The organism is Chromobacterium sphagni, assembly GCF_001855575.1.
Taxonomy (GTDB): domain Bacteria; phylum Pseudomonadota; class Gammaproteobacteria; order Burkholderiales; family Chromobacteriaceae; genus Chromobacterium; species Chromobacterium sphagni.
On record NZ_MKCS01000001.1, the window covers coordinates 1,501,738 to 1,732,423 of the forward strand.

The 230,686-nt window shown below is 63.4% G+C and carries 187 protein-coding genes and 4 pseudogenes (1 of these 191 cut by a window edge); 98 read left to right on the plus strand and 93 right to left on the minus strand.

Annotated features, from left to right (window positions below; genetic code table 11):
• The 5 genes from BI347_RS07235 to BI347_RS07255 form a co-directional block, all read right to left on the minus strand.
• A protein-coding gene (locus BI347_RS07235; RefSeq protein ID WP_071115597.1) for a CcdC protein domain-containing protein crosses the window boundary here: on the minus strand, window positions 1–21 show its start. Its footprint begins 498 nt before the window's first position; only the first 21 of its 519 coding nucleotides appear in the window; its start codon is at window positions 19–21; its stop codon lies off the left edge, out of view.
• 346 nt (window positions 22–367) lie between these two features.
• Window positions 368–1,828: a DegQ family serine endoprotease gene (locus BI347_RS07240; protein ID WP_071114625.1), complete on the minus strand. Its 1,461-nt coding sequence runs from the start codon at window positions 1,826–1,828 to the stop codon at window positions 368–370.
• Window positions 1,829–1,952: 124 nt separating this feature from the next.
• Window positions 1,953–2,585, minus strand: coding sequence for an endonuclease III (nth, locus tag BI347_RS07245; RefSeq protein ID WP_071115598.1), 633 nt, complete (start codon window positions 2,583–2,585; stop codon window positions 1,953–1,955).
• Entirely contained in the window at window positions 2,582–3,364 is a 783-nt protein-coding gene (rsxB, locus tag BI347_RS07250; RefSeq protein ID WP_071114662.1) for an electron transport complex subunit RsxB, read from the minus strand. The genes nth and rsxB overlap by 4 nt, the downstream gene beginning before the upstream one ends.
• A gap of 101 nt (window positions 3,365–3,465) precedes the next feature.
• The gene (locus BI347_RS07255; protein WP_071114627.1) at window positions 3,466–4,350 is read right to left on the minus strand and encodes a LysR substrate-binding domain-containing protein; all 885 of its coding nucleotides are present in this window, start codon (window positions 4,348–4,350) and stop codon (window positions 3,466–3,468) included.
• Between the two features lie 106 nt (window positions 4,351–4,456).
• On the opposite strand from BI347_RS07255, the gene BI347_RS24545 reads away from it, so the two are divergent.
• From BI347_RS24545 to BI347_RS07270, 4 genes are read left to right on the plus strand one after another with little or no spacing between them, the layout of a single operon-like run.
• Window positions 4,457–4,603, plus strand: a complete 147-nt coding sequence (locus BI347_RS24545; RefSeq protein ID WP_239690840.1) for a carboxymuconolactone decarboxylase family protein — start codon at window positions 4,457–4,459, stop codon at window positions 4,601–4,603.
• Window positions 4,604–4,607: 4 nt separating this feature from the next.
• Window positions 4,608–4,724: a carboxymuconolactone decarboxylase family protein gene (locus BI347_RS24550; protein WP_239690841.1), complete on the plus strand. Its 117-nt coding sequence runs from the start codon at window positions 4,608–4,610 to the stop codon at window positions 4,722–4,724.
• 10 nt (window positions 4,725–4,734) lie between these two features.
• On the plus strand, window positions 4,735–5,142 hold the full coding sequence (locus tag BI347_RS07265; protein WP_071114628.1) for a tautomerase family protein: 408 nt from the start codon (window positions 4,735–4,737) through the stop codon (window positions 5,140–5,142).
• Window positions 5,136–5,708, plus strand: a complete 573-nt coding sequence (locus BI347_RS07270) for a DUF4865 family protein (RefSeq protein WP_071114629.1) — start codon at window positions 5,136–5,138, stop codon at window positions 5,706–5,708. Before BI347_RS07265 ends, BI347_RS07270 begins: the two co-directional genes overlap by 7 nt.
• A 34-nt stretch (window positions 5,709–5,742) precedes the next feature.
• Here BI347_RS07270 and BI347_RS07275 read toward each other — a convergent pair whose 3' ends face one another.
• The 4 genes from BI347_RS07275 to BI347_RS07290 form a co-directional block, all read right to left on the minus strand.
• Window positions 5,743–6,720, minus strand: a complete 978-nt coding sequence (locus tag BI347_RS07275) for a SphA family protein (RefSeq protein ID WP_239690842.1) — start codon at window positions 6,718–6,720, stop codon at window positions 5,743–5,745.
• A 197-nt stretch (window positions 6,721–6,917) separates the two neighbouring features.
• Window positions 6,918–8,882: an acetate--CoA ligase gene (gene acs / locus BI347_RS07280; RefSeq protein WP_071115599.1), complete on the minus strand. Its 1,965-nt coding sequence runs from the start codon at window positions 8,880–8,882 to the stop codon at window positions 6,918–6,920.
• 71 nt (window positions 8,883–8,953) lie between these two features.
• A complete protein-coding gene (locus tag BI347_RS07285; protein WP_071115600.1) occupies window positions 8,954–10,633 on the minus strand; it encodes a cation acetate symporter in 1,680 nt (559 codons plus the stop codon).
• A complete protein-coding gene (locus BI347_RS07290) occupies window positions 10,633–10,941 on the minus strand; it encodes a DUF485 domain-containing protein (RefSeq protein ID WP_071114632.1) in 309 nt (102 codons plus the stop codon). Before BI347_RS07290 ends, BI347_RS07285 begins: the two co-directional genes overlap by 1 nt.
• A gap of 273 nt (window positions 10,942–11,214) precedes the next feature.
• Between BI347_RS07290 and BI347_RS07295 the strand changes: the two genes are divergently transcribed.
• A complete protein-coding gene (locus BI347_RS07295; RefSeq protein WP_071115601.1) occupies window positions 11,215–11,970 on the plus strand; it encodes a class I SAM-dependent methyltransferase in 756 nt (251 codons plus the stop codon).
• Here the strand turns inward: BI347_RS07295 and BI347_RS07300 are convergent.
• Together BI347_RS07300 and BI347_RS07305 are read right to left on the minus strand one after the other, a co-directional pair.
• The gene (locus BI347_RS07300; RefSeq protein ID WP_071114635.1) at window positions 11,943–12,143 is read right to left on the minus strand and encodes a hypothetical protein; all 201 of its coding nucleotides are present in this window, start codon (window positions 12,141–12,143) and stop codon (window positions 11,943–11,945) included. The genes BI347_RS07295 and BI347_RS07300 overlap by 28 nt on opposite strands.
• Before the next feature lie 80 nt (window positions 12,144–12,223).
• Window positions 12,224–12,673 (minus strand): lysozyme, encoded by a 450-nt coding sequence (locus tag BI347_RS07305; RefSeq protein WP_071114636.1) that lies wholly within the window; start codon window positions 12,671–12,673, stop codon window positions 12,224–12,226.
• Window positions 12,674–13,028: 355 nt separating this feature from the next.
• On the opposite strand from BI347_RS07305, the gene BI347_RS07310 reads away from it, so the two are divergent.
• The 3 genes from BI347_RS07310 to BI347_RS07320 are packed head-to-tail and all read left to right on the plus strand — an operon-like array spanning window position 13,029 to window position 14,766.
• Window positions 13,029–13,571: a cytochrome b gene (locus tag BI347_RS07310; RefSeq protein WP_071114637.1), complete on the plus strand. Its 543-nt coding sequence runs from the start codon at window positions 13,029–13,031 to the stop codon at window positions 13,569–13,571.
• A gap of 23 nt (window positions 13,572–13,594) precedes the next feature.
• On the plus strand, window positions 13,595–14,158 hold the full coding sequence (locus BI347_RS07315) for a YceI family protein (protein ID WP_071115602.1): 564 nt from the start codon (window positions 13,595–13,597) through the stop codon (window positions 14,156–14,158).
• Window positions 14,159–14,187: 29 nt separating this feature from the next.
• Window positions 14,188–14,766 (plus strand): YceI family protein, encoded by a 579-nt coding sequence (locus BI347_RS07320; protein ID WP_071114639.1) that lies wholly within the window; start codon window positions 14,188–14,190, stop codon window positions 14,764–14,766.
• Window positions 14,767–14,844: 78 nt separating this feature from the next.
• Here the strand turns inward: BI347_RS07320 and BI347_RS07325 are convergent, their stop codons facing one another.
• Together BI347_RS07325 and BI347_RS07330 are read right to left on the minus strand one after the other, a co-directional pair.
• Window positions 14,845–15,099: a hypothetical protein gene (locus tag BI347_RS07325; RefSeq protein ID WP_071115603.1), complete on the minus strand. Its 255-nt coding sequence runs from the start codon at window positions 15,097–15,099 to the stop codon at window positions 14,845–14,847.
• 11 nt (window positions 15,100–15,110) lie between these two features.
• Window positions 15,111–15,311, minus strand: a complete 201-nt coding sequence (locus BI347_RS07330; RefSeq protein WP_071114641.1) for a hypothetical protein — start codon at window positions 15,309–15,311, stop codon at window positions 15,111–15,113.
• A gap of 321 nt (window positions 15,312–15,632) precedes the next feature.
• Between BI347_RS07330 and sph the strand changes: the two genes are divergently transcribed.
• The 6 genes from sph to vioE all read left to right on the plus strand — a co-directional run bounded on the left by sph (window position 15,633) and on the right by vioE (window position 24,822).
• Window positions 15,633–17,165, plus strand: a complete 1,533-nt coding sequence (gene sph, locus BI347_RS07335; protein ID WP_071114642.1) for a sphingomyelin phosphodiesterase — start codon at window positions 15,633–15,635, stop codon at window positions 17,163–17,165.
• Between the two features lie 343 nt (window positions 17,166–17,508).
• Window positions 17,509–18,765, plus strand: coding sequence for a flavin-dependent violacein biosynthesis tryptophan-2 monooxygenase VioA (gene vioA / locus BI347_RS07345; RefSeq protein ID WP_071114644.1), 1,257 nt, complete (start codon window positions 17,509–17,511; stop codon window positions 18,763–18,765).
• Window positions 18,766–18,815: 50 nt separating this feature from the next.
• The gene (gene vioB / locus BI347_RS07350) at window positions 18,816–21,809 is read left to right on the plus strand and encodes an iminophenyl-pyruvate dimer synthase VioB (protein WP_071115604.1); all 2,994 of its coding nucleotides are present in this window, start codon (window positions 18,816–18,818) and stop codon (window positions 21,807–21,809) included.
• Between the two features lies 1 nt (window position 21,810).
• The gene (vioC, locus tag BI347_RS07355; protein WP_071115605.1) at window positions 21,811–23,100 is read left to right on the plus strand and encodes an NADP-dependent violacein biosynthesis oxygenase VioC; all 1,290 of its coding nucleotides are present in this window, start codon (window positions 21,811–21,813) and stop codon (window positions 23,098–23,100) included.
• A complete protein-coding gene (gene vioD / locus BI347_RS07360; RefSeq protein ID WP_071114647.1) occupies window positions 23,100–24,224 on the plus strand; it encodes a flavin-dependent violacein biosynthesis monooxygenase VioD in 1,125 nt (374 codons plus the stop codon). The genes vioC and vioD overlap by 1 nt, the downstream gene beginning before the upstream one ends.
• Window positions 24,225–24,234: 10 nt before the next feature.
• Window positions 24,235–24,822 (plus strand): violacein biosynthesis enzyme VioE, encoded by a 588-nt coding sequence (gene vioE / locus BI347_RS07365; protein WP_071115606.1) that lies wholly within the window; start codon window positions 24,235–24,237, stop codon window positions 24,820–24,822.
• A 279-nt stretch (window positions 24,823–25,101) separates the two neighbouring features.
• Here vioE and BI347_RS23950 read toward each other — a convergent pair whose 3' ends face one another.
• Both BI347_RS23950 and BI347_RS23490 read right to left on the minus strand, forming a co-directional pair.
• Window positions 25,102–25,251 (minus strand): hypothetical protein, encoded by a 150-nt coding sequence (locus BI347_RS23950; RefSeq protein ID WP_158020750.1) that lies wholly within the window; start codon window positions 25,249–25,251, stop codon window positions 25,102–25,104.
• A 318-nt stretch (window positions 25,252–25,569) separates the two neighbouring features.
• Entirely contained in the window at window positions 25,570–25,890 is a 321-nt protein-coding gene (locus BI347_RS23490) for a hypothetical protein (RefSeq protein WP_139167188.1), read from the minus strand.
• Between the two features lie 506 nt (window positions 25,891–26,396).
• Here BI347_RS23490 and BI347_RS07375 point away from each other — a divergent pair.
• Genes BI347_RS07375 through BI347_RS07400 form a run of 6 tightly spaced genes read left to right on the plus strand, consistent with a single transcriptional unit; the run spans window position 26,397 to window position 32,507 of the window.
• Complete coding sequence (locus tag BI347_RS07375; RefSeq protein ID WP_204378013.1) at window positions 26,397–27,386, plus strand: iron-containing redox enzyme family protein; 990 nt, start codon at window positions 26,397–26,399, stop codon at window positions 27,384–27,386.
• 15 nt (window positions 27,387–27,401) lie between these two features.
• Complete coding sequence (locus BI347_RS07380) at window positions 27,402–28,403, plus strand: hypothetical protein (protein ID WP_071114651.1); 1,002 nt, start codon at window positions 27,402–27,404, stop codon at window positions 28,401–28,403.
• A gap of 19 nt (window positions 28,404–28,422) precedes the next feature.
• The gene (locus tag BI347_RS07385; RefSeq protein ID WP_071115608.1) at window positions 28,423–29,919 is read left to right on the plus strand and encodes a hypothetical protein; all 1,497 of its coding nucleotides are present in this window, start codon (window positions 28,423–28,425) and stop codon (window positions 29,917–29,919) included.
• Complete coding sequence (locus BI347_RS07390; protein WP_071115609.1) at window positions 29,906–31,150, plus strand: class-III pyridoxal-phosphate-dependent aminotransferase; 1,245 nt, start codon at window positions 29,906–29,908, stop codon at window positions 31,148–31,150. The genes BI347_RS07385 and BI347_RS07390 overlap by 14 nt, the downstream gene beginning before the upstream one ends.
• Window positions 31,147–32,073: an EamA family transporter gene (locus BI347_RS07395; RefSeq protein WP_071114189.1), complete on the plus strand. Its 927-nt coding sequence runs from the start codon at window positions 31,147–31,149 to the stop codon at window positions 32,071–32,073. The genes BI347_RS07390 and BI347_RS07395 overlap by 4 nt, the downstream gene beginning before the upstream one ends.
• The gene (locus BI347_RS07400) at window positions 32,070–32,507 is read left to right on the plus strand and encodes a GNAT family N-acetyltransferase (protein ID WP_071115610.1); all 438 of its coding nucleotides are present in this window, start codon (window positions 32,070–32,072) and stop codon (window positions 32,505–32,507) included. The genes BI347_RS07395 and BI347_RS07400 overlap by 4 nt, the downstream gene beginning before the upstream one ends.
• A 53-nt stretch (window positions 32,508–32,560) precedes the next feature.
• On the opposite strand, the gene BI347_RS07405 is transcribed toward BI347_RS07400, so the two are convergent.
• The 6 genes from BI347_RS07405 to BI347_RS07430 form a co-directional block, all read right to left on the minus strand.
• Complete coding sequence (locus tag BI347_RS07405; RefSeq protein WP_071114188.1) at window positions 32,561–32,881, minus strand: hypothetical protein; 321 nt, start codon at window positions 32,879–32,881, stop codon at window positions 32,561–32,563.
• A gap of 163 nt (window positions 32,882–33,044) precedes the next feature.
• Window positions 33,045–35,486, minus strand: a complete 2,442-nt coding sequence (locus tag BI347_RS07410; protein WP_071115611.1) for a two-component system response regulator — start codon at window positions 35,484–35,486, stop codon at window positions 33,045–33,047.
• The gene (locus BI347_RS07415; protein ID WP_083338744.1) at window positions 35,483–36,910 is read right to left on the minus strand and encodes a sensor histidine kinase; all 1,428 of its coding nucleotides are present in this window, start codon (window positions 36,908–36,910) and stop codon (window positions 35,483–35,485) included. Before BI347_RS07415 ends, BI347_RS07410 begins: the two co-directional genes overlap by 4 nt.
• Before the next feature lie 87 nt (window positions 36,911–36,997).
• Window positions 36,998–37,831, minus strand: coding sequence for an AraC family transcriptional regulator (locus BI347_RS07420; RefSeq protein WP_239690843.1), 834 nt, complete (start codon window positions 37,829–37,831; stop codon window positions 36,998–37,000).
• A 184-nt stretch (window positions 37,832–38,015) separates the two neighbouring features.
• Window positions 38,016–40,259, minus strand: coding sequence for a M9 family metallopeptidase (locus tag BI347_RS07425; protein WP_071115612.1), 2,244 nt, complete (start codon window positions 40,257–40,259; stop codon window positions 38,016–38,018).
• Between the two features lie 123 nt (window positions 40,260–40,382).
• Entirely contained in the window at window positions 40,383–41,291 is a 909-nt protein-coding gene (locus BI347_RS07430) for a LysR family transcriptional regulator (RefSeq protein ID WP_071115613.1), read from the minus strand.
• 128 nt (window positions 41,292–41,419) lie between these two features.
• On the opposite strand from BI347_RS07430, the gene BI347_RS07435 reads away from it, so the two are divergent.
• Both BI347_RS07435 and BI347_RS07440 read left to right on the plus strand, forming a co-directional pair.
• Window positions 41,420–42,268 carry a pirin family protein gene (locus BI347_RS07435; protein ID WP_071115614.1) on the plus strand — a complete coding sequence of 283 codons (849 nt, stop codon included), beginning with the start codon at window positions 41,420–41,422 and terminating at the stop codon, window positions 42,266–42,268.
• A 244-nt stretch (window positions 42,269–42,512) separates the two neighbouring features.
• Complete coding sequence (locus BI347_RS07440; RefSeq protein WP_071114183.1) at window positions 42,513–43,634, plus strand: hypothetical protein; 1,122 nt, start codon at window positions 42,513–42,515, stop codon at window positions 43,632–43,634.
• A gap of 81 nt (window positions 43,635–43,715) precedes the next feature.
• Here the strand turns inward: BI347_RS07440 and BI347_RS07445 are convergent, their stop codons facing one another.
• Window positions 43,716–45,449, minus strand: a complete 1,734-nt coding sequence (locus BI347_RS07445) for a GGDEF domain-containing protein (protein ID WP_071115615.1) — start codon at window positions 45,447–45,449, stop codon at window positions 43,716–43,718.
• A gap of 99 nt (window positions 45,450–45,548) precedes the next feature.
• A complete protein-coding gene (locus BI347_RS07450) occupies window positions 45,549–46,751 on the minus strand; it encodes a citrate synthase family protein (RefSeq protein ID WP_071114181.1) in 1,203 nt (400 codons plus the stop codon).
• Between the two features lie 101 nt (window positions 46,752–46,852).
• Here BI347_RS07450 and BI347_RS07455 point away from each other — a divergent pair, with 101 nt between their 5' ends.
• From BI347_RS07455 to BI347_RS07490, 8 genes are all read left to right on the plus strand, one after another.
• Complete coding sequence (locus BI347_RS07455; RefSeq protein ID WP_071115616.1) at window positions 46,853–48,259, plus strand: CoA transferase; 1,407 nt, start codon at window positions 46,853–46,855, stop codon at window positions 48,257–48,259.
• A 171-nt stretch (window positions 48,260–48,430) separates the two neighbouring features.
• On the plus strand, window positions 48,431–49,093 hold the full coding sequence (locus tag BI347_RS07460) for an HAD family hydrolase (protein WP_071115617.1): 663 nt from the start codon (window positions 48,431–48,433) through the stop codon (window positions 49,091–49,093).
• A complete protein-coding gene (locus BI347_RS07465) occupies window positions 49,077–50,072 on the plus strand; it encodes a LacI family DNA-binding transcriptional regulator (protein ID WP_071115618.1) in 996 nt (331 codons plus the stop codon). Before BI347_RS07460 ends, BI347_RS07465 begins: the two co-directional genes overlap by 17 nt.
• 27 nt (window positions 50,073–50,099) lie before the next feature.
• A complete protein-coding gene (locus BI347_RS07470) occupies window positions 50,100–51,110 on the plus strand; it encodes an ABC transporter substrate-binding protein (protein WP_071115619.1) in 1,011 nt (336 codons plus the stop codon).
• 46 nt (window positions 51,111–51,156) lie between these two features.
• Window positions 51,157–51,978, plus strand: a complete 822-nt coding sequence (locus BI347_RS07475; protein ID WP_071115620.1) for an ABC transporter permease — start codon at window positions 51,157–51,159, stop codon at window positions 51,976–51,978.
• A 15-nt stretch (window positions 51,979–51,993) separates the two neighbouring features.
• The gene (locus BI347_RS07480) at window positions 51,994–52,779 is read left to right on the plus strand and encodes an ABC transporter permease (RefSeq protein ID WP_071113365.1); all 786 of its coding nucleotides are present in this window, start codon (window positions 51,994–51,996) and stop codon (window positions 52,777–52,779) included.
• Complete coding sequence (locus BI347_RS07485; RefSeq protein WP_071113366.1) at window positions 52,776–53,837, plus strand: ABC transporter ATP-binding protein; 1,062 nt, start codon at window positions 52,776–52,778, stop codon at window positions 53,835–53,837. Before BI347_RS07480 ends, BI347_RS07485 begins: the two co-directional genes overlap by 4 nt.
• Window positions 53,834–54,661, plus strand: a complete 828-nt coding sequence (locus tag BI347_RS07490) for a phosphodiesterase (protein WP_071115621.1) — start codon at window positions 53,834–53,836, stop codon at window positions 54,659–54,661. The genes BI347_RS07485 and BI347_RS07490 overlap by 4 nt, the downstream gene beginning before the upstream one ends.
• Before the next feature lie 64 nt (window positions 54,662–54,725).
• Here the strand turns inward: BI347_RS07490 and BI347_RS07495 are convergent, their stop codons facing one another.
• A complete protein-coding gene (locus tag BI347_RS07495) occupies window positions 54,726–55,400 on the minus strand; it encodes a transaldolase family protein (RefSeq protein ID WP_071115622.1) in 675 nt (224 codons plus the stop codon).
• Window positions 55,401–55,604: 204 nt separating this feature from the next.
• On the opposite strand from BI347_RS07495, the gene BI347_RS24795 reads away from it, so the two are divergent.
• The 3 genes from BI347_RS24795 to BI347_RS07510 are packed head-to-tail and all read left to right on the plus strand — an operon-like array spanning window position 55,605 to window position 71,673.
• Window positions 55,605–70,655, plus strand: a complete 15,051-nt coding sequence (locus BI347_RS24795; RefSeq protein WP_139167189.1) for a LysM peptidoglycan-binding domain-containing protein — start codon at window positions 55,605–55,607, stop codon at window positions 70,653–70,655.
• Complete coding sequence (locus BI347_RS07505; protein WP_139167190.1) at window positions 70,652–71,104, plus strand: hypothetical protein; 453 nt, start codon at window positions 70,652–70,654, stop codon at window positions 71,102–71,104. Before BI347_RS24795 ends, BI347_RS07505 begins: the two co-directional genes overlap by 4 nt.
• Window positions 71,101–71,673 (plus strand): RNA 2'-phosphotransferase, encoded by a 573-nt coding sequence (locus BI347_RS07510; RefSeq protein ID WP_071115625.1) that lies wholly within the window; start codon window positions 71,101–71,103, stop codon window positions 71,671–71,673. The genes BI347_RS07505 and BI347_RS07510 overlap by 4 nt, the downstream gene beginning before the upstream one ends.
• A gap of 330 nt (window positions 71,674–72,003) precedes the next feature.
• Here the strand turns inward: BI347_RS07510 and BI347_RS07515 are convergent.
• Window positions 72,004–73,121 (minus strand): IS3 family transposase gene (locus BI347_RS07515; RefSeq protein WP_101686121.1). Its coding sequence is split into 2 segments (ribosomal slippage): window positions 72,004–72,860 and window positions 72,860–73,121, totalling 1,119 coding nucleotides; the frame shifts between segments, so codons are not numbered across the junction.
• A gap of 50 nt (window positions 73,122–73,171) precedes the next feature.
• On the opposite strand from BI347_RS07515, the pseudogene BI347_RS24565 reads away from it, so the two are divergent.
• Window positions 73,172–73,876 (plus strand): annotated as a pseudogene (locus BI347_RS24565) (IS5 family transposase); the annotation flags it as partial.
• A 131-nt stretch (window positions 73,877–74,007) separates the two neighbouring features.
• On the opposite strand, the gene BI347_RS07535 reads toward BI347_RS24565, so the two are convergent.
• From BI347_RS07535 to BI347_RS07575, 9 genes are all read right to left on the minus strand, one after another.
• Window positions 74,008–75,546, minus strand: coding sequence for an EAL domain-containing protein (locus BI347_RS07535; protein ID WP_071111790.1), 1,539 nt, complete (start codon window positions 75,544–75,546; stop codon window positions 74,008–74,010).
• Between the two features lie 140 nt (window positions 75,547–75,686).
• On the minus strand, window positions 75,687–77,066 hold the full coding sequence (argH, locus tag BI347_RS07540) for an argininosuccinate lyase (protein WP_071115630.1): 1,380 nt from the start codon (window positions 77,064–77,066) through the stop codon (window positions 75,687–75,689).
• A gap of 85 nt (window positions 77,067–77,151) precedes the next feature.
• Window positions 77,152–77,934 (minus strand): substrate-binding periplasmic protein, encoded by a 783-nt coding sequence (locus tag BI347_RS07545; protein ID WP_071115631.1) that lies wholly within the window; start codon window positions 77,932–77,934, stop codon window positions 77,152–77,154.
• A gap of 143 nt (window positions 77,935–78,077) precedes the next feature.
• Entirely contained in the window at window positions 78,078–78,812 is a 735-nt protein-coding gene (locus BI347_RS07550; RefSeq protein ID WP_071115632.1) for an amino acid ABC transporter ATP-binding protein, read from the minus strand.
• Between the two features lie 5 nt (window positions 78,813–78,817).
• Window positions 78,818–79,483, minus strand: a complete 666-nt coding sequence (locus BI347_RS07555) for an amino acid ABC transporter permease (protein ID WP_071115633.1) — start codon at window positions 79,481–79,483, stop codon at window positions 78,818–78,820.
• On the minus strand, window positions 79,483–80,223 hold the full coding sequence (locus BI347_RS07560) for an amino acid ABC transporter permease (RefSeq protein WP_071115634.1): 741 nt from the start codon (window positions 80,221–80,223) through the stop codon (window positions 79,483–79,485). The genes BI347_RS07555 and BI347_RS07560 overlap by 1 nt, the downstream gene beginning before the upstream one ends.
• A gap of 154 nt (window positions 80,224–80,377) precedes the next feature.
• Complete coding sequence (locus BI347_RS07565; RefSeq protein WP_071111796.1) at window positions 80,378–81,277, minus strand: glutamate/aspartate ABC transporter substrate-binding protein; 900 nt, start codon at window positions 81,275–81,277, stop codon at window positions 80,378–80,380.
• A 113-nt stretch (window positions 81,278–81,390) separates the two neighbouring features.
• A complete protein-coding gene (rsmA, locus tag BI347_RS07570) occupies window positions 81,391–82,179 on the minus strand; it encodes a 16S rRNA (adenine(1518)-N(6)/adenine(1519)-N(6))-dimethyltransferase RsmA (RefSeq protein WP_071111797.1) in 789 nt (262 codons plus the stop codon).
• Window positions 82,180–82,264: 85 nt separating this feature from the next.
• Window positions 82,265–83,431, minus strand: coding sequence for a multidrug effflux MFS transporter (locus tag BI347_RS07575; protein WP_071115635.1), 1,167 nt, complete (start codon window positions 83,429–83,431; stop codon window positions 82,265–82,267).
• Window positions 83,432–83,717: 286 nt separating this feature from the next.
• Here BI347_RS07575 and BI347_RS07580 point away from each other — a divergent pair, with 286 nt between their 5' ends.
• The gene (locus BI347_RS07580; RefSeq protein WP_071111799.1) at window positions 83,718–84,314 is read left to right on the plus strand and encodes a Maf family protein; all 597 of its coding nucleotides are present in this window, start codon (window positions 83,718–83,720) and stop codon (window positions 84,312–84,314) included.
• A 17-nt stretch (window positions 84,315–84,331) separates the two neighbouring features.
• Complete coding sequence (gene rng / locus BI347_RS07585) at window positions 84,332–85,828, plus strand: ribonuclease G (protein WP_071115636.1); 1,497 nt, start codon at window positions 84,332–84,334, stop codon at window positions 85,826–85,828.
• Between the two features lie 189 nt (window positions 85,829–86,017).
• Here rng and ybgF read toward each other — a convergent pair whose 3' ends face one another.
• The 9 genes from ybgF to BI347_RS07630 all read right to left on the minus strand — a co-directional run bounded on the left by ybgF (window position 86,018) and on the right by BI347_RS07630 (window position 92,749).
• Window positions 86,018–86,755, minus strand: a complete 738-nt coding sequence (ybgF, locus tag BI347_RS07590) for a tol-pal system protein YbgF (RefSeq protein WP_071111801.1) — start codon at window positions 86,753–86,755, stop codon at window positions 86,018–86,020.
• 126 nt (window positions 86,756–86,881) lie between these two features.
• Entirely contained in the window at window positions 86,882–87,403 is a 522-nt protein-coding gene (locus BI347_RS07595) for an OmpA family protein (protein ID WP_071111802.1), read from the minus strand.
• Between the two features lie 12 nt (window positions 87,404–87,415).
• Window positions 87,416–88,702, minus strand: a complete 1,287-nt coding sequence (tolB, locus tag BI347_RS07600) for a Tol-Pal system beta propeller repeat protein TolB (protein ID WP_071111803.1) — start codon at window positions 88,700–88,702, stop codon at window positions 87,416–87,418.
• Between the two features lie 32 nt (window positions 88,703–88,734).
• Window positions 88,735–89,631 carry a cell envelope integrity protein TolA gene (gene tolA / locus BI347_RS07605; protein ID WP_071115637.1) on the minus strand — a complete coding sequence of 299 codons (897 nt, stop codon included), beginning with the start codon at window positions 89,629–89,631 and terminating at the stop codon, window positions 88,735–88,737.
• A complete protein-coding gene (locus BI347_RS07610) occupies window positions 89,628–90,041 on the minus strand; it encodes an ExbD/TolR family protein (protein WP_071115638.1) in 414 nt (137 codons plus the stop codon). Before BI347_RS07610 ends, tolA begins: the two co-directional genes overlap by 4 nt.
• 113 nt (window positions 90,042–90,154) lie before the next feature.
• Window positions 90,155–90,820 carry a class I SAM-dependent methyltransferase gene (locus BI347_RS07615; protein ID WP_071111806.1) on the minus strand — a complete coding sequence of 222 codons (666 nt, stop codon included), beginning with the start codon at window positions 90,818–90,820 and terminating at the stop codon, window positions 90,155–90,157.
• 61 nt (window positions 90,821–90,881) lie between these two features.
• Window positions 90,882–91,061, minus strand: a complete 180-nt coding sequence (locus tag BI347_RS07620) for a DUF3460 family protein (RefSeq protein WP_071111807.1) — start codon at window positions 91,059–91,061, stop codon at window positions 90,882–90,884.
• Window positions 91,062–91,126: 65 nt separating this feature from the next.
• Entirely contained in the window at window positions 91,127–91,714 is a 588-nt protein-coding gene (locus BI347_RS07625; RefSeq protein WP_071111808.1) for a TMEM175 family protein, read from the minus strand.
• Window positions 91,715–91,756: 42 nt separating this feature from the next.
• Entirely contained in the window at window positions 91,757–92,749 is a 993-nt protein-coding gene (locus BI347_RS07630; RefSeq protein WP_071115639.1) for a sensor histidine kinase, read from the minus strand.
• Between the two features lie 491 nt (window positions 92,750–93,240).
• Between BI347_RS07630 and BI347_RS07635 the strand changes: the two genes are divergently transcribed.
• The 6 genes from BI347_RS07635 (at window position 93,241) to BI347_RS07660 (ending at window position 98,443) form a co-directional block, all read left to right on the plus strand.
• A complete protein-coding gene (locus BI347_RS07635; RefSeq protein ID WP_071115640.1) occupies window positions 93,241–94,395 on the plus strand; it encodes a Re/Si-specific NAD(P)(+) transhydrogenase subunit alpha in 1,155 nt (384 codons plus the stop codon).
• Window positions 94,388–94,687 carry a proton-translocating transhydrogenase family protein gene (locus BI347_RS07640; protein WP_071111811.1) on the plus strand — a complete coding sequence of 100 codons (300 nt, stop codon included), beginning with the start codon at window positions 94,388–94,390 and terminating at the stop codon, window positions 94,685–94,687. Before BI347_RS07635 ends, BI347_RS07640 begins: the two co-directional genes overlap by 8 nt.
• A gap of 3 nt (window positions 94,688–94,690) precedes the next feature.
• Window positions 94,691–96,061 carry an NAD(P)(+) transhydrogenase (Re/Si-specific) subunit beta gene (locus tag BI347_RS07645; protein WP_071115641.1) on the plus strand — a complete coding sequence of 457 codons (1,371 nt, stop codon included), beginning with the start codon at window positions 94,691–94,693 and terminating at the stop codon, window positions 96,059–96,061.
• Window positions 96,062–96,144: 83 nt separating this feature from the next.
• Complete coding sequence (locus tag BI347_RS07650) at window positions 96,145–96,819, plus strand: META and DUF4377 domain-containing protein (protein WP_071111813.1); 675 nt, start codon at window positions 96,145–96,147, stop codon at window positions 96,817–96,819.
• Window positions 96,820–96,867: 48 nt separating this feature from the next.
• Window positions 96,868–97,536, plus strand: a complete 669-nt coding sequence (locus BI347_RS07655) for a DUF4377 domain-containing protein (RefSeq protein WP_083338750.1) — start codon at window positions 96,868–96,870, stop codon at window positions 97,534–97,536.
• Window positions 97,537–97,621: 85 nt separating this feature from the next.
• Window positions 97,622–98,443 (plus strand): class I SAM-dependent methyltransferase, encoded by an 822-nt coding sequence (locus BI347_RS07660; RefSeq protein WP_071115643.1) that lies wholly within the window; start codon window positions 97,622–97,624, stop codon window positions 98,441–98,443.
• 42 nt (window positions 98,444–98,485) lie between these two features.
• Here BI347_RS07660 and BI347_RS07665 read toward each other — a convergent pair whose 3' ends face one another.
• Window positions 98,486–99,226: a glycoside hydrolase family 16 protein gene (locus tag BI347_RS07665; protein ID WP_071111816.1), complete on the minus strand. Its 741-nt coding sequence runs from the start codon at window positions 99,224–99,226 to the stop codon at window positions 98,486–98,488.
• Window positions 99,227–99,395: 169 nt separating this feature from the next.
• Complete coding sequence (locus BI347_RS07670) at window positions 99,396–101,024, minus strand: methyl-accepting chemotaxis protein (RefSeq protein WP_071111817.1); 1,629 nt, start codon at window positions 101,022–101,024, stop codon at window positions 99,396–99,398.
• A 233-nt stretch (window positions 101,025–101,257) separates the two neighbouring features.
• On the opposite strand from BI347_RS07670, the gene BI347_RS07675 reads away from it, so the two are divergent.
• Window positions 101,258–102,079, plus strand: a complete 822-nt coding sequence (locus tag BI347_RS07675; protein WP_071111818.1) for an HDOD domain-containing protein — start codon at window positions 101,258–101,260, stop codon at window positions 102,077–102,079.
• 159 nt (window positions 102,080–102,238) lie between these two features.
• Here BI347_RS07675 and BI347_RS07680 read toward each other — a convergent pair whose 3' ends face one another.
• Window positions 102,239–104,113 carry a ribonuclease catalytic domain-containing protein gene (locus BI347_RS07680; protein ID WP_071115644.1) on the minus strand — a complete coding sequence of 625 codons (1,875 nt, stop codon included), beginning with the start codon at window positions 104,111–104,113 and terminating at the stop codon, window positions 102,239–102,241.
• Between the two features lie 116 nt (window positions 104,114–104,229).
• Here BI347_RS07680 and BI347_RS07685 point away from each other — a divergent pair, with 116 nt between their 5' ends.
• Window positions 104,230–105,819 carry a GGDEF domain-containing protein gene (locus BI347_RS07685; RefSeq protein WP_239690844.1) on the plus strand — a complete coding sequence of 530 codons (1,590 nt, stop codon included), beginning with the start codon at window positions 104,230–104,232 and terminating at the stop codon, window positions 105,817–105,819.
• Window positions 105,820–105,916: 97 nt separating this feature from the next.
• Here the strand turns inward: BI347_RS07685 and BI347_RS07690 are convergent, their stop codons facing one another.
• The 4 genes from BI347_RS07690 to BI347_RS07705 all read right to left on the minus strand — a co-directional run bounded on the left by BI347_RS07690 (window position 105,917) and on the right by BI347_RS07705 (window position 109,890).
• A complete protein-coding gene (locus BI347_RS07690; RefSeq protein ID WP_071111820.1) occupies window positions 105,917–106,690 on the minus strand; it encodes an outer membrane protein OmpK in 774 nt (257 codons plus the stop codon).
• Window positions 106,691–106,937: 247 nt separating this feature from the next.
• On the minus strand, window positions 106,938–107,255 hold the full coding sequence (locus tag BI347_RS07695; RefSeq protein WP_071115645.1) for an MGMT family protein: 318 nt from the start codon (window positions 107,253–107,255) through the stop codon (window positions 106,938–106,940).
• A complete protein-coding gene (locus tag BI347_RS07700; protein WP_071111822.1) occupies window positions 107,255–107,905 on the minus strand; it encodes an MBL fold metallo-hydrolase in 651 nt (216 codons plus the stop codon). Before BI347_RS07700 ends, BI347_RS07695 begins: the two co-directional genes overlap by 1 nt.
• A 71-nt stretch (window positions 107,906–107,976) precedes the next feature.
• The gene (locus tag BI347_RS07705) at window positions 107,977–109,890 is read right to left on the minus strand and encodes a B12-binding domain-containing radical SAM protein (RefSeq protein WP_071116363.1); all 1,914 of its coding nucleotides are present in this window, start codon (window positions 109,888–109,890) and stop codon (window positions 107,977–107,979) included.
• Between the two features lie 187 nt (window positions 109,891–110,077).
• Between BI347_RS07705 and BI347_RS07710 the strand changes: the two genes are divergently transcribed.
• Both BI347_RS07710 and BI347_RS07715 read left to right on the plus strand, forming a co-directional pair.
• Entirely contained in the window at window positions 110,078–110,392 is a 315-nt protein-coding gene (locus BI347_RS07710) for an ArsR/SmtB family transcription factor (protein ID WP_071115646.1), read from the plus strand.
• Window positions 110,393–110,534: 142 nt separating this feature from the next.
• Window positions 110,535–111,113, plus strand: coding sequence for a c-type cytochrome (locus BI347_RS07715; RefSeq protein WP_139166888.1), 579 nt, complete (start codon window positions 110,535–110,537; stop codon window positions 111,111–111,113).
• A gap of 149 nt (window positions 111,114–111,262) precedes the next feature.
• Here the strand turns inward: BI347_RS07715 and prfA are convergent, their stop codons facing one another.
• Together prfA and hemA are read right to left on the minus strand one after the other, a co-directional pair.
• On the minus strand, window positions 111,263–112,339 hold the full coding sequence (prfA, locus tag BI347_RS07720; RefSeq protein ID WP_071111824.1) for a peptide chain release factor 1: 1,077 nt from the start codon (window positions 112,337–112,339) through the stop codon (window positions 111,263–111,265).
• Window positions 112,339–113,592, minus strand: coding sequence for a glutamyl-tRNA reductase (gene hemA, locus BI347_RS07725; RefSeq protein WP_071116365.1), 1,254 nt, complete (start codon window positions 113,590–113,592; stop codon window positions 112,339–112,341). The genes prfA and hemA overlap by 1 nt, the downstream gene beginning before the upstream one ends.
• On the opposite strand from hemA, the gene BI347_RS23495 reads away from it, so the two are divergent.
• Together BI347_RS23495 and BI347_RS07730 are read left to right on the plus strand one after the other, a co-directional pair.
• Window positions 113,563–113,856 (plus strand): hypothetical protein, encoded by a 294-nt coding sequence (locus BI347_RS23495; protein WP_139167191.1) that lies wholly within the window; start codon window positions 113,563–113,565, stop codon window positions 113,854–113,856. The genes hemA and BI347_RS23495 overlap by 30 nt on opposite strands.
• Window positions 113,857–113,989: 133 nt before the next feature.
• The gene (locus tag BI347_RS07730) at window positions 113,990–116,629 is read left to right on the plus strand and encodes a TonB-dependent receptor plug domain-containing protein (RefSeq protein ID WP_158020752.1); all 2,640 of its coding nucleotides are present in this window, start codon (window positions 113,990–113,992) and stop codon (window positions 116,627–116,629) included.
• 53 nt (window positions 116,630–116,682) lie between these two features.
• Here BI347_RS07730 and BI347_RS07735 read toward each other — a convergent pair whose 3' ends face one another.
• Window positions 116,683–117,144, minus strand: a complete 462-nt coding sequence (locus BI347_RS07735; RefSeq protein ID WP_071111826.1) for a GNAT family N-acetyltransferase — start codon at window positions 117,142–117,144, stop codon at window positions 116,683–116,685.
• Window positions 117,145–117,263: 119 nt separating this feature from the next.
• Between BI347_RS07735 and parC the strand changes: the two genes are divergently transcribed.
• The 14 genes from parC to BI347_RS07805 all read left to right on the plus strand — a co-directional run bounded on the left by parC (window position 117,264) and on the right by BI347_RS07805 (window position 137,558).
• Window positions 117,264–119,618: a DNA topoisomerase IV subunit A gene (parC, locus tag BI347_RS07740; protein ID WP_071111827.1), complete on the plus strand. Its 2,355-nt coding sequence runs from the start codon at window positions 117,264–117,266 to the stop codon at window positions 119,616–119,618.
• Window positions 119,618–121,174 (plus strand): two-component system sensor histidine kinase NtrB, encoded by a 1,557-nt coding sequence (locus BI347_RS07745; RefSeq protein ID WP_071111828.1) that lies wholly within the window; start codon window positions 119,618–119,620, stop codon window positions 121,172–121,174. The genes parC and BI347_RS07745 overlap by 1 nt, the downstream gene beginning before the upstream one ends.
• On the plus strand, window positions 121,167–122,483 hold the full coding sequence (locus tag BI347_RS07750; protein ID WP_071111829.1) for a sigma-54-dependent transcriptional regulator: 1,317 nt from the start codon (window positions 121,167–121,169) through the stop codon (window positions 122,481–122,483). The genes BI347_RS07745 and BI347_RS07750 overlap by 8 nt, the downstream gene beginning before the upstream one ends.
• An 884-nt stretch (window positions 122,484–123,367) precedes the next feature.
• Window positions 123,368–124,039, plus strand: a complete 672-nt coding sequence (locus tag BI347_RS07755; protein WP_204378015.1) for an acyl-homoserine-lactone synthase — start codon at window positions 123,368–123,370, stop codon at window positions 124,037–124,039.
• Window positions 124,040–124,089: 50 nt separating this feature from the next.
• Window positions 124,090–125,421 carry a 3-dehydroquinate synthase II domain-containing protein gene (locus BI347_RS07760; protein WP_083338753.1) on the plus strand — a complete coding sequence of 444 codons (1,332 nt, stop codon included), beginning with the start codon at window positions 124,090–124,092 and terminating at the stop codon, window positions 125,419–125,421.
• Window positions 125,422–125,485: 64 nt separating this feature from the next.
• Window positions 125,486–126,580 (plus strand): SDR family oxidoreductase, encoded by a 1,095-nt coding sequence (locus BI347_RS07765; protein ID WP_071111831.1) that lies wholly within the window; start codon window positions 125,486–125,488, stop codon window positions 126,578–126,580.
• Between the two features lie 11 nt (window positions 126,581–126,591).
• On the plus strand, window positions 126,592–128,001 hold the full coding sequence (locus BI347_RS07770) for a hypothetical protein (RefSeq protein WP_071115648.1): 1,410 nt from the start codon (window positions 126,592–126,594) through the stop codon (window positions 127,999–128,001).
• A gap of 18 nt (window positions 128,002–128,019) precedes the next feature.
• Window positions 128,020–129,786 (plus strand): class I adenylate-forming enzyme family protein, encoded by a 1,767-nt coding sequence (locus BI347_RS07775; RefSeq protein ID WP_071115649.1) that lies wholly within the window; start codon window positions 128,020–128,022, stop codon window positions 129,784–129,786.
• Entirely contained in the window at window positions 129,747–130,997 is a 1,251-nt protein-coding gene (locus BI347_RS07780; protein WP_071115650.1) for a hypothetical protein, read from the plus strand. The genes BI347_RS07775 and BI347_RS07780 overlap by 40 nt, the downstream gene beginning before the upstream one ends.
• A gap of 30 nt (window positions 130,998–131,027) precedes the next feature.
• The gene (locus tag BI347_RS07785) at window positions 131,028–131,768 is read left to right on the plus strand and encodes an ABC transporter ATP-binding protein (protein WP_071111835.1); all 741 of its coding nucleotides are present in this window, start codon (window positions 131,028–131,030) and stop codon (window positions 131,766–131,768) included.
• Between the two features lie 8 nt (window positions 131,769–131,776).
• Window positions 131,777–133,759 carry an outer membrane lipoprotein-sorting protein gene (locus BI347_RS07790; protein WP_158020754.1) on the plus strand — a complete coding sequence of 661 codons (1,983 nt, stop codon included), beginning with the start codon at window positions 131,777–131,779 and terminating at the stop codon, window positions 133,757–133,759.
• 14 nt (window positions 133,760–133,773) lie between these two features.
• Window positions 133,774–135,093: an ABC transporter permease gene (locus BI347_RS07795; protein ID WP_071115652.1), complete on the plus strand. Its 1,320-nt coding sequence runs from the start codon at window positions 133,774–133,776 to the stop codon at window positions 135,091–135,093.
• A 42-nt stretch (window positions 135,094–135,135) separates the two neighbouring features.
• Window positions 135,136–135,948 (plus strand): class I fructose-bisphosphate aldolase, encoded by an 813-nt coding sequence (locus tag BI347_RS07800; RefSeq protein WP_071111838.1) that lies wholly within the window; start codon window positions 135,136–135,138, stop codon window positions 135,946–135,948.
• 65 nt (window positions 135,949–136,013) lie between these two features.
• Window positions 136,014–137,558, plus strand: a complete 1,545-nt coding sequence (locus BI347_RS07805) for a class I adenylate-forming enzyme family protein (protein ID WP_071111839.1) — start codon at window positions 136,014–136,016, stop codon at window positions 137,556–137,558.
• Window position 137,559: 1 nt separating this feature from the next.
• On the opposite strand, the gene BI347_RS07810 is transcribed toward BI347_RS07805, so the two are convergent.
• Window positions 137,560–138,288, minus strand: a complete 729-nt coding sequence (locus tag BI347_RS07810) for an autoinducer binding domain-containing protein (RefSeq protein ID WP_071115653.1) — start codon at window positions 138,286–138,288, stop codon at window positions 137,560–137,562.
• Between the two features lie 414 nt (window positions 138,289–138,702).
• Between BI347_RS07810 and BI347_RS07815 the strand changes: the two genes are divergently transcribed.
• The 3 genes from BI347_RS07815 to BI347_RS07825 all read left to right on the plus strand — a co-directional run bounded on the left by BI347_RS07815 (window position 138,703) and on the right by BI347_RS07825 (window position 141,431).
• Entirely contained in the window at window positions 138,703–139,401 is a 699-nt protein-coding gene (locus BI347_RS07815) for an iron-containing redox enzyme family protein (protein ID WP_071111841.1), read from the plus strand.
• A gap of 88 nt (window positions 139,402–139,489) precedes the next feature.
• Entirely contained in the window at window positions 139,490–140,296 is an 807-nt protein-coding gene (locus tag BI347_RS07820; protein ID WP_071115654.1) for an aldolase, read from the plus strand.
• A gap of 34 nt (window positions 140,297–140,330) precedes the next feature.
• The gene (locus BI347_RS07825) at window positions 140,331–141,431 is read left to right on the plus strand and encodes an alpha/beta hydrolase (RefSeq protein ID WP_071115655.1); all 1,101 of its coding nucleotides are present in this window, start codon (window positions 140,331–140,333) and stop codon (window positions 141,429–141,431) included.
• A 93-nt stretch (window positions 141,432–141,524) separates the two neighbouring features.
• Here BI347_RS07825 and BI347_RS07830 read toward each other — a convergent pair whose 3' ends face one another.
• Window positions 141,525–143,201 (minus strand): nicotinate phosphoribosyltransferase, encoded by a 1,677-nt coding sequence (locus BI347_RS07830; protein WP_071115656.1) that lies wholly within the window; start codon window positions 143,199–143,201, stop codon window positions 141,525–141,527.
• 24 nt (window positions 143,202–143,225) lie between these two features.
• Window positions 143,226–144,038, minus strand: a complete 813-nt coding sequence (locus tag BI347_RS07835) for a phosphoribosyltransferase family protein (RefSeq protein WP_071115657.1) — start codon at window positions 144,036–144,038, stop codon at window positions 143,226–143,228.
• A 115-nt stretch (window positions 144,039–144,153) separates the two neighbouring features.
• Here BI347_RS07835 and BI347_RS07840 point away from each other — a divergent pair, with 115 nt between their 5' ends.
• Window positions 144,154–144,843, plus strand: a complete 690-nt coding sequence (locus tag BI347_RS07840) for an NUDIX hydrolase (RefSeq protein ID WP_071115658.1) — start codon at window positions 144,154–144,156, stop codon at window positions 144,841–144,843.
• Window positions 144,844–145,031: 188 nt separating this feature from the next.
• Complete coding sequence (locus BI347_RS07845) at window positions 145,032–147,014, plus strand: methyl-accepting chemotaxis protein (protein ID WP_071111847.1); 1,983 nt, start codon at window positions 145,032–145,034, stop codon at window positions 147,012–147,014.
• 11 nt (window positions 147,015–147,025) lie between these two features.
• Here the strand turns inward: BI347_RS07845 and BI347_RS07850 are convergent, their stop codons facing one another.
• Together BI347_RS07850 and BI347_RS07855 are read right to left on the minus strand one after the other, a co-directional pair.
• The gene (locus BI347_RS07850; protein WP_071115659.1) at window positions 147,026–147,214 is read right to left on the minus strand and encodes a hypothetical protein; all 189 of its coding nucleotides are present in this window, start codon (window positions 147,212–147,214) and stop codon (window positions 147,026–147,028) included.
• A complete protein-coding gene (locus BI347_RS07855; RefSeq protein WP_158020756.1) occupies window positions 147,207–150,410 on the minus strand; it encodes a DEAD/DEAH box helicase in 3,204 nt (1,067 codons plus the stop codon). Before BI347_RS07855 ends, BI347_RS07850 begins: the two co-directional genes overlap by 8 nt.
• 141 nt (window positions 150,411–150,551) lie before the next feature.
• Here BI347_RS07855 and BI347_RS07860 point away from each other — a divergent pair, with 141 nt between their 5' ends.
• A complete protein-coding gene (locus BI347_RS07860; protein WP_204378016.1) occupies window positions 150,552–150,812 on the plus strand; it encodes an MBL fold metallo-hydrolase in 261 nt (86 codons plus the stop codon).
• A 227-nt stretch (window positions 150,813–151,039) separates the two neighbouring features.
• On the opposite strand, the gene BI347_RS07865 is transcribed toward BI347_RS07860, so the two are convergent.
• The 3 genes and pseudogenes from BI347_RS07865 to BI347_RS07875 form a co-directional block, all read right to left on the minus strand.
• Complete coding sequence (locus BI347_RS07865; RefSeq protein ID WP_139167193.1) at window positions 151,040–153,040, minus strand: hypothetical protein; 2,001 nt, start codon at window positions 153,038–153,040, stop codon at window positions 151,040–151,042.
• Window positions 153,041–153,091: 51 nt separating this feature from the next.
• On the minus strand, window positions 153,092–153,466 hold the full coding sequence (locus BI347_RS07870; RefSeq protein WP_071111851.1) for a carbohydrate-binding protein: 375 nt from the start codon (window positions 153,464–153,466) through the stop codon (window positions 153,092–153,094).
• 225 nt (window positions 153,467–153,691) lie between these two features.
• Window positions 153,692–154,901 (minus strand): annotated as a pseudogene (locus BI347_RS07875) (IS3 family transposase).
• Window positions 154,902–155,541: 640 nt separating this feature from the next.
• On the opposite strand from BI347_RS07875, the gene BI347_RS07885 reads away from it, so the two are divergent.
• The 4 genes from BI347_RS07885 to BI347_RS07900 are packed head-to-tail and all read left to right on the plus strand — an operon-like array spanning window position 155,542 to window position 161,551.
• Window positions 155,542–156,753, plus strand: coding sequence for an 8-amino-7-oxononanoate synthase family protein (locus BI347_RS07885; RefSeq protein ID WP_071115661.1), 1,212 nt, complete (start codon window positions 155,542–155,544; stop codon window positions 156,751–156,753).
• Complete coding sequence (locus BI347_RS07890; RefSeq protein ID WP_071111853.1) at window positions 156,746–157,963, plus strand: MFS transporter; 1,218 nt, start codon at window positions 156,746–156,748, stop codon at window positions 157,961–157,963. Before BI347_RS07885 ends, BI347_RS07890 begins: the two co-directional genes overlap by 8 nt.
• A 15-nt stretch (window positions 157,964–157,978) precedes the next feature.
• Complete coding sequence (locus BI347_RS07895; RefSeq protein ID WP_071115662.1) at window positions 157,979–159,583, plus strand: carboxyl transferase domain-containing protein; 1,605 nt, start codon at window positions 157,979–157,981, stop codon at window positions 159,581–159,583.
• 3 nt (window positions 159,584–159,586) lie between these two features.
• The gene (locus tag BI347_RS07900) at window positions 159,587–161,551 is read left to right on the plus strand and encodes an acetyl/propionyl/methylcrotonyl-CoA carboxylase subunit alpha (RefSeq protein WP_071115663.1); all 1,965 of its coding nucleotides are present in this window, start codon (window positions 159,587–159,589) and stop codon (window positions 161,549–161,551) included.
• A 120-nt stretch (window positions 161,552–161,671) separates the two neighbouring features.
• Here BI347_RS07900 and BI347_RS07905 read toward each other — a convergent pair whose 3' ends face one another.
• From BI347_RS07905 to BI347_RS07915, 3 genes are all read right to left on the minus strand, one after another.
• Entirely contained in the window at window positions 161,672–162,055 is a 384-nt protein-coding gene (locus BI347_RS07905; RefSeq protein WP_071115664.1) for a DUF1484 family protein, read from the minus strand.
• Between the two features lie 69 nt (window positions 162,056–162,124).
• The gene (locus BI347_RS07910; RefSeq protein ID WP_071115665.1) at window positions 162,125–162,526 is read right to left on the minus strand and encodes a DUF1484 family protein; all 402 of its coding nucleotides are present in this window, start codon (window positions 162,524–162,526) and stop codon (window positions 162,125–162,127) included.
• Window positions 162,527–162,798: 272 nt separating this feature from the next.
• Window positions 162,799–163,332 carry a DUF1484 family protein gene (locus BI347_RS07915; protein ID WP_338032375.1) on the minus strand — a complete coding sequence of 178 codons (534 nt, stop codon included), beginning with the start codon at window positions 163,330–163,332 and terminating at the stop codon, window positions 162,799–162,801.
• Window positions 163,333–163,684: 352 nt separating this feature from the next.
• Here BI347_RS07915 and BI347_RS07920 point away from each other — a divergent pair, with 352 nt between their 5' ends.
• From BI347_RS07920 to BI347_RS07945, 6 genes are read left to right on the plus strand one after another with little or no spacing between them, the layout of a single operon-like run.
• Window positions 163,685–164,296 carry a restriction endonuclease subunit S domain-containing protein gene (locus tag BI347_RS07920; RefSeq protein WP_071115666.1) on the plus strand — a complete coding sequence of 204 codons (612 nt, stop codon included), beginning with the start codon at window positions 163,685–163,687 and terminating at the stop codon, window positions 164,294–164,296.
• Between the two features lie 23 nt (window positions 164,297–164,319).
• On the plus strand, window positions 164,320–165,843 hold the full coding sequence (locus tag BI347_RS07925; protein ID WP_071115667.1) for a type I restriction-modification system subunit M: 1,524 nt from the start codon (window positions 164,320–164,322) through the stop codon (window positions 165,841–165,843).
• Entirely contained in the window at window positions 165,833–167,059 is a 1,227-nt protein-coding gene (locus tag BI347_RS07930) for a restriction endonuclease subunit S (protein ID WP_071115668.1), read from the plus strand. The genes BI347_RS07925 and BI347_RS07930 overlap by 11 nt, the downstream gene beginning before the upstream one ends.
• Complete coding sequence (locus BI347_RS07935; protein WP_071115669.1) at window positions 167,060–168,118, plus strand: virulence RhuM family protein; 1,059 nt, start codon at window positions 167,060–167,062, stop codon at window positions 168,116–168,118.
• Complete coding sequence (locus BI347_RS07940; protein WP_071115670.1) at window positions 168,115–171,405, plus strand: type I restriction endonuclease subunit R; 3,291 nt, start codon at window positions 168,115–168,117, stop codon at window positions 171,403–171,405. Before BI347_RS07935 ends, BI347_RS07940 begins: the two co-directional genes overlap by 4 nt.
• 1 nt (window position 171,406) lies before the next feature.
• Window positions 171,407–172,162, plus strand: a complete 756-nt coding sequence (locus BI347_RS07945; RefSeq protein WP_204378017.1) for a M48 family metallopeptidase — start codon at window positions 171,407–171,409, stop codon at window positions 172,160–172,162.
• Between the two features lie 178 nt (window positions 172,163–172,340).
• Here BI347_RS07945 and BI347_RS07950 read toward each other — a convergent pair whose 3' ends face one another.
• The 4 genes from BI347_RS07950 to BI347_RS07965 all read right to left on the minus strand — a co-directional run bounded on the left by BI347_RS07950 (window position 172,341) and on the right by BI347_RS07965 (window position 177,970).
• The gene (locus tag BI347_RS07950; protein WP_071115672.1) at window positions 172,341–172,715 is read right to left on the minus strand and encodes a hypothetical protein; all 375 of its coding nucleotides are present in this window, start codon (window positions 172,713–172,715) and stop codon (window positions 172,341–172,343) included.
• Window positions 172,716–172,757: 42 nt separating this feature from the next.
• On the minus strand, window positions 172,758–174,683 hold the full coding sequence (locus BI347_RS07955; RefSeq protein WP_071115673.1) for a RecQ family ATP-dependent DNA helicase: 1,926 nt from the start codon (window positions 174,681–174,683) through the stop codon (window positions 172,758–172,760).
• A gap of 1,513 nt (window positions 174,684–176,196) precedes the next feature.
• A complete protein-coding gene (locus BI347_RS07960) occupies window positions 176,197–177,531 on the minus strand; it encodes a HipA domain-containing protein (protein WP_204378018.1) in 1,335 nt (444 codons plus the stop codon).
• Between the two features lie 67 nt (window positions 177,532–177,598).
• Window positions 177,599–177,970 (minus strand): helix-turn-helix domain-containing protein, encoded by a 372-nt coding sequence (locus tag BI347_RS07965; RefSeq protein WP_071111860.1) that lies wholly within the window; start codon window positions 177,968–177,970, stop codon window positions 177,599–177,601.
• A 500-nt stretch (window positions 177,971–178,470) separates the two neighbouring features.
• Here BI347_RS07965 and BI347_RS07970 point away from each other — a divergent pair.
• Window positions 178,471–179,404 (plus strand): annotated as a pseudogene (locus BI347_RS07970) (IS5 family transposase).
• 315 nt (window positions 179,405–179,719) lie between these two features.
• Here BI347_RS07970 and gyrB read toward each other — a convergent pair.
• From gyrB to dnaA, 3 genes are all read right to left on the minus strand, one after another.
• Window positions 179,720–182,110, minus strand: coding sequence for a DNA topoisomerase (ATP-hydrolyzing) subunit B (gene gyrB, locus BI347_RS07975; protein ID WP_071115674.1), 2,391 nt, complete (start codon window positions 182,108–182,110; stop codon window positions 179,720–179,722).
• Window positions 182,111–182,244: 134 nt separating this feature from the next.
• Window positions 182,245–183,354 carry a DNA polymerase III subunit beta gene (dnaN, locus tag BI347_RS07980; protein WP_071111863.1) on the minus strand — a complete coding sequence of 370 codons (1,110 nt, stop codon included), beginning with the start codon at window positions 183,352–183,354 and terminating at the stop codon, window positions 182,245–182,247.
• Window positions 183,355–183,403: 49 nt separating this feature from the next.
• A complete protein-coding gene (dnaA, locus tag BI347_RS07985) occupies window positions 183,404–184,804 on the minus strand; it encodes a chromosomal replication initiator protein DnaA (protein WP_071115675.1) in 1,401 nt (466 codons plus the stop codon).
• 333 nt (window positions 184,805–185,137) lie between these two features.
• Here dnaA and rpmH point away from each other — a divergent pair, with 333 nt between their 5' ends.
• The 10 genes from rpmH (at window position 185,138) to BI347_RS08030 (ending at window position 193,048) form a co-directional block, all read left to right on the plus strand.
• On the plus strand, window positions 185,138–185,272 hold the full coding sequence (gene rpmH / locus BI347_RS22575; protein ID WP_048408088.1) for a 50S ribosomal protein L34: 135 nt from the start codon (window positions 185,138–185,140) through the stop codon (window positions 185,270–185,272).
• Window positions 185,273–185,277: 5 nt separating this feature from the next.
• On the plus strand, window positions 185,278–185,643 hold the full coding sequence (gene rnpA / locus BI347_RS07990) for a ribonuclease P protein component (RefSeq protein WP_083338758.1): 366 nt from the start codon (window positions 185,278–185,280) through the stop codon (window positions 185,641–185,643).
• Complete coding sequence (gene yidD, locus BI347_RS22580; protein WP_083338759.1) at window positions 185,619–185,828, plus strand: membrane protein insertion efficiency factor YidD; 210 nt, start codon at window positions 185,619–185,621, stop codon at window positions 185,826–185,828. Before rnpA ends, yidD begins: the two co-directional genes overlap by 25 nt.
• An 18-nt stretch (window positions 185,829–185,846) precedes the next feature.
• Window positions 185,847–187,475 carry a membrane protein insertase YidC gene (gene yidC / locus BI347_RS07995; RefSeq protein ID WP_071111865.1) on the plus strand — a complete coding sequence of 543 codons (1,629 nt, stop codon included), beginning with the start codon at window positions 185,847–185,849 and terminating at the stop codon, window positions 187,473–187,475.
• A 152-nt stretch (window positions 187,476–187,627) separates the two neighbouring features.
• The gene (gene mnmE, locus BI347_RS08000) at window positions 187,628–188,980 is read left to right on the plus strand and encodes a tRNA uridine-5-carboxymethylaminomethyl(34) synthesis GTPase MnmE (protein WP_071111866.1); all 1,353 of its coding nucleotides are present in this window, start codon (window positions 187,628–187,630) and stop codon (window positions 188,978–188,980) included.
• A 447-nt stretch (window positions 188,981–189,427) separates the two neighbouring features.
• Window positions 189,428–190,633, plus strand: coding sequence for a tyrosine-type recombinase/integrase (locus BI347_RS08005; RefSeq protein ID WP_071111867.1), 1,206 nt, complete (start codon window positions 189,428–189,430; stop codon window positions 190,631–190,633).
• 739 nt (window positions 190,634–191,372) lie between these two features.
• On the plus strand, window positions 191,373–191,588 hold the full coding sequence (locus BI347_RS08015) for a helix-turn-helix transcriptional regulator (protein ID WP_071111351.1): 216 nt from the start codon (window positions 191,373–191,375) through the stop codon (window positions 191,586–191,588).
• A gap of 18 nt (window positions 191,589–191,606) precedes the next feature.
• Entirely contained in the window at window positions 191,607–192,326 is a 720-nt protein-coding gene (locus BI347_RS08020) for a hypothetical protein (RefSeq protein ID WP_071115677.1), read from the plus strand.
• A gap of 34 nt (window positions 192,327–192,360) precedes the next feature.
• Window positions 192,361–192,759: a hypothetical protein gene (locus BI347_RS08025; RefSeq protein WP_193431042.1), complete on the plus strand. Its 399-nt coding sequence runs from the start codon at window positions 192,361–192,363 to the stop codon at window positions 192,757–192,759.
• A 10-nt stretch (window positions 192,760–192,769) separates the two neighbouring features.
• Window positions 192,770–193,048 carry an Ogr/Delta-like zinc finger protein gene (locus BI347_RS08030; protein ID WP_083338760.1) on the plus strand — a complete coding sequence of 93 codons (279 nt, stop codon included), beginning with the start codon at window positions 192,770–192,772 and terminating at the stop codon, window positions 193,046–193,048.
• A gap of 38 nt (window positions 193,049–193,086) precedes the next feature.
• On the opposite strand, the gene BI347_RS23500 is transcribed toward BI347_RS08030, so the two are convergent.
• The gene (locus BI347_RS23500) at window positions 193,087–193,539 is read right to left on the minus strand and encodes an ogr/Delta-like zinc finger family protein (protein WP_139167194.1); all 453 of its coding nucleotides are present in this window, start codon (window positions 193,537–193,539) and stop codon (window positions 193,087–193,089) included.
• 344 nt (window positions 193,540–193,883) lie between these two features.
• On the opposite strand from BI347_RS23500, the gene BI347_RS24140 reads away from it, so the two are divergent.
• From BI347_RS24140 to BI347_RS08060, 8 genes and pseudogenes are all read left to right on the plus strand, one after another.
• Complete coding sequence (locus BI347_RS24140) at window positions 193,884–194,060, plus strand: hypothetical protein (RefSeq protein WP_167359404.1); 177 nt, start codon at window positions 193,884–193,886, stop codon at window positions 194,058–194,060.
• Entirely contained in the window at window positions 194,057–194,383 is a 327-nt protein-coding gene (locus tag BI347_RS08035; protein ID WP_071115678.1) for a DUF1484 family protein, read from the plus strand. Before BI347_RS24140 ends, BI347_RS08035 begins: the two co-directional genes overlap by 4 nt.
• Window positions 194,384–194,475: 92 nt before the next feature.
• Window positions 194,476–197,235, plus strand: coding sequence for a toprim domain-containing protein (locus BI347_RS08040; RefSeq protein ID WP_071115679.1), 2,760 nt, complete (start codon window positions 194,476–194,478; stop codon window positions 197,233–197,235).
• Window positions 197,236–198,142: 907 nt separating this feature from the next.
• On the plus strand, window positions 198,143–200,614 hold the full coding sequence (locus tag BI347_RS08045; protein WP_071115680.1) for a hypothetical protein: 2,472 nt from the start codon (window positions 198,143–198,145) through the stop codon (window positions 200,612–200,614).
• Between the two features lie 494 nt (window positions 200,615–201,108).
• A complete protein-coding gene (locus BI347_RS23505; RefSeq protein ID WP_139167195.1) occupies window positions 201,109–201,885 on the plus strand; it encodes a DUF6602 domain-containing protein in 777 nt (258 codons plus the stop codon).
• 533 nt (window positions 201,886–202,418) lie between these two features.
• Window positions 202,419–203,022: pseudogene (locus tag BI347_RS08050) on the plus strand (transposase).
• Window positions 203,023–203,590: 568 nt separating this feature from the next.
• Window positions 203,591–204,085 carry a putative pterin-binding protein gene (locus tag BI347_RS08055; RefSeq protein ID WP_071111875.1) on the plus strand — a complete coding sequence of 165 codons (495 nt, stop codon included), beginning with the start codon at window positions 203,591–203,593 and terminating at the stop codon, window positions 204,083–204,085.
• Window positions 204,086–204,107: 22 nt separating this feature from the next.
• A complete protein-coding gene (locus BI347_RS08060; RefSeq protein ID WP_071115681.1) occupies window positions 204,108–205,856 on the plus strand; it encodes an ATP-binding response regulator in 1,749 nt (582 codons plus the stop codon).
• A gap of 15 nt (window positions 205,857–205,871) precedes the next feature.
• Here the strand turns inward: BI347_RS08060 and BI347_RS08065 are convergent, their stop codons facing one another.
• The gene (locus BI347_RS08065; protein WP_204378019.1) at window positions 205,872–207,293 is read right to left on the minus strand and encodes a bifunctional transcriptional activator/DNA repair enzyme AdaA; all 1,422 of its coding nucleotides are present in this window, start codon (window positions 207,291–207,293) and stop codon (window positions 205,872–205,874) included.
• On the opposite strand from BI347_RS08065, the gene BI347_RS08070 reads away from it, so the two are divergent.
• On the plus strand, window positions 207,292–208,128 hold the full coding sequence (locus BI347_RS08070; protein WP_083338956.1) for an isocitrate lyase/PEP mutase family protein: 837 nt from the start codon (window positions 207,292–207,294) through the stop codon (window positions 208,126–208,128). The two genes, BI347_RS08065 and BI347_RS08070, sit on opposite strands and share 2 nt — an antisense overlap.
• Here the strand turns inward: BI347_RS08070 and BI347_RS08075 are convergent.
• The 20 genes from BI347_RS08075 to BI347_RS08170 all read right to left on the minus strand — a co-directional run bounded on the left by BI347_RS08075 (window position 208,086) and on the right by BI347_RS08170 (window position 230,375).
• Window positions 208,086–208,868 carry an ABC transporter permease gene (locus tag BI347_RS08075; protein ID WP_083338761.1) on the minus strand — a complete coding sequence of 261 codons (783 nt, stop codon included), beginning with the start codon at window positions 208,866–208,868 and terminating at the stop codon, window positions 208,086–208,088. The two genes, BI347_RS08070 and BI347_RS08075, sit on opposite strands and share 43 nt — an antisense overlap.
• The gene (locus tag BI347_RS08080; RefSeq protein ID WP_071111879.1) at window positions 208,865–209,797 is read right to left on the minus strand and encodes an ABC transporter ATP-binding protein; all 933 of its coding nucleotides are present in this window, start codon (window positions 209,795–209,797) and stop codon (window positions 208,865–208,867) included. The genes BI347_RS08075 and BI347_RS08080 overlap by 4 nt, the downstream gene beginning before the upstream one ends.
• Window positions 209,790–210,935: an ABC transporter permease gene (locus tag BI347_RS08085; protein ID WP_071111880.1), complete on the minus strand. Its 1,146-nt coding sequence runs from the start codon at window positions 210,933–210,935 to the stop codon at window positions 209,790–209,792. The genes BI347_RS08080 and BI347_RS08085 overlap by 8 nt, the downstream gene beginning before the upstream one ends.
• A gap of 13 nt (window positions 210,936–210,948) precedes the next feature.
• Window positions 210,949–211,866, minus strand: coding sequence for a glycine betaine ABC transporter substrate-binding protein OsmF (osmF, locus tag BI347_RS08090; RefSeq protein ID WP_071111881.1), 918 nt, complete (start codon window positions 211,864–211,866; stop codon window positions 210,949–210,951).
• Between the two features lie 201 nt (window positions 211,867–212,067).
• Entirely contained in the window at window positions 212,068–212,673 is a 606-nt protein-coding gene (locus tag BI347_RS22585; protein ID WP_158020757.1) for a chalcone isomerase family protein, read from the minus strand.
• Window positions 212,674–212,874: 201 nt separating this feature from the next.
• Window positions 212,875–214,116: a DUF1302 family protein gene (locus BI347_RS08100; protein WP_071115683.1), complete on the minus strand. Its 1,242-nt coding sequence runs from the start codon at window positions 214,114–214,116 to the stop codon at window positions 212,875–212,877.
• A gap of 13 nt (window positions 214,117–214,129) precedes the next feature.
• A complete protein-coding gene (locus tag BI347_RS08105; RefSeq protein WP_071115684.1) occupies window positions 214,130–215,674 on the minus strand; it encodes an acyl-CoA dehydrogenase family protein in 1,545 nt (514 codons plus the stop codon).
• The gene (locus tag BI347_RS08110) at window positions 215,671–216,687 is read right to left on the minus strand and encodes an SDR family NAD(P)-dependent oxidoreductase (protein ID WP_071115685.1); all 1,017 of its coding nucleotides are present in this window, start codon (window positions 216,685–216,687) and stop codon (window positions 215,671–215,673) included. The genes BI347_RS08105 and BI347_RS08110 overlap by 4 nt, the downstream gene beginning before the upstream one ends.
• Complete coding sequence (locus tag BI347_RS08115; RefSeq protein WP_071115686.1) at window positions 216,684–217,904, minus strand: beta-ketoacyl-[acyl-carrier-protein] synthase family protein; 1,221 nt, start codon at window positions 217,902–217,904, stop codon at window positions 216,684–216,686. The genes BI347_RS08110 and BI347_RS08115 overlap by 4 nt, the downstream gene beginning before the upstream one ends.
• Window positions 217,901–218,164 (minus strand): phosphopantetheine-binding protein, encoded by a 264-nt coding sequence (locus BI347_RS08120; protein ID WP_071115687.1) that lies wholly within the window; start codon window positions 218,162–218,164, stop codon window positions 217,901–217,903. Before BI347_RS08120 ends, BI347_RS08115 begins: the two co-directional genes overlap by 4 nt.
• Before the next feature lie 14 nt (window positions 218,165–218,178).
• Window positions 218,179–218,964 carry an outer membrane lipoprotein-sorting protein gene (locus tag BI347_RS08125; protein WP_071115688.1) on the minus strand — a complete coding sequence of 262 codons (786 nt, stop codon included), beginning with the start codon at window positions 218,962–218,964 and terminating at the stop codon, window positions 218,179–218,181.
• Complete coding sequence (locus BI347_RS08130) at window positions 218,961–221,333, minus strand: ABC transporter permease (protein WP_071115689.1); 2,373 nt, start codon at window positions 221,331–221,333, stop codon at window positions 218,961–218,963. Before BI347_RS08130 ends, BI347_RS08125 begins: the two co-directional genes overlap by 4 nt.
• Window positions 221,330–222,034: an ABC transporter ATP-binding protein gene (locus BI347_RS08135; protein WP_071111890.1), complete on the minus strand. Its 705-nt coding sequence runs from the start codon at window positions 222,032–222,034 to the stop codon at window positions 221,330–221,332. Before BI347_RS08135 ends, BI347_RS08130 begins: the two co-directional genes overlap by 4 nt.
• Window positions 222,031–223,185, minus strand: coding sequence for a hypothetical protein (locus BI347_RS08140; RefSeq protein WP_071115690.1), 1,155 nt, complete (start codon window positions 223,183–223,185; stop codon window positions 222,031–222,033). The genes BI347_RS08135 and BI347_RS08140 overlap by 4 nt, the downstream gene beginning before the upstream one ends.
• A complete protein-coding gene (locus BI347_RS08145) occupies window positions 223,182–223,634 on the minus strand; it encodes an SRPBCC family protein (protein ID WP_071115691.1) in 453 nt (150 codons plus the stop codon). Before BI347_RS08145 ends, BI347_RS08140 begins: the two co-directional genes overlap by 4 nt.
• Window positions 223,634–226,276: an aminotransferase class III-fold pyridoxal phosphate-dependent enzyme gene (locus BI347_RS08150; protein WP_083338763.1), complete on the minus strand. Its 2,643-nt coding sequence runs from the start codon at window positions 226,274–226,276 to the stop codon at window positions 223,634–223,636. Before BI347_RS08150 ends, BI347_RS08145 begins: the two co-directional genes overlap by 1 nt.
• Window positions 226,273–227,340, minus strand: a complete 1,068-nt coding sequence (locus tag BI347_RS08155) for a fatty acid desaturase family protein (protein WP_071115692.1) — start codon at window positions 227,338–227,340, stop codon at window positions 226,273–226,275. The genes BI347_RS08150 and BI347_RS08155 overlap by 4 nt, the downstream gene beginning before the upstream one ends.
• Window positions 227,337–228,371 (minus strand): hypothetical protein, encoded by a 1,035-nt coding sequence (locus BI347_RS08160; RefSeq protein WP_083338764.1) that lies wholly within the window; start codon window positions 228,369–228,371, stop codon window positions 227,337–227,339. The genes BI347_RS08155 and BI347_RS08160 overlap by 4 nt, the downstream gene beginning before the upstream one ends.
• 68 nt (window positions 228,372–228,439) lie before the next feature.
• Window positions 228,440–228,706 carry an acyl carrier protein gene (locus tag BI347_RS23955; RefSeq protein WP_071111894.1) on the minus strand — a complete coding sequence of 89 codons (267 nt, stop codon included), beginning with the start codon at window positions 228,704–228,706 and terminating at the stop codon, window positions 228,440–228,442.
• Window positions 228,699–230,375: an AMP-binding protein gene (locus tag BI347_RS08170; protein ID WP_071115693.1), complete on the minus strand. Its 1,677-nt coding sequence runs from the start codon at window positions 230,373–230,375 to the stop codon at window positions 228,699–228,701. Before BI347_RS08170 ends, BI347_RS23955 begins: the two co-directional genes overlap by 8 nt.
• Window positions 230,376–230,686 lie beyond the last annotated feature (311 nt).

Genomic DNA, 230,686 nt, shown 5'->3' on the forward strand with positions numbered 1-230,686 from the left:
ATGGATGGCGAGAGTTGTCATATTGTGGCGAGCGTGTCCGGTGGTTTCAATTTGGCGGCAGCCTGGGCTGCGCGCCGGATGCGATGGCGGCCGTCCCGTCGCGATGAGGCGCGCTGTGCCGGATGGAAGCCGGCCGTGTCTGCGCAGGGGGCGTTGTCGGAAGTTTATACTCCCATATGTCATGACAGGCGGCAGGCTTGCCATAACCCGGAGCCGGGACGGCGGGTGCTATTGGCGGGACTGGTTGTCGGCTATCCGACTGGACGCTGTGGCGAATATGGCTGCGCGCAGGGGGCGGGAAAAAGCAAAAATGCCGCCCGCTGGGACGCGGACGGCGTTTGCTTGCGCCAGGGGCGGACGGCGCGGCTTAGTCGGTGCGCAGCGCGATGAACAGCACCGATTCGCCGCGCTTCACCAGCAGCGCGGCATGGCCGCCGGCGCCGGACAGCGCTTTTTCGAAGGCGTTGATGCTGGTGATGTCGCTCTGGTTGAGGCCCATGATGATGTCGCCGGGCTGCAGGCCGGAGCGGGCCGCCGGACCCTGCGCCTTCTGGATCAGCAGGCCGCCGTGTATGCCCAGGTCGGCGCGCTGCTCCGGCGTCAGCTCGGACAGCGTCAGGCCCAGCTTGCCGAACTGGTAGCCTTGCGGCACGGTGTCGTTGGCGGGCTTGGTCGGGTTGCCGGCATCCGGGGCCTGTTCCACCAGCGTGGCTTCCAGCGTCTTTTCAAAACCCTTGCGCCAGACCAGCAGCTTGATCTTGGTGCCCGGTCCCAGCGCGCCCACCAGCATCGGCAGGTCCTTGGAGCTGTCTATCGCCTGGGTGTTGAGCTTGAGGATGATGTCGCCGGGCTGCAGGCCGGCCTTGGCCGCCGGACCTTTCGGATCTACCCGCACCACCAGCGCGCCGGCCGGGCGCGGCAGGCCGAACGATTGCGCCAGCTCCTGCGTCACTTCCTGGATGTTGATGCCCAGCTGGCCGCGGCTGACCTTGCCCTTGGTCTTCAACTGGTCCACCACCTGCATTGCCAGGTCGATCGGGATGGCGAAGGAGATGCCCATGAAGCCGCCGGAACGGCTGTAAATCTGCGAGTTGATGCCGACCACTTCGCCCCGCAGATTGAACAGCGGGCCGCCGGAGTTGCCGGGGTTGATCGCCACATCGGTCTGGATGAAGGGCACCAGGGTTTCGTCCGGCAGGCTGCGGCCCTTGGCCGAGACGATGCCGGCGGTGACGGTGTTGTCGAAGCCGAACGGCGCGCCGATGGCGGCCACCCACTCGCCTACCTTCAGGTCGGCGGGGTTGCCTATCTTGGCCACCGGCAGGTCGGCGGCTTCCACCTTCAGCAGGGCCACGTCGCTACGCTTGTCCAGGCCCACCAGCTTGGCACGCAGTTCGCGTTTGTCGGTCAGCATCACGCGGATCTGGCCGCCGTCGGCCACCACGTGGGCGTTGGTCAGGACAAAGCCGTCGCTGCTGATGATGAAGCCGGAACCGTAGGAAATGCTTTCCTCCGGCGTCTGCTCCTGCTGCTGCGGCTGGTTGGGCATGAAGCGGCGGAAGAAGTCGTACAGCGGGTCGTCTTCCGGCACCGGGAAGGGCATATTGCTGCTTTGCTGCGGCGCGGCGTTTTCGCGGGTGGTCTGGATATTGACCACCGCCGGGCCATCGCGGCTGACCAACTGGGTGAAGTCCGGCAGCAACATGGCCACGCGGCCATCCTGCTGGGCGGGTATGGCGACGGGGGCGGGCTGGCTGCTGCCTTTGACGAATTGCTCGATCCTGTCACAGCCGGACAGTAACGACGCTGCGAGCAGAGCGCCGGCCATGATTCGGAGATTCGTAGTCACAGGCAATCCTTTTAGTCTGACCATCTGGCATCAGATGGGGGCGTGGCGGAGTTTTTGCAATTCCGGCTTTGTCATCGGCGCTGCGGTTCCCGCTCCGCTTTTATCATAACGGTTTTGCCGGATATTCGCAGAGGTCGGCGATGATGCAGCGCTGGCATTCCGGCTTGCGAGCCTTGCAAACATAGCGGCCAAGCAGGATCAGCCAGTGGTGGGCATCCACCTTGAATTCGGACGGGACGAACTTTTCCAGTTTGTTCTCCACCTCGCGCACATCCTTGCCCGGCGCGATCCGGGTGCGGTTGGACACGCGGAAGATGTGGGTGTCCACGGCGATGGTGGGCTGGCCGAAGGCGGTGTTGAGCACCACGTTGGCGGTTTTGCGGCCCACCCCAGGCAGCGCCTCCAGCGCCTCGCGCGTTTGCGGCACTTCGCCGCCGTGCTTTTCCAGCAGCAGATGACAGGTGGCGATCACGTTCTTCGCCTTGGTGCGGTAGAGGCCTATGGTCTTGATGAAGTCGGACAGGCTTTCCTCGCCCAGCGCCAGCATCGCGGCGGGGGTGTTGGCCACCGGATACAGCCGGCGGGTGGCCTTGTTGACGCCGACGTCGGTGGCCTGGGCCGACAGCAGCACCGAAATCAGCAGTTCGAACGGCGAGCTGTACTCCAGTTCGGTGGCGGGGTGCGGATTGGCGTCGCGCAGGCGCTGGAAAATCTCTTTGCGTTTGGCGGCGTTCACTTCTTGTCCTTGTCTGCTTGATCCTGTTCGGCGCGCATGGCGGCGGCGCGCTCCATGGCGGCGCGTATCAGCGCCATCTTGTCGTTGGCGGCAAGCGCGGGCGGCGCGCTGGCGGCCTGCTGCTTGGCCCGCTCCATCGCGCGGCGTATCAGTTCATTCTTGTCCTCGGCTTCGGCCGCCGGCTGGGCGGCGGCGGGCTGGTGGCCGGGAGCTGTGGCGGCAGCCGGGGCGGCAACGGCGGCGCGCTCGGCCAGGCGACGGGCTTTGTCGGCTTGCTCTCGCGCCTGGCGCGTCTGGCGCCGCTGGTAGCGCATGCGCGCCTGGCCGGCGCGCGCCATCACGCGCTCGCGTTTGTCGTCGGCCGGGTCGGCCACCGGCGCCATGTCGATGCAGTCCACTGGACAGGGCGCCAGGCACAGTTCGCAGCCGGTGCATTCCGCCGCTATCACGGTGTGCATCTGCTTGGCGGCGCCGACGATGGCATCCACCGGACAGGCCTGGATGCACAGCGTACAGCCTATGCAGCTGTCTTCGCGGATATAGGCCAATGCGCGCGGCTTGGGCTGGGGCGCGTCCGGCGCAAACGGAATGGCCGGCTGCCGCAGCAACTCCGCTAGCGCCCGGATGCCATCTTCGCCGCCCGGCGGGCAGCGGTTGATGGGATCGCGGCCCTCCGCCAGCGCCTCGGCGTACGGACGACAGCCGGCGTGGCCGCACTGACCGCACTGGGTCTGGGGCAGGAGGGCGTCGATCCGTTCGACTAGGGTGATCACGGGCATGCTGGCGGATTCCATTTGAAAAACCGTTAATTATCGTCGCTAGCCGCTTTCCCTTCAACACCCGGTCTGCGGCGGGGCGCGGGAATGTCATGCGTGCGGCCTCAAGCGGCCGCCAGCAGCCGCGCCTCCAGCTTGTCCAGCAGGATGCGGCGCAACTGCTCCGCCGCCGCGGGCAGGGGCGTCTGCGCCCGCTGCAGCGCCAGCTCCAGCCGTGGCAGCGGCGGCAAGCCGCATTCGTTCGGAGCCAGCGCGCGCAGATCCGGCGGCAGCCCAAGCGTCGAGCGCACGCTGAGGCCCAGGCCGCCGCGCACTGCGGACCACAAGCCGGCCAGGCTGCTGCCGCTGACCGCGATTCGCCAGGGGAGGCCGGCCTGGTCCAGCGCGTCGAAGACCAGTCGCCGCACCAGGCAGGGCGCGTCGAACAGGATCAATGGCAGCGGCCGTCCATCCATTCTGGCGGGCGTCTCTTTTGTACCTATCCAGTGCAATTGCGCCTGACCCAGCCTGTCCTGATGCGGCCATGCCGTCCCATCGATCCATAGCAGGGCCAGATCCAGCTGGCCGTTTTGCAGCGCCTGCCCCAGGTCCAGGCTGCGGCCCACTCTCACCTCCACGTGCACGTCAGGGTAGGCGCGAGCGAAGCGGCCCAGCGTTTCCGGCAGCAGGTTCTCGCCGAAGTCTTCGGCCAGACCCAGCCGCACGCTGCCCGCCAGCGCGGTGCCGCGCACCGCCAGCACCGCCTCGTCGTTCAATTCCAGCAGCCTGCGGGCGTAGGACAGCAGGACCTCGCCGGCCGGCGTCAGCTGCAAGCCGCGGCCGCTCTTTTGCAGGATGGCCACGCCGGCTTGCTCTTCCAGCTTCTTCATCTGGGCGCTGACGGCCGAACTGGAGCGTCCCAGCTTGTCCGCCGCGCGGGCGAAGCTGCCCAGTTCCATGCCGCTGGCTAGGCTGGCCAGCACATCCAGATCCAGTAGGGTGCGCCGCATGATTATCGTCCTGATTTTTGGAATTATTAATGAAAATATATCTGATTTTCAGGATGGTTGCGCCGGATTACAGTGCAAGGGCAGATCCACTCTTCAGGAGCCCACGATGTTTTCCATCACCGAAGCCCTGCCCAGGCTGACGCCCAAGCTGGCGGAGTTATCGCAGCAGGCCTTGTTTGACGACGTCTGGCTGCGGCCCGGCCTCAGTCGGCGCGAGCGCAGCCAGATCGCCATTGAGCCGCGGCCTGGATAACGGCTTGACGCGGGACGAACCGGCGGAGACGCTGACTCATCTGGCTTTCTACGCCGGCTGGCCGGCCGCCGCCGCACTGTCGCCGCTCGACGCCGCCTTGCAAACCCTGGAACAGAACTGAGGAGAGCAATATGCCTTATGCCCGGATTTCCCTATTGAAAGGCAAGTCGCCGGAATATCTCCGCGCGCTGGCCGACGGCGTCCACCAGGCGATGGTGGAGTGCTTCGCGGTGCCGCAGGCCGATCGATTTCAGATCATCCATCAGCATGAGCCGGGTGAATTGATCTTCGACCGCGATTACGGCGGCGGCCCGCGCTCGGACGATTTCGCGCTGGTGGCCATCCAGACCGGCAGGCCGCGCACCGGCGAAGCCAAGGCCGCGCTGTTTGCGCGGATGGCGGCGATCCTGGCCGAGTCGCCCGGTCTGGCGCCGGCCGATCTGCTGGTGGTGGTGTCCGACGGCGAGATGGAGAACTGGTCGTTCAGCCATGGCCGTCAGGCCTCGACATTGAGCGCGCAGGAATTGCGGCCATGCTGACCATGCGCTACCAGATCCAGCTGCCGGCCGATTACGCCATGTCGGCCATAGAAAAGCGCATCGCTGAGCGCGGCCATCTTACCGACGGCCTGCCGGGGCTGGCGTTCAAGGCCTATCTGTATGGCGCCAAGGGCGATGAGGAAACCCGATCCGCCAGCAATAGCTATGCGCCGTTCTATTTATGGCGGCGGGCGGAAGGCATGCGCGACTTTCTCTCCGGGCCGGGTTTCGCCGGTTTGTGCGAGGCCTTTGGCCGGCCGGCGGTGGAGGGCGGCCTGGCCTGGTGCGGGGAGTGGCGAGAGGACGTGCCTGCAGCCCGCTTTGCCATGGTGGAGCGCCTGCCGCTGGACGCCGGGCTGGCGCTGGAGTCCGAACGGGCGATCCAGGCCGACTGGCGCCGCCGGCAACTGGCCGCGCCGGATGTGCTGGCGGCGGTGGCGGGGTTTGATCCGGCGGGCTGGGCGCTGACGCGGCTGCTGTTGCTGAGGGGGTTGCCGGCGGCTATGCCTTCATCTGGCGCCCTGCTTTACCGGGTGGGGCGCATTTCGCCGGGCGGGCGGGACTGAGCGAGGTCATGCCGGATGCCGCGTCCCGCCGGGTTCACATCGGCACGAACAGCGTCAGCCAGGCGTTCCAGCCGGAGGTGCGGTTCTTGGCGTCGAATTCGTCGTAGGCCTTCAGGTTGACGTACCACTTCTTCTTGCCCACCGGGAAGAAATAACCCACTTGCGGCCCCAGAGCGGCCACCTGCGATTTCAGGTTCTTGTTGCCGATGCCGGGGGCGTCGTCGTTGCTCAACTGGTGGTAGGCATAGCCGACCAGGCCGATATGGAAGTCTTCGTTGAGGAACTGCGACAGCGAGACGTCGAGGTGGACGTCGGCTCCGTTGCGGTAGTCGGTGTCAGGGTTCTTCTGGTTGAGGGTGAGGCCCAGCACCGCGGAGAATTCGGTGCCGGATTGGGTGTTCAGATAGGTGTAGCCGCCGCCGGCATCGTACGACCAGTGATTGCTGCCCAAATTGGCGTCCCGGTTCGGATCATAGGCGCCGACCGGGATGCCCACGGTGGCATAGGCCAGGTAATTGTGATTTGCCCGGTTCCATTTCAGCGTCGCCATCGGGTAAAGGTCGCCGATGCCGTCGCGCGAGTCGTCGCTGCTTTGACTGCGGGGCTTGCCGCGCGCATTGGTGGTGTTGGTCTGGGTATAGACCTCGGCGCGGCCGTAGAGCCCGGTCAGCGACACGGCGGCTTGCGCGCCGGCGACCGGCGTGGCGAAGGTGTAGGTGGGTGAAATGAACAGCAGGTCGTTCGGCGTGCTCAGTTGCGAGTCCGTGGTGCGGCCGCGCAGGCTCTTGCGGGTTTTCTCCGAGTTGGCGTCGGCATGGTAGGCGCTGAACGACCATGACAGGCCGGGATCGTTCGGCACCGCGGCGAAGGTGCCGATTTGGCCGGGTTGCCAGAAACTCATCCCGCCTTCGTCGGCATGGGCGTGAGCCGCGAAGAGGAAGCAGGCGGCCAGGCAGGCGTTCAGCAACGGATGTTTTGCCAGCGATGGGATGGCCAGTCTTTTTTTCATCATGAAAACTCTTGGTAACGCTGTTTATTTATGTTCCGCAGTGCTAAATGGGCAGATTTGGCCGGCGAGGCGCTGCAGGGCTATGCCGGACGAGTTTCGCACAATCTCATGCCGGATAGTAGGGACGGGGCCGCGCCGCGCGATGGGGCGCGATGAAAAAAGCCGGGGCCGCTTGACGGCCCCGGCTTGACTGGATGGACTTACAGCAGCCGTTGCAGCTGGGCCAGGATTTGCGGGTTTTCCAGCGTGGAGACGTCCTGGGTGATTTCCTCGCCCTTGGCGATGGAGCGCAACAGGCGGCGCATGATCTTGCCGGAGCGGGTCTTGGGCAGGTTCTCGCCGAAGCGGATGTCGTCGGGCTGGGCGATCTTGCCGATTTCGTGCGCCACCCAGTTTTTCAGTTCCGCCGCCACGATTTTGGCGGCGTCGCCTTCCGGCCGCGCGCCTTTCAGCACCACGAAGGCCACCACGGCCTCGCCCTTGACGTCATGCGGCTTGCCTACCACCGCGGCTTCGGCCACCAGCGGGTTGGACACCAGCGCTGATTCTATCTCCATGGTGCCCAGCCGGTGGCCGGATACGTTCAGCACGTCGTCGATGCGGCCCATGATCCAGAAGTAGCCGTTCCCGTCGCGGTTGGCGGAATCGCCGGCCAGGTAGTAGCGGCCGTTGAATTCGTCCGGGAAGTAGGTTTTCTTGAAGCGGTCCGGGTCGTTCCAGATGGTGCGCACCAGGCTGGGGAAGGGGCGCTTGATCACCAGGAAGCCGCCGCGTCCGGGCTCCACCTGGGCGCCGGATTCGTCGACGATGTCGGCGATGATGCCGGGCAAGGGCAGGGTGCAGGAGCCCGGCTTGGTCGGCACCGCGCCCGGCAGCGGCGCGATCATCGCCGAGCCGGTTTCGGTTTGCCACCAGGTGTCGACGATCGGGCAGCGGCTGCCGCCCACCACTTCGTAATACCACATCCAGGCTTCTGGGTTGATCGGCTCGCCGACGGTGCCCAGCACGCGCAAGCTGGACAGGTCGAACTGTTTGGGCAGGTCGGAGCCCAGCTTGATCAGCGAGCGGATGGCGGTGGGCGCGGTGTAGAAGATGGATACCTTGTGTTTTTCTATCATGCGCCAGAAGCGGCCGGCGTCCGGATAAGTGGGCACGCCCTCGAAGATCAGCTGGGTGGCGCCGTTGCCCAGCGGGCCGTAGCAGACATAGCTGTGGCCGGTGATCCAGCCTACGTCGGCGGTGCACCAGTAGACGTCGTTGGGCTTGTAGTCGAACACCCAGCGGAAGCTGTTGATCGCGCCCAGCAGGTAGCCGGCGCTGCTGTGCTGGATGCCCTTGGGCTTGCCGGTGGAGCCGGAGGTGTAAAGGATGAACAGCGGATCCTCGGCGCTCATCCATTCCGGTTCGCAGGCTTCGCTCTGGCCCTCGGTCAGTTTGTGCCACCACACGTCGCGGCCGTCCACCCAGTTGGCGCCGCCATTGGTGCGCTGATACACCACCACGTTCTTCACCGACTCGGCGCCTTCCAGCGCCAGCGCCTCGTCCACGGTGGCCTTCAGCGCCACGCTCTTGCCGCCGCGCATGCCTTCATTGGCAGTGACCACCAAGGTGGCGCCGGCGTCCTGGATGCGGTCGCGCACCGCGCCGGCGGAGAAGCCGCCGAACACCACCGAGTGGATGGCGCCGATGCGGGCGCAGGCCTGCATCGTCACCACCGCCTCAATGCCCATCGGCATGTACACCACCACCCGGTCGCCCTTTTTCACCCCCAGGCTTTTCAGGCCGTTGGCGAACTGGCAGACGCGGCGATGCAGTTCGGCGTAGGTGACGCGGGTCACTTCGCCGTCGTCGGCCTCGAAGATGATGGCGATCTTGTTGGCGTCGGTGGCCAGATGGCGGTCCAGGCAGTTGTAGGAAACGTTGAGCACGCCGTCGTCGAACCATTTGAAGAACGGGGCGTTGCTGTCGTCCAGCACTCTCGAGAAAGGCTTTTTCCAGGTGATGCGTTCACGCGCCAGTTCCCCCCAGAACGACAGGTAATGGTCATCCGCCTGCTCGCACAGGGCGTTGTAGGCCTCCATGCCGCTGATGGCGGCCTTGTGGCGGAAGTCTTCCGACGGGGCGAAGCTGCGGGTTTCCTTGAGAATGGAATCTAGCGTGGACATGCGTTTCTCCAGAGTCTTTAGTGTTATTGCCGCGCGCGGCAAGGCGCGCGGCATGTCAATGATGATGGCATTTAATGTTTGCTGGCGCCACTGGCGCCGATGCCTGTCATCGCCCGCACGTATTGGGCGTCGAACTTGGCTTTTTCATCCGCTGCGGCCGGCGAGCCGTCCAGCACCGACACCAGCCAGGTGACGACGAAGGCCAGCGTCATCGAGAAGATGGCCGGATTCTTGTATGGGAAGACGGCGTGTTCGTGCTTCATCACTTCCACCCATACCGCCGGCCCCAGCACGATCAGCGCGATGGCGGACACCAGGCCCACCAGGCCGCCGATCACCGCGCCGCGGGTGGTCAGGCCCTTCCAGAACATCGACAGGAACAGCACCGGGAAGTTGGCCGAGGCGGCGATGGAGAAGGCGAGGCCCACCATGAAGGCGATGTTCTGCTTCTCGAACGCCAGGCCCAGCACGATGGCGACCACGCCCAGCACCATGGTGGTGATCTTGGAGACGCGGATCTCGTCGGTCTCGTTGGCTTTGCCGTGCTTGATCACGCTGGCGTAAAGGTCGTGGGACACCGCGCTGGCGCCGGACAGCGCCAGGCCGGACACCACCGCCAGGATGGTGGCGAAGGCCACCGCGGAGATGAAGCCGAGGAAGATGTTGCCACCCACCGCGTCGGCCAGATGAATGGCCGCCATATTGCTGCCGCCTATCAACTGGTGGACTTCCTTGCCGTCCTTCATCACGGTTTCCATCATCCCCGGCTGGTTCAGCACCAGCATGATGGCGCCGAAGCCGATGATGAAGGTGAGGATGTAGAAGTAGCCGATGAAGCCGGTGGCGTAGAACACCGATTTGCGGGCTTCCTTGGCGTCGGCCACGGTGAAGAAGCGCATCAGGATGTGCGGCAGGCCGGCGGTGCCGAACATCAGCGCCAGGCCCAGCGAGATGGAGTCTATCGGATCGGCCTTGCCCGGCGACATGATGGCGATGCCCTTGCTGTGCGCGGCGACGGCTTTTTCAAACATCAATTCTGGGTTGAAGCCGACAGTGGACAGCACCATCAGCGCCATGAAGGTGGCGCCGGCCAGCAGCAGCACGGCCTTGATGATCTGCACCCAGGTGGTGGCCAGCATGCCGCCGAACAGCACGTAGCACACCATCAACACGCCCACCAGCAGCACCGCCGAGCCATAGCTCATGCCGAACAACAGCTGAATCAGCTTGCCCGCGCCCACCATCTGGGCGATCAGGTACATCGCCACCACCACCAGCGTCGACAGCGCGGCGAAGCTGCGCACCGGGCCCTGCCGCAGCCGGTAGGACGCCACGTCGGCGAAGGTGTATTTGCCCAGGTTGCGCAGCCGCTCCGCCACCAGGAACAGGATGATGGGCCAGCCCACCAGGAAGCCCATCGAGTAGATCAGGCCATCGTAGCCCTTGTCGAACACCAGCGCGGAGATGCCCAGGAAGGACGCCGCCGACATGTAGTCGCCGGCGATGGCCAGGCCGTTCTGGAAACCGGTGATGCCGCCGCCGGCGGCGTAGAAGTCGCTGGCCGACTTGGTGCGGCGCGCCGCCCAGTAGGTGACGCCCAGCGTGAAGGCGACAAACAGGAAGAACATGATGATGGCGTGCCAGTTGGTGGCCTGCTGCTTGACGTCGCCTTCAATCGCGCCGGCCGCCGCCGCCAGCGTCGGCAGCAGCGCCGCCGCACAGGCGGCAAGGGTGAGTTTGCGTGGCTGCATTATCTGGACTCCTCGACGATCTGTTGGGTCAGCGGGTCGAACTCGCGGTTGGCGCGGCGCACGTAGATGCCGGTGAGCACGAAGGCGGACAGGATGATGCAGATGCCCACCGGGATGCCCACCGTCATGGTGGCGCCGGCGTACAGCGGCCTGCCCAGCAGCGACGGGTCGAAAGCCAGGACCAGAATGTAGCCGTAATAGATGGCCAGCATGACGATGGCCAGCGTCCAGCCCAGGCTGGTCTTCTTGTGGACCAGTTCCAGATACTTGGGATTGGACTGAATCTTCTTCAGTGTCTCCTCATTCATGACATCCTCCTTTTGTAGGTGTTGCGCTTGGTATGGCGCTGCAGAAAACATACGAGACAAAGTGGGATGGAATCTAATCGTATTTTTTGATGCGGCAAATTTGTCATGCCGATGATTGTCTTCAAAAATGTATTTAAATCAATGATATACGTTGGAATTTTTACTCGAAATCTGAGCATGTTTGCCGCTGGAAAGCCTTGCCGTAGCCATCTGGCATGACAAAAGCCTGGACGGGCTGCATCATGAGCGGTTGGCGGCGTTTGCGGGCGGGTAATGGAACAGGGCTTGTATGGCGAGCGGACGTTGGCGGAGGTGTATGACTTGTTCAACGGCTGGGGCGAGGACAACGATTACTACTTGGGCCTGCTGCCACGGCAGGGCAGGGTGCTGGATCTGGGCTGCGGCACCGGCCTATTGGCCGTGGAAATGGCGCGCAGCGCCGAGTTGACGGCGTTGGACCCCGCCGCGGCCATGCTGGCGATCGCCAGGCGACGCCCCGGCGCGGATCGGGTGCGCTGGCTGGAGGCCGACGCGCGGCGGTTTCGGCTGGATGGGCAATTTGAGTTGATCTGCTGCACCGGCCACGCCTTCCAGGTATTTCTGAGCGCAGAGGACAGGCGCGCGCTATGGCGCAGCATCAAACGCCATCTGGCGCCGGACGGCGTGTTCGCGTTTGAAACCGGCAATCCGCTGGCGCGGGCCTGGCTGCAGTGGGGACGGCAGGCGCCGCGCCGGGCGAGCCATCCGCACCATGGCGCGGTGGAGCTTGGCCACAGCCTGTTGTCGGCGCAGGGCGGGTTGATAGACTATCGCAGCCATTTCCGTTTCCTGGATGAGGAGCGCGAACTGAGCGTGGACGCCAGGCTGCGATTTTGCGATTTGCCGACGCTGCGGGCCGAGTTGGAACTTGCCGGCTTGCGCGTCGCCGCGCTGCATGGCGACTGGCAAGCTGGCGAGTGGCGCGCGGATAGCCGCGAGATCATCCTGCAGCTTGGCCACGCTCAGGACGGCTTGCCGGCTTTGGGTTGAAAGCGGATGCAGGGCTGGCCGGATGCTTCCTGCACGTCCAGGCAGGGCGCGCGCTTGCTGGCAAAGCCCATCGCCCGGCAGCCATGGGGGAAGCTTGGCTTGTAGGTGACGAAGTAGTGCTGGCAACCCAGGCACAGCGGCGCGTTGCGCGGCTTGCGGGTGTCTTGCGGCATGGCGGAGGCTATAAAAGTGACAGTTCCGCCCAGCTTAGCAGCGGGCGGAACCGGTGTGGCGGCTACATGGTCAATTTGTTTTATGCGGCGACGGTCGCCGGGGCGGTTTCGAACAGCGCCTGCTCCGCCAGCCGGCGCTTGTGCAAGCCGGCCAGCACTTGGCCGCCAGCTTTGTCCCACAAGGGAAACTGCCCGGCGGCGCCGTTGTAGTCTTTGTTGTTCAGCAGGCGCAGCAGGGTGGAGCTTTTCAGATTGCCCAGCCCCAGGTTGTAGCTGAAGCTGACCAGCGCGTCGAACTGGTTCTGGTTGAGGGGCACGGTCACCAGTTGGCCCACGCCGGTTTCAAACCGGCCAAGGTCGGTGCGCAGCAATTGTTCCGCCTGATTCTGGCTGATGGTCAGGCCGGAGCGGACATCCGCTCCGGTATGGCCGTAGCCTATGGTCCAGACGCCTACCGAGTCTTGGTAGGCGGTGAGGCGGATGCCTTCAAATTGCTTGATCAGATTGATGCCGTTGTTGCTGGTTTGCATGGGAACTCCAGAGGGATGGCGGTTTGGGGGGCAGGGCATTGCATGGATGCATCAGGAAACACTGGTCTTTGGTATTGACTTAACTGGTCTTTGGGCCAGTTTTTATGGTTTTTGGTTTATGGCAATGCCGCTGTGCGCCTGTCAAGGGAATGCGCGCAGGTTTTCGCCAGTCTAGGGGTTAGTACGGATCATTGTTTATTAATCGGAAATAATAAATTCGTTTAAGCGGGCTATTTCGTGAAATGAAAACCGCTTACAGTGGCTGTCATCCGGTGGCCGTTGCGTCGGGACCTCGATCAGGTCGACCGCGGCCTGGAGTTGCCGGGCATTTGCCGATTTCGTCACGAGGCCGTTCATGTCACAAGCGCGTTACACCTCCACCGCCATCTTCCTGCACTGGCTGATGGCCCTAGGCCTGGTCTGTCTGTTCAGCGTCGGGTTCTACATGCATGGACTGCCGTTTTCGCCGTTCAAGCTGAAAATCTATTCCTGGCACAAGTGGTCGGGCGTCACCCTGTTTTTGCTGGTGGGGCTGCGGCTGGCCTGGCGTCTCACCCATCGCCCGCCGGCCCTGCCTGCCGCGATGGGCGGCGCGGTGCGCGCGATGGCCCATGCCGGCCACGCCATGCTGTATCTGTTGATGGTGGCCATTCCGCTATCCGGCTGGTTGATGAGCTCGGCCAAGGGGGTGCAGACCGTTTATTTCGGCGTGCTGCCGCTGCCGGACCTGCTCTCGCCGGACAAGGCGCTGGGCGACAGCTTGCAAAGCCTGCACACCGTGTTGAATTACCTGCTGGCGGTGGTGGTTGCCGGACACGTGGCCGCCGCGCTGAAGCATCATTTGATCGATAGGGACGACGTGCTGACGCGCATGCTGCCCTGGCGCGCAAAGTCCTGAATCCTTACCTGGAGAACCAAAATATGCAGATCAACCGTACCGCGCTGTTGCTGGCCGCCGCCTTGTCGGCGCCGCTGGCCGCCCATGCCGTAGAGTTCACCTCCATCCAGCAGGACAAGAGCAATATCGCCTTCGGCTACAAGCAGATGGGCGTGGGCATGCAGGGCCATTTCAAGAAGTTCAGCGCCCAGCTCAGCTTCGATCCGGCCAAGCCGGCCACCGCCAAGGCCGCGTTCAATGTGGACATCGCCAGCATCGATACCGGTTCTGCCGAGGCCAACGACCAGGTGGCCGACAAGGATTGGTTCAACACCAAGCAATATCCGACCGCCCGCTTCGTGTCGTCCGCCATCCGTTCGCTGGGCGGCAACCGCTACCAGGTGGACGGCAAGCTGACCATCAAGGGCAAGACCCAGGCCGTCAGCACCACCGCCACCATGGCGCCCCAGGGCAACGCCGCCGTATTTGACGGCGCCTTCGTCATCAAGCGCGCCGACTTCGCCATCGGCGAGGGCGACTGGAAGGATTTCGGCACCGTAGCCAATGAAATCCAGATCAAGTTCCACCTGCTGGCCCGAGCCAAGTAAACGCCGTTCCACCCACAAGGAAAAATGCCATGAACAAACTGATCCGCCTCACCCTTGCCGCAGTCGCGGTTGCCGGTTTCAGCAGCGCCGCGCTGGCCGCGCCGGAAACCTACATCATCGACGGCACCCACACTTTCCCGCGCTTTTCCTACAGCCACCTGGGTTTTTCCACCCAGTTGAGCCGTTTCGACAAGACCAGCGGCAAGATCGTGCTGGACAAGGAAGCCAAGACCGGCTCGGTTGACGTCACCATCGACATGAAGTCGGTCGACACCGGCTACCCGGTATTCAACGGCCACATCCAGGGCGCCGACTTCTTCGACACAGCCAAGTATCCGACCGCCACCTTCAAGTCCACCAAGGTGTTGTTCGACGGCGACAAGCCGACCGCGGTGGAAGGCAACCTGACCATCAAGGGCGTGACCAAGCCTGTCACCCTGACCTTGTCCAGCTTCCTGCAGCAGCCGCATCCGATGCTGAAGAAGGACGCCATCGGCGCCAACGCCAGCACCAAGATCAAGCGCACCGAGTTCAACGCCGGCAAGTACGCTCCCTACGTCGGCGACGATGTCACCATCGACATCGCGGTGGAAGCCATCCACGAGTGATTCCCGTCCCGGACCCGCGCGGTCCGCAGGCGAAAACAGCCTCTGCCCATCGCGGGCAGGGGCTGTTCTGTTTTCGGGCTAGTGGCCGAATTTCCACCACAACAGGGCGGCGATGGCGGTTGGAAGGCTGAAGATCAGCAGGAAGATCGGCAATTCCTCGCGCGTCGAATAGCCGGCCCGGCTGACGCCCACCCATAGATTGAGCGCGGCTCCAAGCAGCCACAGCGGAATGAAGATCAGCGCGCCGGCCGCCAGGTTGCCGGCCAGATGTCCCGCGGCCAGACAGGCCGCCAGCAGGGCCATCCCCGCCAGCATCACCATCGCGGTATGCATGTCATTCTCCTTTACTGTTCGCCGGCCTGGCCGATGCGCAGCCGCGCGATCCTGCCGTCCTGACCGGTCTCGAAGCGGAAATCCGCGCAAAAATCGCTCCATTGCGCGGTATGGAAGGGGCCGCGCGGTTCTAGGCCGAGCAGTCGAGCGGAGCACCGCCTGGCATCGGCGTCGAAGGCTGCCAGCCAGGCATTCAGATCGCCATTCTGCAACGCTGCGATTGCCCGACGCGCGGCGGGTGTTTCAGTATTTGCAAATCCATGGCCATTGTCTCCTCGATTGTGGCGCAGACGGGTTTATCCGCCCGCGCCCAGATGTCCGCCAGCCCCGTGCGGCAGGAGCCCGCTGCATCGGGGAGTGTATTGCGCATTTCCGTTTTGATAATCCTGGCTGGACTGGATTGACTATCCGGCTTTTGATAATAATTCGCTTTTTAATTCTTTTGGCATGTTAATTTTTAAATAATTAACCAAAATGAAAAACGCATGGCCCAGCCTGATCCGCTTTCCCACCCATCTCGCTAAGGATGTCCAATGAAAGCCTGGCGTTTTCTGCTGTGCGTGTCTCTGGCCCTGCCCGCGGCCAGCCATGCAGCCTATCCCGACGATCTGAAACTCACCACCTGGAACGCGATGCTGCTGCCGCAGGCCTTGTATCCCAACTATGGCCAGATGCGGCGGGTGGAATTGATGGCGGCGTCGCCCATCCTGCAGCACCAGGACGTGGTGGTGTTTCAGGAGCTGCAAGACAATGTTGCCTCGGAACATCTGTACCAGCGGCTGAAGCCGCGCTTTCCCTACCAGACGCCGGTGATCGGCCGCACCCAGCAGGGCTGGGACTCGACCGAAGGTTGGGACGCCATGAGGCCGGAAGATGGCGGCGTCGGCATTCTTAGCCGCTGGCCGATAGTGGAGCAGCGCCAGTACCTGTACCGCACGCCGGGTTGCAGCTGGGACGGTCAGGCGCTGAAGGGCTTCGCCTACGCCAAGATCAATGTGGGCGGCCAGTTCTACCACGTGATCGGCACCCACCTGCAGTCGGAGGACGGCGGCTGCCGCAACCATGCCGACATCGCGGTGCGCCAGGGCCAGCTGCGCGAGATGGCGGCCTGGATCCAGGCGCGCCAGCTGCCGCCGGAAGAGCCGGTGATCATCGCCGGCGACATGAACACCGACCGGCATAAAACCGCCGAATACCAGGCGCTGCTGAACATCCTGCAAGTGAACGAGCCGCGCTATGTCGGCATGCCGGACAGCTTCGATACCCGCAACAACGGCATTGCGCTGGAGCGCTACGGCGCGCGCAGCGGCGATGCGCCGGAATACATCGACTACATCCTGCTGCTGAAGGGGCACCGCCAGCCGGCGATGTGGCACAACCTGGCGCTGGACGCGCCGTCGCCGCAATGGACGGCGCAGTCGGCGGTAGCGAAGCAGACCTATGCCTACACCGATTTCAGCGACCACTATCCGGTCCAGGCCTTCGCCTGGGCCGACGCGGCCACGCCCACCCATTCATTGACCGCCCCTGCCGGAAGTTACCGCCAGATCAGCCTGCAAAACCTGGCCAACGGCCGCTACGTGCAAAGCGCCGACAGCAACGACGGCTGGTTGAAAACCCGCGCCGCTGCGGCGGGGCCACAGGCGCAATTCAACCTGTCCAATAATTTCTCGATGCGCGACAACGGCTGCGTGCGCTCCGGCGAGTACGTGCGGCTGGAGCGCGCCGACCGTCCGGGCTGGTTCTGGAACTGGTGGGGCACAGTGGGCGGCAACCAGTACGCCTATTACACCGCGCAAGGGCCGCTGAATCATTCGCCGGAACTCAGGCTGGTCAACCAGAGCCGACCGGACGGCTGCCTGCAGGATGGCGACGTGGTGTCGCTGAAGGACTGGGCGCGGGCGGCCGACTACTATCTCACCGCCTGGAGCGGCGGCGGCCATGCCGACCAGCTCTATCTCTGGCAGCCGTCAATCGGCGACGGCGAGCGCTTCCGCGTACGGATCGGCGGCGCGGGCCAGTATCTGGATTGGCAGTCGCAATTGGTCTACGCCAAGCGGCGTTGAGCGCAGGGGCCTGGCATGTCTCATTTTCCTGATGCTGGGCCTGATACTTAGAACAGGTTGTCTCATTTTGTCAGACAATATTCTTGAGGAATAATTTTCTTTAGACTATTGTCTCTCAATTCCATATGAATTTAATTTTCAATAATTACATTTAATTAGTATTTTTTGTTCAGGACTGGATAAGGCGCGCGGCCTGCCGCAAAGGAAAAACGATAGCGGAAAAGGCGCGGCTTTCATCCTGCAGGACTGGCGATTCCATAGCTTGACACTCCACCCACCTGATTTGAATCTTCCCGGCCGCTTGCGCGGTCCGGGCATGCAGATTGAATAGAGGGATTTCGTGATGAAGCATCGTTCGGATATTTGCATTGTCGGCGCGGGAATCAGCGGCTTGAGCTGTGCCACGCATTTGCTGGAATCATCGGCCTGCCGCGGCCTGTCCATCAGGATCTTCGACATGCAGGCTGAGGCCGGAGGACGCATCCGCTCGCGAAGTCTGGATGGCAAAGCGGCGATCGAACTGGGGGCCGGGCGCTATTCCCCGCAATTGCATCCGCATTTCCAGCGCATGATGCAAAGCTACAGCCAGAAGAGCGAAAGCTACCCCTTCACCCAGTTGAAATTCAAAAGCCATACCCAGCAGAAGCTGAAGAACGCGATGCGGGAGCTGTCCCCCCGTTTGAAAGAGCACGGCAAGGAATCTTTTCTCAATTTCGTCAGCCGCTATCAAGGCAAGGAATCCGCTGTCGGAATGATCAAGTCCATGGGCTACGACGCGTTGTTCCTGCCCAATATCTCGGCCGAGATGGCCTACGACATCGTCGGCAAGCATCCCGAAATCCAGAGCTTCACCGAAAACGACGGCAATCAATGGTTTTCCGCGGAGGAAGGCTTCAACGGCCTGATCGCGCAGATGAAGGACAAGGTGAAGGCCGGCGGCGCCAAGTTCAGCCTGGGATTCCGCCTGCTCTCGGTCAGCCGCGACGACGAAGGCTATTGCCTGAGCCTGGTGGGAGAGGACGGCTGGCAACTGACCCACCACGCCCGGCATTTGATCCTGGCCATTCCGCCGTCGGCGATGGCCACGCTCAACCTCAACTTCCCCGAGGAGTGGAGTCCGTCCCGCTACGGCTCTTTGCCCTTGTTCAAGGGTTTTCTGGCTTACGACGAAGCCTGGTGGAAGGACTACAGGTTGGAAGACCAGGTGCTGATCGTGGACAACCCGTTGCGCAAGGTTTACTTCAAGAGCGACAAATACGTTTTCTTCTACACCGACAGCGAAATGGCCGGCTATTGGCGCGCCCGCGTCGCCGATGGCGAGGAGGGGTATCTAGAACAGGTCCGCCACCACCTGGCGGACGCGTTGGGCATCGCCAAGGACAGGATTCCCCAGCCCAGCCAGCACATCCACAAATATTGGGCGCACGGCGTCGAATTTTGCCAGGACGCGGCTGCCGAGCACCCTGCGGCCTTGCTGCACCGGGACAACGGCATCATCGCCTGTTCCGACGCCTATACCGAGCATTGCGGCTGGATGGAGGGCGGACTGCTCAGCGCCAGGGAGGCCAGCGGCATCTTGCTGCAGCGGATCGCCGGATGAGTAGCGGGAGGGCTGTCCCAAGGCACTGAATCCATCCATCCGGGAGCAATATGAGCATTCTTGATTTTCCGCGTCTGCATTTCAGGGGATTCGCGCGCGTCAACGCGCCGACCGCCAACCGCAATGTCCAGGGCCATATCGATATGGCCAGCAATACGGTATTGATGGATGGCCGGCCATTCGATCTATCCCGGCCGCCTGCCGAGTTCCATCGGCATCTGCACCAATCCGGCCCCAGGTTCGACCGGGAAGGCAGGCTTGCCGACGATGGCGTGTTCAGCCTGGCCAGCGGCTACAACGCCTGCGGCAACAATCATTTCTCTTGGGAGAATGCGGTTGTCACCCATGTCCAGCCGACGGCCGGCGGCCATGATGAGCATGACGGCCTGGTCGGCGCCAGGCTGGCGCTGTGGGGGCACTACAACGAGTATCTGCGCACTACCTTCAACCGCGCGCGCTGGGTGGACAATGATCCCACCCGGCCGGACGCGACGCAGATCTATGCCGGACAATTGACCCTCTCCCCGCGCGGCGCGACCGCCCATGCGCCGCATCTGTTCACCGCCGATATCGCCCAGGCCCATGGCGCGCGCTGGGTGAGGGGCGGGCATGTCTGCGAGCGTTCCGGCCATTTTCTGGACGATGAATTCGCGCTGGCGCGGGTGTTCCAGTTTTCCCTGTCCAAGAAAGACCCGTATTTCCTGTTCAATCTGCAGGGGCTGGATTCGGCGGCGTTGCGGCAGATGCAGCAGGCGCTGGAGGACGAAGATGTGCTGGGGCTGACCGTCCAGTACGCGCTGTTCAATATGTCCACGCCGCCGCAGCCGGACTCGCCGGTGTTTCACGATTTGGTCGGGGTGGCGGGCCTGTGGCGCCGCAAGGAGCTGGCCAGCTATCCGGCCGGCCGCCTGCTGCAGTCGGCCGCGCCGGGGCTGGGGCCGCTGACGCTGAAAATCCACGCTGGCCAGGTTTCGCTCAATATGTGCACGGCTATTCCGTTCACCACCCGGGAAGAGGGGCCCGCGCCCGGCCGGCCTACCCACGCGCTGGGCGGCAAGCTCCCCCTGGGCGACCTGCTGCTGAAGGACCGCGCGGGGACAGTCGTGGCCAGGGTGCCGCAGGCGCTGTATCTGGACTACTGGCGCAACCACGGCATTCTGGATGTGCCTTTGCTTGGCGCGCCGTCGGGCTCGCTGGCGCTGGAGAGCGCCATGGCGCGCTGGGAGGAAGTGGACTGGGTATCGCAGTCCGATGCCAACAATTTGTATCTGGAAGCGCCCGACCGCGCCCGCCAGCGCTTCTTTCCCGAACGTATCACGGTCAAGAGCTATTACCGCGGCGAGCACCGGCCGCGGCCCGCGATTCCTTTTCAGATTACCGGCGGCGGCCAGGCCTCCGTGGAGACGCGGCAGCGCGACGGCGACATGGAGTGGCTGGTGACCGGACAGCAGCCGGGCATCGCCCGCATCGTGCTGGACCACGGCGCGCAGACCATCAATCTGCGCGTCCTGCCGGACGACTGGCAGCTGGACGAGGTGCCGGCGGAGCAGGTGGATTACGCCTTCCTGTACCGGCATGTGATGGCGTACTACGAACTGATCTATCCCTTCATGTCAGACAAGGTGTTCAGCCTGGCCGACCGTTGCAAGTGCGATACCTATGCCCGGCTGATGTGGCAGATGTGCGATCCGCAAAACCGCGACAAAAGCTATTACATGCCAAGCACCCGGGAGCTGTCCCGGCCCAAGGCCGGACTGTTTCTGAAATACCTGGCCAATGTGGAGGGCGCCACCCGCTTGCTGGCGCCGGCGCCGCAGCAGCCGGCTCGCATCGAGAACAAGGCGCAGTTGGTGGCGGCGCTGAAAAAGGCGGTGGATCTGGAACTGTCCATCATGCTGCAGTACGTCTACGCCGCCTATTCCATTCCCAATTACGCGCAGGGGCAGGATATGGTGCAGGCCGGCCAGTGGAGCCAGGCGCAGTTGGAGCTGGCCTGCGGCGGCGGCGAGCGGCGGCGCGACAGCGGCATCCGCGGCGCGATACTGGAAGTGGCGCACGAGGAGATGATCCACTACCTGCTGGTGAACAATCTGCTGATGGCGCTGGGCGAGCCTTTCCATCCCGGAGAGGCTCTGTTCGGCCAGCAGGCGCAGCAGGCCTTCGGACTGGACACCGAGCTGTCCTTCGAACCGTTTTCCGAATATGTGCTGGCGCGCTTCATCAAGCTGGAATGGCCGGGCTTCATCCCGGCGCCGGCCAAGTCCATCTCCGCTTTCTACGCGTCGATTCTGCAGGCGTTGGAGGAGTTGCCCGGCCTGTTCGGCGATGCCGGCGGCAAGCAGGGCGGCGAGCACCATCTGTTTCTCAATGAACTGACCAACCGCGCGTTTCCCGCTTATCAGCTGGAGGTGTCCGACCGCGACAGCGCGCTGTTCGCCATCCGTTTCGTCACCGAACAGGGGGAGGGCGGCGCGGTGGACTCGCCGCATTTCGAGCATTCGCACTTCCAGCGCCTGCGCAGCCTTGCCGGCCGGCTGATGGCGCAGCCGGTGCCTTTCGAGCCGGCCTTGCCGGTATTGAAAAACCCAGTGCTGGAGGCGGTGGCGGGAGGCAATCTGGTGACGGACGCCAGGGCCCGCGCAGTGATGAAGCTGTATCAGAGTGGCTACGAACTGATGCAGGCGATGATGGCGCAGCATTTCGCGGTGAGGCCGTTGGGCAGCCTCAGGCGTTCCCGGTTGATGAACGCGGCGATAGACATGATGACCGGCCTGTTGCGTCCGCTGTCCACGGCATTGATGAACATGCCGTCCGGTGTTCCGGGCAGGAACGCCGCGCCGCCGGTTCCGCGGTCTTTCGAATGCCGGGTGTTTGACGATTACAGCCTGGGTTGCCAGATGCTGGCCAAGCGCTGTCGGGCGCTGATCGACTACACGGCCGGCCTGGAGGCGGACTGGGTGGCGGTTCCGCAGCGCGAACTGCTGGACTTCTATTATCAGCACTTGATGGATTTGGCTTGTGGAAAGCTTACAAGAGAGGCCTGAAATGCAGAAAGCGATAATTGTGGGAGGGGGCTTGGCGGGCGGTTTGACCGCCATCTACCTGGCGCGCAGAGGATATGAGGTGCACGTGGTGGAGAAGAGGGGCGATCCATTGCAGGATCTGTCCTCCTATGTGGACGTGGTCAGCTCGCGCGCGATAGGCGTCAGCATGACGGTGCGGGGAATCAAGGCGGTGCTGGCCGCCGGCATTCCGCGCGCGGAACTGGACCAGTGCGGCGAGCCGATTGTCGGCATGGCCTTTTCGGTGGGGGGCAAGTTCCGCATCCGCGAGCTGAAGCCGCTGGAGGATCTGTATCCGCTGTCGCTGAACCGCGCCGCTTTCCAGCGGCTGCTGAACCGGCACGCCAACCAGAACGGCGTCCGCTACCATTTCGAGCACAAGTGCCTGGATGTCGATCTGGACGGAAAGTCGGTGCTGATCCAAGGCAAGGACGGCGATCTGCAGCGTTTGCACGGCGACATGATCATAGGCGCCGATGGCGCGCACTCGGCGGTGCGGCAGGCGATGCAGAGCGGCATGCGCCGCTTCGCGTTCCAGCAGACCTTTTTCCGCCACGGCTACAAGACGCTGGTGTTGCCCGATGCGCAGGCTCTGGGCTACCGCAAGGACCTGCTGTATTTCTTCGGCATGGATTCCGGCGGTCTGTTCGCCGGCCGCGCGGCCACCATTCCGGACGGCAGCGTTAGCATCGCGGTCTGCCTGCCGTATACCGGCAGCCCCAGCCTGGCCACCCAGGACCGCCAGGTGATGAAGGCGTTTTTCCAGCGCTACTTCGGCAGCCTGTCCGACGTGGTGCGGGAGGAAATGCTGGAGCAGTTCCTGACCAAGCCCAGCAACGATCTGATCAACGTCCGCTCCAGCACCTTCAACTACAAGGGCAATGTGCTGCTGCTGGGCGACGCCGCGCACGCCACCGCGCCCTTCCTGGGGCAGGGCATGAATATGGCGCTGGAAGACGCCCACGCCTTCGTCACCCTGCTGGATCAGCATGGCCACGATCTGGAACTGGCCTTCGAGGCGTTCACCGTGCAGCGCAAGGTGCAGGCCGATGCGATGCAGGACATGGCGCGCGCCAACTACGACGTGCTCAGCTGTTCCAATCCCATCTTCTTTCTGCGTGCCCGCTACACCCGCTACATGCACCAGAAATTTCCCGAGTTCTATCCGCCGGACATGGCGCAGAAGCTGTATTTCACCTCCGAGCCGTACGACAAATTGCAAAGCATCCAGAAGAAACAGAACGTCTGGTACAAATTGGGAAGGGTCAACTGATGAAGAAAATACTGGTTATCGGCGCCGGACCGGCGGGTTTGATGTTCGCCAGCCAATTGAAGCTGGCGAAGCCTGACTGGCGGATCAGCATCGTGGAAAAGAACGATCCGCAAGAGGTGGCGGGCTGGGGCGTGGTGCTGCCAGGCAAACCGGGCCAGCATCCGGCCAATCCGCTGTCCTATCTGGAGCGGCCGGAAACGCTGGACCCGCAGTTTGTGGAAGATTTCAAGCTGGTCCACCATAACGAGCCCAACCTGATGAGCACCGGCGTGCTGCTGTGCGGCGTGGAGCGGCGCGGCCTGGTGCAGGCGCTGCGCGCCCGCTGCCAGTCGCTGGGCATAGACATCCGCTATGAATCGCCGCTGCTGTCAGAGGAGCAGCTGCCGCTGGACGACTACGACCTGATCGTGGCGGCCAACGGCATCAATCACAAGACCTCGCACTTCACCGAGGCGCTGGCGCCGCAGCTGGCATACGGCAGCAACAAGTACATCTGGTACGGCACCAGCCAGCTGTTCGACCAGATGAATCTGGTGTTCCGCACTCACGGCAAGGATATCTTCATCGCCCACGCCTACAAGTACTCCAGCCGGATGAGCACCTTCGTGGTGGAGTGCAGCGAGGAAACCTTTGCCCGCGCGCGGCTGGGGGAGATGTCCGAGGAGGCGGCGGCGGAATACATCGCCGGCGTATTCAAGGCCGAGTTGAATGGCCACGGCCTGGTGGCGCAGCCGGGTCTGGGTTGGCGCAACTTCATGACGCTGAGCCACGACCGGTCCTACGACGGCAAGCTGGTGCTGATCGGCGACGCGCTGCAGTCCGGTCATTTCTCCATCGGCCACGGCACCACCATGGCGGTGGTGGTGGCGCAACTGCTGGTGAAAGCGCTGTGTGCCGAATCCAGTGTGGCCGCGGCGCTGGCCAGCTTCGACGCGCGCGCGATGCCGCTGGTGAAGCTTTTCAGCGAGCACGCCAACAGCAGCCGCGACTGGTTCGAAACCGTGGACGGCCGCATGCATCTGAGCAATGCCGAGTTCATGCAGAGCTTCGACGCCCGCCGCAAGGCGTTGCCGCCGCTGCCGGAGGCGTTGGCGCGCAATCTCGGCTACGCGCTCGACCGCTGAGGACGCCGCCATGACGCAGATCCCGCCGTCCGCGCCGCCGCTGCTGCCGCAGCAATGGAGCAGCGCCTACGTATCCTACTGGTCGCCGATGCAGCCGGAGGACCAGCTCAGCTCCGGCTACTGCTGGTTCGATTACCGCCGCAATATCTGCCGCATCGACGGCCTGTTCAATCCCTGGTCGGAGGAGGGCACCGGCTACCGGCTGTGGATGTCGGAAACCGGCAACGCCGTCAGCAGCCGCACCCGCAAGCAGAAAGTGGCCTATGGACGCGAGGCGATGGCGTTCGGCACGGTGCTGTGCGATATCCCGCTGGATGACGAGGCCGGGCCATTTCCACAGTTGTTCCTGCCACGCGACGTGTTGCTGACGCACGATGCGCAATATGTCGGTCGGCACATGGTGTTGGGACAGGAGGCCGACGCCTGGACGTATCAAAGGCCGGACAAGGGGCCGTCCACGCTGTATTTTCAGGCGGGCACCGGCCTGCTGTTGCGGATGGTCACCGGCGACGACAGGCAGCATGCCTCGGTGCGGGATTTTCCCAATTTGAGCACCGCGGAGATCCCGGCCGGTATTTTTGCCGCCAACGATGGCTGAGGACGAGCGCCAGCCGGATGGCGCAAGGGATGGCGCAAGTTCGCGCCATCCCTTTTTCATTCTGGCCGGCCATGACGGCATCCGCTGCCGCATGTGTCGGATGTCGCCGCTGTCCAGCACGGTTGCGTCTCCCGCGCGTAGTGATGTGCGCGCTTGGCGCTTGCTCAGCGTGGCGATGGAAACATGCGGCCAGACGACTTCGTCGAATACCAGCAGCACGGTTTGGGTGTATTGCAGCTGCAGGAATGAGCTGCCGTCCGGGCGTTGCATGGTTTCAATTCAGAAGATGGCGTCCATTTCGACGGCGTTGGCGTTTTGCAAGACAAAGGTAATGTTGGCGATGCCGCCGGCGTTGCGGGTGCTGACCGGCAGGTTGGTGGTGTTGACCACGTTCAGCTCCAGTTGCTGCTGGTGCTTGAGCGTTTCCACCAGCGCCCGCCATGCTGAAGCCGGCTGGAAACTTGCCGTTCACCTGCGTGGGCAGGGGGCTGACTGGCTCGATATTGGGCGTTCGGCTTTCACAGGAGCTAGCGCCTTGGGCCAGCAATGAGTCGCCGTGCGGGATGGTGGATTGGCGCACGATGGTGGGCGGGGCTTTGGGATCGCTGGTGGCGGACACGTTCAGTCAGATGCCGGGTTCGATGTGTATGCCTTCGTCGGTGGCGGCGTCGCTGACCTGTTGCAGGTAGGCGAGGCCGAAGATGTTGATGTCGTTTTGCCTCGAGCCGCGGTTGGTAACCGGGCCGCCTATGGGGTGAAGGTCGGCGTTTGCTTGGTGGCGTTGACGATCAGGCGGAAGATCTGCTTGTTCTGGTGGTCGGGCACCGCAATCATATTGTAACCGTGGCTCACCCAGGCACCGGCCAGCTCGGCCAGCGGCCCTAGGTGTTCTTGAGTTTGTTTGATCGGCGCGGCTGCGCGTTGCAACAGGTTCATCTTTATCTTCCAGGAAGGTGTCGAAGCAATGCTGTATTTTTCTTGGCATGAAAGTCGGCCGATACCGGCAGGTGTTGTTCTGGATGCGACATATATGCCATTTATGTATTTGTACTTGCCATTGTCGCTCATTTGGAATAAATCGTCTGTGCTGGTTATAGATGGGCGGGAAATGATGTCAAGCGCGGGTGGGTGGTAGAGAACGGTAGGTTGTTGGGCCGCCGAGCGGGGAGGGTCGTACCATCCGCTTGGCAGAGGGCGGGCAACCGGCAGTGTTGCCGGGGCGAACCGGAGGGAGTGGACTTGCCTAGGTTAGCAGCCTGATTTTTGCAAAATACATTTAAAAACAGTTATTTATGTCAGTTGTTTGGTGTTACTGGCGGGGATTGTCAGGGATAAGATAAGAAGGCGCCATAACCAGGCGCCGTTTTTTTCGCAAGCTAAAGGAGAGCCAAATGCAAACCAGCATGCAAGAGGCGGTGGTGGTGGTCAAACCCCGCAACCCGCGTCCGGTCCTGGTGCCGGTTCACCTGTAAGCCGGTGCGGCCGGGGGGCCGTTTAGGACCTTATCCCCCTGGCCTATCGGATGCCGCGCCGCCGGCCCAACCGGCGGCCGGCAGCTCTGGGGAGGAGATGACGTGATCTATCATCCGGAAGCGCGCTATTGTCTGAACGGCGCGGTGATCTCGAAGTCGCCGCTGGTGGTGAAGACCGCTGGCGACGAGGAGCTGGAAATCTCCGCCGGACAGGCTAGCGCGGCGGAAGTGGCGGAGCTGGTGTCGCGGCTGGTCCAAGGCTGCAGCCAGGCGGAGGTGCAGGACGCGTTGCCGCGCCAGTCGGCGGACAGCATCCGGCATCTGCTGGCCAGCCTGGAGGATTACGGCGTGATCCGGTCGGTTGCCCCCGCCGCCGGCAAGACCGGCATGGAAACCCTGCTGGAAATCGAGGACCTGTCCAACCATCTGCTGTACCAGACCTTGTACCGCAATGCGTTCTGGGTGAACTGCCAGAATGCCAGCCAACCCGGCGATATCCCGGAAAAAGTGTTTCATGGCATGGTGATAGAAAACTACCATTTCCTGTTCCGCGAAAGCTATTTCGACGCGCCGGTGCTGTCCTACGTGCCCAATACCAGAGTAAGGCTGGCGATGAACGCCTTCTTCGCCGAGGAGTACGGCCACGACGAACTCTTGCTGCAGGCGCTGAACCGCATCGGCATCAGCCGGGAAGACCTGGCGCGCGCCGTGCCGCTGCCGCAGACCATGGCGTTGTGCAACGCGCTGGCCTACTGGTCGCACAACGACCCGCTGTTCTTCTTCACCACGCTGGGCATCCTGGAGGGCAAGGATATCCGCCAGGACTCCTTCCTCGACGCCGCTTACCGTCTGGGGTTGGACCCTGCCTTCCTGCGGCCGGTCAAGGCGCATTCCGACATCAACCTCAAGGGCGAGCACGGCAGTCTCACCCGGCAGATCTTCTCGCAGATCGATGTGGTGGACCTGGAGACGGTGCGCCGCATGCACGCGCAGACCCATCTGTTTGTCGAGCTGTACGACGCTTTCTACAGCGCGGTGTGGCGGCACTACTCCGGCGACGGGCCGCTGCTGCGCCGCATCGAAGATTACTGAGCGAGGACGGAAGCCATGCATGCTCCCGGTGTCCACGACTTGTTCCACTGTCCGGCCTTGCGCGCCGGGGTGGAAATCCAGGAGCAGGAAGACGGTATCGCGCTGCTGTACCGCGACCAGTCCTGCGACCTGTCCGTAGCGGACGAGGGCCGGCGCGAGCTGTTGGCGCTGCTCGACGATCTGCAGCGCGCGCCGGCCAGCCTGCCGGAGCTGAGCGCTTCCCATCCTGCCATGGCCGCCAGCCTGCCTGGGCTGCTGGAGGAACTGGACCGGCTGGGCCTGGTGACCGAGGGGCGGTTCGAGCTGCCGGCCGACGCCATCTCCGGCCTGGAGTTCAACTCCCGCCTGCGCAACCTGGCCCAGCGCACCATGCGCAAGCGCAGCCGCTCGCGGCTGTACGGCATGCTGGCCGACGGCGCCGCGCCGCGCAACGTGCTGATCGGCTACGCGCTGGAATACTACTGCCTGGTGCGCGCCGCGCCGGGCTTGATCGCCTCCGCGCTGTCGCATGCCGACAGCCGGCAGAACCAGCGCTCGCTGCAGCGTTTCCTGATGTCCGAGCTGGACCACGACCAGATGCTGGCGGAAAGCCTGGCCAGCGTGGACATGGAGGTGGCCGGCCTCGACTACATGCAACCGCTGCCTTCCACTTTCGCGTTGTGTTCGGCGCTGGGGGTGTTCGCCCGCCAGCACCTGCTGTCGTTCAAGAGCGTGCTGTTCCTGTTCGAGATGCCCGGCGATCAGTTCAACCAGGCGCTGGTGCGCTGCTGCGAGAGCGCAGGTCTGTCCAAGCCGTTCTGGGAGCCGTTGCTGCGCCACGCCCACATCAATGACACGCTGGGGCACGACGACATCACCGGCGAGCTGCTGGAGGACATCTCGGCCATCGGCCGCGAGGAGCAACTGGTGGTGGAGAAGAACCTGGTGCTGACCATCGAGACCATGGCGCTGCAGGACGAGGAGATCATCGACTACTACAGCCGCGACGACGCCGCGATACCGCGCCTGTACCTGTAGAAAACCGAGGAGGCGGGACATGGAAGCCTGGCAGATCAGTCACTACCGCATGCCGCATCTGGTGCCGTTCAGCGCGCATCTGGCCGAGGATGGCCAGACCGTGGTGCTGGCCGCCGATGCCTGCGAGTACGAGATCAATTTCACCGGGGTGGACGGCGGCCGCGTGCTGGACAGCGTGCTGGCGATGGCCAATCCCGGCGCTGAGATCTGGTTCGACATCCACCAAGGCTCGGCCCAGCCCTGGCAGCTGTCGCTGGCGCGGCAACTGGACGAGTTGTCGTTGATCCGCGACGCGCCGGCCGACCATTCCGCGCTGGAGCGGCGGCGCCTGGAGCTGGAAGCGCTGGCGCAGCGCTGTGTGGAGCGGCTGCTGGAGGCCACCGCGGCGCACCGCAGCCTCTACGCGCCTGTGACGCTGATCATGCTGAACTTGCTGGACGAGCCACCGCCGCAGGCGGACGCCTTCGCGGTGGACGGCATCGGCGAGCCGGAGTGGAGCGACAATTTCGCGCTGCAAACCTTCTATCTGCAAAAACTGTATCTGGCTGACAATATGCCGCAGATGATCGGGCTGTGGCGGCGGGTGTTGAACGGCTTTGCCGATGCGTCGGGCCTTGCCGGCCGCAGAGTCGCCCGGCTGCCGCAGGCGGACAGGCCGGACAGCATGGGATTTTATTGCCCGGCGCATATCGAGGCTTACCTGTTGTGTCTGGTGGATCTGCTGCTGCTGGCGCCGCTGCCGCAGGCGCGACGCCGGTTGTCGGGTCGGCTGGCAGTGACCGATCCGGACAGCGGCGTCAATTTCATGCGCCGCGCCGAGCAGTTCGCGCTGGAGAGCCTGTCGCAACTGGGCGAGTCCCGCTACGTGCAGCGGGTGAACGCAGATGGCGCCAGCTTCAGTCCGCTGGTGCAGGGACTGTTTGTCGAGCAGTATCACGTCACCCAGCGTTTCGTCGAGATCATCGCGCCGCTGATGACCAAGCGTCTGCGCACGCCGCTCAAGCAGCGGGTGTACCGCTATTTTCAGGAGGAGCTGGGCCACGAGGCGTTTGAGCGGGCCACCTGCGAGGCGCTGGGCGTGCCGTCGTCGTGGCTGGATCAGGCGTTGCCGCTGCCCTTGTTCCAGGCCTATGTCGATGCCTTTACCGTGCTGGGCCGCTACGATCCGATAGGCTATCTCAGCTCCATCATGGTGACCGAGGGCATGCCGGGCATGGACAATCCGGTCCACCAGCGGCTGGAGTCGCTGGTGGAGGACCGCGCCGATTACCAGCGCGTGGCCAAGCGCCACGACGATCTCAATCTGGAACTGAACCACGCCGCCTTGTCGCGGTTGTTCTTCCGCGAGATATCGGTGCTGTCGCCGCAAACCCAGCGCTGGGCGCTGGGCAATCTGGCCTATCTGCTGGAGCTGAACCTGCGGGCGATGGATCAGGTGGCCGACTTCTACGGCGCGCAAACCCGGTTGACCATGTGCTCGCTGGACAGCTACGTGGCGCTGCATGACCGGGATTGACGCTTACGAGGCCTGCGTCAATCCGGCCTGGCTGGAGGTTTTGCGCCAGTGCGGGCTGGACGCGCAGTCGCTGGCCGCCGATGGTTGCTGGCTGTGCCTGGACGATGGCCGCCGCCTGCTGGACTTTGTCGCCGGCTACGGCGCGGCGGCGATCGGCCATAACCCGCCCGAGCTGTTGACGCGGCTGGCGCAAGACCTGCGGGATCTTGCGCCCAATCTGCATCCGCTGGGCTGGTCCGAAGCCGCCGGTGCTCTGGCGGAGCCCTTGCTGGGGCTGGCGGGCCTGCCGGGCGGCAAGGCCTTGTTCGCCAGCAGCGGCGCGGAGGCGGTGGAGGGTGCGCTCAAACTGGCGCGGATGGCCGGCGGCCGCGCGCGGGCGATCGGCTTTGACGGCGGATTCCATGGTCTGACGCTGGCCGCCACCCAGCTGGCCGGCAGTGGCTTCTGGCGCCAGGGCCTGCCGGCGGACGCTGATTGTCTTCGGCTGCCGTGGGGCGACTTGGCCGCTCTGGAGGGGGCGCTCGCGGCGAACGACGTGGCGGCGGTATTGTTGGAACCGGTGCAGGGCACCGCCGGCGCGCGCGCCTGGAGCGGCGATGCCTTGCACCGGCTGGCGGCATTGTGCCGCCAGCATGGCGCCTGGTTGATCTATGACGAAGTGCAGTCCGGCTTGGGGCGTTGCGGCGCCTGGTTCGCTTATCAGGCGCTGGGCGGACCGCCGCCGGATATGCTGCTGCTGGCCAAGGGGCTGAGCGGCGGGGTGTTGCCGGTGTCGGCTCTGCTGTACCGCGATGCCATTTACCAGGCGGTGTTCGCCCGGCCCGGCTGCGCCAAGATCCATGGCTCCACTTTTGGCGGCAACCGGCTGGCGCTGCGCTGCGGATTGCACATGCTGGAAGCGCTGCGCGGCCTGGACGCGCCGGCCAGGGCCGCCGGGCAGTCGGACTATCTGCGCCGCGCCTGGCCGGACGGTCCGTTTGTGCTGGAGGGCGTGGGGCTGATGCTGGCCTTGCGCGCCACGCCGCGGGCGAAGAGCCGTTTTGGCGAGCAGGCTGCCGGCGCGCTGTGGCTGCAGCTGCTGGCGGAAGGCGTGCTCACCGCGCCCGCCGCGCACGATCCGGACGCGCTGCGCCTGCTGCCGCCGCTGACGGTGGGAAGGGCGGAGTTGGATTATTTTCTGAACGCATGCCAGCGCGCGGTCACGGCGCTGGAAGAGGAGGCGACGACATGATGAAAATCCAACACGTGCTGCTGGCGATCTTGGTGGCCGCCATCTGGGGCCTGAGCTTCATCGTGGTGAAGATAGGTCTCACCCAATGCCCGCCGCTGTTGTTGGCGGCGTTGCGTTTCGTGGTGGTGTTCGCCGTGGGCGTGCTGCTGTTTCCCCGGCCCACGCTGCCGTGGCGGCTGTATCTGCGCGCTGGCTTGTGCCTGGGCGTGATCCAGTTTGCCGGGCTGTTTTCCGCCATCAAGCTGGGCATGCCGGCCGGCATCGTGTCGGTGCTGGCCCAGGTGCAGGTGTTCATTACCTTGCTGCTCGCCAATGTGCTGCTGCAGGAAACCCGCTCCGCCGTGCAGAAGGCGGTGATGGCGCTGGCTCTGCTAGGCGTGCTGCTGTTGGGCTATGCCCGCTATCACGACGCGTTGCCGTTGCTGCCGCTGTTGCTGGCCTTGTTGGGAGCGGCTGGTTTCGCCTGGGGCAATATCGAGCTGAAGCGTTCCGGCAAGGTGGACATGTTCGGCTTCGCCGTGTGGATGAGCGTGGTGCCGCCGCTGCCCTTGCTGCTGCTGTCGTTTACGTTGGAGGGCGGTCCCGCCGCGGCGTGGAGCGTATTGGCGCATTTCACCTGGACCGGGCTGCTGGCCTTGCTGTTCCTGGCTCTGATCGGCACGCTGTTTGCACTGGGCAGCTGGGGCAAGCTGCTCAGCCTGTATCCGGCCACGCTGGTGGCGCCGTTTTCGCTGCTCAGCCCGGTATTCGGCCTGTTGGGCGGTTATGTGATCCTGCAGGAGCGTTATGATGGTTTGAGCATCCTGGCTTCCGCGCTGATTGTGGCGGCGCTGGCGCTGAACACCTACGCCGGCAAGCTGGGCGCGTTCAAGGGCTGGCTGCAGCGCGCCCACCTGACGATAAAGGGACTACCGCACCGATGAACGACGATTCGCTGTATCTCTCCACCGACAAGCACCGGCTGGACGTCGGCTTGATTCATGCCTTCCTGCATGATCATGCGCCTTGGGCCAAAGGCATCGCGCGCGCCACCGTGGAGCAGGCCATCGCCGGCTCCATCTGTTTTGGCGCTTATCTGGACGGGCGCCAGGTAGGCTTCGCCCGGGTGGTGACCGACCAGGCCACCTTCGGCTATCTGTGCGACGTGTTCGTGGTGCCGGAATGCCGCGGCTGCGGCTATGCCCGCCTGCTGATGCAAAAGGTGGCGCAGGAGCCTGCCTTGGCCCGGCTGCGCCGCATCGTGCTGGTGACCTCCAACGCGCATGGGGTGTATCAGCCGTTCGGCTTCACCGCGTTGGAGCATCCGGAACGTTATATGGAACTGCACAGGCCGGATATCTACAGCCGGGGTGAATAGCAACCGCCCCGCCCAAGCCACCAGTGCTGCGCTCGCCCCGTCACCGAACCGGTTTAATTAGGCTTGCAGGCAATTTCCATTGAGCGTTCGCCGGTTTTGATTGCCGAACCGCCGAATGATCCGGCATTGCCATGAATGGCTCCGCCGACGGTGGCGATAGAGCTGTCTTCGCCGCTACGGTCAAGGATGTCGTAGCCCGCGCCCTTGCAGATTTCTCCCGCCGCTTCATAGCATTTGTCCCAGCCGCGGGCGATGCCGCTGCAATTCAGCGCGTATGCCCTGCGGCCGTCGGGGGAGTAGGTTTCATGAACGGTTGCGCAAGCCGCCAGCAGGCACAGGATAGGCAGGGTGGTTGTGACGCGGTAGGGAGTCATCTGTTTCTCCGTGGCATGGAGGCGCACAGCCGTTTATTTGCATGGCTGAGTGCGCCTGCGAGGTTTGTCGAAGATACTCGCCATCCCGATGGCGGCATGGCCTGCCTGGGCTGCGGCGCGGATGGCGGATGCACGCTTTGCCGGACCGCGTGGCGAAGGGCGGTCAGGCCACGGCGATGCCGCCGTTTTTCTGCAGCAGTTTCAGAAACGCCTCGCCCGGCAGCGGCCGGGAGTACAGGTAGCCTTGCACGTACTGGCAGTGGTTGTTCCGCAGGATAGCCGCCTGGGCCGCGGTTTCCACGCCTTCGGCGATCACCTCCAGCCCCAGCTTGCCCGCCATGACGACGATGGCTTCGCACAGCGCCAGGTCGCGCGGATCCTCGGCGATCTGGCGGACGAAGGACTGGTCTATCTTCAGGTAGTCCAGCCGGTAGCGCTTCAGGTAGGACAGCGCCGAGTAGCCGGTGCCGAAGTCGTCGAGGGCGATGCGGATGCCGGCGGCGTGGTAGCGCTCCAGCGCTTCTTGCACTGCGTAGTCGGCATCCAGCAGCACGCCCTCGGTGATTTCCAGCACCAGCGCGTCGCCGGGCACGCCGCTATCGGCCAGTTTTTGCAGCCAGCGCTGGTGATTGCGCTGTTCGCGAAAATGCAGCGCCGACACGTTGATCGATATCCGGAATTGCGAATGCAGGTCTTGCCGCCAGGCCCGCACGCTGCGCAGCGCCTCGTCGAACACCCATTCCGAGAGATCGCCTATCATGCCGCATTCCTCGGCGATCGGGATGAAGGCCGACGGGGGGATGTCGCCATGCTGCGGGTGCCGCCAGCGCAGCAGCGCCTCCGCTTTTTGCACGCGTCCGGTGGCCAGTTCGACGATGGGCTGGTACACCAGGAACAGCTGGTTCTGCTCCAGCGCCTCATGTAGGCCGCTGGAGATCTGCAGCCGGATTTCCGCGGCCTTTTGCATCTCCGGCGCGTAGAAGCAGTAGCGGTTGCGTCCGGCGTGCTTGGCGCCGTACATGGCCTGGTCGGCGTTGCGCAGAAGTTCCTCCACGCTGGCGCCGTCGGTGGGGAACAACGCGATGCCTATGCTGCCGGTGACGTAGCAGGTCATGTGCTCCAGCACCACCGGCTCGGCCAGTTGGGCCAGCAGTTTTTGCGCCACCTGGTCTACATCGCTCAGCGTGTCGATGTCGCCGAACGCGATGCAGAACTCGTCGCCGCCCAGCCTTGCCACGGTGTCGCTGGCGCGCATGCAGCTTTGCAGGCGCCGGGCCACGATTGCCAGCACCTGGTCGCCCAGGCCGTGGCCCAGCGAATCGTTGATGGTTTTGAAGTGGTCCAGGTCTATCAGCAGCACCGCCATCATGCTGTGGTGGCGCGTGGCCTGGGCCAGTTCGTATTCCAGGTGGTCATGCAGCATGCGGCGGTTGCACAGATTGGTCAGCGGGTCGTGCTTGGCCAGGAAATCCAGTTGCTCCTGCACCGCCAGCACCGAGCTGATGTCGGAAAACACCAGCACATAGTTGCCGATGACGCCGTCCGCGCCGGGAACGATGCTGATGCTTTCCCAGATGCAGAGTGCGGCGCCGTTCTTGTGCAGGTAGTTGGCGTTGCCTTGCCAGGTCTGGGGTTCCCCCTGGCGCAGTTGCGCCAGGAAGGGGGCGCTGTGCGGGGTTTGATAGAGCGTGTCAATGTCAGGCCAGGCCAGGGTTTCTTCCGCGGGGTAGCCGGTGAGCTGGCTGAAGGCCGGGTTGACCGAAATCACCCTGCGCTCGGCGTCCAGGATGGCGATGCCTTCGGCGGTGGATTCGAACACGGTCACCGCCTGGCGCAGCTTTTCCTCGGTGCGGCGCCGCTCGGTGACGTCCTGCATCACGCCGATGAGGCGGCCGCCGCGCTCGCCGTCGTCGAAGCGCTTGCCGTGGGCCTCCATCCAGCGCGTGTCGGCCGGGGCGTCGGCGCGCAGGCGGAAGCTGACGTTGAAGCTGCCGCCGCCCTGGCTGGTATGTTCGATGGCCTGGGCTACCGCCGGTTCGTCGCGCGGGTCGATCTGTTGCAGGAAGTGGCGGATGGTTTCGCTGAGCACCGAGCTGGGCGACAGCAGCGTCTCCTCGTTCAGGCTGAACACGTTCATCTGGTCGATTTCGACATGCCATTCCCACACTTCCAGCTGTGCCGCCACCATCGCCTTGCAAAAGCGTTCCACCTGCTCGTCGCTGTCGCGCTGGATGCCGAAGCGCACCATCGCCATCTGCAGCGTGGCGTGCAGCTCGCGCGGGGATACCGGCTTGACCAGGTAGCCGTAAGGCAGCGCGCTCTCCGCGCGCAGCAGTGTGGCGTCCTCGGCGTAGGCGCTGAGAAAGATGATGGGAACCCGCAGGCGGCGGTGGATTTCGCGCGCCGCCTCCACGCCGTCCATTGCTCCTTCCAGATGGATGTCCATTAGCACCAGATCGGGGCGCTGCTGTATGGCCTTTTCTATTGCCTGATGTCCGCTGGCCACCACGCCGCAGACGATGTAGCCCAATGCCTGCAGTTGCAGTTGCAGGTCCATCGCGATGATGCGCTCGTCCTCCACGATCAGGATGCGGAAGTTCGTCATATGAACTTCCCCGCGCCGAACACCGGAAAGCGCGCCTCGAAGCGCACGCCGGGCTGGTTGTCGTGCATGCTCAGTTGCGCGCCCATCTGTTCGGCCAGCATCGGCACCAGCTGCAGTCCCAGCGACTTGGACTGGCCGGGCTGGGTCAGCGCCGGCATGCCGATGCCGTGGTCGCCCACTACCAGCAGCGCGTGCTTGTCGTCCTCCAGCGACAGGCGGATGTCGATGGTGCCGCTGCCCGCCGGGTAGGCGTGCTTGAGCGCGTTGGTCAGCAGCTCGTTGATCAGCAGGCCGCAGGGGGTGGCGCGCTGCAGTTCGAGATACACCAGCCCCTCCGGCGCGTCCTGTTCCACTTGCAGCTGGCGGGTCAGCAGGCCGTAGCTGCTCAGCAGCAGCTGGTTGATGCGCTGCAGGTATTCGCCCAGATCCACTTTGGAGAAGTCGCGGCGCTCGTACAGCAACTGGTGGATCAGCGACATCGAGCGCACCCGCGCCTGGCTGTCCTGCAGCACGTGGCGGGTGCTTTCCTCCTCGACATAATGCGTCTGCATATTGAGCAGGCTGATGATGACCTGCAGATTGTTCTTCACCCGGTGGTGCACCTCGTTGAGCAGCGTGGTTTTCTCCAGCAGCGCCATTTCCAGCTGGCGCTGCACCTGCTTGCGCGAGGTGATGTCGACGATGCCGGCCAGCACCATCGGACCGTCCTCGGTCTCTATCGGGTTCAGCCCGATCTCGATCGGAAACTCGCTGCCGTCCTTGTGCAGGCCGAACAGGTCGCGGCCCACGCCCATCAGCCGCGCCTCGGGCTGCCGCAGATAGGTATGCCGCAGCTGGCCGTGCTGGCTGCGGAAGCGTTCCGGCACCAGGCGCTCCATCTGCATGCCGTGCAGCTCGTGCGATTCGTAGCCGAACAGCGATTCGGCCAGCCGGTTGAACAGGGTGATGGCGCCGGCGGCGTTGACCATGATCATCGCGTTGTGCGCTTCTTGCACCACCTGATGGAAGTGTTCTTCCAGCCGCTTGCGCGGACCGATGTCGCGGATGATTTCGGCGTAGCCGCGCAGCACGCCCTGCGGGTCGTGCAGCGGCTTGAGCACGATGTCGGCGAGAAAACGGCTGCCATCCTTGCGCACGCGCCAGTCTTCGCCGCAATGGCGCCCTTCCAGGCGGGCGACGTCAAGCTCGCGCATTGCCCGCGCCGCGACGCCGGCTTCCGGGGGGTAGAGGCGGCTGAGGTGCTCGCCGAGGATCTCGTCGGCGCGGTAGCCCTGCATGCGCTCGGCGCCGGGATTCCAGCTGCGCACCAGGCCTTCGGTGTCCAGTAGGAAGATTGCGTAGTCGTCCACGCAGCTCACCAGCAAGCGGAAGCAGGCGTCGCTCTCGCTGATGCCCGGCAGAGCGGAACTTTCGATGGTCGACATCGCGGTTTCTCATGGCAGGGCGCTTCGGCGTCGGGGCGGACTGAGAGCGGCGGTTGGTGCGGCGGCGTGTGCCGGCTGGATATCCACTTATAAGGGTATGTCTTTGTGCTGCGCGATGTGCTCAGTAGCTTTACTAGGTGCAAATACCAGTATGGCGCGAGGCGGCTGCCCGCCATAGCCGGCCGGAGTCCGCAACCGCAGCTGGCGGGGACTGAGGCCCAGCATTTGCCGGCACAGCCGGGTGAGGGCGCTTTGGTCGGAAAAGCCGCAGCTGGCGGCGATATCGGCCAAGGAGCAGCTGCTGTGGACGATGGCGTGGCAGGCCGCCTCCATCCGGGTGCGGCGAATGAATTCGCCGGCGCAGGCCTGGAACACCCGCTTCATGCGCCGGTCCAGCTGGCCTATGCTCAGGCCGGACAGGTCGCACAGCTCCTCCAGCCGCAGCGGGCGGTGGTAATGCGCCTGGATGTGGTCGACGCAGGCGGCGAAGCGCTCGTCCAGCAGCTTTTCCCTAGTCAGCTCGGCCAGGTCCTTGGAGATGCAGACCAGGCCCAGCAACTGGCCGTCCGGGTGGTAGAGCGACTGCTTGCTGGTGAGGCACCAGCCGGGCGAGCCGTCGGGATACACGGTGAGATCCAGCCGGTTGCGCAGCGGCCTCTGTTCGGCGAACAGCGCCAGATCCTGGTCGCGGTAGCGGTTGGCCATCGCGCTGGGGAACAGCTCATGCGCGGTGCGGCCCTCCGCCTGCCAGCGGTGGCGCAGCGCGCAGCGCCCGACGCAGCCTTCGCTGACCGTCAGGTAGCGGCTGTCCAGATCCTTGACGGCGAACACCACGTCGGGAAGATGGTCGAACAGCGCGGCCATGGCGCGCACGGCGGCCAACTCGCTGATCAGGTGGGAAGGCTGCGCTTGCATCAACATGGTGGATGGTCCTCGGGATTACATGATTAATTCCATCAAATTGGCCAATTATTACATTGGCATTTGTTGAAAATAACATGCTCCATGTCTATGCGCTTTGCAAGTTTTGGCTGGCGCAATCCGCGCGGCGATAAGAAAACAGGCCATGCGTCAAGCATGGCCTGCGTGGTTTTGGCGGCGGCGCTTATTCGTAGCTGGCGCTGACGATGACGTTGGCGAACGGCTGCCTGGCCTGTAGGGTCAGGTAATACCAGTGGCCGGCCTGCGGCGCGGCGATGCTGACCGATTCTTCGTTGCCGGCCGATGTGGAGGAGTAGTCGTAGCTGCCGGCGGTCGGGTAGCGGTCTTTGGCCACGTAGAGGTCCACGTCGCCGCTGCCGCCGCTGGTCCACAGCCGGAGATTGCGCGCGCCGGCCGGCAGCAGGATGGCGGCGTAGCTGGCGCCGGACGAGGACTGGCCGCTGAGCGAGCAGTTCTTGCCCAGGCGGTTGGGGTAGCCCTCGTTGCACGGCGGCAAGCCGGTGGCGGGAGGCAGCGGCGGCTGGCCGGCGGTGGTGGCGCTTTGCGCCCAGCTGGCGAATTCGCCGTCGTAGCCCGCGCCGATCTGCTTCATCTGGCCCATGTAGCCGGCATAGTCGCCCTTGCGGAACAGCGGCAGCATGGCGTCCACATCGCCGCGGTGGCGCTCCATCATGAAGCGGGTGGCCATATAGCCCCAGCGGTAGGCGCGGGTGACGTAGTCGGCCATGCCGTAGGTGTTGCCGAAGATCTGGCTGAGCTTGTAGTTGCCGCTCTTGGCGGCGTCGATAGCTGCCTGGTTGTCGTTGCGCAGCGACAGGTATTCGGCCAGGCCTTCTATCCACCACACCGTGGGTTGCTGGGTGGCGGCGGCGAAATCGCCGTACATGTCGAAGCGGCCGTCCAGGTAATGGATGTACTCATGCTCCAGGTTCCACACCTTGAACGTCGGGCGCAGCCATGAGGCCTCGTGGGCGATGAAGCGCGCCTGGTTGGCCGGATCGGCCGGATTGCCTTCCAGGTACATGCCGCCGTTATCGGTGCCGATGCCGTAGATCACGCCGGCGTACTTGGCGTAGTTGTCGTAGTCGTCGAACACCACCACTTCCAGCGAGGTGTTGTTGTCGTCGGCCACGGGCTGGTTGCGGGTTTGCAGCATCTGATGGAAGTAGGACTCCTCTTTTTGCAGCAGCGCGCACGATGACTGCATCTGGTCCGTGGTCATTTCCTGGGCGCGGATGCGGATGGTGGGGCTGCAGGTGTAGCGGTTGACCAGGATGGCGTCGGCAAGCTTAGTCTCGAAATTGCAGGTGCCGTATTCGCTGCAGTTGGCGGCGTCGTAGTACTTCACCGCTTCGGCCGAGGCCAGCCACAGTTCGTTGTCGCTGCCGGCCATGCTGCTGCCGGCCAGGATGGCTTTCACCTGCGGCTTGATGGCGGGCTTGAGCGCAGGGTACTGCATGAAGCGCAGGCCTTCGCGGGTGGCGTCGCCCAGCTGGTAGGCGGTTTCGGTGCCGATCAGGCTGGCCTTGTCGGCCTGGACGAACTGGGTGAGCGCGGCGGAGTAGCTGATATCGTTCTGCAGCAGCGGCGCGGCCGCGCTGCGGCCATGCGCGTAGAACAGCACCGTCAACGCGCCGGTGAAGCCCTGGGCGGCGGTGGTTTCGCGCAAGGCCTGGGCGGCGGCCGGCTGGCTGGCGCTATTGGTGTAACGTTGGACGATGGCGCGGATGCTGGGCAGGTAATAGGCCTCGTCGGCCATATTGGTGATCAGCGTCATCACCTCGTTGGCGGTGGTGGGGGCTTGGCTGTTGGCGGCGAACAGCGCGGGGCTGTCGGCCAGTTGCTTGATGCCGGGGCGCAACACGGCTTGCAGATTGGCGTCCAGCGTCGGCAGCGTGCCGCTGCTGGCCAGGTAGTAGCCGGCGCGCAGGTAGAGCGTGAGGTTGACCAGCGCCATCGAACCGGCGTTGTAGCCGGCGGCTTCCTGGGCGAAGCGACTGGCCACCGCGTTGAGGTTGGCCGGGGCGTAGAGGCTGGCGGCCAGCTTGCCGTCGAGCGCGAACAGTCCGTAGGTGCAGGTGTAGTCGGGCAGGCTGGCCAGGTAGTTGGCCAAGGCCGCGCCGCTGTATCCGGCCATCGCGTTCATGTCCTGGCATTGCGGGGTAGCGGCGTGGCGCGTCAGCTTCCGCAGCGGCTTGCCGATTACGCTGCGGTTGTCGGGCAGGCGGTAGCGGGCCTGGGCGTCGGTCGGCGGGCGGTGCTGCCACAGGCGCGGGGCCGCGGCCTGTTTCTGCCTGGCCTGTGCCTGGTGCGGGGCTTTGAGCAGCTTGGGCGCTGCCAGCGCCGATTGCGAGAGCAGCGCTGCGGCCATGGCGAGGCATAGCGCGGCGAGAGGGGCTTTGTGCATGTTCGTCTCCGGAAATCAGGGCCTGTCCCTGATGTCCGCCATCATGCCAACCGCCCTCCCGGATTTCTTGGCGCGCCTCGCTGCCCGCGCGCGCAGATTTGCCAAATCCCGCCCGCGGGCGGCTCAGCGCGGCGTTTCGCCGGGCGCGGTCAGTTTGGCCATCACCAGTTCGATGAAGGCCGACACCGCCAGCGGCAGATGCTTGCGGCTGGGATACAGCAGGTTCAGCCCCTGGCCGGACCGCTGGTACTGCGGCAGCACTGGCGCTAGCTTGCCGGCCTCCAGGTCCAGCCGGATCAGGGCCGGGGGCAGCAGGGCGACGCCCAGGCCGGCGAGGGTGGCGCGGCGCAGCGCCTGGGCGGTGTTGCCGCTGAAACGGCCGGCCACCAATACCTCCTCCTCCCTGCCGTCCGGGCCGGTCAGCCGCCAGCCGGCGCGGCCGCCGGGCCGGGTCGGGATCACGCAGTCATGACGGGCCAGGTCCTGCAGCGTCAGCGGCGCGCCGCGCGCGGCGAGATAGGCCGGGCTGGCCACCAGACCGCCGCTGCCGGCGCCCGGCAGTTGCCGGCCGACATAGCCGGAGTCCGCTAGCGTGCCGCCGCGGAAGGCGATGTCGATACGTTCGGCGATCAGGTCGACCTGAGCGTCGCTGAGCACGAAATCCACCTGCACCTGCGGGTGTGCTGCCAGGAATTCCGCCACCCACTCCATCGGGAAAAAGTCGAAGAAATCGGCGGTGGCGGCCACCCGCACCTGTCCGCTGGGTTGCGGGTTGCCACCGAGCAGCTCCTGTCCGGCCTCAAGCAGGCCGTCCACCGCGCCGGCGCAGCGCTGGTGAAAGGCCTGGCCGGCGCTGGTGAGGGCGAGCTTGCGGGTGGAGCGCTGCATCAGCCGGACGCCCAACCGCTGCTCCAGCTGCTGTATGCGGCGGCTGACGGTGTTGGGCGGCAGACCCAGCCGCCGGCCGGCTTCGGCAAAGCTGCCGTGGCGCGCCACCTGCACAAACAGCGAGATGTCGTTGAGGTCCAGCATGCTGCGCCATTCCTTGTTTTTTTGGATGAGTCCAATCCAATCATACCGTCTAGTTTGTCAATCCGGGTGGGCTTAAGCTTCGCTCATTCGGCCGCCCAGGCCGACAGCCCATTGCAGAGGAGCACGCCATGAACACCGCCGCTACCGTTTTCGCCCGCGCCATCGTCCACCGCACCCGCGGCGCGCAGCACGGACCCGTCACCCGCTTGATGAGCCCGGGCCGCTTGGGGCGCCAACTGAAGCCTTTCGTGTTTCTGGACTGGTTCGACCTGGATCTCTCCGCCGGTAGGCAGGGTTTCGGCCTGCACCCGCACTCCGGCATCGCCACCTTCACTTGGTTGCTGGAAGGCGAAGCGGTCTACGAGGACACCACCGGGGCCAAAGGCGTGCTGCCCGCCGGCGGCGTCGAGTGGATGCGCGCCGGCAAGGGCGTATGGCATGCCAGCGAACCCACCGCCGCCTCGCGCCGCATGACTGGCTTTCAGCTGTGGCTGGCCTTGCCGGCCGAACTGGAGCTGGCCCCGGCGGAAAGCATGTACCTCGCTCCGGAGCATATTCCGCGGCAGGGCCCGGCCAGAGTCCTGTTGGGCGGCTATGGCGGGCTGAGAAGCCCGATCCCGTCGCCGGTCGGGGTGACGTATCTGGCGGTGAGCCTGAAGGATGGCGAGCGCTGGACGTTCACGCCGCCGGCCGGGCACGATGTGGCCTGGGTGGCGTTGAATGCCGGCAGCCTGCGGGTGGCTGGCGAGGATGCGCCGCTGGCGGCGGGCGAGATGGCGGCGTTCGCCGAGACCGGCGCGGCCATCGAATTTGTCGCCGCCGGCGATGCGGCCTTCGTGCTGGGCTCCGCGCCCAAGCATCCGCACGATCTGGCGCTGGGTTATTACTCGGTGCACAGCCGTGCGGAAACTTTGGCGGCGGGCGAAGCGGAAATCGAGCGCATCGGCGCGGAGCTGCGGGCGCAGGGAAGGCTATAGCCGCTTTGCATGGGCGCATCCTGTTTTGCGCATCGCGTGGCGTCCTAAGTATTCGTACTAGCTTGAATTAATTGGCGCCCAGGTCGCCAAATAGCGGCGACAGTTTCTCTGTTTTGACAAAATCGGCTGCCGTTCCTCGCGCGAGCCGGTCCGGTCTGTCGCCGCAGGCATGGCGGCTACAGGCTCTTTTTTGCTTGCCCTGATTTCCGACCACCGGCAGTCGCCAGGCCAGTCAGGAGCCGCAATGCCCGCCCTTCCATTCAAGCTATGGTTTACCGGCGCCGGCCGGCCGCCGGCTACTGCCGAACCTTCCAGCGCCGAGACCCGGCAAGTGGCGCGCAGCGCCTATGGTTATGTGCTCAGGGTGCAGACCACCGTCCGGATCATTCTGCCAAGCTCCAGGGGAGACGAAACTTTGAAGCGGCGGGCTGATGAGTTGCTGCGAAAAGAGAATTACACCTGGGGCGAGCTGTTCGAACTGGAGATGCTCTGCGCCGAACTGGCCAGCGACGACATGCTGGTGCTGATCCGGCCGACCGACGTCGATCCATCGCTGGAGTATTGCGAGGCGGCGTGCATGGCCGAGCGGTGGGGAGGCGCGGCGGATGGGCTGGCCGGAGCATTGGCCGGGGCTCGCGGCGGCAAGCCGGCAGCGGGCAGGGCGGAATTGAGGGCTGCGGTATTGCTGGGGCAGCAACGCTATTTCCGGTCCTTGCGCCGCGAAAGGGCGCTGGACCGGCTGCGTCTGAGACTAGGCCTGTTCACGTTGGCGATGGCTTTGCTGGGAGGCATCTATTACTGGTGGTTGAGCGGCAGTCCAACCGACGCCGGGCTGGCGCTGTCGGCCACTTTCGGGATACTCGGCGCTTTCGCCAGCGTTTTGCAACGCATCCAGAGCGTTGGCGAGAAAACCAGCACCAATGGACAATCGGGCGCGAGTGTCGCCATGCTGATGGAGGGCTCGTGGAGCCTGTACCTGGCGCTGGCCAGCGGCGCAGTGTTCGGCATACTGGGGTTCTGGCTGTTTGCCGGCGGGTTCGGCGGGGCGTTTTTAAGCACGCAGCTGGCGCCCAGCTTCAGTGCCTCGCTGGCGTCGTGCCATGATTCGGCGCTTCCCTATCTGCAGCAAGGGTCGGATTACGGAAAGATGGCGGTGTGGGCGTTCTTCTTCGGTTTCGCCGAGCGCTTCATTCCCGATCTGCTGACCCAACTGGCGAAAAACGGCGCGGCCAACGTCCCTCGGCCCCAGAGTCGGCGACTCCTGGCGGAGGCGGGCAAGCGGTCGAGGGCGGCTTGGGAGGCGCGGGCTGCGGAAAAAAGCCGCAGAGTGGCGGCGCATCGCCGCTCGGAGGATGGGGATGGCTGACTCCCGCCCGGCCTTGATTCCGGCGGGCGAGCGTTCCCCGGCATGTAACGAAATAGGGCGGCTTGCGCCTTGGCGGCGGTTTCAAGACAGCGGCGGTTCAGCCACCTGCACCTGGTTGCGGCCCTGGCGCTTGGCCGTGTACAGCGCGCGGTCCGCGGCTGCCAGCAGCGACTCCAGCGTGGGACGATCCTCGTTCAGCGTGGCGACGCCGAAACTGGCGGTGACCGTCAGCGTCGGCCCGGAGGCGAGGGCGAGCGGCGAGGCTTCCAGGCTGGCGCGCAGGCGTTCCGCCATGGCTTCGCCGGCGGCCGCGCCACTGTGGCTGGCCAGCACGACGAACTCCTCGCCGCCGTAGCGGCCGGCATGGTCTCCCTCGCGGCAGGCCTGCGTCAGGATGGCGGCGACATGCTTCAGCACCTCGTCGCCGGCGTCGTGTCCGTGCCGGTCGTTCACTTGCTTGAAGTAGTCGATGTCGAACATGATCAGCGTCGCCGGAGAGGCGCTGCGGTTGGCGCGGGCGATTTCCGCTTGGGCGGCCTGGGTGAAGGCGCGGCGGTTGGCGATGCCGGTGAGGAAGTCCACCTGCGACACTTCGGTCAGTTCTTCGATCAGGCGCTGCCGCTCGCCTTCCAGCCGGCGTTTTTCCAGGCTGTGCCGCCGCAGGATGGCGATGGCCGCCAGCACCTCGCCGATTTCGTCGCTCCGGCGGCTGGCGGGGACCTGCGCATCCAGCTTGCCGTCGGCGATGTCGGTCAGCAGCCCGGCCGCCGCCAGCAGCGGCTTGGCCACTTGCCAGCGGATGTAGGCGAATAGCGCCAGCTGCGCGATCAGCGCCAGCATGCCCAGTCCAGCCGCATACAGCAGATGGCGGAACGCCAGCCGGTGCTGGGCCAAGGCGGCGCGCGAGGCTTCGGACAGCATGGTGTCGCGCAGCGCCACGATGGAGCGCATGGTGGGAACGTAGCGGGCGGCGAATTGCGCCGGGTCCATCGTGTAGGCGCGGGTCTGCTGGCTGTACAGGGTGATGCGGTCTACCAGCGCCATGCCCTCGCCGAAATAGTTCTCCTCCATGGCCTGAGCCGCCTGCAGCGTGGCGGAGGAGGCTTCCGGCACGCGGGCGCGCAGGCTGATGGTGCGGTGCAACTGGTCGATGCGGCCATGCAGCACGTCCATGGAGCGCGTCTCCGCTACCGACAGCTGGCGGTTTTCCGCCAGCGCGGCGGTCAGCTGCGAGCCCAGCCGGCCGGCGTATTCCCGCAGTTCTGTGGCCTGGCGGGCGCCGACCAGAGGGTTGGCCAGCCGCGGATAGACGCTTTCGGCGCGGAACGACAGCGCCGTCACCGCTTGCAGCGCCGGTGGGATGGCGTCGTACATCCGGCGCACCGCGCCCATCAGTTGCGGCGAGGTCGGGCGCATCGGCAGGCCGGCGACGTGGTCCACTTCGCCGCGGGCGTCGTCCAGCACCTGCTGCGCTTGGCGTATGGCTTCCAGCGCGCGGCGGTGATCGTTGGAGGAGGAGGGGTCAAGTGTGGCGATCAGCATGCGGATGGCCTGGTCGCTGGCGGCTCTGGCCTGGCGCAGCCGCTCCCGCTTGGCGGGGGTGGAGAACGAACCGAGCAGCGCATTGGCCGGGCCGCGCTCCAGCGAAATCTTTTCCACCGCCACCATCGCCAGGTGGGCAATCTGGATCGCGCCCATCCCGTCATCCGTCGCGCGCAGGATGGACCATTCGTTGTCGATGATCCAAGCCAGCGGTAGGCTGATCAGCGCGAACAACAGGACGGTGGCTATGGTGAATATCTTGGACAGGCGCATCAAGGATTCAATTCAAGACAGGCAGCGCTCTGCGCATTCAGGCGGTGCAAGATTGAGTATATGCGCAGCGGCGCGGCGGCAAGGGAATTTCCCCGCGGCTCAGACGCCGCGCCGGTCCTGGCCGCCGGGCCGCCTGCCGATGTAGGCCGCGCGCGGCCGGATCAGGTTTTCGCCGCCGCGCTGCTCCAGGCCGTGGGCGATCCAGCCCGCAGTGCGTCCCAGCGCGAACAGGCCGAAGGCCGCGCCAGGGGGCAGCCGCAGATGCCGGCGCACCGCCACCAGCGCGAAGTCCACCGATGGATGCTGCCCCACCAGTGCGAACGCCTGCTCGACGATGCGCTGAGGCCGGGGATCGCCCGGCAGGATGCGGGCGAGCAGCGCCATGGCGCGCACGTCGCCGTTGGGGTAGAGGTGGTGGCCGAAACCTGGCAGATCGTCCCCTCTTGCCAGCCGTTCTCGCATCTTTCCGCCGATATCACCGTCGTTTATCTCATCCCATAAGGCTTCGCCGCGGGCGGTGGTGCCGCCGTGCTTGCCGCCGGTCAGCGCGGCGAGGCCGCCCACCACGGCGGCGCGCAGGCTGGCGCCGGTTGATGCGATGCAGCGGGCGGTGAAGCTGGAGGCATTCAGTTCGTGGTCGGCGCACAGCGTCAGCGCCATCCGGATCAGTTCCGCGCCGTCGGCATCTACGCCCCAGGCGCGGGCGCATTGCAGATGGATGGGCGCGTCGTCGGGCGCCGCGCCCAGCAGGCAGGCCGCCATCAGCCGCAGCAGGGCGCCGCAGCCTTCGGCCTGGCGCGGCGCCGACTTCTGCCACAGCGCAGTGGGCGCGTCTTCGCTGGCCGCGGTGAACAGCGGCAGCAGCGCCTCTTCGGCGCGGCGTCCCCGATGATGGGCCATCAGCGCCGGCATGGTTGCCGGCCAGGCGGGCGCGAGCGGGCCAAAGGCCGCGCCGGCGTCGCATTGCCACAGGTGGGCGGCCACCTCTTCCAGGCCGCGCGACGCGGCCAGGTCCAGCGCGTTTTCGCCGCGGTAGTACAGCTGCCCGTCCTCGATCAGCGTAATGGCCGACTCCAGCACCGGCAGCCCCCAGTTGAGGGTGGCCTTGGCCACTTCCTTGGGTTTGCGGCCGCGGGTGCGCTGGGCGGCCAGCTGTTCCACCTCCGCCGCCAGATAGCGGCTTTCCCTCTGGCCGCCATCGTTGTCGGCATGCAGCAGCCCGCGGCTGACATAGGCGTACAGCGTTTGTCTGGAGACGCCGAGACGGGCGGCGGCTTCGGCGGAGCTCAGGTAGTGGGGCATGGCGGGCAGTTTTGAAGATATGTTGATTATATTAATCAACGTTGACAATTATTTCAACGGGCATATTCTTCCGGAGGGAAGCTAAACAACGGAGAGCCATCATGTTCGACCATGCATTCAGCCCGATCTCTGGCCGCGCCGCGCCGGCGCAACATTATCTGGACGCGTTCTGGGACGCTGTCGGCGGCCGCCCGGATCAGTTGGCGCATATCGCGGTGGGCGGGAGCGGAGCGCTGCCGGCGGTGTTCGCTGTCACCGATTTCGCCGCTGCGGCGGTCGGCGCCGCCGGCCTGGCGGTGGCGGAGTTGCTGGAGCTTGCCACCGGCAGCATGCCGCGGGTGGTGGTGGATCGGCGGCTGGCGTCGTTCTGGTTCGGCAGCTCGCTGCGTCCGCAAGGCTGGACCTTGCCGCCCTTGTGGGATGCCGTTGCCGGCGATTACCAGGCGGCCGACGGCTGGATCCGGCTGCACACCAATGCGCCGCATCACCGGGAGGCGGCGCTGGCGGTGTTGGGGGCGGCGGCGGACAGGACGGCGGTGGCGCGCGCGGTGGCGGGCTGGCGCGCCAGCGATCTGGAGGCGGCGGTGGTCGAGCGCGATGGCTGCGCCGCCGCCATGCATACCCTGCGGCAGTGGGCCGAGCATCCGCAGGGGCGGGCGGCGGCTGCCGAGCCGTTGCTGCACCGGTCGGGCGGAGGCCGCATGGCCTTGCCGAGATGGCGGGTCAGGCGCGAACGCCCGCTGAGCGGCGTGCGCGTGTTGGACCTGACGCGGGTGCTGGCCGGGCCGGTGGCCACGCGCTTTCTGGCCGGCTTCGGCGCGCAGGTGCTGCGGATAGACCCGCTGGGCTGGGAGGAGCCGGGCATCGTGCCGGAAGTGGTGCTGGGGAAGCGTTGCGCGCGGCTGGATCTGCGGAATCCGGCCGAGCGGGGGCAACTGGAGCGGCTGCTCGCCGAGACCGACGTGCTGGTCCACGGCTATCGTCCCCACGCGTTGGCAAGGTTGGGACTGGATGCCGCCAGACGCCGCGAGCTGAATCCGGCGCTGATCGATGTGTCGCTGGATGCCTATGGCTGGAGCGGGCCGTGGAGCGGCCGGCGGGGCTTCGACAGCCTGGTCCAGATGAGCAGCGGCATCGCTGATGCCGGCATGCGCGCCAGCGGCGGCGAGCGACCGGTGCCCTTGCCGAATCAGGCGCTGGACCATGCCACCGGCTACTTGTTGGCAGCCGCGGCGATCCGCGGCCTGACGCAGCGGTTGGCAAGCGGCGAGGGCGGCAGCGCGCGCGCCTCGTTGGCCCGCACCGCCAAGTTGCTGGCCGAGTGCGCCAATCCGCAAGACACCGCTGCCCTGGCGGCGGAAAGCCGGGACGATCTGGCCGAGCCGCTGGAAAACACTGGATGGGGACCGGCGCGGCGCATCCAGCCGCCGATGTCCATCGCCGGCACGCCCATGCATTGGGACTATCCGGCCGGCGCGCTGGGCTCGTCCGCCGCCGAATGGCTGTGATCCCGGCGACATGTCCGGCATCGGGCCGGCCGCCGCTCGCAGTCCCGCGGCGGCCGGCTTTTCGGCATGCTTCGCTGAGCGCAGCCATCACTTTTTCGTAACCTGGCAATCATCCGCGCGTCACGCGCCGCGCTGAAAATGTAAACGTTTTCATTTTCCAGGCGGTGCGCCATGCGGGTCGCGTTCTTCGATTTCGACCATACCCTGCTCAACGGCGACAGCAATATGCTGTGGTATGCGTACCTGTTGGACGCCGGGCTGATTTCGTCAGCCGACTGGGCGCGCCATGAGCGGTTCATGTGGGATTACGGCCAGGGCACCCTGGATTTTTCCGCGTTGCAGGATTTCCGCCAGCGCGTGGACGCCGCGCTGGCGCCGGAGCTACTGAGGGCGCATCGCCATGCTTTCGCCGTCAGCCGCTTGCTGCCGCAATTGTCCGCGCTGTTGAAAGACCGGGTGCGCTACCACCATCAGCGCGGCGACCGGCTGGCCATCGTCAGCGCCACCCGCCGTTGCCTGATCGAAGAGGCGGCATGGGCTTTAGGCATCCCCGCGCTGATCACCGCGGAGCCGGAACGGTTGATAAACGGCCTGTCCTGCTTCGCCGAAGGCAAGGTCGCGCATGTCGAGGCCTGGCTGGCGGCGCGGGGCTGGTCGTTGCCGTCGCTGGCGGAGAGCTGGTTCTATAGCGATTCGCACAACGACTTGCCCTTGCTGCTGGCGGTCAGCCACCCGGTGGCGGTGGCGCCGGACGACATGCTGCGGCTTCATGCCGGGCAGCGGGGCTGGCCGGTGATCGCGCGCGCGGAGGCTGTTCTTGAAGCACAATATTAAGGACGTGGCCCGCCATGCCGGGGTGTCCATCGCCACGGTGTCGCGGGCGCTGAATGCGCCGCACCTGGTGCGGCCGGGCACTCGCGAGGCGATACAGCAGGCCATCGCCGAGCTGGAGTTCCAGCCCAATCTGCTGGGCCGCCAGCTGCGCACCGACAAGACCGGGCTGATCGGGGTGATGCTGCCCACGCTGTCCAACCCGGTGTTCGCCGAATGCCTGCAGGGAATGGAGGAAAGAGCCGCAGCCAGCGGCTACCGGCTGATGGTGATGACCACCAGCTACCAGGCCGAACGCGAACAGCGCGCGCTGGAAACGCTGCTGCACCAGCGCGTGGACGGCCTGGTGCTGACGGTGGCGCACGCCGAGCGCAATCCCATGCTGGATCGGCTGGCCGCTGCCGGCACGCCGCACGTGCTGGTCTACAACCATTGCGAAAGCCGCCCCTGCGTGGCGGTGGACAATTGCCGCGCCGCCCGCGACGGAGTGCAACTGCTGCTGGCGCGAGGCCACCGCCGCATCCGCATGCTGACCGGCAGCCTGGCGGCGTCCGACCGCGCCGCCCAACGCCATCAGGGCTATTGCCAGGCGCTGGAGGCCGCCGGCCTGGAGGCGCCGCCGGCGATAGAGATCGACTTCAACAGCGAAACCCTGCCCGACGAGGTGGCCGCATTGCTGGCGCGTCCCGACACCCGTCCCGACGCCTTGTTCTGCGGCAACGACCGCCTGGCGATGCTGGTGATGCGCAGCCTGGCCCGCCGCGGCCTGCGCGTTCCGCGCGACATCGCCATCCTCGGCTTCGACGGCCTGGCGGTGGGCGAGTTGCTGTCGCCGCCGCTGGCCTCGGTATCGCAACCCAATTTCGATATCGGCGCGCTGGCGGTGTCCACGCTGGACGCCTGGCTGCAGGGCTTTCCCGCCGACAGCGCCCGGATTCTGCCGCATGGCCTGCGCCATGGCGGCTCCATCGCCTCCCCCTGATCCCGTTTGCCATCCCTGGAGAGAAACATGCCGCGTCTTCGCCATCTGCTCGCGTCCACCCTGTCCGCCGGCCTGCTGCTGGCCGCCGGCCTCAGCCACGCCGGCCCCACCGCCATCTGTTACAACTGTCCGCCGGAGTGGGCCGACTGGGCCAGCCAGGTCAAGGCCATCCAGCAGGCCACCGGCATCGTCGTGCCGCTGGACAACAAGAATTCCGGCCAGGCCATCGCCCAGATGATGGCCGAGGAAAAGAGCCCGGTGGCCGACGTGGTCTACCTCGGCATAGGCTCGGCCTTCCAGGCCAAGGACAAGGGCCTGCTCGCCCCGTACAAGCCGAAGAACTGGGACGCCATCCCGGCCGGACTGAAAGACCCGCAGGGCTACTGGTTCACCATCCATTCCGGCGCCATCGGCTTTTTCGTCAACAAGGACGCGCTGGGAGGCAAGCCGGTGCCGCGCAGCTGGCGTGATCTGCTGAAGCCGGAATACAAGGGCATGGTGGGCTTTCTCGACCCCAGCAGCGCCTTTGTCGGCTACGCCGGCGCGGTGGCCGCCAACCAGGCGATGGGCGGCAGCCTGGACAACTTCGCGCCGGCTATCGGCTACTTCAGGAAGCTGAAGGCCAACGACGCCATCGTGCCCAAGCAGACCGCCTACGCGCGGGTGTTGTCCGGCGAAATTCCCATCATGCTGGACTACGACTTCAACGCCTACCGCGCCAAGTACAAGGATCACGCCAATGTTGAATTCGTGATCCCCAGCGAAGGCTCCATTTCCATTCCCTACGTGATGACGCTGGTGAAGAACGGACCGCATCCGGAAAACGGCAAGAAGGTGCTGGACTTCCTGCTGTCCGAAAAAGGCCAGGCGGTGTGGGCCAACGCCTTCCTGCGCCCGGTGCGCGGCGGCATGGGCAAGGAGGTGGCGGCCAAGTTCCTGCCGGCCGGCGAGTATGCTCGCGTCAAGGCGGTGGATTACCAGAAGATGGCGGCGGCGCAGCAGGCTTTCATGCAGCGCTACCAGGCCGAAGTTCGTTGATCCTCAGCAAGGCCCCCGCCGGGCGGCGGGGGCAGGGAAGCAGAGAATGAAAGATCTGACGTTTTCCCGGATGCGCCGGCTGGCCTTCCTGGCGCCGGCGTTGACCGTGTTCGCCGCCTTCTGGCTGCTGCCGATAACGGCGCTGGTGCGCATCAGCGCCGCCGACCGCGGCGCCGGCTACCTGGCCATGCTGCAAAACCCGCGCTATCTGGAAAGCCTGCTGGCCACGGTGGCGCTGTCGCTGCTGGTGACCGCCGCCACCTTGGCTTTGTCGCTGGTGGCCGGCTTGTTTCTGGCGCGGCGCCGCTTTCCCGGCCGCCGGACGCTGATCGCCACCCTGACGCTGCCCCTGGCCTTTCCCGGCGTGGTGGTGGGCTTCATGGTGATCATGCTGGCCGGCCGCCAGGGCCTGATAGGCGATATCACCCAGGCCTTGCTGGGCAGCCGCAGCGTGTTCGCCTACTCGATGGCCGGGTTGTTCCTCGGCTATCTTTATTTTTCCATTCCGCGGGTGATCCTCACCGTGATGGCGGCGGCGGAAAAGCTGGACGCCACGCTGGAGGAAGCCGCGCGCGCGCTGGGCGCCGCGCCTTGGCAGATCCAGCGCGACGTGGTGCTGCCGGCGCTGGCCCCGGCGCTCCTGGCCGCCGGCGCGATGTGCTTCGCCACCTCGATGGGCGCCTTCGGCACCGCCTTCACGCTGGCTACCGACATCAACGTGATGCCGATGGCGATCTACAGCGAGTTCACCCTCAACGCCAATCTGGCGACCGCCGCCGCCTTGAGCGTGGTGCTGGGCGCGGCCACCTGGGCGGCGCTGGCGCTGGCGCACGCCTTCGGCGGCGACGGCGCGGCGGCCGCGGCCTGATCGGGGGCATCCATCATGAAAAAACTGCTGATTTCGCTGCAGGCAGGCGTCACCGTGCTGATGAGCCTGTTCCTGTTGGTGCCCATCGCCATGTCCATCGTCGCCGGCGTCACCGACAACTATTTCCGGGGCTGGCGCGGCGGACTCACCCTGCGCTGGGTGGCGCAGGTGTGGGAGCTGTACCGGGACGCCATCTTCCTGTCGCTGGGCATCGCGCTGGCTACCCTGGCCATCGTGCTGGCGATAGGGGTGCCGGCCGGCTACGCGCTCACCCGTTCGCCCAGGCGCCTGGCCAGGCTACTGGAGAGCTTGCTGGTGTTGCCGGTGGCGGTGCCGGGGCTGGCTTCGGCGCTGGCCTTGCTGGTGGTGTACGGCGGCTTCACGGCCTTTCGCAACAGCTGGCTGTTCATCGTGGCGGGCCACGTGGTGTTCACGCTGCCCTTCATGGTGCGTGCGGTGGCCGCCATCTGCCTGAGCCAGAACCTGAAGACGCTGGAGGAGGGGGCTGCCAGCCTGGGCGCCACCTTCCGCCAGCGCTTCCTCACCGTGGTGCTGCCCAATATCCGCCCCGGCGTCATCGCCGGCGCGCTCACCGTGGTGACGCTGTCCATAGGCGAATTCAACCTCACCTGGATGCTGCACACCCCCGCCACCAAAACGCTGCCGGTGGGGCTGGCCGACGCCTACGCCTCGATGCGGCTGGAGGTGGGCAGCGCCTATACCCTGATCTTCTTCATCATGATCGTGCCGCTCTTGGTGCTGATGCAGCGCTGCGGCGCGGACGCAAGGAAATCCGCATGAAACTGGATTCGCTGGAAATCACGCTGGAAAACTGCGCCAAGAGCTATGCCAAGGGCCAGCGGGCGCTGGAGCCGGTCAACCTCAAGATCGCCGCCGGCGAAACGCTGGTGCTGCTGGGGCCTTCCGGCTGCGGCAAGACCACCACGCTGCGGCTGATCGCCGGGCTGGAGCAGCCCGACGCCGGCGGCCGCGTACTGTTTGGCGCCGACGACGTCACCTGGCTGCCGATAGAATCGCGCCAGGTGGGCATGGTGTTCCAGAGCTACGCGCTGTTCCCCAATATGAGCGTGCGCGAGAACATAGGCTACGGCCTGCGCATCCGCAAGACCGCCAAGGACGCGGTCAAGCGCCGGGTGGACGAATTGCTGGAGCTGACCCGGCTGGGCGAGTTCGCCGACCGCGCCATCGGCCAATTGTCCGGCGGCCAGCGCCAGCGGGTGGCCCTGGCCCGTGCGCTGGCGCCGCAGCCGCGGGCGCTGCTGCTGGACGAGCCGCTGACCGCGCTGGATGCCCAGCTGCGCGAATCGCTGCGCGGCGAGATGGACGGCCTGCTGCGCGGCCTGGGCGTCACCACCGTCTATGTGACGCACGACCAGGCCGAGGCGATGGCGCTGGGCGACCGCATCGTGGTGATGAGCGCCGGCCGCATCGAGCAGACAGGCACGCCGCGGGAAATCTACTACCAGCCGGCCAATGCCGCGGTGGCCGGCTTCATCGGCACCATGAACCGGCTGGACGGCAGTTGGCGCGAGGGCGCGCTGCATTGCGCCGGCGGCCGTCTGCCGGCAGCGGCGGGCGCGGCGCCGGCGAGCGAGCTGTGGTTCCGCCCGGAGGACGCGCGAGTGGTGGCGGCGGACGAGGCCGGGCTGCGCGGCGTGGTGGCGCAGGCGGTGTTCCTGGGCGAGCGCACCCGGCTAACCGTCACCGGCGTGTGCTCCAGCCCGCTGCTGATAGACGTGGCCGGCCGCCGCGCGCCGCGCGCAGGAGACGCCGTAGGCATCCGGCTGCTTCCTGAAGCGTGGCACGCCAATCCCGCGGTCCGGCAGGAGGCGCAATGATTCTGTGCCAGATTTCCGATTTGCACATCAAGCGCGATCGCAAGTTCGCCTATGGCAAGGTGGACACCGCCGGCGCGCTGCAGCGCTGCGTCGAACGCATCAACGCGCTGGAGCCCAGGCCGGATTGGGTGGTGGCCACCGGCGACCTGGTGGACAGCGGCGCGCTGGAGGAATACCAGGCGCTGCGCCCGCTGCTGGACCGGCTGGCCATGCCCTATGCGCTGCTGGCAGGCAACCACGACCGCCGCGACACCTTGCGCCAGGTATTCGCCGATCATGATTACCTGCATGGCCACACCGAGTTCATCCAGTACGCGCTGGACGTGGGCGAGGTGAGGCTGATCGCGCTGGACACGCTGCAGCCGGGCAGCAGCGGCGGCATGCTGTGCCGGGCGCGGCTGGATTGGCTGGACGCGCTGCTGGCCGCCAGCGCCGGCCGGCCGGTGGTGCTGGCGATGCACCATCCGCCGTTCCAGACCGGCATCGCCCACATGGACGCGATAGGCCTGGACCCTGACGCCGCGGCCGAGCTGGCGCGCCGGGTGGCGGCCTGGCCCAATGTCGAGCGGATCGTGTGCGGCCACTTGCACCGGCCCATCCAGGCGCGTTTCGCCGGCACGCTGGCTTGCACCAGCCCGGCGCCGGCCCACCAGGTGGCGCTGGACCTGCGCGCCGACGGTCCGTCCGCTTATGTGCTGGAACCGGGCGGCTTCATGCTGCATCTGTGGCGGCCGGGCCAGGGCCTGGTTTCGCACCAGGCATGCATTGATCCGGCCGAGGGGCCGCATCCGTTTTTTGACGAAGGCGGCAGCCTGATCGACTGACGGCCGCGCGCCGCCAAACCGCCGGCAATCGCGGTGGTGGGATGCATCCCCGGGCGGCGATGGCTTATGCCGTGAACAGGCTGGATTGCGCGGTGAATGCGTTGGAGCGCCACGCCGTTTCAAATCGCAGCAGACTGTCGTCGATGTCCTGGCTGGACGCGAACAGGCCTTGATAGACGGACGGCGGCAATGTGATGGCGCCCACCCCGATCTGCGCGCATCGCAGGAATTGATCGGTGGACTTGATCGCGGCGGCCATGATGGCGGTCCGGTAGCGGTGTTTTTCCAGGATGGCTTGCGATTCTTGCAGCAGGGCGAAGGCGTTGCCGGTCGAGGCCTCTATCCGGTTGACGTAAGGGGCGGCGTAGCTCGCGCCCGCCATAGCCGCCAGCACGATCTGCCGGGTTTCGAAGATGGTCGTCGCCAGGGTGGCGACGCCTTCTTTCTCCAATATCGATATCGCCTTGAAGCCGTCGTTTATCGCCGGGATCTTGACCACCATCCTGGGGCTGATGGCCGCCAGCGCGCGTGCCTGCCGCAGCATGCCGGGCATCTCGTTGCTGATGACCTGAACCGCCACCTGGCCGTGCTGGATCTCCAGCAGCGTCGCGATGATGTCTTCCACGCAGCTTGCGGCTGCGCCCAGTATCGATGGATTGGTGGTCACGCCCGCCAGAATTCCAAGCGCCTGGGCGTCCTTGATGGCGTCGAAATCGATGGTGTCCAGCCAGATTTTCATTTTGCTTATTGTCCTTTTTCTATCGCGGCGGTGTCTGGAAGGGGCTTGATGCTAGCAGCTGGCCGGCATGCTCGGCCAGCTGCGGAGGCCTATGTGGCGAGGCTGCCTTGCTGTTGATCATGTTTTTTTCACGATTTAGCTAAACTTTTTCTGAAATCCCGGGATAAGACTCCGCAGATGAACGGATTCTTGGTGAGGGATAGCATGGTTGCAATAGTAGCAGGCGCGGGCTTGGGGCTTCGGAACGGTTCGCTGGCGGCATTGGGCGAACAGGGGCAGCTGGGAGGCGCGCAGTTGGGCCGCGGCGGTGAACGGGTGTTCGTCAACGCCGGCAACGGCAACCTGGTGCTGCAGCACCGCGACGAATTCCTGGCCGCTAACGGCCTGCCGCTCAACCTGCTGCGCACCTACAACAGCCAAGGCCAGAGCGGCGACAGCGGCAACTGGCGCCTGGGCTACAGCCGCCAGATCCGCGGCCTCTCGGGCGCCGCCAACGCCGCCGGCAGCACGGTGCACCGCATCGCCGAAGACGGCAGCGACACCCTGTACGCGTTCGACGCCGGCAGCGGCCGCTACCTGTCGCAACACAGCGCCGGCGTCGACGACAGCCTGGCCTTCGACGGCCAGCGCTGGACCTGGACCGCCGGCGACAGCGGCCAGCAAGAAAGCTACGACGCCAACGGCCGCCTGCTGCAAGCGCGCGACCGCGACGGCCTGGCCATCGACCTCGGCTACAACGGCGCCGGCCAACTGGTCAGCCTCAACAGCGCCAGCGGCGAGACGCTGTTCATCGACTACGACGCCGCCGGCAACCTCAGCCAGTTGCGCACCGTGTACCAGGACGGCCCGAACCGCCGCACCCTGACCCGCACCCGCTACGGCTACGACAGCGCCAATCGTCTGATCAGCGTCAGCACCGACCTCACGCCCACTGACAACAGCATCGCCGACGGCCAGGCCTACACCACCCGCTATCGCTACGACGGCGCCAGCCAGCGCCTCGCCAGCATCCAGCAGGACGACGGCAGCCGGCTCGATTTCGGCTACGTGCTGGTCGGCAGCGATTACCGCATCCAGACTGTCAGCGACGTGCGCGCCGATGGCGCGACGCTGACTACCCGCTTCGACTACGATGCGGTCAACCATCTCACCACGATCACCGACGCCGCCCGGCAAACCACCCTGCTGAGCTACGACGCGGCTGGCCAATTGCTGAGCCTGAACGCCGGCGGCCTGACACAAAGCTTCAGCTACGATGGCCATGGCCGCGTCAGCGACGTCAGCGATGCGCGCGGCCAGACCACCCATTACGAATACGACGCCAACGGCAACCGCGTCTTGCAGCGCGACGCGCTGGGCCACAGCGTCAGCCGCCGCTACAACGTGCAGAACCAGCTGCTGAGCGAAACGGTCGACAGCGGCCATGGCATGGAAACCAGCCGCTACGTCTACGACGCCGGCGGCCGCCATCTGCGCTTCAGCCTCAGCGCCGAGGGCCGGGTGGTGGAACACCGCTACGACGCCCAGGGCCGCGAAACCAGCCGTCTGGCCTACCAGGGCGGCGTATACGCCAATGCGGCCGACGCCACCGGCGAAGCCGAGCTGCAAGCGTGGGCGGCGCAGCAGGATCCGGCGCGGATCGAACGCCTCGACACCGCTTACGACCTGCGCGGCCTGGTGGCCAGCACCACCCGCTACGCCACGCTGGACGCGCAGGGCAACGGCGTGGCCGACGGCAAGCAAACCGTGGCGCGCTACGTCTACGACCAGGCGGGCAATCTGCTGCAGAAGCTGGACGGCGTCAGCGGCGCGGTGCTTTCCTCCTATCTGTACGATGGCCTCAACCGCGTAGTCAGCACCCGGGACGCGCGCGGCGCGGTCACCACCACCGTCTACGGCGACGCGCAGCGGCAGACCGCGGTCACCCTGGCCAACGGCCTGACCACCATCACCCGCTACGACGCCGCCGGCCTGGCGCTCAGCGTCAGCCAGCAAGACGCCGGCGGCCCGCTGGGCGCCGCCACCACCCAGTACAACGCCGACGGCCAGCCGGTGAAGCTGACCGACGCCAACGGCGCCGTCCGCTACCTGCTGTACGACGGGCTGGGCCGCAAGGTCGGCCAGATCGACGCCGAACTCGGCCTCACTGAATGGCTGTACAACGGCAACGGCCAAATGGTCCGCAGCCAGCGCTACGCCAACCGCGTCGACGCCGCCAAGCTGCAGGGCGACCCGGCCGGCTGGCAAGTGGCCAGCCTGCGGCCGGCGCCGGACGACGGCAACGACCGCTTCGAGTACCAGCTGTACGACAGCCTGGGGCGGCTGGCGCAGACCATCGACGCCGAAGGCGGGGTCGTGCGCAACCAGTACGACGCCGCCGGCCGGCTGACGCGCAGCGTGCGCTACGCCACCCGGCTGAGCGCCGAACGGCTGGCGCGGCTGCCGGCGCTGAGCAGCCAGGGTGAACTCGACCCCAACGACGCCGCCAACCAGCCGGCGGCCGACGCCGCCAACGACCGCGTCAGCCGCCAGCTGTACGACTGCGACGGCCTGCTGGTCGGCAGCGTCGACGGCGAAGGCTACCTGACCGAAATGCGCTACGACGGCGCGGGCCACGCGGTAGACACCATCCGCTACGCCACGCGCGCCGCCGCGGGCGACACGCTGGACGCCATTCGCCCGCAGGCGGACGCCCAAGACCAGCGCGTGCGCCGCCTGTACGACGGCGAAGGCCGCCTGGTCGGCCAGATCGACGCCGAAGGCTACCTGGACGAAACCGTCTACGACGCGGGCGGGCGGGTGGCGCAGACGATACGCTACGCCAACCGCGCGAATGCCGCCGGCGCCACGCTGGCGCAACTGCGGCCGGCCGCCAGCGGCCAGGACCGCGGCCTGCTGTACCAATACGATGACGCCGACCAACTGATCCGCCAGCAAAGCCAGCCCGACGGCCTGGTCACCCTCAATTTCTACGACGAGCAAGGCCATCTGGTCCGCAGCGTGCGCGATGCCGGCAATGGCGACGTGCGCAGCCAGCTCAAGCGCTACGACAGCCAGGGCCGGCTGAGCGGCGAACTGGGCGGCGAAGGCGCGCAAGCGCTGGCGGCGCTGGGCGCCACCCCCAGCCAGGCGCAAGCCGACGCCATCTGGCGCCGCTACGGCACCACTTACCAATACAACGCCGGCGGCCAGCGCATCGCCGCGTTCAGCCCCAACGGCGAAGGCGGCAGCGGCGGCCGAACCCTGTACTACTACGACGGCGAAGGCCGGCTCAGCCACACCCTCAACAGCCTGGGCGAAATCCGCGAAATCCGCTACAACGCCTTCGGCGAAGCGGTGGAAACCCGCAGCTACGCCACCCGGCTGAACCCCGAACAACTGGCGCAACTGAACGGCGGGCCGCGCGGCAGCCTGGGCACCCTGGCCAGCGCGCTGCAACGGGCCGGCTTCGACAGCCTGAGCCAAATCGGCTACAACCGGCTCGGCCAGCGCGTCAGCCAAAGCGACGCCGTCAACGCCAATCGCGACAACTGGGACTACAACGCCTTCGGCGAAGCCATCGGCCAGCGCCAGCGCCTCGACGCCGGCCATCGCGCGCTGCAGCAGAGCCGCTACGACCGGCGCGGCCAGCGAGTCGGCCAGACGGCCGACGCCGAAGGACTGGCGCTGCAGAGCAGCGCCCGCTACGACGCCTTCGGCCGTCTGACCGACAGCGTCGACGCCAACGGCAACGCCAGCCACCGCGACTACGACAAGCTGGGGCGGCAGATCGCCACCCAGGACGCGCGACATGGCGGCCAAAGCGCCGTCTACGACGCCTTCGGCCGCGAACTGAGCCACACCGACGCGCTGGGCCACACCACCACCACCGTCTACGACGACGCTAGCGGCACCGTCACCGTCACCCAGCCGGGCAACCTCCAGACCGTCAGCCAGAAGAATGCCTACGGCGAAACGGTGAAACTGATCGACGCGCTCGGCCACGCCACCACCTACCAATACAACCGCGACGGCCAACTGCAGTCCACCACCACCGCGGCCGGGACGAGCAGCAGCGCTTACGACAGCGCCGGCCAGCTCATCACCGCCACCGACGCGCGCGGCGTCAAGACCCGCTACAGCTACGACGCCGCCGGCCGGGTGCTCAGCCGCACGGTGGATCCGGACGGCCTGAAACTGACGACACAAACGTGCTATGACGCCCAAGGCCGCATCCTGCGGCAAACCGACCCCAGCGGCCGGGTGACCGAAACCCGCTACGACGCCGCCGGCCAAGTCAAGCAAGTGGTGGTGGACCCGGACGGGCTGAAGCTGACCACCGCCTACGACTACGACAGCCAGGGGCAACAGCTCCGGGTGACCGAAGCGGCGGGCACCGCGCAAGCCAAGGTCACCGCGTACGAATACGATGGCGCCGGTCGGCGGATCCGCGAAACGGTGGACCCGGACGGGCTGAAGCTGGCGACGCAGTACCAGTACAACGGCAACGGCAACGTGGTGGCCAAGACCGACGCCGCCGGCAACATGACCCGTTATGTGTACGACGGGGGCGACCGGCTGCGCTACACCATCGACCCGCTGGGCCAGGTGACGCGCAACGACTACAACGCCGCCGGCCAGCTGACTGCGAGCACCCGTTACGCGACGGCGGTGCAACTGGCCAATCTGGGCGACAAGCGGCAGTTGAGCGAAGCGGACCTTGCCGGGCGGCTGCAGGCCAGCGCGGCGGACCAGAGCAGCCGCACGGTGTACGACGCCGCCGGCCGTCCGGCCTTCAGCATCGACGCGCTGGGCTACGTCACCGAACGGAAATACGATGCCGCCGGCAACGTCACGGCCACAATGCGCTACGCCAAGGCGCAGTCGGGCGCGGCGGGGCTGGACGACGCCGGCCTGCGCAAGATCTTGCAGACCGACGCCGCCGATCAGACCACGCGCACCGTTTACGACGCCGCCGGCCGTCCGGCCTTCAGCGTCGACGCCGCCAGCTACGTTACCGAGCGCCAATACGATGCGGCCGGCAACGTTACCGCGACCATCCGCTACGCCAAGGCGCAACCGGGCGCGGCGGGGCTGGACGACGCCGGCCTGCGCAAGATCTTGCAGACCGACGCCACCGACCAGGCCACGCGCAGCATTTACGACGCGGCGGGCCGGGCGACCTTCAGCGTCGACGCCGCCGGCTACGTCACCGAGCGCCGATACGACGCCGCCGGCAATGTCACCGACAGCATCCGCTATGCCAAATCGCTGGCCAGCAACCTGGTGAGCGGCGCCAACGCCATCGACCAAAGCTGGCGCACCGACGGCCGCACGGTCAATGCGGCCGATGCCGGGTTCGCCAGCGGCGGCAGCGCCATCTTGCTGGTCAATCGCGACAGCTTGGCCAGCAACGGTTTCGCGGTAAAAGAAAACGAAGAATACACGTTCGCGCTGGATACCATTCGGGGCGGCACCGCCGATGGCCGCACGCCGGCGCCGGTCGGAATCGGCTTCACTTATTCGACGGACGGCGTCAACTGGACGCAATGGAGCCGGGCGGCAGCCAGCGATCCGGCCCAGGCCGGGCTGCAGCACCTGAGCGGCATATTGAAAATCCCGGCCGGGGTGAAGTATGCCCGGGTGTGGCTGCAGATCGACGCGCCGCGCGACCAGACCAATAGCTGGGCGGTGCGCAATATCGAAGCGCGCCGGGTGGGCGACGGCGGCAACGCGCTCAACATGCTGACCGCGTTCAATCCGCTGGACCAGGGGCTGAGCGAGGCGGAACTGCGCGCGCGATTGGTGAGCGGCAGCGCCGATCAGACCACCCACACCGCCTATGACGCCGCCGGCCGGCCGACTTTCAGCGTCGATGCCGCCGGCTACGTCACCGAGCAGCGTTACGATGTGCTCGGCCACGTCACCGACAGCGTGCGCTACGCCAATGCGGTGGGCAGCGCGCTGGGTCTGGGAGAGGCGGAACTGCGAGCCAAGCTAAGGCCGAGCGACAAGGATCAGGCGACGCATGCCGCTTATGATGCCGCCGGCAGGCTGACTTTCAGCGTGGACGCTGTTGGCGCCGTCACCGAACAGCGTTACGACGCGGCGGGCAATGTCACCGACACCCTCCGCTATGCTCGGCCGCTGCAGGCCAACCTGGTGGCCAGTCCCAACGCGCTGGACGCCAGCTGGCAGGCCGAAGGCCGCACCGTCAACGCCAGCGACGCCGGCTTCGGCGTGGCCGGCAACGCCATCCGTCTGACCAACCGCGACAGCAATGCCAGCGCCGCCTTCGCGGTGAAGGCGGGCGAACAGTACCACTTCGCCGTCGACGCCATCCGCGACGAAGGCTCGGAACGGGGGCCGGTGGCGCTGCGCATTGGTCTGTCCTACTCGGCGGACGGCGTCAACTGGACGCAATGGGTGGCGGCGGCCAGCGCCGACCCGGGCAAGGCCGGCTTGCAGGCGTTGGCCGGCGACCTGACCATTCCGGCGGGCATCGGCTACGCCCGGGTCTGGCTGCAGATCGACGCGCCGTACAACCAGACCAACCGCTGGTACGTGCATAACGTGCAGGCAGCTCGAGTAGGCGATGGCTTGAGTCAAGCGGGTCTGGATGACGCCGGCCTGCGTGCGCGATTGCTCACCGCGACCACCGACCAGGTAACCCACAACGACTACGACGCCGCCGGTCGCCTGTTGGCGGTCAGCCACGGCGACGGCGTCAAGACGGCCACCACCGCCCGCTACCAGCTGGACGCCTTCGGCCACCTGGTCAAGGAATGGGACGGCAACAACCATCTCACCACCCGCGCGTTCGACGCGCTGGGCCGCGTCCACAGCGAAACCCACGGCGAGGGCGACGCCACCGTCACCGACTACGACGCCTTCGGCAACGCCGTCAAGATCACCGACCCGCGCGGCAACGCCGGCTATTTCTATTTCGACGCGCTGGGTCGCCGCACCCTGCAACTGGACCCGGAAGGCGACGCCACCGGCACCGACTACGACGCCTTCGGCAACGCCAGCCGCATCACCCGCTACGCCACCCGCGTCGATCCGGCAACCTTGCAGACCGGTACCCCGCCAGCCATCGCCGCCGACGCCAAGCGCGACGCGGTGACGCGGATCGAGCACGACGCGCTGGGCCGGCAGACCCAGATCACCGACGCCGAAGGCGGCGTCGAAACCATGGCCTACGACGCCTTCGGCAACAAGGTGCAGTACACCAACCAGCTGGGCGGCGGCTACGACTACAGCTACGACGCCGCCGGCCATGTGCTGACGGAAACCGCGCCGCCGGACAACGCCGGCCTGCGCAGCGTCAAGCGCTTCGAATATGACGCCTACGGCAACCGCACGCTGCAAGTGGAAGCGGCGGGCCTGCCGGAACAGCGCACGACGCGCTATGGCTACGACGCCAACAACCGGCTGGTGAAGCAGAGCGGCGACGCGGTGAAGATCTTCACGCTGGCCGGCGGCGAAGCCACTGTCAGTCCGACCGAAACCCGGCGTTATGACGCGGCGGGCAACTTGGTGGAGTTCGTCGACGCCAACGGCAACGTCACCCGCAGCGCCTACGACAGCCAGAACCGCAAGGTGAGGGAGAGAAACGGCGACGGCGTGTTGACGCAGTGGGCTTACGACGGCGCCGGCAATGTCGTCGAACAACGCGTGTACGCCACCTCGGTGGGCCTGCCTGCCGACGGCAGCGCGCCGCAACCGGCCGACGGCGATTGCCGGGTCACCCAGTACCAGTACGACCAGAACAACCGGCTGACGCAGACCCTCATCCCGCAGCAGACCATAGGCCTGCGCAATGCCGACACCGGCAACTACGATATCCGCTTGCAGGACCTGATCACCCGCCGCTCCTACGACGCCAACGGCAATGTGGCGAAGGAAACTGACGCGCGCGGCAACAGCGTGCATCGCTACTACGACAAGGCCGGGCGCAAGCTGCTGGAAGTGGACGGGGCCGGCTACGCGGTGGCGTGGGACTACGACGGCAACGGCAAGCCGCTGCGCGAAACCCGCTACGCCAACGCGGTCGGCGTGCCGAGCGACGCCGCCACGCTGGAGCAGGTGCGGGCGCAACTGAAGCCCAGTGCCGGCGACGACCGCATCAGCGAGTTCGACTACGACCGGCTGGGCCGGGTGGCGGAAGAGCGCAGGCTGAATGTGCAAGTGTCCGGCGACGACGGCGTCAGCGACAGCCGCGGCACGGTGCGCACCCAGTACCGTTACAACGGCCTGGGGCAGGTGACGCAAAAGATCGACGCCAAGGGCGGCGCCACCGACATCCAGTACGACCGGATCGGGCATGAAACCCATCGCGATGAAGCCCAGTTCGTCGACAGCCAGGGCAAAACCGTCCGGCCGAGCACCGACACCTTCTACACCGGCTTGGGCCAGGCGGCGCGCACGGTCAAGGCCGGGGTGGCCGGCGACTTCAGCCGGATCGACTACGGCGCGGGCGGGCGGGTGCTCAGCCAGGTGGACGCCGAAGGCAACGCCACCTGGTACGACTACGACGCGGCGGGCAACATCACCCGCACCCGGCGCGACCGCAAGGAAGCGGCTGGCGGCCAGGACCTGACGCTATACGCCTACAACGCGGCCAAGCAGCAGATCGCCCGGCAGGACGTCGGCAGCGGCATGTGGTTTGAAACCCGCTACAACGCCTACGGCCAGGTGACGGCGAAGCGCACCAGCGCCAACCGCGACGGCGTGTGGCAGGAGTTCAGCGAGTATGACGGCGCAGGGCGGCTGGTGAAGGGCAACGCCGGCGGCGTGACCAAGCTGTACGGCTACGATGCCAACGGCAATGCAACGCTGACGATCGAATCCGGAGGCGAAAGCGGCGACGAGCTGCGCGGCATGAGCCTGGATCAGGCGATGGCACTGGTGGCCAAGCGGACCGACTCGAAAGCGCCGATGGACAATCTGCGTTTGACGGTGAGCGACTACGATGCGCGCAACCAGCATATCGCCACTTACCAACCGACAATGGTGAACGCACGGCAGACGTCCCAGGTGCAGGTGGAACCGTGGATCAGCACTAAGCCGCAAACCGGGATGGGTGATGTGGTGACGGTGGGGCCGATTGCGCAGAAAGGCGGAGTCGAGACCAATCCATTGCAAGGAGGCAGCGTGGATTGGACCTTGCCATTTAATGGCAGTATTACGTTAACGCCTAATGTTAGTGTGTATTGGCTGGATTATTCGAGTGTTGGTAATAGGTATAATGCTTTTTTTAATGGGGTTACGGTTAATTTAAATCTCCCGTATATGAGAGGGTATGATGCGGGAGAATATGAGGTTGAGGTGTCGGTCAGCAATGGGAATGTTGTACGTAGTAATAGTGTAAGATACCCATATGATAGTGGCGGGGGGGTGAAAGTTGTAGATGTAGGAACGGGCTCGTTTATGCTGAAGGGGAAGAATCCACCTACTGACATTCAGTCGACTTCATTCTCTGTGAATATCTATAAATATATTGGCACGGGGCAGAGGGTAAAGCTGTTTGGAGGTGGGGGGGTGCTGCCTGCAGGCAGCTTGACCTATTCCACGACGGAAGATGCGAGCGGGCCATCGGCCTCTATTGCGACTTCATTTAATAATAGGCAGATTCACTTCAAGAACCAGCCTCAGCAAAGCACACGTTTGCTGCTGCTGACTCGACCTGCAGGGAGCAATGCCGGCTGGCGTATCCAGAATGTTCCGGCGATGGCGCAAAACTGGTTTGCCCTCGATTGGTCCGGCATGGCGCGCGGCAATTACGAGTTCCGCTATTTCGCCTTGGATGGCAATGGCAAAGTATGGAACGCCCAGCAAGGCAATATGGTACTGAATGATGGAAGCCCATCCATCAGCCAAAGCGGGGCTGCGGTCGATAAGGCATTTATGTACGCCGACAATGGCGGCTGGGGCAATGGCTGGATCAATGTCACAGGTCAAGGCGAGGCTGCTACGCACGCTTCCATCCGTTTCCGCAGCGTGCCGGGAGGCGCTTGGAGCGGACTGTCCAACTTGAATCCTGCTGTATCCAATGGACCGCTCAACGGCTGGTTCCAGTTCGATCCTGCCAATTTTGGCCTGAAGCCGGGCACCACCTACGAATACGACCTGACCAGCTTCGATGCCAACAACCAGCAGGTCAAGAAGGTCATCGGCAGCTTCCGTCCCGGGGAGCCCGGATCGCTGGCCCAGCCGGTTCCCTGGCAGGACCAGCCGCAAGTCGTCCACATCCGCAACCAGAACCTGGCGGCCGTCAGCGGCAAGGTGCGCTATCGGGTGGCCGGCAGCAACGGCGGCTATAGCGAAATGGCGTTGGCGCGCAACCCGGACGGCGCCTTCGACTGGCATTGCGAAGATCTGGCCAACAGCCTGACGAGTCCTGCTGCGTATGAGTTCGAATATCAGGTTTTCGACAACAACGGCCTGATGCTCAACCACGCCGCCGGCAAGATCACGCTGGGCGGCGGTGGGGCCACCTTGAATCCGGGCGACTTGCAGGGCCTGGCGCTGCCACTGTCAGTGACATTCACGCCGCCGCAGGCCAATGCCGCCACCATGAGCTTGTCCTACCGGGTCAAGGGCAGCAATGGCGATTGGCAGACCGCGATGCTGAGCAATAATCGGCAAGGTGGTTTCCAATTCAACGCCGAAAGCTTGCCGGTGGGGGACTACGAATACCATTACCAGTTGCGCGACGCCAACGGCGCGCTGCTCAACAACGCCGATGGCAGCGCGATCGACGTGGCCGGCTATCTGCACCGCGGCGGCCCGAACGATCCGACGACCGCCGGTGTTCTTAATTGGGTGGTGTTGGGCGTATCCAATCACGATGCCACCGTGACCCGCGGCCAGCACTACAACGCCTTTGGCGAAGTAGACAGCGAAACCGACGGCATGGGCGATACCACGCTGTATCGCTACAGCGCCGCCGGCAAGCTGCTGGCCAAGCAGGATCCCAAGGTCAATGCCACCGGCGAAGACGGCAAAGTGACGGAAGTCAGTCCGCTCACCCAGTACCGTTACGACGCGATGGGCAACACGGTGGCCACCATAGACGCCAACGGCCATGCCAATCGCCAGCGCTGGCTGGCCGGCAGCCAGGATAGCCAGGGCAAGGTGAGCGATGAATGGCATGCCGACGATGGCCACAAGGGCATGGGCTACGACCAACTGGGCAATCTGCGTCTCAGCAGTGACGAACTCAGCCGCGCCACGGCTTACGACTACGACAAGCTGGGCCGGCTCAAGCGCATCGGCCGCGCCGGCGGCGGCTACGACGAGTACGACTACGACAGCGCCGGCCAGCGTATTGCTCACCGCACTACTGCCGACGGCAAGATCGTGTTCACAGACTCGACTAGCTACGACAGTCTGGGTCGTGTGTTGGCCAGCGTCAGCGCCGCGCAGCGCGCCACGCGCTACAGCTACCAGTGGGATGGCACGTTCAAAGGCGCCGGCGGCACCGTGGTGGGAGGCTGGCGCACTACCGCTACCGACGCCAACGGGCGGGCCACGGTGGACGATAGCAACCTGTTTGGCCTGAAGCTGCGCCATGTGGACTTGGGCAACCACACCTTTAACTATGCCTACAACAATGCCGGCCAGATCAGCAATCAGACGGGTAGCACAGGCCAGAACATCCATTACAGCTACTACGGCAACGGCTACCAAAAGAGTCTGGAAGACAGCGCCACCAACAGCTACACCCTGTACGAGTACGACAAGGACGGCCGCAAGACCTTCGAGGGCTACACCACGCTGAATCAGCAAAGCCAGCAGGTGTACCAGTACGCCGACATCCAATATGACGCGCTGGGCCGCGTCACGCAAATTCACGACCCCAAGTTCCTCACCCGCTACGAGTACGACGCGGTCGGCAACCGCCGCCGCGTCTACGCCGAATATCGCGACGGCGTGGACGGCAGCGCGCAGACGCAGGACAACTGGTACGCCTACGACCAGATGAACCGCTTCACCGTCAGCATGGGCAAGCTGGCCAACGGCCAGATCACGCGCGGCCCAACTGGCGGCGACGGGGTGGAGGTGCTGTACGACCAGGCCGGCCAGCGCCGGCAGGTCACCAATGCCAAAGATGGCACGGTCGAGCAATATGCCTACACCGACGGTGGCTTCCTCACCGACACCACTCTCAACGGCAAGCTGGCGGCGCGACGGATCAATGACCTGCAAGGCCGGGTGACCGACTACATCAGCTACAAATGGAATGGCGACGCCAGCCAGCAAAGCCAAACTCATAACGACTACGACGCCGACAGCAAGCTGAAGCATCAGCTAGCGGATGGCGCCAGCACCGATTACGACCTGATGGCCGACGGCACGCTGAAGGGCACGACACAAAAAAGCGGCGACACCACCACCACGACTTACTACGGCTACGAATGGTGGGACGAGGCTAAGCAGTCCACCATCACCGCGCAGCCGTACAACCCCAATGCTCCCGGCTGGAAACAGGGGTATTCCCATCTCACCTACGACGTTAACGGCCATCTGAAAGAAGCCATAGACGAACAGGGCCAGCGCAGCCTGCGCTACGTCAACAACGCACAGGGCTTGGTTTTGAAGCGGGAGGAGGTGGACCACGGCACCACTTACAAGAAGCAGGACTATTACTACCTGGATGGCAAGCAGGTGGGTGCGGTAGGTAACGACGGCCCCAGTCGGGTGGACTACGCCAGGACGCTGGCACAAAGCCAGTTGGGCAACCGCAAGGATCAATACCGCAACGGCGCGCCGGTGAGCAGCGCCGATTTCGACCAGAACTACGAGCCGATCGGCCCCCATTACCCGGCGCAGACCCCCGGTACGGTGACGGCGCGGGATGGCGACACGCTGCAAGTGATGGCCGCCAACCTGTGGGGCGACAAATCGCTGTGGTATCTGCTGGCCGACGCCAATGGTCTTACCGGCAGCGAAAGGCTGGTGGCGGGCCAGGTGCTGCGGGTGCCGAACAAGGTCACCAACGTCCATAACAATAGCGGCACCTATCGGGTGTACAGCCCGGGCGAAGCGATAGGCGATGTGACGCCGACGCTGCCGGAACCGCCGCCGCCCCCGCCACCGCCGGGAGGCGGTGGTTGCGGCGGGATCGGTGCCTTCCTCGTGGTCATTGTCGCGGTGGTGGCGACGATATTTACCGCCGGGGCCTTGGCACCAGTGTTGGCCCCCGCCTTGGCAAGCAGTGCCGGTATCATGGCATCGGGCATGGCTGTGCTGACGAGCGGGAGTTTGGGTGCGTTGGCTGCTGCGGGTGCGGCCGGAGCGGTCGGCTCTATCGTTAGTCAGGGCGTGGCGATGGCGATGGGCATGCAGGACAAGTTCTCATGGGGGCAGGTGGGCTTGTCAGCGTTCACGACGGTGGCCGCGGCAGGCATAGCGGGCAGCGGCGGCGCGCTGTCCGGCAGCGGCATGACGCAAACGGTGGAGCGCGCCATGGTCGTCAACGCCGCGAAGCAGGGCGTGGCGATGGCGGTGGGTTTGCAGAAGTCCTTCAGTTGGATTTCAGTGGCAGCCTCTGGCGCGGCGGCGTGGGCGGCCAGCAGCGCTGGCTTGCAGGCAGGCAAAGGCGCGGATGTATTTGAGCGGGTAGGCTATGGCACCATGCGTGGCATGCTGAGCGGCACGATTCAATCTGTTATTGGCGAGGATCACCGGCCTGATTGGGGTAATCTGGCGGCCAGCTCATTTGGCAGCGCGCTGGGGGGTGACATCTCCGGTCGCTTGCAAGTAGCAGAGCAGGAAAAACAGAGAGGGTTCCCCTCCTTCATGCCGTCCAACCCCGCCTATGATCTGGGCTCTTGTCCGGGGGCGGATAGCGGCGTGGACATCGCCTCGGCGATAGGCTTCCGCCGCCCTGGCAATGATTGGGCGTGGGAGGGGGATGTTGGTGCGAGCGTGGATACGGAAGGGCCGACAAGCTATCGCATTCAACAGGGCGATACGCTGAGCAAGATTGGCCGCCGGATGGGGCTGACAGCGGCCGAATTGGCATTGGCCAACCCGAATACGAACCAATTCCGCTTGCACCCAGGTCAATCCCTGCGGATTCCGCAGGCGGGAAGTTATAGCGATGACGATGTAGCGAGCGCAGGTCACTTCCTAGACAAACAGAACAGCCAACGGATAGCTATTCAAGAAGCGTCGCGGAAGCAGGCGCTGATGGAAAAGATTCAGTCAGGCGTGCCTTTGCTATCGTTGAAGTCGTCGTTGACGGGCGTTGGCCTCGCAGATGGTTTGCTGATGACATTTGGCGCGGCCGCTCAGATGGTTGGTAGTGGAGAGCCTGCGGGTCAATCCACCCAGAGCATGCTGAATTCATACCGAGATGGTTATGCGGGTCGTGATTTGGGGGTGATGGACGCAAATCCGAACACGGCCGCGGCAGGACAACTCACGGCGAGAGCCGGGCAAGCCTTCCAAAACTATGCCTTGGACGCGACAGGCTATACGGACATGCAAACGGCGCGTCAACGTTGGTCGGATCGGTCTTATGGCAGCGCGCTCGGATATGGCGTCGCCGCAACCGTGAACGCCGCGTTGACAGTTGGAACGGTTGTCTCCTTCGGCTTAGACGCCCCCGTTACAGAATCGGCGCGGGCAGGATTTACCTGGCTGCGTACGGAGGGCGGTGCGCTGTTTGCTGGAGGACGGGCAGGTGAAGGGGTTGGTCCAGCAATTGATAGGCTGTATGATAAATATGTTCCATTCGGGCGATCGTATGTCGTGCCGCCTGAGGGGGTTCCAAACACTGCAGGGCTTGCCGGGCGCAATGTATGGGTTGATGCTAGTGAAATTCGGTGGTCGCAGGAAAGCGTCAGCTATGCAAAGTCTGCAAATGCACACCGTATTCAATACAACCTTGATACTGCAGCTGCACAGTTCAAAGCGGACGCTAATGCCATTCCCGCAATTGATGTTGTTCGCATGCCTGACGGTCGATTGACGGCTTTGGATAATTCAAGGCTGACTGTAAGAGCTGACCAAGGAGGGCAGATTCGTACCAATATCTTTGCCCATGATGAAGTCATTGCCGATCCAAAGTTTGCGAGCCGATTTGTGAGTGAAGGCGTCACGCCTGAAACATACGGCCAAGCAGTAATCAACCGGATCGCAGAACAACGAGCGGCTTTTTCAACAGCTTATCCGTATGGAAGTCCGATTGCGCCGAAGATAACTGGTGCGCCTATCGGCTCTTACTGGACCAAATATTCTCAATTTCCATGGTTACGCCAATGATGGGTAATGTAAAAAACTCTGCTCCTATGAGTGCGCGATACTTTCTTCCTGACGGAGAGGTGCCACCGGGCTTTGCCTATCCAAAGGATTACATCGATTTTGTGGAGAGCAATAAGCCATACCCGGTAGCAATGATTGGGATGCCACCATGGATATTCGCGGGCGACTTAGTCTGGGCAAAAAACGAGTCAGTGGCTGAGTTTGGGACTCTGCTTGTTCCATTTGCCCAAGCAGAAAATATGGACATGGTTGCCTACTTCGAGGCTTCTGGGGGCAGGGATGTAAGCATCTTGGTTGCTAATCCCTGGGAGGTTTCGCCGAAGAACAGGGTTTATGAGAGGTTCATAAGTTTTAGTGAGTGGCTCAGCTTTGCAAAGAAAATTTCTAGCGAACTGTTGGAAGAAAAGCCTCAAATGAAACAACGGAAATTCTGGTTTCCTGATATATGAATAAGCCATATCTCGATTATGTCTTCCTGAGCCGGATTGCATCCCACGCCCTTCGCCATGAGCCCTGGCTTTATGAGCTGGAACTCGATGACGAAGGCTGGGTGCCGGTAGAGGAATTACTGTCCGCATTGCGTGCTGAAAAGCCTGAGTGGTCGGCCTTGAAAGAGGCCGACTTGGCGGCAATGATTGCCAACTCGGACAAGAAGCGGCACGAATTGCACGAGGGTAAAATCCGGGCCCTTTATGGCCATTCTGTGCAGGATAAATTGCTTAAGCAGCCTGCGGAGCCACCGGCCGTGCTGTACCACGGCACGTCACCAGAAACGGCAGTGCTGATACGGGCGAGTGGCTTGCAGCCGATGGGCCGGCAATATGTCCACCTGTCGGTGGATACCGCGACGGCGGAGCAGGTCGGTCGCCGCAAGGCCCGAGCCCCAGTGTTGCTGGAAGTGCAGGCAAAGGTCGCAGCTGCAAGCGGTGTGGCCTTCTATCGTGGTAATGATTTGGTCTGGTTGGCAGATCAGGTACCGGCGCAGTTCATCGAATTCCCTGGTCGATTGCCAAGATAGATGTCCAGCCAAGTAGGGCAGGCTGACCGGAGGTCATGTCCGCGTGTTGAACGAGCGGCATCGGCCTGATCGTGGCTAGGTCTCGAAGATCGGCGGATTCCCATCGGGGATGCGCCGATTGTCGTTTCTACTGATGTATAGCAGAACCCTTTTCCTCTTCCGAAACTGGCCAAACTGGCCACACATTACGCACGCTGACGCGAGCCAGGCAAGGCATGGATGCGCAGGGAGTGAATCATCCGCTTGATGTTGACAATGCTATATGCATTGATTGGCGGGCTAGACCGCCTAAAAACCGCCCATTTTGGATCAGAAGTGACCTCCTCCCGACTAACCGACCGGTCTAAGTTGGAGATTTCCGGCTTCAAGATAAGCAAGTCGGAACTCGCTCGGGGTCTGGTCGCCCAGCGAACTGTGCGGCCTGAACTCGTTGTAATCCTGCCGCCAACGCTCGATCTTTTCACGCGCGTCATCCAGCGACAGAAACCAATGCACATTCCGGCACTCATCCCGCAGACTGCCGTTAAATGACTCGATGAAGGCATTATCCATGGGTGTCCCTGGTCGTGAGAAGTCCAGCGTGACGCCTTGCTCATGGGCCCACTGACCCAGCGCCACGGAAATAAACTCGCTGCCGTTGTCGACCTGAATCCGTTGCGGCGTCCCGCGCAAGGCTTGCACATGCTGCATCGTAGCAACCACGTCCGCGGCTTTCAGCGCGAAATCCACCGTGATCGCCAGGCTCTCCCGGCTAAAATTATCCACTACAGTTAAGGCCCGGATTTTCTGGCCGTTGAACAGCTGATCAGCGACGAAATCCATGCTCCAGCAGGCATTCAAATTGGAGACAGCCGGCCGAGCGTGGCGATGCGCCGCCGCCACTCGCCGTTTGGGCCGTTTGCGCCGCAGGTTCAGGCCTTCTTCGCAGTCGATCCGGTAGATCTTCTTGTGATTGATCCGCCTGCCTTCGCGCCGCAGCAGGACGTGAATGCGGCGCGCGTCGTAACGAATTCGGGTGGCGGCGATCTTGCGGATGCGTTGCCGCTCGGCACGATCGTCACGCGGGTGAGGGCGATAAAAATAGGTGCCTTGCCGCAGTTGAATGACGGCAGTCGCGCGCCGAATGCTGACGCGGTAGGCGGCGATCAGGAAGTTGGCCAGCTCGCGTCTGCGAGCCGGCTTCACAGTTTTTTTTGGATGACTTCCTGCAGCATCTGCTTGTCCAGGCTCAGGTCGGCGACCATGCGCTTGAGGCGGGCGTTCTCTTCTTCCAGTTGTTTCAGGCGGCGCAGTTCGCTGACGCCGGGGCCGCCGTATTTCTTCTTCCAATTGTAGAAGGTGGCTTCGGAGACACCCATCTTGCGGCAGACCTCGGCGACGGTCGTGCCTGACTCGGCCTTGCGCAAGGCGAAGGCGATCTGCTCTTCGGTGAACTTCGATTTTTTCATGACAAATCTCCTGCCCGGAAGGGCTTAAATTTGCCAGAAATCTCTACTTTTCGCCGCTACGTTTTTGCGGGAGGAGGTCACCGGTGCCGGATCACTCCACCGTATGCCGTCGCCAGTCCACCTTGCAGGTCAAGATCGGCTATCGCCGCAGCAAGGGTCCGCTGCACCTGCTGGTTGACAGCACAGGCATCCCGTTTCTCGGCGAAGGCGAGTGGAAACGCAAAAAGCACGGCGCCGAATATGGTCGGCAGTGGCGCAGGGCACACCTGGGCATTGACGCCGAAACGCTGGAAATCCGAGCTGTCGAGGTGACCGGCAACGGCGTGGGCGACGCGCCGATACTGCCGGAGTTGTGAATGCAGCTGGCGGATGAGCCGGCTGCCACGGCGACGCTGGATGGCGCCGATGACATACAGGGTTGTTACGCTGAGCCGGTTGACCGAGGGATCATGCCGGTGATTCCGCCGCGCAAGAATGCCAAGCCGTGGAAGTCGAAAATCACCGGCAGCGAGGTGCGCAATGCAGCGATCGCGGTGTGCAAACGCTTGAGGCGGCTAATCTGGAAGCATTGGAGCGGTTATCACCGCCGCAGTCTGGCGGAAACGAAGATGCACGGTTTCAAGCGACCGTGTAGCCGAGTGATGGCGCGCACCTTTGATCGACAGGTGGCGGAACTGCAAGTGCGCGCGGCGTTGTTGAACCATTTTACCACTCTGGGCCCCCCGAAGGCCGTGGCGGTGGCCGCGATGGGCTAAATCCGCCTGGGGTAAGGGGATGCTCATTTCTGGGCGGGGTTATGCAACAAAGCCCTTGCGGGTGATCGTCGCTGACGGACGCGAAGCGGCCCAGTGTACGCAGCCAGCATGCCAACGGCAATGTCATTTACCTATTTCCAGGTGTCGCCCTGGCGCAAGCGTTGGATGAACTCGGCCAGCGGCATCGGCCTGGCGATGTGATAGCCTTGCAGCCAGCCCACCCCCAACCGGCTCAGGTATTCCATCTGCTCGGCGGTTTCCACGCCTTCCGCCACCGTTTCCAATCCCAGCTTGGCCGCCAGCTCCGCCACGCTGTCGACGATGTGGCCGGACAGGCCGTCGCTGCCGATGCCGGCGACGAAGCCCTGGTCTATCTTCAGGCCGTCCACCGCCAGCTGCTGCAGGTAGACCAGGCTGGAATGGCCGGTGCCGAAGTCGTCCAGCGCGATCTTCACTCCCAACAGGTGCAGCTTGCGGAACAGCTCTTCCACCGCGGGCGTGATTTCTATCATCTCGCGCTCGGTCAGCTCCAGGGTCAGGGTGGCCTGGCTGCCGGCCAGCATGCGCTGCAGTTCCTGGCAGTCATCGTAAAGCCGGTTGTCCTGCAGATGGGCGCGGCTGATGTTGAAGCCCAGGTGGAAGCCCGGCGGCAGCGGCTGCCGGCTTAGTTGGCCGACCACCTGCCGCATCATTTTGCGCGTCATCGGCACAATCATGCCGCTTTCCTCGGCGCGCGGGATGAACAAGTCGGGACGGATCAGTCCCTCGCGCGGGTGGCGCCAGCGCATCAGCACCTCGGCGCCCTGCCAGCCGGGCTGGCCCGGCTTCACCACCGGCTGCAGGAAGCCTTCGAACTCGTCGCCCTCCAGCGCGCGCTGCAGCTCCCGCGTCGGCGATGCCGGCCGCCCCAGCAGCCAGTACAGGGTGACGCCGGCCGACAGGCCCAGCAGCAGCAGTACGATGGCCAGCGAGGTGTGGTGCTGCCACAGCAGAAGGTGCCAGGGCGGGATGTCGTAGCCGGTCAGCACGGTATACGGATAGCGTTGCGAACGGCGGCTTTCCTGGATTTGCCAGGGCTGCGGCGCTTGTCCTCGCCCCACTTTGCGCGGACCCAGCCATTCCCGGCCTATCTGCAGGTACACTGGATTGTTGTTGCTGGCGTCCTGCAAGGCCAGTTGCAGATAGCGGCCGTCTATGGTGGCCACCGCGTCGCCGCTCGGCCCTTGCAGCCGGTAGTACAGCAGCGGCACGTCGGGCGTGATCCTGTTGCCGGGCAACAGTTGCAGCAGGCCGTTGACGAATTGGCCGCTATGCAGCGGCAGCGCGATGGGGCCGCTCAGCGAGGTGCAGTAGAAGGCGTCGCCGCGCGCCAGCGCGGTGCTGCGCACGAAGGGCACCACCGCCACCTGGCGGCGCAGATTGTAGACCGCCTGGCCGCAGGGCTGGCCAGCTTGCGGCAGGATGGCGCGGGCGGCGAGGTCGGCCTGGCCCAGTATTTCGTCCACCAGTTCCAGGCCCTGCTGCGTCTGCTGCCGCGCCAGGCGGCGCAGGTCTTGTCTTTCCTGCCACAGCAGGGTGGGGGTTACGGTCAACAGCGGCAGCAGGCCGACCAGCAGGGCCGGCAGCAGGTGTGCCAGCCGGTGCTTGCGGCGTGGGTGCAGGGGGTTCATCCAGTCTCCGAAACGTTGCCGCAACCAGGCTGGCGGGCGAGTGGCTGGGCTAATTAATTTATAATTGCCACTTTATTTTAAACCAAAAATAAAAACCCTCCGACGGGAGGGCTTGGATTCAACACGCAGGCGGGCTCAGTTCATCCCAGCCTGCTGCGATGGCGGGCGATCTGAGCCATTACCTGGACCGGCGCGGTGCCGCCCACATGGTCGCGTTGCGCCAGGCTGCCTTCCGGCGTCAGTACGGTATAGACATCGTCGGCGATCAGCGCACTGAAGCCTTGCAGCACCGCCAGCGGCAACTCGGCCAGATCGACGCCTTGGCGCTCGGCGTGGCGCACCGCCAGCGCCACCACTTCATGGCTGTCGCGGAACGGCAGGCCCTTCTTCACCAGGTAGTCGGCCAGGTCGGTGGCGGTGGCGTAGCCCTGCAGCACCGCGGCGCGCATCGCCTCCGGCCTCACCGTGATGCCGCGCATCATGTCGGCGTAGATGCGCAGCGTGGTCTGCAGCGTGTCCACGGTGTCGAACAAAGGCTCCTTGTCTTCCTGGTTGTCCTTGTTGTAGGCCAAGGGCTGCGCCTTCATCAGCGTGATCAGCGCGATCAGGTGGCCGACCACTCGGCCGGACTTGCCGCGCACCAGCTCCGGCACGTCGGGGTTTTTCTTCTGCGGCATGATGGACGAGCCGGTGCAGAAGCGGTCGGCGATGTCGATGAAGCCGACGCGCGGGCTCATCCACAGTATCAGTTCTTCCGACAGCCGCGACAGGTGGACCATCACCAGGCTGGCTGCGGCGGTGAATTCGATGGCGAAGTCGCGGTCGGACACCGCGTCCAGCGAGTTGTGGCAGACGTCGTCGAAGCCCAGCAATTGCGCGGTGTAATGGCGGTCGATCGGGAAGGTGGTGCCGGCGAGCGCGGCCGCGCCCAGCGGCAGGCGGTTGACGCGCTTGCGGCAGTCCTGCATCCGCTCGGCGTCGCGCGCCAGCATCTCCACATAGGCCAGCAGGTGGTGGCCGAAGGTGACCGGCTGCGCCACCTGCAGGTGGGTGAAGCCCGGCATCACGGTGGCGGCGTGCTGCTCCGCCAGTTCCAGCAGGCTGGTTTGCAGTTCGGCGAGCAGGTGGACGGTGGCGTCGATCTCGCCGCGCAGCCACAGCCGGATGTCGGTGGCCACCTGGTCGTTGCGCGAGCGGCCGGTGTGCAGCCGCTTGCCGGCGTCGCCTATCTTGTCGGTGAGGCGGCGCTCGACGTTCATGTGGACGTCTTCCAGGTCCACGCTCCACGCTAGCTTGCCGGCGCCGATGTCGGCCAGGATTTCGCCCATGCCGCGGCGGATGGCGGCCAGGTCGGCGTCGGACAGCACGCCCGCGCGGTTCAGCATCGCGGCGTGGGCCAGCGAGCCCTCGATATCGACCGCGGCCAGCCGGTAGTCGAAGCCGATGGAGGCGGTGTAGTGCTTGACGAGTTCGGATACCGGCTCGGAAAAGCGGCCGGACCAGGCGTGTTGGTCTTGCATGGCGTTGCGTCCCACTGGTGATAGTGCAAAGACCCTACTATGCCAGCCGCCATCGCTCAGGGCCAGCATGGTTTTCCCCGCGCGCCTAGCGCGGCGCCGCGGGCGCGGTCGGCCGCAGCGGCAGGCCGCTCAGGATGCGGGCGACGCTGCCGTCGTCCAGCATCGCCCGCAGCGTTTGCGCGAAGCGGGCTTTGTCCGCGTGCAGCGGCGAGTTCAGCGCCAGCGCCAGCCGGTGCGGCCGCGTGTCGTCCAGCGTCAGCGGCGCCCGGCGCACCCGTCCGGCGAATTCGCGGCTGGACGCCAGCAACGCGGTTTGCTGTTCGTTGCCTATCAGCGCGTCGATGCGGCCGGCGGCCAGCTTGCGGAAGCTGGACTCCATTGTCAGCGCGGTGTCGCGGCGCAGGCGGGCATCGTTGTCGAAGTCTTCCTGATACTGCACTCCCTCCACCACGCCCACCTTCAGCGGCAGCAGGTCCTGATAGCTGCCGATGCTGCGCGGATCGCTGTTGCGCTGGTACAGCGCCAGCCGGTTGCCGCTGGCGAAGGGCGGCTCCAGATAGTCGAGATAGCGGGCGCGCTGCGGGTTGTACTGCACGCCTATCATCAGGTCGGCCCGGCCATGCTGCATCGCCGCCAGACAGCGCGGCAACGGGCAGTGGAGGAAGCGCAGCGGCATTCCCAGCCTGCGCGCCAGCTCGCGCACGATCTCGGTGTACGGTCCCGTCGGCTGGCCCTGGCTGTCGTAGTTCTTCCACGGCGCGAAGGCGTTGTAGGCCAGCACCAGCGGGCGCGGACCGTCGACGGCGGCGGACGCCGGCTGGACAGCGAGTCCCAGCCAGCACAGCAACAGGGCAAGCAGTGTCTTCACGGTGGTTTTGCTTGGAAATGTATTCAGCAATCCTATCCGCTAATTGCCAATGACATGCGCTTTGTCGCCCGCGCGGGGCGCCCACTGTTGCAAAAAAACAGCCCACGCCGCGGCGTGGGCTGTCCGCATGGCGGCATCGCGCCTCAGTGCTGCAGTATCTTCGACAGGAATTGGCGCGCGCGTTCGCTGCGGGCGTCCAGATCGCCGAAGAATTCCTCCTTGGCGCAGTCCTCGACGATGCGGCCCTGGTCCATGAAGATCACCCGGTCGGCCACGCGGCGGGCGAAGCCCATCTCGTGCGTCACGCACATCATGGTCATGCCCTCGTGCGCCAGCTCGGTCATCACGTCCAGCACCTCGTTGATCATCTCCGGGTCCAGCGCGCTGGTCGGTTCGTCGAACAGCATGGCGATCGGGTCCATCGCCAGCGCGCGGGCGATCGCCACCCGCTGCTGCTGGCCGCCGGACAGCTGGCCGGGATGCTTGTCGGCCTGCGCGGTCAGTCCCACCCGCTCCAGCAGCTTCAGGCCCTTGGCCATCGCCTCGTCGCGGCTGCGGCCCAGCACCTTGACCTGGGCGATGGCCAGGTTCTCGGTGATGGTCAGGTGCGGAAACAGCTCGAAGTGCTGGAACACCATGCCGACGCGGCTACGCAATTTGGGCAGGTCGGTTTTCGGATCGCCCACCGAAATGCCATCGACGACGATCTCGCCCTGCTGGAACGGCTCCAGCGCGTTGACGCACTTGATCAGCGTGGACTTGCCGGAGCCGGACGGCCCGCACACCACCACCACCTCGCCCTTGGCCACCTGGGTGGAGCAGTCGGTCAGCACCTGGAAACTGCCATACCACTTGCTGACCTTGTTCAGTGAAATCATTGCACTCATACAGCCAATCCTTGTTGCAGGCGCTTCACCAGCCGGGAGGCGCCAAAACTGATCACGAAGTAGACCGCGCCGGCAAAAATCAGGAATTCATGCGGCAGGCCGACGATGTCGCCCTTGGAACGGGCGGTGTTGAGGAAATCCATCAAGCCGACAGCGTATACCAGAGACGTGTCCTGGAACAGGATGATGGATTGCTGCAGCAGCAGCGGCAGCATCTTGCGCAGCGCCTGCGGCAGCACGATCAGCGCCATCACCTGGTGGTAGCGCATGCCCAGCGCGTAGGCGGCGCCGGCCTGGCCCTTGGGTATCGCCTGGATGCCGGCGCGGACGATCTCGGCGAAATAAGCCGCCTCGAACATCACGAAGGCTACCAGGCAGGAGGTGAAGGCTCCCACCGGCTCCAGCCGCCCGGTGATCCAGTTCAGCAGCAGCGGCACCACCAGGTAGAACCAGGAGATCACCAGCAGCAGCGGAATGGAGCGGAAGTAATAGACATAGGCCTTGGCCAGGCCGGACAGCAGGCGCTTGTCCGACAGCCTGGACAGCGCCAGCAAGATGCCCAGCAGCACGCCGCCGACAACGCCGAAAGCCAGCAGCTTCAGCGTCAGCAGCATGCCGTCGGCCAGGCCCGGCAGCGCCGGGACGATTTGACTGAAATCCATCATTTGCCTCCCATCATGCCGGGTACCTTGAGCTTCTGTTCCAGCCGGCCCATCAGCAGCATCAGGCTCATGTTGAGCGCGAAGTAGATCAGGGTGGACAGGGTGAAGGCCTCGAAGATGTTGGCGGAGAACTCGGCGGTCTGCTTGGTCTGCGCCAACAGTTCCATCAGGCCGATCAAGGACGCCACCGACGAGTTCTTGATGATGTTGAGGAACTCGCTGGTCAACGGCGGGATGATGATGCGCAGCGCCTGCGGCAGCAGCACGTGGCGGTAGATCTGCGGCAAGGAAAAGCCCATCGCCAGCGCCGCGTTGCGCTGTCCGGCGGGCAGTGCCTCGATGCCGGTGCGCACCTGTTCCGCCACCCGCGCGGCGGTGAACAGGCCCAGGCACACCACCACCGACAGATAGGCCGAGGTGGCCGGGTTCAGATCCTGCTTGAACCAGACCTGAGCGCCTTCGGGCAGCAGGTCTGGCACCAGGAAATACCAGACGAACAGCTGCACCAGCAGGGGCACGTTGCGGAACAATTCGACATAGCAGCCGGCCAGGCGGCTGGCCCAGCGTCCGGGCAGCGTGCGCAACACGCCCAGCATGGTGCCCAGCGCCAGCGCGATCAGCCAGCCCGCCAGCGCCACCGCCAGCGTCCACCCCAGGCCGGTGACAAACCAGTTGAGATAGATCTCGCTGCCGACGCCGGTGGATTTGAAAAAGACTCCCCAGTCCCAGTGGTAATTCATGAAGCCACTCCCAAGCCGCGCGGCGCGATGCGGCGCGGCGATCGATGCCCCCGCCCGGCGCGGCCGGGCAGGGCGAAGCCGCCGCCGCGCATCCAGCGCGGCGGCTCCAGTCTGACAGCGTCAGCCGCGCCTGCCCAAGGCAGGCGCGCGCGCCTTATTCGGCGGGCTTGTCGCTGGGCTTGGCCAGCAGCGCCTTCAGTTCGTCGGACATCGGGAAGTTGAGGTTCAGGCCCTTGGGCGGCACCGGGCTGGTGAACCACTTGGCGTAGATCTTGTTGACCTCGCCGGACTTGAAGGTGTTGGAGAGCGCGGTGTCCACCACCTTCTTGAAGGCCGGGTCGTCCTTGCGCAGCATGCAGCCGTAGATCTCGTACGACTGCGACTTGCCGGTGACCACCCAGTTGGCCGGGTTCTTGGCCTTGGCCATCTCGCCGTACAACAGCGCGTCGTCCATCATGAAGGCGACCGCGCGGCCGGACTCCAGCATCAGGAACGATTCGCCGTGGTCCTTGGCGGAGATGATGTTCATGCCCATGTTCTTGCTGGCGTTCATCGACTTGATCAGCCGCTCGGAGGTGGTGCCGGCGGTGGTGACCACGTTCTTGCCCTTCAGGTCGGGGAAGTCCTTGACGCCGGAGGTCTTGGCGGTCAGCAGGCGGGTGCCGATCTCGAACATGCCCACCGAAAACGCCACTTGCTTGCCGCGCTCGGCGTTATTGGTGGTGGAGCCACATTCCAGGTCGACGGTGCCGTTTTGCACCAGCGGGATGCGGGTCTGCGAGGTGACCAGATTGTATTTCACCTGCAGATTGGGCATTTTCAGCTCTTTCTTCACTTCCTCCACCACCTTGTTCGCCAGGTCGACCGAGTAGCCGATCGGCTTCTGGTTGTTGTCGTAGTAGGAGAAGGGAATGGAGGCGTCGCGGTTGCCCAGCACGATCACGCCGCTGTCCTTGATCTTCTTCAGCGTGCCGTTCAGTTCGGCGGCGCCGGCCGGCAGCGCTGCGATGGCTGCCAGGGTACATCCTGCGATGACGGAGGTGCGAATACGCATGAGTGTTTCTCCTTATGACTCTCTTTGCGGGAAAAATGACGCCGTCCGGGGAACGGCGCCTTGATCTTCTTTGTAGTGATTGTCCGACAGTATGCTGTTATTTTTGATTCGCGTCAGGACTTGATGCCCTTGTCAGATAATTGGTTGGCCAGGCGGACGTAGTCCTCCACCGCCAGGTTCTCCGGCCGCAGGCCCGGGTCTATGCCCAGTGCCTCCAGATCGGCCACGTCGGCCAGCCCCTTCAGGTTGTTGCGCAGTGTCTTGCGGCGCTGGGCGAAGGCCTGGCTCACCAGCTTCTCCAGCAGGCCCTCGTCGCGGGCCACGCCGCGCGCGCCCGGCGCCGGAATCATCCGCACCACGGCCGAGTCCACCTTAGGCGGCGGCCAGAACGCTTCCGGCGGCACGAACAGGATGGTTTCCATCTCGAAACGGTATTGCAGCATCACCGTCAGCCGGCCGTAGTCGGCGGTGGAGGGCTCGGCCACCATCCGCTCTATCACTTCCTTCTGCAGCATGAAGTGCATGTCCAGCACGCGGTTGCCATAGCTGGCCAGATGGAACAGCAGCGGCGTGGAGATGTTGTACGGCAGGTTGCCAACTATCTTCATCGGCCGCTCGCTGACCGAGCCGAAGTCGAAGGCCAGCGCGTCGCCGGCGTGGATGGTCAGCTTGGCCGGCGGATGCTCGGCCTTGAGCCGCTCGATGATGTCGCGGTCTATCTCCACCACGTGCAGGTGCTGGAGGCGCGACAACAGCGGCTTGGTGATGGCGCCGAGGCCGGGGCCGATCTCGACGACGATGTCGTCCGGCTGCGGATTGACCGCGTGGACGATGCTGGCGATGACGCCGGCGTCCTGCAGGAAGTTCTGTCCGAAGCGCTTGCGTGGGATGTGCTTGCTCATGAATCTGCCAAATCTTGGAACAGCGGGGATTGTAAACCTTGCACCCGCAAATGTCCCAAGCGATTCAGGCAGTTGGCGGCAGCGCTCAGCCCTGGCGCGGCGCGGCGCGCTGCAAGGCCAGGCAGAGGAGGGACAGCGCGATCACCGCCGAGCCCAGCGCCCGCTCGCCGGAAAGCGGCAAGGCCGCCAGCAGCGCCGACAGCGCCGCCGCGAACAGCATCTGCGCGCAGCCCAGGATGGCGGCGGCGCGGCCGGCCGACTCGGCGAACGGCGCCATCGCCATGCTGGCGGCCGGACCTAGGGTCAGGGCGAAGCCCACGCTCAGCACCGCCACCGGCAGCATGTAATGCCAAGCGCCCTGCTGGCCGGCCAGCCCCAGCAACAGCGCGCCGGCAGCCAGCATCAGGCCCAGGCCGGCGTGCAGCACGCGGCGCTGGCTGAAGCGGCTGATCAGTTGCAAGCCGGCCAGGCTGCTGGCCATGATCAGCAATGCGTTGGCGCCGAATAGCAGGCCGAAGGTGGCGGAGGACAGGCCGGCGCGGTCTATCAGCACGCCCGGCGCCAGCGTCACGTAGCTGATGATCAGACCAAGCGCGCTGCTGCTGCAGGCACCGTAGCGCCACAGCGCCGGGTGGCGCAGCATCTGTCCCAGGCCGGGTCCGCTTTGGCGCTCGCGCTGCGGCGGCAGGGTTTCCGGCATCAGCCGGGCCAGCCAGGCGCTTGTCGACAAGGCCGCCAGCGCCAGAAACAGGAAACAGGCCTGCCAGCCGTAATGCTCGGTGAGCAGGCCGCCGAGCGCCGGCGCCAGCGCCGGCACGATGTTGAGTGCGCCGTTGAGCATGCTGTAGCGCTGGGCGGCGGCGTTGCCGGAGAAGCAGTCGCGTATCATGGTGAAGGCGCAGACCGAGCTGGCGCTGGCGCCCAGGCCCTGCAGCGCGCGCAGCGCCAGGAAGGCCGGCAAGCTGTCGCACTGGCTGGCCAGCGCGGCGCTCAGCGCGTAAAGCAGCAGGCCGCCCAGCGCCACCGGGCGGCGGCCGATGCGGTCGGCCAGCGGGCCGAACAGCAGCTGGCCCAGGCCCAGGCTGAATACGAATACGCTGATGCTGGCCGAGACGTCGGCCTGGAAAAACCGCTGCATCGCCGGCAGCGCCGCCAGATAAAGATCGATGCCCAAAGGGTTGAACAGGATCAGCAGGATGGCGGCGGCGGTAGCCGGATTGGCTTGGCGGAGGGCGAGACTGGTAAGCTGCATGGATGGGCCTGCTGGCGCGGAGAGGCGCTCATCATAGCAAAGGCAACCCTGCCGATGTTGATTTCCATAATGAATATTAATTATCCATTCAATTGACTCTGGCATTGCGCAAGCCGCTGATTTCCCTCCTGCTGTTACAATCGTTCACCATTTCCCCATCGCTGGAAACGCCTGTTTCTCCAGCGTTTTCACGCCGGCAGCGCCGTCATTTCCGCACTAGTGATGGTTGGCGGATGGCCGCTCTGGTAACCTAGGCCTCAGCCAAAGAACAAACGAGCAGCCTGACATGAGCACCAATGACACCCGAATCTACCTGGCCTCCGGCAGCCCGCGCCGCCGCGAGATACTGGAACAGCTGGGCCTGCATCTGGAACGCATTCACGCCGACATAGACGAAGCGGTGTTGCCGGGCGAGGACGCCGTGGCCTACACCGAACGTCTGGCGCGCGAAAAGGCTGCCGCCGGCTGGCGGGTGGTGAGCGAAGCCGGTCTGCCCGAGCGCCCGCTGCTGGCCGCCGACACCACGGTGACCCAGGACGGCGAAATCTTCGGCAAGCCGGAAGGCGCCGACGACGCCCGCCGCATGTTGCGCGCCTTCTCCGGCCGCAGCCACCAGGCCATCACCAGCGTGGCCATCCGCCAGGGTGAGCGGTTGCTGGTCAAGACCTCGGTCACCGACGTGTTCTTCAAGGAATTGTCCGACGCCGAAATCGAGCGCTACCTCGCCAGCGGCGAGCCGTTCGACAAGGCCGGCGCCTACGGCATCCAGGGCCGCGCCGGCGTGTTCATCGAACACATCGAAGGCAGCTACACCGGCGTGATGGGCCTGCCGGTACACGAAACCGCGCTGCTCCTGGCCGAATTCGGCTTCGACCTGCCGTAAGCCGGAAGGAAGCTAATATGCTGCATCAATCGATAGCGCTGCCGCGCGATTTGCCGCGGCCGCAAGAACAGATTCTGGTCAACATCACGCCGCAGGAAACCCGCGTCGCGGTGCTGGAGGACGGCATCGTGCAGGAGCTGCACGTGGAGCGCGCCGCCAGCCGCGGCATCGTCGGCAACATCTATCTGGGCCAGGTCAAACGCGTGCTGCCCGGCATGCAGAGCGCCTTCATCGAGATCGGCCTGGAGCGCGCCGCCTTCCTGCACATCGCCGACGTGCTGGAGCAGCGCCAGCATCCCACCGAGCCGCAACGCATCGAGAAGATGCTGTTCGAAGGCCAGACCGTGCTGGTGCAAGTGATCAAGGACCCGATAGGCACCAAGGGCGCGCGGCTGTCGACGCAGATCTCGCTGGCCGGCCGCTTCCTGGTACACCTGCCGCAGGAAGAGCACATCGGCGTATCGCAGAAAATAGAAAGCGACAACGAGCGCCACAACCTGAAGGCGCGGCTGGAGAAGCTGCTGCCGCAGGACAGCCCCAAGGGCTACATCATCCGCACCAGCGCCGAGACCGCGCGCGACGACGAGCTGGCCGCCGACGTGGAATACCTGTCCAAGCTGTGGACTGACATCCGCCAGAAGTCGCAGACGCTGCCGGCGCAGAGCCTGCTGTACGACGACCTGCCGCTGGCAGTGCGGGTGCTGCGCGACATGGTCAGCGGCTACACCGAAAAAGTGCTGGTGGACTCCAACGAGAACTACAGCCGGATGGTGGAGTTCGCCGAGCAGTACGTGCAGATCGCCGTCGACAAGATAGAACGCTACGCCGGCGAGCGGCCGCTGTTCGAGCTGCACGGCATCGAGGCCGAGATCGACAAGGCGCTGGCGCGCCGCGTCAACCTGAAGTTCGGCGGCTACCTGATCGTGGACCAGACCGAGGCGATGACGACGATAGACGTCAACACCGGCGGCTTCGTCGGCAACCGCAACTTCGACGAGACCATCTTCAAGACCAATCTGGAAGCCACCCAGGTGATCGCCCGCCAGCTGCGGCTGCGCAATCTGGGCGGCATCGTCATCGTCGACTTCATCGACATGGACAACGACGAGCACCAGGCGGCGGTGCTGGCCGAGCTGGCCAAGGCGATGGCGCGCGACCGCACCCGGGTGACGCTGAACGGCTTCACCAGCCTGGGCCTGGTGGAGATCACCCGCAAGCGCACCCGCGAGAGCCTGGCCCACGTGCTGTGCGAGCCCTGCCCCACCTGCCAGGGCCGCGGCGAGATCAAGACGGCGCAGACGGTGTGCTACGAGATCCAGCGCGAGATCGTGCGCGAGGCCCGGCAGTACGACGCCAAGGGCTACCGCATCCTGGCGGCGCAGTCGGTGATAGACATGTTCCTGGACGAGGAGTCGCAGAGCCTGGCGATGCTGGTGGACTTCATCGGCAAGCCGGTGTCGCTGTCGGTGGAGGCCAGCTATACCCAGGAGCTGTTCGACGTGGTGCTGTTGTAGGGACGTGCCAGCGATATCCGGCCGTGGCTGGCCGGGATGCGGGAACACGGGCGGGGCTGCACGGCTTGCGCCCGTTTTTTCTTGCGCATCGGGGGCGCGGCCGCCGGCATTGGGCCGCGCCGAATGCAAAATGCCGTCCGCCCTCGGGGGCGAACGGCATTGCCGCGCGGCAATCCAGGCGCCGGTTGCCTACATTTTGGCCAGCTGCTGCTTGGCCTTCTGCGCGGCGTCGCTCTTCGGATACAGCTTGATCAGGCGGCGGAAGGTGTTTTTCGCCTGGTCTACCTGGCCCAGGTCGCGCTGGCAGGTGCCGATATTGCGCATCGCGTCCGGCGCGAAATGGTTGCTCGGGTATTGCTCGACGAAGCGGCGGTGGATGTCGATGGCGGCGTCGTATTGGCGCAGCGCGGTATGGGCGACGCCCAGCCAGTAGCTGGCCTCGGCCGCTTGCGGCGCCTGCGGATTCTGCTGGATGTAGAGGCCCAGCGCGTTGATGGCGTTGGGGAAGTCGCGCGCGCGCAGCAGATTGAGCGCCTTGTCGTAGTCCGGGCTGGCCTGGCTGTCGCCGCTGGAAGCCTGCTGGGCGGCGGGTTGCGAGGCATCCTGCTTGCCGGTGCCCTCCAGGTGGGACAGACGGCCGTCCAGATCGTTGTAGAGATCGTTCTGGCGCTTCTGCGTGGTCTGCAGATTGTAGTTCAGCACTTCCACGTCGCCGCGCAGCTTGGCCACTTCGGCTTTCAGGTTTTCCACCTGGCTGACCATTTCCAGCAACTTGTCGTTGGACAATTTGCTTTCCACTTCGGAGAGGCGGGTTGAGGCCTGGCGGTTGACCTGATCGATCTGGCGGCGGGTGGCTTCCAGATCGCTGGAGGTGGCGCAGCCGGTCAGGATCAGCAACAGGGCGCTATGGATGGCGAGCCGTTTCATGAGGTTCCCGAGAAGTCACAAGTAAACAGCCGGATATCATAGCGGGTTGTCGGCCGAGTATCAGCCCCCGCCTGCATCCGGCTGGGAAAACGCGCGCCGGGCGGCTGGCCGCCCGTTGCAGGGCGCTTATTGGCCCTGGTAGACGACGTCGGCGCGGCGGTTTTCGGCGTAGTCGGCGTCGGACGAGCCGGTAGCCTTCGGTTTTTCCTTGCCGAAGCTCACGGCTTCCAGCTGGCTTTCCTTCACGCCCAGCACTTCCATCGCGTGCTTGACGCTTTCTGCGCGGCGCTGGCCCAGTGCCAGGTTGTATTCGCGGCTGCCGCGGGCGTCGGTGTTGCCTTGGATGATCACTTTCTTGTCGTGGCCCTTCAGGTAGTCGGAGTGGTTGGCGACTACTTCCTTGCCGGCGCCGTCAACGGTGGAGGAGTCAAAGGCGAAGTACACGCTGCGCTTGGCCAGCGGGCTGTTCGGGTCGTTCAGCGGGTCCAGCGCCACTTGGCCCTGGTTGCTGGCCGAGGTGTCGACCGGCGCCTGGGTTTGCGGCGTCGGCGCTACCGGCGTGGCGGGCGCTTCGGCGGGCTTGGTGCTGGCGCAGGCGGCCAGCAGGGTGGCAACCGCGCTGCCGAGGACGAGTTGTTTCCAGTTCATTGTGTGGCTCCCTCAAGGATTATTGAATGGACCCCATGCCGGGTCCTGTACATCGCCATTGAGCACCGCCAGCTTCACCTTGCTGCTGCCGTCCGCGGTGGCCGCATACAGCACGCTGCTGCCGCCGACGTCGCTGGAGTACAGCACCATGCGGCCATTGGGTGCGAAGCTGGGGCGTTCGCTATAACTACCATCTGACAATAGACGAGTGTCATTAGTTGCCAAATCCTGCGACATCACGCGGAAATTTCCGGCTTCGCGGCGGATGTAGACCAGGGTCTTGCCATCCGGCGACAGCTTGGGAGACACGTTGTATTTGCCTTCCCAGGTCACGCGCTGCGCGTCGCCGCCGTTTACCGGCACGCGGTAAATCTGCGGGTTGCCGCTGCGGTCGGAGACGAAGTAGACCGTGCCGCCGTCCGGGCTGAACGCCGGCTCGGTATCGATGCCGCCGTTGTACATCAGCCGGCGCGGGCTGCCGCCGGCGACGTTGAGGATATAGATCTGCGAATTGCCGCTGGTGGTGAGCACCACCGCCAGCCGGCTGCCGTCCGGGCTCCAGGCCGGGGCGGAGTTGCTGCCCTTGAAATTGGCCACCGCGCGGCGCTGGCCGGTGGCCAGGTCCTGCACCCAGACCACCGGCTTCTGGCTGGCGAAGGACACGTAGGCGATGTAGCGGCCGTCAGGGCTCCAGCTGGGCGAGATGATGGGCTCGCTGGAGCGCAGTATGGTCTGGCTGCGCTGGCCGTCCACATCCGAAATCTGCAGCGCGTAGCTGCGGCCGGATTTCAGCACATAGGCCAGGCGGGTGTTGAAGAAGCCTTTTTGCCCGGTGATCGCTTCATAGATCAGGTCGGCGATGGCGTGCGCCACCTGGCGGCTGCGGTCAGGGGTGACGGTGAATTCGCCGCTGGTCAGCTGTTTCTGCTGCGAGGCGTCCATCAGGCGGAAGCTGATCTTCAGCTGGCCGCCGGCCGTCTGCTCCACCTTGCCGATGGCGACGGATTGCGCGCCGGCGGCCCGCCACAGCGGGTAGCGGATGTCGGACGGTTCGAACGGCACGTTGGCGACGGCGGACGGATCGATCAGGCGGAAGGCGCCCGACAGCGCCAGGTCGTTGCGGATCACCGGCGTCAGGTTGCCCTGGGTGGGCGTCTCGTCCTTGAACGGCACGATGGAGATGGCGTGGCGGCTGGCGCCGCCGCCTATGATCTCGATGTTCAGCTCGGCGCGGGCGCTGCCGGCCGCCAGCATCGCCAGCAGCAGCATCCCTTTCAGTACGGTTCGCAAACTCGGCATTTCTTCCTCAAGGCTTGGGTGGCGCCGTCCGCTCAGTGCGGGCGGAAGGTCAGGGTAAAGGTCCGGTAGCCGTCATTGAAATTGGCTCCGGCCGGCAGTCTGGGGAAGGTTTTCGCCTCCCATACCGCTCTTTGCACTGCATCATCATAGGCCGCTTGGCCGCTGCTTTTCACCAATTGCACGGTTTTGACCTCCAGCGTGGGCAGCAGCGTGATCCGCAGCACCACCGCCGGATTGCCCGGCATGCCGGGCGGAATCTGCACCAGCGGCGTCACCTTGGCCTTGACCAGGTCGATCCAGCCGGCGTTGACGCCGGAGCCGTTGACCGCCCCGCCGGCGATGCCGTGCTTGCTGCCGGCCTGGTCGCTGCGGGCGTTGGGTTTGCCGCTGCTGCGGCTGCTGTCCAGGCTGGAGAGCAGGTCGTCGGCTTCCGAGTTGTAGGTCTTGGCCGGTTTGTGGCCATGCTTGGCCGCCGGCGGCGCCTCCGCCGGCTTGGCTGGTTTCTTTTCCGGCGCTTTTTCCACCGGCTTGGCTTTTTCCTGAATCTTCTTTTCCGGCTCGGCCGGCTTGGGCTCGCGCTTCGGTTTTTTCGGCTCGGGCGTGATTTCGGCCGGCGGCTTGGGTTCGGGCTTAGCTTCAGGCTTGGGTTTGGGGTGTTCCTTGCCCAGGTTCACCTCGGCCGGGGGCGTGTCCAGCGCCGGCTGGGGTTCGGGCGCCGGCGCAGGAGCCTGCGGCGGCGTGGCCGGGGCGACAACCGGCGCGGGCGGCGGCGGCGCGCTGGTCCACAGTTCCAGCGCCAGCGGCGCCGGGCTGGGCGGCGGCGTGGTCTGCAGGCCGCCCCACAGCAGCAGGCCGATCACGCCGGCATGAAACAGCGCGGAAGCTATCAACGTCCATGGACGCAGGGAAGTTGACGATTGCGAACTCATTGCTTGGGCGTCTGCTTGACGGTGAGCGCCACGCGCTTGATGCCGGCCTGGTGCAGCACGTCGGCGATCTTCACCACCTCGGCGTATTTGAGGTTGGCGTCGGCGGAGATCGCCACCGGGCGGTTGTCGTCGCCGACCAGCGCCTTGAGCTGGCCGGCCAGCTCATCCAGCGAGTCGACGGGGTTTTTCTGCTCGCCGTCTATCAGTTCGATCTTGCCGGCGGCGTCCACGGTGACCTCCAGCGGACGGACATCGATGGCGGCCGCCTGCGAGACGCTGGGCACGTCGATCACGCCCGGGGTGAACATCGGGGCGGTAACCATGAAAATCACCAGCAGCACCAGCATCACGTCGATATAGGGCACGACGTTCATCTGGTTCATCTGGCGGCGGGGACGGCGGTTCAGCATGACGGGTACGGGATTGGTTCGGTCAAGTGGCGATCATAGCATCGACGCGTTGGGCGAGGCTGGCGGCAAAAAGTTTCTGACTGCATCCATTCATCGAAAGTTCATGCGCGGCCTCAGCGCCGGGTGCACAGCGTCAGGCCGTCGCCCACCGGCAGCACGCACATGTGGATGCGCGCGTCGTGCTTGAGGCCGGCGTTGAATTCGTGCATCAGGCGCACGCCGGGCGGGTCTTCCGGCTTGGGTTCCACTACGCGGCCTGACAGGAAGATATTGTCGATGGCGATGACGCCGCCGGGCCGCACCAGTTGCAGGCAGGCTTCATAGTAGTCGCGGTAGGACGGCTTGTCGGCGTCGATGAAGGCCAGGTCGAAGCTGCCGGCCCGGCCATCGGCCAGCAATTGCCGCAGCGTGGCCTGCGCCGGCTGCAGCGCCAGCTGGATGCGGTCGGCGACGCCGGCCTTTTCCCAGTACTGGCGGGCGATGGCGGTGAAGGCTTCGCTGACGTCGCAGGCCACCACTTCGCCGTCGTCCGGCATGGCCAGCGCCACGGTGAGCGCGCTGTAGCCGGTGAACACGCCTATCTCCAGATAGCGGCGCGCGCCTATCAGCCGGGCGAGCCAGCCCATGAACTGGCCCTGCTCCGGCGCGATCTGCATCTTGGCCTGGCGGTGGCCGGCGGTGAACTCGCGCAGCTCGCGCTGCACCGGATGTTCGACGACGCCGATGTTGAACAGGTAATCATGCAGGGCGCGGTCTAGCGCCACGGTACGGCTGGTCATGACGGGGCTTCCAGAATGACAAAACGCCCGCGGGGGGCGTTCGGGGGCCGGCGGCGGCGGATTAGTCCGGCTGGTAGACGTAGGGCTTCTGCGGCACGTCCGACTCTTTCCAGCGACGCTGGTCGTCAAGGTCGGGGTGGCGGTCCCACAGGGTCAGGCGCAGTTCGCGGCGCTGGCTGTCCACTTCCGGGTTCTTGTCCAGGAAGCCTTTGATGAACTGGGTGAATTCGGACTGGTACATCGTACCCTCCATGGTGGCTGATGGCGGAATTCTAATCGATTACGCGGCGCTGTGCCACGCCGCGCCTAGGGCTGCTCCGCGCCGTACAGCATCTTCTCTATGCGCTTGTCCGGCACCAGCCACAATAACGCTACCAGCAGGTACAGCAGGCCGGACAGCCAGGTTTCGTACCAGGCGAGGCAGATCGCCAGCAGGTAGACCGCCGGCGAGATCCTGCCCTTGATGTCGTTGCCCAGCGCCTCGGACAGCCGGGTGCGGTTGCCGGGCAGGCACAGCAGCGACTTTTGCATGATCCACCAGGCGATCGAGCACATCAGCAGCACCATGCCGTACAGGGCGACCGGCAACGGCGCGTAATGGTTCTGCCCCATCCAGCCGGTGACGAAGGGAATCAGCGACAGCCAGAACAATAGATGCAGATTGGTCCACAGCACCCGGCCGTCGATGCGGCAGGTGGCATGGTAGAAATGATGGTGGTTGTTCCAGTAGATGCCGACGTAGACGAAGCTGAGCAGATAGCTGAGGAACACCGGCAGCAGAGGCGCGAGCGACCGCCAATCGGTGCCGTGCGGCACTTTCAGCTCCAGTACCATGATGGTGATGATGATGGCGATCACGCCGTCGCTGAACGCCTCCAGCCGGTTTTTCTCCATTCCTTGTCCCTTGTCGTTTTTTTGGTTCGCATTGCAACCAGCTTAGCCGTCCGGCGCCGGTTTGTCGGCGCGGCGGTAAGGCAGGCGGATGAGGGTGTAATAGCGGTCGCCGCGTTTTTCGCCAGCGAGCGAGGCCTCGGCATCGAAGAACAGCTGCAGCCTCTCGCGCAGATTGGACAGCGCCATCTGGTTGCCGCCGGGCCTGGGCGGCGCGTCCGGCGCCGGGTTGTCCAGCGCCAGTTCCAATTGTCCGCCGTAGAGGCGGGCGCCGATGACGATCTCGACCTCGCCGGCCAGTTGTTCGGCGCCGTGGCAGACCGCGTTCTCCACCAGCGGCTGCAGGATCAGCGGCGGCAGGATGGCGTCGAGCGGGGCTTCGATGCGCCAGCTGATCGTCAGCCGCGGCCCCAGCCGTTCGGTTTCTATCGCCAAGTACATGGTGGCCAGTTCGATCTCGCGCGCCAGCGTCGAGGCGCGGTCGGGGTCGGCCAATTGGGCGCGGAACAGATCGGCCAGGTTCTCCAGCACCGCCTCGGCTTTTTGCGGCTGTGAGCGGATCAGCGCGATGGCGGCGTTCAGGCTGTTGAACAGGAAATGGGGGCGGATGCGCGCCTGCAGGGCCGCCAGCCTGGCTTCGGCCAGCGCCGGCGACAAGGCGCGCTGGCGCAGCGACAGATAATGCAGCAGCAGCGCCATCGCCAACATGGCCAGCGCCGGCAGTTGCCAGGCCAGCGCCGGCTCCAGTTGCAGCCGCCACTGGCACAGCCCGAAGCTGAGGCCGGTCACGGCCAGCGTCCAGCAGGCGCCCAGCCGTTGCCGCGCCAGCCAGGGGCCGAGCACCGCCAGCAGGGCCAGCGTCAGCAGGCTGCCCGGCACCAGCAGCAGCGCGGTTTGCAGCCAGGGCCACAGCGGCTCGTTCCCGGGGAGCGTCAGCAAGCCGTCGGCGAACAGCAGCAGCAGGGGCAGCAGCAGGATGCGCAGCATCACGCCGAGATTGCGGAAGTCCGGCAGCGGAGGCGGAGTGGTACGGAGCATGGCTGGGCGCGGGGAGGGGCGATGTTGCGATCATAGCAAGCGGCCGGCGGCGCGGCATCCGCCGTCTGCAAATCCGGCGGTCCGGCAAGAGCCGAGGATAGTGGGCCGCGGCTGATCTGGCGCAAGGCGCGGCGATTCTTGCGGCTTTCCCGGCTTTACAGTCCGGCATGTCTTTCGCTAGGGTCGGCCCTCGTGAATTTAAATATCAGTTAAGTCTTATTTTAATTGCGTTCTGGCCGCGAAGCATCGCCTCGCAGCATCGCTTTGTGCAAGAAACTGGCGAAACCGCGCTGTTTTCACGCCGCGCCATGCCAATGGCTTGGTATATTGCCTAGTTGAATCCGGTTTGTCAGACGATATACGGTAGTCAATATATGGCTTGCATAATGGATGGCGGCATGCTTTTAATGTTTTTCAAACAGCTGTTCTAAACCGTGCCGCGCGGCCGTTCAAGATACTGATTCCACAATCCATTTCCAGGAGACACGCAGATGCATATCGTCATCCCGGCCGAACGGCTGGCCGGTGAACGCCGCGTGGCGGCGACGCCTGACACGGTGAAAAAACTGGTCGGCGCCGGCCATGTCGTCACGGTGGAGCGCGGCGCCGGTTTGCACGCCGCCATTGCCGACGCGGCCTACGCCGATGTCGGCGCAGGATTGTCCGAGCAGCGCCAGACGCTGCTGGCGCAGGCGGACGTCGCGCTGGTGGTGCACATGCCGGAGGCCGCCGATCTGGAAGCGCTGAAGCCGGGCGCGGCGCTGGTCGGCATGTTGGCGCCGTATGGCAATCCCTTGCTGCCGCGGCTGGCGGCGCGGCGGATTTCCGCTTTCGCGCTGGAGCTGCTGCCGCGCACCACCCGAGCCCAGAGCATGGATGTGCTGTCCAGCCAGAACAATATCGCCGGCTACAAGGCGGTGCTGCTGGCCACCCAGTTCTACCCGCGCTTCATGCCGATGCTGATGACCGCCGCCGGCACGGTGAAGCCGGCGCGGGTGCTGGTGCTGGGCATCGGCGTCGCCGGCCTGCAGGCCATCGCCACCGCCAAGCGCTTGGGCGCGGTGGTGGAGGCCTACGACGTGCGCCCCGCCACCCGCGAGCAGGTGGAATCGCTGGGCGCCAAATTCGTCGAGGTGCCGATGACGGACGAGGAGAAGGCCGCCGGCGGCGGCGTCTATGCCCGCGAGATGTCGGCGGATTTCCAGCAGCGGCAGAACGAATTGCTGGCCAAGCATGCCCGCAACGCCGACATCGTCATCGCCACCGCGCTGATTCCCGGCAAGCCGGCGCCGCGGCTGGTGACGGCGTCGACGGTGGCGGAGATGAAGCCGGGCTCGGTGATCATCGATCTGGCGGCGGAAAGCGGCGGCAACTGCGAGCTGACCCGTCTCGGCGAGGCCTACCAAAGCGACCGCGGCGTTCATTTGGTGGGCTACGCCAATCTGGCCAGCCTGCTGGCGGCCGACGCCTCCAGCCTGTACGCCCGCAATCTGCATGCCTTCCTCGGCCTGTTGCTGGCGCCGGAAGGGCTGAAGATAGACCTGGCCGACGAGTTGATCGCCGCCACCTTGCTCACCCACCAGGGCGAGCAGCGCTTCGGCGCCGCGCCTTCCGCCGCCGCCGCACAGGAGCCCCATCATGGTTGATCCCTTCATCACCAGCTTCACCATCTTCGTGCTGGCGGTCTTCGTCGGCTACCACGTGGTGTGGAACGTCACGCCGGCGCTGCACACCCCGCTGATGGCGGTGACCAACGCCATCTCCGGCATCATCATCGTCGGCGCCCTGCTGCAGACCGTGGATATCGGCGGCAGCCAGCTCACCGTCACCTCGGTGCTGGGCGCCGTCGGCGTCTTCCTGGCCAGCATCAACATCTTCGGTGGCTTCCTGGTGACTCAACGTATGCTGGACATGTTCAAGAAAAAGAACAGGGGATAAACGATGCAGAATGTTTCGGCGGTTCTTTATCTGGTGGCCGCAGTGCTGTTCATCCTGGCGCTGAAGGGCCTGTCCAGCCCGGTGTCGGCACGGCGCGGCAACCTGTACGGCATGGTGGGCATGGCCATCGCCGTGTTGACCACCCTCTTGATTCTGGACAAGCCGGTGATGGCGTTGATCGCCGTCGCCGTCGCCGCCGGCGCGCTGGTGGGCGGCTGGAAGGCACGCACGGTGGAGATGACCGGCATGCCGGAGCTGGTGGCGGCGATGCATTCGCTGGTGGGCCTGTCCGCGGTGCTGATCGCCGTCGCGGCGATCTTCCACGAGGGCGTCACCCACTCGCCGGTGCAAAAAGTGGAGCTGTTCATCGGCGCCTTCATCGGCGCCATCACTTTCACCGCCTCGGTCATCGCCTACGGCAAGCTCTCCGGCCGCTTCGGCGCCAGGGCGGTCAGCTTCGGCGGCCAACACCTGTTGAACCTGCTGTTGGCGCTGGCGATGTGCGGCTTCGGCGCCGCCTATTTCCTCAGCGGCAGCCAGGCGGCCTTCCTCGCCATGCTGGCGGTGGCGCTGGTGCTGGGCGTGACGCTGATCATCCCGATCGGCGGCGCCGACATGCCGGTGGTGGTCTCCATGCTCAACAGCTACTCCGGCTGGGCGGCGGCCGGCATCGGCTTCACGCTCAACAACCCGGTGCTGATCATCGCCGGCGCTTGCGTCGGCGCCTCCGGCGCCATCCTGTCCTACATCATGTGCAAGGCGATGAACCGTTCCATCGTCAGCGTGCTGCTGGGCGGCTTCGGCGCCGAGGCGGCCGCCCAGGGCGCGGCGGGACAGGCCGCGCCCAAGGCCTACAAGGCTGGCAGCGCCGAGGATGCGGCCTTCCTGATGTCCAACGCCGGCCAGGTGGTGATCGTGCCCGGCTACGGTCTGGCGGTGTCGCGCGCCCAGCACGCGCTGCAGGAGTTTGCGGAACTGCTGCATGAAAAGGGCGTCAATGTCCGTTATGCGATCCACCCGGTGGCGGGACGGATGCCCGGCCACATGAATGTGCTGTTGGCCGAGGCGGAGGTGCCATATGAGCAGGTGCTGGAGATGGAGGAGATCAATGCCGACTTCTCCACCACCGACGTGGTGCTGGTGATCGGGGCCAACGATGTGGTCAATCCGGCGGCGCAGAAGGACAAGCAGAGCCCGATCTACGGCATGCCGATCCTGGAGGTGCACAAGGCGCGCAACGTGATCGTGGTCAAGCGTTCCATGAGCACGGGATATGCCGGACTGGACAACGAGCTGTTTTACATGGATAAAACCATGATGGTATTCGGCGATGCCAAGAAGGTGGTGGAGGACTTGCTGAAAAACGCAGCATAGCGAGTCCGCCGCCCGCAGGTCCCCGCATCGCCCGCCCATGGCGGGCGATGCTCCATCCGAGCCGGACAATAGAAGGAACGCGCATGCCCATCCTCAGCTCCATCCTGATCAGCGGCAGCATGATGATGCCGACCCAGGCGATGCCGAATCTGCAAAACACCGAATGGCGGCTGGAAGCGCCGGCGCAAGCCGCGCCGTTGCCGACGCTGAACATAGCCGACAGCCGCATCAGCGGCTTCGCCGGCTGCAACCGCTTCACGCTGGGGATAGACGACGACGGCAAGCATCAGGTTTCCGCCACCCGCAAGCTGTGCGCGCCGGAGGTGATGCAGCGCGAACAGGCGCTGCTGGCGCTGCTGGCCGCGCCGTTCCGCCTGCTGCCGGTAGAGGATGGCAAGCACCTGAGCCTGATGGCTGGCAAGACCCGCTACCGCTTTGCGCGCCAGCCGGCGCAGAGCGCGGCGGCGGAACCGCCCGCCGCGGTCGCCGCGGCTCCGCTGCCGGCGCCGGGCGAGCAATACTGGTATGTCGCCAGCCGGCCGTGCGCCGCGGCCGCGGGGCCGTCCACCTGCCTGCGGCTGCGCAGCAGAGAGGACCAGCCGTGGCGCAATTACGCGGGTTCGATCGCCGGTTTCGAGCCGGAGGCCGGCAGCCGCTATTACCTGAAATTGCAGGGTGTGCCGGCCGCCGACGGCCAGCCGGGCTTGCAACTGATGAAAGTGGTGTACCGGGAAACGGTGACGCCGTTGGCCGATTGAAGGAACCACCGCGCCGGCGGCGCGTCCTAGTCTATTTATCAGGAAACCATGATGTATCAACGCCTGTCACTGTTGACCTTGAGCGCGGCCTTGCTGACCGGCTGCGCCGGCACCGCTGCGCCCTCCCGTCCGGCCGTTCTTCCCACCCTGGACCAGCTGCAAGGCGAGTGGAAACAGACCAACGGCGGCGAGCAGGCCACCCTGCTGCGCATCGACCAGCAGCGGCTGTTCGCCAAGGCCGGCTGCAACGGCATGTTCGGTCCGGCCACGCTGGAGGACGGCAAGCTGCGCGCCGAGCATCTGGCTTCCACCATGATGATGTGCCCGCCGGAGGCGATGCAGCGCGACGCCAAATTGTCGCGGCAACTGGAAGCCGGCATGGCGGCCAGCCTGGGCGGCCAGCGCCTGACGCTTTCCGACGGCAAGGACGCGCTGGTGTTCGAGCGTCAGCCGCAGGGCGAAACCAAATTCATCTACGTCGCGCCGGAGCGCAAGGCCTGCGTCAGCGTGGCGCCGATGCAATGCCTGCAGGTGCGTGCGGACAAGTCCAAGGCTTGGGAACTGCACTACGGCGAGATCGAGGGCTTCAAGCCGGAACCGGGCGTCGCCTACCGGCTGCGGATCAAGGAAATCAACGTAGACAATCCGCCGGCCGACGCGGCTTCGATCCGCTGGGTGCTGGATCAGGTGATAGAGCAGGAAGTGATCAAACCCTGAGGCGCCGCCTGTCGGGCGGAGGTCCGGTCCGGCATGGGATGCCGCTCTGTTACAATCGCGGCATTCGTTTTTGCAGGAGGCCGCCATGAGCCTGATTCCCGAAATCAAACCGCAGCAGTCGCTGGAATTGCTCAAAGAGCTGCATATCCTCACCCGTGACGGCAAGATCAACCAGGACACCCGCCGCAAGCTGAAGCAGGTCTACCACCTGTATCAGTTCATCGAGCCCTTGATGGCCGACGTGCTGGAGGAGAAGGGCGGCATGACGCTGGCCGACCACGGCGCAGGCAAGTCCTACCTCGGCTTCATCCTGTACGACCTGTTCCTGAAGGACAAGCCCGCCGCCCGAGTCTACGGCGTGGAAACCCGCCAGGAGCTGGTGGACAAGTCCGACGAGCTGGCCAGGCGGCTGGGCTTCGCCGGCATGAGCTTCCTCAATCTGAGCGTGGAGCAGTCGATCACCTCGGACCGGTTGCCGGAGCAGGTGGACATCGTCACCGCGCTGCACGCCTGCAATACCGCCACCGACGACGCCATCCGCTTCGCGCTGGCCAAGGACGCCAGGTACATCGTACTGGTGCCGTGCTGCCAGGCTGAGGTGGCGGCGATGCTGCGGCAGAAGAAGAACGAGACTTTCGGCAAGACGCCGCTGTCGGAGCTGTGGCGCCACCCGATTCACACCCGCGAGTTCGGCAGCCAGCTGACCAATGTGCTGCGCTGCCTGCAGCTGGAGGCGCGCGGCTACCAGTTGACCGTCACCGAGCTGGTGGGCTGGGAGCACTCGATGAAGAACGAGCTGATCATCGCCAAGAAGACCGGCAAGGGCAAGGCCAGCGCGCGCGAGCGCCAGCTGGCCATCCTGGACGAGCTGAACCTGGGCGATCTGCGCGAACGCTTCGCCTATTGACGCGCAGCGGCGGTCCGCCTGGCCCGCCGGGTCTTCTCCCGCCTAGCGCGCCGCCGCCGGGATGAACTTGAATTCCTTGATCACCACTTCCACTTCCTTGCCGTCCTTGGGCGGTTTGCCCTGGAACAGCCACAGGTTCAGATGCAACGGCAACGGTTGCTGCGGCACGCGCTGTTGGGCATCGGCCGGGGCGAAGCGCCAGCTGGCGATCTGGTACTGGTCGCCGTCCTGGAAGCCGTGCAGCGACTGGTAATACACCTGGCTGGCGCTCCAGTTGAAGCGATGGGTGCTGTAGTCGCCGTTCAGATGGAAATCGAAGGTGGATGAGGTCGGCTGCACGCCGGCCACGGCGGGATAAACGGTGTAGTTGCCGATCGGATAGGAGGCGTCGCCCCAGCGCGAGAATTCGATGTCGACCTCGTTGCTGCCGTCTTGGCCGATGTCCGGCGTCGGGTAGTTGAACAGGCCCAGCACGATATTGTCGTCGAACAGGTCGGGGCGGCCTATCAGCTTGAACTGGTAGCTGCCGAAGCCCAGCCGCTGCGGCAGGTAGAGCTCGGCCGCGCTCCACTTGCCGCCCCGATGGGCGATCTTCAGGTGCAGCTGGCCCTGGGCGTCCAGCCAGACGTTGTTCTCGTTCCAGACATTGGGGCCGGGGCCGCTGCTGCCCTGGTTGCGCACTTCCCAGCGGTAGCCGGAGAAATTAATGGTCTTGGCGGCGGCCGCGCCGCACAAGATCAGGCCGGTCAGCAGGGCGGCGGCGATTCGCAACGATGTTTTCATGAGGGGGGGCCATTTGGCGACCCCGCCAGCTTGCCACAGCATGATTGCAGGAAACCATCCGCCGCGCCGCAAGGACAGGCGGCGGTTGCATGAAAACAGGCCAGCCGTGCGACTGGCCTGCGTCGATTTGCCCGGCGAGGCTCCCCTAGGAGCCGTGGATGGTTGGGCGCTACAGCCGGAAGCGCTCGGTCACGCTTTGCAGCGCGTGCGACAAGGCATTGAGCTGGCTGGAGGTGGTGGCTAGCTCCTCCACCGTGGCGCTGTTGGCCTCGGCCATCTGCGACACTTGTTCCATGCTTTGCGCCAGGCTGAGGCTGGCGGTGCGCTGCTCGCCCAGCGCGCTGGTGATGTTGCTTATGGTGCCGACGATGGACTGGGTGCTGCTGCCTATCTCCTCCATCGAATCGCTGGCCTCGCGCGCGCTGCCGGATACCGCGTCCACGCTGGCCAGGCTCTGCTCCATGCTGCCCACCACCTTGGTGACGCCTTGCTGGATGGCGCTGATCATCTGGGTGATTTCCTGCGCCGAGCTGGCGGTGCGCTCGGCCAGCTTGCGCACTTCGTCGGCCACCACCGCGAAGCCGCGGCCCATCTCGCCGGCGCGCGCCGCCTCGATGGCGGCGTTGAGCGCCAGCAGATTGGTTTGGTCGGCCACGTCGCGAATCACGGTGACGATGTTGCCGATGCGTTGCACCTCGCCGGTCAGGCCGCGCATCTGTTCCGAAGTGGCGGCCACCGCGTCGCTGACCGACTGGATCTTGCCCACCGAGGCCTGCACCGCGTGGCCGCCGCGCCCGGCGAGATCGCCGGCCTCCTTGGCCTGGCGCGACGCTTCGTTCGAGTTGTCGGCCACATGGTTGATGCTGACGGTCAACTGTTCAATAGTGGCGGCGGCTTCGGAGGTGGCTTCGGACTGGCGCTGGGCGCCGCCGGCCACCTGCTGCGCCATGCTGGCCAGCTCGTGGGCGGAGTCCGACACCTGGTTGGCGTTGTCCTTGATGTTGGACACCACCTCGCGCAGGCCCTGGCGCATGTGCTGGATGTTGCGCGCGATCTCTATCGCTTCGTCGCGGGAGGCCGGCAACGCCTCGTCGGCGCCGGACAGGTCGCCCTGCTGGATATTGCGCACCAGTTGCGCCGACCTTCGCAGCGGCGTGGTCACGAGATTGGAGATGAACAGCGCCACCACGATGGAAACCAGCAGCGCCGCGACGGCGGCGGCCAGCATGATGCCCACTGCCTGGCTGTAAGCGGTCTTGCTCTCAGCCGTCGCCTGCTGCACGCGGTCGTTCTGATAGGCGGCAAGCTCATTCAGGGCCTTCATGAAGCCCTCGTTGGCCGGCACGAAATGCTGCTTCAGGAAGACCACCGATTCGGCGTCCTTGTTGGCGCGCACCAGGGCGTAGAGCGGCGCGTATTGCGCCGACAGCACATTGCGCGCCTGTATCGCCCGGTCGAAGATTTCCCTGCCCTTGGACGAGACCAGCGCCTTGTCCAGCTCCTGCAGGCTGGCGGTGTTCTCGGCGCGTAGCGCCTCGATCTTGGCGATGACGGACTCGATCTCCGCCGGACTGCTGGCGATGATGGCGTCGCGCACCTTGCGCGCCACATCGAAAGTGACCAGCACGATCTTGTTGCACAGCGCGGCCTTGGGATAGCGGTTCTCGGTGATCTCCAGCTCCTTGGCCTGGATGGTGTCCAGCTTGAGGATGGCTGTGAAGACGATAGCGGCCAGGATCAGGATCAGCAGGCCGTAGCCCGCCAACAGCTTTTGTTTGACGGAGAGCTGATACAGCATTGATTTCTCCCTGGGAGAGGCGACCCGGACAGTGAGGCGCGGCGATGGGTCAAAGGCCTCCGCGTGTCCCATATGTTGAAAAATAGTTGCCGCGGCGGAAATAGGAAAACCCATTCTTCGCCGCGAATGCGGCGTTGCGACAATTTCCCCGCCCGATCGGACACGTTTCCCCTTTCTTTCACAGTGCCATTGCCTAAGCTCAAACCTCCAATGCCAGAGCGGGAGAGCGCGTTATGCAAGTAGCCGAGATCTTCGAGAAAGCGTCGGGCAAGCTGCCTATGGTGCCCAAGGTGGTGCAGGAGTTGGTGGCCAGTTTCCATCGCAACGATGTCGCGATCGACGAGATCACGGATAAGGTCGGACATGACCAGGTGCTGACTGCGCGGGTATTGCGGCTGGCCAACAGCGCGCGTTTCGGCAGCAGCCGCAAGGTGGGTTCGCTGGACGACGCGGTGGTGTTGCTGGGTTTCGATAATCTGCGGGTGTTGGTGATCGCGTCCGGCGTGACCGGCGCCACGCAGGGCATCCACGGTTTCGACATGAAAGCGTTCTGGGCGCGCTGCTTCGCCATGGCCAACACCGCCAAGCTACTGGCCAAGCTGGCCGGAAGGGACGCGCAGCTGGGCTATACCTGCGGCCTGCTGGCGAATATCGGCGAGCTGGTGTTGTACGTGGCGGTGCCGGAGCAGGCGCAGCAGATCGACAAGATCGTCGCCGGAGGCGCCGAACGCATCAGCACCGAGCGCATGCTGCTGGGCATGGACCTGACCGAGTTGGGGGCGGAGCTGGCGCGGCGCTGGAATTTCCCCGATGAGATCCAGGAGGCGATCTACAACCAGCACGACCTGCTGAACGAGGACGCTTCGCCGTACGCGCTGCTGATCGGCCTGGCCACGTTCCTGGTGTCGGGCTTCCGCAACGAGATGAGCGTGACCGACATGCTGGTCAGCCTGCCGGAGCGGGTGCTGGAGCGGCTGGGGCTGGACCGAGCGCGGGTGGAGGGTGCGATGGAGCCGCTGCAGCAGGCCTGCATCCAGGTGGACGACATGTTCTGAGCGCGGGTGTGTGGGGTTGGGCCGCTGCCCGCGCGCCAGGAGCCGGCATGGCGGCGCAATCCGGCATCCGCGCGCAGAAGGACGCCGCGCGGAACGCGGACAAGAAAAAACCGCCGCGCCTTGCGAAGGGCGCGGCGGCTGGCGGGTTTGGCGGGCGGGTCAGGCCTCGCCGTCTTCCTTGGCCTCTGCCACCTGCTCCAGCCGGCCGGTGTAGCGCAACTCCACTTCCTGCATCAGCTCGTCCACCCGCACCAGCGCCAGTTGCACGCGGTCGCCGCGGTTCAGCTCCGGCAGGCCGGGAATGCGCAGTCGCAGCGGCAGGCCGTCGATGCGCACCAGGTCTTCCTTGATGATGGTGGCGGTCGGCTCGTTGATGCCTTCCTGCACCAGATATTTCAGGCACCAGTAGTGCTCCATCTTGTCCTGGAACGACAGGTAGGCGCCGTAGGTGGCGTCGAAGTCGCGCAGGATGGCGAACAGCATGGCGTTGCCCTGCTCGTACAGCGGCTTTTCGCCGCGTATCATCGCCGCCAGCTGGCGCTGATTGACGAAGTCGCTGGCGCGGCGCAGCGGCGAGGTGCTCCAGGCATATTGCGCCACGCCCAGGCCGATGTGCGGCTCGGGACGGGTGGTCATCCGCACTTTGCCCATGCTCTGGGCGCGGTACATCGCCGGGATGTCGGCCTCGGCCAGCATCCGGCCCCACTCGCTGTTGGCCAGGATCATCAGCTCGGATACCAGCTTGTCCATCGGCGCGCCGCGCTTGCGGATGGTGATGGACACCTTGCCGTCGGCGACGTCGATGTTGTAGTCGTGCTGCGCCGGACGGGTGGGGTCGTATTTGCCGCGGCGCTTCTCCAGCGCCTCGGCGAACTGCCACAGCCAGGTCAGCTCGCGCTTGAACGGGTAGTCGGTGCCTGGGTCGTTGGCCAGCGTTTCCTCATTGAACACCCGTTCCAGCTGCGCGTGCCGCAGGTTGGCGGCGATGGGCACCAGTTCGATGCGGTTTTCGAAGGCTACCGGCTCGAATGCCGGCGTCACCTCGGCGTACAGCGAGAACGCCGGGCAGGCGCGGCCTTCCTGCAGCGTGAAGGCCGCCACCACGTCGTCGGGCAGCATGGTGATCTTGTCGCCGGGGAAATAGGCGGTGGACAGCCGCGACAGCACCATCTTTTCGATGTCGGAATCCACCGGCACGCCCAGCGTCGGCGCGGCGATGTGAATGCCGACGCGGGTGTTGCCGTTGGCCAGCGGCGTCAGCGACAGCGCGTCGTCGATCTCGGTGGTGTTGGCGTCGTCGATGGAGAAGGCCTGCACCTCGGCCAGCGGCAGTTCGGGCAGGGCTTCCGGCGGCGCGTATTTGCCGAAGCCGGCGCCCTTGGGGAAGTACTCCATCAGGAAGCCGGCCATCAGGTAGGCCGGCACTGACGGAATGCCGCCCACTTTTTCCGCCAGGCGCAGCGGCGCCAGGTTCAGCTCGCGCGCAGCCTGGTCGAAAGCCTTGTATTCCAGCGTGTTCTTGTCCGGCCGCCACAGCAGCGTCATCAGCTGCGAGCGGATGGCTTCCGGCAGCGCGCCGGCCTTCAATTCGCCCACCCAGCCGTCGATCTGCTCCTGTTCGCGCTTCTTGCGCTCCACGCCGGCCAGCGCGGCCTGCAGCGCTTCCTGCGGCGCCTTCTTGTAACGGCCCTTGCCTTTTTTGTAGAAGTACATCGGCGCGCCATGCAGGCGGCTGATCAGCGCGGCGGCCTCCGCGGCGGACGGCGCGTGGCCGAAATAGTCGGCGGCCAGCTCCTGATAGGCGAACTCGTCGTCCGGACTGCATTCCCATAGGAAGTCCAGATCGATATCTTCAGCCAGATTGTCTACCGCGGGCAGAAAATCGGCCAAGGGGGAGCTAAACTCCAGAAACACGTTGGCGCTTTTGAGCTTGGCGCGCTTGCCGTGCTGGGTGTCAACCTGCAGGCTGGCATCGCTGCGCGAGACAATGCTGCCAACCTTGAAACTGCCGCTCTCTTCGTAAAAAACGTTCATCAAAACATGCCAGGCCGTTGAATTCAAGGGCGGATTATAGCAGTTAGCCTGCCGGGCCGGCGCCATAAACTTGCAGTGGAGGCGGGCGGATCCGCCAGAAAACGGAACTCCACGTCATGAAACAGGCTGTGCCCATCCATCCCGGTCAACGTACCCATCTGGCGCGGGAAATCGACCGCATCGGCTACATGCTGGTGTCGCGCTGGGAGCGTCCGCTGGCCGCGCACCTGCTGTCGCTGGTGATGCGACTGGAGGACCTGGTGTGCTCGGTTGGACTGGGCGACATCGCCGTCGAGACGCGCGCGCTGGCCAGCTTGCTGCAGCAGTGGCTGCAGCAGCAGGCGGTGCCGTCGGAACAAGAACTCTACGGCTTGCTGCGCCACCATCTGGGAGTGGTCAGCCAGCTAGGGCTGATGGAGCGGCAAACGGACCCTGGCCGGGACGCGCTGGCTGCCCCGGACAACGATAACGCCCGTCTCTATCTGTGGCTGCCGGTCGGCATCGACGCCGGTCCGCTGCAAAGGCAGCTGGCCTGTTTCGGCTTCGAGGTCACCCTGCTGTCGCAGGCGGCCAAGCTGGCCAGGGCGCTGCAGGAGGCGACGCCGGTGGCGGTAGTGGCGTTCAGCGAATTCGCCGACAACGATCCCATCATCCAGCTGGCGCCGGCTGTCAGCAGCACCTGTCCGCTGGTGCTCACCTCGCCGCGGCGCGATTTTCCGGTACGGCTGGCCGCGACGCGGCTTGGGGCCTGCGGCCTTCTCGACTGGCCGCTGCAGGCCAACCAGCTGGTGGATCTGCTCAGGTTCGGCGACATCAGCGAACGGCGCGATCCGCTGCGGGTGCTGATCGTCGAGGACATGGCGTCGCTGGCCGGCTTGTACACCCAGGTGCTGGCCGCGCACGGCGTGGAGGCCACCAGCGAGACCAATCCGGAGAAGGTGCCGGAGCGGATCGAGCAGCTCAGCCCCGATCTGATCCTGATGGACATGTACATGCCGCAGTGCAATGGCATCGAGCTGGCCAAGGTGATCCGCCAGCAGCGGCTGCTGGATGGCATTCCCATCGTGTTCCTGTCGGTGGAGAAGCGCCAGGTGGTGCAGCTGGACGCGCTGACGCTGGGCATAGACGGCTTCCTGACCAAGCCGGTGGCGCCGGAGGAACTGGTGGTGACGGTGATCAACCGCGCGCGGCGCTACCGCAAGCTGCGTTCCTACATCGCCAACGACAGCCTGACCGGCCTGCTCAACCATTCCCACCTGCATGGCCAGATGGACAGCGGCATCCTGCGCGCGCGGCGCGATTCGCTGCCGCTGTCGCTGGCGATGCTGGACCTCGATTATTTCAAGAGGATCAACGACACCTACGGCCACCAGGCCGGCGACCAGGTGCTGCTTAACCTGGCGCGCTTTCTGAAGGAGAGGTTGCGCCGCACCGATCTGGTGGGACGCTATGGCGGCGAGGAGTTCGCCATCGTGCTGGGCGGCATGCCGATCATGCGCGCGCACCAAATCATGGACAGCCTGCGCCAGGACTTCAGCCAGCTGGAGCAGCAGGCGGAAAACCGTTCGTTCCGCCAGACCTTCAGCGTCGGCATCAGCTCGCTGCAGACCGCGGAGGATTCCATCAGCCTGGTGCAGCAGGCCGACGAAATGCTGTACCGCGCCAAGGAAGAGGGCCGCAACCGGGTGGAAAGCCGCGGCGGCTGAGCTGGCAAAACAAAAGCCCCCGCGCGGGCGGGGGCGTTCAAGCGGCGGAGCGGCTCCGCCGTCCTGCCCGCGCAAGGCGGGCGAGGCAGTCCATCAATTACTTGATGTTGTACTTGATCGAGTAGATCACAGCGTTCTGATAGGCGGTGCTGCCCAGCTTCTGATCGGCGTAGCGGTACTGGATGCCGGTGGTCACTTCCTTGGTCGGGGTCCACCACAGCGCGACGGCACCGTTCTGGCCTACGCGCGGCTGGCCGCCGCTCTTGTAAATGCCGATGAACTTGTCCTGGCGGTCCAGTTCGGTTTCGTGCCATTGGGTCAGCATCAGGTTCTGGCCGAAAGCCTGGAACGGATACAGCATCACGTAACCGGTCATGAAACCGTTGAAGCCCGAAGCCGAGCCGGGTTGACCAGAATCCATCTCGTTGTGCACGCCGAAGAACGGCTTGATGCTCAGTGCGCCGAAGCTCAGATCGGTGCCCAGACCCAGAACGCGGTTCTGGGTGAAGAATTCATTGCCGCGGGTGTCGTAGACGTGAGCGTACAGCTGTACCGGCACGCCACCGATGTCGGTCAGGTTGTAACGGCCAATCACCTTCGTGGTGTAGCGACGGTCTTTGGTGCCGGTGCCGTTGTTGCCCTTGCCCGGGTTTTCCAGGTCGAAGAAGCCATACAGCTCGCCCCATTTGGCGCCCAGGCCACCTTCGGCTTCCAGGTAGCCGAAATCGCGCTTGCCGCTTTGTTCGGTAGTGCGATCCGACCAGTCCAGCCAGTTGGCGCTGACGTTTGCGAAAGAGTATTCACCGCCGGCATGAGCCAGCGCGGAGGTGGCCAACAGAGACAGGGCCAGCAGCGACTTGCGAGTTTTCATTGTTTCACCAGACTATTTTTCATGTAGTAACCGTCCGACAAGCTGTCGGCGAGCGCGCGCAGATTAGACTCAGAAATGGCCTTATGCAAACAATTTGTCACGTGCCTGTCGCTTTTCTGCAAAGAATCATTGCATTTTTGTAGCAAAATGACGTTGACGTTACATTGTGGTGGAAAAATGCCACATGGAAATATCTCTACGTGAAGATAAGTATCTGAGCAACCGGGCGTTTCCGGCTTGCGGCAGGTCAAACGCCGGAGTCGGGCCAGCCGTAACGGCGCAGGTCAATCTTGCCGCTGGCATTGAATTCCACGCCCTCTTCCTCCAGCAGCAGGCGCTGCCAGTCGGCGTGGTGGCTGCCGGGGCGCGACAGCCGGCCGCCGGCGCCCAGCACCCGGTGCCAGGGCGCGGCCAGGCCTGCCGGCAAGTGGCTCAGCAGGTGGCCGACATGGCGGGAGTGGCGCGGATAGCCGGCGCGTTCGGCCAGCTGCCCATAGGTGGTGACGCGGCCCGGCGGCAGCTCGGCCAGCAGCGCCAGCACGCGGCGGGCGAATTCGGGCGGCATCAGCGGTAGCGCGGGTTGGCGACGTAGGGATTGCCGCGTTTTTCCGCGCCTATGGTGGTGAGCGGGCCGTGGCCGGGCAGCACGGTGGTGGCGTCCGGCAGCATGAACAGCTTCTGCTGGATGGCGTCCACCAGTTGCTGGTGGTTGCCCATCGGGAAATCGGTGCGGCCTATCGAGCCCTGGAACAGCACGTCGCCGGCCACCAGCAGGCCGGCCGCCGCGCTGTAGAACACCACGTGGCCCGGGGTGTGGCCCGGGCAGTGGATCACCTGCAGCGTTTCCTCGCCCACGGTCACCGTGTCGCCTTCCTCCAGCCAGCGGTCGGGGGTCAGCGGCTCGCTGCGCGGGAAGCCGAACATCTTGCCCTGGGTGGGCAACTGGTCCAGCCAGAAACTTTCGCTGCGTTCGGGGCCTTCTATCTTCACCCCCAGTTGTTCGGCCAGCCTGGCGGCGCCGCCGGCATGGTCGATATGGCCGTGGGTGAGCAGCAGCTTCTGCACCGTCAGGCCCTGGCTATCGACCCAGGCGCGTATGCGTTCGATGTCGCCGCCGGCGTCGATGACGGCCGCCTGGCGGCTGACGCTGCACCACAGCACGCTGCAGTTCTGGGCAAACGGGGTGACCGGGATCACATGGTATTTCAAGGACATGGCCGTGCTCGTGGCGAAAACGCAATCCGCCATTGTGGCACGGGCGGCGCGCGCTGGGGAGGCCCCGCGCGCTAGCCGCGCAGCGCGCGCGCGATGAACTGGCGCGGTACCTGGGGCCTGGGCACCCGCTGGTCGAACCAGGCGCGCACGTCGCTGTCCAGGCCGATGCCGTGCATGTAGTTGTACAGCGCCTTGTTGAGCGCGCGGCCCATAGCGTCGTGATCGGTGCCGGTGGGGTCGATGAAGCCGACATCGTTCTTGCCGAAGTTGCCTTCCGGCAGCGGCACCAGCTTGACGCCGTATTCTTCCGGGTTCTTGCCCACCGGCGAGTGCACGGTGCAGGCGAAGCGGTGGAAGAAGCCGGACTGGATGCAGCCGCTGTCGAACAGCTGGCGCACGTATTCCAGCGCGTCCACCGTGTCCTGCACCGTCTGGGTGGGGAAGCCGTACATCAGGTAGGCGTGCACCAGGATGCCGGCTTCGGCGAAGCCGTAGGTGACGCGCGCCACCTGCTCCACCGACACGCCTTTCTTCATCAGCTTCAAGAGCCGGTCCGACGCCACTTCCAGCCCGCCGGAAATGGCGATGCAGCCGGATTCGGCCAACAGCTGCGCCAGTTCCGGCGTGAACGACTTCTCGAAGCGGATATTGCCCCACCAGGAGATGGACAGATTGCGCCGCAGCAGCTCTTCGGCCAGCGCCTTCAGCATCTTGGGCGGCGCCGCCTCGTCGACGAAGTGGAAGCCGGTCTGGCCGGTCTCGGCGATGATGGCCTCGATGCGGTCCACCAGCACCTCGGCCGACGCCGTCTCGTAGCGCGAGATGTAGTCCAGCGTCACGTCGCAGAAGCTGCATTTCTTCCAGTAGCAGCCGTGGGCGACGGTGAGCTTGTTCCAGCGGCCGTCGCTCCATAGCCGGTGCATCGGATTGAGCATGTCCAGCAAGGACAGGTAGCGGTCTATCGGCAGGCCGTCCCAGGTGGGGGTGCCCACCTCGGAAAACGGCACGTCGGCTTCCTGCATATTGACGTAGCGGACCGAGCCGTCTTCCTGGCGCAGGAAGGTGCGCACCAGCCGGCTGGGTCCGCGCTTGCCCTGCAAATGTTCCAGCAGCGCCAGCAGCGGGCGCTCGCCGTCATCCAGCGTCACGAAGTCGAAGTAGTCGAACACCCGCGGCTCGGCCAGTTCCCTGAGTTCGGTGTTGACGTAGCCGCCGCCCAGGCAGGTCTTGATCTCGGGATGGCGGCGCTTGATGGCCTGGGCGATGCGGAAGGCGGCGTACACCGCGCCGGGGAAGGGCACCGAGATCAGCACCAGCTGCGGCTGGTGTTTTGCCACCGCGGCCTGCACCAGCGCGTCCAGCGTGTCGTCCACCCAGTTGGGCGCGGCGGCCAGCGCCCGGGCCAGCGGCTCGAAGCTGGGCTGCGACAGCGCCAGCGATTCGGCGTAGCGGACGAATTCGAAGCGCGGGTCCACCGCGTCGCGCAGCACGTCGGCGATGTCGTTCAGGTACAGCGTGGCCAGATGGCGGGCGCGGTCCTGGCTGCCCAGCGCGCCGAAGGCCCAGGCCAGCGGGTCGCCGCCTTCCGGATCGTCCGGGTCCACGTACACGTCCAGAGCGGCGAAGCGCGGGCCTTCCGGCAGGTAGTTGCGGCCGGCGATGCGGTAGGACAGCGTGGCGTCGCGGCCCTGCAGGAAGGCGATGGCGCCGTCTATCGTCGCTTGGTAGCGGTCGAATTCGGCGTCGAACTGTTGCAACGCGGCCGAGCGCTGGCGCAACGGCACCTTGCGCACGTGTTCGCGCAGGGTTTGCATGCCGGCGCGCGAAAACAGCTTGAGCACCAGCGCCAGCGCCAGGTCTTCCTGAGCGGCCGGCACGCTGCGCGAGCGCAGGAAGCCGGTGAGATAGGCGGTGGATGGGTAGGGCGTATTCAGCTGCGTCATCGGCGGGATGAGCGACAGCACGCGCAGCGGGCTTGCAGACATGGCGGTGGACAATCCGGCGGGTGGTTCAAAAAGCATAGCCGGGCAAACGCCCGGCTGTGCGCGATTGTCCCACAGCGTGCCGCCAGCGGCTAGGCCGCCGTGGCCGCAGCGTTTTAAGATATGTTGAATGATATAATATCAATTGATATATTGAATGCAAGCCACTATTTGCAAAGCGAGTTTTCCCATGGATGTCCCAGTCATCGCCATCGCTGATATGCGCGCCGCCGCGGATCAGGCATGCGGCCTGCTGCGGGCGCTAGCCAACGAGGACCGGCTGCTGCTGCTGTGCCAGCTCAGCCGGGGAGAGCAGTCGGTGAGCGAGCTGGAGCAGGTGGTGGGCATCCGCCAGCCGACCTTGTCGCAACAGCTGGGCGTGTTGCGCGGCGAGGGCCTGGTGGCGACTCGGCGCGACGGCAAGCGCATTTTCTATTCGGTGGCGGACGTCAAGGCGCTGGCGCTGTTGACCGCGCTGCACCGGTTGTATTGCCCCAAGAAGTGAGGAACGCGCTGGAAGCGCTTTGTCGTCGGGAGTCGGCGCGTGCTTTCCCGCCGCTGACGGCGCGGATCCCGTTCCAAGGACGTGGGAAATCGGCGGGTCTGCCGCATATAATTCACCCGTCATCAACGATGGAGCTTACCGGGTGAAAACGGGCCGACTGATTTTTCTGGGATGGATGGCGATGGCGTCCGCGCTGGCGGCGCCGCAGGCTGTCCAGTTGTGCGCCAGCTGTCATGGCGCGGACGGCAACAGCGCGTCGCCGCGGTTTCCGCGGCTGGCGGGCCAGCAGGCGGCGTTTATGGAGCAGCAGCTTGAGCTGTTCCGCGAGCGCAAGCGCGACGACAAGGGCGCGCACCAGGCCGCGCTGGGCAAGCTGGACGCCGCGGCCGTCAAGGGCCTGGCCGCTTATTTCGCCGCGCAGCAGCCGGCGGCCAATCCGGCGGCGGGCGCCGACGCCAAGCTGCTGGCGGCGGGGCGCAAGCTGTTCATGGAGGGCAATCTGGCGGTGGGCACGCCGCCTTGCTTCTCTTGCCACGGCGACCGCGGCGAGGGCAACGCGACGGCGCCGCGGCTGGCGGGCCAGCACTCGGCCTATCTGCTAAGCCAGTTGCAGGTGTTCGACGTGTCGCAGCGGCCGGCGGCGGCGGAAATGCAGGAAATCGTCAAGACCATGAGCGCGGACGACATCAAGGCGCTGGTCGCCTATATTCCAGGCATGTAGCCGGCAAAAGAAAAGGCCGCGCTAGGCGGCCCCACGCTCGGAGAAAAACGCCCATCCGGTCGGGCAGGCGGGACAGGCACAGGCTGCGGTTGCGGCCTGTTTTTTCTATAGCGGATTTTAGCGCCGCCGACGGCATGGGGCAATCTCGCCTAGTCGCCCAGCGCCGCCAGCAGTTCGGCCTGCTGCTCGGCCACCAGCGCGTCGGTCAGCTCGGCGATGTCGCCGTCCATCATCTGGTCCAGCTTGTACAGCGTCAGATTGATGCGGTGGTCGGTGATGCGGCCCTGCGGATAGTTGTAGGTGCGGATGCGTTCCGAGCGGTCGCCGGAGCCGATGAGCCCCTTGCGCTCGGCCGCCTCCTTCTGGTTCTTCTCGCGCAGCTGGATGTCGTAGATGCGCGCCGCCAGCACCTGCATCGCGCTGGCCTTGTTGGCGTGCTGCGAGCGGCCGTCCTGGCATTCGGCGACGATGCCGGTGGGCAGGTGGGTGATGCGCACCGCCGAATCGGTTTTATTGATGTGCTGGCCGCCGGCGCCGGACGCGCGGAAGGTATCGATGCGCAGGTCGGCCGGGTTCAGCACCACTTCGGCGATTTCGTCGGCCTCGGCCATCACCGCCACCGTGCAGGCGGAGGTGTGGATGCGGCCTTGGGTCTCGGTGGCCGGCACCCGCTGCACGCGGTGGCCGCCGGATTCGAACTTCAGCCGCGAATAGGCCCCCTGGCCCACCAGCCGCACGATCGCTTCCTTGTAGCCGCCAAGGTCGGATTCGCTGGCGGAGACGATCTCCACCTGCCAGCGGTTGCGTTCGGCGTAGCGTGTGTACATGCGCAAGAGGTCGGCGGCGAACAGCGCGGCCTCGTCGCCGCCGGTGCCGGCGCGGATTTCCAGGAAGATATTCTTGTCGTCGTTGGGGTCCTTGGGCAGCAGCAGCTTCTGCAGCTCCAGCTCCAGCTGTTCCAGCTTGCGCTTGCCATCCAGGATTTCCGCCTGGGCGAACTCCTTCATTTCCGGATCGGCCAGCATGTCCTCGGCGGCGGCGATGTCGCCTTCGCATTGGCGGTAGGCGGCAAAGGTCTCCACCACCGGCGTCAGCTCGGCGTGCTCGCGGGTGAGTTTTCTGAAGGCCTCCATGTTCTGGGTGGCCGTTTCGCTGGCCAGAAGGTGGGTCACCTCCTCCAGGCGGTCAGCCAGTTGCGACAGCCTGGCTGCAATAGACGCTTTCATTACGACTCCGGATGTAAACGGTAAAGCCGCGCGATGGTCTGCACCTGCGCGTCGTGCTCCGCGCCGCTGCCCGAGGACAGGGCCTGGGTGGGCGGGTGCATCAATTTGTTGGTGAGCTGGAGCGACAGCGCTTCCAGGACTTTTTCCGGCGCGTCGCCACGCGCCAGTTGTTTCATCGCCGCCTCCAGCGCGTGGCGGCGGGCGCGGTCGGCCTCGTCGCGCAGCGCGCGGATCAAGGGCACGGTCTCGCGCTTCTTCAGCCAGTCGGAAAATTCCGCCACCCGCGCCTGGATGATGGTTTCCGCCTCCGCCGCGGCGCTCTGCCGCGCTTCCTTGCCCACTTCGACGATGCCGGCGATGTCGTCGACGCTGTACAAGAACACGTCGTCCAGCTGCGCCACTTCCAGTTCGATGTCGCGCGGCACCGCCAGGTCCAGCATGAAGATCGGCCGGTGGCGGCGCTGCTTGATCGCCCGCTCCACCATGCCCTTGCCTATCATCGGCAGCTGGCTGGCGGTGGAGGTGACCACCACGTCGTAGCGCGCCAGGGCGTCCGGCAGTTCCGACAGTGTGATGGCATTGCCGCCGAACTGCTCGGCCAGCCGTTGGCCGCGTTCCAGTGTGCGGTTGGCCACGGTGATACAGGACGGGTTGCGCGCCGCGAAGTGGGTGGCCACCAGCTCTATCATCTCGCCGGCGCCGACGAACAGCACGTTCAGCTCGGCTATCGATGGAAAGATCTGCTCGGCCAGCTTTACCGCGGCGGCGGACATCGACACCGAACTCGAACCCACCGCGGTGTTGGAGCGCACCTCCTTGGCCACCGCGAAAGTGCGTTGGAACAGGCCGTTGAGCATGCTGCCCAGCGTGCCGGCGTTTTCCGCGCTGCGCACCGCGTCCTTCAACTGGCCCAGGATCTGGGTTTCGCCCAGCACCATCGAATCCAGGCCGGAGGCCACGCGAAAAGCGTGGCGGGCGGCGTTGGACGCTTCCATCCGGTACAGGTAGGGCTCAACCTCGGCCAGGCTCAGGCCGTGGAACTGGCACAGCCAGGACAGCGCGGCGTGCGGGTCCGGACTGCAGCAGTAGATCTCGGTGCGGTTGCAGGTGGAGACGATGGCCGCCTCGCGCGCGGCCCGCGAGGCCACCAGACTGTCCAGCGCCCGAGGCAGGGTTTCGGCTGGAAACGCCAGCTTTTCCCGTATCGACAGCGGAGCCGTGTGGTGGTTGAGTCCGAAGGCAAGCAGATGCATGGGCGGAAAGTGCCGCAGACGAAAACAGGCCATTTTAGCCTAAGTGGGCGGCGGCGTCCCGCGGAGCGTGCCCGGACGGCATGGCGGCGGCGCCTGATCCGGGTGGGCAAGCGCTGGCGCATATCGTCTGCGCCGCGAGATGTTGTTTTGTTGAGACAAGAACAAAAAATCATTTCGTCACCGGCATTAACAAAAAAACACAATTTCAATCAAAGTTTTAACAAACTTTCTGATTTCGCCTTTCGTTCGGCTGGCGTGGCATGAGGTGGCGAAGCATTTGCCATGCCCGATGATTAATGCCATTTTCATCGCGAGTCGCATGTTTCACGCATGTGACAGTGGTGGCACAGATTTGCGCCAACGCAGCGCGAACACCGTGATGAACAAAGGGAAAATGATGAGAGTCAAGATTTTGGCCCAGGCGATAGCCGCCATCGGCCTGTTGGGGAGCGGCTTTGCCCATGCCGCGGATAGCAGCGACAGTCAACTGGAGCGGGTGACCATCACTGGCTCCAATATCAAACGTATCAACACGCAAGGCGCGTTGCCGGTTGAGATTCTGAAAAAAGAGGACATCGCCAAAACTGGAGCGTCTACCGTCGCCCAACTGCTGGATACTCTGACTTCCATTTCCAGCGTTACCGCCGGCACCAGCAGCACCAGCTTCGTGCCCGGCGCTGCCCATGCCAGCATGCGCGGCATGGACGCCAAGTACACGCTGATTCTGCTGAATGGCCGTCGCCTGGCCAGCTATGCCCAGCTGGAAAGCGGCACCGACTCCTTCACCGATCTGAACACGCTACCCTTATCCGTCATCGAGTCAGTAGAGATCCTGCGCGATGGCGCCTCCGCGATCTACGGTTCCGATGCGGTTGCCGGCGTGATCAATTTCAAGACCAAACGCAACTATCAAGGCGTGGACACCTACGCCCGCTATGGCCAGACTTCCGCTGGAGACGGCGCGGAGCAGGCCGTCGGCGTATCGGCGGGCACCGGCGATCTGAACAAGGATGGCTACAACGCGTTGTTTTCGTTCGACGCGTATCATCGCGAGCCAGTGTTCTACAGCAAGCACGATGCGATCAAGAGTCGAGATTTCCGCCGGTTTGGCGGTGACGACAACCGTTATCTGAGTACCTGGGGCGGCTGGCGCACCAGCCCCAAGTCGCAGTATACCGCGATGCCCTATTGTCCTTTGCCGTTGGTAACCAAGGCAAGCGGGCAAACCATCTGTCCGATTGACTACGACCGGCAGGATGCTCAGGTATCACCACGCACCTCCCGCTACGGCCTGTTGTCCGTGTTGACGAAAAAGCTGGACGCGGACAGCCAACTTTATGCGGAACTGGGTTTCAACCAGACCAAGACCTATCTGCAAGGCGGCAATAACTTCCTCAATGGGATCACGCTTGCTCCGGGCGACGCCGCTTATCCGACTGATCCGAGCCTCATCGCCGCTTTGAAAGCGCAAAACCCTGGCTTCACGCCCGGCAAGGACAATATCACCATTTACCGTGGCCTGAACGAAGGCTGGGGCCGAGATCGGGAGGCCACCAGCAATACCTATCATGCCGTGTTCGGCTACTCCACGTCGCTGAAGGACTGGGACTTTGACGCCTCCGTAAATTTCAGCGGAAACAATGTCACTAACAATAATCAGGACTACCTGACCTCGTTGGAGGATTCGCTGGGCACCGGCAATCCGAGCGGCCCGACTTACAATCCGTTCATTCACGGCAACCCGGCCTCCAGCCTGGCGCCGTACCAGGCGCTGGACGTCAATAAGGCCTCGACCAGCCTGCAGGCGCTGGAGCTGAAGGCGTCGAAGAGCGAATTGTTCAATCTGCCGGGCGGTGCGGCCGGTTTCGCCACCGGCATCCAGTGGTGGCGTGAGACGCTGGTGAGTACGCCGGATCTCAACAGCCAGCAAGGCCTAGTGATGAATTCCGCGCCGCAGAGCTACCTGGATGCCAGCCACAGCATCTTCGCGGCCTATGGTGAATTCAACTTGCCGCTGGCCAAAAACCTGGAAGTGCAGTTGGCCTTGCGTGGCGACCATTACAGCGACTTTGGCAACACCATCAATCCTAAGGTCGCCTTCTCGTACCGGCCGATCAAGGAAGTCATGTTCCGCGGTTCCGCGACGTCCGGCTTCAAGGCTCCGTCGTTCACCCAGCTGAACCTGACCCGCACCGCCTACGGTTCGGTAAAGGACTACGACCAGTGCGCCCAGCAGGGTATCCCGGCCAATAAGTGCCCATCCAACAGCACCAAGATCGTCAGCGGCGGCAATCCGAACCTGCAACCGGAAACCAATGACAGCTTCAGCCTGGGCGTGGTGCTGCAACCGGTGAAGGATCTGTTCGCCTCGGTGGACTTCTACCGGATCAACCAGAAAAATGTCATCAACGCGGTTGACCTTGAGGACGTAGTCACCAATCCGGCCAAATATCCCGGCGCGATTGTTCGCAAGCCGGCCGGCTCCGGCGTGCTGGGCGACATAGACTATGTCAACACGCCGTATCAGAATGCTGGCGGCCTGAGCACCTCTGGACTAGATTTCGATCTGCGTTACGACTGGTCGCTGGGTGGCTATGGCAAGCTCAAGCTGGAAAACCAGCACAGCCGTCTGTTGAGCTTCAAAGACCACAAGTTGTCGGGCGATCCCTGGTTGGAAGAGCTGGATTATGCGATTCAGCCGCGTTGGAAGAATGTGTTCACCGCCGAATACAGCTATGACAAATACTCGGTGGGCATGACCGCGCGCAGCTATGCCGGTTACAAGAATCTGGAACAGGCGATTTCCAAGACCAGCACCTTGCAAGGCAAGCCGGGCCGCATCCCGAGCTATACCGCGCTAGACCTGGACTTCACCATCTCTCCGCTAAAGAAGCTGAAGATCGGCGGTGGCGTGAAGAATATCGGGAATCGGACTCCGCCATACTTTATCAACAGTTCGACTCCCGGCACCTTCTCCGGCAGTGATACCGATCTGTGGGGGCGCACCTACTACCTGAACGTCAACTACAAATTCTGATAGCCACGCTAACAAAGACAGCCGCCGCTCTGGCGGCTGTTTTCATTTTTGCCTTAACTATTCCGCCGCATATCCAAATGCAAAATCCCGCCGTCGTCGTAAGGCTCGGACACCGGCAGGAAGCCGAAGGCGGCGTACATCGCGCTGGCGTCGCACTGCGCCGACAGCATGATGGCGCGGCCGGGGAAGTGCGCCTGGCACTGCGCCACCGCCTGCGCCAGCAGCGCCTTGCCCAGGCCCTGGCCGCGTGCGGCGGGTTCCACCACCACCCGGCCGACGGCGGCGGCGTCCGGGTATTTTTCGCCGGGGGCGATCAGGCGGGCGTAGGCCAGCAGCTGGCCGGCCTCGTCGCGGCCCGACAGATGCAGGCAGTGGGTGTCCACGCCGTCGATGTCGCCGTAGATGGACTGCTGTTCCAGCACGAACACCCGGTCGCGCAGTTGCAGAACTTGGTACAGCGCCAGCGGGGTAAAGCCGTCAAATCCGTGGCAATGCCACGCTATTCTGTTTGCCATAGTAGAATTCCTCCATTTCCCGTACCGGTCGTCGTCGGCATCCCGGCACCGTTTGAGATGCTATACCACCCTGACCGATCGCGTACCCAAATCCAGATCAAGACACTAGCATCAATAATATGAACAGCAACGACCTCTTCGCCCCGCCCGGCCCCGCCGGCGACCCGCCGCCGCCGCCTCCCGCCGCGCCGGAAACCGCCAGCGGCGACTGGATTCCGCTCGACCTGTACGCCGAGCGCGCCTACCTCGAGTACGCGATGAGCGTGGTCAAGGGCCGCGCGCTGCCGGAGGTGGCCGACGGCCAGAAGCCGGTGCAGCGACGCATCCTGTACGCGATGCGCGACATGGGCCTGGTGCACGGCGCCAAGCCGGTGAAGTCGGCGCGGGTGGTCGGCGAAATCCTGGGTAAATACCACCCGCACGGCGACAGCTCGGCCTACGAGGCGCTGGTGCGGATGGCGCAGGACTTCACCTTGCGCTACCCGCTGATCGACGGCCAGGGCAACTTCGGCAGCCGCGACGGCGACGGCGCGGCGGCGATGCGCTACACCGAGGCGAGGCTGACGCCGATCGCCGACTTGTTGCTGTCCGAGATAGACATGGGCACGGTGGATTTCGTACCCAACTACGACGGCGCGTTTGAAGAGCCGGCGCTGCTGCCGGCGCGCCTGCCGATGGTGCTGCTCAACGGCGCCTCCGGCATCGCGGTCGGCCTGGCGACGGAAATCCCGCCGCACAACCTCACCGAGGTGGCCGGTGCCTGTGTGGCGCTGTTGGACAACCCCGAACTGGACACCGCCGCGCTGATGCAATACGTGCCGGGTCCGGACTTCCCCGGCGGCGGGCAGATCATCACCCCGGCCGCCGACATCCTGTCCGCCTATGAAAACGGCCGCGGCAGCGTGCGGGTGCGCGCCAAGTGGGAGATAGACCGGCTGGCGCGCGGCCAGTGGCGCATCGTGGTGTCCGAGCTGCCGCCAGGCTCCAGCGCGCAGAAGGTGCTGGCGGAGATCGAGGAGGCCACCAATCCCAAGGTCAAGGCCGGCAAGAAGGCGCTGACCCAGGATCAGGCCAATCTGAAAAGCCTGATGCTGTCGCTGCTGGACCGCGTGCGCGACGAGTCCGACAGTGCCAGCCCGGTGCGGCTGGTGTTCGAACCCAAGTCCAGCCGCCAGGACCCGGATGAGTTCATGAACATCCTGCTGGCGCAGACCAGCCTGGAAGGCAACGCCTCGCTGAACATGGTGATGATAGGCCTGGACGGCCGCCCGGCGCAGAAGGGGCTGAAGGCCATCCTGTCCGAGTGGATAGACTTCCGCCGCAGCACCGTCACCCGCCGCCTGGCGCACCGTTTGTCGCAAGTGGACAAACGCATCCACATCCTGGAAGGGCGGATGATCGCCTTCATCCATATCGATGAGGTGATTCGCGTGATCCGCGAGTCGGACGAGCCGAAACCCGACCTGGTCAAAGCGTTTGGACTCACCGAAATCCAGGCCGAGGACATCCTGGAAATCCGCCTGCGCCAATTGGCGCGGCTGGAAGGCTTCAAGCTGGAAAAGGAGCTGTCCGAACTGCGCGAGGAGCGCGAAGGCCTGCGCCACGTGCTGGACTCCCCGGACGCGCTGACCAAGCTGATCCGCGGCGAAATCCAGGCGGACATCGCCAAGTATGGCGACAAGCGCCGCAGCGAGATCAAGGCCGCCGAGCGCGCGGTGCTGACCCAGACCACCGCCGACGAGCCGGTGACGCTGATCCTGTCGCAAAAAGGCTGGATCCGCGCCCGCGTCGGCCACAATCTCGACCTGTCCACGTTGGCGTTCAAGGACGGCGACGCCCTGGCGGCGGCGGTGGAGGCCCGCACCGTGTGGTCGGCCATCGTGCTGGACCACAACGGCCGCGCCTACACCATCGATCCGGCCACGGTGCCGACCGGCCGCGGCGACGGCGTGCCGGTGGCCTCGCTGGTGGACCTGCAGGACGGCGCCAAGCCGGCGCAGCTGATCTCCGGCCCCGATGCGGCGCGCTTCATCGTCGCCGGCTCGGGCGGCTACGGCTTCATCGCCAAGATCGGCGACATGGCCGGCCGGGTGAAGGCCGGCAAGGCTTTCATCACGCTGGATGCGGGCGAGAAGGTGCTGGCCCCGGTGCCGGCGCCGCAGGGCTCCGGACTGGAGGCGCTGCAATTGGTGGCCGCTGCCGACAGCGGCCGTCTGCTGGCCTTCCCCGCCAGCGAGCTCAAAGAGCTGTCCAAGGGCCGCGGTTTGATGCTGATGGCGCTGGACGAGGGCGCGGCGATGACGGCGATAGGCCTGGTGGCCGGCAGCAGGGCGCTGCTGTCCACCACCTCGGTGCGCGGCAAGGTGGCCGACGAGAAGCTGGCGCTGGAGGAGTTTGTCGGCAAGCGCGGCAAGAAGGGCAAGCTGATGCCGAAGAAATGGCTGGTCAGCGCCATCAGCGAGTTGCCGATGTGATGATCCGGACCGGTCAGCCGCAGGCCCTCACCCCCCGCGCCGCGCTGTTGTTCGTCAACGGCTTCCGCGCCCTGTTGCTGCTGGTCCTGTTGTTGATGTCGCTGCTGCCCAGCAGCGACGGCCTGTCGCTGATCGAGGGCGGCAGGCACTTCTATCTGTGGTCCGGCGTCTACCTGCTGCTGATCGCTATGTGGTTTCTGCTGCGCGAAGGCCGGCTGGGCCACACCCTGCAGCTGACGCTGGCGATCGCCGCCGACATCGCGATGATGGTGCTGCTGATGGCGATGAACGAAGGCATCCGCGGCGGCTTCGGTCTGCTGCTGCTGCCCTATCTCGCCGCCGCCGGCCTGTTGTCCACCGGCCGCTACGCCTTGTTCTACGCCGCCATCGCCACGCTGATGCTGTTCGGCTACGCCGGCATGGAGCACGAGCTGGGTCTGTCCCATACCGCCGACCTGTCCTACAGCGCGCTGCTGGCCGCCGCCTGTTTCGTCACCTCCATCGCCACCTGGCAGCTGGGGCGGATGGCGCGCGCATCGGAGGCGCTGGCCGCGCAGCGCGGCGGCGAAATCGCCAACCTCAACCACCTGAACGAACTGATCCTGCAAAGCCAGCGCGACGCGGTTGTGGTGCTGGACGAGGAGGGCCATCTGCGCCAGTTCAACCTGCAGGCGGCGCGTTATTTCAGTGGCCTGCAGCGCGGCCAGCTGCTGGCGGAGCTGTTGCCGCTGGTGCGGCGCTGGCAGCTGAACGGCTATCCGGCGCTGTCCACCTTCGTCGAACACAGCGTGCGCGGCCGCCAGCTGGTGGGGCGGCTGGTGCCGGTGCCGGTCCCGGAGGGCGAATTGCGCGGCGTGGTGCTGTTCATGCGCGACATGGCCGACATGGCGGAGGAGGCCAAGCGGGTGAAGCTGGCCGCGCTGGGCCGGCTCAGCGCCAATATTGCCCACGAAATCCGCAATCCGCTGTCCGCCATCAGCCACGCCGCCGATCTGCTGGCCGAGGACGAGGCAGATCCGGCGCGGCGGCGGCTGATGCGCATCGTCCAGGACAACACCCGCCGCATCAACGGCATGGTGGAGGATGTGCTCACCCTGGGCCGGAGCGACCGGGTCAAGCGCGAATCCATCGCGCTGTCGCCGTTTATGGCCGAGCTGCTGGAACATTTCACGATGGCGCAGCCTGCTGCCGCGGGAGTCGTCGCTTGCCGGCTGCCAGACGGCTGCAAGCTGCGCTTCGACCGCGGCCACCTGTCCCAAGTGCTGGGCAATCTGCTGGCCAATGCCTGGCGCCACAGCAGCCGCCGCCCGGGCGCGGTGCAGTTGCAGGCCAGCGTGGCCGAGGACTATCTTATTCTGCGGGTGATCGACGACGGTCCGGGCGTGGCCGAAGCCGAGCAGTCGCGGCTGTTCGAACCTTTTTTCACCACGGAAAGCGCCGGCAGCGGCCTGGGTCTGTACATCGCGCGCGAACTGGCCGAGGCCAACGACGCGCGGCTGGACTACAGCCCGCCCGGCGGCGTGTTCCGGCTGACCTGTCACCTGGCCTATGACTAAGACACCGATGCGCGTACTGGTAGTGGACGACGAGCCGGACATCCGCGAGCTGCTGGAGCTGACCCTGTTGAAGATGGGGTTGCAGCCGGTCTGCGCCGGCAGCGTGGCCGAGGCGAAGGGCGTGCTTGCCGCCGGCCCGTTCGATCTGGCCCTGACCGACATGCGCCTGCCCGACGGCGAGGGGCTGGAGGTGGTGCGCCATATCGGCGAGCAGGCGCTGGACGTGCCCATCGCGGTGATCACCGCCTACGGCAGCACCGACAACGCGGTGCGGGCGATGAAAGCCGGCGCTTTCGACTACCTGCAAAAGCCGGTGAGCCTGGCGCAATTGCGCAGTCTGGTCAAAACCGTCCTGAGAGTCGACAGCGGCAAACCCACGCCGCAGCAGCGGCTGGTGGGCGATTCGCCGGCCATCCAGGAGGTGCTGCGGCTGATCGAGAAGTTGTCGCGCAGCCAGGCGGCGGTCTACATCCGCGGCGAGTCCGGCACCGGCAAGGAGCAGGCGGCGCGGCTGATCCATGAACAGGGTTCGCGCGCCGAGCGGCCCTTCGTCGCCGTCAACTGCGGCGCGATTCCCGACAATCTGATGGAGAGCGAGTTCTTCGGCTACAAGAAAGGCGCTTTCACCGGCGCCGACGCCGACCATGACGGCTTCTTTCAGCAGGCGCTGGGCGGCACGCTGTTTCTGGATGAGGTGGCAGACCTGCCGCTGGCGATGCAGGTGAAGCTGCTGCGCGCCATTCAGGAAAAGACCGTGCGCAAGCTGGGCGGCAGCCAGGAAGAGGCGGTGGACGTGCGCATCATCTGCGCCACCCACCAGGACTTGGCCGCGCGGGTGGAGGCCGGCAGCTTCCGCCAGGACCTGTACTACCGCCTGAACGTGCTGCCGCTGCGCATGCCTGCGCTGCGCGAGCTGCGCGAGGACATTCCCCGCTTCGCGCAGCAGCTGTTGCAGCGCTACGCCGGCGAGGGCGCCACGCCGCAGCTGTCGGCCGACGCCCGCCAGGCTTTGCAGGACTATGGCTATCCCGGCAATTTCCGCGAACTGGAAAACATCCTGGAACGCGCGGTGGCGCTGGCCGCCGGCCCCGCGCTGAGCCGGGATGATCTGCAGCTGACTCCCAGCCGCGAGCACAGCCCGGAGCCATGCGGCGCCGAGCCGCTGCAAGACTATCTGGACCGGGCGGAGCGCGAAGCCATCGTCAAGGCATTGGACGCTACCCATTACAACCGCACCCAGGCCGCCAAGCGGTTGGGCGTCACTTTCCGTTCGCTGCGTTACCGGATGGAGCGGCTGAGAATAAATTAATTGGGGTGGGGCGCTAAATTTAGGTCTCTCAATTGGCGGCGAGTCTTGGCTCTCAGAGCGTGATGAACTCGGTTGAGTTTAGCGCTCTGGCAGGCGAGTTCAGCTGGTGTTTTCCACTTCAGGGCAGAGTGGGACGTCGGTATCTTGCTATCGTAGCGCCGCAAGGTGTTGGGCATTCTGCCGCGGCCAGTCCACGCACCAGGCCTCGTTGATTCCGATAGCCACGCTTCTCGGGAGCGGGGCCGATTTGTTGCGACGCGGACGCTGGCTGCGCCAAGCGGAAGGCCACGCACGCCAACTGGCGCCGGGCCGCATCGCGCAGGATGCGCCGGCCGATATTTCCATTTGGGCCGGTATGGCCTGAATCGTCGGCGAATCTGCCGCGGTGCGTGCAGAAATATGCCTGAGCGCGCAAACCTCCCGCGTTGGCAACCGGCAACTTCTTCCTGATTGCGGCTGAGCGAGGTCCGGTGCGCCTGGCGGCCATGCCTTCTTGTGGCGATGCCACACTGATCTATGGGCCAGTTCATGCGGTTCCGCCTTGCTATTTCTCAAGTGGTTTTTCGTTGACTCCCTTCCGGTAGCCGGCTATCGCCGCGCCGTTCCGGCTCGCGGCGATAGCCGCCAAAAGCTGTTGCCGCAAGCTTCTTGCCGCTTTATGCCGCTAGCTCCGCCGTTTGCCGGACGATGCCGCGGCAAGCCCTCTCGTGCGCGTTTCCAGGCGGTCCTAACAGTTCTGCTAGGTTACGCCGCGCCAACCCGATCCTTAGGATGCAGACCAAGCGGAAACGTGCGGTCAGCCGCGTTTCAAGCACATGAAAAGCAACATGGAATTTTCAGGCGTGACAGCCGGCCCAGCTTAGGCGGCTGTCTGGATCCATCCCTTGAGTGAGCTTTGGAAAGCGACGTGTCAAATGGATTTGCCAGTACTGGATTTTCAGATTGCCCAGCAGGCGCAATTGCCGGTCATCGACCTGGAGAACATGCTGCGGCTGCGCGCCCGGATCTTCCGCGACCGGATGGGGTGGGATGTCCGCGTCGAAAATGGCATGGAGCGGGACGGCTACGATGAGCTTGATCCCCACTACCTGCTGATGAAGCGCCGCGACGGCGGCCTGCAAGGCTGTATGCGGCTGCTGCCCACGCTGGGGCCGAACATGCTGCGCGATGTGTTTCCCGCCCTGCTGGCCGGCAGGGCGGTGCCGGCCGACCGCCATACCTGGGAGGTGTCCCGCTTTGCCGTGGATCCCTGCGGGCCATGCCGGCAGCATGCCGACCGCCTGGAACATATCCGCGCCGCCCTGCATCACCTGTGCGGCTTTGCCGGGCGGCATGACATCCACCGATTTGTGATGGTCACCACGCCAACCGTGCAGCGCATGCTGCACCAGTTGGATGTGGAGGCCGAGGTGTGCGGCGCGCGGACCCGTTTCGGCATCGACGAAGCGGTAGTGCTGTCGGTAGCCCTGAGCCCGGCCAATCTCCGCGCGGTCGCGCCGCTCCATTTTCCGATTCTCCCGATGCCGGCCGCGTTGCCGGCCCGGGTCTGGCTGTGAGTTTCCTGATTTCTAGCAACCACTGTTTCTAAACCACTTGGAACCCCACCATGGAACAAACCCTCAACAAGCGTCCAGGCGCGAGCGCAGAGAAAACCGCCACCAATGAAAAGGCGGTATCCAGCGATAAGCAAGCCGACAAGCGCAATCCCACCACGCCGCGCGATCCGGTTCCGCCGAGCAACGCCGCGCTGTCGCCGTTCACCACCGAGGTACGCAGCAACGAAGGCAATGAGCTGTGGTACGACTCCAAGGTGCTGGCCAAACTGGGCGAAGACAATCGCCGCGCCATCACCCAGCGCCTGGGCCAGGGTCGTTACAACGGCATCGTGCTGTACGCCGACAATCTGAAAGAGCTGAGCCAAGCGGTATCGCCGCGCTTGCAGCGCGTGCTGCATATCGAGTCGGCCGAGCAATGGGCCGAACTGTCGACGCTGATCTCTCCGGCCGGAGGCAAAGACCTGATCCAGGTTTCGGTCATCTCCAGCAGCCAGCCGGCCTTGCTGGCCACTGCGCGCAGCGCGGGCTTCCGCACCAGCTGGCGCGCCCATGTCGACAACGCCGCCTCCTTGCACGCCTCTTTCCATGACGGCATGCACTATGACTTCCTGATGGTGTCATTCAAGGATCCGACCAATATCCCGCTGGAACTGGTGATCGCAGAGCTGCACAAGACCAATACCGTGCTGCTCAAGGAAGTGAATCAGGATGTGGACGACGCGGTGATCGCGCTGGGCGTGTTGGAGCTGGGCAGCGACGGCGTGCTGGTGGCTTTCACCGATATGGAGCAGTTCGACCGCTTCGCTCACAAGATCGATGCCCAGGCCACGCCGAGCATCGACATCCAGGTTGGCGTGATCGAACGCATTACCCACTTGGGCCTGGGTTACCGAGCCTGCATCGACACCACCCACATGTTCAATCCGGATGAGGGCATCCTGGTCGGCTCCACTTCTACCGGCGGCCTGCTGTGCTGTCCCGAAGTGTTCCACCTGCCTTATATGGAGCTGCGTCCGTTCCGCATCAACGCCGCTTCAGTGCATAGCTACGTGTTCCAGGCCAATGACCGCACCAGCTACATCAGCGAATTGCGGGCCGGCAGCTCGCTGACCACGGTCAACGCTCGCGGCGAGACCCGCCAGATCTTCGTCGGCCGCACCAAGACCGAAATCCGTCCATTGCTGCTGATCGAGGCTACGTTCCCGGAGAACCGCAAGGTCAACATCATCATGCAGGACGATTGGCACGTGCGGGTGTTCTCCGACGAGGCCAAGCCGCGCAACGTCACCGAGCTCAAGGCCGGCGACCGGGTGCTGGGCTTCGGCACCGAGCCGGGCCGCCACGTCGGCGTGAAAGTGGACGAACACATCATCGAACTCTGATCCATCCGGACCGGAGCCCCGCAATGGGGCTCCGGCGGCGGACACCATCCAATAGGAGCAGAAAGTGCATCAGATCCTGATTACCGGCGCTACCGGCTTTGTCGGCGGCGCTCTGGCGGCCAATTTTCTGGCGCGGGGCGCCCGCGTGGTCGCCTTGTCGCGCAACGACCCCGACGGCATGCGAACCATCAATGCGGTGGTGGCTGCGGCCCAGGGGTGCGGCCTGGACATCCATGGCGCGCTGGAAAGCCATCTGGATGTCGTCAATGTCGATTTCGCCACACTGGATAAAGAACTGGGCGGGACCGAGCTGAGTGGCGTCACCGAGGTATGGCATGTGGCGGCGGAGATGAGCTACTCCTCCCACAAACTGTCGCAGTCGTTCGCGACCAACGTCGGCAATACCGGCCGGCTGTACGAGACGGTCTGCCGCCACGCCCCCGCCTGTCGCCGTTTCTATTATGTGTCCACCGCCTATGTGGCCGGCATGGCCGGCGGCTTGGTGCCGGAAGAGCTGCACGCGCGCAGCCATATGGCCAATACCTATCAGGTGACCAAGTGGAGCGCCGAACAGTCGCTGCATCTGCTGTTCCAGCGCCACGGCTTGCCGGTCACCCTGTTCCGTCCCAGCGTGGTGGTGGGGCACCGCCGCACCGGCTGGGCGCTGCGCAACGGTTTCGGTTTCTACATGTTCCTCAACGCCATGGTGGCCATTGCCCAGGCCGGCCACAAGGAACTGGCCGTGGATTTGGTGGCGGACAGCCGCCCCGACCTGATCTCCATCGATCAATTGGCGGCCGACGCCTGCTCGTTGACGCTGCGCCAGCAGCCGGGCCGCGATTTCGAGGTATTCCATTGCGCCGGAGGCCGTTCGGAACGGATGGAAGACCTGGTGCGGATGTGGGGCGAGGTGGCCGGAGTGCGCGCCGCGCTGGGCACGCCGTCGTCGGTGCTGGACCAGAAATTCGATCGCGCGGTGGAGCCTAATCGTCCGTTTGCCAACCAGGAATGGCAGTTCGATCGCAGCAAGCTGGATGCCGCCACCCAGCGCAGCCAGTCTTTGGCGCCGCTGTCGTTGGAAGAGCTGCATGCAATGTGCCACTGGTATGCCCATGGCTCGATGGCCGATGAGCAAACCGCCGTGGCGGAAGCGCACTGAGGAGAGCCGCCGTGACCTTCCAAACTGCCACGCTGCCTGTCCGCGAACCGCTTGCGGAGGCACGGCCGCTTGACGCCTTGTCCGAGGCCTTCGTTCACCTGGGCGAACTGGCCAATGTCAACACCAACCAGATTCTCATCGTCGCCGGCTGCCTGGACGCCGCTCTGCTGGAACGTAGCGTCCGCCAGGCGGTGGCCAAGGTGCCCTTGTTGCGCGCCCGGCCGCTGGCCGGCCGGCCCGGTATCGAAGCCGACGCCTTCAGCGCCGAGCTGCCTTTAGTCCGTCATTTCGAGCATGCCGGCGTCTGCGATTTCGGCGATGCCGCTTTCCGCCGATTGCTGATGGACTTCAGCTTCGACAACCGGTTGGACTGGCGAGGCCGGCCCCCGGTGCAGCTGTTGCTGATCACCGCGGCCGACCGTTCCAGCAGTTGCGTCTACCTGAACACGCACCACGGTGTGGCCGACGCCCGCAGCGACAGCCTGCTGTTCCGGTTGATCATCGATCATTACGCCTATCTGAGCGGCGCGGCGTCGGCGCCGCCGCCCATTGAGCGGCTGCCGTACGCCATGCTGACCGAGATCCGGCCTGACTGGTATCGCCCGCTGGAGCGGACGTTGCGCTGGCTGCGCGGTTTCCGCAGCGTGGCGGCGGATCTGTTGCAGCGCGATATCGGCCTGCGGGTGCCATTGCGCGGGCCGCGCTGGGAGGATGGCGCCAAGCAAACGGGCATCGGCGAGCTGGACTTCTTCCACAGCCTGTTGCCGGAAGCGTTATCCGATCGCCTGACGACGGTGGCGCGCGGTACCGGCGTCACCGTCAACACCCTGTTGTGCGCGGCGCTGGCGCGCCATCTGGAACGCGCCAGCGGCCGTAGTCAGGGCGTATTGCGCATTACCTGCGCGATCAGCCTGCGCCGGCTGATCGACCGCCGCTACGATCTCAGCTTCCGCAACTATCTGGTGCCGAGCAAGATTCGCATCCGCCTGGGCCAGAGCGGTCGAGAGTTGATCCGTTCGGTGCACCAGGCCATAGGCACGGCGCGCAGCGATAGGCAACTGAGTACCGAGCTGGGGCGGCTGGAGTCGCTGCTGCTGGCCTTGCGCCGACGACCGCTGCATGGCATCGCCCGCGCCATGCTCAACGTCTGCCAGGGCACCAATGCTTGTTATTCCAATCCAGGGCGGATCGAGGAGGACTTTTCCAGCTTCGGATCGGATCGGCACCCCACCTTGCAGTTCGTCGGCTTCGGTTGTTTGGTGCCGCCTTACGATTTCATTCTTTACACGCCCACCGTCAATGGCCGGATGCAGCTGGATCTGGTCTATCGCCGCGCCGCGTTCCGTGCCATCCAGCAGGAATTCGTCGGCCCTTTGTTGGCCGCGTTGCAACAGTTGCTGGATGAAATCGAAGCTACTTGAACCCGAACGGATGCCGCCATGAGCTATTTATTCGCCGCCATTGCGCTCGCAGCGCTCGGCTACCTGATTTTCGTCTTTATTCATTTGGGATTTCCGGGCCGGCTGGCCCTGCTTGCCAGTTGGGACGACCGCATCGACACCGTGCTGGAAGCCGCTGCGCGACGCCACGGCGAGCGCGAATTGATCGAACTGGCGCAGCCGCTGGCCTGGACCGGGCGCCAAGCATGGAGCGCGGGCCAACTGTTGGAAACCGTCAACGCGCTGTCCGCCTGCTGGTTGGGACAGGGAGTGGTTCCCGGCGACCGGGTCGCCATCTACAAGGCCAACGACTTCGATTACTTCCTGTTTTCCGCCGCCGCCATTCGCGTCGGAGCCATCGCGGTGCCGATGAACGCCAATGTGGCGCCGGACATTGCCGGCCTCTATATGGAGCGGATGGGCGTCAGCCTGCTGCTGACCGACTGCGCCGCCTGGGCGAGGCTGCAACCGTTCGCGCCGGCCACCCTGCGGCAGACGGTGCTGGCCGATAGCCCGGCGATGCAGGCCGGGGAGCGCGCGCACGGCTTGGCCGCGTTGTTGCGGCAGCCCCAAGCCCCGGCGCCGCTGCGGCCGCGCGGCGCGGCCGATCCGCTGTACATCGTTCACACCTCCGGCACCACCGGCATGCCGAAGGGCGTGATCCTGAAATCCGAAGGCGTCGCCCAGTCGCTGCGCTCCATCGTGCTGTTCAATCTGGTGTCGCCGCGCGATTCGGCCAGCTTCGCGCTGCCGCTCAACCACCAGGTGTCGCAGCTGTATCTGCACGGCTCGCTGCTGATGGGGGTGCGCTGCATCATTAATGGCGATCTGAGCGCGCCGGCGCTGTTGCGTCAACTGGAGCAGAAGCGGCCGACGGTGTTCTTCGGCTTCCCTATCACCTACACCCGGCTGATGATCGCCGGCGCGCAGGGTCACACGCTGGACAGCGTGCGGATCTGGGGCACCACCGCCGATGCCAGCCATGAAGTCCAGCAGCGGGCATTCCTGCCAAAGGGCTCGTTCTTTCGTCGCCTGGGGCTGCCGGTCGACGGCTCGCTGTTCATCGACGGACTGGGGTCCAGCGAGGTGGGCATCGCTGCGTTGCTGCGCATCGCCACGCCGTGGACCCGCCGTTTCGATCGCCGAGTCGGCCGCAAGACGCCGCTGGGGCCGCAGATCAAGGTAGCGGACAGCGAGGGGCTGCCGGTGGCAAAGGGCCGCCCCGGCCTGTTGATGATCAAGGGCAAGAGCATGTTCGGCGGCTACTGGAACGCGCACGACGTGCTGTACGCCTCTTCGCGCGACGGCTGGTGGTTCACCGGCGATGTGGTGCGCGAGGATGCCGACGGCGAAATGATCCATCTGGACCGCGAGGTGGATGTGATCCACACCCGTTCCGGCCCGGTCTACACGCTGCCTCTGGAGGAGATCATCCTCAAGCGCGCCGGAGTGCTGGACGTCACTGTGTTTGGCGTGCGGCCGCAGGCTGGCGCGCCCGAGTTGTCGGCTGCGGTCGTCGCGCTGCGTGCCGATGCGGCGCCGATTGCGCCGGACGCTCTGCTGCGCGAATTGAACGGGCAGTTGGAGCCGGAGCAGCGCCTGTCGCATCTGTGGATCACCGCTTGGGAGGATTTCCCGATCGGCGCCACTGGCAAAACCCTGAAACGCCGCCTGCGCGAGCGCTACAACGCGTTGCTGCAGCCTGAGACCATCACCGCGAGTCCTGCATGCACTACTACTGCGCCAGCCGAATCGCGTCCCTGCTGAGCGGCGCCGCGCTGGCGCTCTGCGCCGCCGCCAGCCAGGCCGACGAGGCCGCTGGCGATGCGCCGACCGGCAGCACGCTGCGGATGGAGCACGACGCCACCGTGCAGATGATAGGCGAGCGCGACTACCTGTCGGCGCCGCTGGGTGGCAATGTCGCCAAGTACAACGCGGCCGAGCTGCGGCTCAATCTGCAGCTTCATTGCGACGGCGGCCTCTGCGACGGCAGCCGCGCGGTGCTGAAGCCGCGGATCTGGCTGGACGACGAATCCAAGCCCGACGCGCTGCCCTCGCGTCAGCCGCAGTCGTTGATGGAAGGCTACGCCATCGTGCCGCTGGGCGAGGGCGAGGTTGGGGCGGGGAAGCGCCTGCTCGGTTGGGGGCCGTCGATGCTATACAGCCCCACCAATCGCCTGTTCCCGGACAACGGCGCAGTGACGCCGCGGCGCGAGATCGCCGGCAAGCCGATGGCCTTCGCCAGTCTGCCGTTTTCCACGCGAGGCCGTTTCAGTCTGCTGCTGGCCGACCCCAATCTGGACCCGGTGCCGGGCATCCGCACCGGCGGCGAGTTTGCGTTGGCGCGCAGCGAATGGAGCTGGGTGTCCGAGCAATCGGCCACGCTGGGCGTGGTACTGGGCGGCGGCGGCGGCCTGCAGCCCTACGCCGGCAGCTACGCGCAATACGGTCTGGGCGACGCCTGGACTCTGAGCGGGGAGTTCGCCGCCTCGCGCGGCTTCGCCCGGCGCGGCGCCGCCGGCCCGCTGCTGGCGCAAGATCAGGACCGCTGGCGCTGGGACGGCACGCTGGGCTTGCGCTACGGCCTGGCCTCAAGCGCTGAGATCGGATTGGAACTGATCTACAACGGCTACGCGCTGACGCCGGCCGAGCTGGCTAATCCGCTGATCGCCGGCGCGCCGTCCAGCGGCAGCTCGCCATCGCACAACCGGCCGCTGCACCCCTTTGTGCAAAGCCGCTACGCGCTGTTGCAGACCACTTGGCCCAAGTTGTTCGGCGACCGTCGCTGGGGCTTGACCACGCGCTGGCTGCAAGGATTGGACCAGTCCAGTTCGGACATCTTCTGCGAGCTGTCCTATAGCCCCAGCGACGCCAGCACCATTTATTTCGGCGTCTCGCACAGCCGGGTGCCGAGCGATCTGGAGCCGAGCCGCCCGGTGCCGCGCAACGTCTATCTGGCGCTGGAATTCCATTTCTAACCCTGAACAAGAACCTACTGGAGATTTGCCGTGAACCTAGTTGAATTTGCATCGGTGACCAAGCGCTACCAGCTTGGCGATGTTGAGGTGGTGGCGCTCGATGGCGTCAGCTTCGCTGTCCAGCCGGGCGATTTCGTCGCCATCACAGGTCCCAGCGGCAGCGGCAAGACCACCATGCTCAACCTGATCGGCTGCCTGGACGCGCCTTCATCGGGCGAGATGCGGGTGATGGGCAAGGCGGTGAGCTCGCTGGACGAGCAGGCGCTGGACCAGTTGCGCAGCCGCACCTTCGGCATGATTTTCCAGAACTTCAACCTGATTCCGGTGTTGACCGCCGAGGAAAACGTTGCCCTGCCGCTGCATTTGCACGGCTTGTCGCGCCAGGAAATGCGCAAGCGCTCGCAGGACGCGTTGCGCGCGGTCGGTCTGGAACGCTTCGCCGGCTTCCGTCCCGATCAGTTGTCTGGCGGCCAGCGCCAACGGGTGGCGGTGGCGCGGGCGCTGGTAACCAGGCCGCAGTTGATCCTCGCCGATGAGCCCACCGCCAGCCTGGACACTACCAACGCCATTGCGCTGGTCGAGTTGATGAAGCAATTGAACGCCGACCACGGCGTGACTTTCGTGTTCTCCACCCACGACGACCGGCTGCTGCAGCATGTCCGCCGCATCGTGGAGCTGCGCGACGGCAAGCTGTCGGTCACCCGCGAGCATGCTGCGCACCAGGAGCCGGCCAGTTCCGTTCCGCAAACCGACGATCAAGGGGTGCTGTGATGTGGGCGATGGCATTTCGCAATCTGTATCGCGACCGCAGGCGCACGCTGGCCACGGTGGTGGCGGTGGGCGTCGGCTTGCTAGCGGTGTTGCTGTTCCTGGGCTACATCCGCTTTGTCGAGGGATCGCTGGCTTCGGTGGTGATCTACCGCGACGCCAACGCCCATGTGCAGGTCTACCGCAAGGATGGGCCGGAGCAACTGGCCGCCACTCCGGCGCAGTACTCGCTGGACCGTACCGAACAGCAGATGCTGCACCGTCTGGCGCAAGGGTTGCCGCACTTCCGCAGGGTGTCGGACCAGTTGGTCGGGGTCGGCATGGTCAATACCGGCAAGCATAACGCGGTGTTTCTTGGGCGCGGCATAGATCCGGCTTTCGAAGCCGCTTTGCAGTCAGAGAGCCGGCTGGCGGCCGCCCCGTCCGGGCTGGGTCGCGACGGCTTGCTATTGACACGCCAACTGCAGGATCTGCTGGGCTCGCCGGCCAAGGGCAGCGACCTGCAGTTGTTCGGCGCGTCCTACTCCAATCGGCTGAACGCTATCGAGGCGCCGTTGACCGGTGAATTCTCCACCGGCATCGAGGCGATAGAGGACAAGGGCTTGAAGGCGCCGCTAAGTCTGTTGCAGTCGCTGTACGACACCGACGCGGTCTCGCGGGTGGTGGTGCTGCTGGATGACCGCGGCAACGCCGCGGCCTACCGCGACGCGCTGGCCGCCAAGCTGGAACGCCAGTCACCCGGCCGTTACGAGGTGACCACCTGGAACCACCCGCAGATCGGCCAGCTGTATGTCAGCTTCATGGGCTTCTTCAACATGGTGTTCGCTTTCACCGGCACGGTGGTGTTCGTGATCGCCCTTACCACCATCCAGCACACGGTGGCCATGAATGTGGCCGACCGCACCCGCGAAATCGGCATGTTGCGCGCGATGGGCTTCAGCCGCGGCAGGATCGCCGGCTTGTTCGTCCGGGAAAGCGTGCTGACCACTCTGATTGCGGCCATCGTTGCCCTGGGACTCGCTTATATGACTATCTACGCCATCTTCTTCGCCAATCTGCAAACCCAGCTGCCGCGCATCGCCGAGCCGGTGCGGCTGGCGCTCGACCTGCCGCTGAACTGGGCGCTGCTGGCGGTTGCCATCGCGGCGCTGGGCATCGCGCTGGGCGCGGCGGCGACTGCCCGCAAGCGTATCGGCGGCGCGGTGCGAGCCGACGGCAAGGCCGTGCCATTGACCCGGATGCTGGCCACCACTACCTGCCTGATGCTGGCCACCATGCTGACCGTCAGCCTGGCCCACGCCGAGGACGCGCCCAGCGAGGCGACCATGCGCGACTGGCTGCATAAGGCCGATCTGGCCCGGGGCGGCTGGGGCAGCTACAAGTGGTCGCTGAGCATCCATACCGAAGATCCGGCCGGCGCCACCAGCACCACTTACGACATCGCGGTACGCGACGGCAAGGCGCTGGCGCGCACGGTGGAACCCAAGCGCTATCAGGGCGAGAAGATCCTGATCGCCTCGCGGGCGATGTGGTACGTCAAGCCGGGTCTGCGCAAACCGGTCAGCATCAGCCCGCAGCAGCGGCTGGTGGGGGAGGCGGCCAACGGCGATATCGCCGCCACCCAGTATGCCCGCGACTACAGTCCGGCCTACGCCGGCAGCGCCCAGATCAATGGCGTCGACTGCTACAAATTGAAACTGACCGCTGCCACGCCTGGCGCCACCTATGAGGGCATCGTCTATTACCTGGACAAGCGCAGCTTGATGGGGGTCAAGGCCGACTTCCTGACCGCCAGCGGCGCGGTGTTCAAGACCGCCACCTTCGAATACGGCAACAAGGTCAAGGTCAATAACCGCGAGCAGCCATTCGTGTCCAGCATGAAGATCGTCAACGCCAACTTCCCGGACCGCTTCAGCCGTCTGCAGTACGCCCAGGTCGTTCCCAGCAGCTCGCCGGACAGCCTGTTCGCGCTCGACACGCTGATGACCATGTGAAGGAGCGAATCTAGATGAATACCAAATTACTGTTGAGCATGTCGCTGCGCAATGTGCGGCGGCAGGGGCGGAAATCCATCAGCACCCTGGTGGTGATGGCGGTGTCCATTCTGGCGCTGTGCCTGCTGGCCGGCTACATGCAGTCCAACGTCGAGTTGATCGAAAACGCTTTCATGCGCTGGGGCGCGCGCGGGCACCTGGTGATCGAGAGGCCGTCCTCGCAGCTGGCGCGCGAAGTGGAGGGCGCCGGTCAGAATCCGATCACTGCGGCGATGCAAGGCCGTATCGACCGGGTGCTGTCCGCTGACCCGGCGGTGGCCGCCCGAGCCCGCATCCTGCGTATTTCCGGCATGGTGTCCAACGCCAGGGTCAGCACCATCTTCGCAGGCATCGGCCAGGACGTGCAGGAGGTGCGCCGCATCAAGGGCCCGGCCTACGAGTATGACGTGGTGGCCGGCACACCGCTGTGGCAGGAGAAACGCGCCCATCCGCTGGTGTTGGGCCAGGGCCTGGCGGCCATCCTGGGCTGCCAGGTGCCCAAGATAGGCTTCGCCCCGGCGCAGCCGGGCCAGACCCCGGCATCTAGGCCGGTCGACTGCCCGCCCGGCCCGCTGGAGCTGACGGTGTCCACCCGCGGCACTGAGCGCATCAACGCCACCCAGGCTCAGGCGACCGGCATCATGGACTGGGGCATCAAGGAAATCAACGACCGGCTGGTCGTGATGCCGATGGCCGATGCCCAGGGCTTGCTCAACACTTCCGAGATCAGCGAATACCACGTGTTGCTGGCCGACGGCGCCGATCTGGACGCCGCGCGCGACCGGCTGGCCGCCCGCTTCAGACAGGCGGGGTTGGATGTCACCGTGTTCCGCTGGTCCGACCGGGCGGCCTTCTATCAGCAGGTCAAAACCGTGCTGGGCGGTTTCCTCAACTTCATCGCCATCGTCGCGGGCATCGTCGGCTTCACCAGCCTGCTCAACGCCAGCTACATGAATTTTTCGCAACGCGCCCGTGAATTCGCCACCTTGCGCAGCCTGGGTTTCACCCGCCGCTTCGTGATGACGCTGACTGCGCTGGAAAACAGCTGGTTGGCCGCCGCCGCCGCCTTGCTGGGCATCGCTTGCGCGTTGGGCGTCACCTGGGCGGTGCGCGCCGCCAAGATCATGTGGACGCCGCCCGGCTCCAGCAACGCGGTGCCGGTGGAGGTGGCCTGGGTAGTGCCGGTCTACGCGCTGACCTTGTTCGGCGTGGTGATCCTGGCGGCGCTGGCTAGCGCGATTCCCACCCGCAAGATCTTGCGTCGGCCTATCCGCTCGGTGCTGACCGAATCCTGAAACCACGGTTTACACACACACCATCGCATCAAGGAGGCTTGAATGACTGAAATGGCACGCAAACGTCGCTGGTCCCGCTTCATTGACCGGCAATCCGGCAAGGCCTTGATCGTTCCCATCGACCATGGCCTGACCATGGGGCCGCTGGAGGGCCTCAATCGGGTGGAAGAGGTTCTGCGCTGGCTGAACCCGGACGTCGTCACCGGCATCGTGGCGCACAAGGGCTTCGCCCAGCGCCTGGGGGGCGCGCCGGGCTGCGGTCTGATGATCCATCTGAATGGCTCGTTGAATGTCGGAGAGACGCCGGATTTCAAGCGGATGGTCACCAGTGTGGAGGCGGCGCTGCGCCTGGGCGCGGACGCGGTTTCCATTCAGACCAATTTCTCCGCCGCTACCGCCGACCATAATCTGCAACTGATCGGCCAGGTGGTGGATCAGGCCCATGCCTTTGGCTTGCCGGTGTTGAACATGGTTTATGACAAGGGGCCGCTGCAGGGCAAGGAGCTTACCCACCTGCGCCATTTCATGCGCGCGGCGGTGGAACTGGGCGTGGACGCGTTGAAGGTGGCCGCGCCGGAAGATCTGAACCGCATCCCTGAACTGGTGGATGGCATCCAGGAGCATACGCCGGTGTTGTTCGCCGGCGGCGCGCTGGCCGACGAGCTGTCTTTGCTGGAGCTGGCCGCGGCGGTGGTGCGCCATGATACCGGCGGAATCTGCGTGGGACGCAATGTGTTTCAGCGGCCCAACCCGCTGTCGACGATGACCCGCTTGCGCGACCTGTTCCGGCGCGGTGTGCCGACAATGGATTTCAGCCGCCTGGCGCAGCCGGAGGCGGCGGAGCTGGAAAACTGAGCTTGGCCGCTTGGCCGCTTGGCCGCTTGGCGGCCCGGCACTTTCATCATTCAGAGGTTCTAGATATGCGTATTGAATCCAGCCCCGGCTGCGTCGACCTGATGGTGGACCGCCATGTGCGCGCCGGGCGCGGCGATTGCATCGCCTTGATAGAGCGCGGCGCGCGCGGCCGACGCACGCTCAGCTATCGCCAGCTGCAAGCCTTGACCCTGGCGGCGGCGCGCGAAATGGACATTCTGCTGGCCGGCAACCGTGCCGGCCAGCGCGTGGCGCTGATCGGTTCGGCGACGTTGGAGACCGTCGTCTACTGGCTGGCGGCCATGCGTTCACAACGGCTGGCCTTCATGGTTCATCCGGATCTGCCGGCGGATCATTACGAAGGCCTGTGGCAAAGCTACGACCCGGAACTGATCCTGGCCGACCGAACGGTGCGGCAGGCGCAGGGCGAGGCGATGAGCACGGTGGAAGAACTGGCGGCCAGGAAGGGAGAGCCGGACTTGCCGCACCCGGTGGGCGGCATTGAGGCCAGTTTCGATTTGCGTCCGGCGCTGGTGCTGGCGACTTCCGGCTCCACTGGCCGGCCCAAGTTGTGTGTCCATTCGCACCGATCGTTCTGGGAGTTCGAACGGGTGGTCACCCGGCCAATGTGGGGGCTGGAGTCCGGAGACCGAGTGCTGGCCAGCACGGGACCGTTTTTCTCCTTCGGTCTGCAGGGGCTGCATGCGCCTCTCAGCGTTGGCGCGACCGCGGTGCTGTTGCCGGAGTGGAGCCGCCACACCGATTTTCTCGACACGATCGAGGCTGAGGCGGTGACGGCCTTCCTGGCGGTGCCCACGCTATACCATCTGCTGATGGCTCGGGCGGAGCGGGAGTACGACTTTCGCTCGTTGCGGCTCGCCTTCGCCGCCGGCGAGCGGCTGCCGGCAGCGATACGGCAGCGCTGGCAGGCTTTGACCGGCGCGCGGATGCTTGACTCCATCGGCACTACCGAAACTTTCGCGCCCTATCTGTCGGAAACGGCGGATGCGGGGCCGGGACTGCGGCAAGTGGAGGGATTCCGTTACTTCGAAACTCCGCATGTCAGCACTGACGAACTGCCGTCCGACGTTTTCACCCTGGGATTGGCCGGCGGCTGTCTGATGCTGGGCTATCTTCGCCCGGGCGAGGCCGGTGTCGTCGATCCGGCGCCGGAACAGTTTCCCACCCGCGACCTGTTTATCCGTGACGGCGAAGGGCTGGGCTTTGTCTCGCGCGACAGCGAGCGCATCAAGGTGGCCGGCTACTGGGTCAGCCCGCAGGAGCTGGAAGCCTTTCTGGTGAGCGACAAGCGGGTGTTGAAAGCGGCTGCGCTGCCGGTTGTCACCGCCGAAGGGTTGACTCGGCTGCGCGCCTACGTGGTGGCTACCGCCGGCGGTTCCGTTGGCGCGGCGCTGGTGGAGGATCTGATGAGGCGCATTCAGCGCGAACTGCGGCCAAAGGCCTTGCGGCCGGACCGCATTGAACTGGTGGCCGATATCGCCACCACTCCGAGCGGCAAGCTCAAGCGTCAGGAACTGCAGAGTCTGGTCACCCATCCGGAGGCTACCGCCGGGGCGGTGCTGGCGGGCTGATTCAGGCGGAAATCAGGCCGATTGCCAGCGCGCGGGCGACAGCCTGGCGGCGATTGGACACGTTCAATTTATTGATGATGTTGCGAATATGAAAATTCACGGTGGATTCGGAGCAGCGCAGGATGCGGGAGGTTTCCCAGGAGGTTTTCCCGGCGGCGGCCCAGTGCAGGCATTCGTTCTCGCGCTGGGTCAGACTGACCTGCACGGCGGCGTGCGATTCATCGATCCGGCAGATCGCCTCGTAGGCGTACGAGCACAGCAGATGCACGGTCGGCGTCAGGGTTTGCAGCCAGCTGTCGGTTTGCGGGTCGGCTCGGGCGTCGCATGCCACCGACATCATCATCGGATGGCTGCGTCCAACGCCGCGCAGCGACGTGGCCACTCCCGCGGAAACGCCGTAGGCCGACGCCTCCTCGAACAGGTGCTGGGAGGCGCTGTCCTCGAAGCAGCCGCGGTGCCAGATCAGCGGCACCGCGGACTGGCGGCAATGCCGCACCACGGGGTCGTGGTCCACCCATTGCAAGCGGGCGTAGCGCTCCATCCAGGCGGACGGGTAGTTGGTTTCCACCCTGGGCGACAGTCCCTCGCCAGGCGAGGTTTCGATTCCGATCAGGAAGAAGTCAAGGCCGATGTTGGAAACCAGTTGCTGGCAGCGGTGCTTGATTTGTTCGATTGTGACGGCCGACAGCAGGTCGGGCAAAGCACGGATGACATGGTCTTGCGGGTGCATAGAACCTTCTCTGACTTTCAACTGCGGATTCAATGACAAAGGAACAATTTGGGTATGGCTTGTTTTCGCCTCGAAAGTCTGGCAGCTATGCCGGGCAATGACAAATGTAAGTTATGTTAAAGACATAAATCCAAATTGGATGGTTGGAGGTGAGAAATAATCTACTCTACTTGTTTTTGTTACGATTTTATCGATTGAAATTAGTATTTTGATTATTTTTCGACGAAGTTAATCACATTTAATTGTGATTTAAGGATTCCATCCCGAGGTGGCGTATCGCCCCATGTACGCCTGGGCTAGCAGAGGCGGCCGGCCACCGACCGGACACGTTGTGCCATCGCCGCAACGGTAAGCGGCCTCATTATCCGATCGGTCTGAAAGGACCTTCTCAATCTTGGTTTTGGAGCAAACTCTATGGACATGCAACTGGCGCTGTTTGAATCGACCAAGGAGCAATTGATCGAACGCATCCGGTCACACTCCTTCCTGAAACGCTGTCGTTCTGGCGAAGTTTCCCTGGACGAGTTGAAGATATTCCTGGTGCAGCAGGGGCTGTATAGCGCCTACTTCACGCGCTACCTGTGCGCGATGATGGCCAATCTGCCCAGCAACGAAGAAGTGTTGGAACTGGCGGAAAACCTGTTCGAGGAGCTGGGGCTGGCGCCGAACAGTCCGCGCCCACACCATCTTATCTATCGGGAGATGCTGGAACACTATTCGTTGTCGCTGGACGGCGCTCAGCCGCTGGCCGGAACCCGCCGTTTGATAGACAGCATGTTCCTGCATTGCCGCAACCTGAATCCGGCGGCTGGCTTGGGCGCGTTGTGTCTGGGTGCGGAAGGCCTAGTGCCGGTGATGTATGGCGAAATCATTCGTGGCTTCGAGGCGCAGGGCGCTATCCGGCGCGATATCGAGTTCTTCCATATCCATGTCGAATGCGACGACGGCCATGCCGACACCATACGCGAAATCATGCTGGATATCGCCAGCTCGACTCCGGAGCAGATCGACGTGATGTTGTCGGCAGGGATGAGCTTGGTGGACGCGCGTCTGGACTTCTTCAGTTCCATCGAAGAGGCCTATCAGGAGCGCGCGCAAGCGGCGATGGCCTGATGGGGGAGGCGCCCGCCCGGGCTCGTCGCGGCCGGGCGCGGCTTCCGGATCTGCCGACGCCTTTCTACCCGAATCATTAAGGAGACTCATGGTGGATACCATGGCAATGGACAAGCAGCAATTGATAGACCGGGCCAAGGGGCAAATGCAGCAGCATCTGACGGCGGGGAGCTGGACCTTGCGCGAAAGGGTGGCGCTGACCTGTCGCATCCTGTTCGCCCAGGGGCACGATTCCGGTCTCGCCGGGCAGATAACCGCGAGAGCGGAGCAGCCGGGCGCTTACTACACTCAGCGGCTGGGGCTGGGCTTCGACGAGATTTCGGCCGGGAATTTGCTGCAGGTGGACGCCGACCTGGAGGTGCTGGAAGGCCGGGGCATGCCCAATCCCGCCAACCGCTTCCATAGCTGGATCTATCGGGCCCGCCCCGACGTGCAGTGCATCATCCACACCCACCCGGTTCATGTGTCTGCGTTGTCGATGCTGGGGCGGCCGCTCAGGGTGGCGCACATGGACGCCTGCATGTTGTATGACGATGTCGCCTTTCTGGCCAAGTGGCCCGGCGTGCCGGTGGGCAACAGCGAGGGAGAAATCATCAGCGCGGTGCTGGGGAGCAAGCGCGCTGCGTTGCTGGCCCATCATGGCCTGGTGGTGGCCTGCGGTTCGGTGGAGGAGGCTTGCATGATGGCGATCCAGTGCGAGCGCGCTGCCAAATTGCAATTGCTGGCCGAGGCGGCCGGCAGCATCCACGAACTGGAGCCGGAGCTGGCGCGTGAAGCGCACGACTGGATACTGCAGGGCAAGCGTTCCCTGGCCGGATTTGCGTACTATGCCAGGCGTGCGCTGCGCGCCGAACCGGGTGGCGACAACCACCCGCTGTCGATGCGGGTGGACTGATGCCCACCGCTTGCCGATGCGCCGGAGTGGCGCAATGAGCGGGGTGGTGGCAGCGCTGCTGCTACGGCTGGAGCGGGCGTCGGCGCGCCGCGCGCTGGGATTGCCGGCGCTATGGCTGGCCTTGCTGGCGGGCCGGCCACGGCGGGTGGATGGTGCGCCGCTCAACCGCCAGTTGCAACTGATGCTGAGGCTGCGCTGGCTAAGTGGAAAGCGGTCCTGGCATCGGATGGGCGTGGCCGCCGCCAGGCGGCAGCTGGAGAGGGAGGGAGGCCTGTTGGCTCAGGATGTACCCGCTTCGGTCAGCCACCGCGACATTGAGCTGGATGGTTCGGCCGGTCCGATCCGCGCCCGGCTGTATCGTCCGGGGGGGCTGGCGCTACCGGCGCCGACATTGGTGTTCTACCATGGCGGCGGCTTCGTGGCGGGGTCGCTCGACTCGCACGATTTGCCCTGTCGCGCGCTTGCCGCCGCGACCCCCTGCCAGGTGGTATCCATCGATTATCGCCTGGCGCCGGAGCATCCGTTCCCAGCGGCCGTCGACGACGCCGTTGATGCCTTGCGCGCGGTGGCGGCCAACTGCGCGCGCTGGGACGTTGACCCGGCGCGGCTGGCTGTTGGCGGCGACAGCGCCGGCGGCAATCTCGCCACTGTCGCCGCGCTGGCGACGCGGAGCGACCCGGTCAGGCCCTGCTTCCAGATATTGTGGTATCCGGTGGTGGACAGTACTGCCAGTTTTCCTTCTGTTCAGCGCTTTGCCCGCGGTTTTTATCTGGATTGGCCCACCATGCGCTGGTGCCTGGGCCATTACACTGGAGGCGGCCAGTTGCGCCATCCGCAGGTATCGCCTATTTTCGCCGATCTGGCCGGCGCTCCGCCCGCCTACATCCAGACCGCCGGTTTCGATCCGCTGCGAGACGAGGGCGAAGCCTATGCCGACAGGCTGGCGGCGGCAGGGGGCGTGGCGCAGCACCGCCGGTATCCCGGTCTGATCCATGGTTTTTTCAATCTGGCCGGCTGCGTGGACGAGGCCGGCGCGGCCTTCGACGATGCCGCCGCCGCCCTGCGGCAGGCGCTGTATCGGCCCATGCCGGGCATGGTTGGGCTGAAGAGCGGCGAGCAGCTGGAGCCAGCCTGAGCCGCCTGTTGCAAGATAAAACCGGCTCTGCCTGCAGGCGAAGCCGGTTTTTTATAGTGGCAGAATCTGGCCAAAGGTCCGCCGTTGGCGGGTTTATTCCCAGGCGATCGACCCTGCTGGAGGGCAGGTCCACGAGGCCTGCAGCCTCTGGCGGATTTCAGCCAGGGTTTGAGCATGCAGCAGCTCGCCGTCGCGGAACACCGTCCGCAGCGCGCCGCCGGCAGCCTGCTCCGGCGTTTGCTGCTGGAGCAGCACGAAGCGGCCGTCCTGTTCCTCTACCCGCACCAGTCCCTTGGCTGACTTCTTGGTGCCGTCGTCGGTGGCCGGGTCCTTGTAGATGTCCACCGCTTCGCCGTCCACCTCGGCGTAGACGGCTTTCAGCGCGTAGCCGAAGGTGTCGCGCGAATTCATGCCGTAGACGTAGCTGCCTATGCCCAGCACCACATTACTGGAGGCGTAGCCCTTGGCGGCCAGGCGCAGCAGGATGTCGCGGGCGCGCGGCAGGGTGATGGAGTCGCCGTAGATCAGGCCGATGTGGCTATCCAGCACCTTGTAACCCTGCTCGGTGACGCTGCCGCCGAAGATGTCCCACAGGCATTCCACCGCGCCTTTGCGCTCGGCGGCGCTGACGCGGCGGCCATCCTCGCGCGCGGAGCAGTTGCCGGCGTCGTCGAACAGCAGCTCGTCGTCGCGGTAGCCGGTGAGGATTTTCACCGGATCGCCGGAGTCCGGACGGAACACCACTTTGGCGTTGCCCAGCGCGTCCGGCGCGCGCGCCAGGATGTCCTCCTTCAATTCGCGGGCGATCACGGTGACCACGTTCCAGAAATCGAAAGTGTCGCTGACGATGGACACCATGCCTGACGGGTAGTCCTGGCGGATGAATTCGCGCACCACTTCACGCTCTGCCAGCCGGCGCAGCGCCTTGTCATCCAGGCTTGAGTGGACGGGCATGCGGCCCAGCTTTTGCTGCGTCAGCAGGATGCGCAGCGCCATCACGCTATGTTCCGACGCCGGGATGGAGCCGCCTACCAGCTCCCGGTCGGCGTCGGCGCCGTAATAGTCTTCCAGATAGTCCAGCGCCGGGATGGTGTCGCTGCCGGTGAACGACAGCAGGTGGCCTGCGCCGCAGCGCATGGCGTCGTGCACGCCGCTCATGCCGCGCATCGAGAAATCGTGGCCCTGCCAGTTGACGAAGTCCTGCGGCGCGCCGGTGAGCCGGGCGAAGTAGGTCAGCAGCTTGCGGAATTCGAAAGCGATGGTGGCCACGGTGGACGGTTTCCAGCTTTCGCAGCTGAACAGGGTTTCAAAATAAGTCGCGATCCACGGAAACTGGGGGTGGGTGTTGCTGAAGGTGATGGGCGGCACCTTGATGTCCACCCGCGAGCCTTCCGGCAGCGAGCGGATTTCCAGCGGCAGATAGCCTAGCTGGTGCAGCGCTTCCAGGCGGGCGGCCGATACTGCGCCCGGTCCCAGCGCGGTATCCATGCGGCGCTGGTATTTGCGTACCGCGTCCGCCTTCGGGCGCTGGAAGAATTCGCGGTTGAACAGGTCGATCAGGTATTGCTGGATGAAGCCCTGCAGGCCGAACCACACCACCTTGTCGTCGAACAGCTGCGGTAGCACCGGCGCGTACTTGGCCGAGCGCGGCGTGAAGTTGGCCACCAGCCGGGTAGTGGACTGCGGATACATCGACGGGTGGCCGGTCTTGTAGAAGTCCGCCAGGTTGAACGGCACCAGCTGGTTCTTGTCTTGGTTTGCGGCTTGCATGCGTTTTCTCCTGAAGATGGGATGTCAGACCAACTGGCAGCGGGCGTCGCCGCGCCAGTCGTTGCGGGCGAAGACTTGCTGGAAGCGGGCCAAGAGCGGATCCAGCCCTTTGCTGAAGATGCCGTGGGTGACATACAGATAGAGCGGGGCAGCCAGGCCTTCTTGCTGCTGGCGCGCGGCGATGGCGGCGGCCAGCTCGGTGAAGGTGCGGCCGCCGTCGCAGATGTCGTCGACGATCAGCAGCGGTCCCGCGGGCAGCGGGCCGGACAGTTCGCTGCCGGTGATGGTGCCGGTGTGGGTATTGCGGATCTTGTCGGCGAAGGCCGCCTGGCAGCCCAGCTGCTGCGCCAACTTCTGCACCCGCTTGCGCGCGCCGGCATCCGGCGCCACCAGCGTGGCCGGGCCGATGATTTCCAGCGCCCGGCGCAGCGCCGGCAGCGGATCTTCCACTTCCACCCGGTCCAGCAGCGCGGTCACCACATCGCTGTGCGGGTCCTGAATCACCACCCGGCGGTAGCTCTGGGCGTTGATCAAATTGCAGAACACCTTGGCGCCGTGCGCCTCGCCCAGGTTGGCCACCCGGTCCTGGCGGGCATAGGGCGCATAAGGCATGAACAGATCCAGCGGCAGGCCGGGATAGGCGCGGCGCAGCGCGTCGGTGGCCATCAGCAGGGTCATGATGGTCTGCGAGCTGTCCAGGTGGGCGTGGATGCGCAGCGCGCTCGCCGGCGCGCCCTGCTCCACTGTCACCTGGACCTCCCCGCCGGGGAAAACCAGGCTATCCATCTGCAGAGCGCGCTGGCCGCCGTCCTGGGTCAAAACCGAAATCGTGATCATTTCTCCACCCTTAGTCGTAATTTTCAACTAACAGGAGCCAGTATATCCACTCTTAGTTGAACTTTGCAACTATCTGAGGGAAAATGCCGCAGCTCTGTCCAATATCGAGGTTTCCATGCGCACCACGCCGAATGTCAGCGTCGACGTCGTCCTGCTCACCCTGCACCAGGGCAAGCTGCAGGTGGCGCTGCACCGGCGCGCCCGCGCGCCGTTTCAGGATTGCCTGGCTTTGCCGGGCGGCTATGTGCATGTGGACAAGGACGGTTCCATCGAAGCCACTGCCTACAGGGTATTGAAACAGAAAACCGGATTGCAGCCGCGTTACCTGGAGCAGTTGCGCACCTTTGCCGGACCTCAGCGCGATCCGCGCGGCTGGTCGGTGGCGATTTCTCATGTGGCGCTGATGCCCTACGAGGAGCTGCGCCAGGCCGGTGACGAGGTGTTCCACTTCCATGACGTGGATGGCCTGCCGGACCTGGCCTTCGACCATGCGGAGCAGATCCGCGAGGCGGTGCGGCGGGTGCGCAACAAGGCCAGCTACTCCACGCTGCCGTGTTGGCTGCTGCCGGAGTTGTTCACCCTCACCCAGTTGCAGCGCACATACGAGCAGATTTTTGGCGAAACGGTTTCGCGCGGCACCTTCCGCTCGCGGCTGGGGATCAAGGTAGCGGAGGCCCATCCGGGCGAATCCGCCGACCAGGCTGACATCCTGTTGGCCACCGACCAGTTCCAGGGCGGCAGCCAGCGCCCGGCGCGGCTGTTCCGCGTCAACCAGCTCAGCCTGTTCAAGCGCGCCTGTTGGTAGCTGGCCCCGGCGGGCCGTCGCGGTAATCCTTCCTTTGTGCCGCGGCGCGCGCTGCGTTACCTTCGGGGCTGGGGCATGCCGTCAGACGGTCGCGCCATCAAGAAACGTGCAAATGCTATATGGCAGGGCTGGCATCTGCCGTCCGCGTCCGCCGCGCATGCGGCGCCTGGCCAGGCAAAGGGAGATGAATGATTACCACCATCAAAGGCAAGATATTGGCCGGTTCCGGCCTGCTGATCCTGATCGGCTTTACCGTGCTGGCCGGCGCCAATATCTACAACAGCTACCGCAATGCCGAAAACGCCGTGCTGGACCACGCCCGCCTGCTGGCGGACAGCGAGGCCGGCCGGGTGCAGCGGATGCTGGGCAAAACCTACGACTCCGCCCAGGCGATGGCGGAGGCGGCGGTGGGCGTGAAGGCCGCGCTGCCGGCCAACGGCCGTTCGCTGCTGTCCGAGGTGGTGCACCGCCAGCTGCCCAACAATCCGGACGCGGTGGGTTACTGGGTGGACTGGGAGCCCAACGCTTTCGACGGCCGCGACGCGGAACTGGCCGGCAAGCCGGAGAACGACCACACCGGCCGCTACGGCGTGTACTGGTTCCGCAAGGGCGGCAAGGTGGACGTGGTGTGGGGCAGCGACGGCGTAGACGAAAGCGCCTACTACACCGAACCGCGCAAGACCGGCAAGCCGATGCTAACCGAACCTTATGTCGACCCGGACGTGAAAATCCTGATGGGCACGCTGTCCTTCCCGCTGATCCTCAATGGCAAGGTGCTGGGCGTTGCCGGCTGCGACATCGCGCTGGGCCATCTGCAGGAGATGGCGGCCAAGGTCAAACCCTACCAGAACGGCTTCATGAGCCTGTATTCCAACGGCGGCGTGCAACTAGCCGGCCGCGAGCCGGCGCTCAACGGCAAGCCGGCGGCCGATCTGCCGGCCGAGGCCAAGGCGGCGATCAAGAACGGCCAGCCGGCGGAATACGAAAGCGCTAACGGCTACCGCCACTTCATCATGCCCATCAGCATAGGCGAGGCCGGCATGCCGTGGGCGGTGCGCATCTCCATCCCGCTGGACGAGGCCTTCGCTCCGGTGCGCGCGGCCAGCTGGCAATCGGCGCTGATCAGCCTGGGCATTCTGGCGCTGATCCTGCTGCTCTTGGGCGCGACGCTGAGCCAGCTGCTGCGCCCGCTAGGCCGGCTGCAATCGGCGATGAGCGAGCTGGCCTCCGGCAGCGGCGACCTCACCCGCGCGCTGTCCATCGCCAGCCGCGACGAGATCGGCCAGGCCGCCCGCGCCTTCAACACCTTCACCGGCTCCTTGCGCGGCATGATGCTGGAAGTGCGCCGCCACGCCGGCGACGTGCTGGGTTCGGTGCGCCAGCTGTCCGGCGAGGTGGACCAGATCCGTGGCAGCTCCGCCCGCCAGGCCGAAGCCGCCAACGCCACCGCCGCCAGCGTGGAGCAGCTATCGGTAAGCGTCACCCACATCGCCGAATCGGCGCGGCTGGCGGAACAGCGCGCGCGCGAGGCCGACGCCCTGTCCGGCCAGGCCGCCGCCAATGTCGACGCCACCGCGCAGGAGATCGGGCGCATCGCGGGTACCGTGCGCACGCTGGCCGAGGTGCTGGGCGGCATGCAGCAGCGCTCGGACCAGATTTCCGGCATCGTGTCGGTGATCCGCGACATTGCCGACCAGACCAATTTGCTGGCGCTCAACGCCGCCATCGAGGCGGCGCGCGCCGGCGAACAGGGGCGCGGCTTCGCGGTGGTGGCCGACGAAGTGCGCAAGCTGGCGGAACGCACCGCCAAGGCCACGCTGGAAATCTCCGGCGTGATCCAGACCATCCAGCAGGACACCTCCCAGGCGTCCGACAGCATGGGCGGCGTGTTGCAGCAGGTGGACCAGGGCGTGCGGCTGGCCGGCGAATCCTCGCAATCCATCCAGCAAATCAGCGGCCACGCGCAGCAAGTGGTGCAGTCGGTGGGCGACATCGCCGCCTCCACCGCCGAGCAGTCCAGCGCCAGCCAGGAAATCGCCCGCCATATCGAAAACATCCACACCATGCTGCTGCAGACCGACGGCTCCATCCACCAGGCGCAGCAGGCCACCGTGGCGCTGGCGCGGCTGGGCGAGGAGCTGGAGTCGCTGATCGGGCGGTTCAGGCTGTAAACCCGCAGGGGTCAAGGCTGCGCGGCGACAAAAAAACCAGGGCAACGGTTCACGCCGCTGTCCTGGTTTTTCGCCTGCGCGGCCAGGTCTTTGTTGGCGATTGTTGCAGTTTTTGCCGTGACCCCGGCCTTGTCTGGGCGATCTCGCAAGGTCATCAGGGGCGGGCCGAATGCAAGGGCGAAAATGGCGAACTTAGCCACTGACGTTGGCCGCTACAGGTACTTGAGTGGCTGCCTTGGCCAGCTTGGCAGCAGCGACGTCAAAGTAACGCTGGCCGCTCCATAATGTCTTGTCGCCAATGATATAGCAGTGTTTTTTGGCCCGGGTAAGCGCCACATTCAGTAGATTGGGTTGGCTGGCGGCCCAGGCGACTGCTCCCATGCGGGTTTGGTCGCATCCCAAGACAAACAGAACGATGTCTGCTTCCTTGCCTTGAAAGGTATGCACGGTGCCGATATTGTTGCGCCAGTCCGATAGCTTGGATGGCGGCGGCAGATTATGTTTGCTCAGGCGTTGCTGCCATTGCTTTTTGTCTAGCAGCAGCCTGAGCAGGCCATTCTTCACCTCCCGAAATGGAGTGATCACATAGACATCCGGTAAAGTGTTTTTGCCTTGCGCTACCTCTGCCAGATAAAGCTTGATCAGCGCGGCAAACACGCGTTCACCTTGCTCGGCCACGTATTTGCTTTCGGTGGCGTGGCCCGGCACGCTCCACCAGTCGCTAAGACCAAGTATTGGATGCGGGCTAATCTTTCCCGGTTTGCCGTGTTTCATGCGATTGCGGTAGGCGATGGTGTTGGCGATTTCGAACATCGGATTATCGCAGCGGCGGTGCACCACCAGAGGGATACCGATAAATTGGTCTTCCTGATGGGGGTGTCTGACGCCGTAGCCATGCGCGCGGTCTGCCAGGGTTTGCACCGATTGCAGGTTGACAGCGTAATGGCGGGCTTGATCTTGCAGCCAATACTCGCCCAACTTGTCTACCAGTTTGCTGGGCATGGTGACGACCGGCTCAATTTGCAGCGGGTCACCCACCACCACCGTGCGTTGGGAACGAAGAATGGCGCCAACTGCCGCTTGCGGCACGGCCTGGCCCGCTTCGTCCACCACCAGCCAACCCAGGCTGCCGGCATCCACGCCACGGAATTGGCGCCGGACGGAGGCAAAGGTGCTGGATACTACCGGTGTCAGCAGGAAAAACCATTGCCACAGCGCGATAGCTGGCCCCGAACTTATCCGTTTACTGAGCAGGCTGTTCATGGCGAACAGGGTTGTAGTACTGGTGGCCTCCAGCACAAATGCCTGATGCAGCTCCATCGCGGCGATAAAGAGTTCACTGCGGCGCTGGTTGTATGCGGAGCCTTGCCAAAAGGTTTTTTCCTGGTTGCGCGCGCTATCCAGTGGCTTGCCATCGCACAGTTGCACCGGCCCGCATTTTTCCTGCAGGCGTTGTAGCAGGCGCAATGCGGCATGCAGCGCCTTTATTTGCGTGGCCTGGTGTTTGGTGGTCAGCCATTGCCGATACTCCGCTTGGCGTAGCCATTTGAATAGCCAGCGCAGCCATCTGGGTCCCAGTGTCTGCTCCTGTTGCATTTGCCTATTGGCCAGCGCATGGATTTGCAAATCGAGTTCGCTCAGCAAGACTCGGCTTTCCTCATCGGCGTTCAAGGGGGGCAAGGAGATGAGGTCTCGGCTTATGCTTTCCCAGAGCTGCAGGATCTCCAGCCATTGTCGGCGAAGCTGGGAGAGCGATTCCAGATATGTCTCGTATTGTTGCTTGGCGTGTTTAAAGCGTTGTTTGGCTTGGTAAAAGTTTGGCGCCGATTTGCCGGCGGTTTCACGGAAACGCCAAAAGCTCATTGCTCCTTCCGCTTCCCAGCTATCCATGTTTACTTTGATTTTTGACAGAAACTGCTCGGCGGGCTTCTGGTCGGGCTGAATGGCGCGATAACCAAAGATATCGCCAAAGCGTTTGCGATTGGCCGAGTTGCCCAGCGCGGCGGAAATCAATCCCCATACCGGCTTGGCTGGCGTTTTCCAGGCAAGGTTTTTCTGGGTGCCGGCGTATTTGGTGGCAACGGGCTGGAAGTATTGCAGGCTTGTGCGGTAGGGTTCCGCCAGCGCCTCTTGTTGCGGCAGCTCCAGTGAGAGGTTTTCCACTGCGCCATTATTGGTGGAGCAGACGACTATTTCGTAGCCGGTCAGTGCGGGGATCAGCAGCGGGATGGTGTGCTGTGTGCCGTTGCCAAAGACAATGGCCGCTGTTTGGTGGCTGACGCCATCCGCCGCCTTGTGCAGTTTGCTCATTGCCGTTGCGCGCTGGATGATGAGATCGGCAATCAGGTCGCGCAGCAGAGTCGTTTTTCCGGTGCCTGGCGGGCCGTTGACAGACATGATCCCGCCGATAGGCAAGGCCAGCAGTTTGTTCATGGCAAACTGCTGCATCAAGGATTGCAGTAAATGGGGGGAGGACGGCCAGCGTCCGGCATTGAAGTTTTGCGGATCCAGGCTGTTGCGGATATGGGCTTCCCCTGCGGGGCTTTCCAGGTCCAGTTTGGGCACGGCCTCGGACCGCAAGTAGGTTTCGAGCGGATTTGGCGCCTGCTGGCGTTGCAATGACGTTTGGGCAAAGACCAGGTCATGAAAATAGAAGCTGTTGAGGATGGGCAGCTCGTCGGGAACGGGGAGGTTTTCCTCATTCGCATCATCCGTGTCGCTTTTCCCCGGCGGCGGCGCCTCATGGCTGGAAGCCGCTTTTTTTTCCGGCTTGCCGGTTATATCTATCCAGGCCGGAGAAGTTAGCGTTACGGGATCTCCCGCCCATTGCCGCACAATGGCCACCAGTTGTTGCAGGTAGTCTGCTGTGAACTCAGGCTCTTCCAGGCAGGACCAGCTGGATGCCAGCTGGTGGCGCAAATCCTCGACAGCCTGCTCAAAGCTTTCCGCGCATAGCGAGCCCAGCTCGCCTTGGAGCAATTTCCCCAGCGCCCAAGGCAGGGTGGAAACGCTGAGGTTCTTGAAATTTGGCACGCCGTCTGAGCTGATCGGCAGCTTGGCAAAACAAGTCCGGCCTTCAGGCTCCATCTCCTCATCGCGCTGTCGGATCAGCTTGCTGATATCCATGCCGTTAACCAGTTCCGCGACTTGGCGGCAGGCATGTCCTGTATCGAAAACCGCCAGATACACATCCCATTTTCGTTGCTGGTATCGCTGCCAACAATTGTCCAGTATCGCGTGGCTATCCAGATGAAATTCCGGCCGTTTGCTTTCCCTGGCCTCGTCTATGGTGTTTTCCAAATCAAAATGAGTGAAAAATTCAATGCTATGCCAATAGCGCAGTACTTTGTCTGCTAAAGAGAGTGCCATGTATTCTGCCGCGCCTTGCTGTTTCACTCCTGCCAGGACGGCTTGACCTGTCCTTTCCATGGAGTGATGTATTGAGATGTGTTTGCCTGAGCAAAAGGAATACTTTACACACCTGAATGCCATTGTTCTATGTTGCTGACCTGGACTTTTTTACGTCCAAGGAGTCTGTTGGAAATCACACGCTTGAGCGTGCACGTCTGGGTGGTGGAGCTGGGCGGCAAGGTGTTCCTGATCGATACCGGTCTGGGCAATGGCAAAGAGCGGCCATTCAGCGCCATGTTCCACCGCTTGCCCACGCCGTTTCTGGAGCGTCTCGCGATGCTGGGCATCCAGCCGGGCGAGGTGAACCATGTGCTGCTGACCCACCCGCACGCCGACCACGCCGGCTGGAACACGCGCCTGGTGGATGGCCGCTGGGTGCTGGACTAGGCATGCGAACGCAAGGCGACTACCGCGCACTTGGGCGATTCGTCGGCGGGCGCGGTCAGCCGCGGGGGTGCTGGCAATTTCTGTGAGGCGGACGGTCATGCCGCGTGCCCGCATCTGTTTGGATGATGCGGTGGCAGCGAGTTTTCCACGCTCGTTTTCGAATTCAAGAAAAGCCCACCCTGTCATTCGGCCGGGTGGGCGGTTTCGCGATGCCGGTTTTTTGCTGGCTAGGGGACTAGCCGAATATGGAAGTGATGATTGTGGTTTGCCGTGGGTACGATCTTGGCTGACTTGTTGGGCCAAGGCCCCAGAATGTTGTTTGGCGTATTCGCGCCCGGCAGCGGAATGTCAACGCTATCCGGGAAGCGCCCTTCCAGTAAGGGCCGGGCAAACCAGATTGTGTCGCCGACATATATTTTGCGCAGTTGCGGGCCGAGCCGGCTTTCCAGCGCGCTCAATTGGCTGCGGTTCCAGCGGACCCAGTTGACCAGCCGGTTCAGATTGGGCTGCGCGGGAGCGCCGTTTTTCACCTCCGCCCTGGCGGCCTGCACCACGCGTGCGATTTCCTCCCCATTGCTGTCGCCGCGCATCGGCCCATCCCAGCGGCCGTTTTCGTCCCAATAGCGCAAGTCGGCGTCGTAGCCGCCTTTGTGCGTGCTATGCGCTCCCATGGCTTTGCCAGCCGCATCCTGCCAGCCATGCTCGCCGGAAATGTCACCCAGCAGAGGAAGAATGGGGGGCGCGCCCAGCAGGTTCAGCATGTCGTTGCGCAGCCAGCCATCTCCGCCTGTCGCATCGTCGCGGGGGCCATAACGGCGGTTTTCCGGCAGGTTGAGCACATTGCGGATTTCAAACAGCGGCTGGAATGCGTCTTTGCGTGTGAGCGGGAATGCCATCGCCTGCGGCTGCGTGCTGTGCTCAACCCCATCCGTGTCCGAGTACAGGACGGCTTCCAGCTGGGCGAGGCCGGCAACGGGTTGCAGCGGCAAAGGCTGGGTAGCCGCGTAGCTGACTTTCAGCAGGCCGGGACGGCTTAGGGAGAAGGAAGCATCTTTGGTGAGCGGCAGACGTTTGCCGTCATAGCGCAGATCCAGTCCGACTTTGCGAATGGGCGTATCCGCGGGGCTATATGTTATTTCCATGGCCCAGGGGCGTTTGATGCCGAATTGCGGGCCCAGTTGGGTCGGCAGGCTCATGTTGTAGTGCTGGTTGCCGCCGCGGGAATCGTCAAGCCAAAGCCCATTCTTGTATTCAAACTTGTCGATGGAAAAACGCTCGCCTTGAATCTGGACGTGGACGCTGGTGGTGACGATGCTATCGCCGATATTGACCGCCGCAGCCCCTATCCGGCACAGAGCCGGCGCGGTGCGTTTAGGATCCAGGGACAGGTTATGGCTGAATTGCCGTACGGTTCTATTGCTGTGGCTGTTGTTTACCTGTCCCGCCTGATGGTATTGCTGGCCAGCGCATGTCCACCAGTAACGCCAGGAGTTGTTGAACTGGTTGCCAGGCGAGGAGCTGTAGTCCGGGTATTCGTTGGTATGCACTATGGCCTGGATGTTGATTTTGTTGACGCCTACGGGAATGGAGACTTCTTTTTCCTGCTGTTCCGTGACGTTTTCCTGAGCGCTAGCCACGATGACCAAACCCAAACCCTGGCTATCCCAGCCGGACAGGAAAAGCTCATGCAGGCGGCCGGGGAGCAGCAGCGGTTTGAGTTTGGCGGTGTGCAGCGTGATCTGGCCATTGCCTTGCAGGGCGATGTGCTCGCCCAGATCAAATGCGTCTTTGCCATTGTCCAGCGTGGCGAGCAAGGACGATAGCCGGCGGTTGCTGGGCGAGCGCAGGGCGATGGTCTGCGGGCCGGCCTGATCCGACAGCGTCGTCCCCAGCGTGGTGGCGGATGGCAGGACGGCGAGATCCGAAAGATCATCCATTTTGCCGCCTTCGTCCGGCTCTAGCATCGAATCGTGACTCTGGCCGATTAGGGTGAGCTGGCCGAAGCTCGCCAGATATTGTCGCTGTCGTCCTTGTATCCGCAACCTGACTATTTCCTGTTTGCCACTGTCCGGCCCGGTTATCAGATTGACCTTGCTGCCGCTTTGGGGGTGAACAGACAGCAAGGCGGGGCCGGATACCTGCTCAATCTTCAGCGCAGTGTCGCCAGCGGGAAGATGGAAGCTGAACAGGCTGGATGGGCTGGCGATTTCGTCCAGCGCCAGAGCCACAGGCTGGCACATGCCGCCAGCCCGCCACAACGATGGGGCCTGGGCGGGATTTCAGTTGGCGCCGACCCGGGCCAAATGATTGGCGAGCGCGGTGTAGGGCTGGTTTTGGTATTTGGCCACGTCTCCAGCCAGATACACCTGCCCCTCGCGCCAGTTGGCGCCGCAGGGGTGCGGCAGGGCATTGGCGCACTGCCCGCCATGGCGCCATAGCGACGTGGCGTCTAGCGGATTCCAGTTGGCCCCAGTGGGCGTTGTGTGATCGCGCAAGGCGGTAAAGGCGCGCGACAGATATAGCACCTGTTCTCCTTGCCGGTACATGACGCCGGATGTCCAGCTTGGGCAATCCTGTGCGCTTGCCGCTTGAACATTGGCCAGCATGATCCACACCGATACCGCCAGCGTGAATCGTTTGCCTAGGTTTTTCATCTCGGTCTCCTGAGCGAATTCCGATCCATGTTTTTGCTGTGTGCTGCGTCGAGGATGGTAGAAGGACGGGTGGCCGCCTGGCGTCTGGTCCAAAGAAGGGAATGGTAAAAAGGGCAGATGAGGGGGAGGTTGCCGGAAGACTTCCGATACCAAGCGTCGTCGGGTAAATAGGTATGAAGTTGACCCAACTCCATGAACGGTTGGTGGTTTGATTTTCAAATCATTTCAGGCTCTCGTCACCTCTGCATTGACCTCATCTGTCACATCAAACAGCGCGGCGCAGCTTCTTTCGAAGTTCATCGGCGAGAGATAGCCCAGACCACTATGGCGGCGTCTGGGGTTGTACCAACCCTCAATCCAGGTAAACACCGCCATCCGCGCCTCTGCCTTGCTGCGGAAGCTGTTACGCTCAATCAGCTCACCTTCCAGACTGGCAAAGAAACTCTCCGCCATCGCATTGCCGTAGGCGTCTCCTGCCGTTCCCATTGAAGGTCGTACCTTCATCTGCCGGCAGCGCTCGCCGAAAACCAAGCTTGTGTATTGACTACCCTGGTCCAAGTGGTGAATGACGCCACCAGGCCTGCATTGCTCCAGCGCCATGTTCAACGCCATCAACACCAGGTCAGTGGTCATATGCTCTCCCATGGCCCAACCGACGACATGATGGCTCCAGAGATGACCACCGCCAGATACAAGAAGCCGGCCCAGGTCGGCACATAGGTCATATCCGCCACCCACAACTGATTGGGTCTGCTGGCGTGGAAGCGCCGATTGACCAGATCGTTGGCTGCTGCCTGGCGCTTGTCGCGCCGGGTCGTCACGGTAAAGCCACGTCGTTTGCTGATGCCACGAATGCCCGCGTCACGCATGAGACATGCCACGCGCTGCCGACTGATACAGACGCCCTGTTCCAGCAATTCAGCACGCACGCACGCGCGGCATGCCGTAAGACGGGTAGGCGTCCCGATGAATTTGACGGATGCGTTCGGTCATGACGGCATTGGCGATGCTACGAGCAGCAGGTGGGCGCTCACGCCAGGCATAGAAACCGCTGGCGGAGACGCCAAGAGTGCGGCACATGGCGCGCACGGGGAAATTGGCTTGATTTGCCATTACGAGTCGGAAGACTTGTTGGTGGTCGCGTCGCTGCGACCGGCAAACCAGGCGGTAGCCTTTGCCAGGATATCGCGCTCCATCTGGACTTGGCGTAGTTGCTTGCGCAGCCGCACCAACTCTTCGCGTTCGGCCGTGATCAGGCGGTCCTTGCCGGGCAGAGGTTTGCCGGCATCAACGGCAGCCTGGCCAATCCAGTTGATGATGGACTGGGCGGTAACGCCGAACTCACGGAAAGCTCGGCGGGAGAGCGTCCCGCCTGAACGAGCTCGACTGTCTGCTGACGGAATGCGGCGGGGTAAGGCGGTCGGACTTTAGACATCTTGGGCTCCTTGAACACAAACAATGATGTGCCCACGGAATGGGGTCAACTCCAGTCTTGCAATCCACATTGATCGTGGAGGTGTCTATTAGTCGAATCTTGTCGCCAAGCGCAATGGCGTAAATCTGATAGCCATCCGCCAGCATCAGCATTTTGTCTGTGCGGTCTTGCATCCAGCCGCGGACGAGTTTGCAGCTATCCAGGGCAAGGCTGCCGGGGAGTGACTTTTGCTGGCGGTGGTTGCACATGGTTTTGGTGAAAAACGCTTGGCGCAGGCTGCCAGCTTGCCGGCCTGTCCCTCCTCAAGCCGCGCCACGGCCTCGTCGGCATTCCACTGCCTGGCGTTCTCACCTGCCTGATTCCCGCATCTTGCCGCCAGATGGCCGGCCACGCGCGTCCTGTTGCGCTCACTCCAACGAAGCTATGCCAAAAATCATACGTTCGCTTTAATTTCTGCTTGCATGCTGATAATATGCATTCGGTATAGTTCTATGAAGTATTTTATTTTTAAGTAATATAAGAGCAATTCATATGCCACCCGACATCAGATCCGGGGGCAGGCCTTTTCGCAGCGGCCGCGCATAAGGGCAGCGCGGGAAGCGCAAATCGTTTCAATCAACACAAGATGGGGCTACAGACGATGCATCAATACACCAATATCAAAAAGGCCATCCAGCTGAGCAACAGCTTCTGGGATGTCACCACCGCGGCCGGCATGGCCAATATCGCCACCCGCAACTTGGGCAACGGCCGTCATGAGGCGGTGGCCAGCGGCCGGCAATTCACCAATATGTCGTCCTACTCCTACCTGGGGCTGGACTCTCACCCGGCCATCCTGCGCGCCGCGGCGGACGCGGTGATTAACACCGGCTCGCTCAACACCTCCATCTCGCGTATCCGGGTACAGTTCGACATCCTGCAGCAGGCGGAAGAGGCGCTGGCCAGCCTGGTGGATGCCGAGACGCTGACGGTGCCGTCCTGCGCCGCCGCGGCCGCCGCCACGCTGCCGTTGCTGGCTTCCGGCGCCCTGACCGGCGACGTGGCGCCGCTGATGGTGTTCGACAAGAACGCCCACTTCTGCCTGAACATGATGAAGCCGATCTGCGCCGACGAGACCGAGATCCAAACCATACGGCACAACGATCTGAACGCGCTGGAAGACCTGTGCAAGACGCATGCCCGCGTTGCCTATGTTGCCGACGGCGTTTACAGCACCGGTGGCATGGCGCCGGTGAAAGAGCTGCTGGCGCTGCAGGACAAGTACGGCCTGTTCCTGTTCTTCGACGAGGCGCACGGCCTGTCCACGCTGGGCCATCTGGGCCGCGGCCTGGTGCTGGAGGAGATGGGCGCGATCAATGACCGCACGCTGATCGTCACCTCGCTGAACAAGGGTTTCGGCGCCTCCGGCGGCGCCATCTTCCTGGGGCCGCGCGGCGACGCCGAGCGCCGCAAGCTGGCCACTCGCTTCGGCGGCCCGGTTACCTGGTCGCAGCGCATCAATACTGCCGGTCTGGGCGCCATCATCGAGTCGGTGGCTGTGCACAAGTCCGCCGAGCTGCCGGCGCTGCAGCAAAAGCTGCAGGACAATATCCGCCTGTTCGACCAGCACGTGGAATCGGAAAACAGCGGCGATCCGCTGCCGATCCGCTTCGTCTCCATCGGCTCGGAAGAGCGCACCATCCTGTATGCCAAGAGCCTGCTGGAAGACGGTTATTACACCTCGCCCATCTTCTTCCCGGTGATCGCCAAGGGCCGCGCCGGCCTGCGCATCATGATCCGCGCCAATATGACTGCGGCGGAGATCGAGCGCTTCGGCGCTTGCCTGAAGCAGCTGCGAGCCAGTCATGAGTAAGGCGTCCGCTCAGACCGCCGTCGCCCCGCGGGAGGCGGCGCGTCCGGCCGCGCGGGTGATGGTGTTGTGCTGCCTGATCGTGTTCATGGCGCAGATGGCCACCACCGTCTACCTGCCGTCGCTGCCGGCGGTGATGCGCGAGCTGGCAATGAGCCAGAGCCTGGTGGAGATGTCTATCTCCGGCTTCGTCGTCGGCGCCGCGCTGCCGGTGCTGTTCTGGGGATCGGCCGCCGACCGCTGGGGCCGCCGCGGCCCGCTGCTGGTTTCGCTGGCGCTGTTCGTGCTGTGCAGCGCGCTGCTGGCTGCCGTCGGCAGCGCCGCCGAGCTGCTGGCGCTGCGGGTGCTGCAGGGCATCGCCGCCGGCGGCGCTGCCATCATCGCCCGCATCATCGTCCGCGACAACTGGAGCGGCGACGAGCTGGCGCGCCGGCTGTCGGTGCTGTCCATCGCCTTCATCACGGCGCTGGGCGGCGGCCAGTTCATCGGCGGGCTGATCGGCGAATACAGCCACTGGCAGGTGGGCTTCGTGCTGATGGCTGCCACCGGCACCCTGGCCGCGCTGCTGAGCATGAGCCTGCCGCTGCAAGGCGGCCGGCCGGCGGCCGCGCGCCACGGCGGCAGCCCCTACTGGCAGATCCTGCGCCGGCCTGGCTTTGTGCTGCCGGCCTGCGCCGGCGGCCTGGGCTTCGCCACCACGGTGACGCTGCAGGAAGTCAGCCCCTTCGTGTTCCAGGAGCACTTCGGCCTGGCGGTGGCTAGCTTCGGCAACGTCGGCCTGCTGATAGGCCTGGCCTATTTCAGCGGCGCGATGGTGGTCAACCGCACCGTCGCCAAGCTGGGCGGCAAGAAGCTGATGCGGACCGGCGCGCTGCTGATGGCCGCGGCCACCGTCGCCATGCTGCTGTGCTGGCACCTGGGCGTGCTGCAGGCCAGGCCCGGCCTGTTGCTGTTCATCGGCCTGTATTGCCTGACCATTTTCGGCCAGGCGGTGCTGTTCCCCAACAGTATGGCCACCGCAGTCAGCGACGCCAAGGACCACGGCGCCCACGCGATGGCGCTGTGCGGCTTCCTGCAGCAAGGCCTGGCTGGCATCGCCGCCACCGCCTCGGTGCTGCTGCACCACAATGGCGCCTGGACGCTGGCGGTGGCCGCGCTCGGCCTGATCACTCTTCTGCAAGTTTTGTTCCAGGCGCGCCTGCGCGCGGCCTGACGTAAGGAATCGGATATGTCTCGAATCGAATCGCGCCTCCCTGCCAGCGGCGAGGCCTATGAGCGCAATATGGCGGCCTATAGCCTGCTGCGCGGGCAGATCGCCGCCGCCCGCGACGCCGCCTTGCAGGGCGGCGGCGCCGAGGCCCGCGCCAAGCAGGCGGCCAAGGGCAAGCTGTCCCCGCGCGAGCGGCTGTCGCTGTTGCTGGACCCCGGCACACCGTTTCTGGAGATAGGCCAGTTGGCTGGCCACCAGGTCTACGACCACGCGGTGCCCTGCGCCGGCATCGTCACCGGCATCGGCATCGTCTCCGGCCACGCGGTGGCGGTGTTCGCCAACGACGCCTCGGTCAAGGGCGGCACCTACTATCCGCTGACGCTGCGCAAGCATCTGCGCACCCAGGACATCGCGCGCGAGCTGGGCCTGCCCTGCCTGTACCTGGTTGATTCCGGCGGCGTCTACCTGCCGCTGCAGGAAGAAATCTTTCCGGACGAGCACCATTTCGGCCGCATCTTCCGCAATATCGCCGAGATGTCGGCGCTGGGGCTGCCACAAATCTCGGCCGTGCTCGGCTCATGCACCGCCGGCGGCGCCTACATCCCGGCGATGAGCGACGAAACCATCATCGTGCGCGGCAACGGCTCCATCTTCCTCGGCGGCCCGCAACTGGTGCGCGCGGCCACCGGCGTCATCGTCGACGCCGAGACGCTGGGCGGCGCCGACGTCCACACCCGCGACAGCGGCGTGGCCGACCATTACGCGCTCAGCGACGAGCACGCCATCCAGCTGCTGCGCGACATCGTCGCCCGCCGCGGCGTCGGCAAGCAATACGCGCCGCCGCAGGCGCCGCTGCCGCCGCGCCACGATCCCGCCGAGCTGCCAGGCATCATCAGCGCCAATCCGCGCGAGCACATTCCGGCGCGTGAAATCCTGGCCCGGCTGCTGGACGATTCGGCCTTTGTCGAGTACCGCGCCCGCTTCGGCACCAGCATTCTGTGCGGTACCGGCCATATCGGCGGCTACCCGGTGGGCGTACTGATCAACGATGGGGTGCTGTTCTCGGAGAGCGCGCAAAAAGCGGCCAACTTCATCGAAATATGCTCCCAGCGCGGCATTCCGCTGCTGTTTTTGCACAATATCAACGGCTTCATGGTGGGCGCGGAGTACGAGGCCGGCGGCATCGCCAAGCACGGCGCCAAGATGGTCAACGCCGCCTCCTGCGCCCGCGTGCCCAAGTTCAGCATCCTGATAGGCGGCAGCTACGGCGCCGGCAATCTGGCGATGTGCGGCCGCTCCATCGGCCCGCAGCTGATGGCGATGTGGCCCAACGCCAAGACCACGGTGGTGGGCGGCGAGCAGGCTGCCACCGTGCTGGCGCTGATCCGCGCCGAGCAGTTGGAAAAGCAGGGCAAGAGCTGGACGGCGGAAGAGGAGGAGACCTTCAAGCGGCCGATACGCGAGGCCTACGAACGGCAGGGCCAGGCGCTGTACGTCGCCTCCCGGCTGTGGGTGGACGCCATCGTCGACCCCGCACAAACCCGAGAGTGGCTGGCGCTCAGCCTGGCGCTGGCTGCCGCCACTCCCGCCCGCGAAACCCGTTTTGGCGTCTTCAGGATGTAGCCCATGTTCAAACGAATTTTGATCGCCAACCGCGGCGAGATCGCCCGCCGCATCGCCCGCAGCTGCCAGCGGCTGGGCATAGAGTTTGTCGCCGTCCACTCCAGCGCCGACGCCGGAGCCGACCATCTGCAGGGCGCCGTCGCGCGCGAATGGATAGGCGAGGCCCCGGCCAGCGCGAGCTATCTGAACGGCCAGGCCATCATAGACGCCGCGCTGCTCAGCGGCAGCGAGGCCATCCACCCCGGCTACGGTTTCCTGTCGGAGAACGCCGGCTTCGCCCGCGCGGTGGCCGAGGCCGGCCTGGTCTTCATCGGCCCGGACGCGGACACCATCGTCCAGATGGGCGACAAGGCCCGCGCGCGCCAGCTGATGGAGGCCGCCGGCGTGCCGGTGCTGCCTGGCTCGCCGGAGGCCACCGAATCCTACGGCCTGATCCAGGAGACCTGCGCCGAGATCGGCTATCCGGTGATACTCAAGCCGTCTGCCGGCGGCGGCGGCAAGGGCATGCAGGTGGTGTGGAGCGAGGCCGGGCTGCGCGAGGCGGTGGACGCCGCCGTGCGCATCGGCCGTTCCAGCTTTGGCGACGGCCGGCTGCTGGTGGAGCGCTACGTCTCCCAGCCGCGCCACCTGGAGGTGCAGATCTTCGGCGACGGCCGAGGCGCGGCCGTGCACCTGTTTGAGCGGGAATGCTCGCTGCAGCGCCGCCACCAAAAAATCGTGGAGGAGGCGCCCGCCTGCGGCCTGCCGGCCGACACCCGCGAGGCGCTGCTGTCGGCCGCCGTGCGCGGCGCCCAGGCGATAGGCTACCGCAACGCCGGCACCTTCGAGTTCATCCTGGCGCCGGATGGCTGCTTCTACTTCCTGGAGGTGAACACCCGGCTGCAAGTGGAACACCCGGTGACCGAGGCCATCACCGGGCTGGACCTGGTGGAATGGCAGCTGCGCATCGCCGCCGGCGAGGGCCTGCCGCTGGCCCAGGGCGACATCCGCGCCGACGGCCACGCCATCGAATGCCGCGTCTACGCCGAGGACCCGCTGCGCGAGTTCGCGCCGATGCCCGGCGCCGCGCTGCACGCGCGCTGGCCGGCGCAGCTGCGTGTAGACGCCGCCTTCGACCACGGCGGCGCGGTGCCGGCCTTCTACGACCCCATGCTGGCCAAGCTGATCGCGCACGGCTCCGGCCGCGGCGCGGCGCTGGCGCAATTGCAGACCGGCCTGCGCGACACCGAGCTCTTGGGCCTGACCAGCAATCTGGGCTTCCTGCAGCGGCTGCTGCGCGAGCCGCAGGTGCAGGCCGGCCAGCTGCACACCCATCTGGTGGACGAGCTGGCGGCGGAGCCGGAGGCCAACCGCCTCACGGCCGGGGTGGCCTGCGCCGCCGCCATCCGCCAGGCGCAAGCCTGCGCCGAATCCGCCTCGCCCTGGCAGGGCGGCGTCGGCGCCTACGACCGCGCCGCGCTGGACCCCGATGCGCCGCTGGGCCGGGTGGCCTACCGCAGCGGGGCCGAACGCTGGCAGGCCTGGCTGCTTGAGCACGACGGCGAGCAGACCCTGGTGCGGGTGGACGGGCGGCGCCATGCCGTCAGCCTGGCCGGCGCCGGCGAGCGCTGGCAGGGCGAGGTGGACGGCTGGCGCTGGTACGCGCTGCTGCGCGGCGACGATGTCGAGCTGAGCGTCGGCGGCCAGCGCGTGGCCCTGCGCGCCGAACAGGCGGAACAGGCCGAGCAGGAGGCCGGCGGCGGCCTGCAGGTGCGCACGCCAATGCCCGGCACTGTGGTGGCCTTGCCGCTGGCGGCGGGCAGCCGGGTGGAAGCCCAGCAGGTGGTGGCCATCGTGGAGGCGATGAAGATGGAAAACCGCCTATACGCCCCCTGCGCCGGCATTGTGGCCGAGCTGCACTGCCAGGTCGGCGACATCGTCAACGCCGACGCGCTGCTGGTCAGCCTAGGCCCGGACGAGGCCGAGTAGGCCGCCTGATCCGGCAAGGCGATGGCCCGCTCCGCAGAAAGGCGGGGATTTGTCCACGGTACCCGGAACAGTCCACAAAGCAAACAGCCCACCCCGCCATCCGGCCGGGTGGGCTGTTTGCTACACCCGGCCTATCAGCTGATGGCGGGCCAGCAGCAGTTCCCGATGCAGCGGGGTGAGCAGGCTGAACAGCTGGCGGCCGGGGAGTGGCGTGCCGTCTGCCAGGCGCAGCAGGTCCAGCAGTGATTGCATGCCTTCGCTGGCGCGGGCCAGGGTTTGGTTGCTGGCGCTGAGGGTTTGCTCAATGTCCTGGTTGAGCTCCGCCAGCCTTTCCACCAGCAGGCACAGGGCGGTGGGGCTGTGGCGGGTGAGCGGGTTTTGCAGTTTGGCGATGATTTGGTTCAGCTCCACCAGCGCCGCCACGGTGGCGGGGCGATGGTTTGGCTTGCCGGCATTGGGTTCGTTGCCGGGTGTGGGCGGGGTAAACGGGGTGATGTTGGACATGCGTTTTCCTCCATGACTGGATAGCGGAAACCGCCGGGCCTGCGCGCGCCGGCCCGGCGGGCTGGGCGCTTACAGCGCGCGGGTGAGTAGGTGGAGCGGCGGGTCCATGTGCTTATCCAGCGGCGCCAGCATCTCCTTCAGCCGGCTGGACGGCAAGCGCACGTCGTCGCCCAGGCATGAGAGCAGGTCCATCATGGATTCCAGGCCCAGCTGCGCGTGGGCCAGGTGGGGGATGGATTCCCTTACCGCGTCCTCCATCTCCCGGCACAGGTGGGCCAGTTGCGCCACGGGCTGGCGCAGGCTGGCTAGATCGGGATCGGCCAATTGCTCCTGCAGCTGGGCAAAGGTCTGGTTCAGCTTGGCCAGTGGCGCGGTTGGGTGGGATGGCCGCAGATGGCGGTGTGGTCCGTGGCCATGCGTCTGGGGGCGGATGTGCAAGGCAAACGGCGCAAATTCAGTGGGGTGGTGCATGCGTATCCTCCAGCGAGAAAGCCCGCCCACCCGGGCGCGAGCCAGCGCCTGTCCGGCCAGCGGCCGGGGAAAGGCCAACGCGCGCGGGCGAGCGGTAAGTCAGTGCGTCCCGTGCGGGGCGGAGCAAGCGGCGAGGGCGGAAGGTGCCTGATGCGCAGGCGGCGAGGGGCGTGATGGGTGGGTGCGCCCCCAAGGTGCCGCCACGCCGCTGCCCACCCCAACACGGGGTTCTCAGCGGCCGCCGTGCCCGGATGGGCCGCGGCGGCAGCGGCTTACAGCACGCCGGTCAGCCGGCTGAGCGACGCTTCCACCCGCTTGTCCAGCGGCTGCAATAATTGCAGCAGGCGGCTGGAAGGCAGGCGCACGTCGTCGCCCAGGCAGGCAAGCAGGTCCAACAGCGCCTGCAGGCCCAGCTGGCTGTGGGCCAGGTGGCAGATGGTTTCCACCACCGCGTCTTCAATGTCGCGGCACAGATGCGCCAGCTGCGCCGCCGGCACGCGGGCGCAGGCCTGCGGCTTGCGGGCAAGCTGGTCCTGCAAGGCGGCAAAGGCATCATGCAGCCTATGCATGGCCAACAGGCTGGGCTGGGACAAAGAGGCAGACGCCCCGGAACGGAGCAAAGGGCTGGGGGATACGGCAAGGTGAGACGCACTGCGGGAAATGCTAGACATAGCAAGATCCTCACGGAGATGAGTGCTCAATCCTGCTTTCCCGACGCCAATCGGGGGTGGCAGGCGCATGGCGGGATTGGCGTTACCGGCATCTCCTCCGGCGTGTCTCGCGACACTCCCACCACGGCCCGCCATAAATTGCGCGTAGCAATGATGATCGAACTGGCGCGGCGAACGCGGCAGTTCGATGGAAGATGTAACAGGACGCCAATCCCGGTGCCGCTATTGAACGGCACGGGGAGATTATCTAGCCGAGAGGCTTGGCAGGCAAGTGCAGAAGTACGTATGAACAGGCGCGACGAGGCGCGCTGATGTGAAGGTAGGCTGTTTGCAGAGGCCAAGGGTAGGGTAAACACCGCTCAAACCACGGTTCCAGAACGCCATGCTGATGGGTGTGTTTTTTTTGCAGCAATGAGTAAGAAACAATAAATTGACGGGCAGAGCTGCGCGGAATAATATGCATCATCAACGATGAAACGGTGAAGGCATGCAGCTGAAATACCTTGCCAAAATCTCTGCCGGGCATCCCTTTAGAGGGAAGATTGCCGAGTCGCCAGGCTCGGGGGTTGTCGCCGTGCAGATGAAAGATGCCTCAACACCAGACGGTGTGAATTGGGCCGGCTGTATTGAAACCGAGCCCACTGGCCGCCGGGATGACTGCCTGCAAGTGGGCGATATCCTGGTGGCGGCGCGTGGCAGCCACAACTACGCTGTGCTGATTGACGATGCGCTTACCGCAAGCGGCAAGCAGGCCATCGCCGCGCCGCAATTTTTTATTGTGCGTGCCACTGCGGCCCAGCTGTTGCCCGAATACCTGTGCTGGTTTCTCAACCAGCCCCCCTGCCAGCGCTATTTTGACCTGAATGCCGAGGGTACCCTCACCAAAGCCATCAAGCGCAACGCTTTGGACGAAATACCCATTGCCGTGCCGGATCTCGCCCGGCAGCAGGCCATCGTTGGCCTGGCCCATACCTTGCGGCAAGAACTGCGCCTGATCGAACAACTGCGCCGGAATGGCGAGCAACTGCAGGCGGCGATGGCCAATCAGCTCGCCGCCGACCTGTTCGCCGAACCCGCGCCTGCAACACATCACCGTTAAAAATACGCATTCAAGGAACCACCATGACCGAGCAAATCAACCAGGACGACATCAATAAAGCGCTATGGGCGGCCTGCGACACCTTTCGCGGCACCATCAGCGCCGATACCTACAAAGACTTTGTGCTCACCATGCTGTTTCTGAAATACATCAGCGATGTCTGGCAGGACCACTACGACGCCTACCAGAAGCAATACGGTGACGAGCCGGAACTGATTGCCGAAATGCTGAAAAACGAGCGCTTTGTGCTGCCGGCGGAGGCCAGCTTCTACCAGCTGTACCAGCGCCGCCACGAGCCGGGCAATGGCGAGCGCATCGATCAGGCGCTGCACGCGATTGAAGAAGCCAACGGCACCAAGCTCAAGGACGCGGGCAAAAGCGTGTTTCAGGACATCAGCTTCAACACCGACAAGCTGGGCGAAGAAAAGCAGAAAAACACCATTCTGCGTCACCTGCTGGAAGACTTTGCCAAGCCCGAGCTCAACCTCAAGCCCAGCCGCGTTGGCATGCTGGACATCATCGGCAACGGCTATGAGTTCTTGATCAAGAACTTCGCCGCCAGCGGCGGCCAGAAAGCCGGCGAGTTCTATACCCCGCCCGAGGTTTCCGAACTGATCGCCGAGCTGCTGGACCCGCAGCCGGGCGACACTATTTGCGACCCAGCCTGCGGCTCGGCCTCGCTGTTGATGAAATGCGGCCGCAAAGTGGTGAGCAATCACGGCAGCAAAAACTACGCGCTGTACGGGCAGGAAGCCATAGGCTCCACCTGGTCGCTGGCCAAGATGAATATGTTCCTGCACGGCGAGGACAACCACAAAATCGAATGGGGCGACACCATCCGCAACCCCAAGCTGCTGGATAAAAACGGCGAGCTGATGTTGTTCGACATCGTCACCGCCAACCCGCCGTTTTCACTTGAAAAATGGGGGCATGACGAAGCCGAAAACGACAAATACAGCCGCTTCCGCCGTGGCATTCCGCCCAAAACCAAGGGCGACTACGCCTTTATCCTGCACATGATCGAAACGCTGAAACCCGGCAGCGGCCGCATGGGCGTGGTGGTGCCACATGGCGTGCTGTTTCGTGGCAGCAGCGAGGGCAAAATCCGCCAGAAGCTGATTGAAGAAAACCTGCTCGACGCGGTGATCGGCCTGCCGGAAAAACTGTTCTACGGCACCGGCATCCCGGCGGCGATCCTGATTTTCAGCAAGGAAAAATCCGACAGCAAGGTACTGTTCATCGACGCCAGCCGCGAATGCAAAGCTGGCAAAAACCAGAACGTCCTCACCGAAGACAACATCGCCAAAATCGTCAGCACCTACCGCGAAGGCCGCAGCATAGAGAAATACGCCTATCTGGCCAGCCTGGACGAAATCCGCGACAACGACTTCAACCTCAACATCCCGCGCTACGTCGATACTTTTGAAGAAGAAGAAGAAATCGACCTGCTGGCGGTGCGTGCTGAGCGCGAGGCTTTGAAAGCGCAACTGACTGCATTGGAAAGCGAGATGGCGAAATACCTGCAGGAGTTGGGTTATGGTGCCTAAGGGGTGGGAGCAAAACACACTTAGTGGGATTGTGAAGGAAAAAATCTCATACGGAATTGTTCAAGCTGGACCGCACATTGATGATGGGGTGCCATATATCAAAAGCTCTGATGTTCGAGGCGGCATTAACCCAAATCAGCTTCAAAGAACAAGTCATGATATTCACCATAAATATCGGCGTTCAGCAGTTCATCCCGGTGATATCGTTTTTTCGCTGCGTGGCAATATTGGCGAAGCAGCAATTGTTCCAAGTGAGTTAAAAGAAGCCAACTTAACACAAGGCACGGCACGGATTTCTGTTTCGAATGAGCACGACAGTTTATTTCACTATTACCAAGTAACTAGCACTTCCATTTTGAACCATGTAAATGCCCTGAGCAAAGGGAGCACATTTAAAGAGATATCATTAGAAGAACTTAGAAAAGTTAGGGTGCTTTGTCCCCCATTAGCCGAACAAAAGAAAATCGCCCAAATCCTCTCGAATTGGGATCAGGCCATCGCTACCACCGAGCGCCTGCTCGACCTTGCCCAGCAGCAGAAAAAAGCTTTGATGCAACAGCTGCTCACCGGCAAAAAACGCTTTCCGGGATTTGAGGGGGAATGGAAGGCTGTCAAATTGGGAAGCATTTTCTCAAGGGTGACAACACGTAATGATGGCCAATCAGAGAATGTAGTTACTATTTCTGGTCAGCAGGGCTTGATTCGGCAGGATGAATACTTCAACCGCACTGTGGCATCAGAAACACTGGACAATTATTTCCTATTGAAGAAAGGCCAGTTTGCATACAACAAGAGCTATTCCATCAGCTACCCCATGGGAGCGATCAAGCGCCTCAATCGCTACGACGACGGAGTGGTGACGACGCTGTACATTTGCTTTGCATTGGCCGCAAAGGATAAAGCAGATAGTAACTTCTTTGAGCACTATTTCGAATCAGGCTTACTTAATCGTGGCTTAACACAAATTGCACATGAAGGTGGTCGTGCTCATGGGTTGCTGAATGTAAAACCCGCTGATTTCTTTGACTTGAAAGTGCCGCTACCTGTTCTGGCTGAACAGGTGAAAATTGCTGCGACTCTTACATCAGCCGACCAAGAAATCCAAGCCCTGCAATCCCAGCTCGACGGTCTGAAACAAGAGAAGAAAGCCCTGATGCAGCAACTGCTGACCGGCAAGCGCCGCGTGCAGTGCGCGCTGGACGAAGCGGAGGCGTGAATGACGGATCCGAACACCTGGCCCGCGGCGCCTGCCGGCGAGTTCATCATGTTCTCATCGGCCGATGGCCAGGTGCGCATCGAATGCCGCTTCGAGAACGAGACGCTGTGGCTGTCGCAAGCCACCATGGCCGAACTGTATGGCAAGGATGTGCGCACCATCAATGAGCACCTGCAGAACGTGTTCAAGGAAGCGGAGCTGGACCCGGCGGCAACTATCCGGAAATTCCGGATAGTTCGTCAGGAAGGGGCGCGTCAGGTCTCTCGCGAGATTGATCACTACAGCCTGTCGGCCATTCTGGCGGTGGGCTACCGCGTGCGCTCCCCCCGTGGCACGCAGTTCCGGCAGTGGGCGACACAGACGCTGCAGGAATACCTGATCAAGGGCTTTGTGATGGACGACGAGCGGCTGAAAAACCCGCCCGTTGGCCCATCCGTGGTGCCCGACTATTTTGGCGAGATGCTGGAGCGCATCCGCGACATCCGCGCCAGCGAGCGGCGCATGTATCTGCGGGTGCGGGAGATTTTTGCGCTGGCGGCCGACTATGAACCCTCGTTCAAGGACACCACGCAGTTCTTCCAGATCATCCAGAACAAGCTGCACTTTGCCTGCACCGGCCTGACCGCCGCCGAGCTGATACATCAGCGCGCCGATGCCAGCCAACCGCATATGGGCTTGACCAGCTACAAGGGACATGAGGTGCGCAAGGCGGATGTGACAGTCGCCAAAAACTATCTGAATAGCGCCGAAGTGGATGAATTGAACCGGGTGGTGAGCATGTGGCTGGATTTTGCCGAAGACCAGGCCAAGCGCCGGCAGCAGATCTTTCTGCGCGACTGGCAGGACAAGCTGGACCAGTTCCTGCAGTTCAATGACCGTGATGTGCTGCACGGTGCGGGTAAGATCAGCAAGCAGATGGCCGATGAAAAAGCAGCCGCCGAGTATGAGCAGTTTGCCCAGCAGCAACGCAGGCTGAAAGAGGCGGAGGGCGAACGGGACATTGCGGCGCTTTTGGCATGGGACAGTAAACGCGCCAGCAAAAAGAAGGATCAGCCATGAAGCAAGCGTTCTCGCCCAAATTTCAAGAGGAATACAGCGCCAAAATCCCCGCGTTGACGCTGCTGAGCCAGCTGGGCTGGATCTTCCTGCCCCCCGTACAGGCCTTGGCCCAACGCGGTGGCAAGCAGGATGAAGTGGTGTTGCGCGATGAACTGCGACGGGTATTGCAGACACGGCGCTTTCGCTTTGAGGGGCGTGAGCAGGTCTTGTCGGATAAGGCAGTGGATAAGCTGATTGCCGAGGTGTGCAGCCCGGCGCTGAATGAAGGCCTGGCGCTGGCGAATGAGAAACTCTACAACCACATGCTGTACGGCATTTCGGTGACCGAGTTTGTAGAGGGCAGGAAGGCCAGCCCGACTATTGCGCTGATCGATTGGGAAACGCCGGAAAACAATAGCTTTCTGTTCACCGAGGAATACAGCGTCACGCGCTCGGGCGGAATGGATAGCCGCCGTCCGGATATTGTGTGCTTTGTGAACGGCATCCCGCTGGTGATCATCGAGGCCAAGCGCCCCGATGGCAATGCCAAAAAAGGGCCGACCATTGCCGAGGGCATTTCGCAATCGCTGCGCAATCAGCGCCACGATGAAATCCCGCGCCTGTTTGCCTATGCCCAGCTGATTTTATCCATTAACGGCACCGATGGCCGCTATGGTACTTGCGGCACGCCAGCCAAGTTTTACGCTGCCTGGCGCGAGGAGGATATCGCCGATGCCGAGATGGCGGCGATCAAGAACAAGCCCTTGAGCGGGCTGCAGATCGATACCCTGTTCACGCATCGCGCTGCCAAAGATTTGCAGTGGTATCAATCCCTGCTGGCCGGCGGCGAGTTGGCGGTCAGCGGCCAGGACAAATTACTGATCAGCTTGCTTGGGCCCGCCCGCCTGCTGGAGATGGTGCGGTATTTCACGCTGTACGACAAAAAAGCAGGCAAGATCGTGGCCCGCTATCAGCAGGTATTCGGCATCAAGCGGCTGATCGCCCGCATCAACACCCGCCGCGCCGATGGCGGGCGTGAAGGCGGCGTGATCTGGCATACCACCGGCTCGGGCAAGTCATTCACAATGGTGTTTTTAAGCAAGGCGCTGATCCTGCATGAGTCGTTGAAGGCATGCCGCATTGTGGTGGTGACGGACCGTATTGACCTGGAAAGCCAGCTCTCCAAAACCTTTGCTTCGGGCGGCGAGTTATCCGGCAAGAAAGATAAGGAAGCGGCGCTGGCCACTTCCGGCAAGCGGCTGGCGGAGCAGATCAGTACCGGTACCGAGCGCATTATTTTCTCGCTGATTCACAAGTTCAATACCGCGACCAAGCTGCCGGAATGTGTGAATACCAGCCCCGACATCATTGTGCTGATTGATGAAGGCCACCGCAGCCAGGGGGGCGAAAGCAATATCCGCATGAAGCAGGCCATGCCCAAGGCCGCCTTTGTGGCGTTTACCGGCACCCCGCTGCTAAAGGACGACAAAACCACCAGCAAATTCGGCCCGATTGTGCATGCCTACACCATGCAGCGCGCAGCGGAAGACGAAGCCGTTACCCCGCTACTGTACGAGGAGCGCATCCCCGATCTGGATATCAACGATAGAGCGATTGATGCCGGCTTCACCCGTATTACCACCAGCCTGACCGACAAGCAGAAAGCCGACCTGAAGCGCAAATACGCCAAACGCGGCGAGCTGTATCGCGCTGACGATCGCATCCAGCTGATAGCCCGCGATATTGCTGAGCATTTCGATAAGAACATCGACGCAGGCCTCAAAGGGCAGTTGGCGTGTGATAGCAAGGCATCGGCGATCAAGTACAAGAAATACCTGGATGAAGCTGGGTTGTTTGAATCTGCTGTTGTGATTAGCGCGCCGGATACCCGTGAGGGCAATTCGGAAGTGGATGAAGCCTCGATCCCTGAAGTGACGCAGTGGTGGAAAGACAATGTCGGCTCGCAGGATGAGCAGGTCTACACCAAGCAGGTGATCGAGCGTTTCGACAAAGATGAATCGCTCAAGCTGCTGATCGTGGTGGACAAGCTACTTACCGGCTTTGACGAGCCGAAAAATACCGTGCTGTATATCGACAAGCCGCTGAAAGAGCACAACCTGATTCAAGCAATTGCCCGCGTCAACCGCCTGCACCCCTTGAAAAAATTTGGCTTGCTGATCGACTATCGCGGCATTCTGGCCGAGCTGGATACCACCATTGCCAAGTACCAGGACTTGGCTGCACGTACGCAGGGTGGTTATGACATCAACGATATCGCCGGTTTGTACAGCCCGATGAGCACTGAGTACAAACGCCTGCCGCGCCTGTATAAGCAGCTGTGGGCCATTTTTGATGGGGTGAAAAACAAGAATGACATCGAACAGCTGCGCCAGGTGCTTATCCCGAAAACGGAAGAGCGTAACGGCGAGCTGCTTGATGTGAACCAGAAGGTGCGAGATGACTTCTACGAAGCACTCAGCGAGTTCTCCAGTTGCCTGAAAGTAGCGCTGCAATCGGCAACTTTCTTTGAGGACACGAGCTTTAGCGATGCGGATCGCCAGCACTACAAGGAAACGGTAAAGCAGTTCTCCAGTTTGCGCCAATTGGTGAAGCAGGATACGGGTGAAACCATCAACTATGACGACTACGCCACCCAGGTAAAGAAATTGCTGGATAAGCATGTCGTTGGCGTCGAAGTGCGCGAACCGGGCGGCACGTATGAAGTTGGCAAAATGGGCAGCAAATCCAAGCCGGAAGACTGGTCGGAAGAAAAAACCCGTAACGAAACCGACATCATCAAAACCCGGGTGGCGAAGATGATTGAGCAGGAGTTACGCGATGACCCGTATGCGCAAGAGGCCTTCTCCAAGCTGCTGCGCGATGCCATTGCCGAGGCGGAAAAGCTGTTCGATCATCCAATCAAGCAATACTTGCTGTTCCACGAGTTTGAAGCAAAAGTGCAGCAGCGCCAGTTGGATGAACTGCCGGATGCCTTCACGGGCAATCGCCATGCGCAGGCTTATTTCGGCATCTTTAAAAAGACGTTGCCCGAGGTGTTTGCCATCCGCGATGCACAGGTGCAAAGCAAATGGGTGGCATTGGCGTTTGATATCGACCAACTGGTTGAGCAAGTGGTTGGCGAGCATTCCATCAACCCGCAGAACATTGAAGCCAACATCCGCAAGCAATTGCTGCCGCTCTTGTTCAAAGAATGCAAAGCGATTGGCGCAGGCATGGATCAGGCTAAAGCCATGGTGGAATGGGTGGTGCAAATTACCCGTGTTGGCTTGAATGCAGCCGGGGTTTGAGGTGGCCGTTGCGATCAAGCCTGAGCCGAGTAAAACCAATCTGTCATTGAACTATGCGGATGAACAGATTGGTTTTGAACGGCTACCGCGCACGGGATCAAGCAACAAAATCCTGATCAAGGTGCTGCCGGACTGTCGTGTGCAAATCAGCGCGCCTGAAGCTGCCACGGATGCGCAAGTGATCGCCGCAGCCAAGCTGCGTGCGCGCTGGATTTATCAGCAACTGCGCGAGTTCCGCTCCCGCCTGGAGCATGTGCGCCCACGGCAATACATCAGTGGTGAAAGCCACTATTACCTTGGCAAGCAGTACGTCCTGAAAGTCATCGAAAACCCAGCAGAGAAACCAGCGGTGAAACTGCTGCGCGGCAAGATCGAAGTGACGGTGAAGGAAAAATCCGCCGACAAAATCAGTGCACTGCTTTTCGACTGGTACACAGCACGCGCTAAAGAAGTCTTTGCACGCAGGCGGGACGCAATGCTGGAGCAAGCCTTATGGGTGAGCGGGAAACCACCGCTCAGAGTCTTGACCATGCAAACCCAATGGGGAAGCTGTTCACCGGCAGGGCGGCTTACGCTCAATCCCCATCTGGTGAAAGCACCCAGGGACTGTATTGACTACGTGATCCTGCACGAGCTATGCCACTTGGCCGAACACAACCACAGCGAGCGCTTCTACCGGCTAATGGGACAAGTGATGCCGGACTGGGAAAAAGTGAAGTTGCGGCTGGATGGCATGGCCAACGCTCTGATTCATTAGATACATTACCTGCCGCCTGAGGTCTGCGAGTGTAGGATCCTATCTTGGTCAAGATGAGCCCCGCGGCCAATCAACGGGGTTCTAGACGAAAGTGGGACGGAGGCGGTACGGGCGTTCCAACTTCCTGGATGATCCTCTCCCAGACCTTCAGCCGCCGCTGATATGCGGAAATCTATCTCTATGCAAGGAAGGACTTCTCAAACAACTTCGCCTCGGAGATGCTGTAGAGGAAGTCAAAGCGCCGCCGCGCATGGCCGCAGCTGGCGCATGGTGTCTGGCAGGCCTTGCTGCAGCAAGATATCCAGGTATTCACCGTCTTAGGCGGGTTCTTGAGTGTTTGACTGTGGCGAGCAAAGGGCGCCAGGCCCGCTGAAAGATTCAAGTTCAGCAGGTGGGAGATGAACTCGCCCGGATGCTGGGCTTTGATTTCATGCGGCGCCAACTGTTCGGCAGGAGAGTCTTTCAGGTTGAAGGTGAGGGTGGGTTGAGTATGAAGTGAAGGGTGTGAGAGCCCAGTTTCTTGGACTCGCCCCATGATGACGCCACAGTTCATAGGCCCTGCACCCGTATCCGTGCTGATTTCAGCCCAACGGCGCTAACAATACGCCCGTACTTCAGCAAAGGGATAGGCAGCCAACTGGCCAAAGCCCGCTAAGCGAGAGGCACGCAATTTGGTGAGCAGTGGCAGGGTCATGCCGCATAAGAAACACGCCGCCAGATGGGGGGCCGGTACATGGCCCAGTTTTTCCGTCAGGCCAGCCAGCGCGGTTTGCAAGTTGTCCGCTGTTAAAGCGGGCAAGGCTGGGGCGGCGGGCAAGCGTGCCGGTTTACCGCGACACACCAGGCAATGGCCACACTGCGCCGGCGCGGCCGTATCACCAAAGTAGCTGGCCAATGCGTAACTCAGGCAGGTTTCAGTCTCGAACAGCACCAGCATTTGCTGCAAACGCGCCAGCTCGCTATCTTCCCGTGCCTGGAATTGAGCATGCAGGCTGGCGGCAAGCGATGCCACGTCAAACGCCGCATCGCTCACCGCGTATACCTCGGTCATCTGCTTGGTTTCCAGTGTTAGCCAGCCGCGCTCGTCCATGAACTCCAGCGCGGTGACCGCGCGTTGGCGCTGGCCGGGAAAGGCTTGCAAGAATGATTCAAAATCAAAGCTGTACCAGCTGCGCCCCAGTTTGCTATGCGCCAGCAAGGTGGCGACAAATTCGCGCCGTTCGTCCTTGAAGTGCGCCAACAGCGTGTCTTCTTCCTCCAGCAACTGGAAACGGTACTCGCTGTAATAGCTGTACTGCGCTTGCAGCAGGCCTTGTACTTCCAGGTACACCAACAGCGTTTTGAGCGGCAGTTGGCGGATATTGCTGTCGGCCGACAGCCCATGCAGCGTCATTTCCCATTGCCCGTTTTGTGCTTCGTCGCGGATGCGCTGCAGCACGTGTTCGATGGATTCCAATTGCGGCGTGTCGCCGTAGACAAAGTTTTCCAACACATGCAGGCCATCGCGATTCCCCAACAGCGTGCATAGCGATGTCTCGCCATCGCGTCCAGCACGGCCGATTTCCTGACTATAGTTTTCCACCGATTTGGGCAAGTCGTAATGAATCACCTGCCGGATATTGCCCTTGTCTATGCCCATGCCAAAGGCGATGGTGGCGACAATCACCGGCGTGGTGCCATTCATGAAATCGTCCTGAATCTGCTCGCGGAGCGTGCTGTCCAGCCCGGCGTGATAAGCCGCCGCCGAGATGCCTTGCGCTTGCAGCCTGGTGGCCAGGATTTCGGCGGTGTGCTGCTGGGTGACATACACCACGCAGGCTGCGCCGGGGGTGCGGGCCAGCAGTTGCAGCAGTGTGGCGTTCTTGTCGGCCTGAGCCATGGCACGAACATGCAGGTGCAGATTGGGGCGGTAAAAGCCGGTCACGGTGATGTGCTCCGGCGCGATTGCAAAGCGCCGCGCCATATCCTGCATAACCGCTGGCGTCGCGGTGGCGGTAAGCAACAGCACTTGCGGGATGTTCAGCTGCGCTCGGTACTGTGGCAGTTTGAGATAATCCGGGCGGAAATTATGTCCCCATTCCGAAATGCAATGCGCCTCATCCACCACCAGCAGCGACAGCGGCACTTCCGCGATAAAGCGGCGGAAGCGTTCGTTCTTCAGGCGCTCCACCGACACCATCAGCACCTTGATGCGGCCGGCGCGCACGTCGCTCATCACCTGCTGCGCTTCGTCGCGGCTTTGGGTGGAGTCAATCGCGGCAGCGGCAATGCCCTTGGCCTGCAAAAACGCCAACTGGTCGCGCATCAGCGCCAGCAGCGGCGAGATCAGTAGCGTCAAATGCGGCAATTGCGTGGCGGCCAACTGGTAGCACAGCGATTTGCCGGAGCCGGTGGGGAAAATCGCCATAGCGGAATGGCCATCCAGCAGTGCCTGGACCACCTCGCGCTGGCCGCCGCGAAAGCCGGAAAACCCGAAATATTGCGCCAGCGCGGCATCCAGCACGGAAGATTGGGGGGGCATGGCAGCCTTTCAGCACAAGAGTGGACAAGAGAGGAAGCATGATAACAAGGCCGCTGGAGTCACCGGCCGCAATCGGGAACGAGCGTGTACTGAATTTTGTCTAAACGGACATTTGGCAGGAAGCTGCCACCTAGTCTGGAGACACAATGAGCTCGAAGAAACACGACGTGCTCAATAGTTTGCTACTCAATGCGACTTATCTTGGATAGTGCCTTGGCGATCTCGTTTCTGTGTTTCGCAAGCTTCATCCATTTGGGAAGTCGCGAGAACATAGCACTATTCCCACTGCCCTGGCGTATCCGCAGCGTTGCGGAGACATAGCCTGACAGCTCGGTCAGATGCCGGCGGTTATATGCCCATACGGTTCCGTGTCTGGTATGAGCGATGAGTCGAAGCGGAAGGCCGAAGTGAGGATCAAGGCATCGGTCGTTAGGTACGATTCTTTTCATGGAAGCGGGGACCATAGACTCATGCTTGCATTGTGGGCAGGATGCCCGAAGCAAGCGAGGAGGACTTTCCAAAGGCGCTGGATAGTCTATGAATGGCGACAACCACATATGGCCGCAGTACCCGTATGGGCCCTGCCGGATAAGCGCACGGGCCCAATCCAATTTCCGTCGGTTGAACGAAGCGTCAATTGGCAATGCGAGCAGTTAAACTGAGCATCCCACCCGCAGTGGATCGAATGGGCGACAACGGTTCCTGGAGAATCGCAACGCACGCAGTTGACGAGCACCTCGTTGGAAAACTGGGGCAAGTTCTTCCCCGTATCGATAAATCTACTGGCAGTCATCACGGAAATCCCTAACACCATCTCTTTGCCGGCTAAGACGGAGAGTGTTCGTTTCTGGACAAAGCAGCATTATTTGATTGCTTCATGAACAGCTACTTTGGCTGGGAGGGAGGTGCTCTGGTCGAAAATGGTATCTTTAGCTAGTAAAAAGATGGCCTCCAGTCTTGGAGGCCATCCTTCTCACAGCGTAGGCTATGTGTGAAATCCCAAAAATCTAGAAGGGAAAAATCTAGATATTCGTGGGATCCTACACCTGTAGGTGGATGAATAACTTGAGAATCCTTAGCTTTTCCGAACAAGGCATTACGGCCGGTATGGCCGCATAAGATGGGAAAACCAGACGCGTAAGCTAAGAAATTTTCTCGCAGCCTTTCCAAGAGGTGCCGCGGGGGTAGCAGAGAGTCAGGCCGTACCATCAGCATGCGTGGTCACCATCAACGGTGATGATTCAAAAATCACCTGTAGTACAAGGCGATTTTAGCTTGTTTTCCCTGATGGGAGTAGTCAATCTAAGACGATTCAGTATTGACGGCAGGGTGTGCGAAGGTGTTTTGTCATCCTCTACCTGAGGTAAGCTCCGGCGGAGTACATCGCCTCAGTAAGTTCGTCAGTTGGGAGGACCTCGGCGTGGATAAACCCTGGCGGGAAGGGCAGACTGGGAAGCGGTGACCTTCGAAAAACGAAAGAGGTATCCCGCCCGATGTTGGCGTCCCTATCGCATCAGGCCAGTTGTTGAGCCATCTCTTGGATGATGACATAGACTATTGTACGGACCAGCCGTTCCTCGCCGTTAAGCCGGTGGGCCAGTTCAGAGCGGTGTTGCCTTAGATGGGCGTTTTCGGCCGTCATCTCATCGTGCAGCTGCTTGGCCTGTTCGAAAATTTGCCCCTGCAGATTGTTCAACACCGTTTCGGCAACTTTAGCAGGCAAGCCCACCTTCACGCCGGCATCTACCAGAACCTTCCGACTCATCTGCTCGAGCCGCACCACGCCTTCATCCAGAGGCCATGCCATTTCCCGGTGCTTCCAATTCGCTCCCCCTTCATCGCGAACAGCATCAGTCTCGTACACGGCCTCGGACAGCAGGTCGTAGGTTGGTGTCAGGTCAATACCGCTACTGGTCATGAAAAAGCTCAGGTTCTTCAGGTGGGCGTCGGTATTGCCGACCAGCACGTTGAATACCAACCACTCGAACAGTTTCAGCCGCACCTGAGCTTGGATACGACAGCGCCCGACGAAGGACTGTAGTCGCTCCAGACTGCCTTGACTGTATTTGTAGATGGCTGCCAGATTATCAAGCTGACAAGCATCAATGATGTGCAGCCGCTCCCAGGACCCGTTCTTTTCTACACGGTCGAAGCGCTCAACTAGGTAGACAGGCAACGGTGTGTAGTGTCGATAGACCGTTGGCACCTTCAAATGAGTGTTTCGCAGCCGGCTCGCCAGCTTCATCACGAACCACTCGTTGATGACCGAGTGTGGGTAAGCCGGATGCTCATGGTTTGGCTTCAAGATGTGCGTCGACATGGACGCCCCTTCGGGCTCGTACAGCACGCCATCCTCATACACCACCGCCAACTTGTTCTGGGCCCCGGCCAGCGACATCCGCTTGGGAGCCTCATGGGTGAGCGGCAGCCGCGGCAGGTCCTCGATGCGCCGAGTTAGATTGGCATCATCTAATAAGCGGCGCTGGCCGCCGGCAGGAACTGCGGTCCCTATTGGCAGTAGCGTCAACGAGCCGGCCGATTCCTCTCCGTAGTGCTCGAGTAGGCCGAATGCATCGCCGGTTGTCACGTTCGCATCCTTGGCTAGAGCCTCGCGGTGTGCGGACTCTGGTAGCAGGTTGTCGAAGTACCACTGTACCGGACGGTGAGTCGCACCATCGAGCAGTTGCTCCTCCTGAAGTGGTAAATGAGGGCTGAGTGGGAAGGCCGAGTCTAGTTGGAGCCAGCTCGAGTCGTACTGGAACGACCACACATTACCGGCCTCGGCTAGGTGGCCAACTATCTGGCTGTTGATGTAGACCATCAATTGTCGACCGTTCAGCTGCATCATCACCCTTTCTGATGGGGGTTGGTCCCTTTGGCTATCCGCAAGCTGGGCACTCGCGGAAGTATTGCATTTACTTCGTCGACGGGAGTTTCCCACAGTCAGCGAACGCCTCTTCATCTCCCTCTATCCGCCCCCGTAACAAGCTAGAGTTCGTCCTCCGCGCTGGGTTGGCCCTCTTCGCCTGGCGGTTTTTCTTCTCGGGCAGGGCCAGTTGCTCCGCGGCTCCGTCCGGGAGGTCGACAATAACTTTGATACCGAGGGCCTCGAGCACGCCAAACAGCTTGCCCCACTGCATGGTGTCCGCGCCGTTCTCGAGCCGTCCCATGAAGTTCTCGCTGACACCGAGCATTTCGGCAAATAAGTCCTGCCGTATCGCTTGGTGTTTACGGGTTGCGCGTACCAATTTGCCAAGTTGGTCGGGGGAGTCGAGCTTAAATTTCATCAGAACCTCTCAAGGGTTAACTGCAGGATTCCTTGATGTATGGCGGATTATATCTGTTTGCCGGAGCATACTGATATTTTCCTCATCCCGTGAAGGATTATAGCCTAGCCCGGCGAGAGGCATGAGATATTCCTCATTCTGTGGAGGATTTTAATGGAGATAGAAAAGGCACAGCACTTTTCCTGCACATAGTGAGGATTTTGCTCCTCTGGAAAGCATGGAAGGAGATTTTCCTTAGTATGTGAAGGATATTGTGGCATGTGGTATGTCAAACCTCGGCTGTCTGATGCCTGTCGGATTGCCGCATTGAGCCCGTTATTTTTGTCTGAAAAGTGTTCTATTCAGTGTGTTTTTGTCTGAATTTTGTAGGATTCTGACTATGACGAAGGGGAAGACGCCAGGGGTCAGGTACTGGCCCGTGCCCGCCAGATAGTCACTTTGGCTTCCTGACGGCTTTGTTGCACAAATACTCCCCCACCGCAGCTTGGTAAGATAGCGGCATGACCAAGCCCGCTCCAAAACGCTACCGAACGACCAACTGGAAAGCCTACAACCAAGCCCTGATCCAGCGCGGCTCCCTTTCGATCTGGCTGGATACGAGCATGTCATGGCAGGCGACTCCACGAGGTAAACGCGGACGGACGCAGACCTATAGTGATGCCGCCATTCAATTCTGTCTGACCATCAAGAACCTATTTGGACTGCCTTTGCGGCAGACCATCGGTTTCATTCAAAGCCTGTTCAAGCTGGCGGGCCTGGACTGGAGCATCCCCCGACTACAGCACGTTATCCAGGCGGCAGCAGACGCTGCAGGTCAGCATCCCCTATCAAAAGCGTTCAGGCGCGTTGCATATTCTGGTGGATAGCACTGGGATCAAAATGCTGGGCGAAGGCGAGTGGAAAACCAAGAAACACGGCGCGGAATACTGCCGGCAATGGCGCAAGGTGCATCTGGACATCGATGCGAAAACCCTGCAAATCCGCGCCATGGCGGTGACAGACAAGCGCCAGGGCAATGCGCAAATGCTGCCTTCGCTCTTGGTGCAAATCCCGGTCGATGAGCCGATAGCCTGCGTGAGTGGCGACGGGGCTTTCGATACCAAGGCATGTCATGAGGCGATTGCCGCGCGCGGCGCAATCGGGTGCATCCCGACGCGCAAGAATGCGCGGCCGTGGAAAGGAAGTTGGCCGGGTGTGCTGGCTCGAAACGAGATTCTGCGGGCCACCAAACGGCTAGGCAGGGCGATCGGGAAACGCTGGAGCGGCTACCATCGCCGCAGCTTGGTGGAAACCAAGATGCATGGCTTCAAGTTGCTGGGTGAAAGAGTGACAGCCCGGTGCTTCGATGGCCAAGTGGCAGAGCTGCAAGTGCGTGCTGCCATCTTGAACCGCTTCAGCATGCTGGGCCGTCCGTGCACGGTGGCTGTGGCATAAATCTGTTTGGGGAAGGGGGAAACTCGCCCTGCCTGGGATTTGTGCAACAGAGCCTACTGCATACCTCTGAGGCTCCGGCTTGATCGCTCCGACTAAGCACATCCATGCATCGGCATCCATAATTACCGGGGGGAGATGATGGATAGGCCCTGACTAGGGCTCGGCAACGTTTTCGCTATGTACTTGCCGTATGTTTTAGAAATGAAAATGGCCTCCAAACTTGGAGGCCATCCTTCTCACCGCGTAGGCTGCGTGTGAAATCCCAAAAATCTAGAAAAGTGGGAAAAATCTAGATATTCGTGGGATCCTACACCCTTACACGTCGATATTCCGCGCAATCAGCGCGTTACCCTCAATGAACGCCCGGCGCGGCTCCACGTCGTCGCCCATCAGGGTGGTGAACACGTCGTCGGCGCCCATCACGTCTTCGATGCGCACCTTGAGCAGGCGGCGCACGGTCGGGTCCATGGTGGTTTCCCACAGCTGCTCCGGGTTCATCTCGCCCAGGCCTTTGTAGCGCTGGATGTTCATGCCCTTTTTCACTTCGGCCAGCAGCCAGTCCAGCGCTTCGCCGAATTCCGCCACCGGGCGCACGGTTTCGCCGCGCTTCACCTGGGCGCCTTCGCGCAGCAGGTTGTTGAGCAGGTCGCCGGTCTTTTTCAGTTCCGCGTAGTCGCCGCTGTCCAGGAAGTTCTGGTCCAGCACCGTCACCAGCACGTTGCCGTGCAGCTTGCGAATGACCTTGATCAGGTGGCCGTCGTTCTTTTCGTCGCGCAGCAGTTGCAGTTCGATGGCTTCGGGCGGCAGCAGAGCTTGCAGCGCGGCGATGCAGGCGGTGGATTCGGCCTGGCTTTGCAGCGACAGCGGGCCGCTCTTGAGCATGGCTTCCAGCACCAGCGGGTCTATCACGCGGCTTTCGCGCTCTATCACCGCGCGGGTCAGCAGGAACTGGCGGGCGATTTCGGCCAGGGTGTCGCCGGCCAGCGGCGCTTCGCCTTCGGCGGGGATCAGCTCGGCTTTTTCCAGCGCCAGTTGCAGCAGGTACTGGTTCAGCTCGTAGTCGTCCTTCAGGTAGCGTTCCTGTTTGCCGTGCTTGGCTTTATACAGCGGCGGCTGGGCGATGTAGATGTGGCCGCGCTCCACCAGCTCCGCCATCTGGCGGTAGAAGAAGGTGAGCAGCAGGGTGCGGATGTGCGCGCCGTCCACGTCGGCGTCGGTCATGATGATGATGCGGTGGTAGCGCAGCTTGTCCGGGTTGTATTCGTCCTTGCCGATGCCGCAGCCCATGGCGGTGATCAGGGTGGCCACTTCCTGGCTTTGCAGCATCTTGTCGAAGCGGGCGCGTTCCACGTTGAGGATCTTGCCCTTCAGCGGCAGGATGGCCTGGAACTTGCGGTCGCGGCCTTGCTTGGCGGAGCCGCCGGCGGAGTCGCCCTCCACCAGGTAGAGTTCGCACAGCGACGGGTCTTTTTCCTGGCAGTCGGCCAGTTTGCCGGGCAGGCCCAGGCCGTCCATGATCCCCTTGCGGCGGGTGATTTCGCGGGCCTTGCGCGCGGCTTCGCGGGCGCGGGCGGCTTCCACGATCTTGCCGCAGATGATCTTGGCGTCGGCCGGGTTTTCCAGCAGGTAGGTTTTCAGCGCTTCGCTGATCACTTCGTTGACCACCGGGCCGATTTCGCCGGATACCAGCTTGTCCTTGGTCTGGCTGGAGAACTTGGGGTCGGGCAGCTTGACCGACAGCACGCAGGTCAGGCCTTCGCGCATGTCGTCGCCGGTGGTGTCCACCTTGGCCTTCTTGGCCACTTCGGTTTCTTCGATATAGCCGTTCAGGGTGCGGGTCATCACCTGGCGCAGCGCGGTCATGTGGGTGCCGCCGTCGCGTTGCGGGATGTTGTTGGTGAAGCACTGGACGTTCTCTTGGTAAGAGTCGTTCCATTGCATCGCCACTTCCACCGTCATGCCGTCCTTTTCGCCGATGCCGTAAAACACCTTGGGATGCAGCACGTTCTTGTTGCGGTTCATGTATTCCACGAAGCCCGCCACGCCGCCGGAGAAGGCGAAGTTTTCTTCCTTGCCGGTGCGCTTGTCCAACAGCTGGATGCCGACGCCCTGGTTGAGGAACGACAGTTCGCGGATGCGCTTGGCCAGGATGTCGAAGTGGAATTCCACCAGGCCGAAGGTTGCTTCGCTGGCGCGGAAGGTGATTTCGGTGCCGCGGTGGGTGGTGTGGCCGGTGACGGTGAGCGGAGCCACCGCGTCGCCGCGGTTGAATTCCATTTCATGCACTTTGCCGTCGCGCCAGATTTTCAGCTTCAGCCAGTCGGACAGCGCGTTGACTACCGATACGCCCACGCCGTGCAGGCCGCCGGAGATCTTGTAGCTGTTGCTGTCGAATTTGCCGCCGGCGTGCAGGATGGTCATGATCACTTCCGCCGCCGACCGTCCTTCTTCATGGTGGATGTCGGTGGGGATGCCGCGGCCGTTGTCTTCCACGGTGATGGAGTTGTCCGGGTTGATGATGACCTTGATGGTGTCGGCATGGCCGGCCAGCGCCTCGTCAATGGAGTTGTCCAGCACTTCAAACACCATATGGTGCAGGCCGGTGCCATCGGAGGTGTCGCCAATATACATGCCGGGGCGCTTGCGCACGGCATCCAGGCCCTTTAGAACCTTGATACTGTCCGCGCCGTATTCTTGATCGCTCATAACTCAAACTTTCCAAATGGCGGCGGCCTGGCGCGGCGGGGGTGTTTTCCCGCCGCTAAGGGCGCGCTGCCGGTCATTCTTAAACCCGGTTGGGAGGCCTGGGCCTCCCGCTCACATCACTGTCTGCGCAAGGATCAGATGCGCATCGGCATTACGATGTACTTGAAGTTGCTGACGTCCGGTATGGTGAACAGCGCGCTGCGGTTGGAGTCGCCAAACGCCAGTTGCAGGGTGTCGGCCGGCAGGTTGGTCAGCACGTCCAGCAGATAATTGATGTTGAAGCCGATTTCCAGGGTGCCGCCCTGGAAGGCGATTTCCAGTTCTTCTTCCGCTTCTTCCTGTTCGCTGTTGGTGCACAGGATGGACATCTTGCCCGGCGCCAGCACCAGCCGCACGCCGCGGAATTTCTCGTTGGCGAGGATGGCGGCGCGCTGCAGCGCGTGCAGGAATTCCACGCGTTCGATCAGGAAGATCTTTTCGTTGTCCAGCGGGATCACGCGGTTGTAGTCGGGGAACTTGCCGTCCACCACTTTGCTGATGATCACGGTGGCGCCAAAGCTGAAGCGCACCTGGTTGGCCAGCACTTCGATCTTGATTTCGTCGTCGCTGTCCTGCAGCAGCTTGTACAGCTCGATGATGGTCTTGCGCGGCAGGATCACTTCGGCCTTGGGCAGGGTGGCGGTGACGTCGGCGCTGGCGAAGGCCAGGCGGTGGCCGTCGGTTGCCACCAGGCGCACCTGGTTGCCGTCGGTCTGCATCAACAGGCCGTTGAGGTAGTAGCGGATGTCCTGCACCGCCATCGCGTATTGCACCTGGGAGATCAGGCGCTTGAGTTCGCGCTGGCTCAGCGTGAAGCTGGAGTCGCTGGCGTTGCCCACCGACAGCAGCGGGAAGTCTTCCGCCGGCAGCGTCTGCAGGTTGAAGCGGCTCTTGCCGGCCTTCAGCGTCAGGCGGCCGCCGTCTTGCTGTTCCAGCGTGACGGTGGCGTTGCCGGGGATGGCGCGCAGGATGTCCTGCAGCTTCTTGGCGGACGTGGTCAGGCGGAAGTCTTCGCCCGGCAGTTCGTCGGCGCTGGCGGTGGTGATCTGGATTTCCAGGTCGGTGGCCAGAAAGCCCACCTGGCCGCCCTTTTTCTCGATCAGGACGTTGGACAGGATGGGCAGGGTGTGACGACGCTCGACAATGCCGGTGACTGCCAGCAAGGGCTTGAGCAGGGCATCGCGTTCGGCTTGCAGGATCAGCATGTGGCGGGCTCCCGTAGGGTAGTGAAGAGTCGGTTCATGGTTGAGTCATTCAATTGCGCAGCATGGCCAGCAGCGTGTCGTAATCGTGGGCGATGTCGGCGTCGTGGGTGCGCATTTCATTGATGGTTTTGCAGGCGTGGAGCACGGTGGTGTGGTCGCGGCCGCCAAAGGCGTCGCCGATATTGGGCAAGGACAGCTGGGTCAGCTCCTTGGCCAAAGCCATGGCCACCTGGCGCGGCCGGGCGATGTCGCGGCTGCGCTTCTTGCTGTGCATGTCGGACAGCTTGATCTTGTAGTACTCGGCCACCGTCTTCTGGATGGCGTCCACCGTCACCTGGCGGTTGCCGGCGGCCAGGATGTCCTTCAAGGCTTCCTTCACCAGCTCCAGCGTGATGTTCTGGTTGGTGAAGCGGGCGTAGGCCACCACGCGCTTGAGGGCGCCTTCCAGCTCGCGCACGTTGGAGCGCACGTTCTGGGCGATGAAGAAGGCGACGTTGTGTTCCAGCTTGATGCTGTCGGCCTCGGCCTTCTTCATCAGAATGGCCACGCGCATTTCCAGCTCCGGCGGCTGGATTTCCACCGTCAGGCCCCAGGAGAAGCGCGAGATCAGCCGCTCTTCCATCCCTTCAATCTGCTTGGGGTAGCTGTCGCAGGTCATGATCACCTGCTTGCCGCCCTCTATCAGCGCATTGAAGGCATAGAAGAATTCTTCCTGGGTGCGGTTCTTGCCGGCGAAGAACTGGATGTCGTCTATCAGCAGCAGGTCCAGCGAGTGGTAGTAGCGCTTGAATTCGTCAAACGCCTTGTGCTGGTAGGCGCGCATGATGTCGGCCACGTAGCGTTCGGCGTGGATGTAGCGGATCTTGGCCTGCGGGTTCTTCTGGAACACGTGGTTGCCGATCGCCTGGATCAAGTGGGTCTTACCCAGGCCGACGCCGCCGTAGACGAACAGCGGGTTGTAGGCCTGGTCGCCCGGATTCTCGGCGATCTGCATCGCGGCGGCGCGCGCCAGCTGGTTGCCCTTGCCGGTCACCAGGGTGTCGAAGGTGAAGGACGGATTCAGGCGCGTGCTTTCATGGCTGCCGCCTATGGCCTTCACCGCCGCCTGCTTGGCGGGGGAGGGGGCGGCCGGCGTGTTGGGCGCGGCCGGGGCCGGTTTGCTCTTGGCCGGCAGGCTGCTGGCCGCCGGCTGCAGCGGCTTGGCCGAAGGCGCGCCCAGGCGCAGTTCCACCGGGCATTCGCCAATCAGCTCCACCGCCAGTTCTTCAATGCGGCCGAGGAAACGGTCCTTGATGAACTGCATGATGAAGCGGTTGGGCGCCAATAGCGCAACGCCCTCGTCGCCGGCTTCGGCGGTGAGGGGCTTGATCCAGGTGTTGAACTGTTGTGAAGACAGTTCGGCCTCCAGGCGAGCGAGGCAAGCAGGCCAGAATTGATCCAGTTCGGTCATTACATACACGCAAGTGAAAGCGAAAAACCCGCTGCCGGCGCAAGGCTCACAACAGCGGGAGAAGCCGTCTGCGACCTTTATAGAGCAAGGCGGCGCAGGCGACGAGTGTTCGGCATGGAAGCGGCCGGCAAGCTGCGGTGGTTGAGCGCGGCGGGTTGTGGGCCCTGGGTGCGTTCATTTGTTGTGCAGCCGGACGGCAACGATAAGCCCAGACATTCTAACGGTTTTTTACAAAGTTATCCACAGGGCGGGAGAAAATTCCTCGTTGACAAAGCTGCGGATTTCGAGTCAAATCACGCGTTTATTTCCGTTTCGAAACAGGAAACCCATATCATGAAACGCACTTATCAGCCTTCCAATACCCGTCGCAAACGCACTCACGGCTTTCTGGTCCGCATGAAGACCCGTGGTGGCCGCGCCGTTATCGCCGCACGCCGCTCCAAGGGCCGTAAGCGTCTGGCCGTATAAGCCCCTTGTCGGCTTACCGCTTTCGCCGTGCGCACCGGCTGTTAAAAACGGATGAGTTTTCATCCGTTTTTAGTTTGCGGCAACAACGCAGCAATGTGTTCTTCCAGGTATACGTCCGCCCCAACGGCCTCGACCATCCCCGCGTAGGGCTGGTGGTCGGCAAGAAGGTCGCCAAGCGGGCGGTGCGCCGCAACTATATCAAGCGCTGCGTGCGCGAGTGGTTCCGCCTCAACCAGCAACAGCTGGGCGGCGTGGACTATGTGGTTCGGGCCAAGCTGGCATTCACCCGGGCACAACGCGACGAAGCTGTCACAGCTTTGTCGGCTCTGTTTGCTAAACTGGCACGATGTCACGCATCCTCATCCTCCTGATCCGCTTTTACCAGCTGGCTATCAGCCCGTGGCTGCCGCCGCGCTGCCGCTATCAGCCCACCTGTTCCAGCTATGCGATCGAGGCGGTGAGAAAACACGGTGTACTCAAGGGCGGCTGGCTTGCAGCCAGACGCATCGGACGTTGCCATCCCTGGGGCGGCAGCGGCTATGACCCGGTTCCCTGAACTTTCCGGTATCGAGAGATGGATTCCAAGCGACTCATAATCTTCGTTTTACTGTCCGTGGGCATTCTGTTTGGCTGGAATGAATATTTCATGCCCAAGCACAGCCAGCAGCAGGCGGCCAAGGCTCCGGCCGCAGCGGGCGCAGTCAATGCGCAGCCGGCTGATGTCAACAAGCTGATCCGCGGCCAGCGCATCCACGTCAAGACCGACCTGGTCGAGGCCGAGATCGACACCGTGGGCGGCGACCTGCGTTCGCTGGCGCTGCTCAAGCACGCCGCGGCGGAAGAGCACGGCAAGCCGTTCCAGTTGTTCGAGGACGACGCCAAGCGCACTTACGTGGCGCAAACCGGCCTGGTGGCCGCCAGCAACCCGGCGCTGCCCACCCACAAAACCGTTTTCACCTCCGCCCAGTCCAGCTACCAGCTGACCGGCGACAAACTGGAAGTGAAGCTGACTGCCCCGGACGCCAATGGCGTCAAGGTGAGCAAGGTCTACACCTTCACCAAGGGCAGCTATGAAATCGGTGTGCGCTACGACATCGTCAACGGCGGCGCCGCTCCGGTAGCGCCCACCGCCTACTACCGCCTGCTGCGCGACAGCCAGGCGCCGGAAGGCGAAGGCCGCATGGCCCACACCTATACCGGCCCGGCGGTGTACACCTCGGAACACAAGTTCCAGAAGGTGAGCTTCGACGATCTGGCCAAGGGCAAGGGCGACTACGCCAAGACCACCACCGACGGCTGGGTGGCGATGGTTCAGCACTACTTCATGTCCGCCTGGATCCTGAAGCCGCTGGACGCCGCCACCGTGTGCAAGGACGACAAGTCCTGCCGCTTCGAGCTGACCGAGACCAATGGCCTGAACTCCGCCGCCGCGCTGGTCGACTACGCCACTATCGCCCCGGGCAAGAGCCTGAGCGTGAGCGTGCCGTTGTACGCCGGTCCGGAAGAGTACAGCATCATCTCCAAGCTGGCCGACGGCATGGAGTACGCCAAGGACTTCGGCATCTTCTACATCTTCTCCTCGCCGCTGTTCTGGCTGCTGGTGAAGCTGCACAGCCTGGTGAACAACTGGGGCTGGGCGATCATCCTGCTGACACTGACCATCAAGGCCGTGTTCTACCCGCTGACCGCGGCGTCCTACCGCTCGATGGCCAAGATGAAGGCGCTGGCGCCGCGTCTGGAACGCATGAAGGAACAGTACGGCGACGACCGCATGAAGTTCCAGCAGGCGGTGATGGAGATGTACAAGACCGAGAAGGTGAATCCGCTGGGCGGCTGCCTGCCGATGCTGATCCAGATTCCGGTGTTCATCGGCCTGTATTGGGCGCTGCTGGCGTCGGTGGAACTGCGCGGCGCGCCGTGGGTGCTGTGGTATACCGACCTGGCCCGTCCGGACCCGTACTTCATCCTGCCGGTGCTGATGACCGCCACCATGTTCCTGCAGACCTTCCTCAATCCGCCGCCGGCCGATCCGATGCAGGCGAAGATGATGAAAATCATGCCGCTGGCCTTCTCGGCGCTGTTCTTCTTCTTCCCGGCCGGCCTGGTGCTGTACTACGTGGTCAACAACGTGTTGTCGATGAGCCAGCAGTGGTATATCAACCGCAACATCAACAAGCAGAGCAAGGCCGCGCTGCAATCCTGATTGCCGCGACAGTCTGCCGCTTGACCCCGAAACCCGGCCATTGGCCGGGTTTTTACGTTGGCGGCGCGAGATGCCGGCAGCCCCGCCGGGCTTTTTGCTGGATAATTGAGCCATGACATTGCAGCCGGCCGCCGGTTGCGCAAGGAAACACGATGAACCTCAGCTACACCCCCGCCACCATCTGCGCCGTCGCCACCGCCCCCGGACGCGGCGGCGTCGGCGTGATCCGCGTCTCCGGCAAGGACCTGCTGCCGTTCGCCGCCGCCATCAGCCAGGGCAAGACGCCCAAGCCGCGCTACGCGACCTACACCGACTTCTTCGACGGCCACGGCCAGGCGATAGACAACGGCCTGTTGCTGTACTTTCCCGGCCCCAACAGCTTCACCGGCGAAGACGTGCTGGAGTTGCAGGGCCACGGCGGGCCGGTGGTGATGAAGATGTTGCTGTCGCGCTGCGTGGAGCTGGGCGCGCGGCTGGCGGAGCCGGGCGAGTTCACCAAGCGCGCCTTCCTCAACGACAAGCTGGACCTGGCGCAGGCGGAAAGCGTGGCGGATTTGATCGACGCCAGCAGCGAAACCGCCGCCAAGAGCGCGCTCAAGTCTCTGAAGGGGGCGTTCTCCAAGGAAATCCACGTGCTGGTGGACGAGCTGATCACGCTGCGCATGCTGGTGGAGGCGACGCTGGACTTCCCGGAGGAGGAGATAGACTTCCTCAAGCAGGCCGACGCCTTGGGCAAACTGATGCGTCTGCGCGACAGGCTGGTGCAGGTGCAGGCCACCGCCAAGCAGGGCGCCATCCTGCGCGAGGGCATGCATGTGGTGCTGGTGGGGCAGCCCAATGTCGGCAAGTCTAGCCTGATGAACGCGCTGGCCGGCGACGACATTGCCATCGTCACCGACATTGCCGGCACCACCCGCGACACGGTGCGCGAGGAGATCGTCATCGACGGCGTGCCGGTGCACATCCTGGACACCGCCGGCCTGCGCGATACCGACGACGTGGTGGAGAAGATAGGCATAGAGCGCACCTGGCAGGCGGTGGAGCGCGCCGACCTGGCGTTGTTGCTGGTGGACAGCCGCGAGGGCCTCACCGCCGAGGTGCAGGCCATCCTGGAGCGGCTGCCGCCGGCGCTGCCCAGGGTGCAGGTCTTCAACAAGGTGGACCTGTCCGGCGAGGCGGCGGGGCTGTCGGTGGAAAACGGCCACCCGCTGGTGCGCCTGTCGGCCCGCACCCACCAGGGCGTGGACGTGCTTAAGGCCAAGTTGTTGGAGATGATAGGCTACAGCGGCGCCGACGAAGGCGTGTTCCTGGCGCGTCAGCGCCATCTCGACGCCATCGGCCGCGCCGCCGAGCATCTGGAGCTGGCGCACGCCGACTGGCAGCAGGTGGAGATTTTCGCCGAGGAGTTGCGCATGGCGCAGAACGCCTTGTCCGAGATCACCGGCGAATTCTCCGCCGACGATCTGTTGGGGGTGATCTTCAGCCGCTTCTGCATCGGGAAGTAACTTGATGTCCAGCATCATCCCGTAACATCCATAAACCCCGCTAAAACCCTTGTCATTGTTACATTCTTTCGTCCAGTAGCATCCGACGATGTTCATAGACAGCCAGATTTTTTAGGTACACACTTAGGCACACACGCGATAGTGGTGTCTTTTTTGTGTACCTAGCTTGGCTGTTTTTTCTTGTCTATTGGCTAATTGTTAATGACATTGACATGTACATTTGGTACACGGTTTGTGAGACCGGATTTGTGTACCTTATTCTTGATAAGTTATTGTAATTAAATGGTTTTATTGGGACTTCTTTGGCTGGATCGACCTCATTTTTTGCCTTGTTTTCAATGTTTTTTTGGTGTGTTTTCGTGCTGTTTGGCGAGTGACTGCGGAAAACAAGGATTTTGCCGCTATCGTGTACCTTAGAATTTTTACCGTGTACCAAATGAGGTGACTATGCCAAGGGCGACCACACTGCTTACCGATACGGGGATTAAGGCGCTGAAGCCAAAGGAGGCCCGATACCGGGTGACGGACTCCAAGGGGCTGCTGCTGGAGGTGATGCCCAGCGGTTCCAAGGTCTGGCGCTACCGTTACCAATTGCATGGCTTCCGTCAGCCAACCTTGACCATTGGGCCTTATCCAGAAATCGATTTGAAAACCGCACGCAGGCAGCGGGACGAATGGGCCGAGCTGGTGGCCCGTGGCGAGTCTCCCAAGCGGGTAGTGCAGGCGGCCAAGATGGAAAGGCTCAACACCGTGGCGGCCTTTGCCGAAGAATGGCTAGAGGGGCAGCTAGAGGGGAAGTCAGACAGCTATCAGAAGACGATGCGCCGGATCATGGACAAGGATGTCTTGCCTTGGCTGGGTGGCATGCCGCTGGCGGAAGTGAAACCGTCCGACGTGTTGGAACTGTGCGACCGGATCAAGGCGCGCGGCTCTCCCAAGATGGCGCTTGTCACCCGCAACGCGCTCAAGCGCATGTATGACTACGCGATAGCGCGCCAGCTGGCGGAAACCAATCCCGCCGCCGCTTTGGTGGCCCGCTTCATCGCGGTGGAAGAGAGCCGCGACCGGGTATTGTCCCACGAGGAAATCGGCCAGGTGCTGCGGGCTGTGTACCAATCTGACATTCGCCGGTCCTTGCGGCTGGCGCTGCACCTGTTGGCCATCACCATGGTGAGAAAAAGCGAGCTAATCCAAGCGCCTTGGTCTGAGTTTGATTTGGTTGCCGGGATATGGGACATCCCCGCCGAGCGGATGAAGAAAAACAAGCCCCATCGTGTGTACCTATCCCGCCAAGCATTGGAAATGCTGCAAGAACTGAAGATGCTGGCCGGGCGTTCCGCTTATCTATTGCCCAGCAGTCGTAGCAGCGAAGACAAGCCGATTGGCCGCAGCACGCTGAATCAAGCAGTGAATTCGCTATCGCTGGATGTGCAGCATTTTGTCTTGCATGACTTCCGCCGCACCGCGTCCACTCATTTGCATGAGATGGGCTATTCGTCCGACGCCATAGAAAAAGCGCTGGCGCACAAAATCGTCGGAATCAAGGGTGTGTATAACCGCGCGGAGTATGCCGAACAGCGCAAGACCATCATGCAAGCTTGGTCCGATTTTGTTCAGGCGCAGATTGATGTTGCGAAGGTAGTTCCTCGTTAATGGTGGAATGAATTTAATGTGGTTGACGGATATTTTTCCATCTTTGAGTTATTGAAGAAATGCGTTTCGTTTTTTGACGATTGCTCTCGTTAGCTCGATAAGCGAATTCATATGTTCCAAACATCCGTTAGTCGCCGCATAAATCCACTGTAGGCGCCCTTGCCCCATTTGACTGGTTTGGCTTGCCGCAGTGCGCTGTCGCTCAATACTGCCCGTTTGTGCGCCTGTATGCCCTATGTTTTACCACCGCCCCCCGGCGCGCGCCCTCGAAGCCCCGCCTCGCCCCCGCGCTTCATGTGCCGCTAATCATGCAACCGCATGAACCCGCCCAAAGCCCGCGCCACCGGGCTTTGTTCACGTCTGCACCCCTCTGCAAACTCATGCGTTTTCATGCACTCTGCGCATGCAGTCTCCGCGCCGGCCGCCAGCGCCTGGCCGTGTAGCCCTTCCTTCTTCTTCTCCTCGATCCGCTCGCATCCCTCCCGCGCCGTCCCCCTGCGTCCGACGCCGTCCATTTGCCCGTTTCAGCCCTTCGCCCCCATAAAACGCCTCACGAAACTTTCTGCCCGTCAATAGCCGAAACGGCGTTTTTTCAGCTCAAAAAGTTTCGTTGTTGTGTGGCGATCCCACACAACACCGCCCCAAAACAGCATTTGTTTTTTGCTGGATACTGGCCCCGCTGACCGACGTATCCGGCTGCATCCCCTGCTATCCAGACAAGACGACAAGGACGCCAAACATGAATGCTGTTGCCCCCTCTCCCTCCCAGCCGCTGCGCTTTCTGCGACTGCCGGAAGTCATCACCACCTGCGGCCTGTCCCGCTCGTCGGTGTACGACGCCATCAAGCGCGGCCACTTCCCGGCCCCGGTGTCCTTGGGCGGCAAGAGCGTGGCCTGGCTGTCCTCCGAGATCGAAGGCTGGATGTCCGAGCGCATCGCCGCCCGTCAACCCTAACCCACAAGGAACCTCCCCATGCACCTGACCGACCCGAAACGCAATGCCTACCTGTGCGAACAACTGGATATCTGCAAACAGCTGTTCGCCAGCTATCAGCAAGCCCAGCAAGACCACCAGAGCAAAGCCGAGCTGTTCGCCAAGCAACAGCAGGCGGCCGACGACGCCGAGCAAAAAGCCAAGACCCTGCGCGGCAAAGCCCGTGCGCTGCTGCGCGAAATGATGGGCCAGCCCTCCAAGCAAATGCAGGACTTGCGCTCCGAGGAGCGCGCCGCCTACAGCGAGGCCGAAGACTACCGCACCTTCCTGGCCGAACTGGAGCTGGACCGCGACGAGGCCGCGCTGGCGATGCTGGATATCGGCCGCGACTATGTGGAGAAACGCCAATACGCGCTGCAGGTCTACACCGCCGGCTTGCTGGATCAGGCCAGCCAGCTGGAGCCGCTGCTCAAGGCGCTGGCCATGCATGAGGATGGCTTGCTGCGCGAAGGCCAGTTTGCCACCTGGCGACAGCTGGGCTTTGAAAGCGCCCAAGCCGCCGCGCTGTCGGAATTCAATACCCAGCTGACGCGGCGCTTGTCGAGCTACCAGTACGACCATCACGCCGACTCGGTCCATCAAGCCGTGCCCTGGGCGCATGGCCTGGAGGAGGCCCGAGGCCTGAGCCCCTGCAAGTACAACAAGCAGAAAGCAGCCTTTGCCGAGCGTCGCCAGGCGCTGGAAGCCGCCAATCAATAAGCGATAACCGATAAACAGAACCGGGATGAACAAGATGACTAAATGGATTGGTGTGGATCTGGACGGCACGCTGGCGCAAGTGAGCCACGGCAATTTCGGCATGATAGGCCGGCCGGTGGAAGCGATGATGAACCGGGTCAAAGCCTGGCTGAATGAGGGGGATTACGAGGTGCGGATTTTTACCGCCCGCGCCGCCGACCCGAACCAGATCGGCAAGGTCAAGGACTGGCTGAGCCGCAACGGCCTGGCCGGCCTGGAAGTCACCCACCTCAAAGACCGCGACATGATCGAGCTTTGGGACGACAAGGCGGTGCGGGTGGAGCGCAACACCGGCAAAGTCTGCGAGGGCTGCGGCAACGCCGAGCGCGACCAGCCGGGCTTCAGCCACCGCAAGCGCACGCTGAGCGACATTCCCCAACACACCGACTGCTAAAGGACGCGAGATGGCTTTCCCCTGCCCCCTGTGCGGCGCTATGTCGCGGGTCCGCACCAGCCGGATGATGAGCGCCACCAGCAAGGAGATTTACTACAACTGCAGCAATGACGACTGCTGCCACCAGTACAAGACCCTGGAGGGCGACCCGCGCACCTTGGCGCAGCCGATCAAGGGCGGGATGGCGATTCCGCTGGAGCAGTTGCGCCAGCTGCCGGGGCTGGCCAATGCGCCCGCCCTGGCGCTGACCACTGGCCAGGGGCGCATCCGCCATACCGTGCTGAAGTAAAAGAAATGGCCCGCTTTAGGGCGGGCCGTTTTGACGCTTCAGATTCTCAGTTTGGCACTGGCTTCATGGGCAATATCCAGCAACAAATCATAGGTTCGTTCTATTTTTATGGCCTCTGCCTTTGCCGCCTTAAGTTCCGCATTTAGCCTTGCAATTTTAGCCTTTGCGCCCTCAGATCGTTCTTCATATATGGATTTAATCTCGAATATATGCTCGACAACCTGCCACGGCTTAAATTCCCGTCGAATATCTTCTTCAGTCCAAAAATTACTTGGCCAAACTGAAGATTCGATAGAAAAAACCGCTTTACCCTTATCGCCGCAATTTTTGCACCTCACATAATATTCGGTATATTTATTAGTAACCTTACGGCTAGTCCGAACCTTTATAGTGCCTTTGCTATTGCACTTGGGACAACCAAAATCGCCAAACATAAAACCCTCAAATAAAAAGGCCCCTGCCAGGGCCTTGATTCCATCACCATAATTCAAACCATCTAACGTCCATTATATCCGTATGAAATGCACCGCTCAAATCCAATATGTGAATCACATGCTTGACAGCCCCGCCCGATTCCCGCACCATTACCGTGTCGCGTTCAATAGCGCGACCGGGTTTGGCGACCCGGATAAAGAAGGCGGACAGCCGCCTATTGCGGCATTTTTTACGTCCGTTAGAAACACCATTGGTACGTCTTCTTCTATGGCGGGCCTTGGTGGGGATACCTTCGGGTATGCCGGTTGCCTTCTTACCGGTTCGCCAACCCCGTCTTGCGCCTGCCACCCCCGTTTGGCGACGGGAGGCCGGCTTTACCGCTCAAAAGAAGGAGGCTCCCATGCCTGGCATCATCCTGCGTGCTTTCCGCGCCCTGTTTCCGCAAGTCACCCGTCCCGTTTCCACGTTGCCCAACGAGGCCCAAGCCCGCGCGCTCGCCGCTTTGCTGGTCGCCCAAGGACAACGCGCCTTGATTCATCGCACCGCTGCCGGTTTCGCCGTGGAGGTGATCGCATGACCGCCCTGCCCATCCTCGCCCCGCTGGCGCTGGCCGCCATCCATCGGGAACTGTCCCGCCTGCAACAGCTGACCGTCTTGCCGGAGTACGCCGCCTTGCGCGAACCGGTGGCCCAGCTGGCCGGCCTGTGCGAATCCGTCGAAGACGTGGTGTCCGGCGGCATCTGCCGCTTGTCTGGCACCAGCGAGACGCTGCAAGGGCTGCTCGATCTGCTGCGCCATGCCGAGGACCGGCCGTTGCCGGCCAATCGCGTGGTCGGCCTGCTGGCCCCGCTGCAACAGCAGGTGGTCCACGCCTGCTCCGAAATCGGCCAAATCCTCTAAGGCAATCCCATGCACACGCTTTTGATTCTCTCCCTTCGCGGGCGAGCCGCTACCGGCTTGTCTATCGTTTCCCTGTCGTCGAAAGGTCTGCGATGAATGCCCGCCTTCCAAACAGCGAGCTGGGCCAGTGGTTCGTCCAGCTCAAGACCGCCATCGACTTGCACGACCTGGCCGAGCGGCTGGGCCTGAAACGCCAGGGCGGCAAGGGCAACTATCACAGCCCGCATCACCCGGACAGCAGCGCCTCGCTGTCGATCTTCGCCGACGGCCGCGGCTGGAAGGACTGGAGCGGCGACGCCGGCGGCAGCTGCATCGACCTGGTGCAGTTCTGCCGGCCGGAGCTGGCCAGCCCGCTGGTGGCGGCCCAGCTGCTGGGCGACTGGTACGGCATGCCGCAACCGAAACCGGCGATGAAAGACAGGGCTGAGCCGGCGCGCAAATCCACCCTCGATTACATCGCCGAGCGCTGCCTGGCGCAAGCCGATGCGGCCCTGGCTTACCTGACCGGCCGGGGCATCGACGAGGCGGTGATCCGCCGCGCCATCCAGTGCAAGACGCTGGGCTGGAACGATTGGCACAGCGCCAAGGTGGCCGCCGGCGAAGTCGGCCACGGCGGCGCGGCCGTCGCCTTCCTGGTGCGCAGCGGCGGCCGGCTGGTGGCGGTGGATCTGCGCTATGTCGATCCGGCCTTGAATGGCGGGGTCAAGACCCAATGCCAGGGCGCGCGCGAGGGCCATGGCTGGTGCAGCGATCCGGCGCGGCTGAAGCGGGCGCGGATGGTGGTGATCGTGGAAAGTCCGATCAATGCCTTGTCGGTGGAGTGCTGCGCGTCATCCGATGTGGCGGCGCTGGCGCTGCGCGGTGCCGGCAATGTGGACAGCATCGACTGGACCGCTTTGCGCGGCAAGCGGGTGCTGGTGGCGCTGGACCACAGCGATCCGGTCAACCCGGCCACCGGTTTGCGGCCGGGCCTGGCCGCCGCCTGGAAGCTGTCGGAGAAGCTGATTGCCGCCGACATCGGCCATTTGCTGGTCGACATGCAGGATTGGGACGAAGGCGAGGACATCAACGATGTGCTGCAACGCCATGGCAAGGACGAACTGACCGCGCGTTTGCGCAAGCTGGAGCCGTGGCTGGTGCCCGGCATGCCGGGCGGCGGCGAACGGCTGGAGGGCACGCGGCGGGTACAGCTGCCGGGCCATGACTTCGCGGTGTACTGGCGCTTCCGGGTGAAGGAGGACTTCACCCAGTACGTCGACGAGTTCAAAACCGACGACGACGGCAAGCGCTCGGAAACCTTGGGCGATCTGTGTTCCTTCCGCGTGGCCAGCCTGTCGCGGCTGCGCATTCAGAGCCATCTGGCCACCATCAGCGGCGCGGCCGACCATCAGCCGGAAACGGTGTTCGGCATCAGCGCCCAGCTGGCGCGCCATGGCACGGTGCTGCATCGAGAAGTGGCCACCGACGACAAGCTGTACAACCTGGAGTGGTGGAAAGGCCGCTTTGGCGCGATCTGGAAGCCGGCGCAGTTCCAACGCCTGGTCAATCTGATGGAGCGGGCGGCCGACCTGGGCGCGCGCGATGTGGTCAACTTTGTCGGCCTGTCGTGGAAGGCCGGCGCGCTGGCGGCGCAGGAGGGGCAGGATTGCTATTTCGTGGAGCCGCAGAAGCAATGCCTCTATTACAACCTGACGTTTCCGCGCGGCACGCAGCAGCAGGCGCGCACGGTGATTCAGGCGTATCAGGACACCTTCCGCGACAATGCGGCCGCCATCGTGCTGGTCTGGGGCTTGGGCACGCATCTAAAGAACCTGCTCGGCTACTATCCGCACTTCCAGATGCAGGCCGAGAAGGGATCGGGCAAGTCCAAGCTGCTGGAGAGCCTGCAGACGACCTTGGCGTTTCAGGTGCTGTCCGGCCAGATGCTGAAAACCGACCACCGCCGGCGGGCGTCGGTATCGTTCACCTCGCAGCCGGTGGGCTGGGATGAATTCTCCAAGCTGCCCAAGACGGTGCTGTCGGACATCGACGCGCTGCTGCAATCGACCTATCGCTTTGAGTTCACCCGCGTCGGCGCCAGCCTGACGCCTTATCTGATGTGCGCGCCGGTGCTGCTGGCCGGCGAAGAGGTGGACGCGCAAAGCCTGCAGTCCAAGCTGTGCCGCAGCAGCCTGTCGAAAGAGCGGCAAGGGGCGATCATTCCGCATGATCTGCCGGTCTTCCCGCTGTGGCCGTGGCTGCAATTCCTGGCCGACATCGAGCCGGCCCGGCTGCGCGATCTGCATCGCCATTACCTGGGCGTGTGCGAGCGGCACAGCCGCGCCCCGGCCGGCGACGCCACCGCGCGGCGGATGATGGAGAACTACGCCGCCCTGCTGTGCAGCTGGGCCTTGCTGTGCGAGTTCGCCGACCTCGACCCACAGCAAGGCGGCTTCATCGAAGACCTGCTGGCCGAGATGAACAGCCACATCGTCGACACCGACGGCAGCCGCTTGCCCTGGGTGTGGATCATGGAAATCCTGCTGTCCGAGCTGGAGGCCAGGCGCTATGACTACCCGCACTGCTGGGACCGGGTGAAGCATGCCGATGGCCACACCGAAATGGCGCTGTTCATCCGGCCGAACCATGTGATGGACCATCTATCGACCGCGCCGCATCTGCGCGCCAAGTTCGACGCGCTGCCGGTGAAGACCGGCCGCATCTTCAAGAACCAGCTGCTGCAAAGCCCGGTGGTGCTGGCCGACGGCGTCGAAAAGACCATCCACGGCCGCCGCCAGGGCCATCTGACCGCCATCAGCCTGGCGCAGCTGGAAAAGCTGGGCCTGTACGCCGCGCCGGACGTCCAGCGCTAAACCCTCGCTCCTTCCCACCCCAACGACAGCCCGCCCCGCGCGGGCTGTTGCTTGTGCTGTCGGCACGTCACCAAAAACTTGGGCGTTCCTGACCTTGATTATGACAAGGGCAAGTCTATTATGGAAAAATCGAACGAAAAGCGCCGGTTTCCGGGCCATCAGGGTGGGGAGCACAAAGGGAAAACCCGTGGATGGAGTGTCCTCTTGACGCTAAGTGATTGATTGTTGAGAAGACATGGCCCACGGTTTAGCTGTCGAAATCCACGGTTTGCCTCTAGATTTCCACGGTTTGCCCCGATTCTTCCACATTGGCCTTTTGGCCGTTCGGCCCTCTTCTTCTCTTCTTCTTTTATAAAAAACAAAGAGATAGAGAAAGAAAGCAGTGAAAAAGGGAAGATAGGCTCATCCACGGAATGGCCACGGAGCGGAAAAACGCATCCACGGTTTCACCACGGCAAGCGGTGGAAATGGTGGATTGGCTTCTTCCTTCAATGCGTTGATTTTATACAGGTTTCTGGAACACCCACGGAATTGGCAAAAAGGGGGTGGACGAAACCGTGGGGCGGAAAGCCTTGCCTGGCAAGGGTTTGAGGGGGGTATCCACCGTTTGAGGGGGATTTTGGGTATGTATACCTTACTAGGGAAAGCTATAAAACCGATGCTTGGGATTGGTATTTCTACACTAAGAACGGCCCCCCAGAGGAAAGATACGGTACGCATCCGACTCTGCACTGTCTGCCGTTACGTACCGATACCGCGAATAAAACTACTTCCTGCCACCATCTGAATGCATCATTCATAAAATTCATAATTCGCCTTCTAATCTTGGACATTTAAATCAACCTGTACGAGTTTTTTTCATAGCTGGTTCAACTGGCTCAACCTTAATAAATCACACTCCAGAATAATGCGCAACCTATTCGAATCTCAACAGGCAATTGCCGAACAGTTGGTATCCAGTTCAGAGAAATTTACTTATCTCTGCTCGGTCCTTCGCTCGCTATTTCAGGTGGCCGCAGTGACAGCACTGGAGATTATCTGTGAACAGACACCTGACGCAGTGGACAACGCTGCATTAGGTAACTTTGCCAAACGCTTCAATCAGCCTACTGATGGTCTGCCTGTCGAGATACTTGAGGTTGCAACGCCGGTAATTCGAAGTTATGTCTCCAGAACATACCACTCGGGTTGGTTTGAACGCGACCCAGATTATGGCAACACCCTTGCGACCGAGGCTTCGGCATGGGTGACCTTCAGAAACAATAAGCCGGCCCACGGCGTCCTGAGCAAGTCCGACATCGACGAATGGGCGCCAAAGCTCTCAGTGCTGTTACACCGCAGCCTAGCTTGCTTTGGCGATACCTTGCCTCGCATCGAAAACTCCAACATCCTCAAAGTCAGTATTGGCTCATCTGAACAAACATTGAAGACACCTCTGCTTCATATTGGAATGCCCGTAGTAATTTCGGGTGTTGAAACCCGAAAAGGAATCTGGAAGCTCGAAGGCCAGACGCTGGCCTGGGACAAGTCGCACTCGTTCACAATAGATTTACCTGAAGGTTCTGTCTTCGAAGAACTGGAGTCGAACTTTCCCAGCAAGTTTGACGTGGTCGAGCTGGAATTCAACGGCAGCAAGCACTCGGTGTTCACTAACGTACCAGTGCGGCAGACCAGTACTTTTGAGGGGCGATCTAAAGAACTGGGGGCACTAGCAGGATGGATGAATGAGCCAGAGGAGTCGAAGTTTTGCCTAATCTTTGGAGATGGGGGCATCGGAAAAACAACGTTGGCCCTCGAGTTTCTAAATCGTATCCTCGATGGCGATGAAGTCCTGACAGCCAAACCACCCAGTATCATCAGCTACTACTCAGCGAAGATGACACGCTGGAGCGACCAGGGCGTGACTCACTTGCAGGGCATTTCCGACGCAATGGAGGACTGCGTCCGGGAATTGCTGTTTTGCCTCTACCCTGTACTAGGCAAGGACTATTACAAGCTCACCAGCACAGCGCTGGTTGACCGTGTCGCCTCCGAGTTCACCCAGCAGGGTTTCAAGCGCAATGACATCCTTCTGGTGCTAGACAACACGGAAACCCTAGCAACGTCCCCGGCTGAGGTGGAGAACTTCAGTGCTTTTCTAAAGCAAATTGGCAGACGCCTTGGCCGCGTCCTTATCACTTCGAGGCGAAGGGAGTTTGTTGCTTTCGAGCCTCTCCAGATCAGCGCTCTGTCAGACGAGGAATGTACTTCGCTCATGCGAAGGCTGGCTAATGAGTACAACGCAACCGCTATCAAACAAGCCAGAGAGGCAAAGTTACGTCGTGCGGCAAATCAGCTTGCCAACAAGCCTCTGCTTATCGATACGCTCGTAAAGTATCTTGCTAGGTCACCGGTCGGTATCGATCAAGCAATTGACCAAGTATTTAGGAAGACTAACGATCAACTGTTGGCGTTTCTATACGACGACGCTTGGCTACGCATCAATGAACTCCAGCAAGACGTTTTCTTGGTCTTAGTCTCCGCGGCAATCCCCCTCAATAGCTTTTGCGTCGCCGATGCCTGCGTACTAGTTGGTATTCAGCACGTCGAGTTCCAGAAGGCACTTGATGAGACCTACTTTGCAACCGTCACCGACTACCGGGATCGCTACGACCTGCAAATTGTCGAGCTAGCAGGTAGGTTCTTCCAACAGCAATTGCAAAAACGCAGCGCAGGTGATCGCCGCCGGATCATGGATTTTGCCCTCAAGGTGGATGCGCAGGCTACGAAGCGCCATCGTGTCGAGCAGAGCTATCTGCAGGACAGGGTCGCAGAAGCCTTCCGTAGCCAATTTGCCAAGGCCGCGAAGATTGCGACTGCGCAAGGCGACCTAAGAGCAGCCGAAGATAATTTCAAGTTGGCACTTGAGGAAGAGCCGATGAACGCGGCGCTTCACGATCGGTTCGCTTGGTTTCTGCTGAATCGGTGCCAGAGGCCGGAGGATGCCTGGAGGCTTGCAGAACAGGCCGTTAAGCTTGATCCCTACAATGCAGATGCGTCACTCACACTAGCACTATGCTGGTACAGGATCGGTGAGCTTGCCAAAGGTGACAACGAGATCGAAGCCGCACGCAAGAAGGGTAAGCAGCCTGCTCTGTGCCTGCTGCGTATGGGTATCGCTAGGTATCACGCCGTGAAGAAGTTTCCCTACAACAAAGAGACGCCAGAGTTACTGAGGCTGGGTGTGTACGCTGTTGACCAAGCGATTAAATTGATGGACCCCGATGACGACTTCATATCGAAGAACATGCGAGAAGCACTCAGGTACAAGAAGCTTTTTCTTGAGCTTCAATACAAGATCAAGTCGCGACAAATCGAGGCAGACGGCGCGGCACTTTAGCGATTCACGCGCAGCAGATCAACACTCTCAAGGACTCTCGGTTCGCTTACCACAACCAGCGATAGTCGGTAATGGCTTTGAACAGAGATTCAGAGTTAATGATGCGATAAGCTGCTTTGACCTAAAAATTTCAGCCGCACTGCCTTATCCTAAGCACTCATCTTCGGTATCTGACCGAAAGTTACCAAACATTGAGTATTGTTGGCATTTATGTTGGCATAAAAAGTACGATTAACAATTTAATTTTATAAAATCAATAATTTAATTGAGAATTCCGATAGGAAATCTGGCAGAGCCAAGATCAAGGCTTAAGATTATCTGCTGTCGGCCAATTCGGGACATTCGACAGTACAGTGTGGAATTGAGAACAATCAGGGCATGTTGGCAAACTGAGTGACAAAAAGCTCAAACCAAGGCGGCCGGAGAGGCTGTTGATATCTTACATTGTCTGAAACTGCTATGCTTAAATGCCAGAAATAAATTCATACTACACAATGACCACACCACATTTTGATTTTGCCACCAGCCTAATCGCTGCAGCAAAGACAGAGGCCGACAAACTCACCGCCCATATAAACCATCACGGGTTGGCAGGGGAGATACGTGAACTGGCAGCGCAGAGATGTGTAGAGCCATTCCTAACTCAAAGCTATCGATGTGGTACAGGGAAGGTCATAGACTCTCTCGGAAATAAGTCGGATCAGACGGATATTGTCGTTTTTCATAAAAAGACTGTGCCTCCAGTTTTGCTCAACAGCCAACTTGGTCTTTTTCCTGTTGAGTGTGTAAGATATGTGTTTGAGGTAAAATCGACACTGTCAGCAACCGAGATCAAAGATGCGAACGCGAAATTCCAAGCTCTCTACAAATTGAAGTCTTTTCCGAAAACTGACTCAAATGGGGTGGTAATCGGTGGGCCCATGCCCACCTGTGTACTCCTTGCTTTTTCTTCTGATATTGTTGGTGACGAGCTGGAGAGATATCTCAAACATACCAATGACAACCTCCCTCCATGTACCGCCCTTTGCGTTTTGGGTAAGGGTTATTGGTGGTATGCGAATGGGAAATGGTATGGGATACGGTACGTGCCAAATATGCCGCCATTCACTGAATATGCCTCCTTCATTACTGGCTTAATGAACTCACTTAGTTCAGAGGAATGTTCAATCAGTCCATTTAAACCGGGCGCGTACATTGATGCAATTGGGTCAGTTATGGATGCTCTGGGCCTTAAGCCTGATGACACGCCTCCAGATTTTTTCTTGCGCTAGAGTGGCAAGGAAACATTCGTTTCACCCACTTGTATGCCTGCGGCCGACGTTTCAGTGTCCGTTCTCTGCGACATTTCCGACTACTTCGAATTTCAAGCCTCCGGATACTCATAGATAGAATTGTTTTCTAGGGGCACAATCGGGGGCATCTAGTGAAATAAAAATTTAAAAATACATTTAAAACAAAAACATATCAATCCAATTCAATCCCTGTCGGGGGCCGGAATAAGTGCAAAAAGTAGGACAAAATAAATTCAACAAGTTAAACAAACAATTCGATCCCGTCAAAGGCTACCGACCTTCATGCCGTCTTGAGTCTAATCAAGTTGAGCTTGGTCCAAAAATTATTCCTTGGCAGTTTTTTAAGTTGCGCTTCTTGGACTGCCGGCGGTACATCATCACCGTGACGATGGGGTCGCCGCCGATTGATGTGACGACGCGGTGACTACGGAAAAATGTCGATTATTGGGGAACCGCTGATCAAATCCCCCATCATGCGAGAATGCCGCAACCACCATCGCCAGGGCGCCACCATGCATCAGCAAACCTCTTTTGCCGAACTGGAGTACCGCAACAAGAAGCGTCAGACCCGACGCGAACTCTTCCTGGCGGAAATGGAAACTGTCGTACCGTGGGCCGACTTGCTCGCCTGCATCGAACCGCACTACCCCAAGGCCGGGCGGCGTGGCCGCCAGCCCATGCCGTTGGCCAGCATGTTCCGCATCTACTGCCTGCCGCAGTGGTTCAACTTCTCCGACCGCCAGATGGAGGACGCGCTGTACGAAATCGACAGCGTGCGTCGTTTTGCCGGCTTTGCCTGCGTTACCGACGCGCTGCCGGATGAAACCACCATCCTCAACTTTCGCCACCTGTTGTGGTGCCCGCGCGATGGGCCTGCGCTGGTGCGTGCAGGACAAAAGCTCACATGCCTGCAAACTGTCCTCTAGTCAGCGCAAGAAGAACCGCAAGCAATCCAGCATTCGGGCGCGGGTGGAACATGTGTTCCGAGTGATCAAGCGACAGTTTGGCTACACCAAGGTGCGATACCGTGGTCTGGCGAAGAATGCGGCGCAGGTGAACATGCTGGTGGGGCTGGCTAATCTGTACATGCTGCGCGGGCGGCTCCAGGTCGCCTGAGGGGCAAGTCCGCTTGCCGAGAGTGGCTGGCGGGTTAGACAGGGAAATGCGAGCCGCAAATATGCGTAGTCGTCTCCCAAATCAGGGCTGGAGATGGCTTGAGATCAAATCGCTGATTAGATCAGTGGTTCCTTGGCAGGTGCGCTGCATTTTAGGTACACGCTTAGGTACACTTTTGCAATAAACAATCTGATAATGTCTTTATTTTCAATGCTTTGTGTTTGTTAAAAACATTCTGCATCGGGCTGTTGCGGATGGCCATGAATGATAAAAGCCCCGTCGATCGGGGCTTTTTCTTTTCCGGCCGCGTTTGCGGCGCTTGATGGCGCGGGCGGGGCCGCGAGCCGCGTTTCGGCATTTATGGCACGGCGTGGAAAATGGCTCGGTTTAAAGCCAATTTTGCCGGATTCTGGAATAAGATACGGGCTGTCGGCGCAATAATCGTTTGTCCTGGCCGGTTTGGTTTTATCCAGTTTTTATTGGCGCACAGCCCGCTGATATTGCGTCCGGCTGGTCGGTGTGCCAACAAACCATGCGCATTGCGATGGCTGCGTATTGAAAGGATTCCATGTCGCACAGATGGTTCGGTGTGTTTTTCGGCGTTCTGCTGCTCAGTGGAATGGTTTGCGCAGAGCCTGACCCGGTGATACTGACGGTATCCGGCAGCATTGCGAAACTGACAAATAAGAAAAGTAGAATATACGAGTTCAGGGAAAGCGATCTGCGTGCCCTCAAGCAGCACTCGATCGTCACCAAGACCAGCTGGACGCCTGAGTCCACCTTTTCCGGCCCGTTGATCGACGATGTCTTGAAAACGGTCGGCGCGAGCGGTTCGCGGGTGAAGCTGTTCGCCTTGAATGATTACGCCTATACGCTGAACCGCGACGAGTTGGAAAAATACAATGTGATTCTGGCCCGGTCGATCAACAACAAGCGGCTGGAAATCAAGGACCGCGGGCCTCTTTGGCTGATGTATCCGCTGCCGGACATGCCGGCGGCGGAAAGAGGACCATTGCTGGACGCGAAACTGATCTGGCAGGTCAACCGCATCGTGGTGTATTGATGCTTATCCTGGCGCGAGAAAAATGGCAGATGGCGAAAGCAGCGTGATCAAGAAGCCGGCCTGGTTGTCCGGAAGGCTGTCTCCGGTATTCTGGCTGGTGTTTTTATTGGTTTCCATCAGCGCCTATATCGCGATTGACCGTTATGCCGCGGTCAAAAAGTTCGAGGGGCGCAGCGAGGATCTGTACTGGTCGGTCGCGCAGCTGCAGATCGCTCTGGAGCGGTCGCGCGCGGAGCTGGTGCGGCTGAAGGCCGGCGAGGTCCGTCCGGAGCAGGCCGATGTCTGGCTGGAAATCGCAAAAAGCCGCTTCATGGACTATGTCACGCCCTCTCCCTTGCATGGCATGCTCAATTCCGTCGAAGGTTTCCAGGAAACCTCGGCGGTGCTGAAGACGTTCTTCCGCGATGAAAACCTTGGCCATTTGAGCCGGCAGACCGCCCAGACGCACATCAACCAGATTGACGACATCCGCCCGCGCCTGGCCGAGTTCGCGGTCCAGTCCAGGGTATCGGAGGTTTCGTTCCGCGATGCGCGCAACAAGGATCTGGAGCGCAAGCGGCTGGTGTTTTCCTTGTGGTTCGCCTTGTGGGGCGGCATCGGCATCATCATCTGGGTGCTGCTGTCCCGCTATCGCAGCGCCCGCCGCGATGTGGCCTCGCGCCAGGCCTTGCTGGAGAAGGAAAGGGCCGCGCATAAGGCGACCGTCTCGGCGGAACTGGACCGGACCACTTTCCTGGCCACCATCAGCCATGAAATCCGCTCGCCGCTGCAGACCATGCAGGCCTGCCTGGAGCTGATCGAGCTGGAGGTGGCGCCGGGCAACCGGATCCATGCCAATCTGATGCGCTTGAAGGCCAGCATGACCCACTTGCTGACGCAAGTGCGCGACATCATGGATCTTTCCGCCATCAATAATATGAAATTCCGGCTGCACCCGGAGGATATCGACATCGCGATGATCCTGAACGAGGTGGTGGACGCCTATCGGGTGCAGCTGGACGGCAAGGGGCTGAAGCTGGAGCTTTCCATGGCCGGCCTGCCGGAGACGGCCAAAATGGACGGCAACCGGCTGCGCCAGATTGTCGGCAATCTGCTGGCCAACGCCATCCGCTATACCGACCATGGACACGTTTCGGTCAGCGCCCGGGTGAATGGCATCAGGGGATTCAATAGCCTGGAAATCAAGGTGGGCGATACCGGAATCGGGATTCCCGCTGATTACCAGTCGCGCATCTTCCAGCCGTTCTTCCAGGGGAAGCAGCGCAAGCCCGGCAGCAGCGGCTTGGGCCTGGCGATCGTAAAGGAGCTGGTTTGCCTGTTGGGCGGCGAGATCGAATTGAAAAGCGAGGAAGGCTGCGGCACCGAGTTCATCGTCAGGCTGCCGGTGCATATCCAGCAGCAGGAGGGCGGCAATGAGCGCTCGGTGCTGCTGGTGGACGATGATGAAAACATCCGCGAGCCCTTCGCCGATTGTTTGAGCATAGACGGCTATGCCGTCGTGATGGCGGGTTCGGTGACGGAGGCCTGCCAGCGCCTGCAGCAGCAGTCTTTCGACGCGATTCTGCTGGATATGCAGCTGGGAGAGGGCAGCGGCTATAACGTGCTGGAGTTCGTCAAGAAAAGCCGCAACAACAAGCACGCCAGCATCATCGCGATGACCGCCTATCCGGAGGAGTACGCCGATCCCCGCTCCGCCTGCTTTGCCGAGAGGCTGGAAAAGCCATTCGACTTCAATCGGCTGCGCAGCGTCCTGAAGCAGCATGTGTCGTAGCGCGGCGGGCGTGTTTCACCCGCTTGCCGACTGGGCGGCGTGTTTTTCCGTCCACAGATGCTGAATGGCGTAGGCGCGCCATGGCCGCCAGGCTTCGGCGCGGCCCGCCAGCCGCTCAAGCTCTGCGGCGGCCAGCCCCAAATCCTCCAGCATCTGCCGACTGCCGGCAGCGGGAGGGGATGAGAGCGGGGCAATGGCTAGTCGCGTTTGCGTCTCGGCAAGGGCGTGGCCTGTCTGGAACAAGTCCGGGTCGATTTGCGCTAGGCGCGCCCCTGGCGGCGCGGCCAAGCCTGCGGGGGGGCCCGGCATGGCGGGCGCAAGCTGTTCCGACGCGTTCCAGCAGCCGGGCAGCCGCAGGCCCGGGCGCGCGGCGATCAGCCTCGCCAATTGCGGATCATGCGACAGATGCTGTTCTATCGTGGCGGGATCGGCCGCCAGGTCGAACATTGCCCGCACCCGCGCCAAAATGGCCGGCAGCGCCGCCAGCCGCGGAAAGCGAATGGTGACGCGCAGCGCGTGGCCCGAGCCGGGGCGGACCGCCAGCGTGCCGCTGGCGCCACTCAGCTCAATCGTTCGCGCGTAGCAGTCTTCCTGCACGGTTTCCACGCCGGGGATGGCATGGGCGGCCAGGTGCAGCAGCATCGCTGGCCAGTGGTAGGGCGGCCGGTATCGCAGCAGCAGGGTGATTTCTCCAGCAGGCGCGGGAGCGGCGCCGGTGTCGCGGCGCAGCGCGCCGGGAGGACGCCGGTACAGCGCCTGGAACACCTCGTTGAAGCGGCGCACGCTGCCGAAGCCGGCAGCGAAGGCGATGTCGGTCAGCGGCATCCGCGTTTCATGGATCAATTGCTTGGCCAGCAGCACCCGCCGCGTCTGCGCCACCGCCAGCGGCGAAGCGCCGACGTGTTCGGCAAACAGCCGACGCAGCTGCCGGTCTCCCACTCCCAGCTTGTCGCAGAGGGCGGCCATGCCGGACTCGTCGAGAATGCCCTGTTCGATCCAGGCCAGCGCGCGCGCCACGGTATGGCTGTGGCCGCTGTTGGACACGCCGCGCCAGGCGCCGGAATCGGGCGCGGCTTCCGGCCGGCAGCGCAGGCATGGCCGCAAGCCGGCTTCCTGCGCCGCCGCCGCGGTGAGGTAGAAGTCCACGTTTTCGCGTCTGGTGGTACGCGCCGGGCAGATGGGCCGGCAGTAGATGCCGGTGGTGCGCACGCCGATGAAGAAACGGCCGTCGAAGCGGGCATCGCGGCTGGCCAGCGCGCGGTAGCAGATGTCGGGATCGAGTTGCATGTTGGCATCATCCGGCGAAACGTTGCCGCCAGCCAGCGCTTTTCGGACACTGACAGCGCCGATGGCCGGGTCCGGAAACCGCCGGTGGCCGGCGGCGCGCGGCGGCAAGATGTTGGCCTTGTCCATTCCCACCGCAACGGAGCGCATCATGGCCGCAGCCATCCAGCAGTTTCACCATTTCCGCCAACTGAACCGCCAGGGCCGCCTGCTGCTGGCCAACGCCTGGGATTGCGCCAGCGCCCGGCTGTTCGCCGCCGCCGGACTGCCCGCCATCGGCACCACCAGCGGCGGCATCGCTTATGCCCGCGGTTATCGCGATGCCCAGCATATCGGCCGCGAGGCGATGCTGCGCGAGATCGCCGCCATCGCGCAGTGCGTTAAGCTACCGCTCAGCGCCGACATCGAGGCCGGCTATGGCCTGAATCCGGAGGAGGTTGCGCTCACCGTTCGGGGGGCGCTTGCCGCCGGCGCGGTGGGAGTGAATCTGGAGGACAACGGCCACGGCTTGCTGACGCAGCCCTTGTTCGACATCGCGGCTCAAGCGGCGCGCCTCGCCGCCGCACGGCAGGCGGCGGATCAGGCGGGTTTGCCCTTGTGGATCAATGCTCGCGTCGATACCTGGTTGCTGGGCTTGGGCCGGGATGAGGAGGACCGCCTGGCTCAGACCGTGGCGCGCGGCAATGCCTATCTGGCTGCCGGCGCGGACATGGTGTTTGTGCCGGGGCTGACGGATGCGGCGCTGGCTGCGCGCCTGGCGGCGGCATTGAGCGGGCCGCTCAATCTGATGGCGCTGCCCGGTGTGGCTGGGGCCGAGGCCTGGTTTGCCGCCGGGGCGAGCCGGGTCAGCCTGGGCGTGGGGCCGATGCTGGCCAGCATGGGGCTGGTGCGCGATATGGCGTGCGAAGCCGTCCAGGGCGCCTGGCCGACCATGGCGACGCGCTGTTACGGATTCGCCGAGGCGGAGGCGCTGTTCGCCGCCGGCTGATGCTGCGGGGCGAGACGGTCGCCCAGCCATTGGAACAGCTGGTCGGCGACGACGGCCAGCAGCGCCACCGGCAGCGCGCCCTGGATCACATAGGCGGTGTTGAAGCCGGACAGGCCGACGATGATGGGCAGCCCCAGGGTCTTGGCGCCGACGGTGGACGCCAGCGCGGCGGTGCCGATATTGATCACCACCGCGCCGCGCACGCCGGCCAGGATCACCGGGGCGGCCAGCGGCAGCTCCACCCGCAGCAGGATCTGCCGCCGGCTCATGCCCATGCCGGCGGCGACGTCGCGCATCTCCCGCGGCACCGACGCCAGCCCGGCCAGGGTGGCGTGGGTGATGGGCAGCAGGCTGTACAGCGTCAGCGCCGCCAGCGCCGGCAGTTCGCCAAAGCCCAGCAGCGGCACTGTCACCGCCAGCACCGCCACCGGCGGGAACGACTGGGCGATGGACAGGACCGACTCCAACAGCGGCAGAAACTCGCGTCCGGATGGGCGGCTGGCGCAAAGCCCGGCCCCTCCGCCCAGCAGCAGCGCCAGCGCGCTGGACAGGGCGACAATCTCCAGGTGGGCCAGCGCCAGCGCGGCGAAGCTGTCCTGCAGGTAGAGCGGGCGGTCCAGTTCGGGAAAGCCGAGGTGGAACAGCGGCGCGCTATGCGGCAGCCCCAGCAGCAAGCCAGCCAGGGCCAGGCTGGCCAGGAGCAATCCGCTGCGCTGGCGCAGCCGGCCGGCCAGGCTCATGCGCGCGCTCCGAGCAAATCGTCGAAACGCAGCGCGCCTAGTCTCGCGCCCTGTCCATCCTCCACCGGCAGAGCCGGGACCTTGCGGGTGATGAAGACGGACAAGGCCTCTCGCAGGGTGCTGTCGGCGCGGATGGCGGCACCGTCGGCGTGTTCGCCGCGCCGCATCCTCTCCTCCACCCGCACCAGCCCCAGCAGGCGCACGCCCACTTCCGCCGGATTGAAGAACTCGCGGACAAAGCCGTTGGCCGGCGTCAGCAGGATGTCGCGCGCGCCGCCTTGCTGCACGATGCGGCCCTGGTCCATCACCACGATGCGTTGGCCCAAAAGCAGCGCCTCGTCGATGTCGTGGGTGACCAGGATGACGGTCTTGCCGAACAGCTGCTGGATGCGCGCCAGCTCCTGTTGCAGAGTGGCGCGCGTCACCGGGTCCAGCGCGCCGAAGGGCTCGTCCATCAGCAGCACGTCGGGGTCGGCCGCCAGCGCCCGCGCCACGCCTACGCGCTGTTGCTGGCCGCCGGACAACTGGTGCGGATAGCGCTGGCGGAACTGCCGCGCCGGCAGCTGCAGCACCTCCAGCAGCTCTTCCACCCGCGCGCGGATGCGCGCCTGCGGCCATTTGAGCAGCTGCGGCACCGCGGCGATGTTCTGCTCCACCGTCCAGTGCGGAAACAGGCCCACCGACTGGATAGCGTAGCCGATATGGCGGCGCAGGATTTCCGGCGGCTGGCTGCGGATATCGCGGCCGGCGATGCGGATCACGCCGCAGTCCGGCTCGATCAGCCGGTTGAGCATTTTCAGCGTGGTGGATTTGCCGGAGCCCGAGGTGCCCACCAGCACCGCCAGTTCGCCTTCGGCGACCTCCAGGTCGAGGTCCGACACCGCGCTCCAGCCGTTGAAGCGCTTGCTTACGCCTGAGATTTCAATCATGGCCAGCTTGACCCATCCAAAAAATGACGATCTTGAACGCGGTGTCGCAGCCAATGGCGAGCAGCACGATGGGCAGCACGCCCAGCAGAACCTGGTCCGGCGCGCTGGCGGACAGGCCCTGGAACAGGATGGCGCCGAAGCCGCCGGCGCCGATCAGCGCCGCCACCGCCGCCAGTCCCACCGCCTGTACGGCGGTGACGCGCAGGCCGGCGAGAAATACCGGCAGCGCCAGCGGGCACTCCACGCTGGCGAATATCTGCCATGGCGACATGCCGATGCCGCGCGCGCTGTCGCGGGCGGCCGCCGGCACTTGGCGCAAGGCCGCCAGCGTGCCGTGCGCCATCGGCAGCAACGCGTAGAGCGTCAGCGCCGCCAGCGCCGGGGCCAGGCCGACGCCTGCGATGCCGGATTGCGGCCACAGCCGGCCAAGCAGCGCCAGCGGCGCGATCAACAGCGCGAACAGAGCGATGGAGGGCACGGTCTGCAGCACGTTCAAGGCCGGAAACAGCCAGGCTTCGAAACGCGGGCGGCGGAAGGCGGCCAGGCCCAGCGCGCCGCCCAGCAGCGCGGCCGGCAGCACCGAAAAAACCACCAGCTGCAGGTGGCGCAACAGCGCCAGGTCGAAGCTGTCCTGGTAGTTGCGGTATTCGCGCAGCAGCGCCAGCTGGTCCAGCGCGCCGCTCGCCAGCATGGCCGGAGCCGGCAGGCAGGCCGCGCAGACGGCCAGCGCGCGTTGCGGCAGGGACCGCAGCAGGCCGCGCAGCGCCTCGGCCAGTTGCAGGCCGGCGCACAATTGCAGTAGCCAGAAGCCGGCGCCGAACGTGGTGCGGGCCAGCGAGTCCTCGCCGCCGGAGAGCCGCAGCGCTTCCTGACCCGCGATCCACAGCAGGCTGTTGCCCAGCAGGCCGGCGCACAAGGCCAGCAGCAGTTGCGCGCGGGGGGAGGGGCGCAGCCAGGGGGCCAGCGCCATTGGCAGGGCGGGCAACAGCAGCAGGACGGCGAGCGCGCCGGGCAGGCTGGGCAGATACCGGCCCTGGCCGCTCAGCAGGCGGTTGGGGGCGTAGCTGAGCAGCGGCAGGCAGCAACCCGCCAGCAGCAATAGCGCCAGCAGCAGCCGCACCCGGCTGTGGAGCCGCATCAGCCGCGCGTCCTCACTTGATGAAGCCCTTGCGCTTCAGGTAGTTGGCCGCCACCTGGCGCGCGTCGCGGCCTTCGATGGCGATGCTGGCGTTGAGCTTCTGCAGCGTGGCTTCGTCCAGCGACTGGAACACTGGTTTTAGCCAGGCGGCGATCTGCGGCTGGCGGGCCAGCGCGTCGGCGCGGATGATGGGCGCGGGCGCGTACACCGGCTGCACGCCCTTGGGGTCTTTCAGCGCGATCAGCCCTAGCGCCGCCACCGGGCCGTCGGTGCCGTAGGCCATGGCGGCGTTGACGCCGGAGATCTGCTCGGCCGCCGCCTTGATGGTGGCCGAGGTGTCGCCGCCGGCCAGCGTCAGCAGTTGCTCCTGGCGCAGCTTGAAGCCGTAGGCCTGCTGGAAGGCAGGCAGCGCGTCCGGCCGTTCGATGAATTCGGCGGAGGCCGCCAGCTTGAGTCGGCCCCCCTTGCCCAGCCAGGCGGGGAGGTCGGCCAGCGATTCGAGCCGGTTGGCGGCGGCCACGTCGCGGCGCACCGCGATGGTCCAGGTGTTGTTGGCGGGGGCCGGAGCGAGCCAGACGATGCGGTTCCGGTCGTAGTCCAGCTGCTTCACCCGCTGGTAGCCGGCGGCGGCCGATTTCCAGGCCGGGTTCTTTTCGTCGGCGAAGAAAAACGCGCCGTTGCCGGTGTACTCGGGATAGATGTCTATCTCGCCGGCGGCAATCGCGGTGCGCACCACCTTGGTGTTGCCCAGCGACAGGCGGCCTATGGTCTTCAGGCCGTGCGCCTCCAGCACCTGCTGGATGAGATTGCCCAGCAGCGCGCCTTCGGTGTCTATCTTGGAGCCGACTCGGACGGCGTCGGCGGCGCAGGCGGCGCCGGAGAGCAGGATGCTGGCCAGAAGTACGGCGATGCGGTAAGTGCTGCTAGGCATGATTTCCCCCCAATAATGGACAGGCTTTGATGACGATGGCGTTTACTATACCGCCCATCGTGCGGAGGCGGCCAGAACAGCGCCACTCCATGCTTGGCGTTTTAGGCGCGAAAGGTCCAGTTCGGCCTGCTGGCGACGACCTGGCCGAATTGGCGTGGCCGACCAGTCCCGTTGCGGAACCAGCGGTTTTCGGCTGCTGCCCTATGGTGTCCGAGATAGCCCGAGCAGCTGGTTTTTCAGCTGCATGCTGACTGGCTTTTTGCCTAGCCAGATGGAAAACAGCATGGAATTGAATTCCTTGCCGGGTATGGGATTGCCGATGGCGATGCCATCGCGGGAGATGATGGTATCGCGGCCATCGAAGAATATGCGGATGCGGCTGCCACGCTTGATGGGGGCAACCTGAGTGATGATGGACTGCAGCTGTCCGATTTCGGCTTGCTGCCTGGCCAGGCTTTCCGCTGAATTATTGAGCGGCAGGGCCTGGATCAAAGCCTCTGTCAGCTGGTAGGCGCTAATGTCGCGCAAGGTGAGGATTTCGATCGCTCGCGGGGTTTCTCCAGCCAGTATCTGGCCAGGACTCTGGGCTGCCGGCGGCAGGTACAGGGCGGCATTGTAGACATCGAAAAGAAAAATGGCGCGTTTGCCAGAACCGCTCAGTCTGAGCTGGACCGAGCCGATCTGAACGGCTGGTGTTATGCCGGGACTCTCCTGTGCCCGAGCTTGCCCGGTACAGGCCAACGCGGCAAATGGAAAGGCGATAGCCACTAGCCATGTTCTTAATGGTGAAAAAATACGGTGTTTCATGATTTTCCTCGCGATCACCCGTTTGTAGCGTCTTCGTATGTCGTCAGGCGCGGTTGGAGCGACGAAACGGAGGCGTGCATCCTGGGGAGGGTTTGAGCCAAGCGCCGGACAAAACGACGGCGATTCCAATAAGGCCGCGCCTTGGCCCGGCATCGCCGGCCGACTGCGCCGCCGCGGCGTCTGCGGACAGATCGGCAGCGTTTATTTCAGGCTGTATTTGAGGCCGACAAAGGCGCGTTTTTCTCTGCGGAAACGGCCAAAGCTCAGTTCGCTGCCGTCAAAATTTTCCAGCGTCAAGCTGGCCTGCAGGTTTTGATTAAGGTCGTAACTGGTTTCCAGCGAGAGGTAGCTTGCAGGATGCTCGATATCGTAGGCGGAATAGAGGGAGACTTTGCCCCGGTCCTGGAGAAAGCTGCGGCGGATGCCAAAAGTCAGCATTCTTTGCCTGCCCGAGATGCCTGGGGAGAGATCGGCGGAAGTATCTTGGGCGAAGTATTGAACATTGAAGAACCAAGGCTCCGCTTGATAGTCAAGCGCCAGCAGACCGGTGTTCTGCGTGGCGTCCGCGGGTGCTGGCAGTCCCAGGGCATTGGTGCCGTAGACGGTTACGTGGCTGGCGCGGGTCGCCTCAGCCCGCGCGACCAGCGGGCCGACGGGAGCGGTAAGCGAGCCGCCCCACAGGGTATAGCGGGCAGCCTGGCTCTGAAATTGCGGAATGGGGCCGGGGATGGGGGCCAGCTGTTTTTCGGGTTGCCAGCCATGGTAGGCGTTCAGGGTGTAGTCTATGTTTTGCAGCCTGCCCGACCATTGGATGCCGGCATTCCAGTCGGCCGGCCTGCTTTCAGATGGCAGGCTGGTTGATTGCACCGGTATTCCTTTGTTGGCCAACAGGCCGGCGATGCCGGGCGTCCAGAAACGTCCCGCAGGACTCGGATCTTCGTTGAACCGAGTTTGCGGTATCAGCAATAGCTGTAAGGCATTGTCGCCGATGCCGCACTCTGTGTTCACCATCGCTAGCGGCAGACGTTTGTGCTCCCAGCTGCCGAAATAGCTTTCGCGCAGGTTCATCGGGTTGATCACATCCAGCACTCGCAGCCTGTCCGCCTGTCCCCAGACGACTTGCTGCATGCCTGCGTTGACGGTGCAGGCCTGGCCGTTGTAGTTCAGCAGCAGCTCATGCACCGGCTGCTCGTGATAGGTGCCGACATCCAGCTGGTTCTCGTTGGAGGCGACCAGTGAGCTTTTCAGTTTCCATTGCGGATTCCACTCCACGATGCCGTCCAGTTGCAGCCGGTATGCTTGCAAAGCGCTCGTGCCATGGGCGTTCTCGCCCTGCCGGGTTTCCAGCAATAGATTGAAATTGTTGCCGTCATCGGCATTCGCTGGCGGCGCGACAGCCAGCCATAGGCCAACAGCTGCCGCAGTAACAATGGTTTTCGTCATCGGAAGAAATACATCAGCAGTGGAGGAGGTTGGGGAGGACTTCCTCACCGGCGGCGCCTTGCTCTACGCGGCCGATGCGGCTGGCGATCATATGCTCAAGCGCCGCGGCTTCCGGTAGCAGGACGGGCTTGTCTTGGAATATTTGCCGATGCAGTTCATCCCAGCGCTCCTGCCACCAGCCGCGCAGCGCGGCATCGCCGTCGTGGACGATGCCGCCCAGAGTGGCCCATGCCAAGGCCTGGCCCAATAGCAGCAGATGGCGCGCGCTTACCTCTTCGAGCCTGACATCGTCCGGATAGCGCTGTTTCAGGGTCGTCTGCAGCTCCGCCAGCCCGCCACATAATGCATTGCCGCCGGCAAGCCGACCCAGGTGCGACAGCATGGGATGGCCGCCCTGCCACAGCGATTGGCCGAGGAAAACCGACAGCGTTTCGGAGGGGCCCTCAAAGATTCTGGTAACGCGGGCATCCCGCGCCAGCTGGCTCAAGGGGTTGTTGTCGCAATACCCCCGGCCGCCCAGCAGCTGTCCAGCGGCGTCTACCGCCGTCCACAGCAGTTCGCTGGCCAGCAGCTTGGCGGCGGCGAATACTTCACTAGGCAGCGCTTGCTCCTGGTCCAGATGGAGGGCGATGTGCTCGACCAGCATGTCCAGCGCAATGGCTGCCATCCAGGTGTTGTGAATCACGTATTGCGTATGTTGGTTTTGATAGAGCAAACCGCTGGCGATCCGGCGCTTGCCGCCGTACTGCACCATGAGCTGCAAGGTGCGCCAGATGGCTCCGCTGCAGGCGGCCGCTATCGCCAGCCTTCCCGCGCCCATCGTGTCGTTGCCGATGGCCAGGCCCGCGTAGGGGCTGCCCAGCACGGCTGCCCGAGGGATGCGGGCCTGATCGAAATGGATCTTGTTCTGCACCATGCCCCTCATGCCCATCGTGGGGGCCTCCTCCCCCTGGCGCATGCCTGGCTGCTCCTTGTCTATGGCCAGCGCGATGTACCCGCGGTTGACGCCCTGGCTGTCTTGATGGCGGGCGATGACGGTGATCACGCCGGCCCAGGCCGCCAGGCCGGACCACCACTTTTCGCCAGACAGGATAAAATCGCCGTCCGGGCAGGCCCGTGCCACGGAGGTCATGGCGAGGGGGTTGGCGCCTGCGGCTGGCTCGGTTTGGGCAAAGGCGGCCAAAATACGTCCGCTTGCCAGCTGCGGCAGATAGCGCTGTTTCTGTTCTGCGGAGCCAAAGCGCAGCAGCGGCCGGGTGCCCAGGTGGTTGTTGACTCCAACGAATGCGGTCAGCGCCAGGTCAATGCCGGCCAGCTGCCGTAGGACTTGGCAGCTTCCGGCATGGCTAAGCGCCAGCCGCCCGCCCCATTCTTCGGGCACTTGCATGCCCAACACGCCTTTATTGCCAAGGTCCAGCACAATATGCGGCGGGATGGTGCAGCGGCGGTCTATCAGGAAAGAATTGACATGCCGGCTGGCGTAGTCGCGCAGCCAGGCCAGCAGTTCGCCGGTTTTTTCTGCATCTGGGGTGTTGCTGAATAATTCGGGCATCATCATCGAGACGTTTCCTTGGGGGACCGTAGATGCAGCCAGCGCCAGGCTTCGGTGACGGCGTCGGCCAGAGACTGCCTGGGGACGAACCCAAGCTCGGCGCGCGCTTTTCTGATGTCGTAGAATTTCTCGCGCCAGAGCAGCTCCAGGATGCCCGGTGTCATGCGCATATCGGGCAGTAGCGCATTAAGCAGCGGCTCCAGATGGCCGAGCACCCTTGCGGCGCCGCGCAGCAGGGCGGGAGGCAGGATCAGGCCGGGAGGAGGCACGCCGGCGGCATTGGCGATGGCGGTGATCAGCTGGCGGTAGCGGACGTCGCCGCTGCTCAGGATGTAGCGCTCGCCGCTCCGGCCGCGTGCCATGGCGGCCAGGGCGCCCATCGCCAAATCATGGTGGCCGATGAAGGAAATGCCGCCAGGGGGGATGGCTTTAAGCCGTCCGGAGGCGATGTCCAGCATGATTCGGCCCCAGCCGTGCTGCGGGTCGCAGCCCGAGGCAATCACGGCGGCGGGACAGACGATCACGATATCCATGCCCCCGGTGACGAAGTCCCTGACAATCGCTTCCGCTGCATGCTTGCTATGCATGTAGGGATAGGAAATGCTGGCCCCGTTATATGCCATGGTTTCGTCGGCGCGGCCATCGGCAGGGGCATGGGGGTAGCCGACCGCGGCAATGGAGGAAATGTGGACGACGCGTTGTACGCCGGCCTCCTGCGCGGCCTGGAGCAGCCGGCGGGTTCCTTCCGCGTTGACTTCCATCATCGCCTGGCGATCGCGTGGCCGGGGCGTAGACAGGCCGGCCGCATGATAGATGCTGTCCATCCCTTGCAATGCAGTCGCCAGCGAGGCGGGATCGCGCAGGTCGCCTATCCGCCACTCAATGCGGGACTCCACATCCCGCAGCTGCCAGGCCGGATCGCCGGCCAGTTTAAGCGCCGCCACTTTCTCCCCGCAATCCAGCAGCGCGCGTACGATATGCGAGCCAAGGCAGCCACTGGCTCCGGTTACCAGGATCATGCCGACGCCTCGTACCTTTTCAGGGCCAAGGACACATTCAGGCCGCCAAAAGCAAACGAGTTTTTCAGCCAGGCGTCCACCTGGCAATGGCGCGGCCGATTCGGCACGTAATCCAGGTCGCAATCCTCCGCCGGTCCAAGATAGTTCAGCGTCGGCGGGAGCGTGTTCTGTTCGAAGGCCATCAGGCCGCCGATCAGCTCGACGGCGCCGGCGGCCCCCATCAGGTGGCCGATGGACGACTTTACCGACGATATCGCAATGTTGCGGGCATGTTCCGCGAAGACCGCCTTGACCGCTGCGGTTTCGACCTTGTCGTTCAGCACTGTCCCGGTGCCATGCGCATTGATGTATTGGATGTCGGCCGGCGTGAGCCGCGCGTCCGCCAGCGCATCGCGCATGGCTTGCGCCGCGCCTTCCACCGAGGGTTTGACAAGATCGACCGCGTCGCAATTGCTGCCATAGCCGGCAATTTCCGCCAGGATGCGTGCGCCGTGCAGCAAGGCATGTTCAAGGGTTTCCAGCACCAGGATGCCGGCGCCTTCTCCCAGCACCATGCCGCTGCGCCCTTGCGAAAAGGGGCGGCAGGTGTCGGGCGCCATCGCGCGTATGGCCTCCCAGGCCTTCCAGGTCAGCGGGTTGAGGCACGCGTCCGTTCCGCCTGCGATCATCGCGTCGGCGCCGCCGTTCTGTAATAACCGGAACGCCTCGCCAACCGCCTGGGTCGAGGAAGCGCATGCGGTGGCGATGGTCAGCGAGGGGCCGCGCAAGCCGTATTGCAGGCTGATTTGACTGGCAGCGGCATTCGCCATAGCTTTGGGTACTGTCAGCGGGGAGATGACGGGGTAGTCGCTGACCAGCAGCTCCTGGTATGCCTGGCTGAGCGTATCGCTGCCGCCTACCGCGGTACCGATGTACACGCCGACTCGGTTGGGCCGAATGCCGGCGGCAGGATGGCCGGTGTGCTCGATGGCTTCCTGGCAGGCCAGCAAGGCAAACTGGCTGGCGCGGTCGAGCAAGGCTTGTCGCGAGTTGGCGAAATGGTTTTGCGGCTGGTAGTCGGCCCAGGCGCCGCCGTTGCGGTAGGCCACTTGCTCGTTTTCCAGCCACGGCACGGGAGCGATGGCGCTGCGCGGCTGGGCCAGACCACTCCAGAGCGCGGGAACGCCGTAGCCGAAGGGGCTGACGCAGCCGATGCCGGTGATCACGACGCGATTCATGTTTTCAGGCCCAGCTTGCCGAGCTCGTATTCCAGAATCTCGCTCAGGCGGCCCAGCGACGAGACATCCTGATGGCTATACGCGGACAGATTGATGCGAAACTGTTTTTCCAGCGCATGGGTCACTTTCAGCACGTCCAGGGAGTCCAGGCCCAGATCTTCAATGGTCAGCTCCGGGCTCAGCAGCTGGCGGTCCAGATTGAGCAAGCTGGCGACCAGATCCAGCACGGCAGCGCGCAGGGATTGGGAGGTAGTGGTCATTTTCGGCTCCGGTCTTATTCGTTTTCGTTGCGCAGGTAGCGTGGAGTGAAAAGGTTGTCGGCCAGCCCCGTTTTGATGCTCACGTCGGAGACGATCATTTTGGTTTTGCGACCATTGGCCAGATTCCACATGGTTTGGCTGGCGGGGCGGTAGTATTGCCCGTAATGCTTCAGCCCTTCGGTCGTCAGTCTTTTGACTAGGGCGCCGTGCCGGTCGAAGTACTCGATCTGCACCGGGTAGTAGCTATTGGCCTCAATGTAGTAGCGCTTCTTGGCGTAGCCGCTGGCTTGCTGCTCGGCTGAGGCTTGCGGCGTGGCGTCCACCACGGCGCATTTCGCCCATTGCAGGCATGGCGACTGGCTGCCGCTCAGATCGAAGCGGTAGGCATTGAGCTTGTAGTCCTCGAAGTCTTCGTAAGTGAACTCCGTGCCCATGAACCAGTTCTGTTTCTGCGAGCCCGCGATGCGCCGCAAGGTTTTGGTGGATGGGGTGTAGGACCAGATATCGTTGATCGCCGCGCCCGAGTCCTCGATCAGCAACGCCACGTTCTTGACGGCGACAGGGGAGCTGAAGCGCACCACGGTGCTGTTCCTGTCGGCCATTTGCTTGTCTAGGCGCACCAGCTTGCGGCTGGTGGTGAGTTTGCCGCCGTCGTAAAGCTCCATGTTGTACTGGATGGTTTCGTCGGGAGCTTTGAGGCGCTTGTCGGACTCATGCATCAAGGGGCCTGCATCGGCCGCCAGCGCCTGCAGCGGGGCAAGCAGCGCCAGAAGCGAGCAAGCTCGGTAAATAGCGTTCATCCGAATTTCCTTTCTTTGAGAATTTCCGTGGGCGGGAGGCTGAACACCGACCTCAGCGCCGGCATGGTGGCGAATGGCATGGCCAGCAAGGCGGGCAGCAGAACCCGCAGGTAGTCCATCCAGCTCAGATAGGTGTTCACCTTGAACCACACCTGGGTCAGCTGCTCATTGAGCGTATTGCCCAAGCCGTAGGCCAGAGGGATGGCAAGAAGGGCGGCGACGATAGCTATCATCGCCGCTTCCGCCAGCACGATTCTGGTGATCAGGCTGTCCCGGTAGCCGATGATGCGCAGCATGCCGTACTCGCCGCGTCGGCTGATGATGGTGAAGGTGATGCTGGTCAGGATGAACAGCGCGGAAACCACGATGCTCATCAGCGCGGACAGGTGGATGATGACCCAGATATGGCTGCTGATATTCAGGATGGCCGCAACGATCTCATCCTTGCTGGTGATGCGGACAATGCCGGGGACATGAGCGAGCGCTGCGGCATTTTTGCCATCCAAGCCGGAAACCAGATAGGCGCCGGTGAACTGGCCGTCCAGCGAGAGCATTTGCTGAGCGAACGGGCGCAGCGTGATGATCTCCCCCGGCACGGCGCTGGAGTGGATCCCGACCACCGTTGCCTGGAAGATGCGCCCGCGGACTTTGAGCGTGATGGGTTGACCGACCCTGGCATGATGATCCGCCGCCAGGCGGCGTTCAATGATGATGCCCTGCGCATCCGAGTCCGTCAGCATCCGTCCCTGGATCAGGTTGACATGGCGCACTTGGTCGCGAGGCGTGATTCCCAGCAGGAAAGCGTTGTCGACCCGGAGGCCGCCGCCGTTAGGGCTGATCAGCTGCGCGCCGCCTTTGACGAACGGAACCCATCGGCTGTGGGGAAGCGCGGCCTGCAGCTTGGCGATTTGGTCATCCCACCATGGGGCGTCCAAATCGACCACCGCTTGCCAGCGATCCTGCTGGACGCTGCCCAGCGCGGTATGCTCCATCGATGTCAGCGAAATATAGAAAGACACGGTGACAGCCAAGCTGGCTGAGATGGCAAGACTGGATACCAATGACACCGGCCAGGCGCGCAGCAGATTGCGTATGGCGTATTTCAGCCAGAACGGACCGGGCACCAGGCGGGCGGCCTGCACCAGAGCTTCAGTGCGGTGACTGGTCTGGGTGGTGGACTGTTCCCTTAGCACATCGATAGGGGCGATGCTTGCAATGGAGCGTAGCGGCAGCAGCATGCCGATGCCCACGGAACCGGCCAGCAGGAGGAAAGCCGCCGCCAGATACACGGGCTGCAACACTAGCGTGGGTTCTGGCATGCCGATGGCGCGGGCATAGTTGCTGCCGAATGCCCACATGTCGAACTCCGCTACCGCCAGTCCCATGATGAGCGCTAGCAGAATGATCACCCAGGCCGGCAGCAAATAAGCAAAGGCCAGTTGGGCACGGCTGTAGCCTAGCGTCAACAGCATGGCGATTTGCGGGCGTTCCTCCTTGATCCATTGATACATCAGGAAGAAGACCACGATGACCGAGGTGATGGCGAAGACCAGCACCACGGTGGGCAGGAACACCTTGAACGTGTTCAAGTCCAGTTCCAGGAATTTCTGGCTGAACTGTTCCTGCCGGGACAGGGCGAAGTCCAGCGATAGCCGGGTCTGCGCCAATTCGATGATGCCGGCCTTGGCTTTTTCCGCGGCGTGGGGAGAGCTGAAGCGCAGCAGGGCGCTGTTGATGGCGGGAAAACCCAATTGCCGGTCCATGAAGGCGTCGGCGCCGAACATGACGCACAGCGAGCCATTGGTGGGCACATAGACGCTTGGATTCAGCGGCGCGACAAGATATTCGGGACTTTCCGCAACGCCGCGTACCGTGAACCGGTATTGTCCGTAGCCGATCTTGACCGGAATGGCGTCCCCTATGCTTTTGCCGTAGAAACTGGCGCAGTTGCGTTCCAGCACAATGCCTTGGGGGTCGTTTTCCATTGGCAGCCGGCCTTGCAGCAGCTTTAGCCTATTGATGTTGGAGAATTGCGCGGGAGGGGCCGAGATCAGCAGCGCGGAAACGTTTCCCTGTGGCTGCAGTTTTGCCTGGCCGGTCAGCAGCAAACGGGTTTCAACCTGGCGGACTCCTGGAATCTGCGTGAAATCTGGCAGGTTCTTGTGGTCGTCGGTGGCGAACAAGAGTTCGATATCCGCCATTTGAGACCCGCCCTGTATGGTGTCTACCGTGTGGAACAGGCCATCAATGGCGGAATAGGCGCCCACCAGCACGCCGAAGGTGGTGGCGCAGATCATGGCGATGACCAGCAGGCGGTAGCGTATCCGCAGCATGGAGCGGCCGACATGCCGCAGCAGCAATGATTTCATACCGGCTCCAGCGCCTGAAGCGTGTGAGTTTGCAGGTGGCCGGAGCGCATTTCGTAGACATGGTTGGCATACCGGCTCAGTTCCGGGTTATGTGTCACCATGACCACCGTGGTTTTCTGTTCGGTCTGTAGTTGGCGCAATAACTGCATCACCGTCCGGCCGGTTTCCTCGTCCAGGCTGCCGGTAGGTTCGTCGGCCAGGATCACGGCAGGGTGCTTGATCAGCGCCCGGGCTATGGCCACCCGCTGTTGTTGGCCGCCGGAGAGCCGGTTGGGAAATTTGTTTTCATGGCCGGCCAGGCCCACTTGCGTCAGATAGTGCAATGCCAGCTGCTCATCGGCATGCTTGAGCGGGCGCATGGCCTCTAGTCCCGAGAGCACGTTTTCCATCACCGACAGCGTGGGAATCAAGTTGTGGAACTGGAAAATGAAGCCAAGATTCTCGGCGCGGAAGCGCGTCATCTCCTTGAAGTTCAGCCGGTGCAGCGGATGCCCGGCGACGATGGCCTCCCCAGCGTCGACCGTGTCCAGACCGCCGATGATGTTGAGCAGCGTGGTCTTGCCGGAGCCGGACATGCCGCGGATCACGGCCATTTCTCCGCGTGCGATGGAAAGGTCGATGCCGTGCAGGATCGACGTTTTTTCCTCGCCGATCAGATAATGCTTGTATACGCCGCTTAGGCGGATGATTGCCTCAGTCATGCCTGCGCTTCCTTCGCGGCGGCGCTGCCCGCCCCAAGTGACTTCTGGAACACCCCGTAGCGTTTTGTCCGTTGCATGCCGCCGTTGGCGGCCAAGACGTAGCTGGATGGGTTGCGGTCGTCTATCCACATGGTGTGGACTTCTTCATAGCGTCCGTAAGCGTATCGAATGATTTCGTCGGCAATGATGCGGCCCACTCCCTGGCCATGCAGCATGGGGCGAGCGCCGATCAGCGCGATCACGCACTTGCGGATTTGCTTGCGGTAGCGTGGGAGCCGGATCAGGTCAAGTAGCCCAAGCTTGCCGCCCAGCCGCGTCAGCAGTTCGTTCAGGTCGGGCAGGATGAGGAAGAAGGCTGCCGGCTGATTGTCCACCTCGATGACACGGATGCCCGCCAGATCGATAAACGGACGCACCGAGTCCAGTTGGAAGCGGAAGGATTCCCGGGATATCGGCGCCACTTCGAGATTGTCGGCGAAGCAGTCGTTGAATAGGCGGCGCAGCTCGTCCAGATTCTGCTTGAGCTCCGCCTTGCTGGCATTGCGGACCTGGATGTTATGGCGCTGGCGTAGCATGGCGGCCTGGTTTTGCAGTTTGTCCGTGCGCGGCGTCTTGACGCTGTCCACGCCATAGGTGCTGAAGGTGAAGGCCAGGTTGAAGCCTGCGGACTCCAGGTGTTGGCGGTAGTACTCGGGGTTATAGGTTTGCAGCAGGCAGGGCGGCTGGCTGTCCAGGTTTTCCAGAAGCAGGGCGGCATCCTGGGTAGAGGTGTAGCTGTACGGGCCGATCAGGGTGCGCTTGCCCCGTGCCTGGCTCCAGGACTCTACTGTCTGGAACAGAGCGGCGCTGACCGCGGGGTCGGGGCTGGTTTCGTAAAAGCCGAAGAAAGCCCGGTCCTCGCCGAAGCGGCGGTTGTATTCATGGTGAATGATGGCGCTGATGCGGCCCACTGGCGCCATGTCGGCATCCAGCGCGACGAAATTCTGAATGTCCGCCTCGGCAAAGAAGGGATTGTGCTTGGGGGAAATCAGCTTGCGCATGTCGCTGCGCAAAGGCGGAACCCACAGCGAATCGTTGCGGTATAGCTGGAAGGGCACATCAATAAACCATTCGCGGCTGCGGCGGTCAGTAACGGGAACGATTCTGATCATAAGGGAGCCAATAGACGTTGCATATTGCGGTGACGGGCGGCAAAAATCCGCGCCATATACTTGTTGACGAAGAGCTGCTCAGCCAGCGCGCCGCCGTAGGATGCGTAATCCAGGCGATCGGTGTATAGCGTGCCCTCCGCGCAGGAGGCGACCCGGTGCTCATGCCGGAACCGCTTGAGCGGGCCGCGCAGCATTTCGTCGATGAAGTACTCGTTGGGCTGCAGATCGGCAATGCGTACCCGCCAGGTTGAAGGCACCAGGCCGAACATCCAGTGGCGAAACATGAACTCTTTGCCTGCCTCGATACGCAGCTGCGACGGGTCGACGTCGCCGATCGGGGTAATCGGCTCGGGGAAAATGCGCTGGAAGTTGACGCCGTCCAAGCAGAACTCGAACACTTCCTCCGGTGTGCGGCCTGGCAGCAGCACGGTTTTTTGCAAGATGGGCATTAAGCGGGCTCCCCGATCTTGCGATGCGGCCTGGCATGCTCGAATTGCGCGAGAAAACTTTGCCAGCGGCCTGGTTCCAGCGCTTGGTCGAAGCTGCGCAGCCCGGCGATGCGGAAGCCATGGCGCTGCGCCAGGAGAGGGAACAGCTCCAGATCCCGGTTGTCCAGATCCAGGCCCAGGCTGGCGTCCCTGAAGACCTTATCCAGGGTCATCATCATGGTTTCCGCCATGCAGGCGTAGCACAGGTCTTCCGGTATGCCGAAGCGTGAGCCAAGCGAGGCGCGGCCGGGCGCTTCGACGATACCGCCGTCGATGACCAGCACATCCTGCCGTTGCCGGGCAATGGCGTGGCTGACGTTGGCCGGGCGGGAAAGATCGCAAATGATGGCGCCGGGCTTGATGAACTCGGGTTCGATGAAGCGCTCCGTGCTGCTGGTCGCCACCAGCACCACGTCTGCCAGGCGCAACTCCTCCTCCAACTCATTGCTGTAGCGCAAAGTGGCGCCCGGACTATTGTCGTCCAACACGGCCTGCGCCACCTGCTCCATGGATTCGCCCGCGGCCAGCCGCTTGGCCAGGCAGTCCAGCACACTGCCTGGATCGTAGGCCACGCCGGTTGCGGCATAATGCGCGATCTGCTGAATCACCCCGGTAAAGCGCGGAAGGTTGAAGCGCGCACTGCGCGGGTTGCCCACCAATACCAGTCGGTGAGCCTTGACGGCGATCAGGCGGGCGATGGCGGAGCCGATGCTGCCGGTGGCGCCCACCACTGCGACGCGGACTTGCGAGAAGCTCCGCCCGGTAGTCTCAAGCGCGATGCCGGCCGCTTCGATGGCGGACAACATGGTATAGGTGTTGCCGGAGGTGATGGGCACACCCTTGCCCGCGACTCGGATGCCGCCGCCGGTGACGATCGAGGTGTGTCCTCCCAGGCCTATCAGTTGCGCTTCGCGTCGCAGCGCAATCGCCATGGCGTCCTCGATCAACGCCGCGGCCTCCTCCACCGGCATTTTCGCCAGTTGGGCCGCGGAACGCGGCACCATGATGAAATCTCCTTCGGCACGGCTGCCGTCTGGAGACTGCAGCTGGATGGAGGAGACGTGGAAGGGCTCTAGCAGCGGATTGAGGCGTTCCTCCATCCGGAGGAGCGCCTCGTCGGAAAAGTTCTGCAGGCTTTCGTCGAATTCCCGGTAATTGTTCAGTTCCAGCGGGTGCAGAATGAAGCCGAAGCGCGGAATGCCGCTGCTGGGCTGAGGACGGGAGGCCGAAGTGCTTTGGCTTTGGCGTTGCAGCGGCTTCCCATCAACCAAATGGGCGATGAGGGCGCCGGTGTTGCCGGCGGCGACCACTGCCACGGTGTGTTCCAGCGCTTGCAGGAAACGATCGCAATCGGCGCGGGTGGCGATCAGTGGCGGTTCCACGCGCAGCGTATTGGCGCCGTTCAGCGTGGGCGCCACGCGGACGCGTCCGACATTCAAGAGATGGCCGGCAATCAGCGGCACCAGGTTTTCCTGCTCGGCGATGATGCCCAGGAAGCTCCCGAAATAAGGTTCAAACGACTCGCGGCCAACGCTGAACTCGATTCCCAGCAGATAGCCCTCGCCGCGGACCTCTGCAATCACGTTGGAGTATTTCCGCGCCATGCTGCGCAGGCGGTCCAATAAATAAGCGCCGTTTTCCAAGACGTTTGCCAGGAGCGGCGAGTCCCGATCCAAAAGCAGATCCAGCACCCGCAGGCCTATCCGGCAGGCCAGGCTGTTGCCGCCAAAGGTCGAGGAGTGCTTGAGCTGGAAGTCTTCGCTATAGGCGCGCTCGCCAAGCAGGCAGGCGCCTATCGGCATCACGCCGCCGCCCAGCGCTTTGGCAATGAGAAGGCAGTCGGCCTGAATGCCTTCTTTCTCGATGGCGAATAGCCGGCCGGTCCGGCCGAGGCCGGTTTGGACTTCGTCTATGATCAGCCGCACATCGAATTCGTCGCAGGCTGCGCGCACCGCCTGGAAGTAGCCCGGGGGCGGCACGCGGATGCCGCCTTCGCCCTGGATCGGCTCCAGGATCACGGCGGCATACTCGCCGGGTTTGGACGCCAGGACCTCGTGCAATGCCTGGGCATCGCCGAAGTCGACAAAATCGAATCCGGGCAGCGGCGCAAAGAAGACGTCCTGGTATTTTGCATTGCCGGTCGCAGACAGGGCCGCCAGCGTTTTGCCATGGAAGCTATTGCGCGCCGCCAGTATGCGTCGCCGGCCGGTGGCGGCGATGCAGGCCTTGATGGCGGCTTCTACTGTTTCAGCGCCGCTGTTCTGGAAGGTTACGCTTTTGAAACGGCCGGGAGCGATTTCAAGCAGGCGGCGGGCCAACTCGCCGCTGGCCTGCAGCGCGGAGGGCTGGACGAAAATAGGCTCCAGGGTATCCCGGAAACTGGCCAGGCTGTCCAGCAAGGGTTTGGGGGAATGCCCGAATGGCAAGGCGCCGTATGCCGCCAGGAAATCCAGGTATTCATTGCCTTCCGCGTCCCGCAATATGCAGTCCTTGCCCCAGACATAGGCTTTGTCCAAGCCGATCCGGCGAGTCAGCTCTCCGAGTTCGGGATTGACGTAACGCTCGAAGAGGCTGGTTTCCTGGGGATGGTTTTCAGTGATCAAGGGGCAATCCTTTTTTCAAATGCCAGATCAGCAACTTGTCGCTGCGTCGGACTCAGGCAAACCTCCCGGTAAAAGCGCGCGGCTTCGCCAGGGGCGTTCATCAGGCGTCGATGGGCCTCTGCCAGGGAGTGGTAGGGGAGAAACGGGAACAGGTGATGCAATGCGTGGAAGCGCATGCCAACCGGCTCTAGCAGGGTTAGCCACCGACCGGCGGCATGGTGGTTGACCGAGTCGGCAAGCTGCTCGGCATGGCTCACCGGCTGCCCGTCCAGCCGGTAGTGGTGCGCGAAGCGGGTGCGAATCGCATTGATCAGCAGGGTGGATAGCACCATGCCCGCGTAAAAGAGCAGTACTCTTGCCGACAAGAGGCCGTTGGCCAGCAGCCAGAGCATCAGCCAGACAAATAAAGTGGCGCCCGCCTCCTGCCAACGTTGCTCTCGAGCCTGCTTTGGGCCTGCCTCGGGCCGGACATACCGGAAGTGCAGCACCACGGAGGACAGATGGCGGTCCAGCCATGCGCGTAACGCCGGCGAGAGCAGGGAGGCCGGTGCCAAGAGGGCGAAACGCGCAAATAGCAGAACAGGCGTCAGCAGGGCGCCCGCGATCAGTATCAGCCAGCTGGCCAGAGGGCTGCGGGCAAAAGGCAAATACTCAGGATCCTGCCCAGTGCCGTAATGGCGCGCCGAATGATGGTCCAGATGGCTTTGATACATGAAGGACGGGAGCATCAGCGGAATGCCGCATGCAAGATTCCAGGCCAGCATGAAACCGGGCATCTTGCGGCGCGGCACATGCACGATCTCGTGCATGAAGATCGCTGCCCGATAGAGCGCGAGCGTGGCGACGACCGCGACGGCCAGTTGCAGCCAGGCCGGCAGCCAGCTCTTGCTCGACAGCGCGTACAGGCCTCCCCAGAACAGGCCGGTGCTGAACGCCAGGTCGCTCCAGTAGATCCATGCCCGATGCGTCGTCAGGTCTTGTACCAGGGGCAGCAGGTCTGAGATCAGAGAGTGCTGGCGGGTAGTGGGCGCCGCGGCGCGGGAATGGAGGCTTGCGGTATTCATGAGCGCTTCCAGATCACACCGTCAAGATAGAAATGATGGAGCACCACGATCAGCGGCAGAATGCCTAGGGTTGGCAGTTCGCTGCTGAGCACCAGCAGGCTTGCCATCAGCAGGGCGCCACACCAGGCCAGCGGATGCCGGGTCAGATAGCGGACCCCGCGCTGCAGCGCATGGAGTAGAGGACTGGCAGCATTGTCCTGTTCCGACGGCTGGGCATACAGATTGCGCACTGTAGAGGCGCAAACCAAATGGTATTGAATGGCATGCACGCTGGTGGCGATCAATATCAGCGCGTACAGGTCTGAAATCAGCAGATAGGCCGCGTTATACAGGATTAGGACGATAGCCAGCATCAGGTTGACAAAGCGGGGCAGGCCTGCCGCTCTTCGAGCAGCCTGGTATTCGCGTGCCATGTAGACAAGCGCCGCCAAGCCGAAAACGGCGTAGCCTATGCCGGCGCTCCAGGCGGGAAGCGGCGGCGTGTATACCTGCAGCCCCGAGAACGGCAGCGACTGGCCGAATAGCTGGTACTGGCCGAAGCGGAAGCCGCCGTGGCAAAGCCGGTAGAGCAGCGGAGCCGCGAAACCGCAGATCAGCAGAAGCAATACATGGCGAGTGCTGTGCTTGTAGCCGGACTTGCGCGCATACAGTGTGGCTACGCCGAAGTGCTGCTTGCAGACATGGTAGGGCTGCCAATATACCCAGATCGTGACCAAGATGGCGTACTGGCCCAGCGTGCCGAGCGCGCTGCATAGCAGGGCTAGGATCAGCAGGCTTCTCCAGAAGCTCTGGCGATGGCGCTGGAAATCGGCCGGATTGGCGAACAGGCGGATATAGGTGTGCAAGACATGTGGCAGATCTAGCAGCAGCGCAAAGGCCAGCGCGCAGAGCAGAAAGGATGGGCCGCGCTGTTGGACCGCCAAATAAAGGGCCAGAGAGACGAGGGGGCCGGCTAGCAGAATGGCTGCCGCATCCGCTCGCAAGTTGAAAAACCAAGGTGGGCGCATCTTGTTGGCATTGGCGTTGCTCATGATTCTTTCGCTCTTGCTGCTGTGAAGGGGACAAGTCGATTGAAGCCGGCGACCGCTCGGTGCCGGCGCTACTCGACGGGCTGGAGTTGAGGTGCAGTCGCGGCTTGCAGCAGGCCGGCAAGCTCCTCGAGCGATGAGTGCTCGAAAGCTGCGAGGTCTAGCGGCTCGATGCCGAGGCGGCCGCATAGCTCGGAAATCAGCGTCATGACCCCGAGGGAGTCGATGCCCAGCTCCGGCAGGAGCGTGTCGGGATCCAGTTCGGATGTCGCCAGATGCGTCGGCAGAATGCCTCGCTCGGCGTTTTCGCGCAGCACGTTGCAAATCAGATCAAACACTTGATAAATCCTCGGCGTTAGAGTGCGGCTGGGGTTGCAGGGCGGCCGCCGGCGACGAGTGCCGGGCCTGCGCAAATTGCTGGCGCAGTTGTTGGCGCTTGATTTTTCCACTGGTGGTCTTGGGAATCTGGGAGTGAGTAACGTATTGCACCAGGTCGATCTGGATGCCGCAGCGTTTGGAAACTTCCACCGCGATGCGGCTGGAAGTCGCGGCCTCCTTGTCCATGGAGGGTGTGTGAACGACGAGGACGACCACGCGCTCTTGGTGAGACGAAAAGTCCAGATAGGAGAAGGCGGCGGCGGAGCCGGGCCGGAGCGCCAGCAGTTCTTCTACCACCCATTCGATCTGGTAGGGGCTGGCGTTGACGCCGGAACGGGTGATCAAGTCCTTGACGCGACCGCAGACATAGGCCTCGTCGTTATGAAGAAAACCGATGTCCCCGGTGTCAAACCAGCCATCCTGATCCAGGCAGACAGGCTGTTTGTGGTAGCGATGGATGACCGAGCTGCCGCGAATGCATAGCCGTCCGCTGCGGCCGGTCGGGCATGGGTTCCCGGCGTCGTCGAACACGGCTATTTGCACACCGTCGACGGCCTTGCCGTTTGAAACCAGCGCAATCGCATCGGGTGCGCCAGCAGAGGCCGCCTGGACCTCGCCCGCCAGCTCCAGTTTGGCGCGATCAACCCAACAAATGGCATAGGGTTTTCCAGGGCGGTTCAGCGATGTGGCCACCACGGTTTCGGCCATGCCATAGGCAGGCTGTACGGTGGAGGGAGACAGACCGTACCGGGAAAACGCCCGGATGAAATCCTGGACATGCTTGTCGTGCACGGGCTCTGCTCCCGCCCAAGCGTAACGCCAGCTATCCAGCGCCAAGGCCCGATTGGTGAAGGCGTCCGCGAATCGGGTCATCAGTGTATAGGCCGAGGCCGGCGCAGGGGAAAGCGTTGCCCGGAAGTTGGAAATCGTCTCCAGCCAGATGGTGGGGCGGCGGGCATAGCTCGCCGTGGGGATCAGGATCAACTGCGCGTCGACCCACCATGCCAGGGTAATGGCGGACAAACCCATATCGTGGTGGAGTGGCAGCCAGCTCACCATGATGTCTTGCCGGTTGGCCCCCACCCGGCTGGCAATGGCATCGCAATTGGCCGATAGCATATGCTGCGTGATTTCGACGGCTTTGGGCTGTCCGGTGCTGCCGGAAGTCAGCTGCAGCACGGCAAGGTCGCCGGCTGAGGTCTTGATCGGTCCCGATTGGGGCGGGATACCAGCCGCCCAGTCGCTAAGTTCCTCTTGCAGCAGGATTTTTTCGGCAAGCCCGCCGGGAATATGCGGAACCACTGCACGCGATGTCAGTAACAATGCAGGTTCCAGCAGCGCCAGCATTTGGGTGAACTGTTCGGGTGTGATGCGGCTGTTGCTGGCGGCAATATCGTGGGGGAGAAAGCTGATGGCCATGCCTTCGGACCAAGCGGCGATCACCGCGGCCATCGATTCTGCGCAAGTCGGTTGCGCGATGGCGACGATGTCGCCGCGCTGCAAGCCGCGCTGCAGAAAGCCGGCGCGGTATCGACCGGCCAGTTGCCAGAGTTCATCTCCGGCGAGGAACTGGTCGTGGCTGGCGCTGGCGCGGATGGTCATGCCGGTTTTGGCTTGGCGCTTGGCCATCCGCTGGATCAGCAGAGTTGGGTGGGCATCGGGGTGAGGCATAGATAGGTAGGCGACTGTGGGGAACTTTTATGGAGTAAAAATGCCACAGGCACTTTTTGATGACAACAATGAACTTTATGGAATATTGAGAACTATTAAAATTGTCTGACTGTTTGGCAGTCTATTCCCATGAATATTACAATGAGGAATAAATATGCCAATGGTTTTTGCGTGAGTGATGCAAGAAAGTTGCACTTTCACGCGTAGCCTATGGCGTGAAGTGCCGGCGCCACCGTCTGCCATCGCTGTCTGTTTGGTCGATGGGGGGT

Coding starts and splice junctions, on each gene's coding strand:
- BI347_RS07885 (WP_071115661.1), top strand. CDS start 155,542: ATGCATCAATACACCAATATCAAAAAGGCCATCCAGCTGAGCAACAGC.
- BI347_RS07710 (WP_071115646.1), top strand. CDS start 110,078: ATGGATGTCCCAGTCATCGCCATCGCTGATATGCGCGCCGCCGCGGAT.
- BI347_RS07910 (WP_071115665.1), bottom strand. CDS start 162,526: ATGCACCACCCCACTGAATTTGCGCCGTTTGCCTTGCACATCCGCCCC.
- yidD (WP_083338759.1), top strand. CDS start 185,619: ATGTCACGCATCCTCATCCTCCTGATCCGCTTTTACCAGCTGGCTATC.
- BI347_RS07270 (WP_071114629.1), top strand. CDS start 5,136: ATGCTGACCATGCGCTACCAGATCCAGCTGCCGGCCGATTACGCCATG.
- BI347_RS22585 (WP_158020757.1), bottom strand. CDS start 212,673: ATGAAACACCGTATTTTTTCACCATTAAGAACATGGCTAGTGGCTATC.
- BI347_RS07425 (WP_071115612.1), bottom strand. CDS start 40,259: ATGCACAAAGCCCCTCTCGCCGCGCTATGCCTCGCCATGGCCGCAGCG.
- rsxB (WP_071114662.1), bottom strand. CDS start 3,364: ATGCCCGTGATCACCCTAGTCGAACGGATCGACGCCCTCCTGCCCCAG.
- BI347_RS07760 (WP_083338753.1), top strand. CDS start 124,090: ATGGAACAAACCCTCAACAAGCGTCCAGGCGCGAGCGCAGAGAAAACC.
- BI347_RS07635 (WP_071115640.1), top strand. CDS start 93,241: ATGCATATCGTCATCCCGGCCGAACGGCTGGCCGGTGAACGCCGCGTG.
- sph (WP_071114642.1), top strand. CDS start 15,633: ATGAAAGCCTGGCGTTTTCTGCTGTGCGTGTCTCTGGCCCTGCCCGCG.
- argH (WP_071115630.1), bottom strand. CDS start 77,066: ATGCAAGACCAACACGCCTGGTCCGGCCGCTTTTCCGAGCCGGTATCC.
- BI347_RS07415 (WP_083338744.1), bottom strand. CDS start 36,910: ATGTCGACCATCGAAAGTTCCGCTCTGCCGGGCATCAGCGAGAGCGAC.
- BI347_RS07930 (WP_071115668.1), top strand. CDS start 165,833: ATGGTGCCTAAGGGGTGGGAGCAAAACACACTTAGTGGGATTGTGAAG.
- BI347_RS08170 (WP_071115693.1), bottom strand. CDS start 230,375: ATGGCCAAGCGCCAAGCCAAAACCGGCATGACCATCCGCGCCAGCGCC.
- rpmH (WP_048408088.1), top strand. CDS start 185,138: ATGAAACGCACTTATCAGCCTTCCAATACCCGTCGCAAACGCACTCAC.
- BI347_RS07275 (WP_239690842.1), bottom strand. CDS start 6,720: ATGATGAAAAAAAGACTGGCCATCCCATCGCTGGCAAAACATCCGTTG.
- BI347_RS08155 (WP_071115692.1), bottom strand. CDS start 227,340: ATGAATACCGCAAGCCTCCATTCCCGCGCCGCGGCGCCCACTACCCGC.
- BI347_RS07935 (WP_071115669.1), top strand. CDS start 167,060: ATGACGGATCCGAACACCTGGCCCGCGGCGCCTGCCGGCGAGTTCATC.
- BI347_RS07730 (WP_158020752.1), top strand. CDS start 113,990: ATGAGAGTCAAGATTTTGGCCCAGGCGATAGCCGCCATCGGCCTGTTG.
- BI347_RS08160 (WP_083338764.1), bottom strand. CDS start 228,371: ATGAGCAACGCCAATGCCAACAAGATGCGCCCACCTTGGTTTTTCAAC.
- BI347_RS07445 (WP_071115615.1), bottom strand. CDS start 45,449: ATGCGCCTGTCCAAGATATTCACCATAGCCACCGTCCTGTTGTTCGCG.
- BI347_RS08005 (WP_071111867.1), top strand. CDS start 189,428: ATGCCAAGGGCGACCACACTGCTTACCGATACGGGGATTAAGGCGCTG.
- BI347_RS08020 (WP_071115677.1), top strand. CDS start 191,607: ATGCACCTGACCGACCCGAAACGCAATGCCTACCTGTGCGAACAACTG.
- BI347_RS08105 (WP_071115684.1), bottom strand. CDS start 215,674: ATGATGATGCCCGAATTATTCAGCAACACCCCAGATGCAGAAAAAACC.
- BI347_RS07555 (WP_071115633.1), bottom strand. CDS start 79,483: ATGGATTTCAGTCAAATCGTCCCGGCGCTGCCGGGCCTGGCCGACGGC.
- BI347_RS07395 (WP_071114189.1), top strand. CDS start 31,147: ATGATGAAAATCCAACACGTGCTGCTGGCGATCTTGGTGGCCGCCATC.
- mnmE (WP_071111866.1), top strand. CDS start 187,628: ATGAACCTCAGCTACACCCCCGCCACCATCTGCGCCGTCGCCACCGCC.
- BI347_RS07420 (WP_239690843.1), bottom strand. CDS start 37,831: ATGTTGATGCAAGCGCAGCCTTCCCACCTGATCAGCGAGTTGGCCGCC.
- BI347_RS08015 (WP_071111351.1), top strand. CDS start 191,373: ATGAATGCTGTTGCCCCCTCTCCCTCCCAGCCGCTGCGCTTTCTGCGA.
- BI347_RS07385 (WP_071115608.1), top strand. CDS start 28,423: ATGGAAGCCTGGCAGATCAGTCACTACCGCATGCCGCATCTGGTGCCG.
- BI347_RS07965 (WP_071111860.1), bottom strand. CDS start 177,970: ATGAAATTTAAGCTCGACTCCCCCGACCAACTTGGCAAATTGGTACGC.
- BI347_RS07690 (WP_071111820.1), bottom strand. CDS start 106,690: ATGAAAACTCGCAAGTCGCTGCTGGCCCTGTCTCTGTTGGCCACCTCC.
- vioA (WP_071114644.1), top strand. CDS start 17,509: ATGAAGCATCGTTCGGATATTTGCATTGTCGGCGCGGGAATCAGCGGC.
- BI347_RS08035 (WP_071115678.1), top strand. CDS start 194,057: ATGACCGCCCTGCCCATCCTCGCCCCGCTGGCGCTGGCCGCCATCCAT.
- yidC (WP_071111865.1), top strand. CDS start 185,847: ATGGATTCCAAGCGACTCATAATCTTCGTTTTACTGTCCGTGGGCATT.
- BI347_RS07775 (WP_071115649.1), top strand. CDS start 128,020: ATGAGCTATTTATTCGCCGCCATTGCGCTCGCAGCGCTCGGCTACCTG.
- BI347_RS07285 (WP_071115600.1), bottom strand. CDS start 10,633: ATGCAGCCACGCAAACTCACCCTTGCCGCCTGTGCGGCGGCGCTGCTG.
- BI347_RS07640 (WP_071111811.1), top strand. CDS start 94,388: ATGGTTGATCCCTTCATCACCAGCTTCACCATCTTCGTGCTGGCGGTC.
- BI347_RS07405 (WP_071114188.1), bottom strand. CDS start 32,881: ATGACTCCCTACCGCGTCACAACCACCCTGCCTATCCTGTGCCTGCTG.
- BI347_RS07470 (WP_071115619.1), top strand. CDS start 50,100: ATGCCGCGTCTTCGCCATCTGCTCGCGTCCACCCTGTCCGCCGGCCTG.
- BI347_RS07825 (WP_071115655.1), top strand. CDS start 140,331: ATGAGCGGGGTGGTGGCAGCGCTGCTGCTACGGCTGGAGCGGGCGTCG.
- BI347_RS07870 (WP_071111851.1), bottom strand. CDS start 153,466: ATGAAAAACCTAGGCAAACGATTCACGCTGGCGGTATCGGTGTGGATC.
- rsmA (WP_071111797.1), bottom strand. CDS start 82,179: ATGAGCAAGCACATCCCACGCAAGCGCTTCGGACAGAACTTCCTGCAG.
- BI347_RS07960 (WP_204378018.1), bottom strand. CDS start 177,531: ATGATGCAGCTGAACGGTCGACAATTGATGGTCTACATCAACAGCCAG.
- BI347_RS07400 (WP_071115610.1), top strand. CDS start 32,070: ATGAACGACGATTCGCTGTATCTCTCCACCGACAAGCACCGGCTGGAC.
- BI347_RS08130 (WP_071115689.1), bottom strand. CDS start 221,333: ATGAAATCATTGCTGCTGCGGCATGTCGGCCGCTCCATGCTGCGGATA.
- BI347_RS07680 (WP_071115644.1), bottom strand. CDS start 104,113: ATGAACGTTTTTTACGAAGAGAGCGGCAGTTTCAAGGTTGGCAGCATT.
- BI347_RS07435 (WP_071115614.1), top strand. CDS start 41,420: ATGAACACCGCCGCTACCGTTTTCGCCCGCGCCATCGTCCACCGCACC.
- parC (WP_071111827.1), top strand. CDS start 117,264: ATGAACAGCAACGACCTCTTCGCCCCGCCCGGCCCCGCCGGCGACCCG.
- BI347_RS08100 (WP_071115683.1), bottom strand. CDS start 214,116: ATGACGAAAACCATTGTTACTGCGGCAGCTGTTGGCCTATGGCTGGCT.
- BI347_RS08060 (WP_071115681.1), top strand. CDS start 204,108: ATGGCAGATGGCGAAAGCAGCGTGATCAAGAAGCCGGCCTGGTTGTCC.
- osmF (WP_071111881.1), bottom strand. CDS start 211,866: ATGCCTAGCAGCACTTACCGCATCGCCGTACTTCTGGCCAGCATCCTG.
- BI347_RS07455 (WP_071115616.1), top strand. CDS start 46,853: ATGTTCGACCATGCATTCAGCCCGATCTCTGGCCGCGCCGCGCCGGCG.
- BI347_RS07310 (WP_071114637.1), top strand. CDS start 13,029: ATGTCACAAGCGCGTTACACCTCCACCGCCATCTTCCTGCACTGGCTG.
- hemA (WP_071116365.1), bottom strand. CDS start 113,592: ATGCATCTGCTTGCCTTCGGACTCAACCACCACACGGCTCCGCTGTCG.
- BI347_RS07950 (WP_071115672.1), bottom strand. CDS start 172,715: ATGAACTGTGGCGTCATCATGGGGCGAGTCCAAGAAACTGGGCTCTCA.
- BI347_RS07475 (WP_071115620.1), top strand. CDS start 51,157: ATGAAAGATCTGACGTTTTCCCGGATGCGCCGGCTGGCCTTCCTGGCG.
- BI347_RS07805 (WP_071111839.1), top strand. CDS start 136,014: ATGCGTATTGAATCCAGCCCCGGCTGCGTCGACCTGATGGTGGACCGC.
- BI347_RS08125 (WP_071115688.1), bottom strand. CDS start 218,964: ATGAACGCTATTTACCGAGCTTGCTCGCTTCTGGCGCTGCTTGCCCCG.
- BI347_RS07795 (WP_071115652.1), top strand. CDS start 133,774: ATGAATACCAAATTACTGTTGAGCATGTCGCTGCGCAATGTGCGGCGG.
- BI347_RS07630 (WP_071115639.1), bottom strand. CDS start 92,749: ATGCTCCGTACCACTCCGCCTCCGCTGCCGGACTTCCGCAATCTCGGC.
- BI347_RS07745 (WP_071111828.1), top strand. CDS start 119,618: ATGATCCGGACCGGTCAGCCGCAGGCCCTCACCCCCCGCGCCGCGCTG.
- BI347_RS07750 (WP_071111829.1), top strand. CDS start 121,167: ATGACTAAGACACCGATGCGCGTACTGGTAGTGGACGACGAGCCGGAC.
- BI347_RS08145 (WP_071115691.1), bottom strand. CDS start 223,634: ATGCCCATCTTGCAAAAAACCGTGCTGCTGCCAGGCCGCACACCGGAG.
- BI347_RS07300 (WP_071114635.1), bottom strand. CDS start 12,143: ATGCCGCAAGACACCCGCAAGCCGCGCAACGCGCCGCTGTGCCTGGGT.
- BI347_RS07430 (WP_071115613.1), bottom strand. CDS start 41,291: ATGCTGGACCTCAACGACATCTCGCTGTTTGTGCAGGTGGCGCGCCAC.
- BI347_RS07925 (WP_071115667.1), top strand. CDS start 164,320: ATGACCGAGCAAATCAACCAGGACGACATCAATAAAGCGCTATGGGCG.
- BI347_RS24795 (WP_139167189.1), top strand. CDS start 55,605: ATGGTTGCAATAGTAGCAGGCGCGGGCTTGGGGCTTCGGAACGGTTCG.
- BI347_RS07440 (WP_071114183.1), top strand. CDS start 42,513: ATGCCCGCCCTTCCATTCAAGCTATGGTTTACCGGCGCCGGCCGGCCG.
- ybgF (WP_071111801.1), bottom strand. CDS start 86,755: ATGAAACGGCTCGCCATCCATAGCGCCCTGTTGCTGATCCTGACCGGC.
- BI347_RS07620 (WP_071111807.1), bottom strand. CDS start 91,061: ATGTACCAGTCCGAATTCACCCAGTTCATCAAAGGCTTCCTGGACAAG.
- rng (WP_071115636.1), top strand. CDS start 84,332: ATGCTGCATCAATCGATAGCGCTGCCGCGCGATTTGCCGCGGCCGCAA.
- BI347_RS08140 (WP_071115690.1), bottom strand. CDS start 223,185: ATGATCAGAATCGTTCCCGTTACTGACCGCCGCAGCCGCGAATGGTTT.
- tolB (WP_071111803.1), bottom strand. CDS start 88,702: ATGCCGAGTTTGCGAACCGTACTGAAAGGGATGCTGCTGCTGGCGATG.
- BI347_RS07780 (WP_071115650.1), top strand. CDS start 129,747: ATGCACTACTACTGCGCCAGCCGAATCGCGTCCCTGCTGAGCGGCGCC.
- BI347_RS07895 (WP_071115662.1), top strand. CDS start 157,979: ATGTCTCGAATCGAATCGCGCCTCCCTGCCAGCGGCGAGGCCTATGAG.
- BI347_RS07550 (WP_071115632.1), bottom strand. CDS start 78,812: ATGATTTCACTGAACAAGGTCAGCAAGTGGTATGGCAGTTTCCAGGTG.
- vioD (WP_071114647.1), top strand. CDS start 23,100: ATGAAGAAAATACTGGTTATCGGCGCCGGACCGGCGGGTTTGATGTTC.
- BI347_RS07535 (WP_071111790.1), bottom strand. CDS start 75,546: ATGAACCCCCTGCACCCACGCCGCAAGCACCGGCTGGCACACCTGCTG.
- BI347_RS08080 (WP_071111879.1), bottom strand. CDS start 209,797: ATGATTGAAATCTCAGGCGTAAGCAAGCGCTTCAACGGCTGGAGCGCG.
- BI347_RS07320 (WP_071114639.1), top strand. CDS start 14,188: ATGAACAAACTGATCCGCCTCACCCTTGCCGCAGTCGCGGTTGCCGGT.
- BI347_RS07845 (WP_071111847.1), top strand. CDS start 145,032: ATGATTACCACCATCAAAGGCAAGATATTGGCCGGTTCCGGCCTGCTG.
- BI347_RS07595 (WP_071111802.1), bottom strand. CDS start 87,403: ATGAACTGGAAACAACTCGTCCTCGGCAGCGCGGTTGCCACCCTGCTG.
- BI347_RS07265 (WP_071114628.1), top strand. CDS start 4,735: ATGCCTTATGCCCGGATTTCCCTATTGAAAGGCAAGTCGCCGGAATAT.
- vioC (WP_071115605.1), top strand. CDS start 21,811: ATGCAGAAAGCGATAATTGTGGGAGGGGGCTTGGCGGGCGGTTTGACC.
- BI347_RS07905 (WP_071115664.1), bottom strand. CDS start 162,055: ATGTCCAACATCACCCCGTTTACCCCGCCCACACCCGGCAACGAACCC.
- BI347_RS08085 (WP_071111880.1), bottom strand. CDS start 210,935: ATGCGGCTCCACAGCCGGGTGCGGCTGCTGCTGGCGCTATTGCTGCTG.
- BI347_RS23505 (WP_139167195.1), top strand. CDS start 201,109: ATGACCACACCACATTTTGATTTTGCCACCAGCCTAATCGCTGCAGCA.
- BI347_RS07610 (WP_071115638.1), bottom strand. CDS start 90,041: ATGCTGAACCGCCGTCCCCGCCGCCAGATGAACCAGATGAACGTCGTG.
- BI347_RS07705 (WP_071116363.1), bottom strand. CDS start 109,890: ATGTCTGCAAGCCCGCTGCGCGTGCTGTCGCTCATCCCGCCGATGACG.
- vioB (WP_071115604.1), top strand. CDS start 18,816: ATGAGCATTCTTGATTTTCCGCGTCTGCATTTCAGGGGATTCGCGCGC.
- BI347_RS07645 (WP_071115641.1), top strand. CDS start 94,691: ATGCAGAATGTTTCGGCGGTTCTTTATCTGGTGGCCGCAGTGCTGTTC.
- BI347_RS08025 (WP_193431042.1), top strand. CDS start 192,361: ATGACTAAATGGATTGGTGTGGATCTGGACGGCACGCTGGCGCAAGTG.
- BI347_RS07255 (WP_071114627.1), bottom strand. CDS start 4,350: ATGCGGCGCACCCTACTGGATCTGGATGTGCTGGCCAGCCTAGCCAGC.
- BI347_RS07625 (WP_071111808.1), bottom strand. CDS start 91,714: ATGGAGAAAAACCGGCTGGAGGCGTTCAGCGACGGCGTGATCGCCATC.
- BI347_RS07290 (WP_071114632.1), bottom strand. CDS start 10,941: ATGAATGAGGAGACACTGAAGAAGATTCAGTCCAATCCCAAGTATCTG.
- BI347_RS07800 (WP_071111838.1), top strand. CDS start 135,136: ATGACTGAAATGGCACGCAAACGTCGCTGGTCCCGCTTCATTGACCGG.
- tolA (WP_071115637.1), bottom strand. CDS start 89,631: ATGAGTTCGCAATCGTCAACTTCCCTGCGTCCATGGACGTTGATAGCT.
- BI347_RS07915 (WP_338032375.1), bottom strand. CDS start 163,332: ATGGCGGGCCGTGGTGGGAGTGTCGCGAGACACGCCGGAGGAGATGCC.
- prfA (WP_071111824.1), bottom strand. CDS start 112,339: ATGAAAGCGTCTATTGCAGCCAGGCTGTCGCAACTGGCTGACCGCCTG.
- BI347_RS07450 (WP_071114181.1), bottom strand. CDS start 46,751: ATGCCCCACTACCTGAGCTCCGCCGAAGCCGCCGCCCGTCTCGGCGTC.
- BI347_RS07315 (WP_071115602.1), top strand. CDS start 13,595: ATGCAGATCAACCGTACCGCGCTGTTGCTGGCCGCCGCCTTGTCGGCG.
- BI347_RS07565 (WP_071111796.1), bottom strand. CDS start 81,277: ATGCGTATTCGCACCTCCGTCATCGCAGGATGTACCCTGGCAGCCATC.
- BI347_RS07840 (WP_071115658.1), top strand. CDS start 144,154: ATGCGCACCACGCCGAATGTCAGCGTCGACGTCGTCCTGCTCACCCTG.
- BI347_RS07900 (WP_071115663.1), top strand. CDS start 159,587: ATGTTCAAACGAATTTTGATCGCCAACCGCGGCGAGATCGCCCGCCGC.
- acs (WP_071115599.1), bottom strand. CDS start 8,882: ATGTCCACGCTAGATTCCATTCTCAAGGAAACCCGCAGCTTCGCCCCG.
- BI347_RS08110 (WP_071115685.1), bottom strand. CDS start 216,687: ATGATCCTGGTAACCGGAGCCAGTGGCTGCCTTGGCTCGCATATCGTA.
- BI347_RS07410 (WP_071115611.1), bottom strand. CDS start 35,486: ATGACGAACTTCCGCATCCTGATCGTGGAGGACGAGCGCATCATCGCG.
- dnaN (WP_071111863.1), bottom strand. CDS start 183,354: ATGCTGATCCTGCAAGCCGAACGCGATGCCCTGCTCAAGCCCTTGCTG.
- BI347_RS07940 (WP_071115670.1), top strand. CDS start 168,115: ATGAAGCAAGCGTTCTCGCCCAAATTTCAAGAGGAATACAGCGCCAAA.
- BI347_RS08055 (WP_071111875.1), top strand. CDS start 203,591: ATGTCGCACAGATGGTTCGGTGTGTTTTTCGGCGTTCTGCTGCTCAGT.
- BI347_RS07615 (WP_071111806.1), bottom strand. CDS start 90,820: ATGACCAGCCGTACCGTGGCGCTAGACCGCGCCCTGCATGATTACCTG.
- BI347_RS08135 (WP_071111890.1), bottom strand. CDS start 222,034: ATGACTGAGGCAATCATCCGCCTAAGCGGCGTATACAAGCATTATCTG.
- BI347_RS07490 (WP_071115621.1), top strand. CDS start 53,834: ATGATTCTGTGCCAGATTTCCGATTTGCACATCAAGCGCGATCGCAAG.
- BI347_RS07485 (WP_071113366.1), top strand. CDS start 52,776: ATGAAACTGGATTCGCTGGAAATCACGCTGGAAAACTGCGCCAAGAGC.
- BI347_RS07655 (WP_083338750.1), top strand. CDS start 96,868: ATGATGTATCAACGCCTGTCACTGTTGACCTTGAGCGCGGCCTTGCTG.
- BI347_RS08120 (WP_071115687.1), bottom strand. CDS start 218,164: ATGACCACTACCTCCCAATCCCTGCGCGCTGCCGTGCTGGATCTGGTC.
- BI347_RS07480 (WP_071113365.1), top strand. CDS start 51,994: ATGAAAAAACTGCTGATTTCGCTGCAGGCAGGCGTCACCGTGCTGATG.
- BI347_RS07460 (WP_071115617.1), top strand. CDS start 48,431: ATGCGGGTCGCGTTCTTCGATTTCGACCATACCCTGCTCAACGGCGAC.
- BI347_RS07660 (WP_071115643.1), top strand. CDS start 97,622: ATGAGCCTGATTCCCGAAATCAAACCGCAGCAGTCGCTGGAATTGCTC.
- BI347_RS08115 (WP_071115686.1), bottom strand. CDS start 217,904: ATGAATCGCGTCGTGATCACCGGCATCGGCTGCGTCAGCCCCTTCGGC.
- BI347_RS07890 (WP_071111853.1), top strand. CDS start 156,746: ATGAGTAAGGCGTCCGCTCAGACCGCCGTCGCCCCGCGGGAGGCGGCG.
- BI347_RS08030 (WP_083338760.1), top strand. CDS start 192,770: ATGGCTTTCCCCTGCCCCCTGTGCGGCGCTATGTCGCGGGTCCGCACC.
- dnaA (WP_071115675.1), bottom strand. CDS start 184,804: ATGACCGAACTGGATCAATTCTGGCCTGCTTGCCTCGCTCGCCTGGAG.
- BI347_RS23490 (WP_139167188.1), bottom strand. CDS start 25,890: ATGAGCGACAATGGCAAGTACAAATACATAAATGGCATATATGTCGCA.
- BI347_RS07495 (WP_071115622.1), bottom strand. CDS start 55,400: ATGAAAATCTGGCTGGACACCATCGATTTCGACGCCATCAAGGACGCC.
- BI347_RS08045 (WP_071115680.1), top strand. CDS start 198,143: ATGCGCAACCTATTCGAATCTCAACAGGCAATTGCCGAACAGTTGGTA.
- BI347_RS07305 (WP_071114636.1), bottom strand. CDS start 12,673: ATGCAAACCAGCAACAACGGCATCAATCTGATCAAGCAATTTGAAGGC.
- BI347_RS07810 (WP_071115653.1), bottom strand. CDS start 138,288: ATGCACCCGCAAGACCATGTCATCCGTGCTTTGCCCGACCTGCTGTCG.
- BI347_RS07380 (WP_071114651.1), top strand. CDS start 27,402: ATGCATGCTCCCGGTGTCCACGACTTGTTCCACTGTCCGGCCTTGCGC.
- BI347_RS07955 (WP_071115673.1), bottom strand. CDS start 174,683: ATGCCCCCCCAATCTTCCGTGCTGGATGCCGCGCTGGCGCAATATTTC.
- BI347_RS08040 (WP_071115679.1), top strand. CDS start 194,476: ATGAATGCCCGCCTTCCAAACAGCGAGCTGGGCCAGTGGTTCGTCCAG.
- BI347_RS24545 (WP_239690840.1), top strand. CDS start 4,457: ATGTTTTCCATCACCGAAGCCCTGCCCAGGCTGACGCCCAAGCTGGCG.
- BI347_RS07830 (WP_071115656.1), bottom strand. CDS start 143,201: ATGCAAGCCGCAAACCAAGACAAGAACCAGCTGGTGCCGTTCAACCTG.
- BI347_RS07505 (WP_139167190.1), top strand. CDS start 70,652: ATGATGGGTAATGTAAAAAACTCTGCTCCTATGAGTGCGCGATACTTT.
- BI347_RS07675 (WP_071111818.1), top strand. CDS start 101,258: ATGCAAGTAGCCGAGATCTTCGAGAAAGCGTCGGGCAAGCTGCCTATG.
- BI347_RS07695 (WP_071115645.1), bottom strand. CDS start 107,255: ATGCCGCCCGAATTCGCCCGCCGCGTGCTGGCGCTGCTGGCCGAGCTG.
- BI347_RS07820 (WP_071115654.1), top strand. CDS start 139,490: ATGGTGGATACCATGGCAATGGACAAGCAGCAATTGATAGACCGGGCC.
- vioE (WP_071115606.1), top strand. CDS start 24,235: ATGACGCAGATCCCGCCGTCCGCGCCGCCGCTGCTGCCGCAGCAATGG.
- BI347_RS07560 (WP_071115634.1), bottom strand. CDS start 80,223: ATGAATTACCACTGGGACTGGGGAGTCTTTTTCAAATCCACCGGCGTC.
- BI347_RS08075 (WP_083338761.1), bottom strand. CDS start 208,868: ATGAGCCTGGCCGGCCGGCTGCGCCAGCGCAGCGGATTGCTCCTGGCC.
- BI347_RS07510 (WP_071115625.1), top strand. CDS start 71,101: ATGAATAAGCCATATCTCGATTATGTCTTCCTGAGCCGGATTGCATCC.
- BI347_RS07815 (WP_071111841.1), top strand. CDS start 138,703: ATGGACATGCAACTGGCGCTGTTTGAATCGACCAAGGAGCAATTGATC.
- BI347_RS07295 (WP_071115601.1), top strand. CDS start 11,215: ATGGAACAGGGCTTGTATGGCGAGCGGACGTTGGCGGAGGTGTATGAC.
- gyrB (WP_071115674.1), bottom strand. CDS start 182,110: ATGAGCGATCAAGAATACGGCGCGGACAGTATCAAGGTTCTAAAGGGC.
- BI347_RS07790 (WP_158020754.1), top strand. CDS start 131,777: ATGGCATTTCGCAATCTGTATCGCGACCGCAGGCGCACGCTGGCCACG.
- BI347_RS07835 (WP_071115657.1), bottom strand. CDS start 144,038: ATGATCACGATTTCGGTTTTGACCCAGGACGGCGGCCAGCGCGCTCTG.
- BI347_RS24140 (WP_167359404.1), top strand. CDS start 193,884: ATGCCTGGCATCATCCTGCGTGCTTTCCGCGCCCTGTTTCCGCAAGTC.
- BI347_RS07685 (WP_239690844.1), top strand. CDS start 104,230: ATGAAACAGGCTGTGCCCATCCATCCCGGTCAACGTACCCATCTGGCG.
- BI347_RS07700 (WP_071111822.1), bottom strand. CDS start 107,905: ATGTCCTTGAAATACCATGTGATCCCGGTCACCCCGTTTGCCCAGAAC.
- BI347_RS07735 (WP_071111826.1), bottom strand. CDS start 117,144: ATGGCAAACAGAATAGCGTGGCATTGCCACGGATTTGACGGCTTTACC.
- BI347_RS07920 (WP_071115666.1), top strand. CDS start 163,685: ATGCAGCTGAAATACCTTGCCAAAATCTCTGCCGGGCATCCCTTTAGA.
- BI347_RS07240 (WP_071114625.1), bottom strand. CDS start 1,828: ATGGCCGGCGCTCTGCTCGCAGCGTCGTTACTGTCCGGCTGTGACAGG.
- BI347_RS07575 (WP_071115635.1), bottom strand. CDS start 83,431: ATGCAGCTTACCAGTCTCGCCCTCCGCCAAGCCAATCCGGCTACCGCC.
- BI347_RS07650 (WP_071111813.1), top strand. CDS start 96,145: ATGCCCATCCTCAGCTCCATCCTGATCAGCGGCAGCATGATGATGCCG.
- BI347_RS07670 (WP_071111817.1), bottom strand. CDS start 101,024: ATGCTGTATCAGCTCTCCGTCAAACAAAAGCTGTTGGCGGGCTACGGC.
- BI347_RS07580 (WP_071111799.1), top strand. CDS start 83,718: ATGAGCACCAATGACACCCGAATCTACCTGGCCTCCGGCAGCCCGCGC.
- BI347_RS08070 (WP_083338956.1), top strand. CDS start 207,292: ATGGCCGCAGCCATCCAGCAGTTTCACCATTTCCGCCAACTGAACCGC.
- BI347_RS08065 (WP_204378019.1), bottom strand. CDS start 207,293: ATGATGCGCTCCGTTGCGGTGGGAATGGACAAGGCCAACATCTTGCCG.
- BI347_RS07390 (WP_071115609.1), top strand. CDS start 29,906: ATGACCGGGATTGACGCTTACGAGGCCTGCGTCAATCCGGCCTGGCTG.
- BI347_RS07665 (WP_071111816.1), bottom strand. CDS start 99,226: ATGAAAACATCGTTGCGAATCGCCGCCGCCCTGCTGACCGGCCTGATC.
- BI347_RS07325 (WP_071115603.1), bottom strand. CDS start 15,099: ATGCATACCGCGATGGTGATGCTGGCGGGGATGGCCCTGCTGGCGGCC.